Source organism: Deltaproteobacteria bacterium, from assembly GCA_020848905.1.
Taxonomy (GTDB): Bacteria; Myxococcota_A; Polyangia.
Window position 1 is genome coordinate 230,686 of the sequence record JADLHG010000042.1, and the last position, 230,686, is coordinate 461,371.

The 230,686-nt window shown below is 70.9% G+C and carries 184 protein-coding genes and 1 tRNA gene (2 of these 185 running past the window's edge); 64 read left to right on the forward strand and 121 right to left on the reverse strand.

The window, feature by feature from the left end:
* Positions 1-1,348 carry the 5' portion of a serine/threonine protein kinase gene (locus IT371_18090; GenBank protein MCC6749581.1) on the reverse strand. The gene continues 149 nt to the left of window position 1, outside the view, so only the first 1,348 of its 1,497 coding nucleotides appear in the window; it begins with the start codon at positions 1,346-1,348; the stop codon falls past the left edge of the window.
* A gap of 139 nt (positions 1,349-1,487) precedes the next feature.
* A complete protein-coding gene (locus IT371_18095; GenBank protein ID MCC6749582.1) occupies positions 1,488-2,192 on the reverse strand; it encodes a rhomboid family intramembrane serine protease in 705 nt (234 codons plus the stop codon).
* 291 nt (positions 2,193-2,483) lie between these two features.
* On the opposite strand from IT371_18095, the gene IT371_18100 reads away from it, so the two are divergent.
* The 3 genes from IT371_18100 to IT371_18110 are packed head-to-tail and all read left to right on the forward strand — an operon-like array spanning position 2,484 to position 4,739.
* Positions 2,484-3,002 (forward strand): DUF507 family protein, encoded by a 519-nt coding sequence (locus tag IT371_18100; GenBank protein ID MCC6749583.1) that lies wholly within the window; start codon positions 2,484-2,486, stop codon positions 3,000-3,002.
* Between the two features lie 46 nt (positions 3,003-3,048).
* The gene (locus IT371_18105; GenBank protein ID MCC6749584.1) at positions 3,049-4,047 is read left to right on the forward strand and encodes an electron transfer flavoprotein subunit alpha/FixB family protein; all 999 of its coding nucleotides are present in this window, start codon (positions 3,049-3,051) and stop codon (positions 4,045-4,047) included.
* A complete protein-coding gene (locus tag IT371_18110; protein ID MCC6749585.1) occupies positions 4,047-4,739 on the forward strand; it encodes a hypothetical protein in 693 nt (230 codons plus the stop codon). The genes IT371_18105 and IT371_18110 overlap by 1 nt, the downstream gene beginning before the upstream one ends.
* Positions 4,740-4,749: 10 nt before the next feature.
* On the opposite strand, the gene IT371_18115 is transcribed toward IT371_18110, so the two are convergent.
* From IT371_18115 to IT371_18140, 6 genes are all read right to left on the reverse strand, one after another.
* Entirely contained in the window at positions 4,750-6,078 is a 1,329-nt protein-coding gene (locus IT371_18115; protein ID MCC6749586.1) for a hypothetical protein, read from the reverse strand.
* A gap of 3 nt (positions 6,079-6,081) precedes the next feature.
* Entirely contained in the window at positions 6,082-8,664 is a 2,583-nt protein-coding gene (locus tag IT371_18120; GenBank protein MCC6749587.1) for a tetratricopeptide repeat protein, read from the reverse strand.
* 81 nt (positions 8,665-8,745) lie between these two features.
* A complete protein-coding gene (locus IT371_18125; GenBank protein MCC6749588.1) occupies positions 8,746-9,765 on the reverse strand; it encodes a hypothetical protein in 1,020 nt (339 codons plus the stop codon).
* 74 nt (positions 9,766-9,839) lie between these two features.
* A complete protein-coding gene (locus IT371_18130) occupies positions 9,840-10,838 on the reverse strand; it encodes a matrixin family metalloprotease (protein MCC6749589.1) in 999 nt (332 codons plus the stop codon).
* Positions 10,839-10,903: 65 nt separating this feature from the next.
* Positions 10,904-12,334 (reverse strand): hypothetical protein, encoded by a 1,431-nt coding sequence (locus IT371_18135; GenBank protein ID MCC6749590.1) that lies wholly within the window; start codon positions 12,332-12,334, stop codon positions 10,904-10,906.
* 231 nt (positions 12,335-12,565) lie between these two features.
* Positions 12,566-13,924 carry a sigma 54-interacting transcriptional regulator gene (locus tag IT371_18140; GenBank protein ID MCC6749591.1) on the reverse strand — a complete coding sequence of 453 codons (1,359 nt, stop codon included), beginning with the start codon at positions 13,922-13,924 and terminating at the stop codon, positions 12,566-12,568.
* Between the two features lie 118 nt (positions 13,925-14,042).
* Between IT371_18140 and IT371_18145 the strand changes: the two genes are divergently transcribed.
* Positions 14,043-14,729, forward strand: a complete 687-nt coding sequence (locus IT371_18145) for an N-acetylmuramoyl-L-alanine amidase (GenBank protein MCC6749592.1) — start codon at positions 14,043-14,045, stop codon at positions 14,727-14,729.
* Between the two features lie 111 nt (positions 14,730-14,840).
* On the opposite strand, the gene IT371_18150 is transcribed toward IT371_18145, so the two are convergent.
* The 28 genes from IT371_18150 to IT371_18285 form a co-directional block, all read right to left on the reverse strand.
* A complete protein-coding gene (locus tag IT371_18150) occupies positions 14,841-15,011 on the reverse strand; it encodes a hypothetical protein (protein ID MCC6749593.1) in 171 nt (56 codons plus the stop codon).
* Positions 15,012-15,445: 434 nt separating this feature from the next.
* Positions 15,446-16,123, reverse strand: coding sequence for a hypothetical protein (locus tag IT371_18155; protein MCC6749594.1), 678 nt, complete (start codon positions 16,121-16,123; stop codon positions 15,446-15,448).
* A gap of 7 nt (positions 16,124-16,130) precedes the next feature.
* Positions 16,131-17,747, reverse strand: a complete 1,617-nt coding sequence (locus IT371_18160; protein MCC6749595.1) for a PPC domain-containing protein — start codon at positions 17,745-17,747, stop codon at positions 16,131-16,133.
* Positions 17,735-18,577: an acyl-ACP--UDP-N-acetylglucosamine O-acyltransferase gene (lpxA, locus tag IT371_18165; GenBank protein ID MCC6749596.1), complete on the reverse strand. Its 843-nt coding sequence runs from the start codon at positions 18,575-18,577 to the stop codon at positions 17,735-17,737. Before lpxA ends, IT371_18160 begins: the two co-directional genes overlap by 13 nt.
* An 8-nt stretch (positions 18,578-18,585) precedes the next feature.
* Positions 18,586-19,020: a 3-hydroxyacyl-ACP dehydratase FabZ gene (gene fabZ / locus IT371_18170; protein MCC6749597.1), complete on the reverse strand. Its 435-nt coding sequence runs from the start codon at positions 19,018-19,020 to the stop codon at positions 18,586-18,588.
* Entirely contained in the window at positions 19,014-20,087 is a 1,074-nt protein-coding gene (gene lpxD, locus IT371_18175; protein MCC6749598.1) for a UDP-3-O-(3-hydroxymyristoyl)glucosamine N-acyltransferase, read from the reverse strand. The genes fabZ and lpxD overlap by 7 nt, the downstream gene beginning before the upstream one ends.
* 7 nt (positions 20,088-20,094) lie before the next feature.
* Positions 20,095-20,607 (reverse strand): OmpH family outer membrane protein, encoded by a 513-nt coding sequence (locus tag IT371_18180; protein MCC6749599.1) that lies wholly within the window; start codon positions 20,605-20,607, stop codon positions 20,095-20,097.
* Between the two features lie 119 nt (positions 20,608-20,726).
* Positions 20,727-23,045, reverse strand: coding sequence for an outer membrane protein assembly factor BamA (gene bamA, locus IT371_18185; protein MCC6749600.1), 2,319 nt, complete (start codon positions 23,043-23,045; stop codon positions 20,727-20,729).
* 2 nt (positions 23,046-23,047) lie between these two features.
* The gene (locus tag IT371_18190; protein MCC6749601.1) at positions 23,048-23,806 is read right to left on the reverse strand and encodes an ABC transporter ATP-binding protein; all 759 of its coding nucleotides are present in this window, start codon (positions 23,804-23,806) and stop codon (positions 23,048-23,050) included.
* 217 nt (positions 23,807-24,023) lie between these two features.
* On the reverse strand, positions 24,024-25,916 hold the full coding sequence (locus tag IT371_18195) for an ABC transporter permease (GenBank protein MCC6749602.1): 1,893 nt from the start codon (positions 25,914-25,916) through the stop codon (positions 24,024-24,026).
* Positions 25,917-25,918: 2 nt separating this feature from the next.
* Entirely contained in the window at positions 25,919-27,514 is a 1,596-nt protein-coding gene (gene lysS, locus IT371_18200) for a lysine--tRNA ligase (protein ID MCC6749603.1), read from the reverse strand.
* Positions 27,515-27,534: 20 nt separating this feature from the next.
* Positions 27,535-28,651, reverse strand: a protein-coding gene (prfB, locus tag IT371_18205; GenBank protein ID MCC6749604.1) for a peptide chain release factor 2 whose coding sequence is annotated in 2 segments (ribosomal slippage) — positions 27,535-28,578 and positions 28,580-28,651 — 1,116 coding nt in all. Because the reading frame shifts where the segments join, the coding sequence is not laid out codon by codon here.
* 36 nt (positions 28,652-28,687) lie between these two features.
* On the reverse strand, positions 28,688-30,097 hold the full coding sequence (locus IT371_18210) for an amidophosphoribosyltransferase (protein ID MCC6749605.1): 1,410 nt from the start codon (positions 30,095-30,097) through the stop codon (positions 28,688-28,690).
* A gap of 99 nt (positions 30,098-30,196) precedes the next feature.
* Entirely contained in the window at positions 30,197-30,544 is a 348-nt protein-coding gene (locus tag IT371_18215) for a phage holin family protein (GenBank protein ID MCC6749606.1), read from the reverse strand.
* 75 nt (positions 30,545-30,619) lie between these two features.
* Positions 30,620-31,579, reverse strand: a complete 960-nt coding sequence (locus tag IT371_18220) for a phosphoribosylaminoimidazolesuccinocarboxamide synthase (GenBank protein ID MCC6749607.1) — start codon at positions 31,577-31,579, stop codon at positions 30,620-30,622.
* Positions 31,579-32,886 carry an adenylosuccinate lyase gene (locus IT371_18225; GenBank protein MCC6749608.1) on the reverse strand — a complete coding sequence of 436 codons (1,308 nt, stop codon included), beginning with the start codon at positions 32,884-32,886 and terminating at the stop codon, positions 31,579-31,581. Before IT371_18225 ends, IT371_18220 begins: the two co-directional genes overlap by 1 nt.
* Before the next feature lie 2 nt (positions 32,887-32,888).
* Positions 32,889-35,927 carry a protein kinase gene (locus tag IT371_18230; GenBank protein ID MCC6749609.1) on the reverse strand — a complete coding sequence of 1,013 codons (3,039 nt, stop codon included), beginning with the start codon at positions 35,925-35,927 and terminating at the stop codon, positions 32,889-32,891.
* A 46-nt stretch (positions 35,928-35,973) separates the two neighbouring features.
* Positions 35,974-36,420, reverse strand: a complete 447-nt coding sequence (gene dut, locus IT371_18235) for a dUTP diphosphatase (protein MCC6749610.1) — start codon at positions 36,418-36,420, stop codon at positions 35,974-35,976.
* Positions 36,421-36,429: 9 nt separating this feature from the next.
* Positions 36,430-38,532, reverse strand: a complete 2,103-nt coding sequence (gene pnp, locus IT371_18240) for a polyribonucleotide nucleotidyltransferase (protein ID MCC6749611.1) — start codon at positions 38,530-38,532, stop codon at positions 36,430-36,432.
* 278 nt (positions 38,533-38,810) lie between these two features.
* Positions 38,811-39,080 (reverse strand): 30S ribosomal protein S15, encoded by a 270-nt coding sequence (gene rpsO / locus IT371_18245; GenBank protein ID MCC6749612.1) that lies wholly within the window; start codon positions 39,078-39,080, stop codon positions 38,811-38,813.
* Between the two features lie 82 nt (positions 39,081-39,162).
* The gene (gene truB, locus IT371_18250) at positions 39,163-40,032 is read right to left on the reverse strand and encodes a tRNA pseudouridine(55) synthase TruB (GenBank protein ID MCC6749613.1); all 870 of its coding nucleotides are present in this window, start codon (positions 40,030-40,032) and stop codon (positions 39,163-39,165) included.
* A gap of 74 nt (positions 40,033-40,106) precedes the next feature.
* Complete coding sequence (locus tag IT371_18255) at positions 40,107-41,123, reverse strand: bifunctional oligoribonuclease/PAP phosphatase NrnA (GenBank protein MCC6749614.1); 1,017 nt, start codon at positions 41,121-41,123, stop codon at positions 40,107-40,109.
* Entirely contained in the window at positions 41,116-41,490 is a 375-nt protein-coding gene (gene rbfA, locus IT371_18260; protein MCC6749615.1) for a 30S ribosome-binding factor RbfA, read from the reverse strand. The genes IT371_18255 and rbfA overlap by 8 nt, the downstream gene beginning before the upstream one ends.
* A complete protein-coding gene (locus tag IT371_18265; GenBank protein MCC6749616.1) occupies positions 41,487-41,810 on the reverse strand; it encodes a DUF503 domain-containing protein in 324 nt (107 codons plus the stop codon). Before IT371_18265 ends, rbfA begins: the two co-directional genes overlap by 4 nt.
* Positions 41,811-41,819: 9 nt before the next feature.
* Positions 41,820-44,756 (reverse strand): translation initiation factor IF-2, encoded by a 2,937-nt coding sequence (gene infB / locus IT371_18270; protein MCC6749617.1) that lies wholly within the window; start codon positions 44,754-44,756, stop codon positions 41,820-41,822.
* A 169-nt stretch (positions 44,757-44,925) separates the two neighbouring features.
* Complete coding sequence (locus tag IT371_18275) at positions 44,926-45,195, reverse strand: YlxR family protein (GenBank protein ID MCC6749618.1); 270 nt, start codon at positions 45,193-45,195, stop codon at positions 44,926-44,928.
* 39 nt (positions 45,196-45,234) lie between these two features.
* Positions 45,235-46,875 (reverse strand): transcription termination/antitermination protein NusA, encoded by a 1,641-nt coding sequence (gene nusA, locus IT371_18280; GenBank protein ID MCC6749619.1) that lies wholly within the window; start codon positions 46,873-46,875, stop codon positions 45,235-45,237.
* A 25-nt stretch (positions 46,876-46,900) separates the two neighbouring features.
* Positions 46,901-47,389 carry a ribosome maturation factor RimP gene (locus IT371_18285; GenBank protein MCC6749620.1) on the reverse strand — a complete coding sequence of 163 codons (489 nt, stop codon included), beginning with the start codon at positions 47,387-47,389 and terminating at the stop codon, positions 46,901-46,903.
* Between the two features lie 308 nt (positions 47,390-47,697).
* Between IT371_18285 and IT371_18290 the strand changes: the two genes are divergently transcribed.
* Both IT371_18290 and IT371_18295 read left to right on the forward strand, forming a co-directional pair.
* Positions 47,698-49,845 (forward strand): hybrid sensor histidine kinase/response regulator, encoded by a 2,148-nt coding sequence (locus IT371_18290; GenBank protein MCC6749621.1) that lies wholly within the window; start codon positions 47,698-47,700, stop codon positions 49,843-49,845.
* A gap of 48 nt (positions 49,846-49,893) precedes the next feature.
* A complete protein-coding gene (locus IT371_18295) occupies positions 49,894-50,715 on the forward strand; it encodes a carbon-nitrogen hydrolase family protein (protein ID MCC6749622.1) in 822 nt (273 codons plus the stop codon).
* A 42-nt stretch (positions 50,716-50,757) separates the two neighbouring features.
* On the opposite strand, the gene IT371_18300 is transcribed toward IT371_18295, so the two are convergent.
* Positions 50,758-51,282 (reverse strand): DUF721 domain-containing protein, encoded by a 525-nt coding sequence (locus IT371_18300; GenBank protein MCC6749623.1) that lies wholly within the window; start codon positions 51,280-51,282, stop codon positions 50,758-50,760.
* A 272-nt stretch (positions 51,283-51,554) separates the two neighbouring features.
* Here IT371_18300 and IT371_18305 point away from each other — a divergent pair, with 272 nt between their 5' ends.
* The 3 genes from IT371_18305 (at position 51,555) to IT371_18315 (ending at position 57,067) form a co-directional block, all read left to right on the forward strand.
* The gene (locus tag IT371_18305; protein ID MCC6749624.1) at positions 51,555-52,097 is read left to right on the forward strand and encodes a hypothetical protein; all 543 of its coding nucleotides are present in this window, start codon (positions 51,555-51,557) and stop codon (positions 52,095-52,097) included.
* Positions 52,098-52,140: 43 nt separating this feature from the next.
* Positions 52,141-55,860 (forward strand): hypothetical protein, encoded by a 3,720-nt coding sequence (locus IT371_18310; protein ID MCC6749625.1) that lies wholly within the window; start codon positions 52,141-52,143, stop codon positions 55,858-55,860.
* A gap of 217 nt (positions 55,861-56,077) precedes the next feature.
* Positions 56,078-57,067: a hypothetical protein gene (locus tag IT371_18315; protein MCC6749626.1), complete on the forward strand. Its 990-nt coding sequence runs from the start codon at positions 56,078-56,080 to the stop codon at positions 57,065-57,067.
* A gap of 89 nt (positions 57,068-57,156) precedes the next feature.
* On the opposite strand, the gene IT371_18320 is transcribed toward IT371_18315, so the two are convergent.
* The 6 genes from IT371_18320 to IT371_18345 all read right to left on the reverse strand — a co-directional run bounded on the left by IT371_18320 (position 57,157) and on the right by IT371_18345 (position 64,354).
* Complete coding sequence (locus tag IT371_18320) at positions 57,157-59,103, reverse strand: hypothetical protein (protein MCC6749627.1); 1,947 nt, start codon at positions 59,101-59,103, stop codon at positions 57,157-57,159.
* Positions 59,104-59,143: 40 nt separating this feature from the next.
* Positions 59,144-59,680 (reverse strand): hypothetical protein, encoded by a 537-nt coding sequence (locus IT371_18325; protein MCC6749628.1) that lies wholly within the window; start codon positions 59,678-59,680, stop codon positions 59,144-59,146.
* A gap of 87 nt (positions 59,681-59,767) precedes the next feature.
* On the reverse strand, positions 59,768-61,027 hold the full coding sequence (locus IT371_18330) for a bifunctional folylpolyglutamate synthase/dihydrofolate synthase (GenBank protein ID MCC6749629.1): 1,260 nt from the start codon (positions 61,025-61,027) through the stop codon (positions 59,768-59,770).
* Between the two features lies 1 nt (position 61,028).
* Positions 61,029-61,883 (reverse strand): acetyl-CoA carboxylase carboxyltransferase subunit beta, encoded by an 855-nt coding sequence (locus IT371_18335; GenBank protein MCC6749630.1) that lies wholly within the window; start codon positions 61,881-61,883, stop codon positions 61,029-61,031.
* A gap of 56 nt (positions 61,884-61,939) precedes the next feature.
* Entirely contained in the window at positions 61,940-62,671 is a 732-nt protein-coding gene (locus IT371_18340) for a 3'-5' exonuclease (GenBank protein ID MCC6749631.1), read from the reverse strand.
* Positions 62,672-62,692: 21 nt separating this feature from the next.
* Positions 62,693-64,354, reverse strand: a complete 1,662-nt coding sequence (locus IT371_18345; GenBank protein MCC6749632.1) for a serine/threonine protein kinase — start codon at positions 64,352-64,354, stop codon at positions 62,693-62,695.
* A 130-nt stretch (positions 64,355-64,484) separates the two neighbouring features.
* On the opposite strand from IT371_18345, the gene IT371_18350 reads away from it, so the two are divergent.
* Positions 64,485-66,002: a carboxypeptidase regulatory-like domain-containing protein gene (locus IT371_18350; GenBank protein MCC6749633.1), complete on the forward strand. Its 1,518-nt coding sequence runs from the start codon at positions 64,485-64,487 to the stop codon at positions 66,000-66,002.
* Between the two features lie 33 nt (positions 66,003-66,035).
* Here IT371_18350 and IT371_18355 read toward each other — a convergent pair whose 3' ends face one another.
* The 17 genes from IT371_18355 to queA form a co-directional block, all read right to left on the reverse strand.
* A complete protein-coding gene (locus IT371_18355) occupies positions 66,036-66,482 on the reverse strand; it encodes a hypothetical protein (GenBank protein MCC6749634.1) in 447 nt (148 codons plus the stop codon).
* A 59-nt stretch (positions 66,483-66,541) separates the two neighbouring features.
* Entirely contained in the window at positions 66,542-67,753 is a 1,212-nt protein-coding gene (nagA, locus tag IT371_18360) for an N-acetylglucosamine-6-phosphate deacetylase (GenBank protein MCC6749635.1), read from the reverse strand.
* Position 67,754: 1 nt separating this feature from the next.
* Entirely contained in the window at positions 67,755-68,351 is a 597-nt protein-coding gene (locus IT371_18365) for a DUF374 domain-containing protein (GenBank protein MCC6749636.1), read from the reverse strand.
* Positions 68,352-68,357: 6 nt separating this feature from the next.
* Entirely contained in the window at positions 68,358-69,308 is a 951-nt protein-coding gene (locus IT371_18370; protein ID MCC6749637.1) for a hypothetical protein, read from the reverse strand.
* A 3-nt stretch (positions 69,309-69,311) separates the two neighbouring features.
* Complete coding sequence (locus IT371_18375; GenBank protein ID MCC6749638.1) at positions 69,312-70,004, reverse strand: response regulator transcription factor; 693 nt, start codon at positions 70,002-70,004, stop codon at positions 69,312-69,314.
* On the reverse strand, positions 69,982-72,075 hold the full coding sequence (locus IT371_18380; protein MCC6749639.1) for a HAMP domain-containing histidine kinase: 2,094 nt from the start codon (positions 72,073-72,075) through the stop codon (positions 69,982-69,984). Before IT371_18380 ends, IT371_18375 begins: the two co-directional genes overlap by 23 nt.
* Positions 72,076-72,081: 6 nt before the next feature.
* Positions 72,082-73,866, reverse strand: coding sequence for an ABC transporter ATP-binding protein (locus tag IT371_18385; GenBank protein MCC6749640.1), 1,785 nt, complete (start codon positions 73,864-73,866; stop codon positions 72,082-72,084).
* A complete protein-coding gene (locus IT371_18390) occupies positions 73,863-74,579 on the reverse strand; it encodes a polyprenol monophosphomannose synthase (protein ID MCC6749641.1) in 717 nt (238 codons plus the stop codon). Before IT371_18390 ends, IT371_18385 begins: the two co-directional genes overlap by 4 nt.
* Positions 74,580-74,655: 76 nt before the next feature.
* A complete protein-coding gene (locus IT371_18395) occupies positions 74,656-75,162 on the reverse strand; it encodes a PilZ domain-containing protein (protein MCC6749642.1) in 507 nt (168 codons plus the stop codon).
* Positions 75,163-75,311: 149 nt separating this feature from the next.
* Positions 75,312-76,472, reverse strand: a complete 1,161-nt coding sequence (gene lpxB, locus IT371_18400) for a lipid-A-disaccharide synthase (protein ID MCC6749643.1) — start codon at positions 76,470-76,472, stop codon at positions 75,312-75,314.
* A gap of 233 nt (positions 76,473-76,705) precedes the next feature.
* Positions 76,706-76,984, reverse strand: a complete 279-nt coding sequence (locus tag IT371_18405; GenBank protein ID MCC6749644.1) for a hypothetical protein — start codon at positions 76,982-76,984, stop codon at positions 76,706-76,708.
* The gene (recJ, locus tag IT371_18410) at positions 76,981-78,702 is read right to left on the reverse strand and encodes a single-stranded-DNA-specific exonuclease RecJ (protein MCC6749645.1); all 1,722 of its coding nucleotides are present in this window, start codon (positions 78,700-78,702) and stop codon (positions 76,981-76,983) included. The genes IT371_18405 and recJ overlap by 4 nt, the downstream gene beginning before the upstream one ends.
* A gap of 15 nt (positions 78,703-78,717) precedes the next feature.
* Entirely contained in the window at positions 78,718-80,019 is a 1,302-nt protein-coding gene (gene secF, locus IT371_18415; protein ID MCC6749646.1) for a protein translocase subunit SecF, read from the reverse strand.
* Between the two features lie 11 nt (positions 80,020-80,030).
* Positions 80,031-81,815: a protein translocase subunit SecD gene (gene secD / locus IT371_18420; GenBank protein ID MCC6749647.1), complete on the reverse strand. Its 1,785-nt coding sequence runs from the start codon at positions 81,813-81,815 to the stop codon at positions 80,031-80,033.
* A 158-nt stretch (positions 81,816-81,973) separates the two neighbouring features.
* A complete protein-coding gene (gene yajC / locus IT371_18425) occupies positions 81,974-82,240 on the reverse strand; it encodes a preprotein translocase subunit YajC (protein ID MCC6749648.1) in 267 nt (88 codons plus the stop codon).
* Positions 82,241-82,499: 259 nt separating this feature from the next.
* On the reverse strand, positions 82,500-83,627 hold the full coding sequence (gene tgt, locus IT371_18430) for a tRNA guanosine(34) transglycosylase Tgt (GenBank protein MCC6749649.1): 1,128 nt from the start codon (positions 83,625-83,627) through the stop codon (positions 82,500-82,502).
* A gap of 9 nt (positions 83,628-83,636) precedes the next feature.
* Positions 83,637-84,662 carry a tRNA preQ1(34) S-adenosylmethionine ribosyltransferase-isomerase QueA gene (queA, locus tag IT371_18435; GenBank protein MCC6749650.1) on the reverse strand — a complete coding sequence of 342 codons (1,026 nt, stop codon included), beginning with the start codon at positions 84,660-84,662 and terminating at the stop codon, positions 83,637-83,639.
* 134 nt (positions 84,663-84,796) lie between these two features.
* Here queA and IT371_18440 point away from each other — a divergent pair, with 134 nt between their 5' ends.
* Both IT371_18440 and IT371_18445 read left to right on the forward strand, forming a co-directional pair.
* Positions 84,797-86,317 carry an aldehyde dehydrogenase family protein gene (locus tag IT371_18440; protein MCC6749651.1) on the forward strand — a complete coding sequence of 507 codons (1,521 nt, stop codon included), beginning with the start codon at positions 84,797-84,799 and terminating at the stop codon, positions 86,315-86,317.
* Positions 86,317-88,806 (forward strand): HEAT repeat domain-containing protein, encoded by a 2,490-nt coding sequence (locus IT371_18445; GenBank protein MCC6749652.1) that lies wholly within the window; start codon positions 86,317-86,319, stop codon positions 88,804-88,806. The genes IT371_18440 and IT371_18445 overlap by 1 nt, the downstream gene beginning before the upstream one ends.
* A gap of 23 nt (positions 88,807-88,829) precedes the next feature.
* Here IT371_18445 and IT371_18450 read toward each other — a convergent pair whose 3' ends face one another.
* Together IT371_18450 and IT371_18455 are read right to left on the reverse strand one after the other, a co-directional pair.
* Positions 88,830-89,519: a PEGA domain-containing protein gene (locus IT371_18450; protein ID MCC6749653.1), complete on the reverse strand. Its 690-nt coding sequence runs from the start codon at positions 89,517-89,519 to the stop codon at positions 88,830-88,832.
* A gap of 55 nt (positions 89,520-89,574) precedes the next feature.
* Positions 89,575-100,761 carry a tetratricopeptide repeat protein gene (locus IT371_18455; GenBank protein MCC6749654.1) on the reverse strand — a complete coding sequence of 3,729 codons (11,187 nt, stop codon included), beginning with the start codon at positions 100,759-100,761 and terminating at the stop codon, positions 89,575-89,577.
* Between the two features lie 268 nt (positions 100,762-101,029).
* Between IT371_18455 and IT371_18460 the strand changes: the two genes are divergently transcribed.
* Positions 101,030-102,859, forward strand: coding sequence for an ABC transporter ATP-binding protein (locus tag IT371_18460; protein ID MCC6749655.1), 1,830 nt, complete (start codon positions 101,030-101,032; stop codon positions 102,857-102,859).
* Positions 102,860-102,882: 23 nt separating this feature from the next.
* Entirely contained in the window at positions 102,883-104,679 is a 1,797-nt protein-coding gene (locus IT371_18465) for an ABC transporter ATP-binding protein (protein ID MCC6749656.1), read from the forward strand.
* On the opposite strand, the gene rlmB is transcribed toward IT371_18465, so the two are convergent.
* The gene (gene rlmB, locus IT371_18470; protein ID MCC6749657.1) at positions 104,676-105,416 is read right to left on the reverse strand and encodes a 23S rRNA (guanosine(2251)-2'-O)-methyltransferase RlmB; all 741 of its coding nucleotides are present in this window, start codon (positions 105,414-105,416) and stop codon (positions 104,676-104,678) included. The two genes, IT371_18465 and rlmB, sit on opposite strands and share 4 nt — an antisense overlap.
* A gap of 19 nt (positions 105,417-105,435) precedes the next feature.
* Positions 105,436-106,485, reverse strand: coding sequence for a tetratricopeptide repeat protein (locus tag IT371_18475; GenBank protein ID MCC6749658.1), 1,050 nt, complete (start codon positions 106,483-106,485; stop codon positions 105,436-105,438).
* A 44-nt stretch (positions 106,486-106,529) separates the two neighbouring features.
* On the opposite strand from IT371_18475, the gene IT371_18480 reads away from it, so the two are divergent.
* Entirely contained in the window at positions 106,530-108,449 is a 1,920-nt protein-coding gene (locus tag IT371_18480) for an ABC transporter substrate-binding protein (GenBank protein MCC6749659.1), read from the forward strand.
* Positions 108,450-108,477: 28 nt separating this feature from the next.
* On the opposite strand, the gene IT371_18485 is transcribed toward IT371_18480, so the two are convergent.
* The 5 genes from IT371_18485 to IT371_18505 all read right to left on the reverse strand — a co-directional run bounded on the left by IT371_18485 (position 108,478) and on the right by IT371_18505 (position 112,232).
* Positions 108,478-109,209: a hypothetical protein gene (locus IT371_18485; protein ID MCC6749660.1), complete on the reverse strand. Its 732-nt coding sequence runs from the start codon at positions 109,207-109,209 to the stop codon at positions 108,478-108,480.
* Positions 109,210-109,322: 113 nt separating this feature from the next.
* The gene (locus tag IT371_18490) at positions 109,323-110,717 is read right to left on the reverse strand and encodes a hypothetical protein (protein ID MCC6749661.1); all 1,395 of its coding nucleotides are present in this window, start codon (positions 110,715-110,717) and stop codon (positions 109,323-109,325) included.
* A complete protein-coding gene (locus tag IT371_18495) occupies positions 110,714-111,007 on the reverse strand; it encodes a YggU family protein (GenBank protein MCC6749662.1) in 294 nt (97 codons plus the stop codon). Before IT371_18495 ends, IT371_18490 begins: the two co-directional genes overlap by 4 nt.
* Positions 111,004-111,825, reverse strand: a complete 822-nt coding sequence (proC, locus tag IT371_18500) for a pyrroline-5-carboxylate reductase (GenBank protein ID MCC6749663.1) — start codon at positions 111,823-111,825, stop codon at positions 111,004-111,006. The genes IT371_18495 and proC overlap by 4 nt, the downstream gene beginning before the upstream one ends.
* Positions 111,822-112,232, reverse strand: a complete 411-nt coding sequence (locus IT371_18505; GenBank protein MCC6749664.1) for a TIGR02266 family protein — start codon at positions 112,230-112,232, stop codon at positions 111,822-111,824. The genes proC and IT371_18505 overlap by 4 nt, the downstream gene beginning before the upstream one ends.
* Before the next feature lie 92 nt (positions 112,233-112,324).
* Here IT371_18505 and IT371_18510 point away from each other — a divergent pair, with 92 nt between their 5' ends.
* The gene (locus IT371_18510) at positions 112,325-114,718 is read left to right on the forward strand and encodes a hypothetical protein (protein MCC6749665.1); all 2,394 of its coding nucleotides are present in this window, start codon (positions 112,325-112,327) and stop codon (positions 114,716-114,718) included.
* On the opposite strand, the gene IT371_18515 is transcribed toward IT371_18510, so the two are convergent.
* The 4 genes from IT371_18515 to IT371_18530 all read right to left on the reverse strand — a co-directional run bounded on the left by IT371_18515 (position 114,654) and on the right by IT371_18530 (position 120,381).
* Positions 114,654-116,357 carry a cellulase family glycosylhydrolase gene (locus tag IT371_18515; protein MCC6749666.1) on the reverse strand — a complete coding sequence of 568 codons (1,704 nt, stop codon included), beginning with the start codon at positions 116,355-116,357 and terminating at the stop codon, positions 114,654-114,656. The two genes, IT371_18510 and IT371_18515, sit on opposite strands and share 65 nt — an antisense overlap.
* Positions 116,358-116,487: 130 nt before the next feature.
* Entirely contained in the window at positions 116,488-117,372 is an 885-nt protein-coding gene (locus tag IT371_18520; GenBank protein MCC6749667.1) for a hypothetical protein, read from the reverse strand.
* Between the two features lie 45 nt (positions 117,373-117,417).
* Positions 117,418-117,897 (reverse strand): hypothetical protein, encoded by a 480-nt coding sequence (locus tag IT371_18525; GenBank protein MCC6749668.1) that lies wholly within the window; start codon positions 117,895-117,897, stop codon positions 117,418-117,420.
* 111 nt (positions 117,898-118,008) lie between these two features.
* Complete coding sequence (locus IT371_18530; protein ID MCC6749669.1) at positions 118,009-120,381, reverse strand: metallophosphoesterase; 2,373 nt, start codon at positions 120,379-120,381, stop codon at positions 118,009-118,011.
* Between the two features lie 117 nt (positions 120,382-120,498).
* On the opposite strand from IT371_18530, the gene IT371_18535 reads away from it, so the two are divergent.
* From IT371_18535 to IT371_18545, 3 genes are all read left to right on the forward strand, one after another.
* A complete protein-coding gene (locus IT371_18535) occupies positions 120,499-120,846 on the forward strand; it encodes a PilZ domain-containing protein (protein ID MCC6749670.1) in 348 nt (115 codons plus the stop codon).
* Between the two features lie 96 nt (positions 120,847-120,942).
* The gene (locus tag IT371_18540) at positions 120,943-121,632 is read left to right on the forward strand and encodes a sigma-70 family RNA polymerase sigma factor (GenBank protein MCC6749671.1); all 690 of its coding nucleotides are present in this window, start codon (positions 120,943-120,945) and stop codon (positions 121,630-121,632) included.
* 80 nt (positions 121,633-121,712) lie between these two features.
* The gene (locus IT371_18545) at positions 121,713-122,090 is read left to right on the forward strand and encodes a hypothetical protein (protein MCC6749672.1); all 378 of its coding nucleotides are present in this window, start codon (positions 121,713-121,715) and stop codon (positions 122,088-122,090) included.
* Positions 122,091-122,126: 36 nt separating this feature from the next.
* Here the strand turns inward: IT371_18545 and IT371_18550 are convergent, their stop codons facing one another.
* Genes IT371_18550 through IT371_18610 form a run of 13 tightly spaced genes read right to left on the reverse strand, consistent with a single transcriptional unit; the run spans position 122,127 to position 132,525 of the window.
* Positions 122,127-122,840 carry a hypothetical protein gene (locus IT371_18550; protein ID MCC6749673.1) on the reverse strand — a complete coding sequence of 238 codons (714 nt, stop codon included), beginning with the start codon at positions 122,838-122,840 and terminating at the stop codon, positions 122,127-122,129.
* A 10-nt stretch (positions 122,841-122,850) separates the two neighbouring features.
* Complete coding sequence (locus IT371_18555; protein ID MCC6749674.1) at positions 122,851-124,140, reverse strand: pyridoxal phosphate-dependent aminotransferase family protein; 1,290 nt, start codon at positions 124,138-124,140, stop codon at positions 122,851-122,853.
* Positions 124,127-124,390, reverse strand: coding sequence for an acyl carrier protein (locus tag IT371_18560; protein ID MCC6749675.1), 264 nt, complete (start codon positions 124,388-124,390; stop codon positions 124,127-124,129). Before IT371_18560 ends, IT371_18555 begins: the two co-directional genes overlap by 14 nt.
* Before the next feature lie 3 nt (positions 124,391-124,393).
* On the reverse strand, positions 124,394-125,230 hold the full coding sequence (locus IT371_18565; protein MCC6749676.1) for an SDR family oxidoreductase: 837 nt from the start codon (positions 125,228-125,230) through the stop codon (positions 124,394-124,396).
* A complete protein-coding gene (locus IT371_18570; GenBank protein MCC6749677.1) occupies positions 125,227-125,961 on the reverse strand; it encodes an enoyl-CoA hydratase/isomerase family protein in 735 nt (244 codons plus the stop codon). The genes IT371_18565 and IT371_18570 overlap by 4 nt, the downstream gene beginning before the upstream one ends.
* Positions 125,958-126,617: an enoyl-CoA hydratase/isomerase family protein gene (locus tag IT371_18575; GenBank protein ID MCC6749678.1), complete on the reverse strand. Its 660-nt coding sequence runs from the start codon at positions 126,615-126,617 to the stop codon at positions 125,958-125,960. Before IT371_18575 ends, IT371_18570 begins: the two co-directional genes overlap by 4 nt.
* Positions 126,618-126,619: 2 nt before the next feature.
* Entirely contained in the window at positions 126,620-127,867 is a 1,248-nt protein-coding gene (locus IT371_18580; GenBank protein MCC6749679.1) for a hydroxymethylglutaryl-CoA synthase family protein, read from the reverse strand.
* The gene (locus IT371_18585) at positions 127,864-128,598 is read right to left on the reverse strand and encodes an SDR family oxidoreductase (protein MCC6749680.1); all 735 of its coding nucleotides are present in this window, start codon (positions 128,596-128,598) and stop codon (positions 127,864-127,866) included. The genes IT371_18580 and IT371_18585 overlap by 4 nt, the downstream gene beginning before the upstream one ends.
* The gene (locus tag IT371_18590; protein MCC6749681.1) at positions 128,595-129,116 is read right to left on the reverse strand and encodes a hypothetical protein; all 522 of its coding nucleotides are present in this window, start codon (positions 129,114-129,116) and stop codon (positions 128,595-128,597) included. The genes IT371_18585 and IT371_18590 overlap by 4 nt, the downstream gene beginning before the upstream one ends.
* Positions 129,103-130,026, reverse strand: coding sequence for an acyltransferase domain-containing protein (locus IT371_18595; protein MCC6749682.1), 924 nt, complete (start codon positions 130,024-130,026; stop codon positions 129,103-129,105). The genes IT371_18590 and IT371_18595 overlap by 14 nt, the downstream gene beginning before the upstream one ends.
* On the reverse strand, positions 130,023-130,457 hold the full coding sequence (locus tag IT371_18600) for a hypothetical protein (GenBank protein ID MCC6749683.1): 435 nt from the start codon (positions 130,455-130,457) through the stop codon (positions 130,023-130,025). The genes IT371_18595 and IT371_18600 overlap by 4 nt, the downstream gene beginning before the upstream one ends.
* On the reverse strand, positions 130,454-131,245 hold the full coding sequence (locus tag IT371_18605) for an SDR family oxidoreductase (GenBank protein ID MCC6749684.1): 792 nt from the start codon (positions 131,243-131,245) through the stop codon (positions 130,454-130,456). The genes IT371_18600 and IT371_18605 overlap by 4 nt, the downstream gene beginning before the upstream one ends.
* Before the next feature lie 2 nt (positions 131,246-131,247).
* On the reverse strand, positions 131,248-132,525 hold the full coding sequence (locus tag IT371_18610; GenBank protein ID MCC6749685.1) for a beta-ketoacyl-[acyl-carrier-protein] synthase family protein: 1,278 nt from the start codon (positions 132,523-132,525) through the stop codon (positions 131,248-131,250).
* A gap of 194 nt (positions 132,526-132,719) precedes the next feature.
* Between IT371_18610 and IT371_18615 the strand changes: the two genes are divergently transcribed.
* Entirely contained in the window at positions 132,720-133,607 is an 888-nt protein-coding gene (locus tag IT371_18615; GenBank protein ID MCC6749686.1) for a secretion protein, read from the forward strand.
* A 12-nt stretch (positions 133,608-133,619) separates the two neighbouring features.
* On the opposite strand, the gene IT371_18620 is transcribed toward IT371_18615, so the two are convergent.
* The 3 genes from IT371_18620 to IT371_18630 form a co-directional block, all read right to left on the reverse strand.
* Positions 133,620-134,906: an AgmX/PglI C-terminal domain-containing protein gene (locus tag IT371_18620; GenBank protein ID MCC6749687.1), complete on the reverse strand. Its 1,287-nt coding sequence runs from the start codon at positions 134,904-134,906 to the stop codon at positions 133,620-133,622.
* Complete coding sequence (locus IT371_18625) at positions 134,860-135,480, reverse strand: sigma-70 family RNA polymerase sigma factor (protein MCC6749688.1); 621 nt, start codon at positions 135,478-135,480, stop codon at positions 134,860-134,862. Before IT371_18625 ends, IT371_18620 begins: the two co-directional genes overlap by 47 nt.
* 187 nt (positions 135,481-135,667) lie before the next feature.
* Positions 135,668-136,342 carry a PspA/IM30 family protein gene (locus IT371_18630; GenBank protein MCC6749689.1) on the reverse strand — a complete coding sequence of 225 codons (675 nt, stop codon included), beginning with the start codon at positions 136,340-136,342 and terminating at the stop codon, positions 135,668-135,670.
* 148 nt (positions 136,343-136,490) lie between these two features.
* On the opposite strand from IT371_18630, the gene holB reads away from it, so the two are divergent.
* The 5 genes from holB to IT371_18655 all read left to right on the forward strand — a co-directional run bounded on the left by holB (position 136,491) and on the right by IT371_18655 (position 143,274).
* Complete coding sequence (holB, locus tag IT371_18635; GenBank protein ID MCC6749690.1) at positions 136,491-137,483, forward strand: DNA polymerase III subunit delta'; 993 nt, start codon at positions 136,491-136,493, stop codon at positions 137,481-137,483.
* 524 nt (positions 137,484-138,007) lie between these two features.
* Positions 138,008-139,267, forward strand: a complete 1,260-nt coding sequence (locus IT371_18640; protein ID MCC6749691.1) for a hypothetical protein — start codon at positions 138,008-138,010, stop codon at positions 139,265-139,267.
* A gap of 14 nt (positions 139,268-139,281) precedes the next feature.
* A complete protein-coding gene (metG, locus tag IT371_18645) occupies positions 139,282-141,237 on the forward strand; it encodes a methionine--tRNA ligase (GenBank protein ID MCC6749692.1) in 1,956 nt (651 codons plus the stop codon).
* Between the two features lie 38 nt (positions 141,238-141,275).
* Complete coding sequence (locus tag IT371_18650) at positions 141,276-142,205, forward strand: HEAT repeat domain-containing protein (protein ID MCC6749693.1); 930 nt, start codon at positions 141,276-141,278, stop codon at positions 142,203-142,205.
* A 91-nt stretch (positions 142,206-142,296) separates the two neighbouring features.
* Positions 142,297-143,274, forward strand: a complete 978-nt coding sequence (locus IT371_18655; protein MCC6749694.1) for a hypothetical protein — start codon at positions 142,297-142,299, stop codon at positions 143,272-143,274.
* Positions 143,275-143,303: 29 nt separating this feature from the next.
* On the opposite strand, the gene IT371_18660 is transcribed toward IT371_18655, so the two are convergent.
* On the reverse strand, positions 143,304-144,347 hold the full coding sequence (locus IT371_18660; protein MCC6749695.1) for a VWA domain-containing protein: 1,044 nt from the start codon (positions 144,345-144,347) through the stop codon (positions 143,304-143,306).
* Positions 144,348-144,543: 196 nt separating this feature from the next.
* On the opposite strand from IT371_18660, the gene rplC reads away from it, so the two are divergent.
* Both rplC and IT371_18670 read left to right on the forward strand, forming a co-directional pair.
* Positions 144,544-145,236 carry a 50S ribosomal protein L3 gene (gene rplC, locus IT371_18665; protein ID MCC6749696.1) on the forward strand — a complete coding sequence of 231 codons (693 nt, stop codon included), beginning with the start codon at positions 144,544-144,546 and terminating at the stop codon, positions 145,234-145,236.
* An 11-nt stretch (positions 145,237-145,247) separates the two neighbouring features.
* Positions 145,248-145,847 carry an RlmE family RNA methyltransferase gene (locus IT371_18670; GenBank protein ID MCC6749697.1) on the forward strand — a complete coding sequence of 200 codons (600 nt, stop codon included), beginning with the start codon at positions 145,248-145,250 and terminating at the stop codon, positions 145,845-145,847.
* 7 nt (positions 145,848-145,854) lie between these two features.
* Here the strand turns inward: IT371_18670 and IT371_18675 are convergent, their stop codons facing one another.
* Complete coding sequence (locus IT371_18675; GenBank protein MCC6749698.1) at positions 145,855-146,481, reverse strand: threonylcarbamoyl-AMP synthase; 627 nt, start codon at positions 146,479-146,481, stop codon at positions 145,855-145,857.
* A 34-nt stretch (positions 146,482-146,515) separates the two neighbouring features.
* Positions 146,516-149,833 carry a tetratricopeptide repeat protein gene (locus tag IT371_18680; GenBank protein MCC6749699.1) on the reverse strand — a complete coding sequence of 1,106 codons (3,318 nt, stop codon included), beginning with the start codon at positions 149,831-149,833 and terminating at the stop codon, positions 146,516-146,518.
* 217 nt (positions 149,834-150,050) lie between these two features.
* Between IT371_18680 and IT371_18685 the strand changes: the two genes are divergently transcribed.
* Positions 150,051-150,695 (forward strand): hypothetical protein, encoded by a 645-nt coding sequence (locus IT371_18685; protein MCC6749700.1) that lies wholly within the window; start codon positions 150,051-150,053, stop codon positions 150,693-150,695.
* 975 nt (positions 150,696-151,670) lie between these two features.
* Here the strand turns inward: IT371_18685 and IT371_18690 are convergent.
* Together IT371_18690 and IT371_18695 are read right to left on the reverse strand one after the other, a co-directional pair.
* Complete coding sequence (locus IT371_18690; protein ID MCC6749701.1) at positions 151,671-152,213, reverse strand: helix-hairpin-helix domain-containing protein; 543 nt, start codon at positions 152,211-152,213, stop codon at positions 151,671-151,673.
* A gap of 63 nt (positions 152,214-152,276) precedes the next feature.
* A complete protein-coding gene (locus IT371_18695; GenBank protein MCC6749702.1) occupies positions 152,277-152,606 on the reverse strand; it encodes a divalent-cation tolerance protein CutA in 330 nt (109 codons plus the stop codon).
* A 112-nt stretch (positions 152,607-152,718) separates the two neighbouring features.
* Here IT371_18695 and IT371_18700 point away from each other — a divergent pair, with 112 nt between their 5' ends.
* Complete coding sequence (locus tag IT371_18700; protein MCC6749703.1) at positions 152,719-153,957, forward strand: aspartate kinase; 1,239 nt, start codon at positions 152,719-152,721, stop codon at positions 153,955-153,957.
* A gap of 13 nt (positions 153,958-153,970) precedes the next feature.
* Here the strand turns inward: IT371_18700 and IT371_18705 are convergent, their stop codons facing one another.
* From IT371_18705 to IT371_18720, 4 genes are all read right to left on the reverse strand, one after another.
* Complete coding sequence (locus IT371_18705; GenBank protein ID MCC6749704.1) at positions 153,971-157,024, reverse strand: sulfatase-like hydrolase/transferase; 3,054 nt, start codon at positions 157,022-157,024, stop codon at positions 153,971-153,973.
* A 105-nt stretch (positions 157,025-157,129) separates the two neighbouring features.
* Positions 157,130-159,565: an ATP-dependent DNA helicase RecG gene (gene recG, locus IT371_18710; GenBank protein MCC6749705.1), complete on the reverse strand. Its 2,436-nt coding sequence runs from the start codon at positions 159,563-159,565 to the stop codon at positions 157,130-157,132.
* A gap of 84 nt (positions 159,566-159,649) precedes the next feature.
* On the reverse strand, positions 159,650-160,348 hold the full coding sequence (locus IT371_18715; protein ID MCC6749706.1) for an FHA domain-containing protein: 699 nt from the start codon (positions 160,346-160,348) through the stop codon (positions 159,650-159,652).
* A 144-nt stretch (positions 160,349-160,492) separates the two neighbouring features.
* Entirely contained in the window at positions 160,493-161,776 is a 1,284-nt protein-coding gene (locus tag IT371_18720; GenBank protein ID MCC6749707.1) for a HEAT repeat domain-containing protein, read from the reverse strand.
* 176 nt (positions 161,777-161,952) lie between these two features.
* Here IT371_18720 and IT371_18725 point away from each other — a divergent pair, with 176 nt between their 5' ends.
* Positions 161,953-163,407: an outer membrane protein transport protein gene (locus tag IT371_18725; protein ID MCC6749708.1), complete on the forward strand. Its 1,455-nt coding sequence runs from the start codon at positions 161,953-161,955 to the stop codon at positions 163,405-163,407.
* Here the strand turns inward: IT371_18725 and IT371_18730 are convergent.
* Entirely contained in the window at positions 163,375-164,607 is a 1,233-nt protein-coding gene (locus IT371_18730) for an aspartate kinase (protein MCC6749709.1), read from the reverse strand. The genes IT371_18725 and IT371_18730 overlap by 33 nt on opposite strands.
* A gap of 89 nt (positions 164,608-164,696) precedes the next feature.
* On the opposite strand from IT371_18730, the gene IT371_18735 reads away from it, so the two are divergent.
* The 4 genes from IT371_18735 (at position 164,697) to IT371_18750 (ending at position 169,673) form a co-directional block, all read left to right on the forward strand.
* The gene (locus tag IT371_18735; protein ID MCC6749710.1) at positions 164,697-166,910 is read left to right on the forward strand and encodes a hypothetical protein; all 2,214 of its coding nucleotides are present in this window, start codon (positions 164,697-164,699) and stop codon (positions 166,908-166,910) included.
* Between the two features lie 38 nt (positions 166,911-166,948).
* Positions 166,949-167,584 carry a hypothetical protein gene (locus tag IT371_18740; GenBank protein ID MCC6749711.1) on the forward strand — a complete coding sequence of 212 codons (636 nt, stop codon included), beginning with the start codon at positions 166,949-166,951 and terminating at the stop codon, positions 167,582-167,584.
* A gap of 91 nt (positions 167,585-167,675) precedes the next feature.
* Positions 167,676-167,747 (forward strand) — tRNA-Cys (locus IT371_18745).
* A gap of 93 nt (positions 167,748-167,840) precedes the next feature.
* Positions 167,841-169,673 carry an IPT/TIG domain-containing protein gene (locus tag IT371_18750; GenBank protein ID MCC6749712.1) on the forward strand — a complete coding sequence of 611 codons (1,833 nt, stop codon included), beginning with the start codon at positions 167,841-167,843 and terminating at the stop codon, positions 169,671-169,673.
* A gap of 75 nt (positions 169,674-169,748) precedes the next feature.
* On the opposite strand, the gene IT371_18755 is transcribed toward IT371_18750, so the two are convergent.
* Complete coding sequence (locus IT371_18755) at positions 169,749-170,498, reverse strand: hypothetical protein (GenBank protein ID MCC6749713.1); 750 nt, start codon at positions 170,496-170,498, stop codon at positions 169,749-169,751.
* A 358-nt stretch (positions 170,499-170,856) separates the two neighbouring features.
* Between IT371_18755 and IT371_18760 the strand changes: the two genes are divergently transcribed.
* From IT371_18760 to IT371_18825, 14 genes are all read left to right on the forward strand, one after another.
* Positions 170,857-171,585, forward strand: a complete 729-nt coding sequence (locus IT371_18760; GenBank protein MCC6749714.1) for a hypothetical protein — start codon at positions 170,857-170,859, stop codon at positions 171,583-171,585.
* 54 nt (positions 171,586-171,639) lie between these two features.
* The gene (locus IT371_18765; protein MCC6749715.1) at positions 171,640-172,941 is read left to right on the forward strand and encodes a nucleotide sugar dehydrogenase; all 1,302 of its coding nucleotides are present in this window, start codon (positions 171,640-171,642) and stop codon (positions 172,939-172,941) included.
* A gap of 168 nt (positions 172,942-173,109) precedes the next feature.
* Positions 173,110-174,201, forward strand: coding sequence for a flippase-like domain-containing protein (locus IT371_18770; protein MCC6749716.1), 1,092 nt, complete (start codon positions 173,110-173,112; stop codon positions 174,199-174,201).
* On the forward strand, positions 174,198-174,731 hold the full coding sequence (locus tag IT371_18775; GenBank protein MCC6749717.1) for a hypothetical protein: 534 nt from the start codon (positions 174,198-174,200) through the stop codon (positions 174,729-174,731). The genes IT371_18770 and IT371_18775 overlap by 4 nt, the downstream gene beginning before the upstream one ends.
* Before the next feature lie 183 nt (positions 174,732-174,914).
* A complete protein-coding gene (locus IT371_18780) occupies positions 174,915-175,820 on the forward strand; it encodes a hypothetical protein (protein ID MCC6749718.1) in 906 nt (301 codons plus the stop codon).
* 319 nt (positions 175,821-176,139) lie between these two features.
* Positions 176,140-176,616, forward strand: coding sequence for a hypothetical protein (locus IT371_18785; protein MCC6749719.1), 477 nt, complete (start codon positions 176,140-176,142; stop codon positions 176,614-176,616).
* A 67-nt stretch (positions 176,617-176,683) separates the two neighbouring features.
* The gene (gene ltaE / locus IT371_18790; GenBank protein ID MCC6749720.1) at positions 176,684-177,715 is read left to right on the forward strand and encodes a low-specificity L-threonine aldolase; all 1,032 of its coding nucleotides are present in this window, start codon (positions 176,684-176,686) and stop codon (positions 177,713-177,715) included.
* Positions 177,699-178,766 carry a tetratricopeptide repeat protein gene (locus tag IT371_18795; GenBank protein MCC6749721.1) on the forward strand — a complete coding sequence of 356 codons (1,068 nt, stop codon included), beginning with the start codon at positions 177,699-177,701 and terminating at the stop codon, positions 178,764-178,766. The genes ltaE and IT371_18795 overlap by 17 nt, the downstream gene beginning before the upstream one ends.
* A gap of 11 nt (positions 178,767-178,777) precedes the next feature.
* Positions 178,778-179,509, forward strand: a complete 732-nt coding sequence (locus tag IT371_18800) for an ATP-binding cassette domain-containing protein (GenBank protein ID MCC6749722.1) — start codon at positions 178,778-178,780, stop codon at positions 179,507-179,509.
* 8 nt (positions 179,510-179,517) lie between these two features.
* The gene (locus IT371_18805) at positions 179,518-180,279 is read left to right on the forward strand and encodes an ABC transporter permease (GenBank protein ID MCC6749723.1); all 762 of its coding nucleotides are present in this window, start codon (positions 179,518-179,520) and stop codon (positions 180,277-180,279) included.
* Positions 180,280-180,282: 3 nt separating this feature from the next.
* Positions 180,283-181,119, forward strand: coding sequence for an ABC transporter permease (locus IT371_18810; protein MCC6749724.1), 837 nt, complete (start codon positions 180,283-180,285; stop codon positions 181,117-181,119).
* Entirely contained in the window at positions 181,116-181,865 is a 750-nt protein-coding gene (locus tag IT371_18815; protein ID MCC6749725.1) for an ATP-binding cassette domain-containing protein, read from the forward strand. Before IT371_18810 ends, IT371_18815 begins: the two co-directional genes overlap by 4 nt.
* 26 nt (positions 181,866-181,891) lie before the next feature.
* Complete coding sequence (locus IT371_18820) at positions 181,892-182,908, forward strand: MCE family protein (GenBank protein MCC6749726.1); 1,017 nt, start codon at positions 181,892-181,894, stop codon at positions 182,906-182,908.
* Positions 182,909-182,918: 10 nt separating this feature from the next.
* Positions 182,919-183,965: an MCE family protein gene (locus IT371_18825; protein ID MCC6749727.1), complete on the forward strand. Its 1,047-nt coding sequence runs from the start codon at positions 182,919-182,921 to the stop codon at positions 183,963-183,965.
* Between the two features lie 74 nt (positions 183,966-184,039).
* Here IT371_18825 and guaA read toward each other — a convergent pair whose 3' ends face one another.
* From guaA to IT371_18840, 3 genes are read right to left on the reverse strand one after another with little or no spacing between them, the layout of a single operon-like run.
* On the reverse strand, positions 184,040-185,593 hold the full coding sequence (gene guaA, locus IT371_18830) for a glutamine-hydrolyzing GMP synthase (GenBank protein ID MCC6749728.1): 1,554 nt from the start codon (positions 185,591-185,593) through the stop codon (positions 184,040-184,042).
* A gap of 4 nt (positions 185,594-185,597) precedes the next feature.
* On the reverse strand, positions 185,598-187,058 hold the full coding sequence (guaB, locus tag IT371_18835; protein MCC6749729.1) for an IMP dehydrogenase: 1,461 nt from the start codon (positions 187,056-187,058) through the stop codon (positions 185,598-185,600).
* A 55-nt stretch (positions 187,059-187,113) separates the two neighbouring features.
* Positions 187,114-188,781: a hypothetical protein gene (locus IT371_18840; GenBank protein MCC6749730.1), complete on the reverse strand. Its 1,668-nt coding sequence runs from the start codon at positions 188,779-188,781 to the stop codon at positions 187,114-187,116.
* 190 nt (positions 188,782-188,971) lie between these two features.
* On the opposite strand from IT371_18840, the gene IT371_18845 reads away from it, so the two are divergent.
* The 3 genes from IT371_18845 (at position 188,972) to IT371_18855 (ending at position 192,387) form a co-directional block, all read left to right on the forward strand.
* Positions 188,972-189,571: a hypothetical protein gene (locus IT371_18845; GenBank protein MCC6749731.1), complete on the forward strand. Its 600-nt coding sequence runs from the start codon at positions 188,972-188,974 to the stop codon at positions 189,569-189,571.
* Positions 189,572-189,797: 226 nt separating this feature from the next.
* A complete protein-coding gene (locus IT371_18850) occupies positions 189,798-191,174 on the forward strand; it encodes a hypothetical protein (GenBank protein MCC6749732.1) in 1,377 nt (458 codons plus the stop codon).
* A gap of 88 nt (positions 191,175-191,262) precedes the next feature.
* Positions 191,263-192,387 (forward strand): Ig-like domain-containing protein, encoded by a 1,125-nt coding sequence (locus tag IT371_18855; GenBank protein MCC6749733.1) that lies wholly within the window; start codon positions 191,263-191,265, stop codon positions 192,385-192,387.
* A 20-nt stretch (positions 192,388-192,407) separates the two neighbouring features.
* On the opposite strand, the gene IT371_18860 is transcribed toward IT371_18855, so the two are convergent.
* From IT371_18860 to glnD, 4 genes are all read right to left on the reverse strand, one after another.
* Entirely contained in the window at positions 192,408-194,120 is a 1,713-nt protein-coding gene (locus IT371_18860) for a serine/threonine protein kinase (GenBank protein MCC6749734.1), read from the reverse strand.
* 57 nt (positions 194,121-194,177) lie between these two features.
* Complete coding sequence (locus IT371_18865) at positions 194,178-195,455, reverse strand: sigma 54-interacting transcriptional regulator (protein MCC6749735.1); 1,278 nt, start codon at positions 195,453-195,455, stop codon at positions 194,178-194,180.
* A gap of 62 nt (positions 195,456-195,517) precedes the next feature.
* Positions 195,518-196,561 (reverse strand): tetratricopeptide repeat protein, encoded by a 1,044-nt coding sequence (locus IT371_18870; GenBank protein ID MCC6749736.1) that lies wholly within the window; start codon positions 196,559-196,561, stop codon positions 195,518-195,520.
* 218 nt (positions 196,562-196,779) lie between these two features.
* A complete protein-coding gene (gene glnD / locus IT371_18875) occupies positions 196,780-199,500 on the reverse strand; it encodes a [protein-PII] uridylyltransferase (protein MCC6749737.1) in 2,721 nt (906 codons plus the stop codon).
* A gap of 112 nt (positions 199,501-199,612) precedes the next feature.
* Between glnD and IT371_18880 the strand changes: the two genes are divergently transcribed.
* Genes IT371_18880 through IT371_18890 form a run of 3 tightly spaced genes read left to right on the forward strand, consistent with a single transcriptional unit; the run spans position 199,613 to position 203,241 of the window.
* Entirely contained in the window at positions 199,613-200,071 is a 459-nt protein-coding gene (locus tag IT371_18880; protein MCC6749738.1) for a hypothetical protein, read from the forward strand.
* A gap of 54 nt (positions 200,072-200,125) precedes the next feature.
* A complete protein-coding gene (locus IT371_18885; protein ID MCC6749739.1) occupies positions 200,126-202,129 on the forward strand; it encodes an ATP-dependent helicase in 2,004 nt (667 codons plus the stop codon).
* Positions 202,126-203,241 (forward strand): HEAT repeat domain-containing protein, encoded by a 1,116-nt coding sequence (locus tag IT371_18890; GenBank protein MCC6749740.1) that lies wholly within the window; start codon positions 202,126-202,128, stop codon positions 203,239-203,241. The genes IT371_18885 and IT371_18890 overlap by 4 nt, the downstream gene beginning before the upstream one ends.
* A 15-nt stretch (positions 203,242-203,256) precedes the next feature.
* On the opposite strand, the gene IT371_18895 is transcribed toward IT371_18890, so the two are convergent.
* The 6 genes from IT371_18895 to mtnP are packed head-to-tail and all read right to left on the reverse strand — an operon-like array spanning position 203,257 to position 207,406.
* Complete coding sequence (locus tag IT371_18895) at positions 203,257-203,661, reverse strand: YbjN domain-containing protein (GenBank protein MCC6749741.1); 405 nt, start codon at positions 203,659-203,661, stop codon at positions 203,257-203,259.
* Between the two features lie 23 nt (positions 203,662-203,684).
* Positions 203,685-204,752 carry a teichoic acid biosynthesis protein gene (locus IT371_18900; protein MCC6749742.1) on the reverse strand — a complete coding sequence of 356 codons (1,068 nt, stop codon included), beginning with the start codon at positions 204,750-204,752 and terminating at the stop codon, positions 203,685-203,687.
* Positions 204,749-205,210 carry a tRNA (adenosine(37)-N6)-threonylcarbamoyltransferase complex ATPase subunit type 1 TsaE gene (gene tsaE / locus IT371_18905; protein MCC6749743.1) on the reverse strand — a complete coding sequence of 154 codons (462 nt, stop codon included), beginning with the start codon at positions 205,208-205,210 and terminating at the stop codon, positions 204,749-204,751. The genes IT371_18900 and tsaE overlap by 4 nt, the downstream gene beginning before the upstream one ends.
* Before the next feature lie 38 nt (positions 205,211-205,248).
* Positions 205,249-205,629: a hypothetical protein gene (locus IT371_18910; GenBank protein MCC6749744.1), complete on the reverse strand. Its 381-nt coding sequence runs from the start codon at positions 205,627-205,629 to the stop codon at positions 205,249-205,251.
* Complete coding sequence (locus tag IT371_18915; GenBank protein MCC6749745.1) at positions 205,626-206,543, reverse strand: sugar kinase; 918 nt, start codon at positions 206,541-206,543, stop codon at positions 205,626-205,628. Before IT371_18915 ends, IT371_18910 begins: the two co-directional genes overlap by 4 nt.
* 2 nt (positions 206,544-206,545) lie before the next feature.
* Positions 206,546-207,406, reverse strand: a complete 861-nt coding sequence (gene mtnP, locus IT371_18920; GenBank protein ID MCC6749746.1) for an S-methyl-5'-thioadenosine phosphorylase — start codon at positions 207,404-207,406, stop codon at positions 206,546-206,548.
* A 137-nt stretch (positions 207,407-207,543) separates the two neighbouring features.
* Here mtnP and IT371_18925 point away from each other — a divergent pair, with 137 nt between their 5' ends.
* Positions 207,544-209,796, forward strand: a complete 2,253-nt coding sequence (locus tag IT371_18925; GenBank protein ID MCC6749747.1) for a serine/threonine protein kinase — start codon at positions 207,544-207,546, stop codon at positions 209,794-209,796.
* A gap of 88 nt (positions 209,797-209,884) precedes the next feature.
* Here IT371_18925 and IT371_18930 read toward each other — a convergent pair whose 3' ends face one another.
* The 4 genes from IT371_18930 to IT371_18945 form a co-directional block, all read right to left on the reverse strand.
* On the reverse strand, positions 209,885-211,312 hold the full coding sequence (locus IT371_18930) for a carbohydrate-binding family 9-like protein (GenBank protein MCC6749748.1): 1,428 nt from the start codon (positions 211,310-211,312) through the stop codon (positions 209,885-209,887).
* Positions 211,313-211,469: 157 nt separating this feature from the next.
* A complete protein-coding gene (locus tag IT371_18935) occupies positions 211,470-212,792 on the reverse strand; it encodes a cyclic nucleotide-binding domain-containing protein (GenBank protein MCC6749749.1) in 1,323 nt (440 codons plus the stop codon).
* Between the two features lie 37 nt (positions 212,793-212,829).
* Positions 212,830-213,591: a tetratricopeptide repeat-containing protein gene (locus tag IT371_18940; GenBank protein ID MCC6749750.1), complete on the reverse strand. Its 762-nt coding sequence runs from the start codon at positions 213,589-213,591 to the stop codon at positions 212,830-212,832.
* Positions 213,592-213,596: 5 nt separating this feature from the next.
* Positions 213,597-215,267 (reverse strand): serine/threonine protein kinase, encoded by a 1,671-nt coding sequence (locus IT371_18945; protein ID MCC6749751.1) that lies wholly within the window; start codon positions 215,265-215,267, stop codon positions 213,597-213,599.
* 131 nt (positions 215,268-215,398) lie between these two features.
* On the opposite strand from IT371_18945, the gene amrB reads away from it, so the two are divergent.
* Positions 215,399-216,250 carry an AmmeMemoRadiSam system protein B gene (gene amrB, locus IT371_18950; protein MCC6749752.1) on the forward strand — a complete coding sequence of 284 codons (852 nt, stop codon included), beginning with the start codon at positions 215,399-215,401 and terminating at the stop codon, positions 216,248-216,250.
* A gap of 10 nt (positions 216,251-216,260) precedes the next feature.
* On the forward strand, positions 216,261-217,724 hold the full coding sequence (glgA, locus tag IT371_18955; GenBank protein MCC6749753.1) for a glycogen synthase GlgA: 1,464 nt from the start codon (positions 216,261-216,263) through the stop codon (positions 217,722-217,724).
* A gap of 43 nt (positions 217,725-217,767) precedes the next feature.
* On the opposite strand, the gene IT371_18960 is transcribed toward glgA, so the two are convergent.
* Together IT371_18960 and IT371_18965 are read right to left on the reverse strand one after the other, a co-directional pair.
* Entirely contained in the window at positions 217,768-218,631 is an 864-nt protein-coding gene (locus tag IT371_18960; protein MCC6749754.1) for a metallophosphoesterase, read from the reverse strand.
* 7 nt (positions 218,632-218,638) lie between these two features.
* Positions 218,639-220,570, reverse strand: coding sequence for an alanine--glyoxylate aminotransferase family protein (locus IT371_18965; GenBank protein ID MCC6749755.1), 1,932 nt, complete (start codon positions 220,568-220,570; stop codon positions 218,639-218,641).
* Positions 220,571-220,704: 134 nt separating this feature from the next.
* On the opposite strand from IT371_18965, the gene IT371_18970 reads away from it, so the two are divergent.
* From IT371_18970 to IT371_18980, 3 genes are read left to right on the forward strand one after another with little or no spacing between them, the layout of a single operon-like run.
* Complete coding sequence (locus tag IT371_18970; protein ID MCC6749756.1) at positions 220,705-221,745, forward strand: inositol phosphorylceramide synthase; 1,041 nt, start codon at positions 220,705-220,707, stop codon at positions 221,743-221,745.
* A 15-nt stretch (positions 221,746-221,760) separates the two neighbouring features.
* A complete protein-coding gene (aspS, locus tag IT371_18975) occupies positions 221,761-223,545 on the forward strand; it encodes an aspartate--tRNA ligase (GenBank protein ID MCC6749757.1) in 1,785 nt (594 codons plus the stop codon).
* 10 nt (positions 223,546-223,555) lie between these two features.
* Complete coding sequence (locus IT371_18980) at positions 223,556-225,274, forward strand: glycerol-3-phosphate dehydrogenase/oxidase (GenBank protein ID MCC6749758.1); 1,719 nt, start codon at positions 223,556-223,558, stop codon at positions 225,272-225,274.
* 66 nt (positions 225,275-225,340) lie between these two features.
* On the opposite strand, the gene IT371_18985 is transcribed toward IT371_18980, so the two are convergent.
* A complete protein-coding gene (locus tag IT371_18985; protein ID MCC6749759.1) occupies positions 225,341-225,835 on the reverse strand; it encodes a YbjN domain-containing protein in 495 nt (164 codons plus the stop codon).
* A gap of 116 nt (positions 225,836-225,951) precedes the next feature.
* Between IT371_18985 and IT371_18990 the strand changes: the two genes are divergently transcribed.
* Positions 225,952-227,115: an acyl-CoA dehydrogenase family protein gene (locus IT371_18990; GenBank protein MCC6749760.1), complete on the forward strand. Its 1,164-nt coding sequence runs from the start codon at positions 225,952-225,954 to the stop codon at positions 227,113-227,115.
* 33 nt (positions 227,116-227,148) lie between these two features.
* Here the strand turns inward: IT371_18990 and IT371_18995 are convergent, their stop codons facing one another.
* Positions 227,149-227,553, reverse strand: coding sequence for a hypothetical protein (locus IT371_18995; GenBank protein MCC6749761.1), 405 nt, complete (start codon positions 227,551-227,553; stop codon positions 227,149-227,151).
* A 97-nt stretch (positions 227,554-227,650) separates the two neighbouring features.
* On the opposite strand from IT371_18995, the gene IT371_19000 reads away from it, so the two are divergent.
* The 3 genes in view from IT371_19000 to IT371_19010 are tightly spaced (at most 1 nt apart) and all read left to right on the forward strand, a layout consistent with a single transcriptional unit that may run on beyond the window.
* Entirely contained in the window at positions 227,651-229,204 is a 1,554-nt protein-coding gene (locus IT371_19000) for an FAD-binding oxidoreductase (protein MCC6749762.1), read from the forward strand.
* Position 229,205: 1 nt separating this feature from the next.
* Positions 229,206-230,465 carry an FAD-binding oxidoreductase gene (locus IT371_19005; protein ID MCC6749763.1) on the forward strand — a complete coding sequence of 420 codons (1,260 nt, stop codon included), beginning with the start codon at positions 229,206-229,208 and terminating at the stop codon, positions 230,463-230,465.
* Positions 230,458-230,686, forward strand: partial view of a (Fe-S)-binding protein gene (locus tag IT371_19010; protein ID MCC6749764.1) — the 5' portion only. 959 nt of this gene lie beyond the right edge of the window; 229 of the gene's 1,188 nt are visible here — the first part of the coding sequence; it begins with the start codon at positions 230,458-230,460; its stop codon lies beyond the right edge, outside the window. The genes IT371_19005 and IT371_19010 overlap by 8 nt, the downstream gene beginning before the upstream one ends.

Here is a 230,686-nt window from a genome sequence, read left to right on the forward strand (position 1 = left end):
CCTCGAGGCCTCCCCCCTCGCCCGCCCCGAGCTCGGCCTCCTCTCGCTCCAGCTCGTCTCCGGCACCCGCGCCGACGTCCGCGTCCCCCTGCTCATCGGCCGGCACGAGCATCTCCAGGCGCTCGAGAGGGCTCTGCAGGAAGAGCACGGCCCCCCGCGGCTCCAGAAAGTTCTTCGACGCGTCTGCCTTGTAGAACTCGTCCAGCGCGTCGTCAGCCGAGGTGTATCTCTCGGCGGCGTCGTCTTGCGTGAGCCGGTCGAAGAGGTCGTCCACGATCTTCGGCAGCGTCGGGTGCAGCCGTGTGGGCATCGGAGAGCGGCGCCCCGGCAGCTTGCGGGCCAGCATCTCGTAGAAGGTGATCCCGAGGGCGTAGAGATCGGTCTGGATCCCCACCTTCGTCGGGTCGGAGAAGAGCTCCGGCGCCATGTAGGCCACCGACCCCATGCCGATGTAGACGTGCTGGATCACAGCCTGGTCGCGCTCCACCACCCGCGCCATGCCGAAGTCCGTCACCCGCACGTTCCCCGAGCCGTCGAAGAGGATGTTCTCGGGCTTGAGTCCCCGATGGATCACGCGCTTGCCGTGCGCGTGACTGAGCGCGTGCAGGAGCTGCAGGAGCACTTTCACGCAGAGCTCGGGAGGGACCGTCTTGGCGTACTTCAGCACCCGCCGGAGGTTTCCCCCCTGGACGAAGTCGGTGACGACGTAGGGGTACTCGCGCGCGGTATTCCCATCGAGGATCGCGGCGATGTTCGGATGCGAGAGGCGCGCCGCCCGCCGCACCTCATCGTCGAAGCGGCGGACGATCTCCTGACGCTGCGGCTCGGTGAAGAAGCCAAAGAGCTCCCGCACCTCTTTCAACGCCACCTCCCGATCCAGCATCACCTGCCGCGAGAGGTAGACCGTGCCGATCCCGCCGGAGCCGAGGACCCGGAGCTTCTCGTAGCGATCGTCCACGCGATCGGAGGCGGGAGTCGAGGCGCGCCGCCCTCCGGCGGGAAGGCCGGAGGCGGGGGGCTCCTCCCGCGGACGAGGCCGGGCGAGGATCGAGCGGAAGTGGTGCACGACGTCGATCACGAGCTCGGCCATCTTCTCGCCCGTGACCACGCGCTCCCCGTCTGTCGTGATGTTCACGAGGTGCGCCGCGCGGTCGTAGGTCACGTAGCCGAAACGCTCGAGAAAGCCGAGGTAGTCCAGCAGCCGCAGAGAGAGCGACGGCTCGGCGAGCCGCCTGAGCTCCTCGTACGGCACCTGAGGGGAGTACTTGGCGGCGGTCAGGAGGTTGTCGAGGACGAACCGCGCCTCCTGTGCCACGAGCTCCTTCGTGAGCCTGGACTTCCCTTCCATCGTCTCCGCGCGCCGTTGAAATCGAGGAGCTCAGCGTAACCGCCCGTGCCCGGCGTGGCAACTCCCCGACCACTGCCCGCCCCGACCGAGCTCCGGTCAGCGCGACGTGCACGCGCGAAGGGACGACGATCGGACGCCGTCAGTTCCAGGTCCCCGACGGAGGATCGCGGGGCACGCGCGGACGCCGCACGAAGAGCTTGATGAGCAACATCCCGGCCACGAACCCGCCGATGTGCGCGAACCAGGCCACCCCCCCGAGGTTCCCCTGCATGAGCCCCTGCACCACCTGCAGCACGAACCAGAGGCCCAGGATCACCATCGCCGGCACATGGATGACCTGGATGAAGATGAAGATGACGAGCAACGTGTGCACGCGGGCCCGCGGGAACTGCAGCAGGTACCCCCCGAGGACGCCGGCGATGGCCCCGCTCGCGCCGACGGTAGGCACGATGGAGGTGGGGTCGCTCGCGATCTGCACCCCCGAGGCCACGAGTCCGGTCAGGACGTAGAAGAGCAGGAAGCGCCAGCGCCCCATGCTGTCTTCGACGTTGTCACCGAAGAGCCACAGGTACCACATGTTGCCGATGAGATGCATCCAGCCACCGTGGACGAACATCGCGGTGATGATCGTGAGGGGTATCGGCAGCAGCGCCGGAGGCTGGTCGGGAAAGCGCACGATGTCCGTGAGCGTCGTGATCTCGAGGGGGATCGCGCCGGCCGCACGGACGAACAGGGCCGCCCGCGGAGCCGAGAGCAACGACTGATAGACGTGGACGAGCGTGTTCACCGCGATGAGCGCGATGGTCACGACGGGCAGACCGCTGCGAGGGTTGTCGTCTCGAATCGGGAAGAACACGGGCCGCCTCCACCGAGAAGCATAAGGGCCCGGCACGGAATAACCCGCTCATTGTGGCGGCCGATCCATCGCGACCAGCGTCGTTGCTCGTCGGTTGCTTACCGACGGGTAGGCGCCCTCCTCGCGCCTCGCTGGCCGCGCGCCTCGACCACCACAACCCGATCTGCTTATTCCGTGCCGAGCCCTTAGCGCCGCTGTCGTTTCCGTCCGGTACCGCCGTTGACACCGGCGGTAGCCCCCCTCTATACTTCGCGCGGTTTAGCCGAACTACCAGGGCGAATGAAACTCTATAGCGCGAAGATCCCGATCATTGCCAGGGAGATCCTGGAACAACTCACCAAAGCTGGGGACATCGAAGTCAACAGCCGCCCCGAGGCCGAGCTCGACGTCCAGAGCGTGCTGAAGGAATACCTCCGCATCGAGCGGGAGATCATCGAACAGGCGAAGGACGAGGTCGAGAAGAAGAAGCTCGGCTACGGCGAGCTCGCGAAGATCAAGCGGCGGATCGCCGAGCGGCAAGAATTCGGGCTCGGCGAAGAGGGGCTGATCTGGATGTGCAACCAGATCCTCGAGACCTTCATGCAGTCGAGCTTCATCGAGGAGATCTTCGCGACGGACGCCGTGATGCGCAAGAAGATGGCCGACGTGCTGCGCAAGCAGATGGCCGTGGACGAGGAGCTCGACGCCGAGGTGCGGCAGCGCATCAAGAACCTGCAGGAAGGCACGGCCAACTGGGACGTCGAGTACGCCAAGGTGATGGACCAGATCAAGCGCAAGCGCGGGATCGGCGAATCCTGATCCGCGCCGCGCGGCGGCCCTGGCTTTCCGAGGTGACGGTTCGGCGGTGGCAAACATCCTGGCCTACATCGAGCTCTCGGGAGACCAGCCCACTGCCTCCTCCCTGCACCTCCTGCGGGAGGGTCGGCGCCTCGCCAGCCAGCTGGGTGCCACGCTCTACGCCTTCCTCCCCTGCGCGAGCCCGCCGAGCTACGGCGACGACGACATCATCGCCCTCCTCTCCAGGTACGGCGCCGACAAGGTCATTCTGAGCGCTCACGCGCCGCTCGGACTGCCTCCCCTGCACGCGGCGCACGGAGCGACCCTCCTCGAGGCCTGCCAGCGATTTCCCGCGCACCTCGTGCTGCTGCCCGCCGGACGCACCGGGCTCGAGCTGGGGCCACGGCTCGCCGTCGAGCTGAGCGCTCGGCTCGGCATGCACGCCCGCATCAGCCGAGAGCGCGGAGGCGTCTTCTACGTGCAGCAGGCCTACCGGGGCACGCACGCGGTACGCGATCGCCTCGACGACACGGCGCAGCCGGCGGTGCTGACTCTCGCCGCCCCCGACGAGGAGCCCGCCCCGGTGGCGAACGCCTCGGAAGAGGCGGAGGTGCTGGTTCTCCCTGCTCCCGGGACAGCTGTCGCGGCGATCCGTTACGAGGGTCGGGGACCCCTGCCGGGGAATAGCCCCGCCACCGTCCCCATCGTGGTCGGCGGAGGTGCGGGGCTCCTCGACCGCGAGGACTTCTCGCGCCTCGAACAGCTCGCTCGCCTGCTCGGAGGGCTGCCCGTCGCCAGCGCGACGGCCTGCGCGCGAGGCCTCTGCCCAGCCGAGTGGCAGGTGGGCCTCGACGCGACGCCGGTCGACGCGCCGCTCTACCTCGCCTTCGGCGTCTCAGGGTCCGATCGGCACCTGGCGGCCATCGGGGCGCACACCACGACCATCGCGGTAAATCACGACCCCTCGGCCGCCATCTTCCGCGTCGCCCGCTACGGCCTCGTCGCCGACGCGGGGGAAACCCTTCGCGCCCTCCTCGCCGCGATCTCGCCGACGGAGGCCCGCTAGTGCGAACCGTGGTCCTCGTTCACGCCCCGCGGCGCGGCCCCGGCCGGTCGGAGCTCCTCGAGGGCCTTGCCCCCTGCGAGTCGGCCGCCCTGCGAACGGCGCTCGGCCTCGCGCGAGAAGGCACCACCGTCACGGCCATAACCGTGGGCCTGCCCCGGGAAGACGACGTCCTCCGGGCCGCGGTGGCGTTGGGGGCCGACCGCGCCATTCGCGTCTGGGATCCGAACGTCGATCTCGACAACCCGAGTTCGGTAGGCGCGCTGCTCGCTGCAGCCTTGCGGGAGGTCGGCTTCGACCTCGTGCTGGCGGGCGAACGGTCGAGCGGCTGGGGCTCCTCCGCCGTGGGCCCGGCCGTAGCGCACTACCTCGACGTGCCGCACCTGACCGGCGCCCTCGCGATCCACGGCGACGAACAGCTCTTGCTCGTCGAACAGAGGCGCTCGGCCGAGAGCCTCACGCTGGCCGCCCGGCCTCCGGTCGTCATCACCGTTCTCGACGGCCCTAGGCGGCACCGGGGCCCGGTGGGCTTTCCCGCGGCCATCGAGGTGCTCCGCCCCGAGGACGGTAGCCATCGCGACGCGGTGCCCCCCCTGCTGCGAGGCACCCCGACGCCTAGCACCTCGCCGCAGGCGGAGCTGCTCCCCGACTTCTCCGCGCTGCTCGCGCGCCTGCAACAAGTGCGCAACCGGTAAGCGCGGACGCTTAGCGCTCGGTCGCCACGAGCTGACGGGCTAGCGCGAGGAGGGTGGCCGCCTCGTTCAGCTGAGGGTCGTCGAGTACGCGGAGAAGAAGCTCCTCGAGAAGACGCCCGAGGGCCGGTCCCGGCGCGAGCCCCAGCTCTCGCATCAGCACTTCGCCGGTCACTGCCAGGTCCTTCGCCGCAAGCACCGGCCCCTCGCTGAGCAGCGCAAAGGTCCGGCGCTCCAGCTCCGCGAGCGCCTCTAGGCTCGCCTCCGAGCCGGAACGGGCGGCGAGGTCGGCCCGTCGAAGCGCGAAGAGTCGCCCAAGCTCGGAGCCGCCAACCCGGCGCATCCAGTGCCGGAGGGGCGCGTCTCCCGGTCCAGCGACCGCGATACAGTGGTGCCGAACCAGGTAAGCCGTGGTCTCCGCGTCCCGCCGCGACAGCCTGAGCCGGCGCCCGACCTCGAGGCTCGAGCGCGCCCCCACCTCGGCGTAGCCGGGCTCGTCCTCCGTCTCGTGGCGACCCACGTCGTGCAGGAGCGCCCCGAGCCGCAGCAGCGCATCCGGCTCCAGCGCGTCGCACACGGCGAGGCTGTGCTCGAGGAGGCTCCCCGCCCCCTGCGCCCCGGCGGAACGCTGCGCGAGACGCGCGACCTCGGGGAGGACCGCCTCCAGCAACCCCGCGCCCTCCATCAGCCGCAGGCCGACCGACGGCACGCGCGCCGCGAGGAGCTTGAGCAACTCCTCCCGGGTACGCTCCGCCGACACGCGCCGGAAGGTGCCCAGCGCCGAGGGCATGGCCCGCAGCGTCTCTTCCGCGATCCGGAACTCCAGCACGGCCGCGAGTCGCACCGCGCGCATGAGTCGCAGCCCGTCCTCGCCGAAACGCTGCGCCGGGTCACCGACCGCCCGGATCACACGACGGTGCAGGTCCTCCCGCCCACCGAGCGGGTCCTCCAGCACGCCGGCGATCGGGTCGAGCGCGATCGCGTTGATCGTGAAGTCCCGTCGCTGCAGATCCTCCTCGAGGGTGTGCACGAACTCCACCTGCGAGGGCCGCCGCCCGTCGGCGTAATCTCCATCACCGCGGTAGGTCGTCACCTCCACGACCCAGTCGCCCTGGTGCACCGTCACCGTACCGTGCTTGATCCCCGTCGGAACGGTACGGCGGAAGAGGCGCTGGACGTCGGGGGGGCGCGCCGAGGTGGCCACGTCCCAGTCCACGACCGGACGCCCGAGCAACATGTCGCGAACGCTGCCCCCCACGAGGTGCGCCTCGAAGCGCGCCCGTCGCAGCACGCGACAGACCTCCACGACCCCGTCAGGGATGGCCGCGTAGTCGAGCGACACGGGTCAGCTCCTGAGCCCGTCCCTGCCCTGCAGGCGGCCGAAGATCTCGTCCGCGCGCGACCGGTACTGGTCGGCCTCCTTCCAGTTCCCACACCGATCGTGGAAGTCGGCCAGGCCGGCGAAGGTCCGTCCCAGCTCCGCGAGGTGCCCGAGCTCGGTGAAGAGGACCACCGCCCGATCGAAGAGCCCCGCCGCCGCCGACCGCGCATTGGCGTCCGCCCCCCGACCCGCAGCTACCTCGGCCAGCGTGCGCAGAGCGGCGCCCATCTGCGGGCGGAGCCCCTGCTCCTCGGAGAGGGCCAGCGCGCGCGAAGCCTCCTCTTCCGCCCCGACGAGGTCCCCGAGCGCCAGTCGAACCTCGGCCCAGGTGCGGCCGCAGTCCGCCTTGAGCCGCCCGTCTCCGAGCAGCCCGGCGAGCGCCGAGGCCTGGGTCAGGTGCTCTTGCGCCTCGTCGAGCTTGCCGAGCGCCAGCATCGCCTCGCCCAGCAGCAAGAGCAGGTCCGCCTCTCCCGCACGGTCGGCGATCGCCCTGGCCTGCTCGAGGGCCTCGCGCCAGAGCTCGACGGCCCGAGTGTAGTCGCTCTGCGCGCGGTGTGTGGTTCCCAGGTTGGTGAGCGAGTCCACCACGCCCAGGCGGTCCCCTACCGCGCGCCGCACCTCGAGGGCCTCGGTGAGACACGCCATCGCGTCGGCGAACGCTCCCGAGTCCCGGTGCACGCGTCCGATACAGTGCAGCGAGACGGCGATGGCCCGCGGATCGCCGAACTGCCGCTTCAGCGCGAGCGCCTCGCGGTGTTGCTCGAGCGCGGCGCCGTACTCCCCCTTGACCCACGCGAGCTGCCCGAGGTCGTCGAGCACCGCGGCCACCCCGCGCTGATCCCCTGCCAGTCGAAAGAGTCGCAGCGCGAGCTGCAGGTGCTGGGACGCCTCCGCGTATTGCCCGAGCGTGCGGTGGACGCGCCCGATGCGCCGGTGCGCCGCCCCGCCCTTGGCCTTCTGGTCGAGCAGCCAGCTCATGCGCCACATCTGCTGGAAGTGCTCGAGCGCCTCGGGGTGGCGGCCCACGAGCGTGCAGACGTCGCCCAGGTTGTGGAGCGCCTCGATGCGAGCGAGGACCTCGTCCGGATCCAGGAGCGCGAGCCCCCGCTCGTAGAACCGGATCGCCTGCTCTCCCGCGTAGCGAGAGCGCGCCTTGTCGCCCGCGTGCACGTAGCAGTACGCGGCCCGGCGGCGATTCCCGCCCTTCTCGTAGTGGTCGGCCAGATACTCGAGCTGCGCCTCGCTCCGGTCGGGAAGTCGCGTCTCCAGCCACTGCGCGGCAAAGAGGTGGTAGTGGCGCCGCGCCTCCGGGGTCACCATGCGGCCGATCAGCTCGCGCTCCATGTTGTGCTTGAACGCGTACTCCACCTCGCCCGGGATCGACGAATCGGGAAGCTTGAGGAGGTAGTCCCGCTCGACCAGCCCGTCGAGGATCTCGGTGATCGTCTGCTGCAGCACGTCCGCGACCCAGAGGTCCCCGCGGCCCGAGAGCGCGTGCTCCGAACGCGCGAAGCAGAGGAGCGCTCCGAGCCAGAAGACCCCCCCGAGGGTCGTGGCCTTCTCCAGCACGTCGCGTTCCGCCGCCTGCAACACGGCGATGCGCGCGTGGACCGCCTCCTCGACCGACATCGGGAGCTCGACCTCTTCTAGCCGCTCGAGGTCCACCGTCGGCTGCTCCCCCTCGACGCGCAGGATCCCGTCGGCGAGGAGCGTCCGCACCAGCTCCTCGACGAAGGCCGGGTTGCCGCCCGTCAGCTCGATCGCCGCCTGCGAGAGCTCCTCGGGAAGCTGCCCCACCTCCGGGAGTAAGGACCGCAGCAGCTGCACCGTCTCCTCGTCACTCAGCGACGAGAGGTCGAGGCGCGTGTGGTCGCCCTCGAGGCGCAGGAAGTCGGGGTGCCGCACGAAGAGCTCGGGACGGCAGCAGGCCACGAGTACCACCGGCGCCCCCCCGAGCGTCTCGGCCAGGGCGCGCACGTCCCCGAGCGACCCCTCGTCCGCCAGGTGGAGCTCGTCGAACATCACGACGAGAGGCGAGCGGTGCGCGTCCAGCTCGAGGAACCGGCGCAGCATGGTGCGGCCGATGGCCTCGTAGTGCACGGGGGCGTCCTCCATGGCGCGCAAGAAAGGTGTCTCTCGCACCGTGACGCCGAGAGGCCCCCCGAGGAAGTGCAGGAACTCCGCGAGTCGCCGGTCCTCGAGCACCTCCTCGAGCTGCGCGCGCACGGTTTGTTCCACGTCCGTCGCCCCGTGGACGCCGAAGCGCTGCGCCAGCAGGCGGGTCACCAGCGCATGCGGCGCGTCCCCGTCGTGCGACACCACGCTGAGGCAGCGCACCGGGATGGCGCCATCGGCCAGCCGGGTGGCCCATTCGGACAGAAGCCGCGTCTTGCCGACACCCTGCGTGCCCACGAGGACGACCGACTGGGGCGTCTGGTACTGCACCGCGCGCTCCAGCAGCAGGTCGAGCTCGCGGAGCTCTCGTTCCCGCCCGGTCAGGGGGGCGTGGTCGAACGTGCCGGTCCGCAAGGGCGCGACTTGGTGCATGGGCTCGTGGAATCGGTTAGAAGACGAGAACTACGGCAGGGAGAGTAGCGCGCGGGCGAACGGAAGGCTAGCGGGGGAAGGCTAGCGGCGGCGACGGCGACGCGACACGAGGAGCCCCACGAGAGCGAGGCCTACGAGGATGGCGTACGGCGCGTCGGAGGTCTCCACGTACGAGACGCGGCAGCATCCGCCGCTGCCTCCCGTGGTGCCACCGTCCCCGCCCACGCTCCCGTCCACTCCGATCGGGAGGCCGCTGTCCCCCGTGCCGCCACCGCTGTCGCGGACCGTCCCGCCGTCACCCACGGGGGGCACGTTCCCGTCTCCTCCAACCCCGCCGTCTTTCTTGACCGGCACGCCGCTGTCCCCGATGGCCGGACCGTTCGGGTCGCACGCCTTGGGCTGGGCCGGCTGCGTGCAACCGGCCTGCGCCTTGTCGAAATAGATGTACGTGGCCCCGTCCGTCTGCTCCTGCGTCAGGGTGCGCTGCTCCACGCCCACCTGGATGTTCACCTGGCCCGTCTTCTGATCGGCGCCGACGAAGTATCCGACAGCTCCCGGGATCATCTGAATCATGGCCGAGCGAATGTCGATCTGGTTCTTCTTGCCGTCGGGGCTACCGATGACCCACTCGTACGCGCTGGTCGGGCTGGCGTTGAGACCGATCTGGGCCTCCTCGATCTCCCCCGACGCCACGTCCTTCCACTTCATGTTGTACTGGTAGATGCTGCTCCCGCCGGGCCAGGTGCTCGGGCTCTCCGCGTTCGTCCCGAAGTACACCACGATGGCCCCTTTGACCTGCGTGATCAGCGTGGTCTGGACCCCTTCGAGCTTGAACTTGAGGTTCGTGCACTTCAGCTCGTAGGCCTTGAAGGCCGCCATCACCTCGTCGGTGACCTTGGCGCGGTCGGCGGGCATCTTGCCGCCCGTCTTGGGGTAGTAGATCCAGACCTTGATCGGTTGCGCCGTCGGCCAGTGCGTCGCCACGCCCTTCCCCGGGTTCTTCTCGTCCGAGGTCCAGTAGCACATCGCGCCCCAGGCGGCCCGCCCTCCGAGGAGGGTCGCGAGCACCGCCGCCGTCAAGACTCCTAGTCTCTTATGCATTACGTATCTCCTGCCTATGAGTGGATAGAGGGTAGCACTCGGGAATTGCGGCTCGCAATTCCGCGCACGGACCATTACCGGCGTCGCCGCCGCCCCCGCGAAAGGAGCAGCCCCGCAACCCCCAGCAGCAGGCCCGCGCCGAGCGGCCACGCACCCGCGCGGTCACCCACCTCGCAGCCACATCCCCCGCCGCCGTCGCCCGCACCGCCGGTCCCCCCGCCGTCACCGAGGGGGATGACCGTCCCGTCGGTCGCCGCCGGCGGAGCACCGTCGTAGGGCCCTCCGCCGCCCGCCTCGGTCCTGGGTCCGACCCCACCGTCCCGGCCCCCGCCGCCCCCGTCGCGCACGCCGGTCCCGCCACCGTCCGTCTTCGGCGCGACTCCGCCGTCCCCCGGAGGCGGTGGGGTCCCCCCCGGGCAGTTCCCCGCCGGTGCCGGAGGCGCGGCGCACCCCGCATCCTTGTAGAGATAGAGTACGGCGTTGATGTCGTCCTGACTCAGCTTGCGCTTCGAGGTGTCGCCGAACTTGAGCCCCGGGAACATCACGGACCCGGGCGTCGTGGACTCGCCGAAGCCCAGGACCTGTCCGATGAGCGCGGTGACCTCGTTTTGCACGTCCAGTGCCGTGGCGCTTCCGTCCGTGGCCCACTTGTACTGGCTGTTGAAGCCGTTGAGCGCAATCGACCCCCGCACCAGCCCGCCGAAGTTGTCGTGTCCGAGAAACGTGAACGCCGCGTACTTGGGGTCGGTCGGATAGCCCGTCGCGGAGGGGTACCAGAAGACGTAGATGGCGTACTCGTTGTGTTCGAAGGGCGTAGAGCCCTGGGGGAAGGTCCCCGATTTGGAGAACTTCAAGGCCGAGCAGGGCACCGAGCCCCAGGTCTGGAAGGCCGCGTCGATGGCGGCCAGGATCTTGGGGTCGGTCACAGCGTCGGAGATCTTGTAGGGCACGACCTTCTTCCAGGCCGCCTGCTTCGTGTAGCCCTGGAAGCTTCGAATGCAGTACGCGTTCGCCGACGGAAGGCGGGCAACTGCGATGAGCGAGCAGACAACCAGCGCGCCCCATGGCCGCATGCTGATCCTCCCTGGGGTGGAGAAGCGGTCGGCCCCGCAGAGGAGGCCGACCGCTCGTGGGTTACCTAGAAGTAGCAGCTGAAGTCAGCGGGCACGCACTGGTTCGTGGTCCCACCGCCGACCTTGATGGGCAGGCAGCTGAAGCCCGTCGGGCAGCTATTCCCGGAGCAGGCCGACCCGCAGAAGGTCTCCATCGAGTTCGTGATGATGCAGCGTCCACCGTTCTGACACGCTGGCTTGCGCGGGTCGCAGAAGCTGCAGAGCTGACCCCACTTGCCTGCCGCCTCGAGCTCCTTCTGCTTCGTCGTGCAGAACGGCACGGCCGGCGGGTTCTCCGGCACGATGCAGTCCGGCGACTCGCAGCACACCGGGTTGAAGTAGAAGTGGAAGCAGCCGCACAGGTTGTCGGGTCTCCGCTCGCTCGCGAGCTCCTGGCAGTCGAGCACGCTCTTGCCGTTCACGACGCGCGTGGGCCACGAACCATCCGGCTTGCAGGTGATCTGACCCCAACCGCAGTACTGCAGGCCGTCGCACCACATCTTGCGTCCCGGGACGCACTTCTCGCCCGGCTTCGGATAGGGCCCCGGAGGCGTCGGGGGCTGGTCCACCTGCGAGCACTTGGTACCGCCGAACTCCGTGCCCGACTTGCACGACCAGTACCCGCCGCCCGGCGGCACGTCGTTGGTCCCGATCGGTCGGGTGCAGATCCACGAGTCAGGAGAGTTCGCCACCTGCTTGCACGTCCAGCCTCCACCTCCCGGCGGCGGGCTGCCCGCGGGCAGGTCGCCCACACAGACCTTGACCTTCTTGCCCCCCTCGGTTCCCTCGTGGCAGCGCCACGTCCCGCCGCCCGGCGGCAGACCACCGTTGTCGTCCTGCTTGGTGCAGACCTTCTTGCCCTCGGCGTTGGTCTCGCACTTCCACACGCCGCCGCCCGGAGGAGGCGTCGTGCCGGGAGGAGTCGTCGTGGTCGGGGGCGGCTCCTTGCGCTCGCAGGTCAGCTGCGCCGCGCCAGCCACGCAGATCCACTTGCCCGCGCCGTCCGGCTTGTTCGCCGGGTTCGGCGGGTAGTCGTAGGTGCACTCCCAGCCCTTCTCGGAGTCCGGCTTGCAGGTCCAGCCGCCGCCACCCGGGGGCGGATTGCCCGAGGTGTCGCCGCTGCCCTTGCACTTGTAGCTGAACTCGTTCCAGGTGCACTTCCAGTCCCCGCCGCCGCCCGGAGGTACCGGCGTGTGCTGGGTGCACTTGCTCTGGTTGAGGTCGCAGTTCCAGAGGTTCTTGCAGCTGCAGATCACCCCGCGGTCCGGACTGCCCGTGCACTTCAGCTCGGAGGCCGGGCAGCACTTGAGCGGATCCGTGCACGGCGCAAACGGATCCGAGTCCGGATTTGGCGGTGGCTCCGTAAACGGCGGAGCTTCGCCCGCACAGCTTGCCAGCGCGAGAGCGAAGAATGCCGCTCCTGCCAGAGACTTCGTGAGGTGCCAGCCGCGTGACATGGTGGTCTCCTTCAAGGTTCCGTGCCTTCTAAGGGCAAGATAGGTGCCATGCGGCGCCCCCGTCGGGCGCGACTCACGCGCCCACAAGGCACTGCAATGGTGAGACTTTGTGGCGCGTCGGGATCCCTCGACCTGCGACTCGAGCCCCACCATGGGGCTCTGCCACCCCAGGTGCGTGGACAGGTTGCGACGCTCGAGCGGAAAGGCACCCGTGGGAGATCTCCCTCTGACTCAGACGACGATGTTGTGCTTCTTGAGCAGCTTGTGGAGGTACTTGCGGTCCATGTCGGCTTCGCGAGCCGCGCGCGAGATGTTTCCCTCCGACCGCCGCAGGAGCCAGTCCAGGTAGCGCCGCTCGAACGCGTCGCTCCACCGCTCCTTATTGTCGCGGTACGAGGCCTTCGGGTCGAACTCCGGCTCGAGTCCGCGGCCTCCGGCTGGAGCCGGCCGCCCCGCCCCGAGCCCCATCACGCTGATGAACTTCATCGCGTCATCGCCGGCCTGCCGAGACAGGTAGAGGCCCCTCTCGAGCACGTTCCGCAGCTCCCGCACGTTGCCCGGCCAATCGTGGGCCGTGAGGATCGCCATCGCCTCGTCGGGGAGCTCCTCGTCGGCGAACCCCAGCTTCGCCGCGAAGTCCTTCACGAGGAGTGGGACGTCCTCTCGTCGCTCCCGGAGCGCGGGGACGTACACGGGCACCACCGAGAGCCGGAAGTAGAGGTCCTCCCGGAACTTCCCCTTCTCCACCTCCGACCGGAGGTCCTGCTTCGTCGCCGCGACCACCCGGATGTCCACCCGGATCGTCCGATTGCCTCCCACGCGGCGGATCTCCCGCTGCTCGAGCACGCGCAGGAGTTTCGGCTGCAGGTCCAAGCTCAGCTCGCCGAGCTCGTCGAGGAAGATGGTTCCACCGTCGGCGAGCTCGAACGCCCCCTGGCGCGTCGCGGTAGCCCCGGTGTACGCCCCCTTCTCGTGGCCGAAGAGTTCCGACTCGATGAGGTTGCTCGCGACGGCGCCGCAGTCCACCACCACGAAAGGGCCCTCGCGGCGCCGACTCAGCGTGTGGACCGTTCGGGCCACCAGATCCTTGCCGGTCCCCGTCTCCCCCTCGATGAGCACGGTGGCCTCGGTAGGGGCGACGCGCTCCAGCAGCCCGAAGATCTCGCGCATCGCCAGGCTGCGCCCGACCATCGCCCCCAGGCGCTCGTGCTCGCTCGGCAGGATCTCGATGCGCTCTTCGAAGGGCTGGAACTTGACCTGCACCGTCCCGACGGTGACGACCGAGCCCGCGCGAACATACGCTTCGCGCACCTCGGCCCCATCGAGAAACGTGCCGTTCGTGGATTGCAGGTCCCGCAGCAGATAGCCGCGCGCATCGCGCAGGATCTCGCAGTGGACGCGGGAGACGGTGTCTTCGGGGAGCACGAGGTCGTTGCTCTCGTGCTTGCCGATGCGGATTACGTCACCCGCGATGACGTACTCTCGGCCTCGCTCGGCGCCTTTGAGGACGACGAGCTTGCACTGGCGAAGGTGAATCGCGCGGTCTCCGCCATGGGCCTGCCGCGTCTTGGCTGTGTCTCGCTGCTCCAAGCCTGATAAGCTGTTGGAAAGGCTTGAACCACACTAACAACCGGCCCTGACGGCGTCAAGCAACGTGGCCTCACCAAGGTTTGCTCGTGCGGCTCTCTCGTGGCGAAGCGCCCGCGGCCTGCGCGCGGCGGCCGTCGTCGGAGGCGTCCTGGCGGCCAGCGCCGGGGCCCGAGCCGACCCCGAGATCCTCGATCGTCCGATCCGGTTCGACGCGGAGCGCATCGAGCTCAGCAAGGACTACCTCCGGCAGCACTACGGCCTCCAGGTCGAAGACCTGCGCATCGTCCCCAAGGCCGTGGTGATTCACTGGACCGGCACCGCCCGCCTGGAGCCGGTCTGGCGCGGCTTCAACCGCGTGCGACTGCGCGCCGCCCGACGCTACCTGGTGCGGGGCGGACACCTCAACGTCTCGGCGCATTTCCTCGTGGACCGGGACGGAACGATCTACCGCCTGATGCCCGAGACCTGGATGGCGCGGCACTGCATCGGGCTGAACTACGACGCTATCGGCATCGAGAACGTGGGCGGCGTCCCCGGAGCCCCGCTCACCCGCGAGCAGCTCGACGCGAACGCCGCCTTGCTTGCGCAGCTCGTGCGGCGGCACCCCATCCGCTACCTCCTCGGGCACTTCGAGTGGCGTCGTTTCGAGGGCGCCCCGTTCTTCCGGGAGCGGGATCCCACCTACCGCAACGCGAAGGCCGACCCCGGCCCGGAGTTCATGCGCCAGCTCCGGCGGCAGGTCGCGCACCTCGGTCTTCGGGGTCGGTACGCTCCGACGGACGACAGCGCACCCGTGGCGCGCTGATCGGGCCCGACAGGCGTCGATGTGTGCAGGTCGCCGCGCAATGCGTCGCGGCGGCTCGCGGCAACGGCGCACGGCCGCCTCGCGTGCGACGAGCTGACCGGGAGGCCAGCCCTAGACGCAGAAATCCACGATCACCACTCCCCGCTCCTCGGTCTCCTCCTTCGTCGCCTCCGCCTCACTGTCCGGGGGTGGCATCAATGGAATGTCGAGCACAGGGCGCTCCTCGCGCCACTGACGCTCCTCGCGTCGCCTGATTTCTTCGATGATCCACGGATCGAGCATCGGATCACCTCTCAGCCCTTGTTCCAGGGTTTAGCAAACTCCACGCCACACGCCACCCGCCCTCGGCCTCGCTCGCGTAACGCGCGGAACATGCACGCTACGCGGCGATCAGTGCGCTTCTCCACCCGCCCCTCACCCTGCCGAGCTTCGCGCCTCGCACGTCACTTTCTCGAGGCGGGCCCGGCCAATACGCCCCTGTCAGAACCAATCCTCCAGCAGTTCTCGACAGCTCTGCGTCACAGGATCCCACGCAATCTTTTCACAGCGAGTGACAACTTCTGTCACCCGAACAAACGCGGATCCCATATCCCCTACTACGTCCGCCGTCGGGCTGGGTTTAGGTGCGGCGAACGAGCCGTCCTCGGCCGACCCCACGGGGTGGGGCCCCGAGTCCCGGCCCACGCTGGGAAAGGAGCTGAAGGGCCCGGCGCCGGTCAGTCCGGATCCTCGATCTTCCAGAGGCTGTCCTCGCGCACGAAGCGCACCTCGTACTTGTCGCCATAGGGCATGGTGGCGATGTCCCCCGTCTCGCGGATCGGGGCGTTCAGGTTCGCCCGCAACGTCTTCAACATGCGGTCCACCTCCTCCCGCTTCTCTCCCTCCCACTGCTTGCGAAGCTTCTCGACCGTCATGCTCTCGGCCCACTTGGCGGGCACGAAGCGAAGCACGATCTCGTAGCGGCGCCGCTCCATCGCGCGCACGAAGGATCTCAGCGCCTCGGCCGGTGTGCGCTGGCTGTAGAAATCCAGGGGATCCGAGGCCAGCTTCCAGTGACCGTCCTCCACGACCATCAGGAAGGCGTCGCCTTCCCCGTACTCGAAGCGCGCCTCCACCCGGGCCTGCTCGGGCACCTCCTGAAGCTGCCGGACGCTCATGCGCACCTCGTCCGGGTTCTCGCGCAGCATCCGCAAGAACTCCTTCCGATCGTAGCGCTGCCGGAACGAGAGGGACATCAGCTCGTAGGCCGCGTCGTAGTTCCCGGCCGAGAGGGCCTTGGCGTAGGCCACCAGAACCTGTTCCGGCCTCAACGTGGACGTGGCGCGAGAGGGGCAACCTGCGAGGGCCGTAAGCCCCCCGAGGAGGCCGAGCACTGCGATCCGTCGCGTTCTCATCGCGCCTTCACTCCCGCTTCAGAACGTAGACCTGCCGGCCTCGCGGGGCCTCGCCACGGGGCTGTACCCGCACCACCAGAGACGTGCCGCTTGCCACCTGGCTCGACACTCGCGAGACGCCCTGGCCGTCGGGCGGCCCCGCCACCGCCACCGCGACCCCGTTTCCGTCGAGGAGCTCCAGCTTCGCCGGCTGATCTTTGGGCGCGGTCACGTCCACGGTCACGGGGCCGTCTCCGGCCACCACCCGATAGTGGTCCACATCCTTGCGCGGGTGCAAGAAGCCGCGCATCTCCGTCTGTGCGGAGGGCCAGAGGGTCGCCCGCTCCGGCACGTCGTTCGGCTCCTGCTCCCAGCCGTCGGGAGGCAGCAGTCGGGCCACGATCCGATAGGGGGCGGCGCCCTCCGTCTCGGCCCGGCGCACGGCCCGGAGCTCGACGAGCGCCCGCGGCGGCTGGACCAGAATTCCGCTCAGGGCCTCGGGGTCGCCAAGCTTGCCGTCATCCACGGCGACCACGCGCTGCCCGCCGGCGTCGAGGGCGGCGAGGGCCACATCCAGCTGCGGCGCCGGGTAGACCCAGATCCGGAGCAGCGACGGCTGCGTCACCGGGACGGAGAAGAGGTCCCGGTCCGCGGCGTCCGGAAGATTTCCAACCACCGGCTGCCCCGGGACCAGCGCTCCCGCCGAGGCCGGTCGATCGTTGGGCTCGCTCTCGGTCGGCACAGCCGGCACCGTGGTCGCCACGCGCAGCGTGTAGCGCCCCTCGACGCTGTAGCCCTGGCGTGCGCGCACGACCACCAACAGGCGCTCCGTTCCCGCAGGGAGACCCAGATTCGGCAGCGCGACGCCCTCCCCCACCCCGCCGGAGCGTTCTTGCACGACCGTTCCATCCCCGCGGCGCACCGCCAGGTGGAGCCGCACCCCGTCGAGGCCGCTCAGCTCGACACTCAGCCGGGCGGCGGGGCCCACGTCCCGAAGCGGCGTCTCGTACCAGTCCGCGTCGCCTCGCCACCCGAGGTGCCCGATGGCCTCCTCCCCGACGAGCAGCGGGGACGCCTCGGCAGACCGACCGTTCGGCTCGCGCTCCTCTCCCTCTTCCCGCGCGCGAACGGCCCAGCTCAGGCGGTAGCTCGCGCCCTGGCCTGGTCCGCCATCGCCGGGCTGCCCCTGCGCCGCCCCTCCCTTGGCCCGCACGCGCAGGTAGTAGGTGCCGCCCTCCACCGAGAGGTTGGCCAGCCGCTCGCCCTCTCCCTCGGCGGCGTTGTTCACGCTCACGAGCTTCTTCCCCTTGGCCGAGAAGGCCTCGAGCACCAGGTCGGCGCCGGGGAGCCCGCTCAGCGTGGCCGAGAGCACCTGCCCCTGAGAGCCGACCTCCACCCGATACCAGTCCTCGTCCTCGGTCCCGCCCTGGCGCGCGAGGGTTCCGGCCACCGGCTGATCGGCCGCCACGGCCTGCGCCTGCCGCCGCGAGTCGTTCGGCTCGCGCTCCGCGACCGCTGCCGCGCGCCCCACCTCGCTCGGCTCCACGACGACGACGTTGGCGCCGCGATGCGTGGAAGGCGGCGGCCGTCCGCAGGTGCAGCCGCCGAGAACGGCCAGGGCGAGAAAAGGGATCAGCCGTCGCACGACGCGGATCCTCGACCCCCAGCGCTCGGTCGACAGTACCCCCGCCGTCCACCTCTCTCGAGGAACTGCAGCAGCTCGCGCACCTCCACGGTGAGCTCTACCTCGCCTCGAACCCGGTCGATCCCGTGAGCCAGCGTGTCGACTGACCGCAACATCCGAAACGCGCGCTCCAGCTCCCGACGACGTGCCGCATCCGCCCCCCGACGACGAAGCCCGACGGTGTTCACCCCGTACAGACGCGCTCGGTCTCCGCTCACGAGGGCGTGCGGCAGCACGTCTTGGGACACCATCGATCCTGCGCCGACCATCGCGCCGGCCCCGATCCGCACCAGCTGATGCACGGCTGCCAGACCACCTATCACTGCGTGATGCCCCACCACAACGTGCCCTGCCAGTTGTACGCCGTTCGCGAGCTCGAGTTCGTCCTCGAGCTCGCAATCGTGCGCGACGTGCACGTAGGCCATGAGCAGGCTGCGGTCTCCGAGACGGGTCACGCCCCCCGCGCTACCGGCATGAATCGTCACGAACTCGCGGATGGTGTTGCCGTCCCCGACGACGAGCCGACCGCCCTCCGCCCCTCTTCGCACCTGCGCCGGCGCGCCGACGACCGCGTGGGGCCCGATCCGGTTGTCACGGCCGATGACTGTCAGGCCCTCCAGAATCGCGTACGGCCCGACCTGGGTCCCCGGCCCCACGACCACGTCCTTGCCGACGACCGCCCCCGGGCCGATCTCAGTCCCCGGCCCGAGGAGCCGTGCGTCGGGGCTGACGTGCGCGCTCGGATGCACGGCGACCCCGGCCCCCGCCGGCCGCCCCTCTTGGCCGGTCATGGCGCGCCTCAGCCTCGGGGCGACATGGTGGCCATCAGCTCGGCCTCGACGACCAGCTCTCCGTCAACTCGCCCCTCCCCCTTCAGCTTCCACACCCGTCCCCCCTTGCGGAGCGGCACCACCTCCAGGTCCAGCCGGTCCCCGGGACGCACCGGGCGGCGGAACTTCGCCTTGTCGATGGTCATGAAGAAGAGGTTCTGCGTGGCCGGATCGAAACCGCCGCTCTGGTGGGCGAGGATCGCGCCGGCCTGCGCCAGCGCCTCGATCATCAGCACCCCGGGCATCACCGGCATCCCCGGGAAGTGCCCGTTGAAGTGCGGCTCGTTCACCGTGACGTACTTGTGCGCCACGATCTTTTCCTCGGACACCTCGCTCACCTTGTCCACGAGGAGGAAGGGGTAGCGATGCGGCAGGATCTTCAAGATCTGGTTGATGTCTAGCATGCGTCTTCCTCCTCGCCCTGAGGGCCTGCCGCGCACGAAATCGCGCGCTGCTCGAGGAGCTCGACCCGTCGACCGAGCTCCGTCACACGACCGAGAAGTTGAGGGAGCCGCGCGAGGGCCGCGCTCGTGCGGAGCCACGCGACGTGCGGCACCGTCGGATAGCCCGTCACCGTTGTGCCCGGTGGCACGTCCTGCGCGACGCCGCTGTGGGCTCCCACACGCGCCCCTTCGCCCACCCGCACGTGGTCCGCGACCCCGACCTGCCCGGCGAGCACCGCGCCCGCGCCGACCACCGCGCTGCCGGCCACGCCCACCTGCCCGCAGAGGAGCGCGCCGCACCCGATAGAGGCGTTGTGGCCGACCTGTACGAGGTTATCGAGCTTGGCGCCAGCGCCCACTCGCGTGGCACCGAGCGTGCCGCGATCCACGCAGCTGTTCGCGCCCAGCTCGGCCTCGGCCTCGATCACCACCGATCCCAGCTGGGGGACCGCGCGCCACGCACCTTCCTCCCGGTAGAAACCGAAGCCGCTCCCGCCCACAATCGCTCCGGGCCCGACCCGCGCCGCGGGCCCGATTTCGCACCCCTCGCCCACCACGGCGCCGGGCCCCACGCGGGCTCCTGCTCCAACGCGCGCGCGAGCACCCACGTAGCTGAAGGGCTCGACCTGCGCACCGGCCTCGACGTGCGCCCCCGCCCCGACGAAGACGAAGGGGCCGACCCAGGCCCCGGGCTCCACGACCGCTCCCGGCTCGACGGCGGCACGGGGATCCACGCCCGATCGGAGGACCTCGGCCGCAGGAGCGAATATCCGGATGATGAGAGCCAGGGCTCGGCCCGCGTCGGGGCAGACGAGCTGCGGGGTGCGGAGCTCCGGCCAATGGCGCGTCACGAGCAGCGCCGCCACGACGGCCCCCCTCGCCTCCTCCGCGCGCCGCGGATCGGTGAACGGAGCGATCTCCGACGGCCCGGCGGAGGCCAGCTCGGCCACGCCGAGGACGGTCACGCTCCCCTCCCCGACGACCCTTCCCCCCGTCTCTCGCGCCAGGTCGTCGAGGGTGACCGCCATTCCGGACCTACTTCTTCGCCTGGTTGTACGAGCGGATCACGTCGTTCGTGACATCCACGTGGCGCGGCGCCCAGAGCACCGCGGCGTTCGCGAAGATGAAGTCGAACTTGTCCCGCTCGGCGATCTTCTGGATGATCTTGGTCAGCCGATTGGTGATCGCCATGAAGGCGTCCGTCTTCTTCTTCATGAGCTCGCGCTCGGCCTCCATGTACCGCTTCTGCAGACCTTCGAACTTCCTTCGCGAGTCGTCGGCGCGCTTGCGGCGTTCCTCCTCCTTGAGGATCGACCACGCCTTCCGTAGCTTGTTTTCCTCCTCGTAGAACTCCTTCAGCTTGCGGTTCAGCTCGGCCTCCAGCTTGTCCTTGAGGTCCTGAAGCTTCGCCTCCGCCTTGCGGCCCTCCTCCGTCTCGCTCACCGCGCGCTGCATGTTGACCACGCCGATGCGCAGGTCCTTGGCCTCCGCGGTTCCCGCGTGCAAGGCCAGAAGAAGGGTTCCGCCGACAACGAGCGACCTGATCATGATGAGCTCCTCGATAGGCTGAGTTTCCTGAAGGCTCCCGATCCCGCGGGAAGCTCTCCGGCGCCGCCCGGCAGCGCAGGACCGCCTTTTACCGAACCGCCCCCCAAAAATCCACTCTGCTAGAAGAAGTTCCCGATCGTGAACTCGAAGACCAGGGGGTCCTCGCCCGACTGCGGGCGCAGCGGCAACCCCCACTCGAAGCGCAGGGGACCGATGGGCGAGAACCACCGGAAGCCGAAGCCCGCGCTGTGTCGCAGCGCCGTGAACGAGAGGGGCTCGCTGTCGTCGAAGGCCATGCCGGCGTCCGAGAAGATCACCCCGCGGATCCCCACCTTCTCGAAGATCGGGAACTCGATCTCGGCGTTGAAGATCATCTCCTTGTTCCCGCCCTTGTTGAAATAGAAGATGCTGTCGTTCGGGTCGACGGAGCTCAGCACCGGAATGCGCGGCCCCAGCGAGCGCGGACGGAAACCGCGCACGTCCATGATCCCGCCCACGAAGTAGCGCTCGAAGATCGGCACGCCCTTGGGGTCCGAGCTCGTGATGACGCCGATCTGGCCGTTGAACTTGAACACGAAGGGCCCCCAGATGGGGTAGTACCAGCGCGTGAAGCCGCCGTAGCGGTTGAAGACGTTCTGCGATCCGAGCACCGGCGTCGAGAACTCGGCCCAGATGGTGTGGAAGAAACCCTTGGTCGGAAAGAGCCGGTTGTTCCGCGTGTCCCACTGCACCGAGAAGCGCACGCTGGAGGTGAACCCGCTGTTGAAGAGGTTCGCGAGCTGCACCCCCGCCGGCAAGGGCGAGGTGGTCGTGGCGCCGAAGATGTTTCCTCGGCCCGCCGTGGAAACGGCGACGTACTCGCCCGTGTAGGTCAGGTACACGCGAATGTCGTCGGTGATCGGGTAGCCCCAGGTGAGGTTTCCGCCCGTCGCATTCCGGTTGAAGGACTCGAAGTTGCGCAGCGAGTTGTAGACGTCGAAGCCGAAGGTCCACTGCGTGTCGAGGAAGTACGGCTCCCAGAAGCTCACCGAGAAGAGCTGCCGCAGGCCCGAGATCTGGGCCTGCAGGGCCAGCCGCTGCCCCCGGCCGAAGAGGTTGTTCTGCGAGATCTGCGCCTGCGCGATGAAGTTCTCCACCGACGAGAAGCCGGCCCCCACCTGGAACGTGCCCGTCGGCCGCTCCTTGACCTCGATCGTCACCACGATGCGGTCGTCGGTCGTGCCACGCTTGGTGCTCACGTTCACCGATTCGAAGAACCCGAGCGCCGTGACGCGCGCCTTGCTGCGGTTGAGCAAGGTCTGGCTGTAGCGGTCCCCCTCCGACACCTTCAGCTCGCGGCGAATGACCTTGTCCCGCGTCTTGCTGTTCCCCCGGATGTTGATCCGCTCGAAGATCACCACCGGGCCCTTCTGCACGTCGAAGGTGAGGTCCACGATGCGCTTGTCGGCGTCGATGCTGGTGAGCGGCGTGATGTTCACGTACGCGTGGCCCCGATCCTTGTAGCGGTCGGTCAGCGCCATGACGTCCTTGCCGAGCTTCGTCCGGTTGAAGATCTCCCCCCGCCGGACGGTCAGGTCGGCCATCAGCTCCTTGCGCGGCCAGAGCAGGTCGCCGCGGATGTCGAGCTTGCCGAGGCGGTACTGGAGCCCCTCCTCGATGTGGATCGTGATGTACATGAAGCGTTTGTCGGGGCTCAGCGTGACCCGCGGCGTGGCCAGCTTCACGTTGATGTAGCCCCGGTCGTAGTAGAGCGCGGTCATGAGGAGCAGGTCCCGCTCGAACGCGCTCTCCTGGTAGGTGCCGCTCGAGGTAAGGAACGAGAAGTACCCGCCCTCCTGCGTCCCCATCACGGCCTTCAGGTCGTCGTCGGAGGCGGCGCGGTTGCCGATGAAGGTGATGCGCCGGATGACGACCTTCGCGTTCTCCCGGATGTCGTAGAGCACGTCGACCTGCGTCTTGCTCACCTTGCGCAGCCGGTAGGTCACGTCGGCCAGGTAGAACCCCTTCTCCGTGTAGAGGTCGCGGATCTTCTCGGCGTTGCGCTTGATCTGCGAGACGTCGAGGATCCCCTCGCGCTTCAGGTCCAGCACCTCGTTGATCTTGTCCAGCTCCACCTCGTCGTTGCCCGCGACGACGATCTTGCGGACCGACGGCTTCTCCTTCACCACGTAGACGAGCACCAGCCCCCGCGAGGAGATGAGCAGGTTCACCTGCACGTCCTCGAAGTACCCCATGCGCCAGATCGAACGCACGTCGGCCGCCACGCGCGCGGCGCTGTACGGCAGGCCCTCGCGGCTCGACAGGGCCGCCCGCATCGCGGCCTCCTCCACCTTGCGATTTCCCTGGAAGGCGATGCGTCCGACGAGCGGCGCTCGCTCGGCGCGCGCCGGTGTCGCGAGGGCGAGGAGGACCAGCAGAGCGGTGCCGAGGCGGATCACCGCTAGGCTCCGACTGCCACGGGGCTGTCGAGCGGTCTGGGCGCGTCGGCGGCTTCGTAGATCAGGCCGTCCACCATCTGCATCTGGCGCGGCATCCGCGCCGCCAGCTCGGGGTTGTGCGTGACCACGAAGATGGTCGTGCGGTAGCGCTCGTTTAGCGAGAAGAAGAGGTCGTGAATCGCGGCGCCGGTCTTGCTGTCCAGGTTGCCCGTGGGCTCGTCGGCGAGCAGCAGCCGGGGCTGCATCACGAGGGCCCGCGCGAGCGCGACGCGCTGCTGTTCCCCTCCGGAGAGCTCGCCCGGACGATGCGTCACGCGCTCCGTGAGCCCCACGGTACGCAGGAGCTCGGAAGCCCGGTGCTCGGCGACTTCGCGCGGAAGGCGCTGGATGAGGGCGGGCATCATGACGTTCTCGAGCGCCGTGAACTCGGGGAGCAGGTGGTGGAACTGGAAGACGAAGCCGATACTGCGGTTGCGAAACTCGGCCAGCTGCGTAGAGGTCATGCGCCGCAGGTCCCGTCCCGCGAACCAGAGCGCCCCGCCGGTCGGGAGATCGATGGTGCCGAGAATGTGCAGCAGCGTCGACTTCCCGGCCCCCGACTGCCCCATCACGGACACCATCTCGCCGGTGGCCAGGGTGAGGTTGATCCCGCGCAGCACCTCGAGCCGGCGACCGCCGTGGTCGAAGGTCTTCGTCAGGCCCTCCACGCGAATGAGGGGCTCGCCGCTATGGGGGTGGGTTGACGGGTCGAGGTCAGGCACGGGGCGTTCGCTAAGCTGGCCGCGGGATGGCGGCCGTCTCCGACGGAAAATCGCGCTAGACTACTCAGATAGGTCCAGGCTGTCAACGCACCGCGTCCCCTATCCGAACGCGGCATGATCCGATCGGACCCCACGGCGCGGGAAGGAGTTGCCCCGCCGGGATCTACTGCGTCCGGACGAGGCACCTCGCGGGGCGGTCGCGCGGCCCCCGCCTCGCTCAATCGTCGTACCGGAGCCCTTCGACCGGCTTGAGGCTCGAGGCCAGAAAGGCCGGATACAGGGTCCCGAGCAGGCTCAAGGTCACGGCGGCCCCCGCCACCGCTCCGATGTCCCAGGGGTTCATCCGCACGGGGAGACGCGAGATGTAATAGACCTCCGGGTCGAGGGGCAGCCCGACGTAGGCCACGTAGGTGCACATCGTGAGGCCTTCGAGCACGCCCATGGCCATCCCGATGAGGCCGATGTAGACCCCGGCGATCACGAAGACCCGCAGCAGGGCGCGGTGCCCCGCCCCGAGGGCCTTCAGGACCGCAATCTCCCGCCGCTTCTCGAGGACCAGCATGGTCAAAGTAATGATGATCGCGAAGGCCGCCACCACCACGATGAAGGTGAGCACGGCGAACATCACCACCCGCTCGAGCTTGAGGGCCGAGAAGAGGTTGCGGTTGAGCTGCTGCCAGTCCTTGACCTCGTAACCGCTGCCGAGGCGCCGGCGAAGCTCGTCGGCCAGGAGGGCCACGGAGTCCACGTTGGCCACCTTCAGCTCCAGCGCCGTGACCTCGTCCTCCAGCCCCAGAAAGCGCTGCGCGGCCGGAATCGTGATGTACGCCAGCTTGGTATCGTACTCGTACATCCCGGAGTAGAAGATCCCCGCCACCCGGAAGGGACGCGCCTTGGGGATCGGGCCCGCCGGGCTCATCCCGCCGAGGGGCGAGACGAGGTTCACGTCGTCCCCCACGTAGAGCCTCAGGTTCTTCGCCAGCTCCGCGCCCACGATGATCCCCGGATAGACCGGGCGGGGTGGCACCTTGACCGGCGCCGGCTCGCCGTCGTCGGCCTCGTCGGCGTCGTCGTCCTCCTCGGCCGCGCGCGGGGTCTTGCCCGCCGGAGCCGCGCGCTTCGCCCCTGCCGGCCCGGCCTTCGGCGACTGCGCGAGCGGGTCGCCCTTCTTCTTGTCCCCCTCGCCCGTACGGTCCGCGTCCTCGTCCACGTCGCGCAGCGGCGGAAGCCCGGCGCGAAAGGGGGTCGCGGGGATCTTCGCCAGGCGCTCGGGGTGCACCAGGTTGCCGAGATTGCCGGCCCCCCCTTCGGCCCGCAGGTACGCGGGCAGCTCGCTCACGCGCCCCACGGCCTGCGGATCGATGCCCCGCAGCACGACCCCCGAGATGTTGTTCTGGCTGGAGAGCATCACCTCGGCCTCGACGAACGGGGCCGCGGCCGTGACGCCGGGGAGCTGGCCGACCCGCCCGAGCGTCGGACGGTAGTCGACGAACGGCTGGCCATGCCGCGAGACGACCACGTGGGCGCGGGTCCCGAGGATCTTCCGCCGCAGGTCCTGTTCGAACCCCCCCATCACGGAGAGGACGACCACGAGAGCGCAGGTGCCGAGGTAGACCCCGAAGACCGCGACCGAGGTGAAGAGCGAGAACGCGAGCAGCAGCAGACCGAAGAGCACGACCCAGTTCGCCACCAGGAAGACGGCCACGGCCGCCCCCTCGAGGCCGCGCTGAAGCCGGGTCGGCCCGAGCACCAGCTCGCCCACCGGGGGACGCCCGGCCACCTTCGCCGCGAGAAGCAGCGCCACCCCCACCCCGAGGAGGCCGAGACCCACCGCCAGCGTCACCCACCGTCGACCGCCCCGCGCGCGGAGGTACCGCCACGCGAGAAACCACTCGAAGGAGCGGCGCGTCGCCACCACCAGGGCCAGGCCGATCCCGCCCACCGCCACGAGCGCACCTCCGCCGAGCAGCAGGGCCACGCTGACGAAGGGATGCGGAGACCGTGCGGCAAGCAGGCCACGGACGAGCAGAACCGCCGCGCCGAGCAGGAGGAGCACGAGCGGAACGAAGCGCGCGAGGGGTCCTCCGCTCGGTCGCGCCGCGTCGGACAACGCTATCGCCCCTCGGGGCGCATGTGCGGGAAGAGCAGCACGTCGCGAATGCTCGGCTGGTCGCAGAGCAGCATCACCAAGCGGTCGATGCCGATCCCCTCGCCCGCCGTGGGGGGCATACCGTACTCGAGGGCCCGGCAGTAGTCCTCGTCGTACTCCATCGCCTCTTCGTCCCCGCGCTGTCGATCGTCGAGCTGCTTCTGGAACCGCTCGCGCTGGTCGGCCGGGTCGTTCAGCTCGGAGAAGCCGTTCGCGATCTCGCGCCCGTAGATGAAGAGCTCGAACCTGTCCACGAGCTCCGGGTCGGCATCCTTGCGCCGCGACAGCGGCGAGATCGCCGCCGGGTAGTCGACCACGAAGACGGGCCGGTCCTGCGGCAGCCGCGCCTCGCCGAGCTGTTCGAAAAGCACGCCGATGCGCTTGCCGTGGGTGTCGGCGAAGCGGAGCGCCTCGCCGAGCGCGTCCTGCCGGGCCTGAAGCCCACTCTCGCGGCACCACGCGGCGAGAGCCTCCGGGTCCGCGAGCTGCGCCGCGGAGAGCGGTCGCGGCAGCGCCTGGCACGCCTCGAGCACGAGGTCCTTCACCGCCACGCGCCGCCACGGCGTCGAGAAATCGATCGCCTGTCCCTGGTAAACGAGCTCCGTCGTCCCCACGACCTCGCGCGCCACGTGGCTCAGCACCTCTTCGGTCATGGCCATGAGCGTCTCGTAGGTCGCGTAGGCCATGTAGAACTCGAGCATCGTGAACTCGGGGTTGTGCTGGCGCGAGAGCCCCTCGTTGCGGAAGTTCCGGCCGATCTCGTAGACCCGGTCGAACCCGCCCACCACGAGCCGCTTCAGGAAGAGCTCGGGGGCGATGCGCAGGTAGAGCGGCATGTCGAGGGCGTTGTGATGGGTCCGGAACGGCCGCGCCGCGGCCCCCCCCAGCGTCCCGTGCAGGAGCGGCGTTTCCACCTCGAGAAAGTCCCGCTCGTCGAAGTAGCGCCGGATAGCCCGCACGATCTGACTGCGCTTGCGGAAGACCTGCGCCACCTCGGGGTTCGCCACGAGGTCGACGTACCGCTGCCGGTAGCGGGTCTCCTGGTCCTTCAGACCGCTCCACTTCTCCGGCGGCGGGCGCACCGTCTTCGTCAGCAGCACGACCTCCTCGGCCATGAGCGTGAGCTCGCCCGTCTTGGTGAAGAACGCGTAGCCCTTCGCCCCGAGGAAGTCCCACCCCTCGGCCTTCCGGAAACGCTGGTAGGCCTCGTCCCCCACCTTGTCCTTGCGGATGTAGACCTGCAGCCGCCCGGAACGGTCCGCCAGCTTGACGAAGGTGGCCTTGCCGAAGCTGCGCAGCTCCACGACGCGGCCCGCGACCGCGAAGCGCTCCTCGGAGAGGGGGGCGCCGTCCTGCTCCGCGGGAGGCGCGACGCCCGCGAACCGCGCGAGCACCTGCCCCGCCGTGTGCGACGGGGAGAAGTCGTTCCGATAGGGGTTCTCCCCGGCCGCCCGCAGCTCTCCCACCTTCTGCTGCCGCTGCTGAATCAGACGGTTCGTCTCGGCCGCCGACTCGACGACGTCGTCGGCGGTCGCCGCCCCCTGTTGCTGGTCCGTCATGCGTCCCTCGTGAAGGGCGGCTAGGCCGCCGCGCCGCTCCCCCCCTGCCCGAGCAGGAAGGATTGGATGAATTGATCGATGTCCCCGTCGAGCACCGCGTCCACGTTCCCCACCTTGAGCTCGGTCCGGTGGTCCGTGACCAGTCGGTACGGGGCGAGGACGTACGACCGGATCTGGCTGCCCCACTCGATGGCCTTCTTCTGGGCGTTCAGATCGGACATCGCCTCTTCCTTCTTCTTCATCTCGTGCTCGTAAAGCCGAGCGCGCAGCACCCGCATGGCCTGCGACTTGTTCTTGTGCTGCGAGCGCTCGTTCTGACACTGCACGACGATCCCCGTCGGCAAGTGGGTGAGCCGGACCGCCGACTCGGTCTTGTTCACGTGCTGCCCACCGGCCCCTCCCGAACGATAGACGTCGATCCTCAGGTCCTCGTCCTTGATGTCGATCTTCACGTCGTCGTCCACGTCGGGGTAGACCGCCACCGAGGCGAACGAGGTGTGGCGCCGCGCCTGCGCGTCGAACGGCGAGATGCGCACCAGGCGATGCACGCCCACGTCGGCCCGTAGAAAACCGAAGGCGTGGTCGCCCTCGACCGACAGCGTGGCCGACTTGATGCCGGCCTCTTCGCCCGGCTGCACGTCGAGGATCTCCAGCCTGTAGCCCTTGCGCTCGGCCCAGCGGGAGTACATCCGCAGGAGCATCTCGGCCCAGTCCTGGCTCTCCGTACCACCCGCCCCGGCGTTGATGTTCACCAGCGCCGAGCACCGGTCGTTCGGCCCGGAGAGCATGCGGGCGAACTCCATGGCCTCGACGGCGGTCGCAACGCCGTCGGCCATGCGTCCCGCCTCCTCGACGCTCGACTCGTCGCCCGCCTCTCGGGCGAGCTCGAGCAGCGCTTCTGCATCCTCGAGCTGCCCGTGCGCACGATCCCAGTTCCCTACGAGCTCTTTGCTCCGGGACTGCTCCTTCAGGAGCTCCTGGGCTCGCTCGTTATGGTTCCAGAACGTCGGCTCGGTGGCCGAGGCTTCGATTTCGGCTATCCGTCGCCGATGGTGGTCCAGGTCAAAGATGACCTCGAAGCGTGATCAACCGCGCGCGCAGGCCCTTCAGCTTGTCGGTCGTCTCGGCGTGACCCATGGTGTCTCTCCTTCGTATCGAGTGTCTTTGGCGAGGTTAGACCCCCGAGCCGGCCCGTGCCGGCGGAAGCAGCGGCTCGGAGTCGGAGGGGTAGCGTCCGGTGAAGCAGGCGTCGCAGTAGTTGGCGCCGGGGGTCTCGCCGATCGCCGCGAGCATCCCCTCCAGGCTCAGGTAGCCGAGGCTGTCGGCCCCCACGTAGGCCGCGATCTCCGACGGAGTCCGGCTCGACCCGATGAGCTCCTCCCGCGTGGGCGTATCGATGCCGTAGTGGCACGGGTACCCGATGGGGGGCGAGCTGATCCGCAGGTGGACTTCCTTGGCGCCGGCCTGCCGCAGCATCGTGACGATCTTCCTCGAGGTCGTGCCGCGCACGAGCGAATCGTCCACCACGACGAGGCGCTTCCCCTCGATGAGCGCGCGCACCGGCGCGAGCTTCAGGCGCACGCCGAAGTTCCGGATCGCCCGCTGGGGTTCGATGAAGGTGCGACCGACGTAGTGGCTGCGGATGAGCCCCATCTCGAAGGGCAGCCCCGCCTCTTGGGCGAAACCGAGCGCCGCGCTGGTCCCCGAGTCGGGGACCGAGATGACGAGATCCGCGCTGGCCGGTTGCTCTCGCGCGAGCTGTCTGCCGAACCGGTGCCGCGAGAGGTAGACCGAGTGACCGCCGAGCTTCGAGTCGGGTCGCGCGAAGTAGACGTGCTCGAAGACGCAGAAGCGCCGGGCGGGCCCCTCGGCGTAGCGCAGAGACCGGGGCCCCCGCTCGTCCACGACCACGATCTCGCCCGGGTCCACGGGGCGCACGTACTCCGCGCCGATGAGGTCGAAGGCGCAGGTCTCCGAGGCGAAGACCCAGCTCTCGCGCGGCGCGCCCCCGTTTTCCGACGGAGTCACGAGGCGCCCCATGGCCAGGGGCCGGAAGCCGAGCGGATCCCGTGCGGCGACCAGCTCCCGCTCCGTGAGGAAGACGAGCGAGAAGGCCCCCCGAAGCTGCGGAAGCACCGCGGCGATGCGATCGGCCAGCTGCTCCTGCCGATCCCGGGCGAAGAGGTGGACGATCACCTCGCTGTCCGACGTAGCGGTGAAGATCGATCCGGCCTCCTCGAGCGTCTGGCGCAGGAGCCGGGCGTTCGTCAGGTTCCCGTTGTGCGCCACCGCGAGCTGGCCTCGCCCGTGCCGCACGGTCAGCGGTTGCGCGTTGTTCAGGTCCGAGTCGCCCGCGGTCGAATAGCGGACGTGGCCGATGGCGCTGCCGCCGTTCAGTCGCTTGAGGGTCGGGGCATCGAAGACGTCCACGACCAGGCCCATCCCCCGGTGCGCGCGGACCTGGGTGCCGTCCCCCACGGCAATGCCGGCGCTCTCCTGCCCGCGATGCTGCAGCGCGTGCAGCCCGAGGTAGGTGAGGTGGGCCGCCTCAAGGTGTCCATATATTCCAAAAATTCCGCACATTTTCCGCGGTAGGCTCTAGCACGCGGGCGTGTAGGCGTCAAGGCGAGAGGGCCTCGCGAGCAGGGAGATCGACCTCCGGAACCGGAGGCGACGGGAGCCCTAAAGGCCGAACAGCGTGAGCGCCACGTTGGTGGCGGAGATCCCGAGCGCGGCCAGCAAGGCCGTGCCAAAGCCCGAGAGCTCGAAGTCGTCGAGGAGCTTGTCCGTCACTACCAGCAGCACCGCGTTCATCACCAGACCGAAGACCCCGAGGGTCAGGTACTTCAGCACCACCAGTGGGAAGGTGATGAAGATCAGAACCTTGAACAGCACGAAATTCAGCAGGCCGTACACGCCGGCCACCACGAGGGCGGTCCGAAAGCGGCGCAGGCGCATCCCCGGCAGCACGAGCGCCATGAGGTACACGACCGCAGCCACGATGAGGTATCTCAGGAGCATCGAGACCATGCGCCACCTCCGTCCGGTTGGTCATACGGTGACACAGGGAGGACGCTCCCTCAAGCGGGCCTCGTCCCGAGAGCCTCACCCCGCGGAGAAGAGACGGGCCAGCCGTTCGAGCGGCGGCTCGAGGTTCGGCACGAACGCAGTGCCGGTAATCGCCTCGAAGATCTCGACGTAGCGGCGGGCCGCCTCCATGCGCACGGCGTCGGGCAGCACCGGAGTCGGGCCTTCTCCCCGGAACCCCTGCGCCACGAGGTACCGCCGCACGTATTCCTTGTCGAGCGCGCGCGGGTCGGAGCCGCTGCGCAAAGCCTCTTCGTAGCTCGCCGCGTACCAGTAACGAGAGGAGTCGGGCGTGTGCACCTCGTCCACGACCACGAGCGTCCCCTCGGGCGTGCGCCCGAACTCGTACTTCGTGTCTACGAGCAGCAGCCCCCGCTCGGCGGCGCGGCGAGTCCCGAAGTCGAAGAGCCGCAAGGCCAGCGCCGACAGCTCGGCGAACTCCCCCGCCGTGCACAGCCCGCGCGCCACGGCCTCGTCGCCGCTCACGGGCTCGTCGTGGGCCCCCTTCTCGGCCTTCGTCGTCGGCGTGATGAGCGGACGGGGCAGTCTCTCGTGCTTGTGCAGACCCGCGGGCAGAGCGTGCCCGCAGTAGGTGCGGCTCCCGCGTTCGTAGTGCGTCCAGATCGACGTGCTACTCGAACCGGTCAGGTATCCCCGAACGACCATCTCCACGGGAATCACGCGGCACTCGCGGACCACGCTCACCGCCGGGTCGGGGACCGCGAGGAGGTGGTTCGGCACGAGTTCCCGCGACGCGTCGAACCAGTACGCCGCCACGCCGTTCAGCACCTGCCCCTTGAAGGGGATGGTCCCCACGATCACGTCGAAGGCGCTCAGCCGATCGGTCACCACGATAGTGCGGCGGTCTCCGCGGCAATAGCTATCCCGCACCTTCCCGCGATGCAGCGCACCCGCCCCCGGGAAGTCCGTCTCGTCCAGAGTCAGGCCGAGCCCTTGCTGGAGCACCTCGTCCGTGATCACGGCGCGCTCTCCTTCTCGAGGACCCGCTGATAGATCGTTTCGACGTGGCGCAGGTGGTGCCGCAGGTCGAAGCAGGACGCCACCTCCTCGGCCGTGAGCCACGCGCGGACCCCCGGGTCGGCGATCAGGAGATCCAGGAACTCTCCGCGGCCGGCCTGAGCCGCCATCGCCTGGGCCTGCACGAGCTCGTACGCCGCCTGTCGGGCCAGGCCCTTGTTCACCAGCGCCAGGAGCACCGCTTCCGAGAAGATCAGGCCCCCCGTCTGCTGCAGGTTCCTCTCCACGCGTTCCACGTTCACGTCCAGCCCGTCAAAGAGCCCCGTCGCGCGGTGCAGCATGAAATGGACGATCGTCGTCGCGTCCGGCCCGATCGCGCGCTCGACCGAGGAGTGGCTGATGTCTCGCTCGTGCCACAGCGCCACGTTCTCGAGCGCCGCGCCGGCGTAGCTCCGCACGAGCCGCGCCAGGCCGCAGAGGTTCTCCGAGAGGATCGGGTTCTTCTTGTGCGGCATCGCGCTCGAGCCCTTCTGCCCGCCCGAGAACGCCTCGCCCGCCTCGCCCACCTCCGTGCGCTGCCAGTGGCGCACCTGCAGGGCCATGCGCTCGACCGTCGCCGCGAGCAAGGCGAGCGCGCTGAAGAACTCGGCGTGCCGATCGCGCGGCACCACCTGCGTTGCGCACGGCTCGGGTCGCAGACCCAGGGTCGCCAGCGCCGCGCGCTCCACCTGCGGATCCAGGTTGCCGTACACGCCGACCGCCCCCGCCACCTTGCCCACCGCGATCTGTTCCACCGCGTGACGCAGCCGCTCGCGCTGCCGTTCGAGCTCGGCGAAGAATCCGAGGAAGACCAGGCCCAAGGAGGTCGGTTCGGCGTGGATGCCATGCGTCCGCCCGACCACCGGCAAGCTCTTGAAGTCCATCGCCCGCCGCCTGACGACGGTGGTGAGCGCGTCGAGGGCCTCCAGGATCATCTCACCTGCCGTGCGGAGCTGGATGGCGAAGGCCGAGTCCAGCACGTCCGAGGAGGTCATTCCCAGGTGGAGCCAGCGCGCGGGCTCCCCCACCTGCTCCTCGACGTGCGTGAGGAACGCGATCACGTCGTGCCGCACCCGCTCCTCGAGAGCGACGATGCGCGCGGCATCGACTCGCACCCGCTCGCGCACCGACGCCGACGTGCCGCGCGGTACGAGCTCGCGGGCTTCCATGGCCTCGCACACCGCGAGCTCCACCTCGAGCCAGGTCTCGTAGCGCCGCTGGTCGCTCCACAGCGCGCGCAGCTCCGGACGGCTGTACCGATCGAGCATGGCTACTCCCAGTCGGGATCGCCGCAGCAGCGGTATCCCGTATTCGGCCCGCCTTTGCCCTTCGCGGCGCAGCTGGCGGCCTCGTCCCGGCTCGTGAAGTCTCCCCCCATCGCCACCCCCTCCTCGACCCACTCCGAGACGTTACCGCTCAGGTCGTAGACCTGATGGGCCGAGCGGCAAGAAGGTCGCCCGCCCGCGAGGCCCGGCTTGTCCATCCCGGTGCTGCAGCGCCGCTTATCGAAGGTCTCCCCGTACGGGAAGCGTCCACCGCAGGCGCGGGTCCACTCCGCCATGCTGCAGAGCCTCAGGCCTCGGGCGCGACACGCCGCCCGCGAGGCCGCCACCGTGACGCTCCGCAGCGGTGGCGCCCCCCGCCCGGGGGCCTCGAAACGATCGATGCAGTAGCCGTCCGAGGCGCCTCGCGCCACGTAGGCCATCCCGGCGTAGCACCGACCGCGGTCCGCCTTTCCACTGCCTTCGGACGGCGTGCGAGCGGTGCGGGCTGCGGCCCGGGACGGATCGTCGCTCCCTCCGAGCCGATCGTCCCGCTCGCGCCCCTCGGGCTCCGCGGCGCCTACCGAGCCACCGTCTCCGCGCCGGAGCGTGACGCGCGTATGGGATCCGCCAGCGTCGGACGCACGCCCGGGCATTCCACGATCCGGCGCCGTCGCCCCGAGCCCCCGGGCCGAGACGGTAGGCGTCACCGGCGACGCGTCGGCCTGCTGTCGCCGGAGAGCCTGCTGCTTTCGTTCGAGCTCCTCTCGCTTCTCCGCCTCGCGCTGACCGTGCACGTAGACGATCGTCGCCACGGTGCCCGCCCCCAGAGCCACCATCGCGCCGACGAAGGCCGGCAACGCCCACCGTCGAACGGGCGCAGCACGTCGCGGGACCGCAAGCGTCACCTCTCGCGGGGCGAGCGGCACGGGAACGGCATCCCGATGCAGCACCTCCGGCGCGACCGCGGGGCTCGCCCCGAGAGGCGACGGCACCCCGCCCACACCGGGGGACGAACTCGCCGCCCCCATAGCCCCCGCCTCCGCCCCGCGTCCGGCGAGCTCGGCGAGGGGCGCCGGCATCTCGCCGCTGCCCCCTATCCCTTCGATGACCCCGGCCGCGTCCACCAGGGGCCGCCCGTCCTTCGTCCGCCCGAAGGCTTGCAGCGCCTCTCGCGCGCGTGCCTCCCGGTGGGCCCGCCGCCCGCCACCGGCCGCGTCCAGGTGCGGCAGCTCCGGATCCTGGGCCGGCGCGGCGGAGGCGGCGTTCGCCGCGGCCCCTCGTCCCACCTCGCCGCTCACCGCCATCCGCTGCCGCTGCTCCATCGACGGCCCACGCTCGCTCTCGGGCGCCGCAGCGTCCTCGTCGGCGCCGAGGATCATGTCCATGTGGATCTGTTGCGTCCCCTCGGTCGGCGCGGAGGCCGCCTCCGGGAGCTCCTTCTCGGGGATCGTCGGCCCGCTCTCCGCTGCAAGCAGCGGCGAGAGCACCGCAGCCCGGGGCACGGTCAGGTCCCGGTCAGCGGCCCTGCCCGACTCGGGGTCCCCTCGATCGCCGGCTTCCGCCGCGCGGCGCGCGCTGGCCTCTTCGAACTCGAGCTCGTCCAGCTTGAGCTGGTGCGTGGCCTGCGAATGCTCCTTCCTCGGCGCATCGGCGACCTCGACGCCCTCGTCGTCGGATTGCCCCGCAGAGACGCCGCCCAGCCCCTCCTCCGCCTCGTCGACCTCGAGCTCCTCCAGCTTGAGCTGGTGCGTGGCCTGCGAGTGCTCCTTCGCCCGAGGCGCGGCGTGCGGGTCGGAATTCTCCAGCGGCGCTGCGTGCTCCCCCGTCCCTCCGCCGAGCAGCGCCGACCATTCTCCCTCGGCAGCGGCCATCAGCGCCGGGTCGGAGGCGGTCCCGCCGCGCAGAGTCGTCGGCGCCTCGCCGTGGGAGCTGCCCTCCCGCGGCCCGCGAGCCGGCCGAGGCTCGACAGCGGTCGCCTCCGGCCGAGGGACGCGCATCATGTTCTGGACCGCCGTCGGCCCGTCGAGAGGCGCGCGCTGCGTCTTCTTCACCGCCGTCCGCTCCTCGAGCTCCTCGCGGGCGGGCGGAGCCTCTCCGCCCTTCATCGCCTGCACGACCGCCTCTCCCAGCTCGCCCGCGTGCGCATACCGCTCGTGCGGCTGCGCCGCCAGGGCGCGCCGCAGGACCGTCTCGAGGCCCTTCCGCAGCGTCAGGTCCGCCTCGTCCAGCAGGACTGCCTGCCCTCGGAAGAGCTGTCCCGTGAGCAGCTCGAGCAAGATCGCCCCGGCGGAATAGACGTCCGCGCGAGCGTCGGGGCTCTGCCCGTTGCGTACCTCGGGGGCGTGGTAGAGGAACACGTCCCCCGCCGAGCGCTGGGCCGCGAGGTAGGCCTCCTGCGGCAGCGCGAGCGGCAACGCGAAGTCGGTGATCTTCAGAACATCCGGCAGGATGATCACGTTGTCCGGCTTGAGGCCCCCGTGAACCACCAGGCTGCACGTCTCACCGAGCGCCCGGCAGAGCTGCGTTGCGATCGGCTCCACCTCGGCCAGCGAGAACCTCTGGCCCTTCGTCCGGCGCAGCTCCACGATCTTGCGCAGGCTGAGCCCTTCGAGGAACTGCGTGACGAAGAAGCACCGGTCGCCGTCGCGATCCACGTCGAAGTAGCGCACCGCGTTCGGATGGACCATCTCGCGCAGGCGGCCGATGGTGGTCAGGAACGCGGCGCGCGACCCCTCGTCGGGCAGGAACTCCGCATCCACGAGCTTGAGGGCGACGTCGACCTCGAGCTCCTGGTCGAACGCCTTGTAGACCGTTCCGAGCGGCCCCGGCCCGACGACGTCCACGACCTCGTAGCGCTCGCGCACCACGGCGCCCACCCCGTAAACGGTGGCCCGCGCGGCGTGTCGGCCGGTCTTGCGCAGTTTGCGCTGGAGCTCTGTGAACCGCTCGGTGTCGTCGCGGCGCGACGCCGTCAGGTCCTGGCCGCAGTTGGCGCAGGACTCGGCACGTTCGCCGACCGGACTGCCGCATCGAAAGCACAGCATCGCGACGTCTTCCTGCCGACGGCGTGCGGCCGAGCCCACACCTCGGTCACCCGGTGTGCCCGAAGCCTCCCGAGCCGCGCACCGTGTCCGTCAACTCCTCGACCTCCACTACCACCACGCGCGTCACGGGGGCCACCACGAGCTGTGCGATGCGCATCCCGGGCTCGATGCACACCGCGCTCTTCCCGAGATTCACGAGCGCGACCAAGACCTCGCCCCGGTAGTCCTCGTCGATCGTGCCGGGCGCATTGACCACCGTCAGCCCGAACCGCACGGCCAGGCCCGAACGCGGCCGCACCTGCCCCTCGTGCCCCGGCGGAAGCTCGAGCGCCAGCCCCGTCGGAACCACCTCCGTCGCGCCGGGCTGCACCGTCACGGGCCCATCGATCGCCGCCGAGAGGTCCATACCGGCGGCGCCCGCACTCATGTAGCGCGGCATCACCGCCGACGGTCGCAAGCGCCTCACCCGCATGGTGCGTCCCCGCTCGGGCATGACGCGGCCCTAGACCATGCTCCGGACGTCTTCCGGCGCGGCGTTCAGGGCTTCCTTGCGGCTCAGGCGGATCTTGCCCTCGCGATCGATGTTGATCACCTTCACCACGACCTCGTCACCTTCGTGCAGCACATCTTCCACTCGGTTGACGCGCTTGTGGTCGAGCTCGCTGATGTGCACTAGCCCGTCGGTCCCGGGCAGGATCTCCACGAACGCCCCGAACTCGGCGATGCGCCGCACGCGGCCGCGATAGAAGGCGCCGATCTCGGCCTCTGCCGTCAGCCCCTCGATGAGGTCCATCGCCTTGCGCGCGCTGGTCTCGTCGGCCGAGGCGATGTTCACCGTCCCGTCGTCGGAGACGTCGATCTCGGCGCCCGTCTCCTCCTGGATCGCGCGGATCGTCTTGCCTCCGGGGCCGATGATGTCCCGGATGCGATCCGGCTTGATCCGCACGGTGAGGATGCGCGGCGCGTTGCGCGACAGCGACGCCCGCGGGGCGTCCAAGGCCTCGGCCATCTTGTCCAGGATGTGCAGGCGTCCCTCGCGCGCCTGGGCGAGCGCCTCGGCGAGCACCTCTCGGGGCAGACCCTCCAGCTTGATGTCCATCTGGATGGCGCAGATCCCCTCGCGCGTGCCAGTCACCTTGAAGTCCATGTCGCCCAGGTGGTCTTCGTCGCCCAGGATGTCGCTCAGGACCCGGAACTGGTCCCCCTCGTTGATGAGCCCCATCGCGATGCCGGCCACCGGCGCCTTCACCGGCACGCCAGCGTCCATCAGCGCAAGGCTGCCGCCGCAGACCGACGCCATCGACGAGGAGCCGTTGCTCTCCATGATCTCGCTCACCACGCGCAGCACGTACGGGAAGTCCGCGCCGTCCGGGAGCACCTGCATGAGCGAGCGTTCCGCCAGGTTGCCGTGGCCGATCTCGCGCCGCCCGGGAGAGCCGAAGCGCTTCACCTCGCCGGTGGAGAAGGACGGGAAGTTGTAGTGCAGCAGGAAGCGCTTGGAGTGATCGCCCATCACCGACTCGATCCGCTGATCGGAGCGACCGGTGGCCAACGTCGCCGTGGCGAGCGCCTGCGTCTCCCCGCGCGTGAAGAGAGCGGAGCCGTGCGTCCGCGGGAGCAGTCCGACCTCGCAAGAGATGGCGCGGATGTCGCGCAGTCCGCGCCCGTCGAGACGAACCCGGTCGTTGATCGCCATCCGGCGCACGTACCGCCGCTTGGCCTCGTCGAAGGCTTCCTTCACCTCGTCGATCCGCTCGACGTACGCCTCGCCGAGCTGGCCGAGGAGCCACTCGCGCGATTCCTTCACGGCCTTCGACCGAGCCTGCTTCTCGCGCACCGCGATCGCCTGCGCGAGCCGCGACCCGACGAGGTCGGCCACCATCGCCACGAGCCCCTCGTCGGCCACCTCGGCGGTGAAGGGGCGCTTCTCGCGTCCCACGGCCGCCCGCAACCGCTCCTGCAGCTCGAGGATCGGACGCGCCTGCTCCTGCGCGAAGAGGAGCGCCTCGACCAGGTCCCCTTCGGAAACGAACCGGCAGGAGCCCTCCACCATGACGAGCGCCTCGAAGCTGCAGGCCACAACGACGTTGATGTCGCCCGCCTCCTGCTGCGCCTGCGTCGGATTCGCCACGAGCTGGCCGTTCACCCGCCCAACGCGGATGCCGGCGATCGGCCCCGCCCAGGGGATGTCCGAGATGGTCAGCGCCGCCGAGGAGCCGGTGATCGCCAGAACGTCCGCCGGGTTCTCGCGGTCCGAAGAGAGGACCATCGCGATGACCTGCGTCTCACAGCGCCACCCGTCGGGGAAGAGCGGCCGGATGGGCCGGTCGATCAGCCGGCACGAAAGGATCTCGTGCACCGCGGGGCGCCCCTCCCGTCGGAAGTAGCTCCCCGGGATGCGCCCCGCCGCGTACATGCGTTCGGTGTACTCGACGGTCAGCGGCAAGAAGTCCACGGGCTTGGAGCTCTTGTCGGCCACCGTGGTGACCAGCACGACCGTGTCCCCGTAGCGCACGAGCACGGAGCCGTCGGCCTGCTTCGCAATCTTGCCCGTCTCGATGGAGAGCTCCCGCCCGCCGATCTGAACGCTTTCTCGAATGAACATACGTCTCCCTCTCTTGGGGGGCTCAATGGCCCCCGGCGGCGGATCGCCAGCCGACGCAGCTCGCGGCGCCACGTAGACGCCCCGGAGCCGCGGGCCACGCGGGCTTCGCGATCGACCGAGTCAGGAGTGGATCAGGGCAGGATTAGTCCTTGGCCACAGCTCCCGCGCACGGGAGCTCCGGTCAAAAACTAAGGCCTTGCTCTGTCCACTCTCGAGGCCGTCTCTACCGAGACGAACCCCGTGTCTGCCGCGGGACCTCTTCAGGCCCCGCGGCCACGTTACTTGCGGATGCCGAGGTCGCCGATCACCTTGCGGTAGCGATCGGCATCCTTGTCCTTCAGGTAGTCCAGCAGCCGACGCCGCTTCCCCACCAGCTTGAGCAGGCCGCGCCGCGAGTGATGATCCTTCGCGTGGGTCTTGAAGTGCTCGGTCAGGTGGTTGATGCGCTCGGTCAGGAGGGCTACCTGCACCTCCGGCGAACCGGTGTCTTTTTCGTGGGCGCGGTACTTCTCGATCACGCCCTTCTTCAGTTCCGTTGCCAGTCCCATGGCCAACTCCTTGCCGCGCCAGCAGATCTCTCCACTCGGCGGGTGTATTTGGGCGCCATCGTGGGCCAAGAGGCCCCAGTTGTCAATGGCTTCCTGCGTGCGTGCGCGCCTCGGCCGCCTCGCTGGGCGACGGCCGAAAGACCCGCTGCGGCCAGAGCCCCTCTCCTCGGAAGACGCCGAGAGCTACGAGCTCTCCACCGAGTCTGACCCGCACGAGGCCTGGCTGCGGCTCGGCGGCGACCGGTTGGCCGTGCCGCAGCTTATCCGCCGCCTCGGGCGTCACCTCCACGGCCGGCAGGGCCGAGAGCGCCTCGTCCATGCTCACCCAGGGGAGCTCGCCGCGTCGGTGCCGTTCGGCGAGCCCCTCGAGGGGGACCGCGCGCGACAGGTCGAACCCGCCGCTCCGGACGCGCCGCAGCTCCGCCACCGAGGCGCCGCACCCGAGGGCGCGGCCGAGCTCATCCACCAACACGCGCACGTAGGTTCCCTTGCTGCACGCGAGCTCCACCTCGAAGCGCGGCAGCTCGAATCGCCGCAGCTCGAGGCGCAGGACCTGGACCGGCCGTGCGGCGGGCGACACCTCCTCTCCCCGCCGCGCCCGGGCGTGCGCCCGCTCGCCGTCCACGCGCACGGCCGAGAAGGCGGGAGGCGCCTGGAGCAGCGTCCCGACCCACCTGGGGAGCAGCGCGACGAGCTGCTCCTCGGTCACTCCCGTCGGGTCACCGCGCTCGACTACCTCGCCGTCGGTGTCCAGGGTGTTGGTGCGCACGCCGAGCAGGCCGGTGGCCCGGTATTCCTTCTCCTCTCCGAGGAGCAGTCCGGCGATCTTCGTCGCCTCGCCCACACAGACGGGCAGAACTCCCGTAGCGAGCGGGTCCAGCGTCCCCGTGTGTCCAGCCTTCGGTGCGCCGAGCGCCCGACGCACGGCCGCCACGACCTCGAAGGAGGTCATCCCGCGCGGCTTGTCGACCACCAGGACCCCGTCCACAGGGCTCTCCCGCCGCGCGCGCCTCACGATGCGGACCGCTACGCAATCCCGCCGCCGCCGTTGCCCCCGCCGTTGCGCGGTAGCAGCCCGGCGTCGCGGCAGTACTGCCCGACGGCCTCGAAGACCTGCGCGCGCACCTCGCCCATTCCGAGCGGAAGGGTGCACCCGGCGGCGTTCCGATGCCCCCCGCCGCCGAACTGCTGCGCGATCTCCGAGACGTCGACGGTCCCGCGCGACCGCATGCTCACCCGCACCCCGCCCGGGTCCGGACGCAGGAGCACGGCCACCTCCACCCCGTCGATGCCCCGCGCGTAGTTGATGAAGCCGTCCACCATGTCCGAGGTGCACCCCGTCTCGGTGAGCATCTCCGGGCTCACGGTGAGCGAGGCGGCCATCCCGTCCCCCGCCACCTGCAGCGTTCGCAGCACGAGCGCGAGCAGCTCGAGCTCCCCCTTCGGCCGCGTCTCGTAGATGTGCGAGGCGACGCGCCAGGGGTCCACCCCGACCTCGAGGAGCTCGGCGGCCACGCGCATCGCCTCGGGGTCCGTGTTCTGGTACCGGAACGACCCGGTGTCCGAAAGGATGGAGCAGTAGAGCGCCTCGGCCACCGGCACCGTCAGCTCCACCGCCAGGTAGGAGAAGACCCGGTGCAGAAGGACTCCCACCGCCGCGGCGGACGGGTCGCGATAGACCAGATGTCCGAGCGAGCCCTGCGTCTTGTGGTGATCGATCACGAGCACCGTTCCGAGCAGGTGCCAGGGGGGCTCTCCGCCGGGAAACATGCGGCTGTCCGAGCAGTCGAGGACCACCGTCACGTCGCACGGCTCGGCAGGAAGCGCGCTCGTAATGCGTTCCGACCCCTCGAGGAAGCGAAAGCGGCGGGGGATCGGGTCGGGGTTGTATGCCACCACCGTCTGACCGCGTCCCTCGAGCGCCAGCGCCGTGGCGACGATGCAGCCGACGGCGTCCCCGTCGGGGCTCGGGTGCGAGGTGACCAGGACGCGCCGCGCGCGCGCGATGGTGTCGCTCACTCGCCGAAGCATCGCGTCAGTCATGATCCTCCTCCTTCTTCGTCTGCCCGAGCTCCTTCAGGATCGCCTCGATACGGGCTCCCGTGGCCACCGCCTCGTCGAGCTCGAAGCGCAGCTCCGGCGTGTGCCGGAGCGAGACGCGCCGGCCGAGCTCGGCGCGCAGGAAGCCGCTCGCCTGCTTCAGCCCCGCCAGGACCTCTTCCGCTTGCGCCCGCTCGCCGTTCACGCAGACGAACACGCGGGCCACCCGCAGGTCCCCGGAGGTCTGCACCCCCGTCACGGCCACGAGCGCAGCCTTTTGCACGCGGGGGTCCCGCACGCGCGCGGGGACCAGCTCCGCCAGGGCGCTCTGCAGCATCCGGTTCACGCGTGCGATACGTTCGCCTTTCACGCGTCCCACCCTCCGGGCGGAGCGTGCTCCTCGTCGAAGTGGAGGACCTCGCTCTGCCGGTCGAGAATCTGCGCCACGTAGAGCTCCTCGACGAAGGTCACGAGCTCGTCGAGCATCTCCTGGGCGTGAGGGGCGCTATTGCTCACCACCGACATGCCCAGGGAAGCCCGCTGCCAGGTGTCGCTGCCACCCACCTCGGCCACCGCGACGTTGTACTTGGCGCGCAAGCGGTCCACGATGCGCCGCACCCCCTGGCGCTTGGTCTTGAGCGACCCGCTCGCGGGAAAGAAGAGATTCAGGCGGCAGACGCCGACCACCATGACGCCCGGCTAGTGAAGCGTCGCGGTGACTTCCTCGATGTCGTAGGCCTCGACGACGTCCCCCACCCGGATGTCGTTGTAGCCGTCGATCGAGAGACCGCATTCGTAGCCCTGAGCCACCTCGCGCACGTCGTCCTTGAAGCGGCGCAGCGACCCCACCTTCCCTTCGTAGATCTTGATGTTGTCCCGGAAGAGGCGCAGGTGCGCCTGGCGCGTGACCTTGCCTTCGACCACGGCGCAGCCGGCGATGGTGCCCATCTTCGGGATGGTGAACGTCTCGCGCACCTCGACCCGACCGAGAGGCTTCTCCTTCCGCTCCTTGGGGAGCAGCCCCTGCATCATCGACTTCACGTCGTCGAGGAGCTCGTAGATCACGTCGTAGATGCGCACCTGGACGCGCTCGCGCTCGGCGAGCTGGGACGCCTTGCCGGCCGGACGGACGTTGAAGCCGAGGATCACGGCCCCCGCGGCCTTCGCCAGATTGATGTCTGTCTCGTGGATCCCGCCCACCGCCGAGCTGATCACGTTCACCGTGACGCGCTCGGTGTTGAGCTTGGCGAGCGCCTCCTTGATGGCCTCCGCCGAGCCGTGGACGTCGGTCTTCACGAGCAGCTTGAGCTCCGTGACCGCGCCGCTCTGGATCTGCCCCAGGATCTCCTCGTAGGTCTTGCTCGCGCTCGCTCCCGCGAGCTCCTTGCGCCGCGACTCGTTGCGACGATGCTCGGCCAGCGTGCGCGCCGCCTTCTCGTCCGCCACCGCGTTCAGCACGTCTCCGGCGTCGGGCACTCCCCCGAGCCCGAGGATCTCGACCGGGGTGCTCGGTCCGGCGGACTTCACCGGACGACCGCGGTCGTCGAGCAGCGCGCGCACCTTGCCCATGTGCTCGCCGGTCACGACGATGTCGCCGACGTTGAGCGTCCCCTCCTGGATCAGCACGGAGCACATAGCGCCGCGCGCCCGGTCGAGGCGTGCCTCGAGGATGATCCCCTTGGCCAGCTTCGCCGGGTTGGCCTTGAGCTCGAGCACCTCGGACTGCACGAGGATCGAGCTCATCAGCTCGTCGATTCCTTTGCGCGTCTTGGCCGACACGTCCACGAAGATCGTGCTGCCGCCCCAGACCTCGGGGACCAGCCCCCGCTCGGCCACCGCGTTCCGCACCCGCTCGGGATTCGCGTCGGGCTTGTCGCACTTATTGACCGCCACGATGATCGGCACCTTGGCGTCCTTCGCGTGGTCGATGGCCTCCACCGTCTGAGGCATCACGCCGTCGTCCGCCGCCACCACCAGCACCACGATGTCAGTGCACTGGGCGCCGCGGGCGCGCATCTGCGTGAAGGCCTCGTGACCGGGAGTGTCGAGGAAGACGAGGTCCCCGCCCGTCTTGGTAGACACACGGTAGGCGCCGATGTGCTGCGTGATGCCGCCCGCCTCGCCCGCCGCGACGTTCTCGTTCCGAATCGCGTCGAGGAGCGAGGTCTTGCCGTGGTCGACGTGGCCCATGACGGTCACGACCGGCGCGCGGTTCGCGAGATCCTCGGGCTGATCGACCACCTCCTGCAGGACCTGATCCTCGCGGAAGGTCATGTCGGCCACTTCGTAGCCGAACTCGTTCGCCAGGAGGCTCGCCGTGTCGGCGTCGATGGCCTGGTTGATGGTGACGTTCGTCATGCCCATCGCCCAGAGCTTCTTCACCACCTCGGTCGACTTCACGCCCATCTGGTGGGCGAGCTCGCCCACGCCGATCGCGTCCTCGACGCGGATCACCCGCTTGTGCTCGGCGGGCGTCGTGATCTCCGTCTTCTTCGACTTCTTGCTCGACGTGGTCATGACCCGGCGCTTCTGGCGCGGTCCGCCGGGGCCGGGGCCACGCGACGGCCCACCGGGCTTGCCGAAGGCCGCGCCGCGCGCGTACGCCTCCTTGCCCATCATCTCGCGCCGCATGGCGTTGCGCCGCTCGTCGAGGTCCGTGATCACCACCTTGGGACGCGACGGTCGGTTCCCGGCCGCCATCAGGCGCGCTGCCGCCTCGGCTGCCGACACGAGCTCGGGCTCTCCGCCGGTCCCCGCCGCGGCTGCCGCGGCTGCTGCCGCTGCGGCCTGTTGCGCGGCCTTGCGCTCGAGGAGCTTCTGGGCCAGCGGCCCGCCCGGCTCGTAGCCCGGGGCGTAGCGATGCTGGGGGCGCGGAGGCGCTGCCGTCTGACCGGCTGCGACCGCGGCCGGGCTAGGGGGCAAAGCTCCCGTGAGCGGGCGCGGCGTGACTGCTGGCGACGGCGGCTTGGGTGCCGGGGCCGTGCCGAGGAGCGACGCGGGCAGCGGCGGGAACTCGGAACCCGGCGCCGCGGGGGGCGCCTTGGGGGCCGCCTCCACGGGGGCAGCCGGGGGCTCCGGCTTGGCCGCCGCGGTGACCTGCGGCTCGGGTTCCGACGGCTCGACCTCTTCGACCCGCGGCGTCTCGGGCTCCGGCTGGACCTCGCGCTCCACGGGCGGCGCGGCTTCGATCTCATCCTCGCGCTCGAGGTCGCTCTCCACCGGAGGCCGGACCTCGCGCACCTGGGGAGCCGCCTCGACCACCGGGACCTCTGCGCGCTCGACGACCCGCTCGCGGGGGGCCGGAGGGGCGACAGGGCGTGCCTCTGTCTCCGCAGGGGCCTGCGCCTCGGCCGCGGGGACCGCGCCCGTCTTGGAGCGACGCCGGATCACGGTGGCCGTGATCCGCTGCACCTCGCGGCTCTGCTGGCGCTCCTTCTCTATGGCCCGCCGGACCCGCTGGACGTCGTCCACGTCAATCAGGCTCATGTGGTTCTTCACGTCGATCCCGAGACCGCGAACCTTCGCCAGGAGCTCCCGGTTGGGAAGCCCGACTTCCTTAGCGATCTCGTAGACCCGGACCTTCTCGCCCTTGCGCCCGTCCCGATCGCTGTCCGTGATGCTCTGCCGTCCCTGCATCATAAATCCTCACGTGTCCTGCCACGGGGCGTGGTCCAAAGCCGCGCCATCCGCTGCCGGGCGGTCCCGCCGCCCCTGACTGCCTTCGGAGCCTTTCGGCCTTCCAGTCCTCACACCCGCAGTCGCCTCACCGGGCGACGGCTCTGCGTCCACACGAACCCTCCCGTCGCTAACCCACTCCGGAGGCTTTCCGCTCAGCCGCCGCACGAGCAGTCTGCACCTCGCGCTGGAGGTCCGCACCGCTCCGCGCCGGCACACGCCGCCGAAACGCCCGCGCGAAACCTCCCCGTGCTCCGGCCTGCTCCAGGCAGGTCACGCTGGCGCAAGCGTAGGCTCCACGTCCTCGCCGCCGCTGCGCCTCGTCGAACCGAACCCCCCCGCCTCCGTCCACCACGAACCTCAACAGCTCGGCCTTCGATCGCACGACGCGACAGCCCACGCAACTCCGCTGCGGCTCGGTCCGCGCCATGCGTCCCACTCACAGGGCTTCCTGCTCCGTCTCGAGCGGCACCACCGGGAGGTCCTCCGTCGGGTCGATCTGCGGCTCCGGGGCCCGCGGATCCAGCTCGCCGAGATAGATGCGCACCGCCCAGTGCAGCCGTCGCGCCCGGCTCGGGGTGAGCCCCGCCGCCTCGCCCAGCCGCGTCATGTCGTGCTCCTTGGCGATCTGCTGCACCGTCGCGTAGCGCTCCTTCAGCCGCGCGGCGAGCTCGGGCGTCATCCCCATCACCGAGAGCATCCGCTCCTCGTCGCTCTTCTGTCCCTCGAGAGCCAGTCGCTGGCGCTCCTTCTCGGCCCGCTCCTTCTGGAGCTGCATCGTCACCTTGGCCGCCTCGATCACCCGTTCGGCGGCCTCGAGCCCGCCCATCCCCGGGATGGAGACCAGCTCCTGCGCCGGGGTGGCCAGCACCTCCTCGGCGGAGCGCCACCCGAGCTTGAACATGGTGTCGGCGAGATCGGGGCTCACGCCTTCGATCTCGGCCAGCGACCGCTTCGCCCGCTCCTCCATCTCGCGCACCTTGCTCTCGCTGTGGATGTCGATCCTCCAGCCGGTGAGCTGCGACGCGAGCCGAACGTTTTGCCCCTTCTTGCCGATGGCGAGCGAGAGCTTGTCGTCGGGGACGATGAGCTCCATCTTGTGATCCTCGGCGTCGATGAGCACGCGGGAGACCTCGGCCGGCGCGATGGCGTTGCAGACGAAGCGCGCGGGGTCCTCGTCGAACGGCACGATGTCGATCTTCTCCCCGCGGAGCTCCTGCACCACCGCCTGGACGCGCGAGCCCTTCATACCCACGCACGCACCGACGGGGTCCACGTCGTAGTCGCGCGAGGAGACGGCGATCTTCGCGCGCGCTCCCGGCTCGCGCGCGGCCGACTCGATGCGCACGATCCCTTCGTAGATCTCGGGGACCTCGTTCTCGAAGAGCCGGATGAGGAGGCCTTTGTGCGTCCGGGACAGGATCACCTGCGGTCCGCGCGCCGCGCGGTCGATCTCGACCACGTAGGCGACCACGCGATCCCCCACGCGGTACGACTCGCGGGGGACCTGCTCGCGCACGGGCAGGATCGCCTCGGCGCGCCCCAGATCCACGATGATGTTGCCGCGCTCGAAGCGCCGCACGATGCCGTTGATCAGCTCGCCCTTGCGGTCCTTGTACTCGTTGTAGATGTTCTCCCGCTCGGCCTCGCGGACGCGCTGGATGATCACCTGCTTCGCGGTCTGCGCGGCGATCCGGCCGAAGCCCTTGCGCTGGTTCCCGATGGCCAGGAGCTTGCCGTACTGTTTCTCCTGGTCGTCGGCCTTCTCCGCGTCCTCGGGCCGGTAGAACACCTGGAAGAGGAGCTCGTCGCCCACCTCCGCCTCGAGCCCCGCCTCGCGCGCCTCGCCGGCGGCGATCTCGCGGCCCGGAACCTCGACCTCCTCGACCACGTTCACGATCTGGAAGAGGTCCACGGCCCCGGTGTCGTCGTTGTAGTGCGGCTCGAGCTCGAACTGGGGTCCGAACGTTTTCTTGGCGGCGGTGACAATGGCTTGTTTCAGAGTCTCGATCAGAACCTCGCGATCGAGACCCTTGTCCTTGCCCACCTGCTCGATGACCATGTTCAGATTCGGCTGCATCGTCGTCGTTCCTTGGCTTCCTGCCTCACAGCTCCTCATCGAGCGCCGCCCGCCGCAACCCCGACAGCTCGAGCTCGAAGAGTCGACCGTCCACGTCCACTGCCACCACCCCGTCCGCCACCCGCTTCACCGTCCCCGAGAAGGCCTTCCTCCCGTCCACGGGGACGCGCATCTCCAGCTTCACCCGCCGCCCCACGCACCGGCGGAAGTCGCGCTCCTTGCGGACGCGCCGCTTCACGCCCGGAGACGAGAGCTCGAGGCGATACGCGCCCTCGATCACGTCCTCCACGTCGAGCACCGCCCCGAGCTGGCGACTGGCTTGCTCGCAGTCCCCGTGGGTGACCGTCGAGCGCCCGAACCCCGCGCCCTCCTCACCGGGGGGCTGGGGATGATCGATGAACACCCGGAGGATCCATCCCGCGCCGTCCCGCACGTACTCGAGGTCCACGAGCTCATACCCCACCGCCGCCAACCCCGCCTCACAAATCTTGAAAAGCTCGCTGACATCCACCATGGGGTGCGCTCTCCGCCTCCCACAACGCCCTAAGCCCGCCCGGTCAAAAAAAAAGTGGGCCGACCGATGGGGGGCCCACTGGCACTACTTCCCACCTAACTACGGAGAGTGGCTAGCACAATGGGCAAGCCATTGCAACACGGAAAAAGGCCCACGCCACCGAGCGCTACGCGCGAGCAGGCCACGGCATAGCACATCCGGGCGGCGCCAGCGCGCGTCCTGTCGCTACACGCCCGACAGATCCCGCCGATGGGTAGGCTACCAGCGCGGTGCATCGCGGGGAGCCGGGCGGGTAAGGAGGATGGCACGTGGGGCTCCGACTCGGCCAGCGTTCCGACTGGGCTCCTCCCCCCGGGGCAGGCAGTGAGGCGCCCAAGGTCCCCGCCGCCCCGCGCAGCCCGGGGTTTCGCCTCCCGGCAGCCGCAGGGCTGGCCTCGGCGCTTCTCGGAGCCGTCGTGCTCCTCGGCTGGGCCCTGGAGCTCCCCCGGCTGAAGTCAATCTTGCCCGGGGCCGTCACCATGAAGCCCAACACGGCCCTCGGGTTTCTGCTCGCGGGCCTGGCGCTGACGCTCCTGTCGGGCGCGCCGGCCCGCTGGGCGCGCCGGACGGCGCAGGTCCTGGCGTGCCTCCTGCTCGCCCTCGGGCTGCTCACGATCCTCGAGTACGCCGCGGGGCTCGACCTGCGAATCGACCAGGCGCTCTTCCGCGACGAATCGCACCCCGCGCACACCCTGGTCGCCGGCCGGATGTCTCCCGCCACCGCGGTCTCCTTCGCGCTCCTGGGCGCCTCTCTGCTCCTCGCCTCCCAGGCCCGCCTGGCCCTCCTCACCGAGCTTTTCGCCCTATTTCCGGGGCTTCTCGGCCTCGTGGCCTTCCACGGCTACGTCTACGGAGTCCCGAACCTCCACGGGGAGGGGCTCATCACCTACGTCGCGATCCACACGGCCACGGGCCTGCTCTTCCTCGCGGTCGGAACACTCCTCGTGCTCCCGCACGGCCACGTGCGACGCCACTTCTCCGAGCAAAGCCTGGCCGGAACGCTCGCCCGGTGGTCCCTCCCGGCCGCGGTGCTCGTCCCCGCCCTTCTCGGCTGGGCCAAACTCCTCGTCGAGGGGCTGGGCCTGGTCTCGCCACGGACCGGCACGGCCCTCCTGATTTCGACCCAGGTGGCGCTCATGCTCTGGCTGGTCTGGCGCACGGTCCGCCTGGCGGCGCGGCTCGAGGGGCAGCTCCGCGTGGCGGGGCGAATGGCCGCGGTGGGCACCTTCGCGTCGGGGGTGGCGCACGAGATCAATAACCCCCTGACGTACGTGATAGGCAACGTGAGTCTCGCGGCCGAGAGGATGCCCGAGCTCGTAGTCCAGCTCGAGAGCGCCATCGGCACCTGCGACGCCATCCACGACTGCCCGGCGATCCAGAAGTCCCGGCCCGTCTGCCGCGCGGTGGCGGACAGCCTGCGCGAGACCGAGGTCTCACTCCAGGAGGCCCAGCAGGGCGCGGAGCGCGTACGCCAGATCGTGCGGGACCTGCGAACGTTCTCGCGCGCGGAGGACCCCGGGGCCCAGATCCCCGCCGCCGTGACCCCGGCTCTGCAGGCCGCGGTGAATCTCTGCCGGAACGAGCTCCGCCACCACGCGCGGGTCGTCGAGGAGTACGAGCCGTCGCCGCTCGTCCTCGGCAACCCGTCCCGCATGGGACAGATCTTCGTCAACCTGCTCTCGAACGCCGCGCAGGCCATCCCCGAGGGGCACGCCGAGGCCAACGAGGTGCGCGTGCGCTGCGCTACCGACGACGAGGGCTTCGCCGTGGTGGAGATCTCGGACACGGGAGGTGGCATCCATCCGGAGCACCTGCCGCGCATCTTCGACCCCTTCTCCACCACCAAGCCGGTGGGGCAGGGAACCGGCCTTGGCCTCTCGATCTGTCGCAGCCTCGTGGAGGAGCTCCACGGGACCGTCGACGTCCAGAGCTCCCCCGGACACGGAACGCGGTTCCGGGTCCGCCTGCCGCCGGCGTCACCGGCCAAGGCCGGTGAGCTCGGTGGCCCAGCCACGGGGGCGCGGCGGCCAGACCCCGTCGCCCCACCCGCGGTCAGGAAGCGGATCCTGATCGTCGATGACGACGCGATGGTGGCAGGGACCCTGCGCCGCGTCCTCGGCCAGGAATACGAGCTCACGCTCTGCGCCGGGGGAAAGGAAGCCCTGACCTTGCTCGCGTCGGACGCTCGCTTCGACCTCGTGCTCTGCGACCTGATGATGCCGGAGACCTCCGGGGCGCAGGTCTACGACGCCGTTGCGACCCGCCACCCGGAGCTGCTCCGGCGCTTCGCCTTCATCACCGGCGGCGCCTTCAGCGGGGCCGCCCGCCAGGCGCTCGAGCGTGCGCCCGTCCCCTGCTTTGAGAAGCCCTTCCAGGTGGACGCGCTCCGGGAGCGCGTGCGCCAGCTGCTTTCCTGAGGCCTTCGAGGGGCGTCCTGGGGTAGCGTAGGCCGCATGGAGGTCCCCATGCGAAGGTCCCTGACGGCCGCCGTGGTCCAGCTCTGCAGCCGTCAGGAGGTCACCGAGAACCTGCGACGCTGCGAAGCGCTCGTGGCGCAGGCCGCAGCCCGCGGGGCGGAGCTCGTGGTGCTGCCCGAGAACTTCGCCTACATCGGGCAGCTCTCGACCAAGCTGAAGCTCGCCGAGCCCCTCGATGCCGAGCGTCCCGGCCCCATCCTGGGCGCGATGCGAGCCCTCGCGCAGCGCGAGAAGGTGCACCTGCTCCTCGGCGGCACGCCCACCTCTACCGACGATCCGGCGCGCTTCCGCAACACGGCGATCCTGCTCTCGCCCGAGGGGAAGCTCCTCGCCGCGTATCACAAGCTGCACCTCTTCGACGTGAACATCCCCGACGGGGCGGTCTTCCGCGAGTCCGAGCACGTGGCGCCCGGGGAGGAGCTCGCGACCACGGAGGTGCTGGGCGCGACGCTCGGCCTCTCCATCTGTTACGACCTGCGCTTTCCGGAGCTGTACCGAGAGCTGGTCCGGCGCGGCGCCACGGTCGTCTGCGTCCCCGCCGCGTTCACGCTCCACACGGGCAAGGATCACTGGCTCCCGCTGCTCCGGGCGCGCGCGATCGAGAACCAGGTCTACGTGCTCGCGGCCGGTCAGTACGGCCGCCACACCGAGAGCCGCGCCAGCTACGGCAAGAGCTGCATCATCGACCCGTGGGGCGCCGTCGTCGCGCAGGCCTCCGACGCCGAGGGAATCGCGGTGGCGGAGCTGGACCTCGACTACCTGGCCAAGGTGCGGCGCGAGCTCCCCTGCCTCGGACACCGACGCCTCTGAGCCCTTGCCCGGCGAAGACGACCCCGGCTCGCTTCGGCGCGGCTATCCCTCCCCCTTCGGTCGCCCTCGCCGCAGGTCGGCAAGCCGCGCCGCGGCCAGCGCCTGCCGCAGGACCGGATCCGCCACGGGAGCCACCGCCTCGTCCACGGCTCGCGCCTCTTCGGGCGTGGGAGGAGCCGGGGGCTCTCGCACGGCCGCGGGCTGGCGCGGCGGGGCGGGCGGCCGGACCTTCCCCACCACCAGCCGGATCCCCTTGACGAGCGTGCGTCCGAGAGTGGCGTTGATCCGCGTCGCCAGCTCCGTCTTCAGGAACGAGAGCTCGTTCAGCCAGGCGCTGGACGAGACGGTCACCGTGAGCTGGCCGTCTCGCACCGAGCCCGGCTCCGTGCGACTGGCCACGCGCTCCCCCACGAGCTCGGGCCACCGGGCGAGGAGCTCGTGCTGCTCCAGCTCGTGGTCCAGGTGCTGGTCCTTGACCCAGCGGGCGAGGAGCGCCCCCGCCCGCTCGGGCCCACGGCGGGGCCGATAGCGCTCCTTCTCGGAGCGCCGATGGCGCCAGGGGCGCACGGGGCGTGACTCGTCACCGCGTCGCATCGTCTCAGGCAGCTTACCGCCAAGCGCGCACCGTTGCCCATCCTCCCAGCGCCGCAAGGCCCCGGCCTGCGGGCAGCCGTTCCGCCCGCTCGACGGACCAACCTCGGGTGGTCCGCCGGCTTGGCCTTGACTTGCATGGGCCATTGGGGTAAACGCTCTGGGCCTCGGGCCAGCGAGATCCCCTGCGATCCAGCAAACTTGGCCATCCGTTTCGCGGCGGAGTCGAAGCAACCAGGAGGTCGTGCATGCGCCCCGCAGCAGTCGCTCTCGTCGGACTCGGCCTCATTTCGTGGGCCTCGACCGCGCGGGGCGACCAGATCGTCGAGCTCGTGGATCACACGAAGATCGTGGGCTCGCTCCTTCATTACTACGACGGCGTGATGACCGTGCAGCTCCCGAACGGGAGCAAGGTGCGCCTGCCGGACCAGAAGATCTTGAAGCTGCACTTCAAGCTCCCCAAGCCGAGGCCCGAGCTCTCCACCCCGCAGAAGAGCTTCCAGCGGCTGCGGCAGGCGGCCGTCAAGGGGGACCTGACCACCTACGTGGACTCGCACTCCGCCTACTACCAGATGTTCCTCACCCACCAGATCGAGGTCGCCACCCCGCCCAAGTTCGTCAAGCAGCTGCAGCAGGAGTGGGGGAGCGTGCAGCTCGAGGTGGTGGACACCAAGGTCACGGGCGCCTCCGCCGTGATGAAGGTCCGACGGAAGAAGGGGACCGACGCGCAAGAGGGCGAGCTCCGGTTCGTCAAGGAGAACTCCGAGTGGAAGATGATTCTGCCGCTCTAACCCTTGGGGAACGGCCCCCCTACCGTCGAGACTCTCGCCCTTGATGAAACGCCTCCTCGTCGGGTTGCTGTTGGCCGTGGGCGCTGCCCAGGTGGCGCACGCCTCGCCCGGAGGCCTGTTCGGCGCCCCCGAGGGGCCGAAGCGCTGGGCTCCCGTGCGATGGGGAGCTCCGGCGGCACCTGAGCGCGGGCCAGGGGCGGGAGAGCTCGCCCGGCAGAGCCCGCCGACGCGACCGGTCCCGGCGGCGCCGAGGCCGGGGAGCTGTCGTCACGACGACCACTGCGGGAAGGGCCAGTACTGCGACGAGGGGCGCTGCGCGGCCATCGAGCACCCGGTCAACATCCTCTACCTCTACTACCGCTCGGGGAACCGCCGCTTCGAGCAGCTTCTCGGCTTCTACTGGCACCAGAAGGGGGCCGACGGCTTCCGCGTGGTCTTCCCCCTCTACTGGAGCTTTTTCACCCCCGAGCGCACCACGCGCGTCGTCTTCCCCCTCTACTACGAGGTCTCCTGGCCGAAGGAGAACATCGTCACGGTGGTGGTCCCGCCGGTGCAGGTCCGCCGCACCCCCGACGAGAAGAACTTCCGCATCTGGCCCATCTTCTTCTGGACCAACTACGGCGCTCGCGGCGCGGGCCTCACCATCTGGCCACTCTTCCACTACTCGCGGGTGGCCGAGAAGCGCACCGCGATCCTGCCGCCGCTCCTCTCCGGCTACCAGACCGACCCGAGCCGGGACCTCTGGCGCGCGCTCTTTCTCGGCCTGGTCTATTACCGTCGCGAAGGGGCCGGACGCAGCCACGCCGTGCTCCCCTTCTTCTATCGCCGCCGGGACGGGGAGCGGAGCTTCACCTGGAGCGTCCCGTTCAACTTCTACTGGCGCCGCGGAGCCCGCGGCGGCGCGATCTCGTTCCCGCTCTTCTGGCAGGTGCGCAGCCCGGAGCGCAGCCTCACCGTGGCGGGGCCGTTTTTCCACCGGCGGCGGGGGTCGGTTCGCTACGGGGCGCTCTTGCCGCTCGCCTACTACCACGTCGGGCCGACGACGCGCACGACCGTCGCCTTCCCGCTCTTCATCCACCGCAGCCGCGAGGGGGGCCGGCGGTCGCAGGTCATCTCGCCGCTCTTCTGGTCCGAGCGCGACGACGAGGCCCGCGTGCGGCAGTGGGGGCTCCTCGTGCCGCCGTACTTCCACCGCCGAGACAGCGACCGGGAGGTGAACTGGCTCTTCCCGCTCGTGCTGCGCTGGCACACCAAGGCCGATCGCGTCACCACCTGGGTCATCCCGCCGCTCATCCTGCGCGGTGACCCGGAAGGCGCGTCCCAGGTCTTCTTCCCGCTCTTCTGGCGCTTCGCGGAGCGCCAGCGGGGCGCGGTCGCGACGACCAGCGTCTTCTTCCCGCTCTGGTACCGCCGCAAGAACCTCGACGGCAGTCACTTCAACCTGCTCTTTCCGTTCTTCTACAAGCGGCGGCCGGACGGATTCAGCACGGGGCTCTTTCCGCTCCTTTTCGCGGGCGGGGGCGGCGGACGCCGTCACGCGGTGGTCTTTCCGGTCTTCTGGCACGTGAAGAACGCGCGCGCGTCGACCACAGTGCTCGGCCCGGCGTACTATCGCTCGCACGCCGCCGGGGGGTACGCGACAGGACTCCTCCCCCTGCTCTACGCGGGGAGCCGCGAGGGACGGAGCTACCAGGTGCTCTTCCCGCTCTTCTGGCACCTGAAGTCGCGCCCCGAGGGGTACGACACGACGGTCCTCGGCCCCTTCTTCTATGGAAGCAGTCGAAAGGGGCGCGTGGTGGGGCTATTGCCGCTCTTCGCCGCCGGGAGCTGGAAGGGCACGCGCTTCGCGACGGTCCTGCCACCGGTCTTCTACCACGCGAGCAACGCGCGCGACGGCCGCAGCACCACGCTGGCCGGGCTCTACTACGCCTCGCGGGACCGGGAGCGCGCGGGTCAGACGCTCTTTCCGATCTTCTACCGGCGGCAGCGCTTCGCGAAAGAGGGGACGACCACCAGCACCACGCTCCTGCCCCTCTTCCACTACCGCACGGGACCCGCGGGGCAGCTCCTCGTCACGCCCGCCGGCGGCTTCCGACGGAGCGCCGACGGGACCCGCCACGAAGGGCTCGTCGGACCCGTGGCCTGGCACCGCGGGCCCCGCACGCGCGGCTTCGCCATCGTGCCCCTCTTCCTGCACTACCGCCGCCCCGCGGAGCAGGCCACCACCACCATCCTCTTGCCCATCGGCGTAAGGCACGTCTCCCCCGAGCTCAAGGCCTACGTCTGGTTCCCGCTCTTCTGGCGCTTCGTCGAGCCCAAGGAGCGGAGCCTCGTGCTCTTCCCCGTCTACTGGCGCATGCGCCAGGAGCAGGGGGTTCACGCCGACGTGCTCTTTCCGCTCTTCTGGCGCTGGCACAGCCCGCGGCGGCGGCTCGAGGTGGCCGGGCCCTGGTTCCGCCACCGCACGGCGACCACGCACACCTCGGGGCTCTTTCCGCTCGCGCTCTACCGGCGCAACGAGGAGCGGAGCTACCTCGGGGCGGCGCCGCTCTTCTACTACGAACACCGTTTCCGCGAGCAGGAGCGGAGCGTGATCTGGGGGCCGCTCTACTTCAAGACCTACCGCGAAGGGTACGCGACGGGGCTCTTCCCGCTCTTCTTCCACAAGCGCACCCCCGAGCGGCGCTACACGGTGATCACGCCCCTCATCTGGCACTTCGCGTCGCCACAGGCCCAGACCTCGACCACCTTCCTGGGCCCATTCTTCTACCGCCGCAAGGCGAACGCGCGCGCGTTCGGGCTGCTGCCGCTCCTCTACACGGGGACGGACGGGGCGGGCGACCGCACCACGGCGCTCTTTCCGCTCTTCTATCACCGCAAGGAACTGGCCCGCCGCGCGCTCTACACCCCGCTCTTCGGGGTGGACAGGTCCCCCGAGCGCAAGCGCTTCTACGCGGCCATCTACTGGCACGAGCGCGGCGAGAAGCGCGACCTGGACCTCTTCTTCCCGCTGGCCCTGCGCCTGCGCAACCACGACGCGCAGGCCACCAGCGTCTTCGCCTTCCCGCTCTACTTCGGTCGCTGGTCGCCAGCCCGCAGTTTTCACCTGCTGTTCCCCGTGGTCTGGCGCTGGCGCGGCATCGATACGTCGGCGACCGTGGTCTTCCCCTTCATCTGGGACGTGCACGACCGCCACCAGGCCCGCACCACCGTCGTCTTCCCCTTCGTCATGCGCCGGCGCGACCACGAGGAGCGTTCCACCGCCTACCTCACGCCGCCCGGGATCTGGGTCAAGAGCCACCGCGAGGGTACCGACGCGGTGGTCTTCCCCATCTTCTGGCACTTCGGCGGGAAGGAGCGCAGCAGCACGGTGGGCTTCCCGCTCTACTGGGACTTCAAGCGCCCGGGACACCGCACGACCATCGCCGCCCCCTTCTTCTGGCGCTTCGACCGCCCGAGCACGCGGACCTACGTGGTGCTGAACAGCTACTACAAGCGCGACAAGGAAAAGGACACCTACACCTTCCACCTCATCCCCTTCTTCCACGTGGAGCGGAAGCGCCCGGGGGACGTGCACTGGGAGGTGCTGACGGGCCTCTTCGGCTACGAGCGCATCGGCCGTCGCCGTTTCGTGACCGTGTTCTTCTTTTTCAACATCGAGCTCTCGCCGCTGCCGGCTCCCGCCCCAGCGGCCGCACCTCCTCCGCCACCCCGGCGAAGCGTGGCGCGCAGCACCGGGCGCGCGCCCGCCTGGGACCTCTGACCCCCCTCGATGTGCTGAATGATCTGGTCAGTGACCCCTTCGGCCACTTTGGCCGCTGGCATCTCTTGGCTTAGCTAACGCCGCAGGATCTGCCGCAAGAGGTCCAGCAGCGAGCGTGGCACGAAACCGGCAGAAGAGGGCCGCAGGCGTGGCCACAGGCGTGGCACGCGGCGAGGCCGTGGGCCTGGCACCCCCGGTGGAGGAGAGGAGCGCAGCCATGAGGGTCGTTCTGGGAATCGTGAGCTTGGCGATTGCTCTCCCCGCGGCTGCGGCCAAGCGCGAGCCTCCGCTGCGCGCGACCGCGCAGGACCGGGCCGTCATGGCGACGCTCGCAAAGCTCCGCCGTACGAATCCCCTGGTGCGGCTGGCTCTGGAAAAAGGAGCGAACTTGACGCTCCTCGAGAGCGAACGATCCGCCGGCAGCCTCGGGAGTTCCCGCAACGAGCTGCGAATGACCAAGCACCAGGTCTCTCTCTCGCGCGACGTCGACAAGGAGCCGCACGCCGTCTATTACGCCGCGCGGCGCCTCCTACCCTGGGAGGCCGTTCCGGTCACTGCCTGGCTGGGTCGCGAGGTGAACGCGCGGGAGCTGACAGACCAGGCCACACGGCAGGCGCTGGTCTTTCTTGCGGGCCGGCTGGACGCTGGAGAGTGGCTCCGGCTCTATCCTCTGATCGAGAAGGACGTGGCGAAGGTGCACCGTCTCCTGCCCGAGCAGAGCTACAAGGGAACGACCCCTCTCGCGCAACTCGCCTCGCACTTCGTCGGTTCCGGCAGGTCCCTCGACCGCCGGCTGAGAGGGTTATCCTCGTCGCGCAGTGCGAAAGAAACGCTCGGAGCCACGCATGACCTCCGGGTCCAGCATAGTGCCTGGCGCCGCCAAACGATTGGCTGGAGCGACCCGAGGGAGGTGCCACGGAGGCTCGGCATCTCCGCCCTCCTCCTGACCATGGGCGCCGTGCCAGGCCCGATGATGCTCGCCGAGTCCTGGGCCAGGCAGGAATACGTGGGGGTGGGTGTCGCCGCCGCGATGACCGCCGTGTTCGGACTCCTTGCCGGCGCCCCAGGGGTGTACGGGCTGGCGGATACCGTCTGGCGCCATCGGAGCCACCGCGACCTCGCCGCCTTCGAAGCGCTGAAGGGCGCGCGCATCTCGGACAAGGCCTTGCCGCCTGCCGTGGACGCGTTGGTCCAGACTCTGCGGTAACCCCGTTTCGCTCGAGCTCGGAAGAGGGCCGGCCGGTACGAAAGACGATCGACGCCGCTTCGGCCGCCGAGCTTCACCCCCCCGGTCCTTCAGGGTCCGTCGCAGCCGAAACCCGCGGGGCCCGCGTAGCTGACCGTCGCAAACACGTCGGGCCACGAGCTCCCCGGGCGGCTCTCTCCGGAGAGCCCGAGTCGCACGCAGCCGGCGCAGGCGAGCGGAAGGTCGGCGCCGTAGCGCCCGTAGCTCAGCTTCCCCGCGCGCGGATCGAAGGCCAGGAGCGCGTGCAGGCGAACGCCCCCGGCGCGGAGGGCGGCGCGGGCCGTGACCTGTTCGGTGAACGTCGCGGCGAGCGGACGCGCGCGCGACGCGAGGGGAGCGAAGGAGCTCCCGTCGAGGGCGAGGAGGGTCAGGGCATTCTCCCCCTCGAGGTGCAGAAAGCCGCCGCAGAGCTCGGCCTGCGTAGGTCCGACGCAGAGCTCGGCCAGCACGCGCGGCACGAGGCGAGCGCGTGGGTCGGCCAGCACCTCGCCCGAAGCGCGTAGCCAGAAGGGGGCCCGGAGCTCGGCGCGCGCGACCACGAGGAGCTCGGCGCGCGTCCCCACACCCAGCGCCGCCTCCGCACGCAGCGGCCTGCGAATCACCTCTCCGGCGCGGCGAGTTTGCACGAGCGTACGCAGGCCGAGAGCGCCGTAGACCTGCGCCTCCGATGCGCGAAGCGGCGGCCCGACGAGATAATGCAGCGGTCCGAGAGCGGCCGCACCGAGGAGGAAGGGCTCCACCAGGTGGCGCACGCGCCCGGACCTCCGGTCGAAGGTCCGCGCGAGCGGGAGCGCCACCTCGGAGGAGAAGAGGCCCCCCTGATCCACCTGCGAGCCGAGAGTTCCGTCGCTCTCGGGAGCGCCGAAGCCGCCGCTCAGCCGGTAGCGGGCCTGCGCCGCCACGCGCACCGGTCCGAGCGCGCCGCCGAAGAGCAGCGCCGCGTCGAGAGCCGCTTCGGTCATGACCGGGCGGGAGCGGTCCGCCCCGAGCCCCCCGAGAGGCAGCCCCCCATCGCTCGGCGGGGAGCCGACGTGTCGGAGTTCGCCCCCCACCTCGAGGAGGAGAGGCCCGACGAGCGGTAGCGGCTGCGTCCCTAGGCGGAGCACGGCGCTGCCGTGGCGGCGCGACGGACGGCGCCAGGGTGCCTGCAGCTCCTCGAACAGGTCGAAGGTGGCCAGGCCGTAGGTCGCGTCGAGACCCGAGAAGGCCCAGGCGCGGCTCCGCTGGTACGAGGCGAAGACGTCGGCCGGTGCGCGCGCCAGCTCTCCGAGGAGGCGCGGGTCGCTCGTCACGTGTGGGGTCGCGCCCACCGCCCACCGGGCTCCGCGCAGGAGCAGTCGACCGCGAACCCTCCCCCGCCAGAGGTCGTTGTCCTTCAGCCCGAGAAACTCGAGCGTGCCGTTCCCGTGCTCCTCGGTGAAGTAGCGCAGGCGAAGGCGTCCCGTGGCCCCGCGCCCCCGGACCCAGCCACCGGCGAGCAGCGCGTCCGCTCGGCCACGCAGGGCGAGGTAGAGTTCCTCCTCGAGCCGCAGCCCATCGCGGGCGCTGTAGCCCACCTTCGGCAGGCCGAGTCCGCTCGTCCCCGAACGGAGCGGGAGCAGGAGGTAGGGCGCCGCCAGCACCGGCACCCGCCCGAGCCGCAGCACCGGCCAGTGGAGCTGGAGGCGCGCCCCCCCCGAGGCCACCCGCGCCGAGCGGGCCGAGAGGTTCGGCGCCGCCCAAGAGTCCGCCGCGCACCCGCACGGCCAGAGGCGCGGCCACACGAGCTCGAGCCCGCCCTCCGGGCCCAGCTCGAGGCGGTGGGCCTCGAGCCGCAGCCGCCGTCCTTCGAGGCACACCTGCTCGGCGAGAAGCCGCTGCCCTTGCAGGAACATGGCCTCGACGGCTCGCAGTCGACAGGAACCCAGGGTCAGGCTCACCGCCCCTTCCGCGTGGAGCCCGCCGCGGGTGAGCACCAGCCGGCGCGCCGAGAGCTCCTCCGCCCGCGCCGGGCTCACCCCCGCGATCAGTACGGCGAGGAGAACCGCGAGTCTGGGGTCAATCAGCGTCGGGAGAGGGGCCCGCGGAGGGCGGGAAGGCCACGACGAGGAAGGTGTAGTTCCCGGAGGGTCGGAGCTCCACGCGCGGTCGCGCCTTGCGTCTGAGCTGCAGCTCCAGCAGGCAGCGATTCCCCTTGATCGGACGGAGCTGGAAGCGGCGCACCGGGGTCTGGAAGTGTTCGGTGATGACCGGCCGCAGATTGTTTCGGCGTGGCACGCGCACGCCGCGCAGCTCCACGGTCACCCGGTTCCCCCGCTGCTTGAGCGTGTGCGCCACCGACCCGGTGAGCTGCACGAAGACCTCGCTCCCCTCGGGTCCGGTGCGAAACCCCGGCCAGGTCGCGAACTGCAGCCCCGCCGGCGGACTCGGCGACGGCGGAGGTGCGCCGCTGTTGAGCGTGACGCCGCTGTAGCCGCGATCGGCCGCGGGCGGAGCCGCGTCCCCCGCTGGCCCCTCCCCGGGAGGCGCCGCGATGGCCGAAGAGGTAGCAGCGGTCAGAAGGGCAAGGACTCCCCACAGGGCTCGCCGACGCATGAGGTCCTCCGTTTCGAGGAGTCTACTCCAGGCGTGGATCGGGCGCCAAATCGGGGCCTCCGCCCGAGCGGCCGAGGCCGCTGCCGCTCAGCGCGGGTCCGAGGTGGGGAGCGGATCCCGCGTCTCCCCGAGGAGCAGCTCGCGCGCCTCTCCTACCAGGTAGACCGACCCGGTGACGAGAACCGGCCCGGGTTCGGCCCGCGCGAGCGCGAGAGCCTCCGCCAGCGAAGGGGCGGTCTCGCCACGTCCGAGCTCCTCGGCCAGAGCCGCCGCCCTCCGGCGCCTCGGGCTACGCGGCTCGGTGAAGATCACCCGCCGCGCGTGCGGCAGGAGCGCCTCGAGCGTGGGAAGCGCCGCCTTGTCCTCGAGCTGCCCGAAGACCAGACAGAAGTCCCCGCGCCCCTCGAGGGCCACGGAGAGCGCCCGCGCCCCCGCCGGGTTGTGGGCGCAATCCAGGAGGGTCTCGCCGATCCACTCCAGGCGCCCCGGCCAGCGCGCCGCGAGCATCCCGCTCTCGATCGCGCGCTCCGAGATCGGCCAGCCCCCCCGCGAAAGCGCCGCCAGCGCGGCGATGGCGAGCGCCGCGTTCTCTCGCTGGTGCGCGCCGACCAGGGCGAGTCGCAGCGGCGGCAGCGCAAACGGAAGGTGCGCCCCCTCGACGTAAAGCTCCCCGCCGCGCGCGGCGAAGCGCAGGTCCTGCCCCACGCGACTGAGGGGGGCCCGCTCTTCCCGCGCGCGCGCCTCGAAGACCTCCACGACCTCGGGCGCTCCTGGCGCCACCACCACCGGCACCTCGGGCTTGATGATCCCGGCCTTCTCCGCGGCGATGGATGCCAGGTCGGGACCGAGAACCTCCTGGTGGTCGAGCCCGATGGACGAGATCACGCTCACCAGCGGAAGGATCGCGTTCGTCGCATCCAGCCTCCCGCCGAGGCCGGCCTCCACCACCGCCAGCTCCACCCCGGCCTCCGCGAAGTGCGCGAACGCCACGGCGGTCGCGGCCTCGAAGAAGGTGGCCTCCGGCTCCAGGTCGAGCACGCGCTCGACCCACCGAGAGAGAGAGCTGCCGTCGATCTCGATCCCGCCCACGCGGATCCGCTCGGAGAAGCGGCTGAGGTGCGGCGAGGTGTAGAGTCCGGTGCGGACCCCCGCCTCCCGCAGGCAAGCCTCCACCATCGCGGCCGTGGAGCCCTTGCCGTTCGTCCCCGCCACGTGCACCGCCGCGAACCGCCGCTCCGGCCGCCCCAGCGCGGAGAGCAGGCGCTCCATGCGCGTCAGGCCGAGCTGCATGCCGAAGCGCGAGAGCCCCAGAAGACGTCTCAGGGCCCCGGCCAGGTCGTCGCGCATCTCAAACGGGTCGTTCGGGTCCGAGGAATCCTACGAGCTGGGCCAGGCGCTGCCGGAGCTCCGTCCGCGGCACGATGAGATCCACCATGCCGTGCTCGAGCAGGAACTCCGAGCGCTGGAAGCCCTCGGGCAACTTCTGCCGGATGGTCTGCTCGATCACGCGCGGGCCGGCGAAGCCGATGAGCGCCTGCGGCTCGGCCACGATCACGTCGCCGAGCATCGCGAAGCTCGCGGCGACGCCACCCGTCGTCGGGTGGTGCAGCACCGAGATGTACGGCAGCCCCGCGTCCTTCAGCCGGCGAAGCGCCGCGCTGGTCTTGGCCATCTGCATGAGGGAGAGAATCCCCTCCTGCATGCGCGCCCCGCCCGACGCCGAGCAGAGGATCGCCGGGCAGCGCGTCTCGCGCGCCGCCTCGAGCAGTCGCGTGATGCGTTCCCCCACCACCGAGCCCATCGACCCCGCCATGAACTCGAAGACCAGCACGCCGATCCCGACGCGGTGTCCTTCGAGACGCCCGAGCCCCACCAACGCCGCGTCGGCGAAACCCGTCTGCTTGCGCGCCGTCCGAAGCCGTTCACGGTACGGCTTGGAGTCCTTGAAGCCTAAGGGGTCGAGCGGCTCCACGCCCCCGCCGAGCTCCGTGAAGCTCTCCGGGTCGAGCAAGCTCTCGAGTCGCTCCACGGCGGAGATCGGGTGGTGGTAGCCGCAACGCGGACAGACGTTCAGGTTCTCCTTGAGCTCGGTCTCGACGAGGATCTCGCCGCACCCGTCGCACTTGGCCCATACCCCGCTGGGCATCGATTTCTTGTCCTGCAGGGCTGCAGGACCTCGATCGGTGCGCTTCCACCATGCCATGGCCGGACAATACCCCCCGCTTTCGGCAAGTCAAGGCGGACTTCGGCGACGGGGGACTACGCCCGGGCGTCGGCGAGCAGCAGCCGGTCGAGGTCGGTGCTCTCGAGCAGCTCGGGAAGGCGACCATCGTCCACGAGCGCCTGGTGGAGCGCTCGCGCGGCACGCTGATACTCGTCCAGCGCGAGGTGCCCCTGAACGAGCCGCAGGCGCAGGAAGAGGAACGCCGTCTGCGCCACGTCGGCCAGGCAGTAGCGGCGAATGCGGTCGAGCTGGCCCCCTCGGTACAGGCTCTCCACCTGACTGCCGTCCACGTCCAGCTTCCCGGGCAGCCCCACGAGCCGGGCCGCCGCGTGCAGGCTCAGGAACTTGATCGCGCCGTGCTCGGCGAGGAGGTCGCAGAGGTCGATATGGCCTTCGTCGCTATACCGGTATCTATACCCCTTATCACGGTAATACCAGGGTAGCGGCACCCCGTGCCGCAACGCACGCAGCATGATGACCGGCAGGTCGAAGCCTCGCCCGTTGAAGGTCACCAGATGGGGGCGCTGTTTCTCGACGAAGCCGCCGAAGTCGGCGAGCGCTCCGGCCTCGTCGCGCCCCTCGCCGACCACCCCGAGACGCTTGAAGGAATAGTCGTGATCGAGCCAGAGCACGCCGATGACCACCGGCACGTGGGCGTAGGGGGGAGGGATCGGCCGGTCGGTACCGGCCGGCAGCTCGGGAACGGCGTAGACCTCGTAGTCCGGCACCGTCTCGAGATCGAAGATCAGAAAGCTCCGTTGCCGCATGGTGGCCCTTCGCCCGAGAGGTCAGCGTTCCGTGCGTCGCAGCCGCACCGGTTGGAGAAACGTCACCTCGGGCTTGTTGTGCCTCGGGTACTGCACGCGGCTGGCTACGCCGATCACGCAGCGGCCGAGCTCCGTGCCGCCCTGCGCGGGGGGCTCGAGGCGGACGGCGCCCACGCTCCCGTTCGCGCGCACGGTCGACAGGACGTTCAGGCGCACCTCGGCCTCACCCGTGGGACCGTGCGCGTTGAAACAGCGGGTCAGGGCCGGGCCGGAGCGCCGGAAGGCCTGCGCCCCCATCTCCTCGGTGAACGCGCGAACCGGCGGCCGGACAGGCTTGCGCCGACCATCGGCTAGGGCGACTGCCGACGCATCGATCGCGCTCGTCGCCGGCGTGCGACCTCCATCGCCCGCCCCCGCTCCGCCGCGCGGCGTGTTGGGCGACACGATGATCACGGGTGCCTTAGGGCCCGGGTCGGGGCGCCGACGGTACAGCATGGCGTAGGCCAGGTACGCCACCACGGCGCTGATCACCACGAAGCCGACCGAGAGCACCGCGATGAGGGCGCTGCCGCGGCTCGCGCGTCGCCCCCGCCCGACCACCTCGACCTCCCCCGACAGGTGCGAACGGAGCACCAGGGGGCGCGTCTCGCCGGTGGGACGCTGAGCCTTGTTCAGGTCCGGCAGCTTGGGCTTGTTGATCGGGAAGTCGGGGCGGTCGTAGAGCTCCACCACGAAGCTGCGGAGCTGCGCCTCGAGCTCGGCATCCGTGGAGGGAAAGTTCGTCTCGCGCAGCGCGGCCGCGAACTCCCCCGCGCTCTGGAAGCGTTCCTCGGGGTCACGCCGCAAGGAGCGCTCCACCGCGGCCACGAGGGACGACGGCGCCTCGGGATGGAAGCGCGCGATCTGCGGGATCTTCGTCTCGCGCACCTGATTCAGGATATCCAGGTCCGTGCGCCCCCCGAAGAGGTGGCGCCGGCAGAGCGCCTCGAAGAGCAGGATCCCGACGGCAAAGAGGTCGTAGCGGTGGTCGATCCGCCCCCCCTCCACCGCCTCGGGGGCCATGTAGCGGAACTTCCCCTTCAGGCTCTTTGTCACCTCGGCCTCGGCCTCGTTCACCACCTTGGCGATACCGAAGTCGGTGAGCTTCACGCGCCCATCGCGGGAGATGAGCACGTTCTGGGGGCTCACGTCGCGGTGGATGATGTTGTGCCGCGTTCCATCGGGCGCCCGCTGGCCGTGAGCGTACTCCAGCCCTTCGAGGACCTCGACCGCGACGTACGCGCACAGCGACGCGGGGATGACCAGGCGCCGCTGCGCGCAATAGTGCGCGATGGTGGCCAGGTTGTAGCCGTGGACGTACTCCATGGCCATGAAGTAGTCGCGGCCCTCGACCCCCAGGTCGAGCACCTGCACGATGTTCGGGTGGTCGAGGAGCACGAGCAGCTTGGCCTCGCGGACCAGGCCCTCCACGAACTGCGGCTGCTCGAGCAGGTGCGGCAGGATCTTCTTGATGACGACGAACTTGCTGAAGCCGGCGGCGCCGACCGATCGCGCGAGAAAGACCTCTCCCATGCCCCCGGTCGCGAGCTTGCTCAGGATCTCGTAGCGACCGTACTGGGAGGTCGCCCCCGTCGTTTCTGCGCTCGCGCTCGCCGCCACCGTCTGTCCCACGGACGCGCCCATCGTGAGGGAGCGTCGAAAATCTTGAGGATTATCCGCTGGTAAGTTTACAATCGGGGGCACGTGTTAGCAACATCGGGAGCTGGGCCGGGCATCGAGGCGCCCGACCGCAGCGTCGAACGAACGAGGACCCATGCGCGTTCCCGTCCGCACCTTTGGCCTGTTCCTGCTCCTTTGGCCGCTCGCCCTGGGCTCTCGGCCGAGCCGAGCCGAGGTGCCGTCTGGAGGAAACCTGACCGGTCTGCGTGGGCTTCTGCGCACCTCGGCGGCCAGCGGTCAGCCGAAGGGTTTCTTCGGCGTGGGGGCCGAGCTGCAGTATTTCCGCAGCGGGAACTTCCTGGCCCAGGGGCAGACCCACGCGCGATTGGCGAACACCTACAGCGTGAGCTTCGCCCCCTTCAGCTTCCTCGAGGCCGCCTTCCTCGTCCACGTGATTTCGGATAGCAGCTCGCTCGGCTCCACCGACGAGCTGCAGGTAGCCGTCGGAGATCCGGAGCTCGCGATCAAGGGGGGCTACGCGATTGGCGGAGGCTTCGCGCTGGGCGGGCTGTTCGACCTGCGCTTTCCCTCCGGCGCGGGCTTCTTCAAGCCCGCCGGGGCGGCGACCAACCTGCTCGTCGCCGCGCTCGGGAGCTGGACGCTGAGCCCCAGGGTCCCGCTCGGCGTGCACCTCAACGTTGGTTTCCAGCTGGACGGGTCGAAGAACCTCTTCGACAACGCGCAGCAGCTCACGCCGGCGCAGCGCTTCGCCGGGCAGCTCAGCTCCTTTCATCGCGTGGTGACCCGCTTCGGCGTGGAGTACAACAGCCCCTTCCTGGGACCCTTCGTGGAGCTCTCCCTTGAGCCCTTCGTCGGCGGCGGGGCGCCGGGCTTCGGGCAGAGCCCCGGAGTCCTTTCGCTGGGCGCGAAAGTCTGGCCGGCGCGTACGCGGGGACTCGAGTTCCTCGCCGCGGTGGACATCGGACTGACCGGCGTCGGGTCCGGCGCGCCGCCGACCCTCGAACCGGGAAAGTACGCCTTCGTGATCCCGCGCTGGAACCTGCTCTTCCGCCTGAGCTACCGCTTCGATCCGTTCGCCAAGCCCGAGGTGCGGATCGTCAAGCAGCGCGACCCCGACGACGGAGGGACCCGCACCGCGGCGCTCGCCCCGGGGGTGGCGCTCGGGCGGGTGCTGGACGCGCGCACCGGGCAGCCGATCGCCCACGGACGGGTCGAGCTCGAGGGGACGAAGGCCTCGGGACTGGCCGTGGACGCCGCGGACGGGAGCTTCCGCACCTACCCGCTCTCCCCGGGGCCGCACGCGGTCGTGGCCACGGCGGAGGGCTACGAGCGGGCGCGCGCGGAGGTTCAGATCCGATCCGGCGGCGAGGCGCAGGTGGAGCTCAAGCTCTCACCGCGCGACCGGGTCACTCCGGGCACCCTGCGCGGCACGCTCAAGGCCGTGGGGGGCAAGGACCTGCCCGACGCGACGATCCTGATTCCGGAGCTGGATCGCACGATCCCCGTGGACCGGGACGGGAACTTCACCGTCTCGCTCAAGCCCGGGGAGTACCGGCTCGTGGTCTCGGCGAAGGGCTATCGCGCCCAGCGCAAGACGATCCGCGTCTCCGAGGGGAGCACGGTGATCCTCAACGTCGAGCTGTATCGTTAGTCAGGGCCCGGCGGCGAGGCGACGCGGCGGCGGTCAATCCGAGAGTTGCAGGTAGCGCTCCACCTCGAACACCATCTCCTTCGGCGCGGGCGTAGGATCGCTGTGCATCGGCGAGTCCATCTCCCGGTACTTGCCGACCAGCTCCAGCTTGGTCCCCTCGGAGAGCTGCAGCTGCTCGTTGATCACCACCAGCACCGACCCCGACCCGTCGGCGAGACGGAAGACGACCTTGGGGGGCACGAGCCGCATCCCCACCACGGTGGCCACGCTTCCCCGCACGCGGGCCAGCCCCGTCGCTCCGGGCCGCAGGGCCGCGATCTTCAGCTCCTCGGGCGCGTCGGGGGCGCGCTCCGGCGGGGGAGCGGCCACGGGCGTGGCGGCGCGGGGCGGGGACGGCGTGGGCGCGGGCCCCTCGCCCGTGCGCGCGCACGCGGTCGAGAGAAGTGCGACGAGGATTGCTGGGCTCACCGACCTGCGCATCGTTGTCACCTCGAAAGCAGAGCTCTGCGAGCATACGGGCTGCGCCCCGCGCGAAGCAATCACGGCCTGGGCCCCCCCGGGTCCTCGCATCGCACGCCGCCGATCCAGACGGCGAGCGCCTCGCCGCCCTCTCCCCAGTGCACGAGATCGGCCCAGCTCCCGACAGAGGGCGTGGCGGAGGTCTCCGCGCCGACGAGACGCGCGGGCACGCTCACCGCCGCCTCGAGCGCGGCCGCGTCCCCGCCGCCGGTCCACGCGGCGTAGCGGGAGAGCCCCAGGGCCAGCGGCGACGCAGCTCCGGCCAAGGTACCGTCGGCCAGCCGTGCGACGCCCCGACCCACGCTCACCGCGCGCTCCCCGAGGCGGAATCCACCGGGCGGCGCCCGCCAGGCCGCGAGGCAATCGCTCACGAGGCACACGCCCCGCGCCCCCTTCAGGCGGTGGACGAGCGTCACCGTCGCCGGGTGCAGGTGCTCCCCGTCGGCGATCACCTCGCACACCACGCGCTCGTCGAGGAGCGCCGCGCCCGCGAGTCCCGGCTCCCGGTGGTGCAGCGCGGGCATGGCGTTGAAGACGTGCGTGGCCACCGAGCAGCCCGCGCCGATGGCCTGAAGCGCCTCGGCGTAGCTCGCCGTCGAGTGCCCCATCGCGACGGTCACCCCCGCGCTACGCAGCTCGGCTACCAGCTCGAGCGCCCCGGGGAGCTCGGGGGCCAGGGTCACGAGCTTCAGCGTCCCCTCGGCGGCAGCAAGGAACTCGCGCAGCAGCGCGCGATCGGGCAGACGCAGGTGCTCCTCGGGCTGCGCCCCCGCCTTCGCCGGGTTGAGAAACGGCCCCTCGAGATGCGCGCCGAGCACACGCGCCCCCAGCGGCCCGCGCTCCGCCGCAGCGCGGATCGCCGCAAGCGCCCGCAGCGTGACCTCCGGCGCGCTGGTCAACACCGTCGGGCAGAGGCCCGTCGTCCCCGCCGCGGCGTGCGCCACGCAGAGGGTCTGCAAGGACTCCAGGGTGCCGTCGCTCGCGTCGGCCCCGGCGGCGCCGTGCACGTGGAGGTCCACGAGCCCCGCCGTGATCACGCCCCGCGCGCACGACTCGGTGCGGGCCGCCCTCCCCGCCGGCGCGCCCTCCGCCGCTCCGAAGTAACTCACACGTCCCTGCCGCACGAGGACCACGCCTCGCGGCAGGCGCCCCCCCGGGACGACCAAGGTCCCCTCGAGGCGAAGGTCAACGTCGAAGGCGCCCGAAGCGCCCTTCTCTGCTCCGTGGATCACGTCACACCCTCGTCTCGCGCCGCGTGCGCTCCCAGAGCGCGGCGAGCGCGCCCGCCGCCTCGCACTCCGCCGCCGGCGCTCCCCACGCGACGACCACCGTCGCGAACGGGCGCGGGATGCACAGCCGGTCCCAGGATCGCAGCTGCCACGCCCGGCTGGCCCTCGCCGCGACGGGGACCAGGGGCACCCCCGCCGCGCGCGCAAGTCGCGTGGCGGATGAGCCGTCTCGATGCCGGGGCCCGCGCGGCCCATCCAGGGCCAGCGCCACGGCCTGCCCCGCCCGAAGGCGGCGCCGGAGCCCCAGCGCGGACCTCCACGCCCCGCGCGAGGTGCTGCCGCGGACAGCGTCGCACCCGAGATGGCGCGCGAGCAATCCGCCGAGCTCCCCGTCGGGGCTGCGACTGACCAGCACGGCAGCGCGCGTGGGAGGGGAAGCCGCCGCGAGGCAGAGCAGGTCTCCGTGCCAGAAGGCGTAGACCGCGGGTCCCTCGGGCACCTGGCCGACGACGCGCACCCGCCAGGTCAGGCGAAAGAGCCCGAACGCGAGGAGCAGCAGCTCCCCGACCACTCGGCGGGCCAGCGCGCGCAGCCACGACACGGACCGTCACTCCCCTCGATGGGCGGGGCGGCCCCGCTCGGGACGCTTCAGCACCAGCGCCAGCGTCGCCGCTTCTTGCCCCGCGAGCCGCCGCCAGGGCCCCGCTCCCGCGCCGGAGCCCACCTCGGCCGCGCTGCGATAGAGCGCGAAGGCCTTGTGCAGGTAGGTCGCGCTCTCCGCCCTCAGGCGTCGCGTGAGACTGCGCGCCACCGAGGGAAGCATCTCGGGAGGACGCTCGAAGGCCAACGCCTCGGCGAGATGGTGGTACATGGCCGCCATCCGGAAGAGCGCAGCGCCACGGGCGGCGGCGCCCCCCTGCTGCACCACCTCCTGATAGGCCTTCACCGCCGCGGCGAGGGCCCGTCGCTTGCCGCGCAGCACCTGATCGATCGTCTCCAGCGACGGCGCCACCACCACGCGATGAAACGCGGAGAGCAGCTTCTCGGCCCGTCGAAAGGCGGCCACCACCGCGAAGGACTCGTTCTTGAGCGCCACCGCGCCGGGGGCAGGTCCTCGCACGTCGGCCAGCGGCGCCGCGGTGAGGATCCGCGCCCGCCAGTCGTCCGCCTCGGCCGCGAGCCCCGTCGCCGGCCCCGCGAAGAACTTCGCGCGCTCGACGAACGAGAGCGCCTCCCGTCGGTCGCCTCGCACGTCGGCGATCTCGGTCAGCCGCAGCGCGGCGCGGGCCCGCGTGGCGGCGGCCAGGTCGCCACGCCCGAGGAGCGCCCTCAGGCCGCGTTCCACGCCGTCCAGATCCCCGAGCACCCACTGCGCGTGATAGAGCGCGAAGAGCAGCCGCCCGTCCTCGGGCTCCACCTCGACGGGCTCGGGAGGGGCCCGCAACCCCTCGGCCGAAGGAGCTTTCCGCGCCGGCTCGACCGATTCCCTGCGCGCGCAGCCGTGGCCGGCCACCAGGGCTCCCACGACGCAGGCTGCCTGCAGGAACGGGCTACGCACGGCTCAGATCGCCAACTTGTAGCCCACCCCGTGCACCGTCACGAGGTAGCGCGGGTTGTTGGGGTCGTCCTCGATCTCCTTGCGGATCTTCACCACGTGGTTGTCCACGGTGCGCGTGTTGAGCTCCCGGGAGTAGCCCCAGGCCTCCTGGAGCAGCTGTTCGCGACTGAGCACCTCTCCCCGGTGCTGGGCGAAGACCTGCAGGATGAGGTACCCCCGGTCGCTCAGCGACAGCGGGGTCGTCCCCTTCCGCCCCTCGTGCCGCCGGAAGTTCACGACCACCTCGCCAAAGCGGATCTCCTCGATCCCCCCTTCCATCGGCCGTCCGCGTCCGCTGCGGCGGAGCACCACGCCGATCCGCGCGAGCAGCTCCATCAGACTGAAGGGCTTGGTCACGTAGTCGTCGGCGCCGAGCTCGAGCCCACGCACCCGGTCCAGCTCCGCTCCCCGCGCGGTCAGCATGATCACCGGGACGTCCGCCTGGGGCGACCCCTTGAGCTGGCGGCAGACCTCGAAGCCCTCCATGTCGGGGAGCATCAGATCCAGGATCACGAGGTCGGGCGGAGACGAAGCGCAGAGCGCGAGCCCCTCCCCCCCCCGTGCCGCGGCGTTCACCTGGTAGCCCTTGGCGCGCAGCGTCTCGACCAGGCCGACCCGGATGGAGCTGTCGTCCTCAATGACCAGAATCGTGGACAAGCCCCACCTCCTGAGACGCCGGCAGCGCCGGCGATAAAGGAAACCACAGCGTGAAGGTGCTGCCCTGCCCCACGGCGCTCGCAAGCTCCACGCTACCACCGCAGGCCTTCATGTGGCGACGCACGAGCGCCAGACCGAGCCCCGTCCCCTCCACGCCCACCTCCCGGGCCTGGGGCGCGCGATAGAAGTCCTCGAAGATGCGCCGCTGCTCCCCGGCCGGGATCCCGATCCCCTCGTCGCGCACGCGAACCCCCACCGCATCGGCCCGCCGCACCGAACGCACCTCGATGCGCGGCGCCCCGCGCGAGTACTTCGCCGCGTTCGAGAGCAGATTCAGGATCGACTGCACCGCTGCCTCGCGGTCTGCGACGACGAGCGGCAGGCCTTCGTCGAGCTCGACGCCGATCTGGACCGCCTCCCCCTCCGACAGGCGCCTGAAGGTCTCGATGGCCTCGACGGCGATGAGTCCGAGGTCCGCGGGGACCAGGTCGTAGCGCCGCGTCCCGCGCTCGATGCGCGAGAAGTCGAGCACGTTGGCGATGAGGCGTCCGAGTCGCTCCGACTCGCGGATGATCACCCCCTGGTACCGGCGCTGATCCTCCGGGCTCGCGGCGATCCCCTGCTCCAGCATCTCGGCGTACATACGAATCGAGGTCAGCGGGGTCTTGAGCTCGTGCGACACGTTCGAAGCGAAGTCGCTCTTGAGCTGCGCGAGATCGGACTCGCGCCGGACGCCTCGATAGGTCAGGAAGAGCCCCCCCGCGAGGACAAAGATCAGCCCCACGATCATGCCGAGCTGCCGCATCTGACTGCGGCGGTCGATCCCGCCGACGGGGTCCGAGGTGGGGACGAGCGCGTGCACGGCCCAGTGCCCGAGCGGGGGCTCGAGCAAGGCCGAGTGCAGGAGCTGCTCCGACCCCAGGCGAGGCGCCTCGCCCACGCGGTGGAGCACGAGCCGGAGCCCCTGGTCCCGCTGCCCCACCGCGGCCACCTGCTTGGCCACGCGCGCGCCGAGGAAGCCCTCCGATACCGCGTAGCCCAGCACCTGGTCCCCTTGGCGCCGCAGAACCAGGAAGGTCTGCCGGTCGAGGGCCATGCCGCGCACCGCGGGGCTCGCCTGCGCCTGGAGCTCGCTCAAGCCATAGCGGCGAAGCTGCGTCCCGAAGCGGTCGGCCGCGAAGAGAGCCTCGGTCTGCCGCCGGATGTGCCGCACCACCTCGGGGCGCAACGTCCGGTCCCCCCGACGCGACGCCGCGTCGAGGCGGTCGAGCACCCACCCGAGGTAGAAGCGGCGGCTGGCGGTCGAGGTGAAGTACTCCCCGCGCAGGAGCTGGCCGTGGAGGGCCAGCACCCGACGGAGCGGCCCGAGCTCGGCGCGCCCCACGTCGGCGAGCAGGCCGTACGCGGTCCCCTCCCCATCCTGCACCAGCTCGAAGCGGTCCTTGAGCTGGGCGTAGACGCGGTCGGCGAGCGGGCCATCCTGCTGCCGCCGCGCGACGCGCGCCAGGCCGAGGAGCGCTTGCGCCGCAGGTGTCCCCTCGCCGCGGGAGGCCTGCCGGTAGAGCTGTGCGGCCCTCGGCAGCTCCCGGCGGTATTCGGCCGAGAGCGCGCGGCCGACCAGCTCTCCCTGCCGGCGCTGTTCCCGCAGCCGCACCACGTAGTTCCGCACGTCGAGCTCCGAGACGAGGTGCGGCGAGAGCTCCGTACGCCGCTCCCAGCTCCGCCCCCACGCGGGGCGCACGCTCGCGGGGTAGACGAGCTGCCCTCCGCGCAGGAGGAAGACGTGCCGGGCCACGGGGTGCGCACCAACGAAGCGCGCCGCCAGCTCGTCGTCGAGGTCCCGGTGCCGCGAGCGCTCGGCGAGCTCCTCGAGCGCCTTGCGCGCCTCCTCGCCTAGGCGCCCCGCGACGAGGCGCACGATGGCCGCCTGATCCTGCTTGAAGCGCTCCCGCAGGAGCAGCGCCTCCGCGCGATACGCACGCAGGCCGAGCACTGCCAAGGTGGTGGCCGGCGCGATGATCGCGAGCGCGGGCAGAAGGCCGCGCAGGACTTTGCCGCGCCGAGTGCGCATCTCTGCCTATTCTGGACTACCCCGCGCCTCCTCGCCAAGAGCGGCCGCGCCACGCGGCGGCCCTCGACGGCGCAGGCGCCCCTCCTCGATCCAGAGCACCTCGTCCGCCCGCTCGAGGAGCGATGCCCGGTGACTGACGACCAGGACCGCGCGCTCGCGCGCCAGCGCCCGCACCGTCTCGATGAGAGCGCGTTCGTGCTCCTCGTCCAACGCCGACGACGGCTCGTCGAGGAGCAAGACGGAAGGTCGCCGCAGGAGGGCCCGCGCGAGAGCCAGCCGCTGGAGCTCTCCCCCGCTCAGCCCCTGCCCTCCGGCCCCGAGGCGGGTCGCGAGCCCCTCCGGCAGACGCGCGATCCAGTCGCGCAGACCGGCGGCGCCGAGCGCCGCGCGGAGCTCCTCGTCGTCGGCGTGAGGGGCCCCGAAGCGAAGGTTCTCCGCAAGCGTGCCGTCGAGGAGCAGCGGCCGCTGCGGAACGAGCCCCACGCGCGCCCGGAGCGCTGCCAACGACACTTCGCCGAGCGGAAGGTCGTCCCAGGTCAAAGACCCGCCGCCGGGACGCTCGAGCCCGGCGAGCAGGCGGACGAGCGTGCTCTTCCCCGCCCCGGAGGGACCCGCGAGGGCCAGCAGCGCCCCCGCCCGCAGCTCGAGCGAGACGCCCTGCAGGACCGACGGCCCGTCCGCGTAGGCGAAGACGAGCTCCCGCGCCTCGAGAGCGCGGCGGAGCGGGGGCAAGCCCGGCTCGTGCTGCGCATCCCCCCCCTCCTCGGCAGGGAGCCCGAGGAGCTCCGCCAGGCGGTCGAGGCTCGCCCGGCCCGCCGCGAGCTGGTGCCACGCCTGGCCCAGCGACTTGAGCGGGCGATAGAGCAGGAGCACCGCGGTCACGAACGAGACCAGGCTCTCCGGCGCCAACGCGCCTCGGCGCACCTGCGTCCCGGCCCAGAGCAGCGCGGCCGCGAGGCCGAGCGCCGCCGCCACCTCGTTCAGCCACGGGCCCAGCCCGCGCAGGCGCACGCGCTCGAGCGCCGACCGGAGGGCCCCGCGACTCGCGTCCGCGATCGCCCGGCTCACCCGCTCCTCGGCGCCGCAGCTCTTGACCTCCTGAATGGCCGCGAGGCTCCCGTGGGCCCGCGCGGCCAGCGCACCGAGGGCGGACTGCCCCTCCGCGCTCGAACGCTTCACGCGACGGGCGAGAAGCCCCACCCCGAGCCCGACGGCCGGGACGAGAAGCAGCGTCACCGCGGCAAGCCCGGGCGCGACCCGGAGCGCGACGGCGAGCAGCGCCAGCGCGGCCAGCCCCTCTTTGAGCAGCGTGAGCCGCGGCCCGAGCACGGCGCTCTGGACCTTCTGCACGTCGTCCACCAAGCGCACGAGGAGGTCCCCCGACGAGAGCCGCGCGTGCACGCCGAAAGGGAGACGCACGAGATGGTCGAAGAGCCGCGTCCGCAACGCGTGCGCCACCCGCTCCGCCGTGCCGTCTAGCAGGTAGGTCTGCCCGAGCTGCGCCCCCCCTTTGACGAGCGCCAGCCCGACGAGGAACGCCGCCACCAGCGCCAGAGTGCCCGTCGTGGGGAGCGCCTCGCGCAGCGTCGCCGGCACGAGCTGCAGGAAGGGTTCGCGCCCCCGCGCACCGCCGGTGAGAACGAGGGAGAGGAGCGGCCCCGTCAGGTAGGCGTAGAGTCCGCCCGCCACGGCCGTGGCGCCCGCGCAGAGGGCCCCGAGGAGCAGGCGGCCTCGGTGCGGGCGGAGCAGACCCTCGAGAGGTCTCCGCGAACGCACCGACCGCCGGGTCACTTGCCGCGCACCGTGAGGCGCAGGCGCCAGACCATCCACACCGCCTCGGCGAAGATCTTGCGCGACATCTTGGACTGTCCGACGCGACGGTCCACGAACACGATCGGCAGCTCCTCCACGCGGAAGCCCTGCTTCAGCGCGCGGTAGGTCATCTCGATCTGGAAGGCGTACCCTTCGGACCTCACCCCCTCGAGGTCCAGCGTCTCGAGGACGCGGCGACGGAAGCACTTGAAGCCGCCGGTCAGGTCCCGCACCCGCACGCCGAGCACCGTGCGCGCGTAGAGGCTCCCCCCGCGGCTGATCATCTGTCGGACGAGGCCCCAGTTCTCGGTCCCGCCGCCCGCGGCGTAGCGCGACCCGAGCACGAGATCCGCCCCGGCGCGTGCCCGCGCCACGAGCTGCGGCAGGTAGCGCGGGTCGTGCGAGAAGTCGGCGTCCATCTCGACGAGGTACTCGTAGGATCTCTCGAGCCCCCAGCGGAATCCGGCGAGGTAGGCGCGCCCGAGGCCCTGCTTCCCCGGGCGGTGGAGCACGTGCACCCGCCCGTCCGCGCGCGCGAGCTCGTCCGCGAGCTCGCCCGTGCCGTCGGGGGAGTTGTCGTCCACGACGAGCAGATGCGCTTCGGGGAGCTGTTCGAGGATCTGGGCCGTGATCGGCCCCAGGTTGTCTCGTTCGTTGTACGTCGGGACGATGATCAGGATTCCGTCGGACATGGCGGCGCATCATAGAGACGACACCGCTGCCACGGCAAGCACCGTGTAGAGCGCCGATCGGTCGCGCGACCGCGTGCTACCCGGGGACCTGCGCGATCAGGCGACGCACCACCTCGCGCAGCCGGCGAGAGCCGCCTCCGTCGCGGTAGATGAAGCGCAGGCCGTAGCCGGTGGGGGTGCGGCAGGTGACCTTGCTCGCGATGGAGATCGGGTGCGCCCCGCCGGGGGTCTTGAGCTCGACGACGATCTCGTCGCCGATCGTCAGGGGTTCTTCGGTGACGAGCTGCGCGCCGCCGATGCTGATGTCCCCGAGCTCTCCCCCCGCCGAGTCCGGGGCGTTCGCGCGGCGCCATCGTATCTCGAAGTCCACGGGGACCCGAGGGTGTCGCCGCTTCACGGCTGCGGGTCGGTGCCCCGCGGCCACGGCCATGACGAAGTCCCGCTTCTCGGCGTCCGCGCCGTCGAACGCCACGACCGCGCCGGCGCGGATTCCCAAGCGAGGCAGCGCCGCCCGCCAGGAACGGACGACCCCGCGCAGCATCATCTTGTTGGGCAGCTCCGGGAAGTGCAGCTCGATGACCACCGGCTCATCTTCTTGTAGCGGATGCGTTGTAGGGCAGAACACGCCTCCGCCATCCAGCTCTTCCCGGTAGGCCTCAAGAAAACCTTGTTTGTCTCTGAACCGAGCCTTCAATACGCGCATCGTGCCAACTGGATATGTAGTGCAGAAAACTATAACCTGCGCGCCCGACGCGCACAAGGCGAGCCTTCAGTGGGGGCCCGAAACAACTCGCGGGCCAGGTGGGCGACGCGCTGCGCCACCCCGGGTGGACCCAGACAGCGGGCCACGCGCTCCGCCCCCCGACGCGCCCGCTCGGCCGAGGCCGGCTCGAGCAAGCGGCGCATCTCGCGCACCAGCCGCTCGGGAGAGACCTCCTCCTGCAGGAGCTCCGGGCAGAGCTCCTCGTCGAGGAGCAAGTTGGGCAACGCGAGGTAGGGGACCTTCACGAGGCGCCGCGCCACGGCGTGGGTGGTCCTCGAGACGCGGTAGACCACCGCCGTCGGCACGCCGGCCAGGGCGAGCTCGAGGGTCGCGGTCCCCGCCGCGCAGATCGCCGCGTCCGCCGCCCCGAACGCCGCGGCAGACTCGGCGCGAGGCAGCTCCGGCGCGAGCCGCTCGCAGAGTGCGCGGTGCGCTCCTCCGGGCGAGACGACAAAGCTCTGCACGCTCGCACCGAGAGCCGTAGCCGTGGCGCGCAGTGCTGGAAGGTGCCGGAGCACTTCGCCCTCGCGCGAACCAGGGAGCAACGCGAGAGCCGGCCGCGCGTCGAGTCCGAGCGACCGTCGGGCCGCTTCGCGCGGCTCCTGGCGAAAGAGGTCGCGCAAGGGGTGCCCGACGAATACGGCGGGCACTCCCCGGCCCCGGAACCAGGCCTCTTCGAAGGGGAGGATCACCGCCAGCCGGTCCACGAGGCGACGCAGGGGACGAGCGCGGAAGCCGAGCCAGGCCCACCTCTGCGGGGCGACGTAGTAGAGCACGGGCACGCCGAGCAGCTTGAGCGCGCGAGCGAGCCGAAGGTGAGCTCCCGGGTAATCCACGAGTAGGGCGAGCACCGGCCGACGCCGTGCGGCCTCCAGCGCGAGGTCTGCCACGAGCCGCGCGGCCGCGCCGAACCCTCCGAGCGCCTCGGTCAACCCCGCGACCGCCAGCCGCTCGACCCGGTGACGGAGCTCCACTCCGGCCGCCGCGCTCTCGGGCCCCCCGGCCCCGAAGAAGCGCAGCTTCGGCGCCTCGCTTCGCAGCGCCTCCACGACGGGAGCGACCCACCGGTCGCCCGAGAGCTCGCCGGACGACACGAGCACCCACGAGGAAGCATCGGCGGCCAGCGGCATCGAAGACTAGGCGATAGGTCGCGCGGCCGGTACGGCCCACACAGCTCGGAGAACAACGTGAGCGGGGAGCGTCAGCAGGAGAGGAGGCGGTTCCAGATCAACGTGAGCACGCGCATGAGGAGCAGCTACCGAAGCCGTCTGAACCGTCTGAACCGTACCGACCGCGCGACAAGGGATGGCTGACCCTTTACTCCCCCGCCCGTCGAGGTGTCAAGTCAAAGCGGGCCCAGGATTCACTTCGCGCCCGATCCCGATCCCGGCCCTGATCCCGCCCCTGCGCCACCGCTCATCGTCGTCACGAAGTCGGTGACCATCTGGGTGCAGCGCTCCTTGTAGACCACGAGCAGGACGAGCGCGACCAGCATCATGAGCAAGGTGAAGAGCTGCGCCCACGCCACGCGGCTGCCGCGCCGCCGATGCAGGTGCCGGTCGAGGGTGATGGGCGGCAGAGGCTCCCCCTGCTCCTCGTCCTCCACCTCGCGCGGTGGACCGCCGTTGCCGGGTTCGTTCATGCCGCGCCTCCTTCGGGCAGGTTCTCCCCCTCCGCCGCGAGGTCCACGCAGCGGAGCCGGAGCCGGGGCCCCTGATAGGTGTCGATGCCCGGGGCGAAGGCGGCGTCGACCCGTGGCGGCAGGGCGCCGAGTCGGTCACCCAAACCGAAGCCGATCGCGTCGCGCACGACCTCGCCTTGCCTGAGCTGCAGGCGCAGGTGGCCGCCTCCGACCACGCGCGCCGACTGTACCGTCAGGCCTCGCCCGAGGAAGATGGGCTCGGGGTTCCCCTCCCCGTGCGGCGCGAGCCGACCGAGCTCGGCGCACAGCCGCTCGTCCACCGAGGAGAGTCGCACCTCTCCGTCCAGCTCCAGGACCGGCGCCTCGGGCACCTGACCCGCCATCCCCTCGTGGAGCGCGTCCGCGAGCGCCTCGAGAGACTCGCGCCGCAGCGAAAAGCCCGCCGCCTGGGCGTGCCCGCCGAACTTCTCGAGGTGCGCCACGCAGCCGCTCAGCACGGGTACGAGGTCCACGCCGCGCGCGCCACGCACGCTCCCCCGCCCGCGGTCGCCTTGAAACGCCACCGCCGCCGCCGGTCGGCCAAAACGGTCCGCCAGCCGCCCGGCAAGGATCCCCGCGACCCCGGGATGCCAATCGTCCCCGCTCACGAGCAGAAACGCCCTCCCCAGCGCGACCTGCGCCTCGGCCTGGGCCGTGGCCTCGACGAGGAGCCTCGCCTGCAGCGCCCGCCGCTCCTCGTTGAGCTCGTGACACCGACGCGCGCTCGCCTCCGCCTGCTGCCGGTCCTCGTGCCAGAGGCAATCGAACGCGAGCTGGGCGGCTCCCAGGCGACCGGGCGCGTTCAGGCGGGGCGCCAGTCGCCAGGCGACGTCCTCCGCCGTCGGCGCTCGCCCGACGATCTCCGCCAGCCGCAGGAGCTCGCGCAGCCCCGGACGCGTCGTTCTCCCGAGCAGCTCGAGGCCCCGCGCGACGAGGATCCGGTTCACGCCCGTCAGCGGAGCCACGTCCGCGACGGTTCCGAGCGCCACGAGGTCCAGCTGGTCTCGCGGGTCCGGAACGTCCCCGCGCGACGCCCCGACGAGCCGTCGCAGCGCTGCCGCCACGTAGAAGGCCAGGCCGGCCGAGCAAAGTCCCTTGTACGCGAACGCGCACCCCGGCCGCTGCGGGTTCACGAGCGCAAACCCGGGCCAGCTCCCCTCCGTCACGCGATGGTGATCCACCGCGATGACGTCCATGCCGAGCTCGGTCGCGCGGGCGACGGCCGCGTGGTCGCTGGTCCCGCAGTCTGTGAGCACGAGCAGCTCGCACCCCCCACGGCCAAGCTCCTCGGCATGCTCCACCTGGAAGCCGTACCCCTCGTCCCGTCGGGCGACGCGCACCAGGGGCGCCGCACCGCACCGCCGGAGGTAGTCTCCGAGCACCGCGGCCGAGGTCACCCCGTCCACGTCGTAGTCGCCGAAGATGCCGATGCGCTCGCCCCGCGTGAGCGCTGCGGCCAGCCGTTCGACGGCCCGGTCCAGGTCCGCCATCCCCGCGGGAGAATCCAGGTCCGAGAGGCGCGGCTCGAGGTACCTTCGACAGGCGTCGGCCTCGTCGAGCCCCCGCCCGACCAGCACCTGGGCCAGAATCGTGGGTAGCCCCAGCGCGCGCTCGAGCTCTCCTACCGCCTGTGCGTCGGCGTGGCGGAGCTGCCAGAGAGCCCGAGGAGGCCGAGGCACGCCAGCGCCGGTGATCTAACGGGCGGTGGCCGGCTTCTTGACGAAGCGCTCGTGGATGACGATGAGCAGCGGGCTGGCGATGAAGATAGTGGAGTACGTTCCGGCGACGAGACCGACCGACAGGCAGAAGGCGAAGGGCTTGAGCGCTCCGGTGCCGAAGACCCAGATCGCGATACTCGTCAGAAACACGGTGAGGGAGGTCAGGATCGTGCGGCTTATCGTCTCGTTCAGAGAGGTATTGACGAGCACACCGAACTTCCGATCGCGATGCCGGCCCATGTTCTCGCGAATGCGGTCGAAGATGACGATGGTGTCGTTGATCGAGTAGCCGGCGATGGTCAGCAGCGCGGCCAGAACGGGCATCGAGAACTCGGTCCAGGTGATGGCCACGGCCCCCGTGGCGATGATCACGTCGTGCATGAGCGCCACGACGGCACCCGGGGCGTAGCGAAAGTCGAAGCGGAAGGCGATGTAGACCAGGATGAGGAGCAACGAGTAGATAATGGCCTTGATGCCGTCGTCGCGGAGCTGCTTGCCCATCTTGGCGCCCACCGACTCGACCTGGGGAATGTCCTTGATCACCCCTGCCCCGAGCTTCGACTCGAAGCCCTTTCGCACCGCGTCGCCAAGCCCGCCCAGGGTCACCTCGTAGCTATGGTCCTCGGGTCGCCCGAAACGCTGCACCTGCGCCACGCTGATGTTCACCCCCTTGAACGCCGCGCGGATGGCGTCGGTTGTCGCCGTCTCCAGGGTGGCGTCGGGCTTCTTCGGCGTCACCGCGGCAGCCGGGGCGCTCGCCGGCTGCGTCGCTGCCGCCTGGCTCGCCGGCGCCGACGCGGGAGGCGTCTGCGGGGCTTCCGGGGTCTTACCCGCCGCAGGCTCTTCCTTGAAGGCGAGGTAGATGCGGTCCCCCTCGGTGCCGTAGTCGAAACGTCGCAGCTTGTTCCCGAAGGCCTTCTTCACCGCCTCGCGCGCGCGCTCCTGGTCGGCCGCCGTGAACGCGACCACCTGAGCGAGCCGCAGCATGAAGAGGTTCGGGCGGGCGGCGTCCTCCATCTTGACCACCTCGCCCCCCGGAAACCCTCCCGCCTCGAGCGCGTGACGCACCTCCCCCGCCTGCACGGCCTTCGCGAACTCGATCTGGATCTGGGTTCCGCCCTTGAAGTCGGTGCCGTAGTTCAGCGCGTCGCCACGAATGATCCAGTTAGCTACCAGCGCACCGAGGCTGACCAGGATCGCGACCACGGACACCCCGCCGAAGAACTTGGCTCGTCCGACGAAGTCGACGTTGAGATTCGATTTAATCCACTGGGCCATCGTGCGTCCCTCTATCCAATGCTCAGCGTCTTGGGCTTGAACTTCCCGACGACGAAATCGAACATCATCCGGGTCACCCAGACGCCGGTGAAGATCGACGTCACGATGCCGATGAGCAGCGTGAGGGCAAAACCTCGGATGGGTCCCGAGCCGTACTGCAGGAGCACGAAGCCGGCAATCGCCGTGGTGAGCTGCCCGTCGAAGATGGCCCAGAAGGCTCTCGTGTAGCCCGCCTCTACCGCTGCCCGCGGACTCTTGCCGATGGCCATCTCCTCTCGTATGCGCTCGTAGATGATCACGTTCGCGTCCACTGACATGCCTATGGTGAGCACGAAGCCGGCGATGCCGGGCAGCGTCAGCGTGGCGTTGAACGCCGCCATGATGGCCAGCATGTAGAGGACGTTCAGCACGAGGGCCAGGTCGCAGATGAAGCCGGCGCCCCGGTAGTAGTACAGCATGAAGAGCGCGACGATGCCGCCGCCGACGAGGAAGATCATCTTCCCTTTGTCCACGGCGTCCTTGCCCAGCGTCGGACCCACCTGCTGTTCGAAGGTCTTCCGCAAGGGAGCCGGCAGCGCGCCGCTCCGCAGCACGCCGGCCAGGTCCTTCGCCTCCTCCATCAGTTCGTGCGGCGGCTTGAACCCGCCGAGGGTGATGCGCGCCCGACCGCCGCTGATCTTGGATTGCAGCACCGGGGCGGAGTTCACGTTGTTGTCGAGGATGATGGCCATGCGCCGCCCGATGTTGTCGCCGGAGACGCGCTCGAAGAGCGACGCGCCGTTGCGATCGAAGGTCAGGCCGACCTCGGGACGACCGGTCTGCTGGTCCCACTGGACCTCGGCATCCGTGAGGTACTCGCCGGTGAGCTCGGTGCGGCGCTTCAGGTAGTGCGTGACCCAGGTCTTCTCGGGCAGCTTGTTCCCCTTGTCGTCCTGCGCCTGCTCGGAACCGAGGAGGATCTCGTGATCCTTGGGCACGGGAAGCCCGAGTTTCGGCAGGCTCTCGAGGAACTGCTCGAGCGCCTTCTTGTCCTTCGACTCGAGAAAGGCGTAGCTGACCGACCCGTGCTGCTTGCCGTCGTAGCTCTCCTGCCGCAGCTTGATGGCGCTCCCCTTCGGTAGCTTGCCGGCGGCCTGCTCGATGAAGTTCCCCTCGTCGTCGAGGATCTTGAACTCGAGCTGGGCGGTGCGGCCGATGACGTCCTTCACCCGCTCGAAGTGCTTCTCCGTGAGGCCCGGCAGCTCCACCACGATGTCGCGCCCCTTGCGCAGGATCGTCGGCTCGGCCACGCCGAACTCGTCCACGCGTCCGCGGATGGTCTCGATCGCCTGCCGGATGGCGTATTCCTGCACCTCCTTCAGGTAATCCTCGTCGAGGCGCAGCCGCACCGTCGCCTTGGCGTTGCTCCGCTCCACCTCGTCGAGGTTCGTGCGGTAGTCGTCCATGAACTTCTTGTCGAGCGCGGCGAGGTCCTTCGCCTGCTTGAACGTGAGGACGATGTCGCCGCGACCTTCCCGCGTGGCGGTGGCCTCGACCTTCTTGTCCTTGCGCAGCCGCTCCTCGAGGTCGGTGGCCAGCCGGTCCGCCTTGTCGGAGACCGCCTTGTCCACCTGAACCTCGTAGACGAGATGGATCCCGCCCTGGAGGTCCAAGCCGAGCTGCAGCTTGCCCTTGATGTGCTTGCTAAGCCACGGCGGCAGCTTCTCCTCGCCCAAGAATGTGGGCACGAGGTAGGCCACCGACAGGACCGTCAGCAGCAGGATGCCGATCGTCTTCCACCACCAGCTTCGTTCCATTGTGCTTACCGTGACGTCGTCGAGAATGAGCCGGCGTCGCGTTCACGGCGCCTTGGCCTTCCTCGGTGTTCGATGGCCCTAGCGCGCCATCCGATCGGTTCGACGACTGCTCCGCCACGCGCCGGAGGGACATCGCGTCCTCGGCCCGGTGCCGTTTCTCACGCCTCGGGCGGCGGCGCGTCGGGTGTCTCGCCGTCCGTCTGCTTGCCCAGTATGTGCGTCCGCATCACCCGCAGCCGAATCTTCTCCGCCACCTCGAGCGTGACGATCCGGTCCGTGATGCCGGTGATCTTGCCGATCATCCCACCGTTGGTGACGATCATGTCCCCCCGCTTCAGGTTCGCGAGCATCTCGCGGTGCTCCTTCGCCCGCTTCTGCTGCGGCCGGATGAGCAGGAAGTAGAAGACCACGAACATGATGATCATCAGCGCGAATTGCTGAATGCCCCCGCCCCCGCAGCCGGGGACCGGGCTCCCGCCGCCGGGCCCTTTGGCCTGGGCGAGCAGGGTGATCCAAGGAAGCTCAGACACAACGACCTCCAGAGTCTTGGCAGTCGTCCTCGGCCCCCCTTGGGGGATATCTTCGGACGATCATGGTGAAAACGGTGGCCCCGCCCTTCCCAGGCCGCGGGACGCGATTGTCTAACAAATCGCCAGGGGCCGGTCAACCGGAGTTATCTTCGGGCTATGCGGCCGACCCGTCGGCCTCCTCCTGCCCTCGCCGCGCAAAGAAGTCCCTGGAAAACGCCGCGAAACGCCCTTGCCGGATAGCGTCTCGCGCCTCCGCGACGAGCCGGAGAACCTGATACAGGTTATGCGCCGTGGCGAGCCTACTATAAAGGATCTCTTTGGCCACGAAGAGGTGCCGGAGATAGGCCCGGCTGAAGGTCCGGCAGGTTCCGCAGGCGCACGTCTCGTCGGGCGGCCGCGGGTCGTCGCGGAACCGGGCGTTGGAGATGACGATGCGCCCCTCGCGCGTGAAGAGCTGCCCGTTGCGCGCGTTCCGCGTGGGCATGACGCAATCGAACATGTCGACGCCCGCCCCGATGGCCATCACGAGATCCTCCGGGCGCCCCACCCCCATCAGGTAGCGCGGGCGGTCCACCGGCATGGCCGGCACGATCTCCGAGAGCACCCGATGCATCTCCTCGGGACGCTCGCCAACCGAAAGCCCGCCGAGCGCGATCCCTTCGAAGGGGAGCGCCCCGATCTCCTCCAGGTGGCGGCGTCGCAGGTCCAGGTGCAGGCCGCCCTGCACGATCCCGAAGCGCACCTGGTGCGCGGGGCGAGGCTGCCCGACGCACCGTTTGGCCCAGCGCGTGGTCCGCTCGAGCGCCTCCTCCACCGCGGCGCGAGGGGCCTGGCTCGGAGGGCACTGGTCGAAGGCCATGGCGATGTCGGGGCCGAGCGCCGCCTGCACCTCCATCATCGACTCGGGCGAGAGCGCGTGGGACGAGCCGTCCAGATGAGACCGGAAGGTCACGCCCTGGTCGTCGATGCGCGCCAGGTCCCTCAGGCTAAAGACCTGAAACCCCCCCGAGTCGGTGAGGATGAGACCGGGCCAGCCCGTGAAGGCGTGGAGGCCCCCGAGCTTGGCCACGAGCGGGGCCCCCGGCCGGAGATAGAGGTGATAGCTGTTGCAGAGGATCACCTGCGCGCCGAGCGCCTCGAGCTCGACGGGGTGCATGGCCTTGACCGTCCCCTGCGTCCCCACGGGCATGAAGACGGGGGTCTCGAAGGCGCCGCGCGGAAGCACCACCCGGGTGGCGCGCGCGTGACCGTCCTGGGCCAGCAAACTGAGCGACAGACGCACGGAGGCTCCTCAGCGAATCAGCATGGCATCGCCATAGCTGTAGAAACGGTAACCCCGCGCCACGGCCTCGGCGTACGCCGCGAGCACCGGCTCGCGCCCCGCGAAGGCGCAGACGAGCATGAGCAGCGTGGATCGCGGCAGATGGAAGTTGGTCAGGAGCGCGTCCACCACGCGGAAGGCGTGACCCGGGGCGATGAAGAGGCCCGTGCGCCCGCTCCCCGCGGCGCCGCCCGTGGCCTCGAGCACCCGGACGGCGGTGGTCCCGACGGCCACCACCGGGCGGCCTTCGGCTCGCGCCCGGTGCACCGCCTCGGCCGTCCCGCCCGTGAGCTCGTAGCGCTCCGGCTCAAGGCGGTGCTCGCTCACCGACGCGGCTCGCACGGGCGCAAAGGTGCCGGGGCCCACGTGCAGCGTCACCGATACGCGGCGAACGCCGGCCTCCTCCAGTTGGTCGAGGAGCGCCGGGGTGAAGTGCAGACCCGCCGTTGGGGCCGCGACCGACCCCTCGGCGCGCGCGTAGACCGTCTGGTAGCGCTCGCCGTCGATGCTCTCCGCGGGCCGCCGGATGTAGGGAGGCAAGGGCACGCTCCCGTACCCTCCGACGGGGAGCTGCGGGTCGAATTCGATCTCGGCGCGCCCCTGGTCGGGTTCCGTCGCCAGCCGCACCTCGAGCGTCGGCGCGTCGGGGGCGCGCGGCGGCACTCCCACGACCTCCTGCGAGCGCAGCGGCTTCGAGCTGCGCAGCATGCAGCGCCACCGACCGGGGCCAAGCTCCTCGACCAGCAGGAACTCGACGCGGCCCCCGCTTGCGCGCCGCCCCACGAGCCGAGCGGGAAAGACGCGCGAGTCGTTCACGACGAGGAGGCTCGGCTTCGGCAGGAGCTCCGGCAGCTCGCGGACCCCGTGGTGGCTCGCCGCGCCCGTGCGACGATCGAGCACCAGAAGGCGCGCGTCGTCCCGCCTAGCCGCGGGGGTCTGGGCAATCGCCCCCTCGGGGAGCGCGAAGTCGAAGTCCTCGGTGCGTAGACCGTTCATGGGCCGAAGGGGTCTAGCTCGACCGGTGCGCCAGCGCAAGGGACGCATCGCGTGGAGCCTCCCCATCGCCGCGGGCCCAGGTGACCGGTCTGCCCCGCTGTGCTAGCGTCGCGGCAGACGCGCGGAGATTGCCCATGCAGGACGTCCTCAAGGAACTCGGCATCGCAGAACGCAGCTCGGGCGCCTGTTTCGGCCCGTGGATCGATCACCCCTCCGGCGCGGAGCTCGTGTCGGTCTCCCCGGTGGACGACCGGCCGCTCGGCCGCGTGCAGCAGGCCGGGCGCGCAGACTACGAGCGGATCGTCGAGGCCGCGGAGGAGGGTTTCCGGCGGTGGCGTGCCTGGCCCGCCCCGAAGCGGGGCGAGGTGGTGCGACAGATCGGCGAGGAGCTCCGGCGCGCCAAGGCCCCCCTCGGCCGACTCGTGAGCCTGGAGATGGGGAAGATCCTCGCCGAGGGAGAGGGCGAGGTGCAGGAGATGATCGACATCTGCGACTTCGCGGTGGGCCTCTCGCGCCAGCTCTACGGCCTCTCGATGCACAGCGAGCGGCCGCTCCACCGCATGTACGAGCAGTGGCACCCGCTCGGCCCGATCGGTGTGATCAGCGCCTTCAACTTCCCCGTCGCGGTCTGGGCCTGGAACGCAGCCATCGCCGCGGTCTGCGGCGACTCGGTGATCTGGAAGCCCTCGCCCAAGACGCCGCTCACCGCCGTCGCCGTGCAGCAGATCGTGAACCGCGTGCTGGACCGTCACGGCCTCCAGGGGGTCTTCTGCCTGGCCATCGGGGACCTGGCGGAGGTCGGCGAACCCATGCTGGCCGACGGACGGATCCCGCTCGTCAGCGCCACCGGAAGCACCGCCATGGGGCGGCGCGTTGCGCAAGTAGTGGGAGCGCGCCTCGGGCGGACAATCCTCGAACTCGGCGGCAACAACGCCGTCCTCGTGACCGCGAGCGCCGACCTGGACCTCGCCGTGCGGGCCGTCCTCTTCGGGGCGGTGGGCACGGCGGGCCAGCGCTGCACGACCACGCGGAGGCTCCTCGTCGAGCGCTCCGTGGCGCAGGAGCTGACCTCGCGCCTCCTCTCGGCCTACGCGCAGGTTCGGGTGGGCAACCCGCTCGCGCCCGAGACGATGATGGGACCGCTCATCGACCGCGACGCGGTCGACCGGATGCTCGGGGCCGTGGACCAGATCAAGAGCCAGGGGGGAGAGGTCCTCTGCGGCGGCGGCGCGGCCACGGGGATGCCCGGCCGCTGCTACGTGCAGCCCACCCTCGTCCGCGCGCGTCCGGAGCTGCCGATCGTGCAGCACGAGACCTTCGCCCCGATCCTGTACCTCATCGAGGCGGACACGGTGGAGGAGCTCATCGCGATCCAGAACGACGTGCCGCAGGGTCTCTCGTCGGCCATGTTCACGCGCGACCTCCTCTCGGCGGAGCGCTTCCTCTCCTGCGAAGGCAGCGACTGCGGCATCGCGAACGTGAACATCGGCACGAGCGGGGCCGAGATCGGCGGCGCGTTCGGCGGCGAGAAGGAGACCGGCGGAGGGCGGGAAGCGGGCTCCGACTCGTGGAAGGCCTACATGCGTCGGCAGACCACGACGATCAACTACGGGCGGGACCTTCCGCTGGCTCAGGGCATCCGCTTCGGCGAGTGATGCGCCGGCGATTCCTCGCGCTGGTCGGGCTGCTCTACCTCGCGGCCCCTTCCGCCTCCGCGGCTCCCCCGTTCCCACTCCACTCGGCCGGCGTGAGCGTCGCCGCCGACGGCACGGTGCGGCACGCGGGCGCCGCGCTCGGCCGCCTCGCCCTGCCCAGGTGCCCCTGCCGGCTGCGCGTCGTAAGGCCCACGGTACAGGGACATCCGCTGCTCCACGTCGTGGTCGAGGGGCAGGGCCCGTCCCGTGCGGAGCTGCTCTACCTCCTCGACGCCTCGCCCGAACGACTCTTCGGCGACACCACCGGCCCCGTCGGCGTCGACCGCGAATGGTCTCGACACCTGCGCGTCGATGCCCGCGGCGTGCTCCTCTACCAGAGCCGCGAGGGCGTCACGCGCTGCGACGGTGTGCCCGTGCAGCTTTTCCCCCGGCTCTACGACTTCGCCACTCGCCGGTTCCGACCGGTGACGATTCGGCCGCGCCTCGAGGGGCTCCCCGAGCTCCGCGCCGTCCCCGAGCGGCCGCCCGAGGCGCACGGTGAGCCCGTGAACACCTTCCGCTTCGTCGCGGCCTCCACGCAGCTCGGCGACGGACGGTCCGCCGAGCAGCTCGTGGCACCGGTCGAGCTCTCCGACGGACGCGCCGAGACCGCGTGGAGCGAGGACCTGGGCGATCGCGGGCGCGGGCAGTTCCTCACCGCGCGCCGCCCCTCCTCCCCGTACGCCCTGCGGGCGCTGCGACTGCTGCCCGGCGACGCCCGGGACCTCCGGGCCTTCGCCGCGGCCAATCGACTCCAGCGGGTCCTCCTGCTCCTCTCCCCGACCGAGCGCTACCGGATCGTCTTTCCGAAGGACCCGCTCGCTGCCGGAGGCACGCGCCCGCACTTCGTCGTGCTGCCCAGGCCCACCGCCGCGACCTGCGCCACCCTGCTCGTCGAAGAGACCTACCCGGGCCGCCTCGCACGCGCGCCCGGCGCGGGGCGTACGGCCATCTCCGAGGTGAGCTTCTTTACCGAGCTCGAGCAGAAGGGGGGCCTCGCTCAGGTGGCCCGCGACCTCGCCGGGTCGAGCGCAGCGCACCGTGACGAGGCACTGCGCGTGCTGGCGACGCTCGGCGATCGCGGAGTCCCCCTCCTCGGCGCCGCCCTCGAGACGGCCCGCGGCGAGGAGCTCCGCCGGCTGGCCAGCGTGCTAGGGCATCTCGGCCGTCCGGCCGCCGCGGAACCGCTCGTCCGCGCTCTGCCGCGCCTCCCCTCCGCTGCGCGTCGTGAGGTGCTCGAGCAGCTGGCGGCTCTCGGGACCGCCGCCGTCGGACCGCTCACCGCGCTCGTCGAGGACGAGGCGCAGCCGGCTCACCTGCGCGCCGAGGCCGCCCAGCCTCTCGGACGCCTTGGCGGCGACGCGACCCGGCAGCTCCTGCTCCGCCTCGCGGGCCGCGGGCCCGCCGTGCTGCGCGCCGCGGTCACCGAGGGCCTCGCCGCCAACCGGTCGGGAGAGCTCGCCCTGGCTCTGCTGGCCGCAGCCCTCGCTGCCCCCGACGGGCCGCGCCGGGCCGACCTCGTCCTGGCCGCCACGCGCGCCTCGCCCCCCGACGCCGACGGTGCAGTGGCGACGCGAGCTCTCGCGACGCTGTGGGCGCGGAGCGCCTCCTTCGAGGTGCGCTACCGAATCCTTCACGCGCTCGGCCGCTGCGACCCCCTCGCGCCAGAGAGCCTGCTCCGCTCTGCGGCCCGAGATCGGGACCCAGTGCTGCGCTGGACCGCCGTCGAGCAGCTCGCGCGTCGCAGGAGCGCCCCCGTGGAGCCGCTCCTGCGGGCGGCTCTCTCCGACCCGGACCCCCGAGTGCGCGCCGCCGCCGCCAGCGGCCTCGGCACCCGAGCCCCCGCGCGCGAGGCGGGCCCGGCCCTCGCCGCGCTCCTCGACCGGGAACGCTGGAGCTTCGTACTGCGCGCGGTGGCGGAGGCCCTGGGCACGCAGTGCGGCTCGGCGGGCGCGGCCGCCCTTCGCCGCAGGATGGAGCGGGGCCCCCCAGGGCTGGACGAGCTGGCCCTCTCGAGCTGGGCGCGCTGCGGAGCCTCGAGCGTCCACGACGAGCTCCTCGCTCTGGCCCGACGTCGCGACCTCCGACCGCCGGTCCGCGCGCGAGCTCTGGCGCTCTTGCCGAACGCGGCGGCGGTCGCCCGCAGGGACGCCCTCCTTCGCCTCTTCAGAGAGCTCCGCGCGGAGGCCCCGCACTCCGACGCTGCGGAGCAGGTGGCCGGATCGGCGGCAGCGGCCCTGGGACGAGCCGGCGGCAGCGACGCAGCCCACGCGCTGACCGACACCCTGGCCCTCGACCCCCACGACGCGTTGCGCACGGCAGCGGCGCACGCCCTCGGGCTCCTGTGTGACGCGTCGAGCCTGGACACGCTCCGACGGGCCGCCCGCAATGACTCCGCGGGGCCCGTCCGCGCCGCCGCACGGACGGCGTTACGACGCTGCCCTCGGTGAGGTTGCGCGGGACTGCCGCGACGCTATTCCGCGCGCCAGCGGTGCTCGGGCCCGAAGCGATCCACGCGGTCCCCGCGCGAGAGCGTCACGCCGAGGATGATCGCCGTCGCTGCGGTGGCCGCCCCCGCGGCGCCGGCCCAGACGTACCACCGCTCGTACCATTTCGGCGGCGGTGGAGGCGCGGGCTGGTAGGGGGTGGTGCCGACGGGAAGCGGTTTCAGCCGCACCGTCATGCGCAGCACCTCGCCGGCGATGGCCTGCCGCTCGCCGACGAAGTCGTAGTAGCCGGCCTTGGAGACGCGGAGCGCGCGCTTACCCATCGTAACCTCGGTCTGCAGCGGCGTGGTCCCGACGAACTTGCCGTCCACGAAGACCTTCGCCTCGGACACCTGGGCCTGGATCTCGAGGATCCCCGCCACCGGCAGCAGGTCCAGGTCCAGCGTGGTCACCTTTCCCCGCGTCACGGTGAAGACGTCCAGGTACTGCGTGTACCCCGGCTTGACCAGCTTCAGCGTGTGCTTGCCCGGCTTCAGACGCACCACCTCGGGGAGCGGGACGCGACCGACGAGCTGTCCGTCCACGATCACCTCGGCGCCGGTGGTAGTGCTCTGGAGCTGGAGTCCCGTGGGCCCGCGCGCGGGAGCCGCACCGCCCGTCGAGGAGGACGCGAGCGCGACCAGAGCCGCAGCGGTTGCGAGGAAGCTCCGCACCATGATCTTCGAGTATACGCCGACTCCTGCGACGGCGCCCAGCGCGGCGCCGCCGCACCTATCTCCCCTTGAGCTCCGCGATGGCGGCCTGCAGGTCCGCGCGGCCGGGTTCGGCCTCCAGACCCCGCTCGTACATGCCCAGCGCCTTGCTCGTCTCGCCCAGCGCCGCGTGCACGCGCCCCAGGCGATAGAAGACCTCCGACCGCGACACCCCGGCCCCCTCGTCCGAGTTCTGCAGCAACATCGTACGGTAGATCCGCCGCGCGGCCTCCCATTCCTCGTGCGCCATGTAGAGCGTCCCGAGGGCCACCAGCGTCGGGGCAAACGTGCTGTCCACCCGGTTGGCCTGCTCGTACGCCGTGCGCGCCCCGGCCAGGTCACCGCCCCGCTCGGCTATCACCCCCAGGAAGTGATGGTAGCGGGCCACCGAGCGGTTGCGCCGACTGCCCGCCTTGTCGATCAGGGCCTGCAGCAGCGGAGCCGCCTCGTCCAGGCGGTTCGCGGCGATGTGGGCCTCCGCGAGCGCCGCCAGGATCTCCGCGTCGTCCGGTCGGAGCTCTCGCGCGCGCGACAGAGCCTTCGCCGCGGCATCCGGCCGACCGAGCCTCTCGGCGTACAGCCGCCCGAGCTCGCGGAAGAGCTCGAGCTGGCCCGCGGCGCCCTCCTTCTCCGCGCGCCGTTCGAGCAGGCTCGCGACGCGCGCCCAGTCTCCGCGCTGCCGCGCGAGCGCCTCGAGATCCCGGGCCGCATCGGCGTTCTCGGGGTCAAGCTCCAGGGCGCGCTCGTAGTGCGCCTGCACCCTCTCGGCCGGCTCACCCAGCTCCTTCCGCACGCGCCCCAACCGGTGCTCCAGCTCTGCCGCCTCGCGCGCCTGCGGTCCGAGCGCCCGCGCCTGCTCGAGGATCTCCAGGCAGCGCGGCCACTGCTGTCCGGCCTCGTAGATCCTCGCGAGCTCCGATAGCGCCCCCACGTGCTGGGGGTTCTGCCGCAGAAGACTCTCCAGGATCCCCGCCGCAGCCTCCGGATCCTCGAGCTGCTGGGTGTAAAGGCGCGCCGCGGCCAGCAGGCACTGCGTGGCAGCCTCCTCGTTGTCCATCAGGCTGAGCTGCTCGGCCCGGCGCCGCAGCAGCTCCACCGCGTCGCGCCACTTCTCCGCCCGACGCAGCACCTCCTCCAGGCGATCCCAGGCCACGCCGCTCGTGGGATCCGCGCGCAGCACGTGTTGGAGTTGCTCCGCTGCCCCCTCCAGGTTCCCCTGCCGTTCGGCCAGGTCGGCGAGCTCCACCCGCAGGGCCTGCGCCGCCTCCCCCTGCCGTTGCTCGAGCTGCCGCAGCAGGATCTCCTCCACCGAGCTCCAGTCCTCGCGCTCAGAGTAGATCCGCCGCAGCGCCGCCAGGGCGACCGGCTCGTCGGGATCCAGATCCAACACGTCGCGATAGAAGTCCACCGCGCGGTCCGCGTCCCCGAAATGGGTCAGCGCCGCCTCGGCCGCTCGGTGACGCAGCTCCACCTGCCGCGCGGGCTGGTCCGCGTAGCGGATTTGCCGCTCCAGCGCCTCGAGGAAGAGCTCCCACTGCTTGCTCTGTTCGTAGAGCCGCGCCAGCGCCTCTTGCGCGTCGGCATCGCCCTCATCCAGGTCCAGGATCGCCCGCCACGCCACGATCGCCCCGGCGGGATCGTCGAGCGCCGCCTCCCTGAGCCGCGCGACCTCGGCGAGGAGCCCGCGCTTCGGCGCCACGTCGTACTCCGCCTCGCTCCGCTGCCAGAGCACCTCGGCCAGGCGAGCCGTCTCGCCCGTAGCGCGATAGATACGTTCGAGCGCTCCGAGCGCCGTCGGGTGCGCGGGCGACACCTCCAGCACGTCTCGAAACATCTCGGCCGCTCCGGCAAGATCACTGACTTTGTCCAGACAGAGCGAGGCCATTCTCAATCCGAGCTCGCGCGCGGCCTCTGCCTCCAGTCCCTGGGCCAGCAGCTGGCGCCCAAGCTCCACGAGCCCCGCGAACTGACCGAGCTGCACGGCCAGGGCCTCGAGCTCGTCGAGCAGGTGAAGGTTTCCCGGGTCGCAGGCCAGCGCGCGACCGAGCGCCTCCATGGCCCGCGCCGGCTGCCCGAGCTCCTGCTCGCAGATCCAGCCGATGCGCTCGAGGAGCCCCACCCGATCCTCCGACGCCGCGAGCGTGGTGAGGCGCACCTCGAGGAGCTCGACCAGCTTCTCGAAGCGCCGGGCCTGCTCGAAAATCGGCTCCAGCACGTCCAGCACGGCCACGCGATGCGCGTCGTGGCTCAGGAGCCGCTCCATGACCTCCGCGGCCTGACTGTGGGCAGGATCCCGCCCCAGCGCGTCGCGGAGCGCCGCGAAGGCCCCGGGCACTTCGTGGAGCTGTTCCAGTCGCAGGCGCCCGAGCCGCGCCAGTAGCTCGGCCTGTTCGGTGGCACCTCCGACCTGCGGCGCCAGCCGCTCGAGCACCTCGGCCAGAGGAGCCCACCGCTCCCGGCGCGTGAGCAGCGCGTCCAGGGCCCGCAACGGCACGAGCTCGTCGCCGCCGCACTCGAGAGCCGCGCGGTAGTGACGCTCCGCAGCGTCCAGGTCTCCAAGCCGCTCCTCCGCCAGCGCGGCCGCCTCGAGGTGCAGCGTACGCCCGAGCACGCTGTCGAAGACGCCCGTCAGGCGCTCCTCGTAGGCCGCTGCCCGCTCGTCGTGACACCCCAGGCTTCCCGCAAGCCGAGCCACCTCGGCGCGTACCCGGTCATCGCCCGGCTCCTCGGCGAAGGCCCTCAGATAGGCGCCGAACGCCCCCCGCGGATCCTCCAGCTGCAGCTCTCGCAGCTCCGCCAGCCGGCGCAGGAGCGAGAGCCGCGCCCCGACCTCCTCGGTCCCGCGGAGGCGCGCCTCGAGGACTGCGGCCAGCCGCTCCATCTCCCCGGTTCGCACGTAGAGCGTCTCCAGCACGTCGGCCACGCGCCCCCGGTGCCCCTCGTCCTGCAGGAGCTGCTCGAGCGCGTCCCGCGCCGCCTCGTGGTGCGGATCCGCCGCCACCACGGTCGCAAAGCGATCGATCGCTGCCCCGGGATCCCCGAGCTCGTGCCAGAGGACCGCGCCGGCGCGGAAGGTGAGCCCCGACGCCTCCGCCGACGGGCCGGCGAGACCCGTCTTCAGGTCCAGGATCTCCAGAAGCTCCACCCACTGCCGCTCCTGGGTGTAGAGGCGGTCCAGCGCCTCCAGCGCGCCGCGATCCGCCGGGTCGCGCTGGACGAGCGTGGCGTAGGAGGAGATGGCCTCCGCAGGCTGCGCGAGGCGCGTCTCGTAGGTCTCTGCCATCCGGAGGAGCAGTCCTCGCTCCTCCTCGGGCCGTCCCCCGAGCTCGAGCTTCCGCCTGCAGATCTCCACGAGCCGCGCCCAGTTCCCCGTCACCGTGTGGAGCCGGTCGAGCGCCTCCAGCGCCGGCCAGTCCTCTTCGATCGCCAGCGCCTTCTGCCAGGCCTCGATCGCCCGCTCGGGGCTGCTCAGCTTCTGCTCGAACACCTCCGCCTGACGCGCGAACACCGCCCGCTGCGCCGCACCGTCGACGGTGACGTCGGCCTTCCGGGCCAGGATCTCCACCAGCTCGTCGTAGCGCTCCAGCTCGTCGAGGAGTCGGACGAGCTCGTCGAGCGCCCGCGTATCCTCTTCGCGCACCGCGAGCACCCGCCGCCACGCCTCCACCGCCTGTACCTTGTCCCCGAGGTACGCTTCGCGCAGCTCCGCCGAGCGCGCGTGGATCTGCGCCCGCAGCTCCGCGTCGTGATCGCCCGCCGCTCCCCGATCGAGCAGCGCGACCAGCTCGCCCCAGTTCCCGAGCCGAGCCGCCAGCCGCTCGAGCCCCGCCAGGAGCCCTTCGTCGCCGAACTGCTCCTCGAAGGCCCGCGCCAGCGCCCGGAAGGCCAGCTCCACGAAGCCCCCCCGCTCCTCGTGCAGGCGCGCGATCTCCTTCAGCAGCTCGACCCGCCGATCCCGGTCGTCGATGAACTCGAGCTGGGCGTCGTAGATCACCACCAGCTTGGCCCACTCGTCCTGCGCGCGGTACACCGGCTCGAGGATCTGAGCGATGCGAAAACGCTGGTCGCGATCCAGGACCAGCCGCTCCAGGGCCGCGATGGCAGGCAGGTGGTCGCGGTTCCGCGCCAGGACCTCTTCGTAGAAGTCGATGGCCGTCGGCAGGTCCCGTAGCTTCTGCTCGTGGATCGTCCCCAGCCGGTACTTCCTCTCGACGAGGATCACCGGATCGCGCTCGAACTCGAGCTGCCGCTGCAAGAGCGCGCAGAGGTCCTCGAAGCGCCCCGTCTGGGTGTACAGGCGGTCCAGCGCGGCGAGCGGCTCCGGATCCTGCTCGTCCTGCTCGAGCACCGAGCGGTAGGCCTCGATCGCCTCGGGCAGGTTCTCGAGCGCCTCCTCCCAGACGCGCGCCACCTTCAAGATCAGCTCGCGCCGCAGCCCTGGATCCAGGGCGTCGTCGGCAGCCTCGCGGTAGAGCTCGAGGAGCTCGTGCCAGCGATCGAAGCGGGTGAGCAGCCGCTCGAGCTGCCCGAAGGCCTCCACGTCCGTGCGGTCGTGCCGCCACATCCGCTGATAGAAATCGCGCGCCGGCTCCCACTCCTGCAGGCGCTCCTCAAAGATCATCCCCACCAGCAAGGTAATGGTGCGGCTATGGTCGGTGGGATGCTCGACCTGCTCGAGATACCGCCCGAAGACCTCCGCGAGCTCACGCCAGCGGTCCAGGATCCCGGCCAGGCGAATGAGCTGGTCGCGTAGCGAATGGTCCTCCGGACGATCGAGAAAGACCTTGCCGTACCAGACGAAGGCGCCATCCAGGTCCTCGAGCTGCTCCTCGTAGAGCTGCGCCACGCGGGTCGCGAGCGCGAGGCGTGCTTCGGCATCCTCCGCCGCCGCGAGCCGGATCTCGTAGATCCGGATCAGGCTCGGCCACTGCTGCCGCGCGGCGTAGAGGGGCTCCAGGACGCGCGCCGCCTCGGCACGCAGCTCGGCGTCCTCGAGGTAGGCCTCCACCGCCGCCACGGCCGGGCCCCGGTCGGGGTCGAGGCGCAAGACGTCGCGGTAGGCCCGCAGGGCCTGCGCCGGGTCTGCGAGCTCCTCGGCGCGCAGCTTCGCGAGCCGCAACGTGAGCGCCACCTGCCGTTCCGGGTCGGTGGCACGAGGGATCCGGCGTTCGAGCAGGGCGGCCAGGTCTTGCCAGCGCCCTTCTCCGGCGTAGAGCGGATCCAGGGCCTCGAGCGCCCCCGAGTGGTTGGGCTCGAGCTCCAGCACCCGCTCGTACTCCGCGATAGCCGCCGAGGGGCGCGAGAGCGCGTCACGACAGAGGACGGCCGCCCGGAGCAGCAGCTCGATCCGCGCCTCCGAGCCGGCCTCGAGCTCCAGCTTTCGCTGCAGGACCTCGTAGAGCGCCTCCCACTGCCCCTGCGCCTGATAGAGCTCCTCGAGGGAGGTGAGCGCCCCCGCGTGCCCCGGCTCGGACTCGAGTACCTGCAAGAAGTGCTGCCTCGCGCGCGCCGAATCCCCCAGGCGGTCTCGCGCCAGCGCGGCCACCTCGAGGCGCAGCTCCCGCTGGAGCTCCGCGTCGAGCACCTCGGGGAGGATCCCCTCCACCACCTCCACGAGCTCCGACCAGCGCTCGAGTTGCGAGCCTAGTCGCCTGACCTCACGCACCGCGGCGGGGAGCTCTCCCTCCGACACGCTCGCGCGCAGGGCCCGCTGATACGCCTCGAAGGCGCGCGGCAGATCCTCGAGCTGCTCCTCGTAGATGGCGGCGACGCTGCGGAGCATGCGCACACGCTCGCCGTGCTCGGCGCGCTGGGCCTGAAGCTCGCGGATCCGGATCAGATCCGCGACGCGCTGGCGCCTGGCGTAGAGGTCGGCCAGGATCTCGGCCACCGTGGCACCGCACGCAGGCTCCTCGAGCAGCTCCTCGAGAGCCAGCCTTGCGGGCTCGTTGTCCGGGGCGAGCTCGAGGATCTTGCGGTAGCGGTCGATGGCCGCACCCGGGTTCGCGAGCTCCCGGTGCTGCAGCGCCGCCGCCTGCAGGTGCAGCGCGAGCCGCTCCTCCTCCGGCACCAGCGGAATCAGTCGCTCGATCATCTCGAGCAGGTCGAGCCACCCTTGCGCGACGCGGTAGAGGCGAGCCAGGGCCGACAGGCTCGGCACGTCCGTCGGAAACGCGTCCAGGATGGTCAGGTAGGCCGCGGTCGCTTCATCACGGTCGCCGAGCTGGTGCTCCCAGAGTTCGGCGATCCGCACCCACAGCCCGCGTCGGGCCTCGGGGGAGGCTCGCTCCACCCGCCGGCGCAGAATCTCGATCAGATCCCGGTAGCGGTGCGCGGCCGTATAGAGCCGCTCGAGCGCGTCCAGCGCCCGCTCGTTCGCGGGATCCTCGTCGAGGAGCTGCCGATACGTCTCGATGGCCCGATCCGGGTCCCGCTGCATCTCCTCCTGGACCTGGGCCATCCGCTGGAGGAGCTCGCAGCGCGTGGCCGCGTCCTCCGCCCAGCGGAGCTGCATGCCGAGCACCTCCACGAGTCGCACCCACTGGGCGCTTCGCTCGTAGAGCCGCACGAGCGCCGCCGCAGCCGGCTGCGCGGTGGGCAGGTGGTCGGGATCCAGGGCCAGGAGCCGCTCGAAGGTGGCGCGCGCGCGGTCGGGCTGTCCGAGCCGCTCCTCCTCCAGATAGCCGAGACTGGCGAGCAGCTCGCCGCGCAGGGTCAGGTCCTCGACGGGGACGAGCTCCACGCTCTTGCGCCAGGTCTCGGCGGCCTCTTCGAAGCGCCCGAGCTGCGTTGCCAGCCGGTCCACGCCCTGCCGGAACTCCGGCCGGGTCGGCTCCAGCAGCACGGCCTGCTGCAGCGTGGCGAACGCCGCCTCGTGGTTGCCGAGCTGGTCCTCTTGCAGAGCCGCGGCGCGTGCGAGCAGCTCGAGCACCTCGTGCCGGTCGGCAGAAAGCCCTCGCCGGAGCAGCAGGACCGCCACCAGCTTCTCCCATTCCTTGCGATGCTCGAAGGCCCGCTCCAGCGCGCGCGCCACGCGCTCCTCGAGGCCAGGCTCGCCGAGCAAGCCCTCTAACAGGGCGAGCGTGCCGTCGTGCTCCGGGTCCCGGGCCAGCACCGCCTCCAGCAGTTCCACCGCGCCGGCCGCGTTCCCGAGCTTGGTCACGCGCACCTCCGCGCGACGGAAGCGCAGCTCGTCGATTACCTGCGGATCGCTGGCCAGCTCTGTTTCCCGCCCCAGGAGCTCGTCCAGCTCGGACCATCGTCCCGCCTCGCGATACAGCCGCTGGAGGGCGCGCAGCGCCGGCGCGTGGTCGGGGCTCAGTCGCAGCAGCGCCTCGTAGGTGCCGATCGCCGCGTCCGTGTCACCCAGGGCATCTTCGTTGAGCGCGCAGAGCTGGATCAGGATCTCTCGCCGCGCCGCAAGCGCCTCGGCGACCTCCAGCCGCTGATGGAGCAGGTCACGTACCTCGCCCCACCGGGCGCCGTCCCGCAGGATCCGCTCGAGCTGCGTCGAGGCCGCGGCGTCAATCGGGTGCAGGACGAGGATGCGCCGTAGCTCGGGCTCCGCCCGCTCCGGCTTGCCGAGCTTGTCGTCGAAGACCTGGGCGAGCTCCCAGCGCAGCGGCAACTCCAGCGCCGACCGCTGCGCGTCCAGCGTCGCGAGGACCTCCGCGAGGGCCAGCGCGTGCGCTTCGTGGCGTCCCAGGCGGTCCGCCAGCGCGGCGAGCTCCCGTCGGTTCTCGGTGTCCGCGGGATCCAGCACGAGGATCTCGAGGCCCATCTCGAAGGCCCCCTCGGGCTGATCCAGCCGCCGCGTGTAGAGCGATTGCAGACGCTTCAGCAGATTCAAGCGCTCTGCCGGATCCCGCTCCCCCTCGAGGAGGGTCTGGACCACGCGCACGAGCTTCGGCCACTCCTCGGTACGGTCGTAGAACGGGCGCAGAAGCCGCGCGACGATCACCTGGTGGTCGCCGGGCGCCCCGAGCTGCGCCTCGAGCGCCACAACCGTCCCCCTGTGCACGGGGTCGAGCGCCAGCGCCTCGGCGTAGGCCTGGATCGCCTTGGCCCGGTCCCCGAGGCTGTTGGCCAGGATCTCCCCCATGCGGTAGTGGAGATCCACCTTGGCGTCCTTGCCGGTCGCGTGTTCGAGCTCCCGCCCGAGTACCTCGACGAGCTCGGGCCAGCTCCCCCGGACCTGGTGCAGCCGCTCGAGCGCCTTGAGGGCCCGCAGGTTCGCGGGATCCACCGCCGCGATGGCCTGGTAGGTCCGGATCGCCGCCAGCGGGTCGCCGAGTCGCTCCTCCTGCAGGTAGGCCACCTTGAAAAGGAGGTCCACGCGCGTCCGCACCGCCGTCTCCGCGGCGGCCTGTCGCTCGCAAACCTCCACGAGCTCCACCCACCGCTGCGTCGAGCTATAGATCTGCTCGAGCGCAGCCAGGCAGCCACGATCCTCGGGGCTGGCGGCGAGAAGTCGCCGATAGAACTGCTCGGCCAGCTCGGGGCGCCGCAGGCGGTTTCCGGCCAGCTCCGCGAGCTGGCGCAGCCACACCCGTTGCTGGGGCGCCTCTCGCGCTCCGTCCAGCTGCCGCTGGTAGACGTCCAGGAGCTCTTCCCAGGCGTCCGAATCCACCGCGAGCCGCTCGAGCTCGGCCTTCGCCGCCGCGTCGTCGGGGGTCAGCGCGAAGGCCCGCGCCGCCGCGTGAAAGGCGAGCTGTTTGGATCCCAGCTGTCGCTCACAGAGCTGACGGATCTCGCCCAGCAACCGCAGCTGCTCCGACTCCTCGGCCGCGTGCTGCAAGAGCGTCTCGTAGGTGGAGAGCAGGCGCCCCCACTTGGCGCCCGCCTGATAGAGCGGCACGAGGATCTCGCAGACCTCCACGTGCTCGGGATCCACCGCCAGGACGCGCTCGTAGGCCTTGATCGCCCGCTCGGCGCTCTTGAGCTGCACCTGGCAGAGCTGCCCCACCCGTCGATAGAGCCGCACCTTCAGCTCGGCGTCCTCGGATCGGTCGGCGGCAACCGTGAGAGCCTCCGCGAGCTCCCCGTACTGTCCCCTCTCCCCGAGGAATTCCTCCAGCTCCTCCCAGCGCCGCTCGCGCACGAGGAGCTCCCGCAGCGACGCGAGCGCCGGCCCGTGGCTCGGCCGCAGCGCGAGCAGCGCCTTCCAGGTCGCCATCGCGTTTCCCGGCGCCTCCAGGTGATGCGCGTAGAGGTCCCCGAGTCGCTCGAGGAGGAGCACGGCCTGCCCTTCGTTCGCGCCCGCCGACTCGAGCTGCCGATGGAGCACCTCGGCGTACGCCGGCCAGCGCTCTTCCCGACGGTAGAGCTCGCCGAGCGCGCGGAGGGCCTCCTCGTCGCTCGCGTCGTCCGCGAGCACCTCGTTCCAGACCTGGATCGCCTCTCCCACGTCGCCGATCCGCTCGGCCGCGAGGTGGGCCATCTCCCGCTGCAGCGCCCGGCGCCCCGTCGGATCGCGATGGGCCGCCTCGGCGCGCAAGAGATCGAGGAGCTGCCGCCAGCTGCGACGCTTCTCGTAGATCTGCCGGAGCTGCCCCGAGGCCCGCTCCTCCGTCGGGTCGAGGCTCAGGATCTCCTGCAGCGGAACCGTCGCTTGCCCCTGGTTGCCGAGCCGTTCGACCCAGATCGCGGCGATCCGGTGCAGAAGCTCGATGCGCCGGGCCACGTCCCACTCGAGCTCCTTGCGTCGCTGCAGGAGCGCGATGAGGTCGTTCCAGCGCCCCATCGTCTCGTACTTCTCGGCCAGTGCCGCGAGCGCCTCCGCGTGATCGGGCTTCAGCGCCAGGATCGCGTGATAGGTGTTGATCACCATCACGTCCAGCTTCAGGTGGTCGCGATAGATCTCGACCACCTCGAAGAGCAGCCGGATCTTCTCCTCGGTCTGTCCCTCCCCGAGGGCGTCGATCTCGTCCTTCAGCAGCTCGCGCAGCGCGTTCCACTTCGGCGGAGAGGTCCGACGATAGAGCCGTCGGAGCGCCTTCGACGCGTCGGAGCTCCGCGGGTCGGCCCGCTGAAGTCCCTTCCAGAGGTCGATCGCCTTCTCGAGGTTGCCCCCCTCTTGCTCCGCCACCTCGGCCATCTGCCGCACGATCTCCGTCCGCCGCGCGACGTCGGTGACCGCCCGCTGCGCCGCATCCAGGAGCGCGAGCACCTTCGCGGGCTCTCCCTTGTGTCGATACCACTCGCGGTAGAACTCGAGCATCACGGGCTGCGCCGGATCCAGCTTGCGCACCCTGCGGAAGTACTCCTCGGCCTTGTCGAGCTCCCCCAGCTTTCGTCCGTAGATCTGGCCGATCTGCAGCAGGGTCCCCGCTTCGGTCTCGCCCCGAGGCTGAGCGCGCAGGGCGTCCTCGTAGACCCTCACGAGCTGAGGCCAGGCCTCCTGCGCCGTCAAGACACCCACGAGGTGCCGCAGCGCGCGCGGGTTGGCGGGGTCGAGCGCCAGCGCCCGCCGGAAGTAGTCCGCCGCGCTGTCCGCCTGCCGCAGCTCGCTGCCCCACAGCTCGCCCGCCGCCAGAAAGGCCGAGACGCGCTCCTCCCGACTCACCGCGACGGAAGCCCGCTGCTCCAGGAGCTCAGCGACCTCCTTGAACCGCCCCGCCTGCCGCAGCCAGCGCTCCAGATGGGCGCTCGCCTTCCGGCTGCGCGGGTCGACCTCCAGGGCTCGCCGCAGGTACTCCTCCACGCGAGGCGAATCAGGGAGCCGGCACCACAGGACCTCCGCCGCCGCCACGAAGAGCGAGGTAGCCAGCTGGCGGTCCGTGGCGTCCTGCGCCTCCTCGACGTACTTGGCCGCGATCTTCTCCCAGTTCTCCCGGACGAGCCGGATGTGGGCCAGGTCCTCCTGCGCCTTCGCGTCCTCCGGCTGGAGCGCGAGGACCTGCTCGAAGGTGCGAATGGCGCCCTCCTCGTCGAGCAGCTCGTCCTTGAGGACGCGCCCCTTCTGCCGCAGGAGCTCCACGCGGCGGCCGGGGTCGCTGCAGATACGGAGCTCCAGCTCCACCAGGCCGAGCACGACCGCCCACTCGCCGAGGGCGCGATGGTGCTCGCGGCTCGCGTCGAGCTGGGCCGGAACCTCCGTCGAGCTCACCGCAGGCTGCTCGAGTAGCGACGCGAGTGAGCCCAGCACTTCGCGGTCCTGAGGATGGTCCCGCAACGTCTCGAGCATCCGCTGGATATCGGCGTTCATCGTGCTATCTCACCTCGGCGAGAGCCCTGGTGCGTGAGCGACGTACGCACCTCTGAGACGCCCCTGCCGCGCTAGGAGGAAAGGTTTCGTGCTTCAACGACGGTCCGCCGGAGTCGAGCCTCGGGGGCCCCTCGGGTTTCGTTCGGATGCGCTCCAGCGCGGGGATGGTAGCAGCACAACCCACATCCCTTCAACCCCCGCGACGCGCGCCGCCGTCGCGTTAACCCATTGACACGGCAAAGAGATCCGACCAGCCTTGGCCCGCTCGATGTCCCGCCCGACCGCGTCGCACGAGCCTGTGGACAGGCTCCCCTCCCCGCTCCGCTTCCTGGCCCGCTATCGGGGCTGGATCGCCGTCGGTGTGCTCTGCCTGGTGGTGACGAACCTCCTCGCGCAATCCATCCCCTGGATCGTCAAGCGCACGATCGAAGCCCTCGGACAGGACGCCTCCGCCGGACGCATCGGCCGCCTGGCGCTGCTCATCGTGGCGTGTGCCACGGGGCAGGCGCTGATCCGGGTCCTCTCCCGGGTCTTCATCTTCAACGCCGGCCGCGAGGCCGAGTACGAGATCCGGTCCTCGCTCTTCGCACGCCTCGTTCGCCTCGACGCCGCCTTCTACCGGCGCTACCCGACGGGCGAGCTGATGTCGCGCCTCACGAACGACCTCTCCGCCGTGCGCGCCATGTTCGGACCGGGGATCCTGCACGCCGCGAACACGGTCTTCGCCTACGCCGTGGCCCTGCCTCTCATGCTGCGGATCGACGCGCGGCTCACCCTGCTCGCGCTGCTCCCCTACCCCTTTCTGATGCTCGGGGCCCGCACCTTCGCCCGCGGCATCTACGCCCGCAGCAGCCGACTCCAGGCAGCGATGGGGCGCATGACCTCCGACGTGCAGGAAGACCTCGCCGGCATCCGCGAGCTGAAGAGCTACCAGCTCGAGCGGCTGCGCGCCGACCGCTTCGCCGAGGGGTCCCGGGAGTACCGCGACCAGGCCGTGGGACTGGCCGCCTGGCGCAGCGCCATGCTCCCCGTCGTCGGCGTCGGCGCCAGTCTCAGCCTGGTGCTGGTCCTCTGGATGGGTGGCCGCCGGGTGATGCAGGGGAGCCTGACGCTGGGAGACCTCGTGGCGCTGAACCTCTACGTCGCGAGCCTCGCCTGGCCGACCCTGGCCATCGGCTGGATGGTCTCCATCTGGCAGCGCGGCGCCGCGTCGTGGCAGCGGCTGGCCGAGCTCTTCGGCGCGCGAAGCGCCCTTTCGGACGGTACGAACGACGCCCCGACAGATGGCGCTACCGACCCCGCCCTCGCAACCCCTCGCGCCATCGAACTGCGCGGGCTCTCCGTCACCCTCGGCGAACGGCCCGTGCTGCAAGATCTCCGCTTCGAGGTCCCCGCGGGCACGCTCTGCGCCGTCGTGGGCCGCGTCGGTTCGGGGAAGAGCACCCTCGCCGAGGCGCTGGCGCGCCTGCTGCCGGTGCCGACCGGAACGCTCTTCGTCGGGGGCCAGGACGTGAACGCGCTCCCCGTGGCCGCGCTGCGCCGGTCGATCGCCTACGCCCCGCAGGATCCGTTCCTCTTTTCGCTATCGATCGCCGAGAACATCGCGCACGGCCTCGGAGGCGCCGTCGACGCCTCCACCCCCGAGGCGCGCGACCGCATCCTCCTCGCCGCCCACGCGGCTGGCCTCGAAAACGACCTCGGCGCCTTCCCCGAGGGGATCGACACGGTCGTCGGCGAACGTGGGGTCACGCTCTCGGGTGGTCAACGCCAGCGCGTGGCCCTCGCCCGCGCGCTCGTCGCGCGCCGCCCGATCCTGATCCTCGACGACTCGCTCTCCGCCGTGGACGCGGAGACCGAACGCCAGATCCTCGTCGGGCTACGTGACCTCCTCGCCGGCACGACGACCTTTCTCGTCTCGCATCGGCTCTCTGCGCTCCAGCACGCGGACCAGGTCGTGGTCCTGCAAGAGGGTCGCGTCGTCGAGCGTGGCACCCCTGCGGAGCTCCTCGCTCGCGGCGGCCACTACGCCCAGCTCTACGAACGCCAGCGCCTGGCGCACGAGGTGGGCCTGGACGAGCCGGCAGGAGGCGGCGCGTGAGCCAGCGTCCCGGCTCGGAGAGCATCGCTCGCGGCGAGGCGGCGGCTCGAAGCCCGGCCGGCTTCGATGGGCGCCTGGTGCGTCGCATCTGGCGTTACCTCAAGCCGCATCGCAAGCACCTCCTGCTCGCGCTCCTGCTGCTCCCCGTCTCCTCGGCCCTGCAGCTCCTCCCCCCCTACCTGCTGAAGCTCGCCATCGACCGGGCCATCGTCCCTCGGCACTTCGAGGTGCTGCCCGGCCTGGCGATCGGCCTGGTGCTCGTCTACGTGCTCGACCACCTCGTCGGCTTCGCCCACGCGGTGGTCCTGCAGCTCGCGGGGCAACGCGCCATGCACGACCTGCGCGTCGTAGTGCACGGCCACCTCGTGCGCCTGAGGTGCGCCTATTTCGACCGCACCCCCGCCGGACGCCTCATCACCCGCGTCACCAACGACGTGGAGAGCATCGCCGAGGCCTTCAACGCGGGTCTCGTCTCGCTGGTGGGCGACCTCGTGACCCTCGCGGCGATCGTGGCGGTGATGCTCTGGCTCGACGCCCGCCTCGCGGCGTTGACCTTCATGGTGCTGCCGGTCCTCCTGGCCGTGGTGCTGCTCTTCCAGCGGGCCCTGCGGCGCGCCTATCGCCTCATTCGCCAACGCCTGGCTCACATCAACGCCACGCTGCAGGAGCACATCTCGGGGATGAAGGTGATCCAGATCTTCGGCCGCGAAAGGGAGGCCGAGCTCGCCTTCGACGAGGCCAACCGGTCCTTCCGCGACGTCTACCGCGGGGCGATTCGCTACGACGCCGCGCTCTACGCGCTCGTCGAACTCCTCGGCACGCTCACCGTGGCCTCCCTCCTCTGGTTCGGCGGACTCGGACGCTCCGGCGGGATGGTCTCCTTTGGCCTGCTCGTGGCCTTCATCGACTACGCCCAGCGCTTCTTCGTCCCCATTCGCGACCTCTCGGCCAAATACGCCGTGATGCAGCAGGCGATGGCGGCCGCGGAGCGGGTCTTCGAGCTGCTCGACACCGACGAGCCGGACCTTCACGCGACCCCCGAGAGTGGGACGCCCCCGCGACCGGATCCGACCGCTCCCGCAGTGGAGCTCGACCGCGTGAGCTTCGCTTACGACCCGGGCAGGCCCGTCCTGCAGGAGCTCACCTTTCGCCTGGCCCGGGGGGAGACGGTCGCGCTCGTCGGCCCCACCGGCGCCGGAAAGAGCTCCCTCGCGCGGCTGCTGACGCGGCTCTATCCGCACGACCTGGGCCAGATCCGCCTCTCCGGGGTCGACCTCCGCGCGTTTCCGCTCGAAGAGCTCCGACGGCGGGTGGTGGTGCTGAGCCAGGAGGTCTTCGTCTTCGCCGGCACCGTGCGCTCCAACATCGTCCTCGACGACCCCGGCGTGACCGAGGCCCGCGTGGTGCAGGCCGCGGAGCGCGTGGGACTCCTCGCGCGCCTACCTCTCGACCGGGAGGTGCTCGAGCGCGGCGCCAACCTGAGCGCCGGCGAGCGTCAGCTGGTGGTCTTCGCTCGCGCGCTGGCCCGAGACCCCGAGCTGCTGATCCTGGACGAGGCCACCGCGAGCGTGGACCCCGAATCGGAGCGGCTGATCGAGGCGGGGATCGCCGAGCTGATGCGGAACCGCAGCTCCATCGTCATCGCGCATCGCCTCTCCACCATCGAGCGCGTGGACCGCGTGCTGGTCCTCAAGGAGGGGCGCCTCGTCGAGGAGGGGACGCACGCCGAGCTCCTCGCGCGCGGCGGTCTCTACGCCAACCTGCACCGACTGCAGTACGTCGAGACGATCGCGTCCCCGGACGCCACGACCACTTCCTAGCTCTCCGTCGCGCGCGCCGCCTGCCGGCGCTGCCGCGCCGCCTCGTAGAAGAGGGCCGTGGTCGCCGAGGCCACGTTGAGCGCGGCGATGCGCCCCAGGGCGGGGATGGTGAGCTTGAGGTCGCACGCCCGCTGCACGAGCGGCCGAACGCCCTTGTGTTCGTTCCCGAGGACGATGGCCAGAGGGCCGGTCAGGTCCGTCGCCGCCGGCTCCGTCCCCCCTTGCTCCACCGCGGCGGCCACCCAGATCCCCGCCTCCTTGAGTTCCTCGACGGCCCGCACGAGGTTCGTCACGCGCGCGCAGGGGAGGTGCTCGGTCGCCCCCGAGGAAACGCGCACCACGGTGGCGGTGATCGCGGCACAGCGGTCGCGGGTCAGGACCACGCCCGTCGCACCGAGCACCAGCGCAGACCGGAACATGGCGCCCAGGTTCTGCGGGTCGGTCACTCCGTCGACCACCAGCAAAAGAGGGGTCCCTTCGCGTCGCTCCAGCAGCCCGTAGAGGTCCAGGTACGGGAAATCCCCGGTCACGGCCGCCACACCCTGGTGGGTGTTGCCGCCCGCGAGGGCGTCCAGCGTCTCGCGCGTCGTGCGCTGGACCTTGATCCCGCGGGCCTGCGCCGCCGCCACGAGCGGGCCGACCTTGCTGTCGGGGGCCAGCAGGAGCTCCTGCACGGGCCGCTCGGTCCGACGGAGCAGCTCCTGTACCGGATGGATACCGAAGACGAGGCGCGACATCAGAACACCGACCGGTCCCTCAGGCTCTCGCGTCGAGCAAGCGGCGTAGCTCGACCTCGTCCAGGGCGAAGAAGTAGCCCGCCTCTTGCACGAGCAATCGGTGAATCTCGGCCGGCACGTCACCGCCCGCCCGCGCGAAGCGGGCCACGTTCCGGCGATAGATGAAGGTGCAGTTCAACCGCGCGCGCCGCCGGGCCGCGGTCCTGCGCCGTCGCGCTCCGCCCGCCGGAGGCTCGTCGGCCGGAATTCCGGTCAAGAGCACTGCTGCGCGCGGGTCGAAGCCCTCTGCCACCAGCTCCACGGCGGGGTAGTCGAGGACGCGCCAGGGCGCCCCGCGCAGAAGGCTCCCGAGCGGCTCGGGCATCTCGGCCACCACCTGGCGCATCACCTCGTCGAGCTGGCCGGCGGGCAGGTCGCCTGCGCCCCCGGGCTGGGTCTGGTCGAGCGTGTGCACCGTGAGGAAGTGCTCGAGCGCGTCCTTCGGCCGATCCTCGAGCTCCAGCGCGACTCCGAGGAAGTAGTGCCCGTCGCTACGCGTCGCCTCGTGCCGCGCCGCTTCTTCGAGCAACTCGATGGCCCGAGAGCGGAGCTCCACCTCGAGGAGGACGCGCCCCGCGCGCAGGTAGTAGGCCGGGTCCGGGAAGGGGGGCGGCGGGAGCCCGCCCGCCGCGCGCCGAGCCTCGTCGAGCGCGCCCGCCCCCAACCAGGCTTCGGCCCGCAGGAGCTGCACGTCCAGCGCCTCGATGTCGTCCGCCGCCAGGTCGGCCGCCTGATCGCACAGCTTCAGCGCGACGTCGAAATCCTCGAGGGGGTGGATCGCCAGCTCGATCGCGTAGAGCACGGCGTCGAGATACTCCGGGTCCATGTCCATGGCGCGGCGAAAGAGCTCCATGGCCTCTTCCGCGTCCCCCTCGGCGGCCACGATCGCCCCGAGCAAGGTGTGTCCCTCGGGGCTCTCACCGTCGATCCGCAAGATGTGGTCGGCCGAGAGCCGTGCCGCGCCGAGCTCGCCGCGGTTGAGCAGATCCCACCCGCGATCGAGGTGCGCAGTGACTGCATCCATCTCCATGGAGCGCTCTTCCGCCATAGCGCGCGGCAGTATAGCATGCCGTCGTGATGTCGAGTCGCCGCCTGCGCCCGCCGCTCGTATCGCTGTGCACGCGGCTCCGAGAGCGCCACGGCGCGACGCGCTGGGCTCTCCTCGTGGCGCTCTGGCTCGCCCCCCTGACTCCGGCCGCAGCACCCCCAGCTCCGACACCCCCGTCCGGCGCCCCGGGGGATCCGGCGGTGGCCGCGCGCTTCCAGGAGGCGCGCCGGCACTTCGATTCCGGGGCGCTGGAGCGCGCGGAGACGCTCCTGCGCGCCCTCGTCCACGGGGCGCCCGCCGACCCGCTCGTCCCCATCGCCCAGGTCTATCGCGCGCGCATCGCGCTCGCCCGCGGCCGCGCTCACGCGGCCCGCGACCTGCTCGCCCCCTACGCGCAGGCCAAAGACGAGACCCCGGCCGCGTCGCAGGCCCGCTTCTTCCTCGGACTGGCCCAGGCTCGTGCGGGTGCCCACGAGGAGGCCCGACGCTGGCTCCGTCCCCTGGCTGCCCACGGTGACGCAGACCAGCAGGCGGCAGCTCTCGCGGCCCTCGCCCTCTCTTCGATCAAGCTGAAGGACCACGCGGAGGCGATCGGCCACCTGGCCCGACTTCACGCCATCAGCTCTCGCCAGAGCGAGCGGACCTGGGCCCGCGAGCTCCTCGAGCGGGAGATCGACGACCACCTCGGCGAGGCCGACGTGGAACGTCTCCAGCGCGGGGCCAAGGCCGAGAGCCTCCTCTTCGCTCTGGCCACCCGGCGCCTCGCTGAGCTTCGCCTGGCCCGCGGGCAAACCGCGGCGGCCGACCGCTGGTTGAAGCGCGGCGCCTCCGCGCGCGACGCCCACGGCGTGCACCTGCGGCAGAGCACCACCGAGTTCGCCGGGGAGCGGAGTCTCGGGCTGCTCCTGCCCCTCTCGGGCGCGGCTCGAAGCGGGGCCCGGCTCGTGCTCGCCGCCGCGACGACCGCCGCGGGAACCTTCGACACGGCCCCTGGCTCCGCTCCGCCGCTCCCCCTGGCGGTACGGAACAGCCTCGCCGCCGGCACCCCGGGAGCCACCGCTCTCATCGACCAGGAGCGCGTGCTGGCGATCGTGGCCGCCTCCGGCAGCGACACCGCCCGCGCCACGAAGCTCGCCGCTCAGCACGGCGTGCCGTTCCTCTCGCTCGACGAGACGGGCGCCTCGCCGCTCGTCCTGCGCATGGTCCCTTCCGAGGGGCAGCGGGTCCGCCGCCTGATCCAGCTCGCCGCCGCTCGACACCCCGGGTTGAAGCTGGCCGTCCTCGCCCCCCAGACCCCTCGCGGGCAGCGCCTCGCGCTGCAGGCCCGCACCGAGGTGACGGAGCTCGGCGGCGCCGCAACGCTCGAGCTGGCGCTTCCGCCCGGTAGCGCGAACCTCGCAGCGTCGGCCGCGCGAATCGCCGCCAGCCCGGCCCAGGCCCTCTTCGTTCCGGACGAGGTGGGCAGCGTGGTCCGTATCGTCGCCGCGCTGGCGCAGCGCGGGATCGCCGTGGGTGACACCGCGCGCGCCGGTCCACGTCGCACGCTGATCCTCATCGCGACTGCCGACGGCATCGAAGGGCGGGCGCTCGGGCCCGCCGCGCTGCGGCTCGAAGGAGCCGTAGTGGCACCAGGCTACTGTCCCGACGACCAGGCCCTCGGCCGCGGCACGCTCCTCCGGCACTACGCCCTGCAGCACGGGCGGTATCCGACTCTCGTGGAAGCGCTGGCCTTCGACGCGGTGGGAGTGGTCCGAACCCACCTCGAGCGGGGCGTGCGAGGCCGCGCCGCGCTTCGGGCCGCCCTCGCCCGCTCCGCCGCGCCAGGCCTCACGGGACGCGTGAGGTTCGACAGCACCGGGGAGCGCGCGGACCCGCCGCAGCTCTGCCGCGTGACCGCCGGGCGCCTCGCCGACCTCCCCTCTGCGCCGCCGGCGCCCTCGCCGTAACGCTGCGGGCGCGGCGACCGGAAGAGACTCAGGGCTGCGCCATCGTCAGCACGCCTTGCTTCGCCGCGCGCACGGGCTCGACGAGTTGCAGGTAGTTCGTCGCGAGTTCGGAATCGTCGGGCCTGGCGAAATCCTGGCCGCTCACGATCCCCGACGAGTCCACGTCCAGAAAGTCGATATCCGCGATCGTCGTGCCCGGAGCCAGCACGAGTTGCCCGCTCACCAGCGTCGCCCCGCGCACGAGCAGCCCGACGGAGGTCCAGCTCCCGTCGAATTCGACAGGGTCTTCGTCCCCACAGGCGTTGATGTCCCAGACGATCGTCACGGCGCTCTTGCCCCCCACCCAGGCCTTGGTGTCCGCCGGCGCGCTGCCCAGCGTCACCGTCCCCTGGACGAAGGTCACCGTGGCCGAATCCACGATCGAAATGTCGCCCCCCTTCTTCTTGCCGTCGTTGTCGATGCACGGGACCTTGGTATTGCGGAAGGCCTGACCGAGCGCCTGCGCGTAGATCGGCTTCAGGACGCTACTGTCCGGCCTCGGCCCTCCCGCATCGCGCCGCAGGTCCGCGGCACCGAGGTCCCCCGCTCCCTTGCCGTCCCGCCGGGCGTCCCCCCCCGTCGAGCCTCCGTCTCCCCCCTGCGCCAGGTCGGCCGGCACGGAGTCCCCGTAGGGGCCCCCGTCCCCCCGGGGAAGACCCTGAACCGTGTCCGAGACGGCACCGCCGTCCAGCCCGCGCCCTAGACCGCCCCTGTCGAACACGCATCCGCCTCCGCAGATCCCGAGGAGCAAGGCGAAGGCGCTGGGGAGAGACCGCCGCATCCGTGTACAGCTGATCGTAGCGCACAGCGGCCGCCGAGCGCCAGCCCGGCAGCTTACGGGGACAGGAACGTCTGGTAGAGCTCGAGCAAGCTCGTCGCGTCGCCGGTGCCGCCGAGGCCACCCGAGACCAGGGCCGTGCCGTTTCCGATGCGCGTCACGCCATGCCCGTGCCTGGGCACCTGCATCGGCACGGTGCGAAGCGTGGCGAGCCCGCGCGATGAGAGGACCTGGGCCTCGGTGGCGACCCCCGTTTCGTCGCGTCCGCCGATCACCACGACGTGGTCGCCGAACCGGACGAGCTCGTGCCCGTAGCGGCCCTTCGCCAGCGCCTTCGGGTAGTGGTCCGTCTTGCGCGTGAGCGGGTCCACCACCCATCCGTCCGATAGCGGCCGCCCGTCGCGGTCTCGCCCGCCCAGTAGCAGCAGTCGTCCGTCGGCCAGCGCGCACGCTCCGCTCCCCTCGGCAACCGCTCCGCCGGGCAGGACCAGCGTCTCGGAGCTCCCCGCACTCAGGTAGTAGACCTCCGCCGCAGGGGCACCGTCAGGCTGGCCCCCCGCCACGAGCAGCGCGTCCTTGGAGAGCGCCACGGCCGGCCTCCTCCGCGCCGCGCGCAGCGCGACCGGCAGGAGCGAGAGGCGTGGGTTCGCCCCCCCCACCGTGCCGGGCTCGAGCCTGAGGATCGTGGCCAGCGGACCGCTCGGCCCCTCGCCCCCGACCGCCAGGTAGCGGCCGTCCTCGAGCAGGACCGCCGCCGCCCCTTTGCGCCGCTGCGTGGCCTCCAGCCCGTCAGGGAAGCTCGACCAGCTGGTCCCGTCGTAGCGCAGCACCCGCTGCGCAAGGCCCCGGTCGGCCTCCCCCAGCCAAACCAGCGCACAACGGTTGCCGCACCCCGCCCCGAGCGCCGCGCCTCGCGGCTCCGGCAGCGCGGGGAGCGGAACCACGACGTGGTGAAAGAAGTCGTAGAGGGTCGCCCCCGCGAGCGGACGCCCATCCCGATCGGCTCCGCCCGCGACGAGCACCCCCTCGAGCGGCAGGATCGCGACCGACATCGTCTGACCCGCGACCGGGAGCCGCGGCTTGAGCGCCGAGAGCTCGCCCGCGCGACTGACGAGCAGCGAGAGCGCCCCCCCATCCGGGCCGAGGACGAGCGGCGGAGTCTCCCCTCGGGCGACCAGCGTTCGCGCGCTGAGACCCTCGAGCACGATCGATCCCACCGCGCCCTTCACCGAGGTTTCGAGCTCCACGGAAAGCCGTCGCGGATCCGCGACGGGGAAGAGCTCCTCGGCGGCGGGCTCGGTCACCCGCAGCTTCACCTGATCCACGTTCGCGAGCGGGTCCGGCCCCTCGGGGAAGGCGAGCGACAGGTCGAGGACCCCCGGGTCGCCGCAGGCGGCCACCGCGAGCGCACCGACGAGCAGCCACCTCGACGTGGTTCTGCGCGCGCTCATGGCACCTTGAGGAGCGCGTCGCGTCCCACGCCGAGGACGCGCACCGTCTTGCGCTTGCTGCTCTCGCCGCCGACGATCTCGACCTGTCGGCGCGACACGCCGAGCGCGCGAGCCAGGAGCGCGACCACCGCAGCGTTCGCCTCTCCTTCGACGGGGGGCGCCGTCACCGCGACCTTGAGCCTGTCCCCCACCACCGGTCCCACGCGCTCGCGCGACGCCCGGGGAACCACGAGGACGTTGAAGGTGATCCCGTCGGGCCCCTCGCGAATGTCGAGCCCCGCACCGCTCATGTGCCGCGGCTGCCGAGCTCCTTCGAGCGCCGCGTGGCCACCTCGACCGCGTTGATCAAGGTCGTGCGGAGCCCCCCCGCCTCCAGCGTGTGCACGGCGGCGATCGCCGTCCCTCCCGGCGAGCAGACCATGTCCTTGAGGCGCCCGGGATGCTCCTGCGTCTCCATCACGAGCTTCGCCGCCCCAAAGACCGTCTGGCAGGCGAGGGCGTGCGCGTCCCAGCGGCTCAATCCGACCTTCACCCCCGCGTCGGAGAGCGCCTCGATCACCATGAAGATGTACGCGGGACCGCTGCCGCTCAGCCCCGTCACCGCGTCCTGCAGCTCCTCGTCCAGCACCACGACGAGGCCGGTGGGCTCGAAGATGCGGCGCGCCACACCCAGGTCCTCCTCCGTCGCGTGGCGCCCTCCCGACACGCCCGTCGCCCCGGCGCCCACCAGGCTGGCCACGTTGGGCATGGCCCGGATGACGCGCACCCCCGGCTGCAGGCGGCTCTCGATGCTGGCGATGCTCCGGCCCGCGGCGATCGACACGACGAGCGCGCTCGGCGGGACGGCCGCTCCGATCTCCTCGAGAACGCCGTCCATGATCTGCGGCTTCACCGCCAGGACGATCACGTCCGCGCCCCGGACGGCCTCGACGTTGGAACCCAGCACGGCCAGACCGTAGGCCTTCGCCAGGTGCTCGCGCTGCGCCGCCCTCGGTTCGCTCGCGCGCACCTGCCCCGGCTCCACCGCCTTCGCCTGGAGCAGCCCCCGAATCAGCGCCTCGCCCATGTTCCCCGCGCCCACGAACGCAATCGTCCCGCGCATCGTCATGGGCGCCCCATCAGCTTGGCAAACGCGCGCTCGCCCAGCTGCTCCTTCATCAGCGTCTCGACGGTCTCCTCTACCTGGTGTCGCTCGCCGTCGGAGGCGTAGACGAACTGGATCCCCATCCCGGCGTCGGGACGCGACGGGTCCCGCCCCGCGTCCGCCGGGACGACGATCCACCGCACGCGCCCCTTCAGCAGGAGCGGCTCCTCCAGTCGCGGCACGGTGAGCTTGAAGATGAACTCCGTCCCCACGTCCAGGGGTCGAGGTGTCTTGATGAAGGTTCCCCCCTTCGAGATGTTTCGCGTGTAGTCGTAGAAAAACGTGTTCAACTTCTGGTATTCGACGCGAAGCTCGATGGGTGAGCGCGGATAGTCTCTCTGATCGTCGTCGTTATCGCTGTTGTCGCTCATGGTGCCATGAGTCCTCGTGAGTGCCCGAAGGCCGCGGAAAAACGTAGCCCACGCGGCAGAGCCCTGTCAAACCGGGGGGCCCGCGTGCTCCCATGCTGACCCTGCTGCGCCTCCGCCGATGCTGGGTCTGGGCCGCGCTCCTCGCCGCGACCGCGGTCGCCCTCTGCCAGACTCCCCTCTTCAACCTCCTCGGCTACGAGTTCTCCCTCGTGATGGCGCTCCTGGTCAGCTTCGCCGCCGCGCACCTCGGCTCCGCGACCGTGTCGGTCTCGCGCACCTCCGACGCGGGGCTCCTCCTCGCCACCCACGAGCGCGGCTTCGTGCTCGCCCTGCTCGCGGGGCGCGCCGTGCTCCTCGGGTGGGCGCTCCTCGTGCTCCCCTTCGCCGCCATCGCGCTGAACGCCCTCCGCGTGCAGAACTGCGCCTTTCTCAAGGGAGTGGCCTTCTTCGCGCTGCTCCCGCTGGCCAGCGCCGCGGTCGCGGCCTGCGTCGGGGTGCTGGCCGGGATCGTGCTCCCGCGCCCTCGGCTCGCCACGGCGCTCGCGCTGGGCACGCTCCTCTGTTCGTTCGCCTGGGGCCTCTATCGCTTCTACGTCGACCCCGCCGTCTTCGCCTACGACCCCTTCGTCGGGTACTTCCCGGGGGCGCTCTACGACGAAGACCTCGCCGTCCGCGCCCCGCTCCTCTGGCACCGGCTCTACGACGTGTCGTGGGTGCTCGCCGCGCTCGCCCTCGCCTGCCAGGCCTTCGACCCCGCGACCCTCTCCCTTCGACGTGAGGCCTTGCGGCTTCACCGGCCCGCCGCGCTCGTGGGCGCCCCGGCGCTGGCCCTGGCCGTGATCCTGTTTCTCCTTCGCGCCCCTCTCGGCTTCGCCGTCGATGCGAGCCACGTGCAGTCCACGCTGGGCGGCAGCCGACGGACTCCCCACTTCGAGCTCTACTTCCCGGCACACCTGCCGAAGCTCGCTGTGGACCGTCTCGCCGAGGACCACGAGCTGCGCTACGCCCAGCTCACCACGGTCCTCGGGCCTCCTCGCACCGCCCGCCCGATCCGCTCCTACCTCTTCGAGAGCGCGGAGCAGAAGCGGCGCCTGATGGGGGCGGCGCAGACCTTCATCGCCAAGCCCTGGCTGCGCGAGGTCTATCTGCAGCTCGAGGACTTCCCGCACCGCGTGCTCAAGCACGAGCTCGTGCACGTCCTCGCCGCGGACCACGGCGACCGCCTCTTCGGGGTCAGCGTGGCCTGGCGACGCGCGCCCGGGCTGCCCCTCCCCTACCCGAGCTTCAACATGGGCCTCATCGAGGGGCTGGCCGTGGCGCTCGACTGGCCGCCGGCCGACGATGCGACCGGGCACCAGCGGGCCGCGGCGCTCGTCGCGTCGGGGCTCGCGCCCCCGCTGGAGCAGCTCTTCGGGCTCGGCTTCTGGACCCACGCAGGCCCCCGGAGCTACACCCTCGCGGGCTCCTTCTGCCGCTACCTCCTGACCCAGCACGGCGTCGCCCCCTTCCTCGCCCTCTATCGCTCGGGGGGCGACTTCGAGCGGAGCTACGGGCGCCCCGTCGGCGCGCTCGGGGCCGATTGGCGGCAGTGGCTCTCCCGCCTCCCGCGTTCCCCCGACGAGCTCCAGCTGGCGAAGGAGACCTTCCGCCGGCCGAGCATCCTCCGCCGGGTCTGCGCCCACGAGGTGGCGAACCTTCGCGCTCAGGCGCAGCGCGAACACGACCGCCAGGAGGTCTCGCGGGCCCTGGCCCTCTACTCCCGCATCTGCGCATTTGATCCGAGCGATCCAGAACCCTTGCTCGCCCAGATGGAGCTCCTCGCCGGAGCCGGCCGCCTCCGCGAGGCCCTCGCCCTCCGCGAACGAACGCTCGCCCACCCCTCCCTCACGCCGCCGCTCCGGCGTCGCACCTGGGAGCTGGTCGGGGATCTCCGCTGGCGCGCCGACGACCTCGCCGAAGCCGGCGCTGCCTACGCCTCGGCCGCCGCCTTCCCCGGCTTCTCGGCCAGCCGCCGCCTCCTGGCGCTGAAGCGCTGGGCCCTCTTCCGCCCGGCCGAGTTTCGCCGCCTGCTGCGCGACTACCTCCTCGGGCGCGCGGGAGAGGCCAGAAACCCCGCGGCGGACGTCCACCGAGCCCACCGCCTGGCCGCAGCGCAGCCGGACCTCGGCCTCGGGCCGTACCTCGTCGGGAAGCAGCTCGCCGGGCACCGCGTTTGCGGCGAGGCCATCGCGCCCCTCGAGCGCGCGCTGGCCCTCCCGCTTCCGTCGCACGAGGTCGCGCTGGAAGCCCGCCGCGCCCTCGGGATCTGTCAGTACCTGGAGGGTCGCCTGCCCGACGCCGCGCGCACCTTCACGACGCTCCGCGCCTCCCCGGGGACGCCCGACGGCCTACGCCTCGAGGCTGCCGACTGGCTCGCGCGCATCACCTGGCGCCTTTCCCCGGCGCAGCCTCTGCGCCCGATCCCTTCGCTCGCCGAGGAGCGCTGACCGTCTCCCCCCGCCCGGCCTCGAGGGTGATCGGGCCCGGCGCCTCGACGGGCTCGCGGTTCAGCGGCGACTCGGCGCCGTAGATCGCTACCCCGTTGGCCTCGGGACCCGCGGGGACCTCGAAGCGCAAGCGGTGCACTCCCCCGCGCAATCGCCGCAAGAGCGCCGCGTCGGAGACGGACACCTCGTACCACCGCCCCTCTCCGTCGTCCGGGGCCACACGGAGGTCCCCGACCGGACGACCGTCCAGGTGCACGCGCACCCGCGAGTAGCCGTGCGGCGGCCCCCAGCGCCCCGGATACTCCGAGGAGAGCCGCGCCCTGATCCGGAACTCGCGCGGCACGAAGCCGGGCCCCACGAACCGGTATTCGATCCAGCCGGTCTGCCGCCCGTAGGCGTGCACCAGCACACCGCCGTCCCACGACCCCGCCTCCTCGAACCAGGCCACCGCGAAGCGCTCGGCGGGAATGGCGAGCCCCAGACGCCTTGCACCTCGGACTACAGGGCGCCAGCCCGCGGCGGGGGCGCCCGCCCGTCGCAACATGGCGTGCGTGGGCGCGAGCGGCCTGTCGCCCTGGGCCGCTCCGAGCCGCGGGTTCCGCCCCACGACCTCCCCGGCCTGGACGCGCCGAGCCCACTCCCGCAGGGTGCGCCGCAGGGGCCCGTGCCGACGGTCGTCGATCAGCACCGGGTAGGTCCGCTTCCAGTTCAGCGTGGGCTGGTAGATCCAGACCAGCGCGCCGTTTCCGCCATTGTAGAATATGCGTTCTAGAAATCGATGGTGCCACGCCGCGCGCCGGGCGGCCGTCGCCCCGCCGTCGAACCCGAACTCCCCGAAGACGATCGGCTTTCCAATGACGTGGTGGGCGAGCTGCACGCGATCGTCCACGTAGCGCACCAGGTTCTTCGCACCGCGACTCCGCAGGTGCTCCTCGGGGTAGCTGTGCTGGTCGCAGAAGGCCACCTCGGGCAGGCGGTTGATCGCGATCCACTCGCGGCGGTCCTGCTGGAGGTTGTACCCGATGAGGCCCGGCACGACGAGATGGTTGGCATCGATGGCGCGCACGAAGCGGGACATCTCCACGATCCAGGCCCGCCGCGCCCCCGCCGCCTCCGGGGTGCCGTTCATCTCGTTTTGCAGCTCCCAGGCCAGGATCGTCGGGTCGTCCCGGTACGGCACCCCCGTCACGCTGTTCCGGCGCCCCACCACGCGCCGCAGGTGTTCTTTGAACCAGGCGCGGCACCGGGCGTCCTCGAAGAACCTGTCGCTGTAGCCGTACGCCTCGACGTCCTGGTGGCCCGCCCAGCGCAGATACATGGGGATGCCCCCGTAGTCGCTCCAGCGATTGGAGAGGGTCACGACCAGCCGCAGCCCCTTCTTCCCCGCCTCCGCCACCACGCGATCGAGCTGCACGAAGGCCTCCTCCCGCCACCCTGTAGGTCCCGTGCGAAAGAGGTAGTCCCGCGCCTTCCAGTCCGGATCCTCGGGGAGCCCCTCGCCGAGGGCCCAGACCCGGCCCACGGTCAGCCCGTCGGCCGCCGCGGCGGAGATCGTGGCAGCGTAACGCTGCCGCGCCTCCACCTGGTGCATCACGTTCAGGTTCGCTCCCACGAAATAGAACGGACGCTCTCCAATCATGAAGCGGGTCCCCTCCACCCGCACAAAGGGCGCCGCCTGGGCCCACCCGGCGAAAAGGAACGCGAACACTAAAACCGCCCCGCCGCCACCCCTCGTTCGGGGCCTAGAAGGTTCTTTTCGGCTCATGCCCTCACGGTCGTCCGAAACGCAGGCGAGGGCCCGCGCGAAGCTCGAGCGTCTCGGCCGTGAAGAGCTCGCCGTCGAGGAGATACGGTTGCGGCTCGAGGAACTCGAGCGAGACCCGCTCGGCCACGTGATCGTGGTGCCCCACGCCCCGGAGCGGCCGGCCGAGGAAGGTCCTCGGGAACTCCCGCGCGAGCGTCCGCGCGGGGAGCGCGCTGGCCACCAGATGAAACGCATTCGGCCTCTCCCGCGCGCGATAGGTAAGTTTGATCCCGAGGCCCACGTCCTCCACGCTGGCCGCCACGAGCAAGGTGAAGTGTGGCTCGAGTAGCCGCGTCCCGTCCACCTCCACGACGGCCGGCACCGGGTCGAAGAGCTCGCGCGCCGCACGCGTACCGAAGAGGGCCGCGAGCGAGACCCGGAGGCCGAGCCGCGCTGCCCGCGCCGGCCCCCCCGGTCCTGCACGATCGTAGAGCGCCATGAAGCGCGCCGGCATCGCCGCCCCGAAGATGAACCCGCAACGCGTTCCCACGCGGAGGGTTCCCGACGAGAAGAGTTCCTCCCTGCCTCCCGCCCGCAGCACGGAGACCAGCCGCCGGAGCAGCTCGCACGGGTCCCCGCGCACGCCGAGATTGCGCGCCAGCGTGTTCACCGTCCCCGCCGGCAGCACCACCACCCGAGGGAGTCGCTCCGGGGGACCGAGCTCCGCGAGCTCGCTCGCCAGCTGCATCAGCGTCCCGTCTCCCCCGCAGACGGCGAGCACCTGCCCCCCGTCGGCCACGAAGCGCCGTACGGTCGCGGCCGCGTGCTTTCCGTCGTGGTAGGGGACCACGTCGCCCGGGGTCCCCAGGATCTCCGAGAGCTCGCGCACGAGACCCGGGGAGCGCCTCACGCCTCCGGCACGCTCGTTGACGAGGACGAGGACGCGCACCCGGGGCTAGAGCCCCCCCGTGAAGCGCCAGCTCACCCCTTCCTTCGTCAGCCGGAAGCGATTGTGATCGGTCATGCGCTGCCAGCGCGCGCTCTGTTCCGGCTGCTCGTAAACGAAGGTGGCGTCGATCCACGCGTCCACCTGTGCCTCGCTCCCCTTGATGGCCACCGCCTGGTACTCGATGCGGTAGCGCACCCGAGTCGTGCGCTTGAAGCGCGACGCGAGCAGCTTCCGCAGCCCATCGAAGTCCAGGTCGTCCCCATTCTCGGGCGTCCCGCCCGCGTCGGCGTAGGTCGGGTGGACCAGGGCCAGGACCGCCGCCGCGTCGAGCCGCTCCATGGCCTGGCGATAGCGCTCGACCACGGTCAGCACCTCGCGATTCGTCGGCGTGTCGGGCACCTCGGTGTTGGGGATCAGTTTCTGCTTGTCGCAGCCGCCGAGGGCCACGAGAGCCACGAACCAGCCGAGCACCACCGCTCTCTTCATCGCTCTTCCTCTCACGTTCTTCATCTCTGCCGGCCGTCGCTCCGACGCCCCCAAGGGTCCTTCGCCTCCTCCACGGCCGCGCCGGGATTCTGGGGCGAGCGGCCCGCAGGCTCAAGAGGGACCTGGGCCGCGCCCTTCCCGCGCGCGCTTCCCGGTGCGCGACCCGCGCCGCGCTCGCGCAAGCCCGATCGCTGCCAGAACCGCGACCCCGGCTCGAAGGCCCGGGTCCGCACCACCTGCCGGGCCCGCGCAGCCGCCGCACCCGGCGGCCGAGGGAGGGAGCACCTCCACCTTGCGCACGACGCTCCCGCGACTGCCCGCCTCGTCGGCGACCACGAGCCCCACCTGCCACGAGCCGGGCCCCGCGAAGCGGTGGACCCACCGCGGGCCGCGCCCCACCACGCGTCCCCCGAGCGTCCACTGGTGGTCCACGATGCGATCCCCGTCGGGATCGCCGCCGCCCGCGTGAAAGACCACGCTCTGCCCGACCCGTACCATCGATGCGGTGGCGCTACGATCCGCCGGGACCCCTTCCACCGCGAAGCGCATCCACGGATCCGGAGGACGATTCCCCGCGGCGGGCTCGGCGCGGACCCGCATCCGGCGGTACGCCTCGAGGCGGGGAGGAAACTCCGCGGCGCGCACCTCGAGCCCCACCGCGTACGTCGTGGTCGTCGGCTCCCAGGCGATCTCGTCCACGGTCACCGGAGCTCCTCGCGCTTCCCCGTTCTTTGCATCTCCGGCCGCGCGCACGACGCGGAAGCGATACCCCTCGGCGCGCCGCGGCAGAGTGAAGCGCAGGCTCAGGCGCGCCGGTCGCGGCAGGCCGTAGACCACCTCGCGCTCCTCGGTGGCGGTCGTCGTCGTGGTCCACAGATTCCCGACGGGCACCGAGCTCAGACCGAGCTCGGGTGCGTAGTCCACGCCCCGAAGGGTGTCTCCGTCGACCTCGAGCACGCGGTAACCCCAGTACCCTCCGGGCTGGACGCTGCTCGCGGCGGTCGTCGTGCGAATGAATTCCACCGGCCGCGCCACCGCGTGAGGCCCCAGGCGGCTCCCCGCGGGGTAGCTCCGCCGGCTGTCCCGATGCACGTGCCCCGATAGGTAGTATCCGCCGTACCGCGCGAGGATCCCGAGCAGCGCCACGCCGCTATTCTGTTCCGCGCTCTCCTTGCGGGGTGCCGCGCGGGGATCGCTGTTCCAGCTCTCAGCGTCGTAGTTCCATTCGTCGAACCCCTCGAGCGAGAGCGGGTCCGTCGGGAACGGAAGGTTCGCATGGTAGGCCGTCCCTTCGGCGTTCCCGCGGGGGTCGTGGTGCCCGAAGACCACGAGCCGACGCCCTTCTCGCTCCGCCTGCTCGGCCTGCTCGCGCACGAACCGGAGCTGCGCCTCGCTGAGGTAGCCACCGTAGTTGTCCACGGCGGGCGCGCCGAGATGCAGGTCGAAGGCGTCTACGTACAGGGCGAAGGCGTGGCGCCGCTCGGGGCTGCCGTCGTAGGTGTTGAGCCCGACGAACCTCAGTCGCCCGTGCGCGAAGGCGTAGGCCGGGGGACCCAGCTGGCGGGCCCAGTCCACGAGGCCGTCCCGCTCCAGCTCGGCGAAGAGGTGGGGCTTCACGTCGCCGTAAAGGCAGGTGACGAAGTTCCAGGCCTTCTGCCAGCTCAGCTCCCCCTCGAGCCGACTCCGACAGGAGACCGCCCCGCCGAGGAGCCGCACCGCGCCGCCCTTCAATCGCACGGCGTAGATCGCGTAGCCGTCGTGATTGCCCGGGACGGCGAAGACCGGAAGTCGCGCCTCGCGGAGCAGCGCGACCATCTCGTCGTACTCGCGGCCGTAGTCCAGCCCGAAGAGGAGGTCCCCGGTGTAGAGCACGAACTCCGGGTCGAGGAGCGCGACCTCCCGAAACCCCTGCCGCGCAATGGCTTCGTTCTCCCGCGCGGCGTCGGGCCGCGGGTAGGCCTCGGCGTTGATCTGGCGCCCGCTCACGCGGTAGCTCGGGTCCCAGAGCTGATGGTCGCTCATCACGACGATGCGGTAGCGCTCGCGCGGAGCCGCGCCTGTCACGCGCACCGCGTTGGGCTGCCGGTCCCGAAACCCTGGTCCCATGACCTCCAGGTCATACACATCGCGTGCCAGCTCCCAGGGCACGCGCAGGGTGACCTGGACCAGCCCCCGCCGGAGCCCGATCGCTCGAACCTCCGCCGCGCATCCCACGCCCCGCGCGGAGACGATGCGAGCCCGGAGCTCGGCCGGCCGGGGCACCGGGACCCCTGCGCCGGCGCGGAGGAGCACCTTCACCTCGCCCCCCGCCAGGGCGAGAACGGGGCAGCTCACCGTCGGAGAGACGATCTGATGGATGCGCCGGGTGGTCTGGCGCGTCTGGCGGGAGCTCGGCTCCGAGTACCCCGGATCCCAGGGCTCCGCCGCGCGGGCGACGGGGCCCGAGAGGACCCCCAGCGCGAGGAGCAGCAGGCGCGAAGCCATCGCGCGCACTCTAACCTGAATGGCATGGGGGTCGAGCTGAAAGGCCCAGCGGGTGCCGCCAAAGTTGACGCGACAGTCTGACAGCGTATGATAGCCGATAATTATCGGAGGCTTGCGATGACCGACGCGGAAAGGCCCACGAGCAGTCCGTCGGACAAGCGCCGTTTCCCGCGGTTCGACGTCACCGCGTACGTGGACTACACGGGCAGCGAGGTGCTGCTCTACCACCGCATCGAGAACATCAGCCTCGGGGGCATCTGCATCCAGACCGCGAGCATCGAGGACGTCGGCACCGTCGTGGACCTGGTGATCAACTTCCCGGACCTCGGCACCACCGTCGCCGTGCGGGGCGAGGTGGTCTGGGCCAATCGCGAGCCTCCCTCGGACATGGGGATCCGGTACGTGGACATGGACGACGAGCGTCGAGAAGTGCTACGTCGGTACATCACGGCGGTTCGCCGGTAGCGCGCGCGACGCCCTGCCAAATCGGCACGGCGGACCACCGCGCACGTGACGAACTGTCCAGGGGGCATTCCCGCACGACCACCGCGGCGAGGGGCGATGCAGACCGAGGTCGAGCGCAACAAGCTGATCCAGGATCACCTGGGTTTCGTGAGAGGTCTGGCGGCCAAGGTCCGCAAGGAGACCTCGCCGGACCTGGATTTCGAGGAGCTGGTGGCGTACGGCACGCGAGGCCTCGTGGAGGCGGCGCAGCGCTTCGACCCGAGCCGCGGCGTGGCCTTCACGACCTTCGCCTACTACCGCATTCGCGGGGCGATCTACGACGGCCTTCGCGAGACGGGGTGGCTCTCGCGAAGCGAGTACGCGCGCTTCCAGGCCAGCACGAACGAGCTGCTCGAGAACCGCGTCGAGCGCAAGGAAGGCGTGGCGGCCGAGGGTCAGGACGCGGAGGGGGCTGTGCGGGCGGTGGCCCAGACCCTCGACGAGGTCGCCGCCATCTTCGTCGTCTCGCTCGACGCGTCGGAGCGCACGCGAGACCTCCCCGACCCCGACGCCGTGGACCCCACCCACGCGCTCGAGGGCGGGCAGACCAGCCGCGCCGTGCGGAACGCCGTGGCGAGTCTGCCGGCGAAGGAACGCCAGCTCATCGAGCTCTATTACTTCGACGACCTCACGCTGGAGGCGGCCGGCCAGAAGCTGGGGCTGAGCAAGTCCTGGGCCTGTCGGCTGCACGCGCGGGCCGTGAAGCTCCTGACCGAGGCGCTGGGCCCCGCGTTTTCGACCCCATAGAGCCTCGGCCCCGCTCCGGTCGGCGGCGCGCAACCTTTCTCGCGGGCCCCCGATACTCCCTGGCCTTCGAGGGAGCTCCCATGATCCAGCGCATCGGCCACCTTCTCCAGCAGCGCACGACCGGCGATCACACCTCCACGCCAACGGTTCGCGGCACCTTCGCCCAGCACCTCCGACCCTCGCAGCCCTCAGCGCCGGCAGCGCCCGCGGCGGAACCCGGAGCCGCGGCGTCGCCCGTGGCGCGGCTGGTCCACTCCACGGTGGCCGACCTGGAGCAGCAGCGACGCGAGGTCGACCAGGCCATCTCGCGCGCCCGGTCGGGGGCCAGCTTCAGCCCCGCCGAGCTCCTCGCGCTGCAAGCCCAGGTGCACGACTACAGCCTCAAGATGGAGATCTTCAGTCGCGCCGTGGACCGCGCCACCTCCGCCCTCAAAACCACGCTCAACACGCAGCTCTAACGCCCATCGCCGCCGGACGGGGTCTCCCGCGGCGGGTCAGGAGGCCCTTGCACTGACCTCGACGGGGAGCCACGCGAGCTGTCGGAGCGTCTCCCCAGGTAGGCCGACGGTCTGCATCCAGGCCGGGGGTGACGGCGGGAGGCGCGCCCCCTTGAAGAAGGGATGGGGGTGCAGGGTCACCGCCTGCCCGCGATCTTGGTGGCGGCACATCCGGCCCTCGACAATCTCCGGATAGCCCCACACCCCCCCCTCACTCTCGCTGAAGACGTGGGCCGTCAGCGTGGTCGGCACGCAGATGGGCGCTGCGCGGAGACTACGCATGGTGGCGATCGGTCCCCCGGCGTCCGAAGCCACGACCTGACCGAGCGCCTCGTCGACCTCGACCCGTACCACGCTCGGGTGCGCCGGCATCCGATGGACCTGCGACAGGAACTCGCTGGCGCGCGGATGCGTGCAGCCGATCTGCACCACGTGGACCGCGAACTTGGGCGGCGTCCAGGCAAGCACCGGGGCGACGTGTACGCCGAAGACGAGCTCGCCGTAGGCGGGTAGCGCCCCGAACGTCCCATGGAGGCCGTCTGGTGCGAAGCGAAAGAAGATGAGCGAGGCCAGCGCCACGTTGGGGCGGACCTCCACCGGGCAGAGGCGCTTGGGCACGAGGGCCAGCGCCGTGTCCACGTCGAGCTCGAAGACCGTAGACATCCCGTAGTCGAGCGTGAGCTCGATGGCGTCGGCCGGATCGTGGAGCACGCGGTCCTCCTCAGGCGGTGGTCGCGGGGCGCGCGAAACCGAAATGGTGCGCGGCGCGAATGATCACCTCCGCCGCACGAGAGAGCTGCTCTGCCGTGTGATCTGCCGTGACGAAGAGGCGGAGGCGCGCCTCCGAGACCGGCACGGCGGGGAACTCCATCACGCTGCCGTCGATCCCCTCGCGCTGCAGCCAGTCGCAGAGCTTGAGGGTGAGGCGTTCCTCGCCGTAGATCACGGGGACGATCCAGCTCTCCGTTCTGCCGACGAGGACCTGCGGCGAAAGGAGTCGCCGCAGCAGCGCCGCATTCTCGACCACCCGGCGCCGCCGCTCCGCCCCCTCGGGCCCGGCGCCGATGCGCAGCGCCGCGGTCACTCCCGCGGTCACGGCAGGATCGATGGCGCAGGAAAACATCCGGCACCTCGCGTACCAGTTGATGTACCGAGCGACCTCGCGCTTCGCGATCACCGCGCCCCCGACCCCCCCGAGCGCCTTGCTGAAGGTGACCACCAGATAGTCGACCTGGTCCAGCACCCCGTGCTCCTCACAGACGCCGCGGCCGCCGGGCCCAGCAACGAGGAACGAGTGCGCCTCGTCGACGAGCACCTGCGCGCCGAAGCGTTTCGCCACGGGGACGATCGCGCCCAGGTTCCCGAGGTCGCCGTCCGCGGAGAAGACGCCCTCCGTGCAGACGAGCACGCGGCCCGAGTCCGGCCCGAGGCCCTCTAGCACGGCCTCCAGGTCGGCGGCGTCGTTATGGTTGAAGTAGTGCACGGAGGCCCGAGAGAGCTGCGCGCCCTCGAGGATCGACATGTGCGCCGAGCGGTCCACCACCACGTGGTGTCGGCGCTTGACCACCGCGGCCAGGGTGCCTGTGTTCACGCCGTACCCCGAGGAGAAGAGGCTCACCCCGCGGCCTGGAAGGCCGAGGAAGTCCAGCAACGACGCCTCGAGGTCCTTATGGACCTGAAGGGTTCCGGCGATGACGGGAGAGCTCGCCGCGCCGAGACCGTAACGCGCGAGCGCGGCCTGTGCGGCCTCGATGACCACCGGGTGGTAGCCGAGGCCTAGGTAGTTGTACGAGGCGAGGTTGACCAGCCGGAGCGCGAGCCCACTCGTCCTCACGACCTCCACTTCCGGACGCTGCGCGCCCTGACGCAGCGCTTCGAAGGCGTAGCGCCCGTCGGCCTCGACGGCATCCATCCACTCACTGAAGCGCGTGGCCTCGGACTGTTCCCCCTCGATGCTCGAGAGGAACATGTCGTAGGTGTACTCGTAGATATCCGTCTCACCGGGGGGCATTGGCACCGCCAGCGCCCGTCTTGTGCAAGAGAGCCACGAGCTGCCCGATGTTCTTCAGCCCTTGGAGCTCAGCGCGCGGCACCCGGACGCGAAGCTCGCGCATCGAGCAACTCACGACCTCCACGATGTCGAGGCTCGAGGCGCCGAGGTCGCGCATCGATGCGTCGTGGACGACCGACTCCTTGGGGATGGTCGGTACGATCGTCGTGAGATGCTTGCACACAACCTCGAAGACCTCCTGCTCGCTCATCGGTCAGCTCTCCTGCTTTTTGGGTTCACTGGGCACCGCGCCGTCTCGGGGTTGCTCGCGCTCGGCCACACCGTTCAGGTTGTCGAAGAAGGTAAATCCCTTGTCCGCCGTGATGACCTGTCCGCCCATGGCGTCGAGCAGCCCGCTCCCGAGCGCGAGCACGACGTTCGCGAGCTCTTCGGGCGTGGTGTAGCAGTCCGCGAACCCCATGCGCTCGATGAAGTCGTTGAATTCGACGCCGAAGGTCGCGTCGAACGACTGGGTGCGGACCATGCGGCTGCGGACCACGTTGACCCGGGTGCCGTGCTCCCGCAGCCGGTACTGCAGGTACCGACACATGGTCTCGAGCACGGCCTTGGAGCAGGCCACAAAATCGTAGTTGCTGAAGTAGTGGTCCGGCCCGTCACTCGAGAGGCCGATCACGTAGGCCGGCCAGCGCCCCCAGCGACGGTGGATCTCCTCTGTATAGGCCCACATCGGCCACGCGGTGTACTCGAGGCTGCGGAAGAGGTCCCGCTTCTTCCAGTCCGCGAGGGACTCCACGCGCTTCGCGAAGGCGACGTTGGCGACGAGCACATCGACGCGGTCGTGGCGTGTGGCGATCTGCTGCATGAGGGCCACGGTGTCCTCGTCGTTCGAGGCGTCGGCCTGGCAGATGAGCGGCTCGCGCGCACCGGTGGCGGCAAACTCACCTCGCACCTGGTCCTCGTCAGCCGAGCCCCACCTGTGCGTCAAGACGACGTGGGCGCCGCAGCGCCCGTAGGCCAGCCCGGTCGCGAGCCCAATGCCAAGCGTCCCTCCGGTCACGAGGACAACGCGGGACGAGAGATCGAGGGTCATCCCATCCTCCCTGCCAGCGGGGGTAGCGTGATGCCGTGCATGAACGACTCGAGGGTCAGCGCCTCTTGCAGCGCGCGGCGTCGGGGAAGCGTGAGCGTACGCTTGAGCAACACGATGGCCTCGCGGGGCTGGGCCGCGATGCGCAACGCCAAGTCGAGCGCCTTCGCCGGGACCTCGGTCCTCGGCACGACGGCATTGACGCCTCCGCGGAGCTCGCTCCCCCGACGGAACTCTCCGGTGTAGAGCAGTTCGTGGGCGATGGCTGGGCCGAGCACGTGCTCCGCAAGACGCGTCGTGCCCATACCCGGCGTGAAGCCGAGCGACATGAAGTTGAGCCCGTAGCGGCTCTCCTCCGCAAGGACCAGGAGATCGCACGCCAGCGCCAGGGCGAAGCCCCCTCCGATGGCGGCGCCCTCGCACGCCGCGATCACGGGGACCGGCAGGTCGAGGAGCACGCGCGTCAGTCCGAGCTCGGTCGGCGCGATCTCACCGCGGACGAGCGCGCCAAGGAGCGCTGGAGATGCTCCCGAGCAAAAGACCTCGGGCAGACCGGAGAGGACGATGACCTTCCCGAGGGAGGCCGCCTCGAGGGCCGCGAGAAGGGCGGAGACGAAAGGAGGCGAGAGCGCGTTCGGCCCGTCCGGATCGATCATCTCGACCCAGGCAATGCCCTCCGGCTCGCTGCGGAGGCGAACTCGACCAGGGTCCTGGGCAGCAGACGCGAGGCTCATGTCAGCACCCACGGGGTCTCGCCCGCCTCGAAGCGCGCGCGTCGCTCCTCTGCCGCGGGTGAGGCGCGTAGCGCCGCCGTGAGCCGACAGCCCGCGAGGATCTCGGCCTCCATCGTCGCCGGGAGGCTCTTCAGGTGGCTTCGAGCCGACGCGTCGGTGCGCGAGAGCGTCCGTCGGAGCGCGGTCGGGTCGCAGGAGCTGGCGACCACGTCCACCAGGCCGAGGCGGGCGGCCTCGCTCGCGCCGATCGACTCGCCGGTCAGCGCCAGCCGGCGGAGCGGTTGCGGGAGCACGCGTTCTCGCAGGAAAGGCCAAACGATGGCGGGCGTGAGGCCAAAGACCAGCTCAGGCAGACCGAACCGGGCGTCGGGATGGGCGAGAACGAGGTCGCAGGCGGCGGCCAGACCGACCCCTCCTCCGAGGGTCTCGCCCTCGACGAAGGCCACCGTCGGCGACGGGCGTCCCCGCAAGTCGAGGAGCATCCGGGCGAGTGGCTCGAGGTCCGCGGCGGCGCTCGGGCCCGGGTCTAGGCCTCGGCAGAAGACGGACCCCTCTCCCCGAAGCAGCAGGGCCTCGTCCGAGGCGATCGCCTCGCGCAGCGTCACGGTCGACCCGACGCTCAGCGTTGCGGGAACCTGGACCTCGACGAGCCGCATCCTCAGCTCCACTCGTACTGGCGGACCCAGTCCGTCGCGCCCGCGAACACGAGCTGCTTGCGTCCCCGCACCCGCTCCTCGTACAGCCCGCCGAGGATGTCGGTGCGCACGCGGTAGTCGGCGCAATCGATCCAGGCCGTGCGCTCGTGCTCCGCCGCGTCGTATTCGGCGACGGAGAGAGGTTGGCGGGACGCGAGGAGGTCTTCGAGGCCCGCCGCCCGCGCTTCGTCGACCACGCCCTCCCCGAGCACGCCGCTGTAGAACTCGGCGCAGGAGCCCGAGCCGTAGGAGTAGATCCCGACCCGGTCGCCGGGACGCGCGCGCCCCGACGCGGCGAGGCCGAGGAGCGAGATGAACACGCTTCCGGCGTAGGTCGAGCCGATCCGCCGACCGAACTGGAGCGTCGGCTCGACGCGCGTGGCGAAGTCCGCGGAGGCCGCGGCCGGATCGGGCTCGCCCACGGCCCGGAGCAGCGCGCGATGGGCGCGCAGGGTGATCCCCCCGAAGGGGGCGTGGTAGACGAGGTGGGGCATCCACCGGTCGAGCGCCGCACGGCTATCGAGAGTCACACCACGCCGCCGTTCGACGGCGGCACGATACCGTTCGAAGGCCTGGTCGAGGCCTTCCAGGTAAGAGAGTAGACTCGTCTCGCTGTGACCGGTCTCTACGCGGGAGGTGGGTCGGAAGATGTCCGAAAGCTCCTGGCTATGCACGCCGGAGAGCCCGGGCTCGAGCGCCAGGAAGCGGGGGCGGCGCGACACGAGCATCGCCGTGGCGCCTCCTCCCATGATGAACTCAGGCACTTCCCCGTGGTGATTGCGGCTTTGATCGGTGGTGACGACCAGGGCCGCGGCGTCCTCCTCGGGCCACTGCGAGAGCCAGCCCGCCGCTAGCTCGAGGGCGCTCGTCCCGGCGTAGCAGGCCACCTTCAGCTCCGCCAGGCGAACCTCGTCCGGCAGCCGGAGGTACCGGTGCAGCCAGGTGGCGATCGCCTTCTCGTAGTCGAGCCCGCTCTCGCTGGCGACGAGGAGGAGCCGCACGCGGGCGCGGTCGTCGGGCCCGAGGACGCGCAGCCCGGCCTCGACCCCCATGGTCACGACATCCTCCCAGGGGGGAGAGACGGTGCGAGCGGTGAGCATCATCTGCCCGCACAGCTCCTCCACGCGGCCACCGCGGGCCTCGACGAGCGCGCGGATGTCGAGCGAGAGCCGACCGGGGTAGCAGCGGAGCTTTTCGATGCCGATGCTCATGGGACCCAGTCCAATCCGCCGGAGACAGGCAGCGTGGCTCCATTGACGTAGCCGGCCTCGGGACTACAGAGGAACAGGATCGTGGCGGTGAGCTCTCGCAGGCTCCCCATGCGCCGGAGGGGACAGTATTGAAGCGCGTACGCGGCTAGCTGCTTGGACAGCTCCTCACGCGTCATGTCGGTGTCGAAGGTCCCGGGGACGACGACGTTGGTCGTGACGCCCTTCGGACCGTACTCCTTGGCGAGAGCTCCTCCCAGGCCGTGCAAACCGGCCTTGCTCGCCGCATAGGCGGCCTGGCCGCTCGCGCCCTGCCACGTGACGGACGAGACGAGGACGATCCTGCCGAAGCGCTGCGCCACCAGCGCGGGAAGGAAGGCCCGGCAGACGAAGTAGCTCCCGGTGAGGTTGGTGTCGATGACCGCCTTCCAGTCCTCGTCGGTGAGTCCGTAGGCGAGCCCATTCAGACTCACGCCGGCGTTGCAGACCACGGCGCGAACCTCCCCGAAATCCGCGAGGACCTGATCGACCACCGTATCCACGCACGCCGAGTCGCGCACGTCGAGTGCGTACGCGGCCACTTTGCGCCCCCCCTGTCGGGCCTCGTCGGCGACGCGCTCCGCCTCCTCGCGGTGCTTGAGGTAGGTGAACGCCACGTCCCAACCGGCACGGGCCGCGTCCCTCACGAGCGCCGCGCCGATGCCGCGCGACCCTCCGGTCACGAACAGGGTCATGTCTCTCCTCGCAAGGCCTCGAGCATGACCGCGCAGAGAATCTCGTTGCTCCGCAGCACCTGGCCTGCGATGCGCACCGTCCACCCGTCGTCCTCGAGCAGCTCGGCGAGGAGGGTGAGGGTATCGCCGGGGCGCGCCGCGCCCACGAACTCGGCACCGTGAACGCGGATCAGCCGCACGCTCGCCGGTCGCTCGGGAAGCGTGCCCCGCGCGAGGGGCTCACCCAAGCAGAGCCCGAGCTGTCCGGCCGCCTCGAGCAAGAGCGCTCCCGGATAGATCGGCTCCTCCGGGAAGTGTCCGGCGAAGATGGGGTCCGCCGGATCGAGCCAGCGGTCGCCGCGAGCCCGCCCGCCCGCCTCGTCGGCGCCCAGGAGGTGGTCGACGAGAAGGAGCGGCGGCCGGTGGGGGAGCAATCGCACAAGCGCATCGCGACCCCAGTCGAGTCGCCGCGGCAGCTCGCCGAAGAGCGGCTCCCGACGGAGGCGGCGGAGCAGCGCTGAAGGCTCAGGCAAGAGCACGGCGTATGCCCTCCATGGCGGCTCGGAAGCCAGCTTCCGGGGCCTCCGGGCCCGCGGGGTCAACGGCGAAGACGGGCAACTCGGGCTTCCATCGGCGCAAGAGCGCGGCCAGCGAGGCCCTCGGGCCAACCTCGAGGAACACCGCTCCGGGATAGCGCGCGAGGACCGCTTCGATCAGCGCCCGCCAGCGAACTGGCTCGAAGACGTGGCGCGCGAGGAGCTCGACGAAGGTGCCCGGACCCGCCTCGTGCACAGCCCCACCCACCACGTTCGACCAATAGGTCGCGATGGGTCTCCAGGGCGTTGCCACGAGGTGGGGGCGCAGCGTCTCGGCCGCGGGAGCGAAGGCGGGCGTGTGCATGGGGATGCGGGACTCGATGAGGTCGCCGTAGACGTAGTGTTCTTCCTCGGCCCGTGCGAGCACTCGCGTGACGGCTTCGCCTTCACCCCCGATGACGACCTGAGTGGGGGAATTGTCGCAGGCGAGCCACGCAGCTTCCCCTTCGAGCAGTCCGTCGAGCACGTCGGCGCCGAGCGGATGGAGCGCGGCCATGACTCCGGGGGGACCGGCGTCGTAGACCGCCCCACGCGCGTCGACCAGGTCGCGGGCGGCGTCCTCCTCGAGCGCGCCGGCTTGCACGAGGTGCGAGTACTCGCCGAGACTGTGGCCCGCGGACGCGGTCGGGACGACCCCATGCCGCGCCACGACGGCGGCCCAGGCGCGCGAAGCGCCGAACACGGCGAGCTGCACGGCGCGATTATCGCCGAGAGCCTCCTCCTGCACGCCACGACCGCAAAGCTCGGTTCGAGCCGCCGCGGCCACGTCCGGCGCGACCGCCGCCAGCCGGGAGAACATCTCCGGGTCCCGCGAGCTCTGGCCCGGAAAGAGAAAGACGAGCGGTCGCGTCACGGGTGTTCCACCTGCTTGGGCCCGTGCACGACAAGGACCTGCCCGCGAACGGCGTCCATGAGGCCCGACGCCAGCGCGACCACCGTGTCGAAGGCAGCCGTCAGCGCTGTTGCGTCGACCGGGCGCACCAGGTTAACCGCTGGCCCGCCGTGAAAGAGAGCTCCGGTCACGTATCGCACCGCCGTATCGACAAGTGCACTCCGCACGCGGGACAGATCGTCGTCCGCCCCAAGATCGAGGATCGCCAGGCGCGCCGGCATCGCTTCCGCAGCGCGCCAGCCGGCGAGAAGCTCGAGCACCTGCCACGCCTGCCTGGAGGCTTCATCCTGTCCACTCGGAGACTCGGCCAGCACGAGTACCGCTGTGCCGCGGGCGCCAATCGCGTCGAGGCGCTCCCGCAAGGCCGCGGGCGCGGCACCGTAGAGGTTCATGCCCCTCCCTCCATCATCAGGGGGATGACGTGGAGCGCGTGGTCGAGCAGTGGCGCGCCGCGGTCGACCGTCAGGACCCGCCCGTCGAGCCCGTCGAGGAGGCCGCTCGCCAGGGCGACGGCGGCCTCGCCGGCCTGCTCCGGCGTCACGCCGTAGCGCGCGAGGCGCCCGACGAGCCGGCCCGCCTCGTCGGGGAACATTTGCTCGAGACTCTGCGTGAGGAGGTGCCGGGTCCGCAGCACGAAGGCGCGCTGGCCCGAGCGGGAGAGCGTGGCGACGAGCGCCTCGAGCGCGGCCTTGGCCAGGGCTACCGGCACGTAGCCTGGGTAGCACCTGTCGGGGCCGTCGGACGAGGTGGCGATGACACGCGTGGGGGCGCGCCCGAGGTAGTACGTGATCGCGCGGGTGATGGCGACCACGGGCCACGCGCTCCAGTCGAGCGTGCGCCGCAGGTCCCGCTCTCGCAGCGTCAGTGGGTCGGGACAAGGGAGGGCCACGCACACGTTGCTCACGAAGACGTCGATGTGCGTGCGCCGCTCGCGCAGGAAGGAAAGGAGTCTCTCCGTGTCCGCGCTGTCGCCCGCATCCGCTTCGACGATCAGCGGGGCCACCCCTCCCACCTCTGCGAACTGGCGCGCGAGTTCTCCCTCGTCCGCGCTGTTCCACCGGTGCGTGAGCACCACGCGCGCGCCCCGCGCGCCGAAGGCGAGACCGATGGCTAGCCCCAGGCCGCGCGTGCCACCCGTCACCAGCACGGTCTGCCCATGGAAGTCGAAGGGGTTGGTCATCACTAGACCGGGCCCGGTTTCAGCAGGGAACAGCAGTTTATCCCGCCGAAGCCGAAACTGTTCTTGAGCACGTGGCGCGGCCGCAGATCGGCCCCAGCGTTCGCGCACACGTCCAGGTCGATCTGGGGATCGAGGACCTCAACGTTGATCGACGGGTGCAGCCGCCCGCCGCGCATCTGGAGGATCGCCGCGACGGTCTCGACCGCCGGTGCCGACCAGCAGGTGTGACCGAGCATCGACTTGGGCGCGTTAATCTTGAGGTTCTGCGCGTGGGCCCCGAAGACCTCGTGCAGTGCGCGGAGCTCCGAGACATCGCCGAGCTGGGTCGACGTGGCGTGCGCGCACACGAAGTCCACCTCTTCCTTCGGAACCCCGGTCTCCGCGAGAAGCTGCCCGATCGTCCGGCTCTGACCTTCCGTGCTGGGCGCCGGGAGATGCGAGCCGTCGGAGGTAGCCACGCACCCGAGCACTTCGGCGTAGATGCGGGCGTCGCGCCGCCGCGCGTGCTCGAGCTCCTCGAGCACGAGGGCCGCAGCCCCGTGGGAAGGGACGAAGCCCTCGCGGTGGAGGTCGAAGGGCCGGCTCGCGCGTTCCGGCGCGTCGTTGAAGGACTGGAACGAGATGGCGCCGAGCAGCGCCATGGCATGCAGGCCGATCGGCGAGAAGTCCAGGCACGCGCCCGCGAGCAACACGACGTCCAGCCCGTGGTGGCGGATCTCGTCGAGCCCGGCGCGCAGTCCGAGGTTCGCCGAGGCGCACGCCCCGCCCATGGTATAGGTGGGGCCGCGAAGCCCGAGCGCCTCGCCGATACTGGCCGCGTGGTCGGTGTCCAGGTCGAGCACCCCGATCTGGGCGTCCATCCAGTCCGGCTCCTCCATGAACACGTGGTGCTGCCGGATGAGATAGTGCTCGTTCAGGTTGTGCCCGCCCACGATGACCCCGGCCCGGCTCGGGTCGAAGCCAAACCCGAGCGCGGCGTCGAGCCACCCGTCGAGGCCGACGATCAGGCTCAACCGGGTAGACATGGGAGCCGTGCGAAAGAGCTTGCTCAGCCGTGCGTGGTGCTCCTCGGGGATGCGCTCGAGCAGCGCCTGGAGGCGCGCGGCCGCGTCATAGCCAGACAAGTCGCCTCCGACCTTCGAGTAGACGCGGGGGTCGTCGAAGAACTTCCATCGGGTGATTGCCGAACGGCCGGCGAGCAAGCTCTGATAGAAGGCGCCCAGCTCGTCGCCGAGCGGCGTGACGACCCCCATCCCCGTGACCACGACGCGGCGACGCATATTCCCCAGGAGCGTGTTTCTGAGAAGGAAAGCAGCGCAACGCTATACAACGATCCGGCTGAGGGCAAGCGGAATGGCCTCGTGCCGCGATGCCACCGTCGGCCGCTCCACAGTTCCGGCCTCGCCCATCGCACGTTGACCCCCCGCGCCGCCCTGAGTAAGGTCGGTACCTCGTCATCCTCTGGGGGCCTCCGATGCGACCTTTCCGATCCGGCATCCTGCTGCTCGCGCTCGCAGCCAGCTCCGGCTGCACCGTCGAGCTGCTCCACGACATCGACGAGTCCGAGGCCAACGAGATCCTCGACGCGCTCCAGCGGGACGGAATCGGTGCGAAGAAGCACCGGGTGACCCAGGGCAACAAGCCGACCTACATGCTCGAGGTGCGCCGCGCCGACGCGCCGCAAGCCTGGCGCATCCTCCGGCAGCAGAGTCTCCCGCAGCCGAAGCGCAGCGGCCTCGGGGAGGTCTTCGGGAAGGTGGGGCTCGTGCCCACGGCAACCCAGGAGCGCGCGATGCTGCGGCACGCTCTGTCGGGAGAGCTCTCCCGGACCCTGCAGAGCGTGGAGGGAGTGCGAGAGGCGCGCGTGCACGTGGTCCTGCCCGAACGCGACCCGCTCGCGCCCCTCGACGCGGCGGCGCCCCGGCCGCGGGCGTCGGTGCTGCTCAAGGTGGCAGGCACCGCGCCCCTCACCGAACCGCAGGTCCGTCAGCTCGTGGCCGGCGCGGTGGACGGCCTCGATGCGGCATCGGTGAGCGTGGTCATCGTGCGCGGGCAGCCGGCCCCGAGCCGAGCCGCGGAGGTCGCGGCCCTGGCCTCCGTGGGGCCGTTCGTGGTGGACGCCTCGAGTCGCGCCACCCTCCTCGTGACGCTGGTGGGAATGGTCCTCGCGCTCTTGACGCTGGGCCTCGGCCTGCTCTTTGCGCTCAGGCGACAGCGGAGTCTGCGATTGGCCCTCGTGGACGCGCAGGCGGCGCCGACCGGCCTCGCCGCGGTGGACCTGGACTCGAGCCTGGCCTTGCTCAACCGCTCGCTGCAGGTCTCGCGCCCCGGGGGCTCGCGTACGGGCAACCGGCTCTCCTGATAGCGGGCCGCCCTACTGCAGCAGGAAGGGGTAGGTGATGGTCATGTCCTTCCCCTTGAACTTGGGGAAGCGCGCTCCCTTCACCGCGTTTGCCACGCAGGTGCCCGTGTCGGTGCCGAGGAACTTCCCCTTGATCATGACCTCCTGCACCGTGCCGTCGCCCTTGATCGACAGCTTCACGGTGGCCGTGCCCTCGATCTGGTACTTGTCGTAACAGGCCTGGACGTTCCCTCGGACCTTCTGCATGCCCCCGCGGATCTGATTCATCGCGAGCTGCTCGGGAAGATCCGCGTCTCCTGCCGCGCCCGCCGCGGGGGCCGCCGCCTTCTTCGGCTTCGCGCCGGCCGCCTTGCCACCGATCGCGCTGTCGATGAGAGAATCCAAAGCATCCCCCTTGCCGGCCTTCTTGGGCGCTTCGCCCTCGCCTCCCTCGTCGTCTGCCTTGGCCTTCTTCTCCTTCGGACGCGCCTCGGAGGCCGGCTCTCCCTCGTCCCCACCCTTGCCTTCGGCGGCCCCGCCGCGCGCGGCCACCTTGACGGCCTTGCCCCGGCGCTTGGCCGACGCCTCCTCACGGCGGCTCCCCTCGGCCGCCGCTGCGCCCTCGGGCTTCGCTTCTCCCTCGGTCCCGCCAGCCTTCTGCTCCTCGGAAGCCGGCGCCCCCGCGCCACCCGAAGGCTGCGTCTCCGCCGCCGGCGCGGTGGCCACGGCCGCCGGGGCGGACCCGGGCGCGGCCCCCGCCGTCGGCTCCCCGGACGGAGCCCCTGAGGGAGCCGGCGTCGCCGGAGGCGGCTGCATGCGCTGGTACGCCAGGACGCCGCCCGTCACGATGGCGGCCGCCATCACGAAGGCCACGGGCCAGCGGTACGAGGTCTTCTGCTGCGCCGGCGGCGCGAGCGGCGTCACGTGCCCCACCACGGGCGAGGCCTGCTCCACGGCGGGCTGGGGCCGCGTCTCGGGCCTCCGCTCCGGCAGATTCAGCATCTGCAGCGCGGGCGACGCCTTGAACACGAGCTCTTCGTCGGAGCTCTTGCCGTTGCTTCCCGGGCCAGTCCAGTTCCCCCCCTCACCGCCCCCCTCCGCCCGCTGCTCCACGCGCGGCCAGAAATCGTCGAAGTACCCGTGGGTCGGCTCCGGCACCATCTGACTTCTCAACAGCATGTCCAGCACTCCCTGTTCGTCGAGTTCCTGACGACACGCGCCGCAGCCCTCCAGGTGACGTGCCACCTGATCGTGCTCTGCGGCCGGAAGCTGCCTATCGACGAAGGTCGACAGCCTCTCGCGTGTCCCCTGACAATCCATCGGTGTCCCGAGAAATGAGTCGCTTCAACACGGGGCCGAGCTGACGCCTGAGCGCCGAGCGCGCCTCGTGAACCCGCCAGGCCACCGTACCCTCCGAACACTCGAGCACGGCAGCGGCCTCCCGATACGCCATTCCCTCCATGAGCACCAGCACCACCGTCGCCTTGAGCGTGTCCGAGAGGCTCTCGAACGCCACGGCCAGCTCGGCCATCGCCCGTCGCAGCTCCGCCGCGCGCTGCGGATCGGCGTCCGCCTCCTGGGCCAGCGGCGCCGGGAGCAGCCCGAGGCGCCCCGCCTCGCGATGGCGGCGCGCGTGCCGGAGCTGGTTCAACGCCACGTTCAGGGCAATCCGATAGAGCCAGGTGAAGAAGTCCGCCTGTCCCTGGAACTGCCCCAAGCGCGAATACGCTCTCACGAAGGTCTCCTGCGCCACGTCGTCCGCGTCGTCGTGGTTGCCGAGCATCCGATGCGCCAGGCCGTACACCCGACGGTGATACCGCCGAACGAGCAGCCCGAAGGCGGCGCGGTCGCCCTTCCGCGCGCGCTCGACCAGCGCCTGGCTGTCATCGCCCATGGACCATGGATCCAGAACTCTCGGCCCTTCTCGCGGCCCGGAGCGCTACCGCACCCGAGAGGGGCCCCGGCGCCGGCAGAGTTCTAGTACAGCCGACGCCTTCCCGGGTAGGACAATCGCGCCCCCCGATTCCTTGGGTGAAGAGGCGAAACTTCGGGCCGGCCCGCCTCGGCGGGGCCCCCCGGAATCACTCCCCGGAGTTGAGTTTGCGCTTCAGCGCCTGGAGTTCGTCTTCCACCTCCGGCCGGCTGGCACCGGCCGGCGCGCGCTCGGCCAGGCGGGCAAACTTGGCCTCGGTGGCCGCGTCCTTCCCGCTGAGCGACCCCTCCAGGTCCGCAAGGTCCTCCATGGCGGAGATCTTGGCCTCCAGGCGATCCATCTCCTGGAAGGCTGCGGTGCCCTTGAGCGCCCCTCCCCCCTCCTTCGCGGCCCGCGCCTGGACCTTCAGCGTCTCCTTTCGGAGCTGAACGTCCTTGAGCTTCGCCTCGAGGGCCTTCAGGGCCTGCTGGAGCTCCTCGGCCTGCGCCTCCTGCGTTGCGCGCGCCTGGCGGAGCGTCTCGAGCTCCCGTGCGAGCTCGAGCCGGTGGGCCAGCGCGTCCCGCGCCAGCCCGTCGTCCCCGGCCTGTACGGCCTGCTCCGCGCGACGATCCCACCTCACCACCTCGGCTTCGAGCTCCCCGCAGCGCATCCCCAGCCGCTTGCCCTCGGCGGTTACGGTGATGACCTCGGCCCGGGCCTGCTTCAGCCCTTCCTCCATCTGGGTGACGAGGAGCTCGATCTCCTTGGCCGGATCGATCATCTTGTCCAGGAGCTCGTTGACGTTGGACTTCACTACCCGCTGAATCCGCCCCAGGATGCCCATGGGTCGCCTCCTGCCGCTGGCCTCACGTGTGGAGGCGCCGGCCCTGGATGCTGTCTCAAGGGGGCGCGGCTGTCAAAGGCAGGTCGGGCGGCCGCGGCCTCCCTTTGACATGCAAGCTCCCCCTTGGTAGCACTCGATGGACACGCACATGCCCAAGCTCTCCGAGATCGTAGGCCAGCGACGCGCCGTGGAGCAGCTCCGCCGCGGCATGACCTCGGGCAAGCTGGCCCACGCCTTCCTGTTCACGGGGCCGTCGGGCGTGGGCAAGGCCACCACCGCGCGCGCACTGGCACAGGCGCTGAACTGCGAACTCGCTCCGGCCGAGGGGTGCGATTCGTGCGAGGCCTGCCGCAAGCTCGTGGCCGGCCTCCACCCCGACCTGATCTGGATCGCGCCCGACGGGCAGTACATCAAGATCGAGCAGGTCCGGGCCATCGAGCCCTTGCTGGCCTATCCACCGCACGAGGGCAAGGTGCGCCTCATCGTGCTCGACGGGGCAGACCAGCTGAACGCCAACGCGGCGAACGCGCTCCTCAAGGCGGTCGAGGAGCCGAAGCCGCGCACGGTCTTCGTGCTCGTCGCCTCGGCCGGACACCGGGTCGTCCCAACCCTCGTCTCCCGCTGCCAGCGGGTTCGCTTCGCGCCCCTCGCTCTGGAGGAGGTGGCCCAGGTGCTGGGCCAGGCCAGCGAGCGTCCCGAGGGCGAACGGCGGACGGTCGCCGCGCTGGCCGAGGGGAGCCCCGGCCGGGCGCTCCGCCTGCTCGGCAGCGACCAGCTCGCCGCCGCGCAACGGGCCGTGGACGCTCTCCTCGGGGCGGCCAGCGGGTCCGCCGTCGAGAGCCTCTTCGAGTCGGCGGCGGAGGCCGGCAAGGAACGCCCCGTGGCCCTCGAGGCCCTCGACCTGCTGCGCGTCTGGCTGCGAGACGTGGTGCTGGTGGCCGAGGGGCTTCATGAGGGCCGGCTGGTCCACGCGGACCGGCGGGAGGAGCTCGAGCGCATGGCGGAAGGGCGCTCTCGCGACGCCCTCCTCGGAGCGCTCCGCGCCGTCCAGGCGGCGCAGGCCGCGCTCGTCGCGAACGTGAACCCCACCATGACCCTCGAAACGATGGTCCTGCGACTGCGCCAGGGAGTCTGGGTATGACCGACGATACAGGTGCACGAGGACCGGGCCGTCCGCCGGACGGGGGAGGCGAGCGACGCAGGCCGCGGCGACGACGTCGAGGGCGCCCGAGCGGGGCCGCCCCACGCCTCCCCGGCGAAGAGGGCCGCCCGACCGGCACGGAAGCGCCGTCGGGGGCCGGGCCGGAGGGCGGACCGCCCCGGGCCGACGGTCGCGGACCCTCTCGAGGACGCCGTGGCCGCCGAGGCCGTGGGGAAGCGCGAACGGAGGGGGGCGCACGCCCCGTCTCGAGTGGAGCTGCCGAGCCTGGCGCCGAGGGCGCGGCACCGAGCGGGCCACGCGCCGACGACGCTGGCGGCACCCCCGACGCCGCGGGACGCCGCCGCCGTCGCCGCCGCCGAGGACGGGGCGCGGGTACCGGGGCCCCGACCAGCCCCCCGACCGAAGCCGGGACCGAGCCGGCGCTCCCTGCCGAGGCACGCCCCCCTCGCGAGGCGCGAGAGGCGCGAGAGCCACGCCGCCGGGAGGAGCGGGACGAGCGCGGCGTGCGCAGCGGATCGCGCGAGCCCCGCGAAGCTGGCGTTCCCCGCGAACCAGGAATTTCCGGCAGAGCCCCCCTGACCCGCGACCAGGGGCCACGCCGAGGCCCCCCGCCCGGCTCACGGGAGCGTCGCCCCGGCGGGCCAGCGAGGGAAACCCCACCTCGTCCCGCGGCGCGCACCGCCACGGGGCTCGATTTCCCGGACGAAGCCGGGTGGTCCCTCGAGGAGGAACGCCCCGCGGCCCCCTCCCCAGCGACGGCCGGAGGGCTCGGTGCGCACCCCGAGGATCTCCCCGACGACGCCGCGCCGATTCTCAGCGGGAGCTCGGTCTTCGACCTGGCGGGCGAGCCGGCCGACCCGGACGACGCGACGCTGCCCGCCGAGAGCGAGCTGACCGACGAACCCGCCACGGCGCCGCTGCGCAGCGTGGTGGGCGTCCGCATCAGCGACGGGATCCAGGGCGAGGGGGGCAAGCTCGTCGAGTTCGACGCGGCAGAGGAGCCGCTCCGGCAGGGAGACCGCGTCGTCGTGGAGACGGAGCGGGGCCTCACCATCGGCACCGTCGTCATCCCGACGACGCGCCGACTGACCAAGGGGCCGCTCCGGCGCTTCGTACGTCGGGTGGACCCCCAGGACACCCGCGCGCAGAAACGCAACGAAGCACGCGAACGCGAGGCGTACGAGTTCTGCCGGCAGCGCGTCACCGAGCGCCGGCTGCCGATGAAGCTCATCCGCGCGGAGTACCAGCACGCGGGCAACCGGGCCACCTTCTACTTCGCCTCGGAGAGCCGCATCGACTTTCGAGAGCTGGTCAAGGACCTGGCCCGTCGGCTCCACGTGCGCGTCGAGATGCGCCAGGTCGGCGTGCGCGACGAGGCGCGCATGACGGGCGGCATCGGCTCGTGCGGTCGCGAGCTCTGCTGCGCCAGCTGGCTGCAGCGCTTCGAGCCGGTCAGCATCCGCATGGCGAAGGACCAGAACCTGGTGCTCAACCCGAGCAAGGTCTCGGGGCAGTGCGGTCGACTGAAATGCTGTCTGGCCTACGAGCAGCAGGTCTACCAGGAGGCACGCAAGCAGCTGCCGAAGGTGGGCAAGCGCGTGAACACCCCCGCGGGAGAGGGGATCGTCGTGGAGCTCGACGTGCCGCGCCGGCTCGTGCGGGTGCGGTGCGCGGCCGGGACCTACGAGGTCTTTCCCGCGCAGCAGGTGAGCCTCGCCGCGCCCCCCGCCCCCGACGACTCCTCCTCCCCTCCCCGGGACTGACCGAGGCCCAGCGCATGGACACGTTCTACGTCACCACGCCGATCTACTACGTCAACGACGTACCGCACATCGGGCACGCCTACACGACCATCGTGGCCGACGTGCTCGCGCGCTACCACCGCGCCCGGGGTCGGCGCGTCTTCTTCCTCACCGGCACCGACGAGCACGGCCAGAAGATCGAGCGCGCGGCCGAGGCGGCCGGACTCTCGCCGGCGGCGTTCGTCGAGCAGGTGATGGCCCGCTTCCGGCGCGCGTGGCAGGTGCTCAACATCTCGAACGACGACTTCCTGCGCACGACGGAGCCTCGACACCGCAAGGTCGTCGAGCAGCTCTGGCAGCGCATGGCCGACAAAGGGGACATCTACCGCGGCGAGTACGACGGCCTCTATTGCGTGGGCTGCGAGGAGTACTACACCGAATCGCAGGCTGAAGGCGCGCGCTGCCCGACGCACCGCACCCCGCTCGAGCGGCTGAAGCAGTCGAGCTACTTCTTCCGCATGTCGCGCTACCAGGACGCGCTCCTCGACCACTTCGAGAAGCACCCGACCTTCGTCCAGCCCGACATCCGCAGGAACGAGATCCTGAGCTTCGTCCGCGGGGGGCTGCGCGACCTCAGCATCTCGCGCACCAGCTTCCGCTGGGGGATCCCCGTCCCCGGCGACCCCGAGCACGTGATCTACGTCTGGATCGACGCCCTCACCAACTACCTCTCCGGCCTCGGCGGCTTCGACGGGGCGGAGCGCTACCGCGACTTCTGGCCGGCCGACCTGCACCTGATGGGGAAGGACATCCTCCGCTTCCACGCCGTCTACTGGCCCTGCATGCTCCTTTCGGCCGGAGTGCCGCTGCCGAAGCAGGTCTTCGCCCACGGCTGGTGGACCATCAACGGGCAGAAGATGTCCAAGAGCCTGCGCAACGTGGTGGACCCCGAGATGCTGTGCGAGGACGTGGGGCGAGACGCCCTGCGCTACTTCCTCGTGCGAGAGACGCCCCTCGGCAACGACGGGGACTTCTCGCACGCGGCGCTCCTCCAGCGCATCAACGCCGAGCTGGCCAACGACCTCGGCAACCTGCTCAACCGCTCGGTGGCCATGGTGCACAGGTACTGGGAGGGCAAGGTTCCGCCGCTGGCGCAGGACCTCCGGGCCGAGGCCGTGGACCGGGAGCTCGTGGAGCTCGCCGCGCGGGTGGGCGAGGAGGCCGCGCGCGCGTACGAGGGGAACGCCCCCAGCCGCGCCCTCGACGCGATCTGGGAGCTGGTGCGCGCGGCGAACAAGTACGTCGACGTCACGGCGCCGTACAGCCTGATCAAGGACCCGGCGAAGAAGGGGCGCGTGGGCGAGGTGCTGGCGAACTTCCTCGAGAGCCTGCGCTGGACGGCGCTCCTCGTGGCGCCGGTGATGCCCGACAAGGCCCAGGAGCTCCTCGCCCAGCTCGGCCTCGACGCCGCGTCGAGCGCCGCGTGGCCCGAGCGCTGGGGAGGGCTCGCCGCCGGGCAGCCCCTCCCTCCGCCAATCCCCCTCTTTCCACGGATCGACGACGATCGAAAGGCGGCGCTGCTCGGCCGCTGGCAGCAGGCGGCAACCCCCGCCCAGGAGACCACGAAGGTGACTGACCCCAAGCCCGATACGAGCGCCGAAGGACCGGCGCTCCTCACCTACGACGAGTTTTCCCGCCTGGACCTGCGGGTCGGGAAGGTCCTCGAGGCGCAACGCGTCCAGGGCGCGGATCGCTTGCTCCAGCTCCGCGTGGATCTCGGGTCGGAGGTGCGCCAGATCGTGGCCGGCATCGCCGAGACGTACGCGCCGGAGGCGCTCGTGGGCCGGCAGGTGATCGTGGTGGCGAACCTGAAGCCCGCCAAGATCCGCGGCGTGGAGAGCCGGGGGATGATCCTCGCGGCCGGCGAGAAGCAGGTCCTGGCCCTGAGTGCCCTCGACGTCGAGGTCCCGCCGGGCACGAAGGTTCGCTGAGAGCGAAGGAGTGCCCGCCCAGCGCGGGTCGGAGGCCGATGCCCTCGAACGAGCCACGGATCACGGTCGAAGCCGCCCTGCGGGACCTCACGAGCCCGAAGGCCACTACCCGCGCCGACGCGGCCTGGGACCTCGACGGAGCCGCCCTCACCGACGCGAGCCTGGTGCTGGCCCTGCGGGGCGCGCTCGGGGATCCCTCACCTGAGGTGCGCCGCGCCGCCGCCTTCGCGCTGGCCGGTGCGGCCGATGCGCCCACCTGCGAGGCCCTCTCGCTCGCCGCCACCGCCGACCCGGACGGCGAGGTACGACAGGCCGCAGTGGTGGCGCTGGGGCGCCTCGGCTCCGAGGGTGGCGTGGCCGCCGTCCGGCGCGCCCTCGCCGACCCGGACCCCGACGTCCGCTTTCAGGCCACAGCCGTCGTGGTCGCGCTGGACCCGGCGAACGCGGCCCCGGCTCTCGCGCCGCTCCTCGAGGACGCTGACGCCGAAGTTCGTGGGAGCGCTGTCGCCGCCCTCGGGGACCTGCGCGCTCGCGAGCACTCGGACCTGCTGCGAGCACGCCTTCGCGACGTGGACGAGGGGGTGCAGTTCGAAGCCGCCGTCGCGCTGGCACGGCTCGACGATGCGTCGGGCGTCGAGGTGCTGCTCGCGCACCTCCGGCGACGGGACACCCGCCTTCTCGCGGCGGAGCACCTCTTCTTGGTCGCCGGACCGGAGCACCTCGCCCCCCTCCTCCAGCACGCCCGCGCTGCCCGCTTCGACCCACTTCTGCGCGTGTGGCTCGCGGGCGCGGCCGCCCGGCTCGGAGACGCCGCGAGTCAGCAGGAGCTCCTGGCGGCTCTCGACCGCAGGAACCCGCTCGTCCACGGCGTCGCCGTTCGGGTCGTAGAGGCCATCGACGCCCCCTGGGCCCGCCAGAGGGCAGCCTCGCTGGGCGGCCCCGAGCGCGCCCTTCGCAGCGGGGAGTAGGAGCGCCGCACACCTCACGCGCGGGGGAACCTGGACACCCACTCACCGGGTCGATACAGTTGTCCGAACACGTCGAGGACAGGAGGACCACGTGCCCAGGCGCTCGCGAGTGGTGCTTTGCGCTTTCTTGGTGTGCGGCTGCTCGGACGAGCGAGGCCTCCTGCCCGACGCCGGCGGGGTCGGGGACGCCTCGATCTACACCGACGGCGCGCTGACCGACGGCGGGAGCGGTGGCGACGGGTCCACCACGACCGGCGACGGCGCTAGCGTCGGCGATGGGCGGAAACCGGGGGACGGCGCGGCGCCGAAGGGCGACCTCTTCCGCATCCCCGACGGCTGGAATCCCGGGAACCAGCCCTCGTGTAACGGCACGGTCTACAAGTGCTCGAACGGCAAGGACGACGACGGGGACGGCAAGATCGACGCCCAGGACCCCGAGTGCATCGGCCCCTGCGACGACGACGAAGGCTCCTTCGGCACCGGCATACCCGGCGACAACGTGGACGCCTGCAAGCAGGACTGCTTCTTCGACGGCAACTCGGGCAGCGGCGGCGACAAGTGCGAGTGGAACCTGAAGTGCGACGCGAAGAACCCGGGGGCCAAGCTGCCCAAGCCCTGCCTCTACGACCCGAACTACAAGAACTGCCCGGGGCCTCAGACGGACGAGTGCCGCCGCGTCTGCCAGCCCCTGACGCCGAACGGCTGCGACTGCTTCGGTTGCTGCGAGGTCTACTCCGCTGGCAAGAAGTGGGTCATCTTCCTCGGCTCCGGGGCCGGCTGCAGCGCCGCCACGCCGCAGAACTGCGCCACCTGCACGCCGGTCGCGTCGTGCATGAATCCCTGCGGGGAGTGCCAGCTCTGCCTCGGCAAGACGATCGCCGACCTGCCGGCGAAGTGCTTTCCGAAGCCGGCCGACGCGGGGGTGCCTCGCGACGGCGGCGCCGGGACGCGGGACGGAGGGGGCACCATCATCTGGCCCTTCTGCCTCTCGGGAACGCCCTGCTTCAACAACAGCTACTGCCCCACGGGGCAGTACTGCATCACCGGCTGCTGCAAGAAGTTCGGCTAGGCTGAGCGTCCGTCGCGAAAGCCCGCCGACTACTCCGATCGCTTCGCCTTCTCCTCGGCCTTCTCCTTGCGCCGCGCCTCAATCAGGATGCGCGTGGGCGAGAAGTTCGGCTTCTGGTTCGGGTCGCAGTTCGGCCCGAAACCCTCGGCCTTGAACTCGCGCGACAGGTCCCCGCTCCCCTCCTTGGTCGTGGCCTCCACGCGCAGGCGATGCGTCCCCGCGCGCGACGGGCTGCAGTACGAGAGGAGGTAGTATTTCCGGCCGGCGGATTCGATCTTCGTCGCCATCTCCTCGAAGGCCTTGTTCATGTCTTCCTGGCGCTCCGCCTTCACGTACCCCGCCCGACCGATCTTGGAGAGGTGATCCTCGGAGAGCTCCGCTCCGAGACCGATGGCGTAGAGGTTCACCTGGGCTTGATCGACCTTCTCTTCGACCTTCTCCCAGGCCACCCGATGCGCGCGGTCCGTACCGTCGGTGAAGACCACCATCGTGGCAAACCGGAGCGGCATGTTGGACTTGGAGACCTGCTTCTCCAGCACCGAGACCCCCTCCACGATCGCGCCGTTCAGGTTAGTGGACGGGTCCTTGGCCTTGCGCCCGGTGAGCCAGCTCATGGCGCTGCTCACCGCGAGTCCCTGGCGCGTGAACCCGACGAGCGGGGTGAGCTTCGGCGAACCGTCGAAGCCGTACACGGCGATCTGCACCACCTGGCTCTTGCTCACCCGCTCGACGAACGCGCTCACCGCGCTGGTCAACGCGGGCAACGACCCGGACTCGGTGATGCTCCCCGACAGGTCCACGAGCAAGAGCACATAGTGCGAAACCGCCACCTCGGGGTTGAGGATCGTCTGTTTGCTCTCGAAGGGCGAAACGAGCTGGTCGTCCTCGTAGATCTTGAAGGCGTCGGCGGCGAGGGCCGGAACGCCCTGGCCACGCGAATCCTCCACGGCGAAATAGAGCACCACGTTGCTCGGCTTCTGGACGCTCGCGTGCTGGAGCTTGAGCTGGAGCCCTCCGCAGCCGCTCGCCCCGGCGAGGAGCCCGACGACAAGTCCCGAGGTGAAAATTCGCATATGGCTTCTCCGCACCGTGGCGTGGCAGTCTACTCGACGGAGGAAGCGGGCGGAATGCCCGCAACCGGCCGGCGGCTCCTTGGGGGACCCGGCCCTGCCCCGTGCGAGGCAGTTGACAGCCGCGTGCAAAACCCCTATAGATACGGACCTCAGTGTGCTGTAGACAAGGGATCTTGAGGAGTTAGCGACAATGGCCATCCGGATGGGCCTTCTGGGCAAGAAGATCGGCATGACCCAGCAGTACGACGCGAAGGGCAACTGGGCTGCCCTCTCCGTGATCGAGCTGGGTCCCTGTGTGGTGCTGGACGTGAAGACCGTCGAGCGCGACGGCTACGCGGCGATTCAGCTCGGCTTTGGCGACAAGTCGCCGCAGCGGACCAGCAAGCCCGCCGCGGGAGTCTTCGCCAAGGCGAAGACCGCCCCCAAGCGCATGGTGCGGGAGATTCGCCTGCAGCCCGACGAGATCGGCCAGTTCCACCAGGGTCAGGTGGTGCGTCTCAACGAGGTCTTCGCCCCCGGAGACGTCGTGGACGTGCGCGGCGTCTCGAGGGGGAAGGGCTTCCAGGGCGTCATGAAGCGCCACAACTTCTCCGGCTTTCGCGCGACGCACGGAACGCACGAATACTTCCGGCACGGCGGGTCGGTGGGCTGCCGTCTCACGCCGGGCCGCGTCTTCAAGGGCAAGCGCATGCCGGGCCACATGGGCGCGCGCAAGGTGTCGATCCAGAACCTCCGAGTGGCCGAGGTGCTCCCGGACAAGAACCTGCTCCTCCTGCGAGGTGCGGTGCCCGGCGCGCCCGACGGCTACGTCACCGTGCGCCACGCCGCGAAGCGACCTGGGGCGATCTTCCAGCTGAAGCGCGAGGCGCCGGCCGCGGCCGAGGCCTAAATCCCGCGCCGGTGTCCCGCCTCCGCGACCGCCGCACCCGTCACGACGCCTTCTACCGCCAAGCCAAGCGCGACCAGTACGCCGCTCGCTCGGTCTACAAGCTGCAGGAGCTCGACCAGCGCTTCCGGCTGCTCGGTCCCGGGCTGCGCGTGCTGGACCTGGGGTGCAGACCCGGCTCCTGGCTCCAGTACGCGGCGGAGCGGGTCGGTGAGGCTGGGCGCGTCGTGGGGATCGATCGCACGGCCGTGGAGGTGCCGCTCCCCGCGCACGTGCGCGTCGAGATCGGGGACGTCCTGGAGGTCACACCCGAGACGCTGCTCGGCGAGCTCCCCTGCTTCGACGTCGTGCTCTCCGATATGGCCCCGGACACGACGGGGATCGCCATGACCGACCAGGCCCGCAGCGTCGCACTCTACCTGCGGGCGCTCGAGCTGGCCGCGGCGGTCGGATGCAGCGGCTCGTCCTTCGTGGGGAAGATCTTCATGGGCGAGGGCTTCGAGGGGGCGGTGGCCGAGACGAAGCGGCTCTACGCCCGAACCAAGGTCGTCCGACCCGACGCCACCCGCAGGATCTCGAGCGAGCACTACCTCGTCGCGCAGACGAAGAAGTGACGGACATCTAAAGGAGAAGGTCCACCGGTCCCTTCCCCTCGCGCAGGATCGAGATCTCGTCGCCCATAAGACTGAGAACCGTCGACGGCTCGTGCGTCAACAGCCCGCCGTCCAGAACCAGATCGATCTGCCCCGCGAAGGCCTCCCGCACGAGATCCGCGTCCACGAGACTCTCGCCGCTTTCGGGATCCGTCGCGCTCGTATTCACCAGGGGGCGCGAGAGGGCCTGCACCAGCTCGTGACACGGGGCGCTCGCGGGGACTCGGACGCCCACCTCGCGGCGCTTCTCGAGCAACACCTTCGGCACGAGCCGGCTGGCCGGCAAGATGACCGTGTAGGGTCCGGGCAGGAGCCGGCGCAGCCACCGGTACGCGAAATCCGTGACGTACGCGTACTCCGCCACCTGAGACAGGTCGCGGCAGATGAAGCTCAGGTGATGGTCGTGCTCCAGCCCGCGGATGCGGTAGATGCGGTCGATGGCCTTGCGGTTGAAGAGGTCGCAGCCGATGCCGTAGACCGTGTCGGTCGGATACGCGATGACGCCCCCCTCCTCGAGGACGTCCGCCGCCTGCCTGATCTTCCTCGGGTTGGGCCGTTGCTCCTCGAGCACCAGCATCGGCGGCTTAGTTGCCATGCGGGCCCACGCTAGCGGAGCAGCACGATCGAAGTCAACGAAGGCGCCGCAGCTCGCGGCGCGCGACCAGGGCTCGCTCGCCGTCGGGCTCGAGCTGCAGCACCCGGGCGAAGGCCCGCCGGGCGCGCACGCGGTCCTCGCGGCGGAGGGCCAGGCCGAGCGCCAGGTGGGCCGCCGTATCCTGGGGATCGAGCTCTACGGCGCGCTCGAGCGCCTTCACCGCCGCGGCCTGACGTCCCAGCGCCAGATACGCCCGACCGAGCGCCTCGTGAGCGGCGACGTGCGACGGATCGAGGCGCGTGGCAGCCTCGAACTCAGCCACCGCGTCGGGCCGCGGCTTGCCCCCTCCACCCTGGAGCAGCTCGCCCAGGGCCAGGTGCGCCTCGGCCGCCAGCCCAGGAGCCAGCCGCGCATTCGCGCGCGCCCAGGACAGGATGGCCTCGGTCGTCGCGCGCGCTTCGGCGTGCTTGAGGCGGACTCGCACCCGCGCCAGCTGCAGTCTGGGCCACGGGGAGTGCGGAGCCCGCTCCACGAGTGCAGCCCAGGTCCCCTCCGCCGCCTCGACCTGTCCCGCGAGGAGCTGTGCGCGGGCCAGCCCGACCAGCGCCTCGGGGGACCTTCCCGCGCCCCCGAAGGCGCCGACCGCCTCCCGCCCCCGCTGCTGCGCGAGCCTCAGATGCCCGAGCACGGTCGCCGCCGCGGCGGGCGTCCCCTGCCGACGTGCCTCCTCGAGCAGCGCGCTGGCTTTCGGCACCGACCGCAGCTCTCCGTAGGCCCACGCGAGCGCGCGCAGGCTCTCCTCCCCGACGCGCCCTCCCGCTCGCGCCGCCTCGACGAGCCGCGCGCCCTCCGCGAAGCGACCGAGAGCGATGCGCAGGAGCCCTTGCCGCTCGATCGCCGGCAGGTACCCCGGACAGCGATCGAGCGCCGTCTCGAGCCCCGCGAGGGCCTCCCCGTAGCGCCCGCGCGCAGCGAGTGCCTCGGCCCGCAGCGTGAGCGCCCGACTGCTCAGCCCGGCCACCGAGGAGAGGGGCGCGAGCAGCCCGTCCGCCGCGGCCGCGTCGCCTCGCCGAAGCAGCACGATCGCCCGCTCCAGGCGAGCGAGCGGCGTCGGCGGATCGCGTCCCGCTGCCACCCCCGGGCCAGAGCCTTCCGACGCGCCCGCCAGGAGCGTCGCGACCCGTCGCAGCTCCTTCACGCGCGGTGCCTCGCCGCCGACCTCCTGGGCTCGCAAGAGCTGCGGATCCAGCCCCGCGGCCCACTCCAGCTCCACCCGCAGCAACCGCTCGGCCGGTCCGTCCAGGCGCCGCAGGGAGGCGAGCCGCCGATGCGCCGCGCGCGCTCCTTCGAGTTCGCAGGCGAGCGCCAGCACGCGTGCCCCGTGGAAGAGGAGGTCGGCCCTCGGTGGCGCGTCACCCAGAACCCGCCGCGCCTCCCGCGCCCCGGCCCGCAGAGCCCCGGACCGAAGCTGCAGCTCGCTCGTCAGCAGCCGTTGCCACCCCTGCGCCAGCGGCGCCTGCGCCTCGGCCTCGAGCAAGCGTCGCGCCTCCGCGGCACCCGCCGGTCCTTCGAGGAGTGCCGCAGCCAGGCCGAGCCGAGCCGCGTCGAGCAGAGGGCTGTGCCGCAAAGCCAGACGGTACGCCTCCTCCGCCTCGCGGGTACGCCCTTCCTCGCGCGAGAGGTGGGCCAGGAGCAGGTGGGCGGGCACCAGCTCCGAGTCCTGCGCCAGCAGCCCCTTCAACGCCTCTCGCGCCTCCCCGCCGCGGCCCTCGAGCCACGCCGCCCAGGCCAGCAACCAACCCCGCAGAAGGCGGTTCGCCGGCTGCTGGGGGACCTCTTTCAGGGCCTCGCGCGCCTCCGTCGGCGCGTGCGTCGCCAGGGCGTCCACGGCTCGTGCGGCCTTCGCCGTCCAGCCCTCGGCCGAAGCGGGCCAGGTTCCGTGCGGAATCCCGTGCAGGAGCCAAAGGAGCGCCTCCACCAGCCGCAGCTCCTCGCTGAGCCCCGCCGCAGCTCCCCGACGCGTGGCGGCCGCCGAGAGCGCCGCACGCGCCGTGCGCAGCGCGTCCACCGACACGACCCGTCGCGCGCGCTGGGAGAGCTCGAGGGCCTTGCGGCTCGCATGCCGCGCCTGGTAGAGGGACAGCCCCAGCCACACCGCGGGCGGGACGAGGAGCAGCGCGCCGAGGGCGACCCACCTCCCGAAGCCTCGACGCCTGCGCCTACTCGCCTTGCGCCGCACCGGGCGCCTCTGGCGTTCGTCGGTCGCCTCCTCGTCGGGCTCGGAGACCGTCGGGGCTGTGGGCTCCTCGGTCGAGAACTCAGGTTCCGGGCTCGCGCGGTCGACCGGCAGGGCCTCCTCGAGCAGGGCGTCGGGCTCGGCCGAACCCTGGGGCCAGGTCGGCGGTTCCTCCTCCGGCTCCGGCTCGTGCGGCAGGCCGAGCGACGGCGAAGGATCCTCGATCGCCTCGGCCGGAACGTCCTCCGTGACCTCGGCAGCACCCTCCTCCGCCCCCCCCTCGGAGGGCAAGGGAGGCATCCCCTCGGCCAGCGGGTCGCTCAGGGGCAGCAGGTCCAGATCGAGCGGCGGCCGGTGAACGATCGGGTCGCGCACGTCGGACTCCACGTCGAGCCCCGCGTGTCCGCTCTGCGCGTCGAGCTGCCTCTCCCAGAGTGCGCCCAGCGTGGACCAGTCGGGCATCGGCGTCGGCTGCACGTCGCCGTCTTGCCGATGCCCCTCGACCTCCACGATCGGCGTCTTGTCCGCATCGAAGCCGCTCGTCGTCCGCAGCTCGTCCTCGGGAGGTCCGGGCCCGAGCTCCTCGAGCGCGTGCTCCCGGCTGGGGTCCCCGATGCTCCCCGCCGCCGTGCGGGTGCCGATACCACGCACCTCGCCGGGGCGGCCGCGCGCGACCTGCGTCGCCTCCCCGTCGCGCTCCTCTCGCGCCCGCAGGAGCAGCGCCTCCACCTTCGCATCCGCCACTCCGAGCCGCACCGCCTGCTCGAGAGCCGACACGGACTCCTCGTGCTGCTCCAGCCGCAGCAGCACCTCTCCCAGGAGGCGATAGATCTCGGACTGCGTGGGGTCCAGCTTCAGAGCCGCGCGAAGCACCTCGCCGGCCTGGTCCAGGCGTCCCTGTCCAAAGAGGGCTCGCCCCAGCGCCACGTGGCCTTCCACCGAGGTGGAATGCCGGCGCACGCCGCGACGGCAGACGCGCACCGCGTCGTCGTACCTTCCCACTCGGGTGTAGGCGTTGCCCAGCCGATGGAACTCGGGGCTTCCGGGGTCCTGCCGGAGCAGCCCTTCGAGCCTCAGGATCTCGCCGTGCAGCTTGTTGCCACCCACCGTCGACACGGAGCCTTGGGCCTCGGAAAGGAGAGCTTCAGTCTACGCGAGCCCCCGCGGCGCGTCCACGCCGGGACCGGCCACACTGACGCGCTGGCGCCACGCACGCTTCACACCTGTCGCGAAGCAGCCACACGGGTCGCGCCCCGCTGCCGCCTCGGGACACCGTGCGACTCCAGTTTCCGCCCGCCGCAGCGCTGGTACGCCCATTGCTCTGCCCGGTCGCATGTTCGACCGACTCGCCCTCCTCCGTGCCGCAGCGCCCTTGGTCGCGCTGCTCGGCCTCACGGCGCGTCCGGCCCTGGCGCAGGAGATCCCCTGCGGTCGCGGCCCGTGCATGCGCCCCGCGGAGGCCGGAACCCATTTCCTCGCCGAGGTGAACGGGGGCGCGTCGCTGCGGCACGACGGCGGAGTGGCCTTCTCCGGGCTTCTCGGCGCCGGCGGCCGGCTCGGTCCGCTGCGTCTATACGTCGTGGGCGAGGTGGGCTACCGGAGCGACGCCTCCACCGACGCGGGCTCCACGGGGCGCGGCTATCACGACGTACGCAGCTTCCGCGACCTCGCTCTCGGCCTGCGGGTCTACCTCGCGGTCGTGGGCCCCATGCGCCTCCTCACGGACGTCCAGGTGGGAGGCACGCACGTCTCGGCCGCTCTCGACCGCCCGGGGCTCCCCATCCGGCACGCCGCCGGCTGGCTCCCCTTCTTTCAGCTCGGGGCGGGCCTGCAGGTGCGACTACTGCACCACCTCTCGGTGGGGCTCCGTGGCACGGTGGTCGCGACCTCGGACGACCTCGGCGGTCTTCGCGCGATGGTGGCGCAGACGGGCGTGCATCGCGTGGCACTCACCGCGGGGCTCACGTGCCACTTCTGAAACGGGCCACGCTTCGCCTCGCGACGGCCGCGCTCGCGCTCGCCGCCGGCCTGGGCGCATGCGACGACCGCGGACGTCAAGGGCACTACCAGCTTCAGCTCCACGACCGTCCCGTCGAGTGCACCCCCGAACTCGGCGTGTGTCGCGCTGACGAGCGGGCCGCCCCCGGAGAGGCTCTCCGGGGCGTCCTCTACGCGAGCAGCGCCGCGAGTCGCTACCGTGACCAAGGTCTCTACCTCTACGCCGAGCTCTCGCGAGCCACCGGCCGCACGGCCATCCTGGAGCTCGACCTCCCCACGGGACCCACGGGAGGCCAGCTCCGCCCTCAGCTCCTCTACGTGGAGTACGACGACCAGCGCGAGGTCTTTCGCTCGACCGAGGTCCGCGGACAGATCCAGCTTCCTCCGCCGGACGACTGCGAATGCACCGACGGCCGGTTCGAGCTCGTCTTCACTGCACCGGGGGTCGACGGGAAGCTCGGCACGCCCGACGATGCCGTGCGCCGCCTCAGCCAGGGGCAGCTCAGCTCCACCGGCCACTACTGCCGCGGCGGACAGATCCTCCCCGTCGGCGAGGGGCTGCAACTCCTCCAGCTCCGCTGCCCTTCCGGCGCGCCTCCCCGCGTCGGGGATCCTCCCGCCGCCAGACGGTCCGGCACGCGGAGCGACGGCTCGACCCGCGTGGAGGTCGGGTGCGCTCTCGAACCCGAAGAGAGCGCCCCCTCGGGAGGCTGCGATGGCGGGGAACCGCCGCACGAGGCGGAGGGCGGCTGCGCGAGCGACGGCGGTGAGGCGCAGGGCTGCGACAGCGGCGGTGGAGAGGCGCAGGGCTGCGAGGGGGACGGCGGGGACGCGTGCGTGAAGGAGGCCCGGGCCGCCGTCCCGCACCGGAGCTCGCCGGGCCCGCGTCGCGCCCGACGTGGCGCGCTTCACCTGCCGCGCGAGGTCGGCTTGCCGACGATCCTGCTCGCGCTCCTCATCGCCCAGCGCGTCGAACGTCGCAGGTCTCGCCCACGCAAACGAAGGGAGCCAGACGCTGGAGCGTCGCCGCCCCGATCCCCTTCACCTCACGAAGCTCGGTCACCTGGCGAAAGCGCCCCTGCCACTGACGGCGTCGGACGATACGCGCCGCCAGCGCCGGTCCAATGCGAGGCAGCGCCTCGAGCTCGCTCGCGGCCGCCGCATTGAGGTCCAGGCGAAGACCGAGGAGCAGGCGCGTCCGCCCCGGGAGCATGGAACGCGTGCGCCGGCAGCCGTCGTCGAGGCGCCAGAGCTCCCCCGCCGTGCTCGGCCGTTCCCCCACGAAGCGCGAGGCGCACGTACCGAGGGCGGCGAGCAGGCCTGGAGGAGAGCCGTTCCCGTCGGCACAGACCAGGACGCGGCTACCGCGCTGCTCTACAGCGAAGGGGCACGCACACGGACGAGCCGCAACCCCTGCCCGATCCCACGCGACCCAGACGGGGGTGACCGCCGCCGCTCCGAGCACTGTCGCCACGATGATTCGGTGAAAGACGTTCACCGCGCGGATATCGTCTGGTTCCGCGGGCGAGTTGCCGCGCGCCGCGGCCCTAAGGCCGGCCGCCTAACCCTCGGTCGAGGCCCGGAGCCAGGCGAGGTACGGCCCGTGCCCGGCGACGACGGGCAGAGCGATGACCTCCGGGACCTCGTAGGGGTGCAATTCGACGACCCGCTGGCGCAAGGCCTCGAAGAGCGGCGCGCGCGTCTTCACGATCAGCAGCGCCTCCTCGTCGTCGCAGAGCTCCCCCTGCCAGCGATAGATCGAGCGCACCGAGGGGACGATGTTCGCGCAGGCCGCAACCCCGGCCTCGACGAGCGCCTTCGCCAGCCCCGCGGCCTTGTCCGCCGGACACGTCACGTACACCACCACCGCGTCGCTGTCGTCGTGGCTCATTCCCGGACGCTACGCAGCGCGCGCGAGGCCTGTCAAGCCACGCGCCCACCCCGGGACCAGCTCACAGGGGCACCGTCTTTACCGCCTGTGCCTTCGGCTGTAGGGTGTCGCCATGCTGATCGTCCAGAAGTACGGCGGCACCTCGATGGGCTCGGTGGAGCGAATCCACAACGTCGCCCGACGAGTCCTGCGCACGCAGGCCGCGGGGCACCGCGTGGTGGTCATCGTCTCGGCGATGGCCGGCGAAACCGATCGCCTCCTCCGGCTCTCCCACGAGGTCAGCCCCCGCGCCGAGCACCGCGAGCTGGACGTCTTGCTCGCGACGGGGGAGCAGGCGTCGGCTTCCCTCCTCGCCATGGCCGTGCGGGCGCAGGGCGGCAAGGGGACCTCGTTTCTCGGGCACCAGATCCGGGTCCTCACCGACTCCGCCTTCTCGCGCGCGCGGATCCAGCAGATCGACGCCACGCCCCTTTCCGACGCGCTGGAGCGGGGCGAGCTCCCGATCGTCGCGGGGTTCCAGGGTGTGGACGCCGGAGGAAACATCACCACCCTCGGGCGCGGCGGCTCGGACACCTCGGCGGTGGCGGTCGCTGCGGCGATCGGCGCCGACCTCTGCGAGATCTACACCGACGTCGAGGGGGTGTTCACCGCCGACCCGAACATCTGTCCCGACGCGCGCAAGATCCCGCGCATCAGCTACGAGGAGATGCTCGAGCTCGCCTCCCTCGGCGCGAAGGTCCTGCAGATCCGATCCGTCGAGGTCGCGAGCAACCACGGAGTGGCCCTGGCGGTACGCTCCAGCTTCAGCGAGGAGGAGGGAACGATGGTCGTCGCCGAAGACGCCGCCATGGAGAAGGTCGTCGTCACCGGAGTCAGCCTCGACAAGAACCAGGCGCGTCTGACGATCCGGGGCTTGCCCTGGCGCGCGGGCGTCCAGGCCGACGTCTTCCGACCCCTCGGAGAGGCTGGCATCGTCGTCGATATGATCGTGCAGGCCCCGCCGGTGGACGGGCGAACGAACGTCTCCTTCACGGTACCTCGCACGGATCTGCCGGCGGCGCTCGAACGCGTCCAGCGCGTCGCCGACGAGAACGGCGGCAGCGAGGTTCTCTCCGACGACAAGATCGCCAAGATCTCGATCGTCGGCGTCGGGATGCGGAGTCACTCGGGTGTCGCGCAGCGGATGTTCGAGCTGCTCGCCGGCGAGGGGATCGACATCCTGATGATCAGCACCAGCGAGATCAAGGTCTCGTGCGTCATCCCCATGCGCTACGGCGAGCTGGCCATGCGCTCCCTCCACGAGGGCTTCGCTCTCGGCACCGGCACCGGCACCGGCCCCTCCGAGCGCTGATCCGGGACGGGGGTCAACGGCTGGCCGTGGCGCGCCCCTGGGACGGCCGGACCGCCGCGAAGACGAGCTCGGGGGCCTGCACGCCCGTGGTTCTCAGCTCGAGCGCCCCACGGTGTCCCGCAAGGCTCACCACCAGCGAGGGGACCGGCGGCAGCTCGACCCGCGGCTCGGCGCCCACCGACGGGAAGTCGAGCTCACCGACGACCGTCTCCCCGCAGGTCACGGTCACGCGCCCCGGCTTGCCCGAGAGCAGGACCAGCAGCTCCTGCGGCGACCCGCAGGCCGCGCGAAGGGGGACGCGACAACCGTCCGCAGCGCAACGCGCGGGTCCCGCCGCCACGGCCGCGAGACCGGGAATCGGGAGCGCGTGCAGTCGCCCCAGCGCCTCGACGGCGTAGGCCACGACCGCAGGCTCCAGCTCGGTCCGGACGAGGTGCTGGAGCGGCTGCACCGCACGAGCGTCCCCGATCCGGCCGAGGGCCAGCGCGGCGTGCTGTCTCCAGCTGATGAACCGGTCGCTCTGCAGGCCGTGGACGAGCTCGGGCACCGCCGCGTGCGCCCGGCAGAGACCGAGCGCGTGAATCGCGTGGCGGCGCGTGCGCAGGGTCTTCAGCTGCTGCCGCAGCGCCGGCGTCGCGCGGTCGTCTCTCAGCTGGCCGAGAATCTCGATCAGTTCGATGCGCTCGTAGATGTCCTCGCTGCGGACCAGGAGATCGATCAGCCGCGGCACCAGGCGCCTGTCCCCGGCGAGCGCCTGCGCCAGCAGGGCGTCTCGACGCAGCGCCGGCGGCAGATCGGCACGCTCGAGGAGTCGAGGCACCTGCCTCAGACTTTCGGGGTGCCCGAGGAGCGCGGCTCCTATGGTGGCCTGGATCGCCACCCCCGGGTCCGGATCCCTGGCCGCGTCCACGAGGACCGCGCGAGCGGACTGCGCCCTCAGACGCGTGAGCAGGCGGACCGCCTCGCGCCGCACCTCGCGCCCGCTTCGCACGAGTTTGATCAGCGAAGGGATCGCGCTCGGGTCTCCCTGCCGGCCCCGCTCGAGCACCCCCTCGGCCTCGGCGGCTCGGTCTTCCCGCGCGCCGCTCCGCCGATCCCGCTCCCCCAGAGCCCGCAGCTCGCCGTGGAGCCGGGCGAGCAGCTCGGGACGTCGTGCAGCGAGGTTCACCCGCTCCCCAGGGTCTGCACGCAGGTCGTAGAGCTCGCTGAAGCCCTCCACCGCGTTGTGGATCAGCTTGTGCTGCCCGCGGACCACGGCCTTGCGCTGCTCGAACTGGGAGAAGACCGCCGGGAGGCGCATCGCGTCCTCCCCCGCGACCCAGGGGCCGAGGTCGTTCCCCTGCATCTCCGCCGGCACCGGGATGTCCGCCGCCGCGAGCATCGTGACAGCCAGGTCGATCGACTGCGCGGCCCCCGGCACGCGAAGGGGTGCCACGCCGGGCACCCGCACGATGACCGGGACGCGCACCTGTTCGTCGTAGAGCGAGCTGCCGTGGTAGTACTCGCGGTGCTCCCCGAAGGCCTCGCCGTGATCCCCGGTCAAGGCCACGACCGTCGTCGGGTGTTCGGCCTGCACCCGCTTCAGCAGCCGCCCGATCGCGCGGTCCGTATACGCGATCTCCCCGTCGTAGCGGTCCATGGCCCTCGGTCCGAAGTCGAACCCAGGCTGCGGATCGTACGGCTCGTGCGGCTCGAAGAAGTGCACCCACACGAAGAACTTCTGTCCGCGGCTCTCCTTGAGGAAGGCGAGCACCTGGTCCACGCGTCGTTCGGCGTCGATGAACTCGAACTTCACGTACTCGAAGTCGAACATGGACGACTGGAAGGCGCTGAAGCGATCCTTGTCGATGTAGAAGACCGCCGGGGGGAAGAAGCCGCCGGTCTTGTAGCCGTAGCGCCGCACCACGGAAGGCAGGGTCCGCTGGCCGGTCAGCCCGGACGCGGCGATGTGCGTGCCCGTGAGGAGCGAGGTCAGCGAGAACGAGGTATGGGGCACGGGCGCGTAGCCGCGCTCGAACACGGTGGCGGAACGGGCCCACGCATCCAGCTCGGGCGTGGTGCGGCGTCGGTACCCATAGACCCCCATGTGGTCGGCCCGCAGCGCGTCCACCGAGATGAGCAGCAGATTGTGATCCGGACGTCGCGGGCCCGGGCGCAGTCCCACTCGGGCCGGCGCCTCCTCTCTTTCGACCGGCCTTGGCGGAGAGTCGGCCCCCCCGCGTACGAGCCCCGCGCGTGCCGCCAGGCGAACGATCTTGGCCTGCACGGCAGTGTGTTCGTGGATCAGGAAGCGCAGCTGCTCCCAGCGCGCGACGGTCTTCAGGCCCCAGGCCCCGCCCGCGATCGTGGCCACCACCAGCAAGAGCGCCGCCCCGGGGTCCATCACCCGACCCATCCAGCGCGCGTTCGGCCGGGCCACGGCGAAGGCCACCGCCACGGCGAGCTGACAGAGCACTACGGCGGTGACGGCCAGGCTGACGTGGAAGAACGGGTAGAGGCCCGGCAGGACCAGCTGATCCGCCACGTACAGGCCGAGCGCCAGCAAGAGGAGGAGGGGGGCGATGAGATAGGCAGGGCGCGAACCCCACCGACGCACGCGAAAACGGTCGCGCACCCAGATGCCGAGGCGCATGGCGCCATAGCAGGCGACTATTCCCACGAGCCCGAGGCCCGCGGCGAGCAGGTGGCGCCCGGGCAGCTCGCGGGCCCGGCGGCCGGCGAAGGTCAGCGCAGCCACGAGCGCGATGGGGGGGGCGAGCAAGAGCGTGTAGAGGCAGGCCATCCAGTGCGGCTCGGCGACGCGCCGCTTCGCCAGGCTCCCCGTGAGGCGGGAGACCGCCAGCACGACGGCCCCCTCGATGGCGCCGAGGAACACGGCGAGCGCCGCCGGGATGAGGAGCAGGAGCACGCCGAAGAGCAGGCCCTGACCGATGGAATCGAAGGTCGGGCGCCGCACGAGCAGCACGTAGACCAGCTCCATGAGCCAGAGCGGCAGGACACCGGCGACGGCGAGGGTCACCCCGCCGATCATGGCGCGCCGGACGGTTCGTTTGCGTCGGTCGAGCATGCAGGTCGTCTCGTCTGCAGGGAGCCTAGCGCAACCCGGGCGCGCCGTCGCCACCTCCCCGCGCTCGGCGGCGCAGAGAATGGAGCGGGGCCCTGCGAAACACCTTCAGCCCGCCTCGCCCCCGGGAAGAGGGCGGCGGTCCCACCGGCGTCGCACCAGCTCCCGCACGGCCTGATGCTCGGGCAGGCTCAGCTCGGGGTCCAGCGCGAGGAGCCGCGCCGCCGCGCGCTGGGCCTCGGCGAGCAACCGCAGATGCCGCGTGAGGTCCGCGAAGCGAAGGCGGGGAAGACCCGCCTGCCGCGTCCCAAAGAGCTCGCCGGGGCCGCGTCGTTCCAGGTCCGCCTCTGCGATAGCGAAGCCGTCCTCGGTGCGCGTCAGCACGCGAAGCCGGTCCGCCGCCGTGCTTCGTCGCGCGATGCCCGCCAGGAGCAGGCACCGGGAAGCCCCCCCTCCTCGCCCCACGCGCCCGCGCAACTGGTGAAGCTGCGCGAGGCCGAAACGCTCGGCGTGCTCGACGACCATCACGCTCGCGCGGGCGATGTCCACGCCCACCTCTATCACCGTCGTCGCCACGAGGAGGTCCAGCTCGCCCGCGGCGAAGGCCCCGAGGACGCGGTCCCGTTCGAAGGCGTGCAGCCGACCGTGGACCAGCCCTACGCGGGCCTCGGGAAAGAGCTCCGCCAGCCGTGTCGCCGCCGAGGTCGCGTCGGTGACCTCCAGCTCCTCCGACGCCTCCACCAGCGAACAGACGACGTAGATCTGCCGGCCGGCCGCCAGGTCCGCCGCCAGGAGCGTAGCCGCCTCGCTCCCCCGCTCGATGCGCGGGTTCCACAGGAGGCGCGTCTCGATCGGCTGCCGCCCGGGCGGCTTCTCGTCGAGCACCGAGACGTCGAGCTCGCCGTAGAGGGTCAGCGCCAAGCTGCGCGGGATGGGCGTCGCGGTCATCACCAGCAAGTGGGGCAGGAGCCCCTCGTCCCCGCGCTCCCGCAAGGCGAAGCGCTGCAGGACGCCGAAGCGGTGCTGCTCGTCCACCACCGTCAGCGCCAGATTCGGCAGGCTCACCCCCGGAGAGAGCAGCGCGTGGGTGCCGATGAGCAGGGCCACCTGTCCGGCGTCAGCGAGCGCCAGGAGCGAACGCTTCACCCCTTGGGGCGTAGAGGCCGTCAGCAGCGCCGCTCGGTGCCCCAGCGCCTCGCACAGGGGGGCGAGGCGCTCGTAGTGCTGGCGCGCCAGCACCTCGGTGGGCGCCATGATGGCCGCCTGCAAGCCGCTCTCCATCGCCGCCAAGGCCGCGGCGAAGGCCACGATGGTCTTCCCGCTCCCCACGTCCCCTTGAAGCAGGCGGTGCATGGGGCGCGACTGCCCGAGCTCCCGCCACACCTCCTCCAGCACGCGCTCTTGCGCTCCGGTCAGCGCGAAGGGAAGGCATCCTCGCAGCTTCTCCAGCGCCGGCGGCGGCAGCGTGCAGACCGGCGCGCGCCGCGTGTCCCACTCGGTGCGCCGCCTCCCCAGCACCAGGTGAAGCGAGAGCAGTTCGTCGAAAGCCAGCCGAAGCTGCGCCGGGTGCTCGCCGCGCGCCAGCAACCCGAGCGCCTCCGAGTCCACCGGTTCGCCCACCGCGTGCAGCACCCGGAGTGCGTCGGCGAGCGGCGGCAGGCCCTGCTCTGTGGCCACGCTCGGCGGGATGCCATCCATCGCCTCGCTCGCGAAGCGCGCCACCGCCGCCTGGCAGAGCCGCTCGAGCCTTCGCGGCGCGACCCCCGCGACCTGCGGGTAGCGCGGACGCACGCCCCCCGCGAGGTCCTCCGCATCGGCCGGCTCGACGTCCGGGTGGGTCATCTGCAGTCGGTCGCGATAGCGGCGCGCGACCCCGCTAAGGCGCACCCAGCGCCCCGGGACGAAGGACGCCGCCAGCCCCGGGTAGCTGCGGAACCAGACGCCGTGAAGCAGCGCCTCCCCGCCCGCCTCTGCCGCGACGGAGAGCTCCACTCGCCGTTTCCCCCAGCTCCGCTTCTCGCGCACGTCGCGCAGCACCCCCCGGGTCGTCACCCGCCGCCCCTCGGGCACCTCGGCGAGCGGCACGACGGTGCGCTCGTCGCGGTATTCGAGCGGCATGAAGTAGAGCAGGTCTTCGACGGTGACGAGGTCCCGCTCGGCGCACCGCTCCGCGAGCGCTGGGCCGATGCCACGGAGCGAGGTCAGCGGCGAGTCCAGGCTGACGGTCCCGGTCGCCGGTGCACGCGCGGGAGTAGCCCGAGGCTGAACGGAGGTTCTGCGCCCCCTCAGGTCGGCGCAGAGTCGCAGCCCGCGCGCCACGAGCTGCGCTTTTAGCGCCGTGGTGGCCGCGTCGAAACCTTCCAACTCGCGCGCGTAGTCGGCAAGCGCCGCCGCATCGGCCTCGGGGACGGCTCGCGCCAGGCGCACGGCAGCCTCGGTGAGCGCGGTCCCGAGGGACGCGAACTCGCCCACGCGCTTGAAGCCGTCTTGCGCGGCGAGTGACAGCGGGTCGTGCAGCGCACGATACGCCTCTCGGGCGTCCATGTGCCCACCTTATGCCGAGCGCGGAGGAGGAGACAAGCGGGCCGCGCGGCGCAACGCCGGGCAGTTAGCGTCCGCGGCGGACGCTTAGCCGCGGTAGGTGAACCGCAGCTCGTAGTCGCAGAGGTGGAAGACGTCCCCCTCGTCGATGCGCTTGTTGTCGATGCGCATCCCCTTGTAGTCGATCCCGTTCGTGCTACCCAGGTCCTTGATGTAGTAGGTCCCGTTTCGACGGATGATCGCGGCGTGCTTGCGGGAGATGTTTCCGTCCTTGATCGCCAGGTCGCTGGTCTTCGATCCCCGGCCGATGATGAACTGGTCCTTGTCGATGGCGATCTTCTGATTGTTGAAGATGAGAAAGAGGGTGGGTCCACCCGCCGCCTCGACGCCGGGTCGCGCCCCAGGCGGCGGTCTCCTGCCGGGCGGCTCGGGAGGCCTGTGCGCCTGGTGCTGCACCGTCCGACGCGCGCTGTAGCCCGGCTGGCCGGCCGCTCCGGCCGACGCCGCGCCCGCCGTGGGCGCTGGACCGCTCGGCGGCGGGGGAGGTCGACGAGGAACCCCTCCGGGAGGAGAGATACTCTGGCTGGGCGGACGTGCGGGAGCGCCGGGGCCAGGCGCGGGCGCGCCCGCTTGCGCGCCGTAGTTCTTGCTCCGCGCGTAGTAGCGCATCGCCTCGTTGATCAGGTAGTCGATGGAGCAGTCGAAGTCATTGGCCATCTGCTCGAAGGTGTCCCACAGGACATCCCGGCAGTAGAAATGGCGCATGGTCTTCTTGTTCTGGTCCATCCTCGAGACCTCGATCCTGCCGGAGAGCGGCCAGCCGTACTGCGCATCGTCCGACGAGGCCGCGGCCGCCACTCGCGCGCCGCGTTCATCCGCCGGACGGGGCTCCCGCTTGCCGCGCGGCAAGGAGCCCTCAATCCACCTCCCCTAGTTGCGTTTGCGCAGTCGCTCGGCTGCTGCTCGGGCTTCCGTTCCGAGCGTGGCACCTGGGCCCCACCCCAACAGCGGAGTGGCATCTGCACGCAGCGCCTCTAGGCGAGGCACGTCCTCCTTCGCTCCCATCTCGCCGAGCAAGCGCACCGCAACCACCCGCGCCACCCAGCTCTTCGCCTTCAACGCTTCCCGCAAGACCGGCAACACGCCACTGCCCACCTCGCGGATGTCTTTCTCCAGGTAATCAGCCACGTCCTGCCGCTTGTAAGCATAGCCCGAAGGCAGAGCGTCTAGCAACTTCGCTACTCCTCTGGCCTTGCAGCACGCCACGAGCGCCTCTGCGGTGCGGTAGCGAACGGTCTCGTTCTGCGAGACGAGGAAGCCCGCCAGAACCTCCATCGCGGGCGCTCCACCCACGCGTTCGATGGCCGCGAACGCAGCCTCGCGCACGCCTCCAGGCTCCTTCACGTCGGCCGCCAACCGGGCGAAGAACGGCAATGACGAGGCCTCGCCACCGGCCCCGAGCGCTTGCACCGCGAGCGCTCGCTCGTCGGCGTCTCCCCGCCGAGCGAGCGACAACAGGAACTCCCGCCCGACGACGCTGCGCAACTTGCCGAGCGCCTCCAGCCAGCCTCGCCGACGAGAGGGCTCCGCGCGAGCCAACGCCACCAGGGCCTCCGCGCCGGACTCGCGCTCCGACGCCCCCCCGACCTTGGCGAGCAACTCCGCCAGCTCGGGCAGGTATTCGGCGCTGCCCGTGAGGCGCTTCGCCAGCTCGGCGCCAGCGGGCCCACCGATGGCGAGGAGCACCTTGTCGCCGCTCGCCTCGCCCGTGCGTCGACGTCCCCAATCGGCGAGCAGCCAGAGCACGAGCTCGCCATCCACCCGGGCCCGCTCGCCGGCCGGGAGTTCCGTTCGCAGCTGGGCGATCACGTCCTTGGCGCGGATCTGCAGGTCCGTCGTGCCACCGGGCCCCGCGCCTTTCATCATGGTCAGGAGACGACTGAGAGCGGCGACCGCGATCGGCGCGCGCTCCGCAGAAGGGATCGCGCCGAGGTCGCTCGCCAGCTCGGCCTGCATCCCGAGGTCCGCCAGCGCCAGCACCGCCTCGACCCGCACCTCCACCGGGCTCGCGCGATCCCTGAGAGCCTCGCGGATCTTCGAGGGCCCCTTCTCCGTCTCCTTCCACGCCCGAACCTTCTCCGGCGTGGCACGACAGCCCACGCCGAGCAAGGCCAGGAGCAGCGCCGCGCCTCGGAGAAAAGGGGAAGATTTCATAGTTTACGCTGAGTTCGTCTGTATGATAGGGAGGCCTCTGGAGCAAGTCAAGCGTAGCCCCGCCCTGCATGCGCTGCCACCGCCTCATACCGCTCTGGCTCCCTGCGCTCCTCGCTGCCGGGGCGTCCGACCTCCACGCGACGCCGTTTGTCACCTCCCGACCGGGGGGATTGACCTTGACCGGGCCGGCGGTCGTGCACCCCGCGTCGCAGTACCTGAACCCGGCCGTCCTCGGCCTGCTCCCCGGCCACCATGTCTACCTGGACGGGACGCTCGAGCTGTCTCACGGCGCGATCGCCCGCCGACCCATCGACGCAGCCACCGGAGAACCCACGAGCGGGGGCGCCGGGCGACCCTCTCCCGAGGAGCAGCTCCTCGCGCCCTATCCGACCTTCTTCTTCGGCGCGGCCTCCGACCTCGGACTCGACTCGGTAGTAGTAGGGCTCGCCGTGCACAATCCGATGGGCGCGCACGTCTCGTTCCTGCGCGGCGCGAACGCGGGGCGCTTCGACCCGGCCAGCCAGGGGCCCCTGCGTTACCACGCGACCGATCTCACCGCCTTCCACGTCTTCGTCACCCCGGCGGCCGCGATCAAGCTGCTCGACCAGCTGTCGCTCGGCATCTCCTTCAGCTACGTCTTCGGACTGATGGACCTGGGTTTCGTGCGCGACGCTGCGCTCGACGGAGGGCAGCATCGCCAGGCCTCCGAATACACGGCCCTCGACGACTGCGGCGGAGGTCGCGCCTGCGGCTACGAGGCGGACGCCGCCGCCGAAGGGGTCAGGGTGCGCGGCACCTCGAACGCCGTCGCCTTCAGCGTGGGACTCGCCGCCCGTCCCCACCGCCGCCTGACGCTGGGCGCCGCGTACCACAGCCCCGTGATCGGCCTGAGCGGACAGGGGCTCAGCGCCCGAGGGAGCGCGTGGATCCGACGAGCCACCTCCACGTACGACAACGCGCGGAGCGGCGGCCTCGCAGCTCCTCGCGCCTGCACCGACGGGTCGAGCCCGCCCTGCCGCGAGCTCGAGGGGCGGGGGACGGTGAACTACGCGCTGCCCGACATGGTGACCCTCGGAGGCACCCTCCAGGCCACCCGCAGCCTGCTCCTCGCGCTCCAGCTCCGCTGGATCAACTACAGCCGCCACGACCAGCTCGACGTGCGGCTCACGGGGGCGGAGCTGCGCCACGAGCCCGAGGTTCCGGAGCGCGTGGTCCACTACCGCGGGTTTCGCGGCGTGTTCGCGGCGGAGGTCGGCGCCTCGTATCGCGCCACGGCGAGACTCGAGCTCCAGGGGGGGGTGCTCGTCGAGAGCGCCGCCGTCCCGTCGGAGCTCGTCACCCCTCTCGCCATCGACGCGTTCAAGGTCGACCTCCTGCTGGCAGCCCGCCTGCGCCTCTGGGCCGGGCTCAGCGTGCAGCTCGGCTACAACCTCGTGGCGATGCCCCCGATCGACGTCGACCGCTCGGCATTCAGGCCCGCCATCATGGTGGAGTGCGTCGACCGCGGGCTGGACATGGACCTCGAGGTCTGCCAGGCCGCCAGCCGCGGGCAAGGTCTCCCGTCCGCCGCGGGCCGCTATCAGCTCCTGCAGCACCGGCTAGGGCTGGGTCTCGCCTACGACGTCGACTGAGGGCGCATGCTCCTGCTCGACGAAGCGCGCGTGAAGCGCCTGCTGAGCGCGGGCCAGGTGCCCGGGCCGGAGCACGAGCGTGAGGCGCAGCGGCGCGGTATCCACGCTGTGCACGGGGAGCTCGAGCTCCCGCGCCAGCTCGAGCAGCGCCGCGAGGTGCCCCGGGTCATCTCCGAGCCCCTCGCCGACCACGGACGCGGCCTCGAGGCCCGATTCGAGCTCGATCGGCCCCGTCTTCTCGAGGGCGGCCACGAGCCCCGGGGAGTCCACGCACTGCGAGCCGTGTAGGAAGAGCACTGGGCGCCCCTCGTGCAGGTGCGCCCACAGCGGAGCGAGCTGAAAGCTGCGGAGCACCTCACCGAGCTGCGAGAGCTGCTCGGCCCCGCCGGCGCCCCGGACGCACAGGAGCTGGCTCAGCCCAGCCACCCCCACCGCGCCCCCGCCACGCTCCGGCGAGGTCGCCGCAACGCGCGTCTGCCGCTCGGACCCGCTCGAGGCGCGCGCGAAGATCACGATCCCCTGCTTCCGCGCGAACTCCACGGCCTGGGCGTTCAGCACCTTCGCCCCGTGGAGCGCCAGCTCCTGCATCTCGGCGTAAGAGATCGTGGATAGGTGCCGCGGCGACGGGACGACCCGCGGGTCGGCGGTATACACCCCATCCACGTCCGAGCAGATCTCGCAGTATTCGGCGCCGAGCGCGGCCGCCATGGCCACGGCGGTAGTGTCCGACCCACCGCGTCCGAGAGTCGTGATGTCCCGCTTGTAGCTCACCCCCTGGAAGCCGGCGATGATCACTACCCTGCCCCGATCGAGCTCATCCTGGACCCGGTAGGGACGCACCTCGAGGATCCGGGCGTCGGTGTGGCGGTGGCTGGTGATGATCCCGCACTGCGATCCGGTGAAGGAGACCGCGTCGCACCCCTGGTCCGAGATGGCGATGGCGAGCAATGCGGCGGAGATACGCTCGCCGGCGGAGAGCAGCATGTCCAGCTCGCGGCGCGGCGGCGAGGCCGACACCGAGCGCGCGAGCTCGAGCAGCTGGTCCGTGGTCCGCCCCATCGCCGAGACGACGACCACCACGCGATACCCTCGTCGCACGGTCTCCGCCACGCGCACAGCGACCTTGCGCAGGCGCTCGGGGTCCGCGACCGACGAGCCGCCGTACTTTTGCACCACGATCGGCGCGAGCTCTTGCGACATGGCGTCCTCCGAGCAAGCGATACCACCGCGTCGCGCCCGAGGGCAAATGTGCTGGACGCCCCGACGGGTGGTAGCTACACTCCAACGCCATGAAGGGTTTTCTGCCCCTCGCCGGGGTCCTGCTGGCAGCCGCGAGCTGCGGCCACCCTTCCCTGGGCCTGAAGCTCCCCAAGGCAGGCCCGCCGCGCGCACGCGTCTCCATTCCACCCGCGGTCAGCGACGAGACGTACCCCCACTTCCGCCAGCTCTACGAGTCTCTCCCCTCCACGGCAGCCGAGCGATCTCCTTTTCGGCGGGTGCTCCTGGCACACCTGGAACAGCAGGCTGTCCTCCTCGCGCGGGAAGACCAGCCGGGTGAGGTGGCCAAGACCTTCAGTGAAGCCCTGACCCTGTTCGACGCCGCGGAGATCCATCGCGGCGTCCCGCACGACGGCGGGCTCGACCGAATGGCGCAGCACGTGGTTCGCCTCTTTTCCCCCCAGGGAGACGAGGCCCAGGTCATCCCCGCGCTCTGCGTGCGCATCAGCCTGCGGCCGCGCGACAAGCGTCTGAAGGAGGAGCTCGAGGAGATCGTGCAGTGGGTGGAGCAGACGGTGCAGCTAACCTATGGACGGGGTTTCCGCGGCGCTCGCATGGTGCGCGTGATGGAGGACACCGCCAAGGTCTGGCCCTCGGCCTTCGTCCTCGAGACGCTCCGCCGTCTGTACCTCCTACGGTCGGATGCGCTCTCACGGGCGGCGCCGATGGATCGCGTCTTCTCGCGGGCCATGGACCACCCCCTCGCCGCCCTCCTCTACACCGGCTACAGCATGGCCCGGGCGTACCTGCGCGTGGACCGTGCGTACGAAGCGCTGCAGCGCGTGCGCGAGATCGGCGGCGAGGTGCCCCACGACGGGCAGCTTCGGCGGCTGCTCGAGCGGGCGGTCTCCCCGCTGGCCTCGGTCGATGACCAGCTCCGGCTCGCCACCTACTTCGAGGAACGGGACCGAGACGTCGCCCTGCGCGTCTGCCGGGCGGCCGCCGAGCGCTACGTCGACGACCCACGCCTGCACGGCTGCACCGGACGGCTCGCGGCGGCCGAGGACAAGGTCCCCCTCGCGGTACGCAGCTTCGAGACCGCCCTCGCCCTTCGTCCTCGGGACCGCTCGACCGCGGAGGCTCTCGCGCAGCTCTATCAGCGACAGCTCTTCTCGGCGATCGAGGGCGAGCGGCTGGGGGAGGCCACGCGCGAGGTCGAACGCATCGAAGCCTTCTACCGCGCGACGGAGAAGCGCCTCGGCGGAGCTCCGCTCAAGCCGTCGCTCGGTCGGGCCTACTACGCCATCGGCCACGGGCACTACAACGCCGGACAGATCCCGGCCGCGGAGGCCGCCTTCAGAAAGTCTCTCCGTGCCGAGCCCTCTCCGGAGGCGCACGTGCAGCTCGCCACCATCCGGGTGAAGGCGGGCGACGGTCCGGGCGCCGGTCGGGCCCTCGACGAGGCGGCGCGCATTCCCATGGCGACTCCCCAGGAGCGGCTGTACTGGCAGGCGCGGTTGGAAGGTCTGCGAGGCGCCGCGGCCGAGGTCGCCGACGACAAGGCGGCGAGCCTGGCGGCCCACCGCCGATCGGTGGAGGCCTGGGATCAATGGCTGCAGCTCGGTCTGCGTCCCGAGGCCCGCGCGGAGGCGCTCGTGGCGCGGGCGCGGAGCCTCATGGCGACGGGGCAGAGAGCCCTGGCGCTCGATAGTCTCGACGAGGCCGTGGACGCGGAGCCCAGCCGCAAGGAGACCTACGCGGACGTGGTCGCGATCCTCGCCACGCACGGTCACCTGCCGGAGGCGCTGGACGCGTACTATCGTGCCCTCGGACGAAAAGAGGTGACCGAGTACCTCAAGACCTACTGCACGTTCTGGGTGATCGGCCTCGCGCGCCGAGCGGGTCGCGAACCGGATCCGCTGGCGCTGCAATTCCTGCGGGGACTGCGCACGAAGGCCTGGTACGGGCGGCTGGCCAAGCTGGTCCTCGGCTCCGCACGCTTCGTAGACCTCGAGAAGCACGCCCGGACGGTCGGCGAGCGCGCCGAGCTCTACTTCTACCGTGCCGACCAGTTGCTCGGCGACGGGAAGCAGGCCGAGGCGGAGGCTCTGTGGCGCAAGGTGCTCGCCACGAGCATGATGGCCTTCTTCGAGTACGACATGGCGGCGCACAACCTGCGTCACGGCCCCACGAAGGTCAAAGTGCGGCCCCTCGACCGCCAGATGGCGCGCCGCCCGCCCGCCACCCCGCCGGCCGCGCCGGCCCCCGCCGACGAGGAACCGTGACGTCCTTCTTGCGGCCGTGGCCCACACGTACAGGCTTCATGCTGGCTCTCCTGGTCGCGACGCTCTGCCCGGCGCGGCCGTCGCGTGCCCACCCTCCGCAGGGGCTCAGCCCCCAACAGCTCGCCCAGCTCGCGCGCTGGGAGGTCCTCGCCTCCTCGGAGCAGGTGTCGGGTGCCGGGGTCATGCAGGGCAAGGCGCTAGGTCTCTTCCAGGAGGTACCGGAAGCGCTGGTCCACACCATCCTCGACATCGGGCGGTACAAGTTCTACCTGCCTCGCATGAAGAGCTCGCGCGTGGTGAAGGTGCAGGGCCCGCACACCTTCGCGGTGCTCGAAACCGATTTCCCCTGGCCCGTGCGCGACGCCTGGGTCTACATCAAGATGACGTACACTCGCACCGGCGCGAGGAGCTATCGGCTGCGCTGGTGGATGGAGAACGGGACGCTCAAGCAGTACACCGGAGAGGCGGAGATCGTTCCCTTCGATGCGCAGGCCACGCGAACGCTTCTGACCTACAAGCTGCTCGCGCAGCCGAAGACCGCGGCCCCGGACGGCGTCATCTCGAAAGGCGTGCGCAGGGTCGCCGAGGTGTTCGTGCAGCGCCTCCGTCTGCGCATCCAGGCCTTGCGGAAGTACAACAAGCTCCCCGCGGGCTTGCTCAGCCTCTACCGATGACCGGCGCATCGGTCGCTTCGCGGGGCCTCTTCGCGGGGCCGCTTTGCTTGACAGCCCACAGCCACGCCGCTAGATTACCGAAGTTTTTCGCGGCGGCATAGCCAAGTGGTAAGGCAGAGGTCTGCAAAACCTCCATTCACCAGTTCGAATCTGGTTGCCGCCTCTACCTCGTCCCCCCGCCTGAGCCGCACCGCACTCCTCCGTGGCCGGGCTGCACGATAACGCCCGTGGTCGACACTCCTCAGGAGGACCCCGTATGCAGCGCGCAGCGTTGATCATCGCCGCCTGGATCCTTCCCCTGACCGCCTCGTTCGCGCAGAGCGAAGGCGGCGCCGGCGCGAAGCGCAAGGGTCCGGAGAGCCCCGAGGCGAAGTGGCAGGTACGCAAAGCCCCGACGGTGGAGCGCATCGAGCCACGCTCGGCCGGCCCTGGCGCCGTGGTGGAGCTCGTCGGGCAGAACTTCGACGAGGCCACCACCGTCCGCTTCAACGGCCGCCCGCTTCGCCCGATCTTCCGCTCCGCAACCCGGATCAGGGTCCGCCTCCCGACCACCGCCGTCAGCGACCGGTTCGTCGTCGCGAAGCCGGGGTTCGACGAGCTCACCACGGAGCCCGCCTTCGAGGTGGTGCGGGCTCCCGCGATCGCGCGCTTCACGCCGCAGCGCGGGGACCCGGGGATCTCCGTCACGATCGAGGGGAAGAATTTCCTGTCGAGCGACCACGTGGTCCTCGGGACCGTCGAGCTCAAGGTGCGGTCGGCACAACCCGAGCGGCTCGTCGTCGTGTTGCCGCGCGAGGTGCAGTCCGCCCGCTTCGGCGTGAAGCGCGGAGACAAGATCGCGGCCTGGTCGACGGAGACCTTCCAGGTCAGCCTGCCCCCCCCGGTCATCACGAAGGTGGAGCCCGTACGCGGGGGCCCCGGCACCGTCGTCACCGTGACGGGCCGCCACTTCGACAGCGCGGACCGGCTCGAGCTCGCGGGCAAGCCGCTCCTCGTGAAACGACGCACGGCGAGCTCGATGGAGGCGGTGATCGGCCAGCACGCCTCGGGCGCGATCGTCCTGCGCGGAGCCGACGGCCGGCACGCCGAAGCCACGGCCCGCTTCACGGTCGCACGTCCGCCGGTGGTAACCGGCTTCTCTCCCGAGTCCGGGCCGCCCGGAACGCGCGTGACGATCTCGGGCGCTGGGTTTCTGGCGGGGGACGAGGCGCTGATCGGCGACGCGCTTCTCACCGTCCGCAAGGTCACCGACGAACAGCTCGTGGCGGAGGTGCCGGAGGGGGTCTCCTCCGGCCGCCTGGCCGTGCGCCGCGGTGAAAAGATCGTCGCAGCCCGGGGGCGCTTCGTGGTGGCGCATCCTCCCGCGGTGAAGGCCTATAGTCCGACCGGCGGCCCGCCCGGCACGACCGTCACTCTGGAGGGCACCGATCTGACGGCTGACGCGCAGGTACTGCTCGCGGGCCAGAAGCTCAAGGTGCTCCGGCGGCGCATCCCGACCGCCATCGTGGCCAAGCTCCCCGAGGACGCGCGCACGGGCACGCTCGTGGTCGTGAGCCGCTCCGGGACCTGGTCGAGCACGACCACCTTCGAGGTGGCCCAGTTCCCCACTCTCTCGGCGGTGGTGCCGCTGAAGGGAACGGCGGGCTCGCGGATCGCGCTCTCCGGTCAGAACTTCCACAAGGGAATGGGGGTGCGGCTCGGCGAAGCGGAGGCACGCGTGCTGTCCGTGAGCGCGACGAAGGCCGTCGTGGAGTTGCCGGCCGAAGCGAGCACTGGCCGGCTGGCGCTGGTGAGCCGAGGCCGCACGATCGCGAGCGCCGTCACCTTCACGGTCGAAGAGCGCCCGGCGGAGCTGGCGTTCACCTTCGCTCCCGCCGTCGCGAAGCGCGGGGCCGAGGTCACGCTCACGCTGACGCCCCCGCGCTACGAAGTAGCGGTCTTCTTCGACGACCGTCCGCTCCCCCGGCGCGTGCTCCAAGGGGGAAAGACCGTGATCATCACGGTGCCGAGCGACGCGCGAACCGGGCAGCTCGAGGTGGAGTACAACGGCCGGCGCTACAAGGCAGACCGACCGCTCAAGGTGCGATGAGAGGGAAGTAGAAATGCCGCGGGAAGAGGGGGAAAGCGACCGCCGGCCGGGGCGGGGCCGCCTGGCCGGCAGGATCTAGAGTTTTAGCCCACCGAGCGGATCCTTGGTGTCCCCCACCTTGATCCGCTTCGCGGCCTTCTCGGCCGCGGCCTTCGCGCGCGCCTTGCGGTCGGCCAGGTTCGCCTGCCGGTCGTTCTGCGCCTTCAGCTGCTTGCGGATCAGCTCCTTCTGGGCGTCGGTCTTGGCGCTGGAGAGCTTCTCGGAGAGCTCCTGCTTCTCCTTGTTCAGCGAGTCCTGCTCGGCCTGGAAGCGCCGCGCTTGGTCGGCCACCTCGCGCTTGAACTTGTCGGCCTCGGCCTTCTGCGCCACGAGAGCCTTCTCCTGCTCCTCGGCGTGCTTGCTCTTCTGATACCCGAAGTACCCGAGGCCCGCCACGACGAGCACCAGCACGCCGATGGCCATCCCGATGGGGACCCATGGAACTTTCTTGGCCAGCGCCTTGGCCTCGGCTTCCATCTTGATGCGGTGCTGCTCGAGGTGCATCTCCGCCTCGACCCGCGCCCGCCGCTCCGCTTCGGCCACACGGACGCGCCCTTCCCGCTCCTGCCGCTCCCGCTCCTCCTGCTCGCGCCGAACGCGATCCTCCTCAGAACGAACGCGATGCTCCGCTTCGTCGCGAGCGCGGCGCTCGGCGTCGATCCGGGCCTGCACTTCCGCCTCCTGGCGATTGCGCTCCGCGTCGCGCTCCTTGGTCACCCGGTCTTCCTCGATTCGCCGCAGCTCCTTCAACGACACGAGGACGGAATTGGGATTTCTCTCGGCCATCGGGGCCTATCCTTCCTTTCGCGGGGTCTACCGATCACCGCTCCGTCACCGGAGCGGCCGAGCGTTCTACCGGGGGCCAAAACCCGGCCAGAACCTCATAATCAGGTGCTTATAGCACCGAGCCCTACAGGTCGCAACCACCCACAGATTAGCAGATCTTCGATCCGATGTGCGCACCGTCACCGGGCCTAGTACGGGAAACCTGGGCGAAGTTTCCCCGCGATCCACGGATCTCGCGCCCCCCTGAACGCCTCGAGGCAGGAGAGCCACCAACCACCGTGATGCTGCCGCCCTTCCCCATTCTCCCGGCCCCTAGGCTCTGGACGGGACCGTCCCCCCGGGCTATAGGGACGGAGCCATGGACGGGAGAATCGACCTTCACTGCCACGTCCTGCCGGGCCTCGACGACGGTCCCGCGGAGCTCGAGGCGGCCGTCGCCCTCGCGCGCGGCCTCGAGACCCTGGGGTTCGACGTGATCCATCCGACGCCCCACCAGAAGGCCCGGGCCTGGGCCCCCACGCGCGAGGAGCGAGAGGGAGCCGCCGACCTCTTGCGTCAAGAGCTGGCAGCCTCGGAGGCGAAGATCCGCATCGCCCCGCCGGGCGGGGAGAACATGTGGGACGAGCTCTTTCTCTCCCGCTGGGAGGACTTCTCCTTTCCCTGCTACGAAGGGGACAAGGCTCTGCTCGTGGAAATCTCGCCCGTCGGTAGCCCCCCTCAGCTCCTCTCGCGCCTCTTCGACCTGCAGATCAAGGGACGATTGCCGGTGCTGGCCCATGTGGAACGGTATCTCGACTTGATGAAGGATGACGAGCGCGTGGAGCAGCTCGGGTCCAAGGCCGCCCTGCTCGTGAACCTGACCACCCTCGGCGGCCAGGGGGGCTGGCGCCTCCGCTCCCGGGCGCGAAAACTCACCCAGCGGGGCCTCATCCACGCTGCGGCGACGGACGCGCACAGCACCGACGACCTGGCCGCTGCCGCCGCGGGCATCGACTGGATCCGTCATCACTTGGGCGAGGAGGGGGTAGCCCGCCTTCTTGTCGAAGGCCCCAAAGCCATCCTAGCCGGCGAGCTGCCGCAGTGGTAGGGTGCGGGCCTTTCATCCGCCGGGCGGACCGGCAACGCAACACGGAGTGAGCGCATGGAGACTCTGGCGAGGAAGTTCAAGGACAAGACAGCGCGCATCGTCGTGGTGGGCGCGGGGTACGTGGGGCTGCCGCTGGCCGTGGAAGCGGCGCGCGCGGGCCTGGAGACGATCGCGTTCGACGTGGACGAGCAGAAGGTCCGCGCTGTCAATGCCGGCACCTCCTATGTCGGAGACGTTCCGGACACCGACCTCAAGCCCCTCGTCGAGTCCGGCAAGCTGCGCGCCGCGGCCGACCCCGTCGTCATGGCCGGCGCGGACGCCGTGATCATCTGCGTGCCGACCCCGCTCAACAAGACCAAGGATCCCGACGTCTCCATGATCATGTCGGCGGCCGGGGCGCTTCTGCCGCACCTGCACCGGGACCAGCTCGTGGTCCTCGAGTCCACCACCTACCCCGGCTTCACCCGCGAGGTGCTCAAGCCGGCCCTCGAGCGGACCGGCCTCAAGGTGGGACGCGACGTCTTCCTCGCCTTCTCCCCCGAGCGCGTGGATCCGGGCAACCCCCGCTTCCAGACCCGCAACACCCCGAAGGTGATCGGCGGAATGACCGATGCGTGCCAGAAGCTGACGGTCGCGCTCTACAGCCATTTCATCGAGAAGATCGTCCCCGTCACCTCCTGCGACTCGGCCGAGATGGTGAAGATCCTCGAGAACACCTTCCGCGCGGTGAATATCGGCCTCGTCAACGAGGTCGCCCTGATGTGCAAGAAGCTCGGGATCAACACCTGGGAGGTCATCGACGCCGCCTCGACGAAGCCCTTCGGCTTCATGCCCTTCTATCCAGGGCCGGGCCTCGGGGGGCACTGCATCCCGGTGGATCCTCACTACCTCTCGTGGAAGCTGCGCACGCTGAAGTACAACGCGCGCTTCATCGAGCTAGCCGGCGTGATCAACTCGGGCATGCCGGAGGTGGTCACCCAGCTCGTGGCGGACGCGATGAACGACCGGATGAAGACGGTCAACGGCTCCAAGATCCTCGTGCTGGGCGTGGCCTACAAGCCGGACATCGAGGACGTGCGCGAGTCGCCGTCGCTGGACGTCATCGAGCTCCTCGCCGCGAGGGGCGGGCAGGTCAGCTACCACGACCCCTACGTGCCCAAGCTCGTCGAGGGGCACCTCACCATGGAGAGCGTCCCCTTCGACGCGCTCGGCAGCTACGACTGCGTGGTGATCGTGACCCACCACAAGTGCATCGACTACCTGAAGCTCTGCAAGGAAGCGCAGCTCGTGGTGGATACCCGCAACGCGACCAAGGGCCTGCGCTCCGACTTCGCCGAGAAGATCGTCACCCTCTAGTTCTAGAGCACCGAACAGGTTGACCTCGGTCGTGAAATCGCCGATCTGCGTCGCATCGCTGCGTTGCTTCTCGGTCACATATTCCCGATATGCTCCCTCGTCGCGCCTTGCGCTGCTCGCATCTCGACGATTTCACTCGGTCGGCCAAACTGATCGGTGCTCTAGGCAGTGAAAAAGCTCCTCGTCCGCCTCCTCCTCTCGCTGCTCATCGGCGGCGGGATGCTCTACCTGGCCACGCGCACGATTTCTTTCGATGGCACCTGGGCCGCGCTGACCGAGGCGCGGTGGTGGCTCCTCGTGCCGTACCTCGGCGCGATGGTCCTGCAGCACCTCTTTCGGGCCTGGCGCTGGGGACACCTCCTGGCGCACTTCGAAGTGGTGCCCTTCACCCGGCTCCTCCCCCTCGCCACCGTAGGCTTCTTCGCGATCCTCGCCCTCCCCTTGCGCATGGGGGAGCTGGTGCGCCCCTTCCTCGTGGCGCACCCTCCGAAGCTCAAGATGAGCCACGCGCTCGGCACCCTGGCGGTCGAGCGCGTGGTGGACGGCCTCATCCTGGCGCTGCTGGCCTTCGGGGCCGTGGCGGAGGCGCGCACCCGCGTGCCCGTGCCCTCCTGGCTCGTCGCCACGGGGTGGATCGCCCTCGGGCTCTTTCTGGCCGCGCTCGTCGTGCTGGTCATGACGATCTGGCAGCGAGAACGGGCTGTGACCCTCTGCCGGCGCCTCTTCGGGCTCGTCTCCGAGCGACTGGCGGAGAAGGCCGCCGGCGTGGCGCAGGGGATCGTGGAGGGCTTTCGCGTGCTACCCGACCTGCGCCGCGTGCTCCCCTTCCTCCTCGGGACCGCGCTCTACTGGATCTTCAACGCGGTGGCGATCTGGGTGCTCGGGCTCGCCTTCCGGATGGACCTCTCGTTCGCCGCCTCGATCGGCATCATGGGGCTGGTCGGTGTGGGGATCATGATCCCCGCCGGCCCCGGCTTCGTCGGCAACTTCGAGCTGTTCGCCGACGGGGCACTGCAGCTCTACCTGCCTGCGGCGCAGCGCAAGGCGGTCGGCGGAGCCTTCATCCTCGTGAACCACGCGCTGAACGCCAGCTGGTACGCGGTGGCCGGCCTGGCGGGGATGCTGGCCTCGCACGTCTCGATGGCCCGCGTGGTGGAGGTCTCCGTCGAGAAGCAGGACGACGCGGCGGCGCCTCCTCCCGCCGAGAAAATGGACAGCGACACCCGCCCGGCGGATCCTGGGGCGGGAGTCGCTCCATGAATCGCATCCAGCACCTCGTCACAACCACCGCCTTCCTCGCCGCCCTGGCCTCCTCGGGCAGCGCGGCGGCGAAGGCCACTCGCTCGCTGGACTGGTCTTTCTCGGCCATCTGGTCCAGCACCATCCGCCTTCTCCGGGTGGATCGGGGCTACAAGGTCACCGACAAGGACAAGGAGAACGGATTCATCCTCTTCGTCTTCCCGGGAGCCGGCGCCGTGAAGGAGTGCGCGGCGAACCTGGAGATCATCCCGGTCACCGATGAGCACGGCTACCGGCGCATCCGGCTGCAGCTCGCGATCGCGCACCAGCCGTCGTACATCGAGGTGCAGCTCCTCGACGACCTCGAGCGGAAGCTCCAGGAGGAGCACGGTAGGCCGCCGCCGCCCAAGCGGAAGGAGCCCGAACAGAAGCCCAAGCCTCCGGCGCCGAAGCCGGCTCCCTCCCCCTCGGACGAGGTCTCCGTCACGCGCCTCGAGCACCGCGCGCGGCTGCGCCATGACGCGTCTCGCCAGACCCGGCCGCCCGCGTAGCCTCCCACGGTCGTCCCACTGCCCGCCTGCTCGCGCGGCAATCCCCCGGTAGTCCATCACAGGGTTCGGGAATCACGTAGCGAAACCTCCCGAGGCAACGTCCACATCGCAGCGCGTGGCCCCCGCCCGTCGCGGCACGATGCCTGCAACGTGGCCGGCGCAGTCCACCCCAGAGAGGTCTCGATGAGCTCCCGACCCCCTTTCGTTCGTGGTGCGGGCGGCGTGTACGGATGGGCGACCTATCTCCTCGGCGCGGTGCTGTGCACGGGTCTGCTCGCAGGCTGCGGTCTGGCCGAGTCGGGCGACGACCTCCGCGCGACCCCGGCCGATCCGGCCAGCGGTCGAGCGATGGCCCAGGCGCAGGACCGCTGCGGGGGCCAGGCCGACGGGGCCATCCAGCAGCTCCTGGCGCAGGTCGCCGCGGAGTACGGAAAGCTCACGGCCGAGCAGAAGAAGCAGCTCTGCTCCGACGCCTTCAGCCTCGGCGGCTGGGAGGTGAACGAGTGGTTCGCGGCCGAGGTCTACAAGAGTACGCAGGCGACGAGCCCCGAGGGACTCTGCGGAGACGGAGCCGCGGCCGGGACGCTCACCATCTCCGGGCAATGCCACTTCGCGGGAGAGGTGAACTACATCCTATGGGGCTACATCAACGGCCTCTGTGGAAGCTGGCTCTGGACGACCAAGGCGGCCGTCTCGGCGTATCGCGCGACGCACCTCGACCCAGCGGGGACGGATCCCCGCACGCAAGACCTGGACGGGCGTAAGGCCTGGACCGAGGTGGGCTGGAGGATGGCGAAGGGCCTGGAATGGGAGCTGCCAGCGCCTTCGAAGGGCTACGCGTACCCCACGTGCAGCGCGTCCCTCTCCAACACCATTCAGTGGGTGCTCGGGCAATCGGGCGAGGGGCACGTCTTCCTCAATACCTACTTCGAGGCGGCGCCCGCGGGGCAACCCCTGAAGACCGACTGCGCCACGCTGCGCGCCGTCTGCACCGGTACCTGCTTCGGCGCCGGGTGCTGCAAGGCGAAGGACCCCGACTGCCGGGGCTCCTTCTTCACCTGCGGCCCACCGCCGCGCTGCGCCCCGTAAGGGCCATCGCCTCCTGGCGCCTCGCCGCACGAGGCCGACCGCAGCTCTAGCCAGCTCGTTGGCGCAAATTCGGCGGCGCAGAAACTGCGCGACCCGGCAGACCGCCACGCCAATCGCCCGTCCAACCATCGATGGTCTCAGCCGGATCCGGCGGGCTGCGCCTCGTCGCGGCCACGGTCGACGCATGGTCCGGAAGGTGCACAGCGGGCCTATCACGCCGGCACCCGTCGGGCGTCGAGGCCCCACACGGTGTGGCCCACACGCGCGACACGGACGAATCGACGCCGCGACGCCAGCGCACCAAGAGGAGAGGACGACCATGCGATCCCTGACCCCCTACCGGCTAACCGCAGCTCTCGCGTTCACTCTGGCGCTCGGCATGCCCCTCGCCTCCTCGGCGGCCGAGGGCCAGGCGCGCGCCTCCGTCGCCGAGCGCGCTCGCGCCTGGCTCATCGGGCGGGCCTGGACCCAGAAGCGGCTCGACAACGCGGTGCAGATCGCCGTCTACGACCGCACGAAGACGGTTCCGCATCCGCACCTGCACACGCTCTTCACCCCGGACAAGAAGAGCTACTCCGGAGCTGGCGGGCTCTCGGCCGAGGGTCTCGTCAGCTGGAGTTCGCTGCCCGTAGCCCCAAAGGCCTTCATGCCCCCGAAGGGTGCCAGCCTGCAGTGGATGACCTATCACGTGACCAAAGAGCGCATCGGCTTTGGCGATCTCGTGCGCGCCGCGCTCGGACTCGGCCTCGCCAACGTCTCCGTCACGGCGGTCAGCCGGCCGCTCATCACGATGTAGCCCCTGGCTGCGGCGTCGTCCGCGCCGCGCTTCGCGGCCCGCGGACCCTCTGTTATGCTCCGCGCCCATGATCCCCGTCGAACTCCGCAGCGACACCATGACCCGGCCCACGGCCGCGATGCGCCGAGCCATCTCCGAGGCCGAGGTGGGCGACGACGTGTGGGGCGAGGATCCCACCGTGAAGCGGCTCCAGACGAAGGTGGCCGAGCTCCTCGGCAAGGAGGCCGCGCTCTTCGTCCCGTCGGGCACGATGGCGAACCAGATCGCCCTCCTCTGCCACACGCAGCGCGGAGACGAGGTGCTGCTCGGCTGGGGGAGCCACTGCACGAGCTACGAGGCCGGAGCGGCGGGCGCCTTCGCGGGGATCCAGACCCAGGAACTCGGGCGCGCCGGGCTCCTCACCGCAGAGGAGCTCGCAGCGGCTCTGCGCCCACCCAACGGACACCAGGCCCACCAGCGCCTGGTGTGGCTCGAGAACTCGCACAACCGCGGGGGCGGTCGTGTCTATGCGCCGGCGGCGGTGCGCGCGATCGCGGGGGTGGCGCGCGCCGCGGGGCTGGCGCTCCACCTCGACGGCGCGCGGCTCCTGAACGCGGCCACCGCGTGCGACTGCTCGCCGGCGGAGCTCGTCGCGGCCGTGGACTCCACCTCGATCTGCCTCAGCAAGGGGCTCGGGGCCCCCGCGGGGTCGGTCCTCGCGGGGACGCGCGCCTTCATCGAGCGTGCGCGACGGGCACGCACCATGTTCGGCGGCGGACTGCGCCAGGCGGGGATCCTGGCCGCCGCCGGGCTGCACGCGCTGGATCATCACGTGCGTCGGCTCGTCGAGGACCACGACAACGCGCGCCTGCTGGCCAGCGGGCTGGCGGGGCTCCCAGGCCTGCGCCTCGACCCGACCGCGGTCGAAACGAACATCGTGATCTTCGACCTCGAGCCCCCGGCCCCCGACGCCGAGACGCTGGTCGCACGCGCGCGTGCCGCGGGGGTCCTCGTCGCCGCCGTCGGTCCCCGACGGGTGCGCGCCGTCACGCACCTCGACGTGAACCGCGCACAATGCGAGCACGCGATCTCCGTGCTGGACCATGCGCTCCGCCCCTGAGCTCCTCCTCGCCCTCGTGCCTCTCGCGCTCGGCGCGGCCTGCGGCGCGAAGCCCGTGCTGCCGCTCGATTACCGGCGAGCGCTGCAGCTCGAACGTCGTGGAGAGCATCGAGGGGCCATCGAGGCCTACGCCGCGGCCAGCCGCTCGTGCGGGCCCGACGCCGCGCTCTGCGACGTGGCGCGGCTGCGGGGCGCGCAGCTCCTGACCAAGGTCGGCCAGCACCAGGCCGCGCTCCGCGCCTTTCAGCGCCTCGGCCAGAGCACGCTCGACCCCGAGACGGGAGCCCGCGCGCTCCTCGAGGCCGGGCGGCTACTCGAGGGCCCGCTGCGCGAGCCGCACGGGGCCCTCGGCCTCTACCAGCAGGTCATCGTCCGCTACCCGGAGGAGGCCCCTGCCGTGGAGGCGGTCCGCGCGCTCGTCAGGCTCTACCGCGGAAGCGATCGCGCGGCCTCGCTCGTCCGCCTCCTCCACCACCTCTATCGCGCCGTCGAGGCATCGCGCCTCGCGGGGAACCTGCTCCTCGCCGCGGCGGAGCTCTACGAGGCCCGCGGCGAGCTGCGTCAGGCCGTGGCCATTCTCGACCAGCTCGCGGAGCGGCACCCGAAGAGCCCCGTGCGGGACGACGGCATCTACCGGGCCGGCACCCTCCTCGAGCGACTGAAGGATTGGGAGGGGGCCCTCCGCCGCTACCGGAAGCTGCTGGCGGGCCAGAGCTACGCCTTCCTGGGCGGTTCCTTCGGCTCGATCCACATGGACGACGCCCAGCTGCGGGTCGGCGTGATCCAGCTCCAGGCGCTAGGTCGCCCGCGAGCGGCGCTCGAGAGCTTCGCCGCCGTCCGCGACGACTATCCCCGTTCGCTGCTGCGGGACGACGCTCAGTGGTGGATCGCGCAGGTCCACCTCCAGAGCGGCCATCGCGAGGCCTCCTGCGCCGCGCTCGCGCGCTTGCTCCGGGACTTTCCCGACGGCAACCACGCGCGCCGGGCCCGGTTGCAGGAGGCGGCCCTGCGCTGCACCCCCGTCGGCACCCCGCCGCGGAAGTCGTGGTAGCATCGCCCGCCGTGATTCGCCTCGAGGATGTACACAAGGCCTTCGACGAGCCGCTGCTCAGCGGGATCGACCTGGCGATCGCTCGCGGGACCATCTGGGGCCTCGTGGGTCCCGCGGCCTCCGGCAAGAGCGTGCTCCTGAAGCTCATCTGCGGCCTCGTACGCCCCGACCACGGGCGGATCCTCGTCGGCGAGGACGACCTGACGACCCTCGAGGAGCACGAGCTGATGCGACCTCGACGACGCATCGGGATGCTCTTCCAGAACAACGCGCTCTTCGACTTCATGAACGTGCAGGACAACGTCGCCTTCCCCCTCGTCCGCGCCGGGGTGGCGCCCGAGGAGGCGCTCGCCCGCGCCGCCGCCCGGTTGAAGGCCGTGGGGCTCGCGGGGAGCGAGCTCAAGCTGCCGTCTCAGCTCTCGGGGGGGATGAAGAAGCGCGTCGCCGTCGCGCGCGCCAGCGTCTCGGACCCCGAGATCGTGATCTACGACGAGCCGACGGCCGGACTCGACCCGGTGACCACGAGCAAGATCTACGAGCTGCTCGCGGCGGACCACGCCCGCTCGGGAGCCACGGTGGTCGTCGTCTCGTCCGACGTGGACGCCCTGCGCTCTTTCGCCGGCGAGATGGCCCTGCTCTACCAGGGGAGGCTGCGCTACAACGGCCCCTCCGCCTCCATCGAGGAGAGCCCCGACCCCGTCGTGCGCCAGTTCGTGCGCGGTGACCTGGAGGGACCGCTATGAGCGCGCTCATCCAGCGCCTCGGCAGCACCGTGCTCGGCACCACCCGCCAGGTGGGCGGCGTGGGCGTCCTGCTCCTCCAGGTCCTTCGCGCCCTCCTCCCGTATCCCTCGATGGACGGCCGCGAGCTCTGGCGCAACCTCTACAAGATGGGGGTGCGTTCGGTACCGATCATCATCCTCACCGCCTTCTTCACCGGCGCGATCCTTGTCATCCAGAGCGGCATCTTCGTGCGGCGCTTCGGCGCCACCGGCCTCCTCGGCTGGGGGACGGGCTACTCCACCTTCCGCGAGATCGGCCCCATCCTGATCGCCCTCATGTTCAGCGGACGCGTCGGAGCCAACAACACGGCCGAGCTCGGCACGATGACGGTCACCGAGCAGATCGACGGCCTACGGGCCCTGGCCATCGACCCCGTGCGCTACCTGATCGTGCCGCGCGTGACCTCGATGATGATCATGCTCTTCCTCCTGACCGTGATCGGGGACCTCGTCGCCATCTCGGGCGGGGCCCTCTTCGGCAAGCTGGTCGTGGGGGTGGATTTCTCCATTTTCTGGCAGAGCCTGCTCGCCAACCTGACGGAGTGGGACCTCCTCCACGGCCTCATCAAGTCCGCTGCCTTCGGACTGGTGATCTCCCTGACCAGCTGCTACTTCGGCATCAGCGTGCGGGGAGGTGCCGTCGGAGTGGGGCGCGCGGTGAACGCCGCGGTGGTCGCGGCCGCCGTGGGGATCCTCGTGGTGGACTGCCTCCTCACCCTCTCGCTCGAGTGACCGATGAGCGCCCCCCTCCCCTCCCCCGACGCGCGCAGCCCCCTCCTCCGTCAGCCGGCGGTGAAGCTCGGCTCGGTCGTGGTCGAGACCTGGCGGGCGGGTCGCGCTCTCCTCGGGGTCTTCGTCTCGACGCTCCGTCAGACGCGGGCCGGTCGCCGCGAGCCGGGCGAGGTCGGCCGCCAGATGTTCGAGGTGGGCAACCGGTCGCTCTTCTTCCTGGCCGTGACCCTCGGCTTCATCGCCATGGTCTCCATCTTTCAGGTCTGCCTGCAGCTGAACCGCGTCACGGGTGACCTCTCCAAAGTCGGGCTCGAGTTCATCAAGCTCATCATCCACGAATCCGCCCCGACGTTGACGGCCATGATGCTCGCCACCCGCGTCGGCGCCGGCATCGCCGCCGAGGTCGGCTCGATGGTGGTGACCGAGCAGGTGGACGCGCTCCGCATGTGCGGCGTGGACCCGGTGGGCTACCTCGTCGTGCCGCGCTTTTTGGCCTGCCTTCTGATGGTGCCGGCGGTCTCCGTCTTCTCGGCCGTGATCGGCATCTCGAGCGGCTGTGCCATGGCCTACTTCACCTTCGGCGTGAACCCGCGACTCTTTCTCGACTTCACCGCGGTGACCCACGGCGACGTCATCACCGGAGTGACCAAGTCGATCGCCTTCGGCGCGGCGATCCCGGTGGTCTCCGGCTACTGCGGCCTCACCACGCACGGCGGCTCGGAGGGGGTCGGCTCGGCTACGACGCGGGCGGTGATCAACTCCTCCATCGCGGTCCTGGTGCTCGACTTCCTCCTCGGGACGCTCAGCTTCATCGTCTTCCCGCCGCAGGTGGGCCAATGATCGAGTTCCGTCAGGTCCACAAGGCCTTCGGCGCGCAACAGGTCCTGCGCGGACTCACGCTCGAGGTGCGAAAGGGCGAGATCCTCTTCATCATCGGCACCTCCGGCGTCGGGAAGTCCGTCACCATCAAGCACCTGGTGGGGCTCCTGCAACCCGACCGGGGCGAGATCCTCCTCGACGGCGTGCCGGTCCACGGACTCCCCGAGCGGGCCTACTATCCCCTGCGCAAGCGCTGCGGGATGGTCTTCCAGCACTCCACGCTCTTCGATTCGCTCTCGGTGCTCGACAACGTGGCCCTGCCCCTCCGCAAGCATCGCCGCCTGAGCGAGCGTGCCGCGCGCGAGGAGGCCCTGCGCCGGCTCGAGATCGTCCAGATGGAGCGTTTCGCCGCGCGCTATCCGTCGGAGCTCGGCGACGGTCTTCGCAAGCGGGTGGCCATCGCGCGCACCCTGACCCTGGACCCGGAGTACGTCCTCTTCGATGAGCCGACCACCGGCCTCGACCCCGTCTCCGCGCGTCGCGTGGACCAGCTCATTCTTCGACTGAAGGAGCTCGGCGTCACCTCGGTGGTGGTGAGCCACGATCTGAAGAGCATCTTCGGCGTGGCGGACCGCATCGCCTTCATCTATCAGGGGGTCGTCCACCTCCTCGGCACGCCGGCGGAGTTCCGCGAGACGCGCGACCCCGTGGTGCGCCAGTTCATCGAGGGTCGCTCCGACGGACCCATGGAAACGCCCGGCTTCTGAGACGCTCTGCGCACACGGGAGACGCTATGCGCGATCGGGGTATCGAGTTCAAGGTGGGCCTGCTGGTGCTGGGGGCGCTCGGCGTCCTCGCCGCGCTCATCGTCACCCTCGGGAACTTCTCCCTCGCCAAGGGCTTCACGGTGTCGGTGGACTTCGAGTTCACCGGCAACCTGCACGCCGGCGCCCCGGTCAAGGTGGCCGGCATCCGGCTCGGGAAGGTACAGAAGATCGAGTTCCTCGGCGGCCGCCCCGACCCGAAGACCGGTCGGCGGGTCTTCGTGCGCACCAGCCTCTGGCTCGACGACCAGGCCAAGGGGACCGTCTATTCCGACGCCGAGTTCTTCATCAACACCCAAGGGGTCCTCGGCGAGCAGTACGTGGAGATCGTCCCCGGCACCCCCGCGGCGCGCCCGATCGAGGACGGCCAGGTGCTCTCCGGCGTCACGCCCCCCCGCACCGACCTCATCGTGGCCCGGCTCTACGAGTTCCTCGAGGGGGCCACCCGGCTCCTCACACGCGAGCGGGACACGATCAGCGACCTGCTCCGCTCCTCGGCCAAGGCGATCCGCACCGTGGATACGCTCCTCACAGCCAATCAGGACGAGATCAAGCGGCTCCTCGGCAGCCTGGACAAGTTCGCCCTCGAGACGACCGAGCTCGTGAAGTCCGTCCGCGCCGGCGTCGGGGACCCCCGGCGCCTGAGCGCGATCGTCGGGAACCTCGACAAGACCACCGCCTCCGTGAGCAAGAACATCGACGCGCTCCTCGGCAAGACGAGCCGCACCCTGGACGGCCTGCTCAACGTGACGGACGCCATCGGCCCCCCCGAGAAGAAGAACGTGAAGCGGGCCCTCGACCAGCTCGTGAAGCTGGCCGACCGCGTCTACCTCATCGCCGGGGACGCGAGGACCATGGTCGAGCGGCTCGCGCGCGGCAAGGGGAGCGCGGGGGCCATCCTCGTCAAGGACGAGCTCTACGACGACCTCAAGGAGATGGTGCGCGACCTGAAGCGAAACCCCTGGAAGTTTCTCTGGCGCGAGTAGCGGGGCCCCGATGCTGGTCTCCGAGCGGCTGCAGCAGGCGGTGGGCGTGGCCCTCGTGCTCCTCCTCGGAGGGGCGCTCGGGCTGCTCGTCCGCGCGAGCCGCCACCCGCTCACCACCGGCTACCGCCTGCACGTGGACTTTGCCCGGGTGGAGAACCTGAAGGAGGGCGTCGACGTGCGGCTCTCGGGACGACGCCTGGGGCGGGTGCTGGCGGTGCGGCGTTCCATCCCGGGCGAGACGCCCCCTCCTCTCGGCCCGGTGCGCGTCACGGTCTGGATCGAGCGCGCGCAGGGCCAGCTCTTCTGGCGCAACGCCCAGGTCTACCTGAACTCCGTCGGGGGGGTGATCGGCGAGCGCTACCTCGAGGTCGGTCCGCCCGCCGGAGCGCCCGAGGCTCCGGCTGCGCCCGAGTCCGCGCTCCGCGGCATCGACCCGCCGGTGCTGGACCGGCTGCTGAACGAGAGCTTCCGCACCATGAACCTCGCCCTCCGGATCTTGAAGGAGGAGGCTCCGAGCCTGCGCACCATCGGCAGCGGGATGGCGCACATTCGGAAGCTCCTCGCGGAGACCGGGGTGAACGAGGCCCCGGGGCGGCTAAAGGCACGCGTCGTGACCCTTCTCGACGAGCTTCGGGGCCTCGAGAACGCGTTCAACCAGGCCACCGAGGGAGGTCGCGCGGTCACCCGCCTGCGCGGCCGCGTGGAGCGCCTGGTCGACGGGCACGGGCCGCAGGTGCGGACGCTCGTACGCCGCGCCGAGCGCCTCTCCACGGCGGTGGGCGAGCTCGAGCAGCTCGTCGACCCGCGCAAGAAGGCCCTGGTCGCCGCGTTCGAGCGGCTGGACCGGGCGGCTACGCTCGCGAAGGCCATGACCCGTCAGATCGCGGCCCTGATGGCCCGCGTGGAGCGCGGCGAAGGGAGTCTCGCGCGCCTCGCCAAGGACCCCGAGCTCGTGGACGACTTCAAGGAGTCGCAGCGCACGATCCGCGAGACCCCCTGGAAGGTCCTCGGCAAGCCCCCGCGCGAGCGCGCCCCCCGCGGCGCACCGAAGAGGTAGGTCTCAAGGGGGAAACGCCTCGTTGCGCGATCAATCAAACATGGGCGCATCGTGGCCGAGGTGCCTATGTTTGGCTATTCCCACTCGATCGTGGCAGGTGGCTTCGACGAGATGTCGTAGACCACGCGGTTGATCCCCGGGACCTCGTTGATCACGCGGCTGCTGATGGTGGCGAGGAGCTCGTACGGGAGCTTCACCCAGTCCGCCGTCATGCCGTCCGTGGAATGCACGGCGCGCAGCGCGAGGACCGACTGATAGGTGCGGCCGTCCCCCATCACGCCCACCGTCTGGACCGGCAGGAGCACGCCGAACGACTGCCAGATGCTGTCGTAGAGCCCGGCGGCGCGGATCTCCTCGTCGATGATCGCGTCGGCCTTCTGTAGCAGCGCCACGCGCTCGGCTGTCACCTCGCCGAGAATGCGCACCGCCATCCCCGGTCCGGGGAAGGGCTGCCTCCAGAGCACGTGGTGCGGGAGCCCGAGCTCCTCCCCCACCTGCCGCACCTCGTCCTTGAAGAGCTCGCGCAGCGGTTCGACGAGCCGCATGCGCATGCGCTCGGGCAAGCCCCCCACGTTGTGGTGCGTCTTGATGGTGGCCGAGGGGCCGCGGTGCGAGCTGCTCTCGATCACGTCCGGGTAGAGCGTCCCCTGGAGCAGATAGTCCGCCGGCGGTACCAGACGCTGCGCCTGCTCCTCGAAGACCGCCACGAACTCCGCCCCGATGAGCTTGCGCTTGCGCTCGGGGTCGGTGACCCCCGCGAGGCGCTCCAGAAAGCGCCGGCGCGCATCGACCACCACGAGGGGCATACGCAGCTGCTCGGCGAAGACCTGCTCGACCTGCGCCGCCTCGCCGGCCCGCAGGACGCCGTTGTCCACGAAGATGCAGCTCAGCCGCTCGCCGATCGCCCGGTGCGCGAGGACAGCCGCCACCGAGGAGTCCACCCCGCCCGAGAGGCCGCAGACGACGCGCGCCGTGGGTCCCACCTGTTCGCGGATCCGGGTCACCTCCGTCTCGACGAACGAGGCCATCGTCCAGTCGCCCGCGCAGCCGCAGAGGGCGTGGACGAAGTTGCCGAGCATCAGCTCGCCGCGAGGAGTGTGCGCCACCTCGGGGTGGAACTGCACGCCGAGGAGCCGGCGCGTGGGGTGCCAGATCGCGCAGTGCGCGGTGTTCTCGCTGCTCCCGACCGCGACAAAGCCCTCGGGGAGGCTCTCGATGCGGTCGCCGTGGCTCATCCAGACCGCGAGCTCGCCCTCCTCGTCGAGCCCGCGCCAGAGCGGGCAGTCGCGGTCGAGGACCCGCACCTTCGCGCGCCCGTACTCCCTGCGCTCCCCCGGCGCCACCCGCCCGCCGAGCAGCTCGGTCATGAGCTGCAGGCCGTAGCAGATGCCGAGCACGGGGACCCCGAGCTCGAACACCTCCTTCGAGATGCGCGGGGCGTCGGTCTCGTAGACGCTCGCCGGCCCCCCGGAGAGGATCACGCCCGCCGGCTGCATGGCCCGAAGCTCCGCCAGGGAGATGGTGCAGGGGCGGATCTCGCTGTAGACGCGGAGCTCGCGCACGCGGCGGGCGATGAGCTGCGTGTACTGCGAGCCGAAATCCAGGACGACGATCGATCTGCGCGCCACGACGCTACTCCACGCGGTAGTTGGGGGCTTCTTTCATGATGATCACGTCGTGTACGTGGCTCTCGCGCTGCCCCGCGGCGGTGACCTGGACGAAGCGCGCCCGCGTCCGCAGCTCGGCGAGCGTCGCCGCGCCGACGTAGCCCATCGCCGCGCGCACGCCGCCGATGAGCTGGTAGACGCTGTCCGCGAGCGGCCCACGATACGGGACGCGCCCCTCGATCCCCTCGGGGACGAGCTTCCGGTCGTCGGTCACGTTCATCTGGAAGTAGCGGTCGCGGCTGCCGTCCTGCATCGCGCCGAGGCTCCCCATGCCGCGGTACATCTTGTAGCTGCGACCCTGGTAGAGGATCTTCTCCCCTGGGGCCTCGTCGGTGCCGGCGAAGAGACTGCCCACCATCACCACGTGCGCCCCGGCGGCGAGCGCCTTCGCCACGTCCCCCGAGTACTTGATGCCACCGTCGGCGATCACCGTCGCCCCGTGCCGCTCCGCCACGGGCGCGCAGGCCCAGATGGCCGTCATCTGCGGCACGCCCACCCCCGTCACGACGCGGGTGGTGCAGATCGAGCCGGGCCCGATGCCGACCTTGATCGCGTCGGCTCCCGCCTTCGCCAGCGCCTCCGCTCCCTCCGCGGTCGCCACGTTGCCGGCCACGATCGGGAGGTCGGGGTAGCTCGCCCGCACGGCGGCGACAGTGTCGATGACCCGCTGGCTGTGGCCGTGCGCCGTATCCACGCAGATCACGTCGCACCCCGCCTCGACGAGGCGCGCCACGCGCTCCTCGCGGTCGGCTCCCACGCCCACCGCGGCCCCCACGCGCAGGCGCCCGCGGTCGTCCTTCGCCGCGAAGGGGTGCCGCTGAGCCTTCTCGATGTCCTTGATCGTGATGAGCCCCTTGAGCATCCCCTTGCCGTCCACCACGAGCAGCTTCTCGATGCGATTCGTGTGCAGGAGCTCCTTCGCCCGCTCCAGGTCCACCCCTTCGGGCGCCGTGACGAGCTCCTCGGTCATCAGGTCCGCTACCCGCTGGTCCAGGTTCTTCTCGAAGCGCACGTCCCGGTTGGTGAGGATCCCGACGAGCCGCCCTTCCTTGACCACCGGCAGCCCCGAGAAGCTGTGGGTCTGCATCAGGTGGATGGCGTCACCGAGGCGCTGGTCGGGGTGCACGGTGAGCGGGTCCACGACCATCCCCGTCTCGGCGCGCTTCACCTGGAGCACCTCCTTCGCCTGGTCGGCGGGGGAGAGGTTCCGATGCACGATCCCGAGTCCTCCCTCTCGCGCGAGGCAGATGGCCGTCGCCGACTCGGTCACGGTGTCCATGGCCGACGATACGAGCGGGATCTGGAGGGCGATCCCGCGCGCGAGGCGGGTGGTCACCGCCACCTCGGAGGGGAGGACGGTGCTGTGCCCCGGGACGAGCAGGACGTCGTCGAAGGTCAAGGCCACGGGCATGGTGCGGTCGTTCATCGGACACCTCCGCCCGGGCGGTCCACCCGGGGCTCGCTCGTCGGTCGCGGCCGACCTAGGAATCCTTCACCGCGCTCTTGCGCGTGCGGACCAGCGTCCCCTCGGCCTGTTCCACCGCCCGATGCAGCGCGTCCACGAGGGTCGGGTCCGTCCCGCTCGTCCGCAAGAGCTGCGACACCGTCTCCAGGTCGGGGGCATCGTCCTCGGCGGACTCGGTCTGCAGCTCGAGGTAGTCGGCCACCACGCGAATGAGCTGCACCCCGACGTGCTCCTCGGGAGGGTCCCAGATGCCGAGCGCCTTCGCGCCGAGGGTGCGCAGGCTCGGGCTCAGCCCGCCGGGCATGGTCGGCTTCGCCGAGAAGGCCACCATCACGTCGGCCGCCGGGCTCGCCCCCAGCTCTCTCCGGAGCGCCACGTCCAGGCCGAGGAGGTGCGCGGCGAGCGCCGTCCGAGCCACCGAGAGCTCGTCGAGCCCGATCTCGCGGGCCATCAAGCGGCTCAGGTGCGCGTACTCCCGCGAGGTGGCCCCGCCCGGGTCGATGCGCTCCTCGAGCATCGAGACCAGCACTCCCACCGAGGCCAGGAGCTCGCCCAGCAGCCCCTCGAGGTCGGCTGGATCGGTGGCTCCGGGAAGCTGCAATGGGGCAGGCGTCGGCACCGCGGCCAGGGCTTCGTGCTCGTCCGTCAGCACTTCGGTCTCGGCGAGCGTCCGCAGCGTGGGCAAGGGAGGCGTCAGGTCCGCCAGGCGCGCGAGGTCGGCCGCCCCGCCGCGCTTGGCCGAGAAAGCTGGCTGGAGCGTCGTGATCGGATCGGGCGGAGCCGCTTCGGGCTCGCTCAGCTCCTCGGAGAGCTCGATCTGCTCGAGGTCGAGCTCCTGGGTCCGATCCTGCCCCGTCGGCGTCGAGAAGGGGGTCGTCCACTCGAGCCCCGGAGCCTCCGCTCCCGGCCGCAGCAGCGAGCGCCCGCGGATCTCCGGCGGAGCGGCCCGACGCTCGAAGGTCGGGAGCGGCCTCTGCGCCGAGGCCGGTACGGAACGCCCTCGCGGCGCGGCCAGGCGCTGCACGGTGGTCTTGGGCAGATCCTGCGAGTCGTCGTCAGAGACGGTGTCCGGCGAGGGCTCGGGGAGCGCCGCGATCTCCTTGGCCAGCGATGGATCCAGCTCCACCTTTCCCGGGATCAGGGACACCTGGGTGTCTCCGATCTGGAGCAGGTCGCTGTCCTCGTCGCGATCCATGCGCGGCACGGGAGCGAGCTCCCCCGCCACCTGCTCGGTCGCGCCGTACGCCCGCGCGATGGCGTCCAGGATCACCGACCGCCGCGCCAGGTAGGTACGCACCTCCACCACGCGGCTGGCCGCGCGCAGGCGCTTCAGCCCCTCCTGATCGGACGGGTCGAACATGACCACGGAGAGGGTCCCCTTCGCCAGGTCCAGGTCCAGCGGCAGGAGAACCAGCTCGCGGGCGAGGGCCCTAGGCACCCGACGTCGGAGATCCGGCGAGAGCGTAAGGTGCAGCAGCCGCTCCTCGGGGATGGCCGGCACTCCGAGTCGGCGCGAGAGGAGAAAGAACAGGTCGTCCTCGGTAACCAGCCCCCGCCGCAAGAGCCACTCCGCGAGCGATCCCCCGCCCTGCTTCTGGTGCTGCTGCAGGGCGTGCTCGAGGTCGAGGGGCGGGATGGCCTCCTCTTTCCTCAGGATGTCGATGAGCTGGGTGTTGACGGGCATGCCACCTCGGGCGAGCGCGCGCAGTATAGTGGGGTTGTTTCGGGTTGCCTACCCTATGGTGGCGTGGCCCCCGGAGGCCCCCGCGACCTGCGCCGGTCGAGAAGGACGTCGTGTCCACAGGCATGTGCTTTGCACGTCGCTACGCGAAGGGCAACCACCTTCGCGCGCCCCACGCTGGAGTTCGGTGCACGTGAGACTTCCTCTGCTGCTCTGCCTATTACCCGCCGCCGCCGGGGCTGCGCCGGCGCCCCGCCTCCCTGTGGTGGCCTTCCTCCCGCTCGAGAGCGTGAACCTCTCCGCAGCGGAACGCCGCCACGTGGAGCTGCTCCTCCGCCGCAGCGTCACGGTCGGGAAGGGCTATCGCCCGCTGGCGGAGAACCTCCTCGAGCAGGAGCTGCGGGCGCGCCCCGCGAGCTGCCTCCGGGACCTCCCCTGCACGATCGAGCTCGGGCGGGCCGTCGGGGCGAGCCTCGTGGCGGCCTGGCGCGTCGGGCGCCTGGGGAACACCACGGTGGTCCGGTTGACGACGGTAGATGTGGCCCGCGGGGCGCGGCAAGGCACCTGGCAAGAAGTCCTGCGCGCTCCCGGTGACGAGAGCCTCTCCGGCGCGCTGCGGAGACTGGCGTTCGCGGGCCTTCCGGCCCCCCCTCCCGGCCGCCCGTGGTACCGCCAATGGTGGGTCTGGACCGCTGCGTCGGTGGCCGTGGCCGGGATCGTGACCTCCACCGTGCTGCTGGCGCGACGCGGGTCCGAGCGACCCGACGTCATCATCGTGCCGCCCCGCCCCTGAGCCGCGCCGCTCCCGAGCGAGCCGCGACCCCTCCCCACCCGAGCTGTCACACCACGTTGACAGGCGGGGCCTCCCGACCTGTCAAACGCATGCGACGCTCGGCGCGACGGCGCGCGCCATGGACTCCTCAACCTCGCGCGAGAGCACGCACTTCAAGGTGCGCCGGGCCTGGTCCGGAGCCTGCATTGCTTCCGCTCGGCTGCAACGCGACGAAAGGACAATCACCATGCGGCAACGCCTCCGAACTCTCGCAGGACCCGGGCTCCTCGTGCTGTGGGCCCTCGGTACCCCAGGCTGCACCGAGTCGAACCAGACCCCCATCTCGGCCATCGATCTGAAGACGGGAGAGCGGCGCGAGTTCGGCTCCTCGGCGGACGTGCCCGCCGGCTGGCAGCCGTGCAGCGACCCGACCTGCGGGACGGTGCCGCCGGGAGTCCCCTGCCAGAACCTGGGTCCGAAGGTCTGTAGCCTCAACCCCAACTGTCGCGTCAAGACGCTGAGCTGCGTCGAGAGCGGCTGTGCCGAGCCCGGCACCGGTACAGGCACCGGAAGCGGCGGGAGCAGCGGCAGCGCGGGCAGCGGCTCGGGCAGCGTGCCCCCCGCGAGCGGCAGCGGGAGCAGCACCCCCGGCGCGACGCCAAGCGGCAGCGGGAGCAGCACCCCGGGCGGCCTGCCCACGAACCCGACGGAACCGCCCAACCCCGGACCGGCCCCGGCCCCTGGCGGCGGGTGCGGCCCCTCCGCACCTCCCGTATGCGAGCTGGCCTGCGTACCGAAGTTCCCCCTCGAGTGCGAGGAACTGACCGGCGAGAAGGCCTGCAGCGGGCGCAAGGACTGCGAGTGGGGAGCTTTCTACTGCCCGATGTGCATGCCCCAGGAGGGCACCGGCTGCGAGTGCAAGCCCTCTTGCCGCCAGAAGGCGCCGCCCACCTGCGACGCTCTCGACGAGACCACCTGCGGCAAGCGCCCTGACTGCGAGTGGCTCCCGGGGGTCTGCCCGATGTGCGAGCCGCAGAATCCGAACGACCCGGCCGCCACGGCGTGCACCTGCCGCTCCTTCTGCCAGGCCAAGCCGCTGCAGTGCACCGTGGCGCTCTCGCCCCCGCCGCCGGACTTCTGCCCGAACGGCAAGATCGTGCCGAAGCACGACGCGCGCGGCTGCGTGGTGGGCTTCTCCTGCGAGAAGTACTGCCCGGCGCTCGCCCCGCTCCCCCCCGACTTCTGCGTGGGCGGGAAGATCCAGACCAAGTACGACCCCCGCGGCTGCGCGATCGGCTTCGAGTGCATCAAGCCCACCGACCCGGGGACCTGCGCCGACCTGAGCAAGGCCTACGCCCTCGCCCTGGACCAGGCTCGGAGCTGCGCCCCCTCCGCGGCCGCGAAGCAGTGCTCGCTGCAGGTCCCCGACCGGCTGGCCTGCGCGTGCGTGACCTACGTGAACGGCGGACAGACCGCGGCGGTGCAGAAGCTGAACGACCTGCGCAAGAGGTGGGATGCGGCCGGGTGCAACAAGAACCTGGCGTGCCCGGCCGTGGCCTGCTTCGCCCCGCAGGCGGCGAGCTGCGACGCGGCCTCGGGTAAGTGCAAGGACGCAACCAAGTAGGCAGTGCCCCCTCGTGCGACGCCGCGCGAAGCGACCCGTACGAGGCGTGCTACGCTGTGGTCAGGGCCCGGCGCGAAAGGAGTCGGTCGTGACCCGTCGAAGCTCTCCTTCCCCCGCGCGCGCCCTTGCCCTTCTCGCCCTGCTCGGGGGCGGCTGCGGCTCCCCTGTGGCCCTGGACGTCGTCCTCGTCCCCGACCCGAACACCACGAACCCCGAAACCCTGGTGGGACTGCTCCGGACCGTACGCCTGGTGGTCGACTCGGCCGAGGGCCTCTACCCGGCCACCACGCAGTGGAGCGAGGGAGACGTGCGCGTCAGCGACGTGGACGGCGACGGAGCGGGGGAACTCGAGGCGCAGGTGCCCCTCGAGAGCCTGGGGCGCTTGCCGTTCGTGCGTCTCGAGCGGGGCGGACTGCCGCCTCAGCCCCTCGACCTGCGCGTGGAGGGGCTCGCGGGCACCTCGGGCGAGAGCCTGGCCGCGGGCGGCGTGCAAGGCGCCGCGTTTCTGGACGGGAGCACGCGCCGCATCGAGGTGCCGTTCAACCTGAAGCCCCTCTTCAGGCCGCCCCAGGTGACGCAGGTGATCCCCCCCGACGGCGCGAAGCAGCTCGCCGCGCGGCTCACCGGGAGCGTCTTCGTGATCTTCTCCAAGCGCATGCGGGCCCCCATCCTGAGCAGCCGGGGGGTCGTGCGCGTGCTGAAGGTCGTCGGCGGCCGCGAGGAGGAGGTCCCCCCCGAATCCATCGTGGTCCAGTTCCTCGGCCCCGGCCCCGAGGCGCCCACGACCCTCGAATACCGGTTCGCCGAGCCACTCGCGCTCGCCTCCACCTACCGCATTCGCGTCACCACGGACGCGCTCGACGACGCCGCGGGTCGGCCTCTCGATCAGGTGCCGATCGCCCCCGGAAACCAACCCTTCGTCAGCCAATTCACCACCGCCGATCAAGAGCCGATGGCGAGCTGCCCAGGGTGTGAGCCGCGCTTCTGTCACAACGGAGGCGAGGCCTGCCCTCCCGGCCTCACCTGCGACGCCTCTCGCAAGACCTGTCGCCCGGAGCCGGGCCCCTGCGTCCCCGAATGCGCCGCGGGCCTCGCCTGCGATCCGGCACAGGGCGTCTGCCTGAGCGACTGCCGCCTCCACGGCACCTTCGGCGGCTGCCCCACCAAGGCTCCCCTCTGCGGAACGGACGGCCTCTGCCGCGCGCCGCGCTAAGGCGGCCGGCCGTCTAACGCTCACCGCCGGCCGAGCCGCCTCAGGATCGCCGTGAGCTGCGCGTTCGCCCCCGCGTAATCCCCGTCCATGAAGGTCTGGAGCGCGGTGGCCGCCTGATCCTCGAGCGCCCGCCGGTCCGGACGCGTCGCCGGGAGCGCGCGCAGAAGGCGGTCCACCCGGTTGAGCTTCTCCTGCACCAGGGGCCGGTCCACCCGCACGCTGGCCAGGCGCCGTTCGAGGCTCGTCAAGCTCTCGCGCGCGGCGACGAGCCTCCCCTCGCGCAGGTGGCCTTCCGCCGCCACCCACTGACCGCGCAGCTCTGCGGGGAGATCCTCGAGGAGGAGCCCTTGGCTGCCCAGCGCCGTTCGCAACGTGCGCAGCCGCTCCGCCACCCGCGTGCTCTCCACGGGCGACGTGGCCACGCTCGCCCCGCCATCTCCCTGCAAGCTTCCGCGAACCCCCGGGCGCCCGCCGTCGCCGCGCCCCGCGCCGCCCCCCCGTCGCCGCCGCACCACCCCTCGCGCCGAGGCATCCGGCGCGACGGACGCCGAGCGCGTGCGGTCTCTCGACCCACCGTCGAGCGCCGCGGGCCGCGACGCGCGTCCTCCGTCCCCCGGCGCTCCCCCGACCACCCCCGCGGCACCGCCGGCCGGCCTCTCCCGGGAAGTAGAACGCACCCACCAATACGCTCCCACCCCCAGCGCGGCGAGGAGCAGCGCCCCGGCCCCGAGCAGCCTTCTGCGCGCCGTCTCCCGTGACTGATTGTCCGCCTCCGGAGAAAGGGCCGACGCACCACGGTCGCGCACCACGGTTCCGTCGCGCCCCGCCGCGATCGGCCGCACCGACGCCCCCACGCCCTTAGGCGCCGCGGTGGCCGCAGCGCGCACGCAGCTCGCCAGCGACTCCACGTCCGTCCGCAGCGCGAGCTCCTCCCGCACCCGCGCGAGAGCGGCCGAGAAGGACGCGGCGCTGCCGTACCGCTGCTCGGGAAAGGGCTGCAGCGCGGGCTGCAGCAACGCGTCGAAGCGCGGTGACAGCTCCGGACGCAGGCTAGACGGAGCCCGCCAGCGGGGATGCTCCGCCGCGCGCAGCAGGTCCACCTCCCGCTCCCCGGCGATGTAGGGCGCCCCGGTCAGGAGCTCGAAGAGCACGAGCCCGGCCCCGTACACGTCGGTGCGCGCGTCCACCTCGTCCCCGGCGAGCTGCTCGGGAGCCAGGTACTGCACGGTTCCCTTGATCACTCCCGTACGCGTGCGCCCTTGCCGGAGCCGCGAGCGCGCGATGCCGAAGTCGCTCAGCTTTACCTCGCCCCGCCGCGAGAGGAGCACGTTCCGCGGGTTCAGATCGCGATGTACTACCCCGAGGGAGCGCCCGTCGGCGCCCTTCAACCCGTGGAGGTGCCCCAGCGCCGCGAGCAATCCCTCGGCCACGAGGAGCGCGAGCCCGGGCTCGAGCGGGGCCCCCTGCCCCCTCAGCAACTCCGCCAGGGAGACCCCGTCCACGAGCTCCATCTCTAAATAGTGCGTTCCCTCTATTTCCCCGGACGCGTGGACTCGCACGATGTGCGGATGCGCGAGAGCCGCGGCCAGCCGCCCTTCGTCGGCGAACATCTGCACGAACTCCGCGTCCGCGGCGAGCTCGGGGAGCAGCACCTTCAGGACGACCGAGGTGGGGTCACCCTCTCGCTGCGCCTCGAAGACCTCGGCCATGCCGCCGATGGCGATCCGGCGCACGAGACGATACGGCCCAATCCGGTCCGAAGAGAGCATCGGGGGCAGAGACCCAGCGCGCTACGTCAGCCCGTAGCGGTCGAGGAGCCGGTGGCACGACTGCCGGGAGAGCCCCGAGACGCGGGCCAGCTCCGAGATGTTTCCACCGCAGCGCGAGAGGAGCGCCGCGAGGTACTCCCGTTCGAAGCGTTCCGTCCAGACCCGCTTCCCCTCGTGAAACGGCACGTCGAGCGGGACGACGACCTCCCCGGCTGGCGGGCAGGGGCGGCCCTCTCCGTCCAGGTAGTACTGCGGAGTCATCCCCGGCAGCAGCGCGAGTCGCTCCACCACGTTGCGCAGCTCCCTCACGTTTCCGGGCCAGGCGTGGGCCGAGAGCAGCTCCATCATCGACGAAGGGATCGGCTGCGCCGGGTCGTGCCCGAGCTGTGCGAGGAAGTGCGCCACGAGCCGCGGGATCTCCTCGCGCCGCTCCCGCAGGGCGGGCAAACGGACGCGAATCACCGATAGGCGAAAGAAGAGGTCCTGGCGAAATCGGCCGGCCTCCACCTCCTGCGACAGGTTGCGGTTGGTAGCCGCCACGAACCGCGCGTCGATGGCGCGCACCTGGGACTCCCCCACCCGCCGCACGGTGCGGCTCTCGAGCACGCGCAGGAGCTTCGGCTGGAGCTCGAGGGGCAGCTCGCCGAGCTCGTCCAGGAAGACCGTCCCCCCCTCGGCCTCTTCGAAGGGACCGGCCTTGGCGTGCGCCGCGCCGGTGAAGGCGCCCTTCGCGTGTCCGAAGAGCTCGCTCTCGATCAGCGCGGGCGGGATCGCGCCGCAGTCCAGGGCGATGAAGGGGCCCGTCTTGCGGGGCGAGAGCTCGTGGAGGGCGCGCGCGGCCAGCTCCTTGCCGGTTCCGGACTCCCCCTCGAGGAGCACCGTCGCCTCCGTAGGCGCGACGCGTTCTAGAATGGCGAATACCTGACGCATCGCCTCGCCGTGGCCGAGCAGTCCGCCGAGCCGGGTCCGTTTACTGAGGGGAAGTTCTAATTCCTCCGCCAGGGTCAGAAAGCGCAGGGTCGTGCCGCCGAGCTCGAGCTGCGCCCCCGAAGGAAGGTAGAGCGCCTCCGCGCGGTAGCCGTCCACGAAGGTCCCGTTGGTGCTGCCCAGATCCTTCAGCAGAAACCCCTCGCGCCGCGGCTCGACCGAGAGGTGGCGCGCGGAGACCGCCGGGTCCGTGAGGACGAGGTCGCAGGTCGGGTCGGTGCCAACTACGACGGGGCGCCCCTCGAGCGCGAGCTCCTTGCCGCGATCCGGCCCCTGCTCCACCGAGAGCCGGCTCGCGCGCACCACGAGCACGCTCCCCGCCCCCGGACGCTCGATGAGCCGCGTCCCGGCCTCCGCACGACCTCCGGCGCTCGTCACGGACGCGCCCCTCCTCCGCCGCCCGGTCGCGCCTTGCACTCCGCGGCGAGCTTCTCGAGCGTGTCGGCTGGAAGCTTGGGCTCGGTCGCCACGAAGGCGGCGAAGGCCTTCCGGGCCGCCGCGCAATTGCCGTCGGCGGCGTGCAGGCGACCGATGAGCAGGTGCGTCTTGTGAAACGAGGGGTCTATCCTGAGGGCCGCCCGGTACTCGCCCAGGGCGAGCGCGCTCTTGCCCCACTTGCGGTAGACCTGACCGAGGAGAGCGCGGAGCTCGGCCGACCGAGGCGAGAGCTTGCAGGCCTGCTTGAGGTGCGCGACCGCCTCGCCGTGGGCCCCCTTCTTCGTCAGGACCTGCGCGAGCCGGCGCCAGGCGGGGCTGTAGCTCGGGTCGAGCCGCGTCGCGGTCTTGAGCTCCCCGAGCGCCTCGTCCAGCTTGCCGCGCTCGAGCAGCAGGCCGCCGTAGTTGGCGCGGGCCATCGCGTCCTTCGGGGCGAGCTGTACGGCCAGCTTCAGCTGGCGTAGCGCTCCCTCGACGTCGTCCAATCGCTGGAGCGCCGCCCCCAGGTTGATGCGGACGTCCACGTCCTTGGGCTTGAGGCGCGCCGCGCGCACGTAGGCCTTCGCCGCGTCGCCGTAGCGCTTGGTGGCGTAGAGGACCAGTCCCAGGTTGAACCAGGCCTCCCCGTAGCTCGGCTTGTGCTGCACCGCCAGCTTCAGGTGCGCGAGCGCCGGCTCCTCCTCCCCCTCCTCGTGTAGCAGCGCCCCGAGGTTGTTGTGCGCCTCGGCCAGGCGCGCGTCCAGCTTGAGGCTCGCGCGGTAGTCGGCCTTCGCCTCCGCCGCCTTCTTCAGGCGCCCATGGCAGACGCCACGCTGATAGTACGCCCGTGCATCCTTGGGGTTCTCGCGGATCGCGTCGCTGAAGGCCGCCGCCGCCCCTGCGAGGTCGCCGCGCGCGAGGAGGTCCGCGCCGCGCTGCAGGTGTCCTCCTCCTGCCGCCGCCGCCGGGGCCCCCGCCAGGAGTGCGCAGAAGCCGAGCACCACGGCCAACGCCCTCGCGCGCTTAGGCGGCCGGCCACAATTAGCTGTGCAGGGATCGTGGTCGAGGCGCCCGGATGGCGAGGCGCGACGAGGGCGCATACCCGTCGGTACGCAACCGAGGAGCAACGAAGCCAGCCGGGATGCATCGGCCGCGAGGATGCACCGGTAATTGTGGCCGGCCGCCTTAGGTTGCGATCCGCCCTGGTTCCTCATCCTGTCGCTCATCCGTCCCCCCGAGAGACGCTCTCGCGCACCGCCCGGGCGATCTCGGTCAGCCGCTCGGGGAGCGTCACTTTCTGACCCGTCGCGCGCTCCTGTAAATAGAAAACGTCGGTCACGCGCCCCGCCTCCGTCTCGACTTTCGAGAAGAGAATCTCCAGCTCCAGGTCGGCCAGCGTCCGCGTCACGGCGTAGAGGAGTCCCACCCGGTCCGCCGTCTGGAGCTCGAGGATGGTACACCGCTCGGAGGCCTCGTTGTGGACGTGCACCTCCGTCGCCACCTTGGGGAGCGCCCGCGCCGGCAGGGCGGAGGGGCGAGTCGCGCGCGCCACCAGCTCGGATACCGCGTGCTCCCCTCGTAGCGCCCCTTCCAGCAGCGCGGCGAAGTCGCTCCACGCCCGGTAGTCCGCCGACGGAGGGCCGTGCACCCAGAAGACATCGAGGGCGCGAGCCCGCCCGTGGTGCGGCCCTCCTCCCGGCCGGTCGGGCGGAAGCGTGTAGATCTGGGCCGCCAGCACCGAGATGCGCCGTGCGAGCATCACGCCGGTCATCGTCGCCAAGAGCCCCGGCCCGTCGTCGCAGCAGATCGTGAGCTCCGTCGTGCTCGCGTCGTAGGGGCGCGTCCCGATCCGCACCACTCCTTCGGGCTCCTGGTCCAGCTCGAGGGCTACGCCGAGGAAGTGCTGCAGCGCCTCCGGGGTGTGCGCGGCCAGGAGCGCCCTCGGGGCCCGCTCCACGACCTGCTCGCCCGCGTCCCCCCAGTGGCGGCGAAGCAGCGCGCGCACGCTCTCCCGGCGGGTCCCGACCTCCTCCTCCCGTCGCGCGGCCGCCCCGTCGCCGTCCCGTAGCTCGTGGTACGTCTTCCGGTAGAGCTCGTCGAGCAGCGACGCCTTCCAGCTGGTGAGGTTTCCCGGGGCCGTCATCGCCGTGTCAGCCACCGTGAGCAGGTAGAGGGCGCGGAGTCGTTCGACGTTGCCGACGAGCGCGGCGAAGTCGGCGATCACTCGATCGTCCCCGAGGTCCCTGCGCTGGGAGATGCGCGCCATGCTCAGGTGCTGCGCCACGAGGAAGACCGCCAGGTCCTGTTCCTCCCGCTCCAGCCCGAGCCGTGCCGCAACCCCTGCGACGAGCCGCGCCCCCTTTCCGCTGTGGTCGCTGCCGTACGGCTTGCCGACGTCGTGCAGCAGCGCCGCCAGGAGCAGGCTCCGCGAGGGCGGATCCTGGGTGGCTAGCGCGGCCGCGGTCGGCGAGAGATCCGGCTGCTCCCCGCGCGCGAAGGCGTGGAGGAGCTCGACGACGTAGAGCGAATGCTGGTCCACCGTGTAGACGTGGTGCACGTCGTGCTGCACCCTGCCCGTACACGGAGCGAGCTCCGGGATCACCGCGCAGAGGAGTCCCGCGTCGTGGAGCGACTGCAGCACCGAACGCCCGGCGCGAACCGTCGCGTGCTGGAGGAGCTCGAGCCACCAGCGAGCTCCCTCCTCGGAGGCGGCGAGCTCGTGCCCCGGCTCCGACGCCGCCGCTTCGGCCAGCACGTCCCGCGTGGCCCGCGCGAGCTCGAGCCCCTCCGCCGCCGCGAGTGCGAAGCCCCGCAGCATCTCCGCGGGGCGCTCCCAGAACACCTCCGGGGCGAGGCAAACCAGCTGCTGCCCCTGAACCTCCCACACGGGGTCGATCGACCGCACCTCGGCGGGCTGCACGTCGTTCCCCCCCGCCGGATTCACGCAGCACCGCTCGAGGATCCCGTCGGTCTCGATCACCACGGTTCGCGCGTGTCGGTAGTACGCGTGCATCAGCCGCTCTACCGCGGGAGCCGACGCGGCCGACCTCCGAACGCCCCGCACCTCCTGCTCGGGGAAGAGCCGCGGAGCCAGCACCTCCTGCAGGTCGAAGAGGAGACGGTCCTGGGCCCGCCCCGCAGCGAGGTGCGTCGCGAGCCGCAGGTTCTGCAGGAAGGCCCGGGCCTCGGCGAGCGCGCGGCACTGGCGCGCAGTGGCCGCCCCGACCCGGGGAAGTTCGTCGAGCTCGCCGAGCCCGTGGCGCGCGGTTGCCGCCCAGAGGGCCGTGTTCAGGTCTCGCAGCCCCCCCTTCCCGCTCTTCACGTTCGGCTCGAGGAGGTAGACCGACTCACCGAAGCGCGCGTGGCGGCGCGCCCGCTCCTCGGCCAGGGCCGCCACGAACTGGTTCACGTGTTCGGGGCCGAAGAACTCGCGGTAGGCACCAGCCGTCAGGGCGTGGTACGGGCCCTCGTCGCCGAGGAGGCGTCGGGCGTCGAGCAGAGCCGTCCGCATCGTCAGGTCCGAGGCCGCCAGGTCGAGCGCCTCGTCGACGCTACGTACCGCGTGGCCCACCGTCAGCTTCGCGTCCCAGAGCGGGTACACGACGCGCTCGAGCAGCCGGTCCGCCATCTGCTCGGTCCCCGGCTGCCGGAGGATGAGCAGGTCCAGGTCGGAGAAGGGGTAGAGCTCGCGGCGACCGTAGCCGCCGAGCGCCACGAGGCAAACGTGCGCCTCGCCCAGTTCCTCCTCTCCGATGAGCGCGCCGAGGAGGGCGTCGTAGGCCGCAGCGAGCGCGCCGAAGAGCTCCGCCGGCGACTCCCCCCGCTCCAAGCCCATACGCATGGCCGCCCGCGCCTCCGCGACGTAGGACCTGCACGCCGTCTTGCGGGCCGCCCCGTCCAGGCGGCCGAGCTCTTCGATCGATGGGGCGTGCGAGGCGGTCACCCTCCTTATGATAGCTCACCCGAGGGGCCGACGGACCCCACCGCGGGGAGGCGGCTCCGCTCTTGACACGACCCTCCGAACGCCGTTGACTCACCCCGACCGGAGGTATTCCATGGCCGAGCTGAAGCTCCTCCCGCTTGACGAAGCCCTCAGTTCCCCGCAGCTCGAGAAGCTACAGGTCAAACTGGCGGAACTCGGAGTGAACGAGCTCCCCCCGTGTGACGACAGCCTGGATCTCGACGAGCCCCTGGGCGAGACGGCGCTGGCGGATTTCATGGACCGCCTCGAGTTCCACGACGTGGCCTGCCACATCTATCTCCCCCTCGAATTCGACGGCCGCGTGAGCGTCGGGGGCCAGACCATCGGCAGCGCGCACGCCCTGGCCGGGGCGCTCGAAGACCTCCGCGAGGAGCTGAACCTCGGCGAGGAGGACGGGGACGAGGAGGAGGAGGACGACGACGCGGACGAGCTCGAACGCGTCGACCAGCATCTGATCTACGCCTGGCGGGCCTTCGCCAAGGCCGTCAACGAGTGTCTCGACCGCCAGATCCCGCTCCACGTGATCGCGTAGCGCGGTGGGCCAGTCCTCGAGAGGGAGTTTTCGCGCATCGTGACCCGGTACGTGTTGCGCACGGAGCGCCCTGCGGGCCGCGGCTCCGACTTCCTCTCCGAGCTCAACGAACAGCAACGCGCCGCGGTCCTGCACGGTGAAGGCCCGCTGCTGGTCATCGCGGGGGCCGGCAGCGGCAAGACCCGCACGCTGACCTACCGCGCCGCGCGGCTCATCGCCGACGGGCTCGCCCCCTCGCGGCTGCTCCTCTGCACCTTCACGAACCGCGCCGGCAAGGAGATGGTGCACCGGCTCGAGGGGCTGCTCGGCCTCGACCTTCGCCCGCTCTGGGCGGGCACCTTCCACCACGTGGCGAACCTGGCCCTGCGCCGCCACGGCAGCGCGCTCGCCCTCCCCGAAAACTACGCCATCCTCGACCGCGAGGACGCCCGCGACCTGATGACGGTCTGCCTGGGGGAGACCGGCGCGGCGCTGCGCGAGAAGCGCTTCCCGGCCCCGGCGGTGCTCCTCCAGCTCGCCTCCGCCGTGGCCAACAGCCGCCTGCGGCCCGCGGAGGCCGTGCGCCTCCACGCCCCGCGCTTCTACGACCTGACCGACGAGCTCACCGCGATCCTCGACCGCTTCGCCCGCCGCAAAGAGCGGCTCGGCCTCCTCGACTATGACGACCTGCTCCTCGGTTTCCATCGACTCCTGTCGGACCCTGCGGGCCCGGCCGCCGAGCTCGTCGAGCGCTTCGAGCACGTGCTCGTCGACGAGTTCCAGGACACGAACCTCCTCCAGGGCGAGATCGTGGACCTCTGCGCCAGAGGACACGGCAACCTCACCGTGGTGGGCGACGACGCGCAGAGCATCTACGGCTTTCGCGGGGCGCATTTTCAGAACATCCTGGACTTCCCCGCACGCTACCCCGGCGCCCAGATCTTCAAGCTCGAGCTCAACTACCGCTCGAGCCCCGAGATCCTCTCGCTCGCGAACGCCTCCATCGCCTGCAACGTCCGCCAGTATCCCAAGGTGCTCCGGCCGACGCGCGCAGCGGGATCGCGGCCCGTGCTGCTCCCGCTCTTCGACGTCTACCAGCAGGCGGCCTTCGTCGCGCAGCGCGTCCTCGAGCTCTCGCAAGAGGAGCAGGTTCCCCTGCCCCAGATCGCCGTGCTCTACCGCGCGCACGCCCATAGCCTCGAGCTCCAGGTGGAGCTGACCCGGCGCAAGATCCCCTACACCGTGCGCTCGGGGCTTCGCTTCTTCGAACAGGCCCACATCAAGGACGTGCTGGCCTACCTGCGCCTCGCCCACAACGGTGCGGACGCGCTCGCCTGGCAACGCGTGCTCAAGCTCTGGGCGGGGGTTGGCCAGCGAAGCTCGGGGCAGATCCTCTCGGCGGTAGCGAGCGAAGGCGCGGTCGCTCACGGCGCTCCGGTGGCTCACGGCGCCGCGGGGCGCCTGTCGGACGTGGCCCTTCGGGAGCGGCTCCCCGGCGCGGCCCGCCCCGCCGTCGCCCGCCTCGCCCAGCTCCTCCACGAGGTGGACGGCTGCGCGGGCCCCGCCGCGATGATCCAGCGCGTCGTCGAGGGGCACTATCGCGACTACGCCGGCTCGGCCTTCCCGAACGCCCAGACGCGCCTCGAGGACCTCGAGCAGCTCGCCGACTACGCGCGCCGCTTCGAGAGCCTCGAGCAGCTCCTCAGCGAGCTCGCGCTCCTCGCCGGCCTCACCGCCGAGGGGGTGGGTCCCGGCGAAGCCCCCGAGGAGAAGCTCACCCTGAGCACCGTGCATCAGGCGAAAGGCCTCGAGTGGCGGGTCGTCTTCTTGCTCTGGCTGTCGGAGGGCCGTTTCCCGCAGGCCTTGTCGGTCCGCACCGAGGCCGAGACCGAGGAGGAGCGCCGCCTCTTTTACGTGGCTGTCACGCGGGCCATGGAACAGCTCTACCTCTGCCAGGTCCGTTTCGAGGAGAGCGGCGACGGTCCCCGACGCCTGCTCCGCCTCTCGCGCTTCCTGAGCGAGCTGGCCGGCAACCACACCCCGTACGAACGCTGGGAGATCGAGGAGGCACCCGAGTGATCCGTCTGACGCGTTTCAGCGCCGTAGCGGCGGCGCTCTGGCTCACGCTCGCGGTGGCGGGCTCTGGCCACGGAGCAGAGCCCACCGGTCCCCTCGCCACGCTCACCGGCCACAAGGACCCGCTGCGACGGGAGGCCGCTGCGCTCGCCCTTGGAGTCCGCGGCGACCGCGCCGCGCTCCCGGCGCTCCTGCAGCAGCTCGCGAAGGACCCCAACCCCTGGGTTCGCGCGCGCTGCGCCGAAGCGCTCGGGCTCATCGGCGACGGGGACGCGATCCGTCCACTGCGGGCGGCGCTGGCCCAAGAAAAGGTCGAGCGCGTGCGGAGGATCCTGGCCGAGGCCCTCGTACGCCTCGGTCAGCGGACCGGGCTCGAGGAGCTGATGTGGCAGCTCAAGGCCGGCACGAACCACGCCCGCGCCGAGGCGATGGCCTTCCTCGTCCGCCTCTTCGGCGAGCCGCTCGGCCAGGACGAAGCGGCCTGGTGGACGCACCTGGCCGAGAGCGGCTATCGCTTCCTCTCGCAGCGTCCGCGCGGCAGCCCCGCGGTGGGCCAGCTCCGCGGCGCGCTGGGGGAGAGCGGCAAGACGCGCCACGGTCCGTGGCTCGCCGGCGCGAAGGTGGCGGCGTGGAAGGTCGTCCCCGCCGTGGTGCTGAACCTGGGCCCCCTCGTCGGCCCCGTGGGCCTCAAGGAGCTCCAGGCCCTCGAGCAACGAACCGGGCCCATCCCCGACGGCGCGCTGCTCCTGCTTCGCACCGCCCACCGACAGACGACGGCGGCCCCGGGAAAGACGCCCTCGGCGCGCGCCCCCGCGCCTCCGGACGCCCGCCTCGCCGGGACGTCGCGCGGCCCGGGGCTCACCGAGGAGGGGGCGAGGTACCTCCTGAAGCGCGCCCCGCGTCTTCTCGGCGTGGCGATCGACGCCCCGACGCTGGATCTTCCGACGACCTCCGGACGCCCCGCGAGGACGCTCCTCCTCGCCGCCGGTCGCCTGGTCCTCGAGTCCCTCGACGACATGGACCGTCTGCCCCCCGTCGGCGCGCGGCTCATCCTGGTGGCCCCCTCCGGCGCGTCGCCCCCCGCGCCGGCCCTCGTCCTGGCGCTCTATCCGTAGCGCGCCCGCGAGCCCTCAGTCCCCGAACTCCGCCCGCAGCTTCTCGTCCCACTCGTCGGCCACGCTCCCCATCGTGTCCAGGAGGTCCACGAACTCCTCGAAGTCCAGCCCCTCAAGGCCGCGCAGCGCGCGCAGGTAGACCACGTTCTTTTCCCGGTCGATGGCGAAGGCCGCGTCGCTCGTGCCGAGAAAGTTGAGCTCGAGGAGCTTCCGGTAGAGCTCCTCCGGACGCCGCCTCGGGACGCGCATGATCGGGCTCAGGAACATCAGCACGCGATGGTCCTCGAGCACGTTGATCCCGACGGTCGCGCTCCCGCGCTGGACCGACGAGTGGCCCTCGGCATTCAAGGGCTCGAGCTCCACCCCGACGAGCTCGCCGAAGCGCCTGAGGTAGCCGTCGATCGTCTCGCGATAGCTCATCGTCCCGCGGGCTCCGTTTCGCCCTACTCCTCGTGGCGCGGAGGGCTCGCCACCTCACCGAGGAGCCGGTCCAGCGCGCCGAGGATCAGCGTGTTCCCATCCTGCGCGTAGCTCGCGAGCGCCTGCCGGTACTCCTCGAGGCGCTCGCAGAAGGCCTCCACCGCGGGGGCCGAGAGCTCCTCCGCGTAGGCTCCGTAGTGCAGCTTCTCGAGGTAGAGCGCGTTCAGAATCTGCTCGAACTGTTTCCGGAGCGGCACGGCCAGGAGCGGCTTGCCGAGGTAGATGGCCTCCCCCATGAGCGAGAAGCCGCCGGTGGCGAGGACCCCGCGACACGAGGCGAGGTCCTCGATGAAGCCATCCTCGGAGAAGGGGCGCAGGTGCACGTTCCCGAGCCGCTCCTCCCGGCCGAAGCCGTAGACCCGACACGGCACCCCGGTGGCCTTCAGGATCTCGAGGAGGGCCGTGTTGCTCGTCGAGGTCTGATAGACGAGCAGGTGCTCGCCCAGCGAACGCTCGGCCTGCAAGATGCGGCGCCGCAGGATCGGCGGATAGAGGCTCGTGCGCTCCTTGCGCACGGGGGGGAAGAAGAAGCTCGTGATCAGGTAGTGGTAGCACCCCGGAAGCTTGCTCTTCACGATCCCCTTGGCGATCTGGAAGTCCTGCTCGTGCTCCGGACCGATGCGGATGTCCAGCTCGCAGCGATTCAGGACCTGCATGTTGTCGATCGAGATCACCGGCACGCCGTGGTGCTTGCCGAACATGTACGCGAAGCTCTCGAAGTCGCTCACCACGGCCTCGGGCTGGAAGCGCTCGCTGAGCTGCCGGAAGGCGTCGAAGTTGGTAGAGACCAGCGTCGGCAACCGCTTGAGGAAGTCCCAGAAGGTGGCGCTACGGTCGACCTGGTTGTTCTCGTAGGTCATCCGCAGCCCTTCGATCTCGATCACGTCGGGGAAGTGCTGCTTGAGGTAGGCGTGGGCGCGCCCCGAGACGACAATCTGCAGCTCGTGGCGCTGCACGAGGTGATTCAGGATCACGCGACTGCGCGTGGCGTGTCCCATCCCTTCGCCCACCACCCCATAGAGGATCTTCACGGGAGCTCTCCTTTCCAGCGCACGGCGAGCGCCGCGTGCGCCTCGTCCGTGGCCCGCACCAGGACGCGTCGCGACGCGTCCCCCGTCACCAGGAAGGTCAGTTCCAGTCGCCCCGGCGGCTGCTCCTCCGGGAAGCGATCGAACCACTCCACGAGGCAGGCCCCGGGCCCGCCGTAGCTGTCGACGACGCCCACCTCGACCAGGTCCGTCGCGCTGCCCAGTCGATAGAGGTCGATGTGCACGAGGGGGACGCGCCCGGGATACTCGTTGATCAGCGTGAAGGTCGGGCTGGCCACGTAGATCTCGGGGGGGACGGCGGCCCCCTCCGCGACGCCTCGGACGAAGCAGGTCTTGCCCGCCCCCAGGTCCCCGATGAGCCCAACGACGAGGCCCGGCTCGAGCACGCGTCCGAGCGCCGCACCGAGCGCCACGGTGGCATCCTCGGAGGTGGCCGTCAGCTCGAAGAACACGGGGCTGGAAGGCGGCAGCGCCGCGGCTAGCCGCAGCTGTCCACGTCGTTGCGGCAGCAGCGCAGCTCGGGAATGGCGTAGCAGCGGCGCACCACCTCGTGGTGACGAAAGCCGCAGGCCTCGCGCTGCACGATGAGCTGCCGGTACGCTCCCGCCGCTGCCTCCCGCAGGTGGTTGTAGGCCGCGACACCGAGGTCCATTTCGTCGAGGAGCTCCTCGCGCGTCAACTCGGACAGCCCGGGGAGAAAGAGCGTCTGGTCCAGCCGGTCCAGATCCTTCTCGAGCGTCCCCATCTCGTCGAGGATCCGCTCGAGCCGCTGCCCCGTTCGGTCGAGGGCCCCCATGCGCTCCTCGAGCAGCACCACCGGGTCCAGCGTCGTCACGTCGTTGTGGGTCAGCATCGTCATAGCCTCACTTCCTCGAACCGCACCAACCGCGCGAAGGCCTGGCACCGCTCGAGAAGCGCCGACTCCTCGAGGGTACGAAACCGGTCCACACTGAAGTCCTCCACCGCGAAGGACGCCGTCGCGCTGCCAAACACCATCGCCCGCCTCAGGTTCGCCGGGCCCAGATCCCCGGTGCGAGCCAAATAAGACATGAAGCCGCCCGCAAAGCAATCCCCCGCGCCAGTGGGGTCCACCACGTTCTCCAGCGGAAAGGCCGGGACCCAGAAGATCCCCTCGTCACCGTAGAGCATGGCCCCGGCGTCGCCCCGCTTGACGATGACGCGCTTCACGCCGAGGAGGCGGATGGCAGCCACCGCCTTGACCAGGTTCGCCTGTCCCGAGAGCAGCCGCGCCTCCTCGTCGTTCAGGATGAGGAGGTCGACCGACCGCAGCACCTCCTTCACCGCGTCGAGGTGCCGGTCGCGCAGCCAGAAGTTCATCGTGTCGCAGGCGACGAGGCGTGGCCGCTCTACCTGACGGAGCACGTCGAGCTGCAGCGCGGGGTCGATGTTCGCGAGGAACACGAAGTTCGAGTCCCGGTAGCTCGCCGGCAGCGTGGGGCGAAAGTGCTCGAACACGTTCAGCTGCGTGTCGAGCGTCTCGCGGTCCACCATGTTCGGCAGGTACCGCCCCGCCCACCGGAAGGTGCGACCGGCGACGCGCTGCAGGCCCTGCAGGTCCACCCCGCGCCGCGCCAGGAACTCTATGTGTTCGACGGGGAAGTCCTCGCCCACCACGGCCACGAGCCGCACGGGCACGAGCAGGGACGCGACGGTGGCGAAGAAAGAAGCCGACCCCCCGAGCACCTCGTCCCGCCCCTCGACGGGGGTTTCGACGGAATCGAGGGCCACACTGCCTACGACGAGAAGGCTCATCGCTATTCCTCCTCGCCGAGGATCAGAGCCAGCTTGCGTCGGGTCTGCGCGTTGAGCGAGCCACGATCGGTGATCACCGCGTGCCGGGGAGCGTCGGCGCAAGCGCAAGACCGTTCGGCGGGCACGGCCAGCGCCGCGCGTGCGATGACCTGCCGCGCGGTGTCGACGTTGTGCCGCAGGGTCTCGAGCACGCTGCTCACGGAGACGTCCTCCTCGTCCTGGTGCCAGCAATCGTAGTCGGTGGCCATGGCGATGGTCGTGTAGCAAAGCCCCGCTTCGCGCGCGAGCTTCGCCTCGGTCACGTTCGTCATGCCGATCACGTCCACCCCCCAGCTGCGGTAGATGCGCGACTCCGCTCGCGTCGAGAACTGCGGCCCCTCGATGCAGATGTACGTCCCGCCCCGGTGGAAGCGCGCGCCGACCGATTCGGCGGCCTTCACGACCACCTCGGCGAGGTTCGGACAGATCGGGTCGGCGAAGGGGACGTGGCCCACCACTCCGTCGCCGAAGAAGGTGGCCTGCCGCCCTTTCGTCCGGTCGTAGAACTGGTCCACGATGACCATGTCCCCGGGGCGAATCTCCTCGCGCATGCTTCCCACGGCGCTGACGGAGATGACCCAGCGCGCCCCCAGCTGCAGGAACCCGTGGATGTTGGCGCGGTAGTTCAGCTCGCTCGGCGAGAAGCGATGCCCTCGGCCGTGGCGCGGCAGGAAGACGAGGGTCCGGCCCTCGAGCTCCCCCATCAGGTACTCGTCGGAGGGATCGCCGAAGGGCGTCTCCACCTTCACGTGACGCACCTCGGTGAGCCCCGCGAGCTGGTACAGCCCACTTCCTCCAATGACGCCGATAATTTGGCGGCCCATGCGCTCCATTCCTGCTGTTGGCGGGGCATGCCTACCACGCGGCATAGGACCGGTCAATCGAGGCCCGCTGCAGATGCGCGCCGGCCCGCACGTGGTGCGCTCTCGGCACGAAGGGTGCTCCGCGCTAAGCTGCAGAGGTGCCCGACCCAGACGTCACGGCGCTGATTGCCGACGGACGGCTCGCCGAAGCAGCCGCCCAGCTCGAGGCCGCCGGAGACTGCGCGGGGGCCGCCTCGCTCCACGAACGCCTATGGGACCACGCGGCCGCGGCTCGGTGCGCGGAGGCCGCCGGAGATCTGCCGCGAGCCCTCCTCAATCGCCTGCGCGGCGAGGACGCGCTGGCCCTCGAGGCGCTCGTGGCGCGGCTGGAACAGGGCCCGCACGAGCTCGCCGCCCGAGGCGCTCGTATCGCCGGCGAGCGCGGAGCGTGGGCCATCGCCGGCCGCTTGCACCGTGCGGCCGAGGAGTCGCCTCTCGCCGCCGAATGCTTCGAGCGTGCCGGAGAGCTTCTACGCGCCGCCGAGCTCCGCGACGCGCGTGGAGAGGGAAGGGAGGCCCTCCGCCTCTATCGCCGTGCGCTGGCGCGGGACGTCGCACCGGCCGACCTCGGCGACGATGAGCTCTCGACCGCCCGACTCGCCACGGCCCGCCTGTGTCTCACGCAGGGGCAAGCGGCCGACGCGATCCCGCTCCTGCAGACGCTCCTCGCGGCAGGTGGGCCCCTAGCCCTGCCGGCCGGTCTCTGGCTCGTCGCCGCGCTCTCGCGTCTCGGCTACACGCACGCGGCGGACGGCGTACTCGAGCGTCTCCGCGCGAGCGGAGCCGAGGTCCCCGCGCGCAGCCGCGACTGCGCCGACCTGCCGGAGCTCGCCATCCAGACCGAGGCGGACGCGCGCACGCTCGCCGGGCGCTATCGACTGGGGCAGCTCCTCGGGGCGGGGGGGATGGGACGGGTCTACCGGGCGGAGGACCTGCTGCTCGGCCGACCGGTCGCAGTGAAACTCTTCACGGCGCCGGCGGGGGCGCGGGGACGCGAGGCCTTCCTTCGCTTCGTACGCGAGGCGCGGATCGCCGGGACGCTCGACCACCCGCACGTCGTCCCGGTCCTCGACTTCCAGGAGGCGACGGGCTTCATGGTCCTGGAGCTGATGTCCGGCGGCACCCTCGCGGACCGGCTGCGTCCGCGCCTCTCGCCGGGCACGTGCCGATCGATCCTGCTCCAGGTCCTCGCGGGGCTGGAGGCCGCCCACCAGCGCGGCATCGTCCACCGCGACCTCAAGCCGTCGAACGTCTTCTTCACGGAGGCCGGAGCGGCCAAGCTCGGCGACTTCGGCGTGGCGCACCTGCAGGACGCGGGGCAGACGCAGACCGGAAGCTTCGTGGGCACGCTCGCCTTCATGGCCCCCGAGCAACTGGCCGGTGGCGCCGTGACCTTTGCGACCGACCTCTACGCGCTCGGCGTCATGCTCTACCAGGCGCTCACCGGCGAACTGCCGTTCACGGGGCCCGCGCTTCTCTCGACCACGCTCCGACCGCCCCCCGTGGCCCCCTCGGCGCGCGTGGAAGGCCTGCCGCAGATCTGCGACCGCGTCGTGCTGACCTGCCTCGCGGCGGACCCCGCCGCCCGCTTCGCCTCGCTGGAGGAGCTACGAAGGGCCATCGAGGCCTTCCCGACCGACCCGCCGGCTCGCCCGACCCCCGCGACCCCGACGGAGGGTGCTCCGCCCCTACCCCAGCGCCCGGCTCGCGCCACCGACGCGCGCTTCCACGTCGAGCAGACGCGCGCCTCGAACCCCGCGCTCCAGCTTCTCGAGGCGCGCGACACCCAGCTCGGCCGGGCCGTGGTGCTGGTCAGGCTTGCCCCCGGGCCCGCGCGAGAGCGGCTGCTCGCCCTTCTCTCCGCGGCCGCGCAGGCTACCGAGGAGCTCCAGCGGGTGCTCGGCCTCGACTCCCCCCGCGGCCAGGCCGTCCTCGAGCCGTGGGTCGGCCGCCCGTGGCCTCCGCTCGCGAGCTCCCACGCGCGGCTCGACGCAGCGCTGGCGGTCAGTCGCGCGCTCGCCAGCTTGCACCGCGCCGGACTGGGGCACGGCGCGCTCAGCCGCGCCACCCTCGCTCTCGGAGGGCGGGACCCGCGCGTGGCGCTCGTCCCGAGCCTCGAACGCTGGGCCGCCGTGTGCACGAGCGAGCATCCGGAGGTAGAGCCCACGCCGCAGGCCGATCTCGCCGCCGTGGCGACACTGCTCGAGCTGGACCTTCCGGCCGGTCTTTCCGACGGGGCGGCGCTCGCCGCGTGGGCCGCCTCCGAGCAGGAGCGCCTCGCGGCCGACGAGCAGGCGGCGTGGCTCGCGCGCGCTCTCAGCGACGCACCGCCGAGCGTGCGGCGCCACTGATCCGAGCCGCAGGAGCGCCGGGGCTAGCCTGAGCTTCTCTCGACGAGTGAAGGGCCTGCCGCGCCGAACGGCCCGCGGCGATCGGGAGCTACTTGGCGGGCTTGTCGCGGGGAATTCGCTTCGTCGCCGACAGGGGGGCGCGGATGCTGCGGTTCAGGATCCCGCGCTCACCCGGGGTCTCCGCCATCCGCACGACCTTTCCCGCGGGACGCCCCTCGGCAGCAGGCGTCGCCCCCTCCGGCTTCGCCTCCGGCTTCACCTCCGCCTTGGCCGCCTCGGGAGCCTTGCCCTCGGCGTCCCCGAACACGAGGTCACCGAACCGATCCAGCTTGTGGAAGTCGGGCACGAGCGGCGGCGACCAGCCGGCCGCGATCTGTCCCCCCTTCTCCGGCTTGTCCATCCGGAAGAAATTGATCTTCCAGCTGTCGCCAGCCTTCGGCGGGACCTTCAGCTCGTACTTGCCGCGCCCCTTCGCGTCCTCCCAGGGAATGGCCACCTCCACCGTCCAGCCCTTGTCCTTGTCCCCTCGCTTCGTCGCCGTGCCGTCCACCGCGACCTTGGCCTTGAGCTTGCCGTCCCAGTCGTTCTGGTTCTTGCGGTACTCCGGCAGGTAGCTGTCGAAGATCGTGCCGTGCGGGTTCACCTGGAGCTCGATGTAGTCCTTCCCGTCGTTGTTCGCGTCGAGGAAGATCTCCACCGCCTCCTGGGTCCAGAGATGATCGTCCCGCTTCTTGAAGTCGCTCCAGACGTCCTCGTCTTTGCAGTCGAAGGCCACGTAGAGGTACTTGTCGTCGTAGGCCACCTTGGCTTCGGTCGCAATCGGCACCGCCCCGCCGGTCATCGTGTCCACGAAGAGCCCGGACGAGACGGCCTTCTTCCAGACCTCGTCGTCCAGCTTACCGTCGAGCTTCACCGGCTTGGTGGCCTTGGCCGCGACCAGTCGCTTCACAGGGGCCGGCGCCGGCGCCTTGCCGCCCTTCACCGGTAGCGTCACGGCGAGGATGCGTCCCTCCTTGTCTTGCGCGCCCTTCACCACTTTCATCCGGTCCTTGCCCTTCCAGAGCCCGGTGTAGACCTCCACCTGGCTCGCCCCCCAGTCGTTCGGCAGCGTGACCGTGTGCGCGTCGCGGATGATCTCTCCCGGCTTCCATTGCGCGACGGCGTAGCGGTTGCCGATCGCCTTGTGGTCCGCGTTGATGAACTTCTTCTTGCTCGGGTCGTTGATGTGCACGAAGAGCTTCCAGTCCGGCGCGGCCTTCTCCACCTTCCAGTAGTGGGTGAGCGTGAAGGGCTGCCCCGGCGTGACCTCGTCCTTGTCGACGTCCACCCCGAGGTAGGTGATCTTCCCGTCGAGCTCCGCGTTCACCTTGTGTTTGATCGCGGGCGGCGCGGCCAGGATGTTCTGCTTGATGACCTTCAAGTCCTCCTCGGTCGGCCCCCGCTCCGACTCCTGCTCCACGCAGCCGGCGGCGAAGACCGCCAGCACCCCGAAGGCAACCCAACGCAGACGCGACATCGTGCGACCTCCTCTGCTCCGTCCCGGTTCCGGCGACAGATGATGACGATAAGCCCGCTTCAGGCCCCCCCGTACGGCAGGGCCAACGTGACACGCGACGACTTAGCCTAGCGCTGCGGAAAATTCAAGGCGCCCCTCGGCGGGGTCCCGGGGCGCGTCAGATGAGGAGTCCGTCCTCGACCGGGACGGAGGGCCCGGCGGCAGCAGCCGTCGTGGCCTGCTCGCGCTCCATGGCCAGACGGTAGGCGTGCGCCAGCACCTCGGGGAACTCCGCCACGCAGGCGTTGAAGCTCTCGCGCGGCAGGCAGAGCACGACCGTCTTCCGGCAGGCGGTGACCGTCGCCGTGGCCGGGCGTCGCTGCAGCAGCGAGATCTCGCCGAAGACCTGGCCGGTTCCGAGGTGCGCGAGAGCCAGCGCCTCCCCCCCCTCGACCTTCGAGACCTCCACCTCGCCGCTCAACACGACGTAGAGGCCCTCCCCCTCCTCCCCCTCGGCGAGGACCTGTTCCCCCGGGGCGAAGACCAGCGAAACGAAGTGCGAGACGAGGTCCTCGCGCCGCTCGGGATCCAGCATCGCGAAGAGGGGCGAGGTGGCGAGGAGATTCCGCACCATGCGCTCCCGCGTGTGACTGGCGAGCACGTGCGCCACGCCGGGGCTGCGTTCGGCGAGCGTCACGACCCCCTGCCGGTCGAGCTCGAAGAGCAGCGTCGGGGAGTGGCAGACCACACGGGCCGCGCGCGGAGAGTCGGACAGGAGCGCCATCTCGCCGAAGAAGGCCCCCGAGCGGAGGAAGGCCAGGTGCACACCGTCGCGCGTCACCTCCACTACCCCCCGAACCAGCACGAAGAACGACGTGCCATCGGCCCCCTGCTCGATCACCACCTCGCCGGGTGGAAGCGCGCGCAGCGCCATCAACGGGAAGACCTCCGCCAGATCCTTGGGCGACAGCTCGCTGAAGAGCGCGAAGTGCGTTGCGCCCCCCGCGTGCCCCTTCGACGAACTCGCCTCGAAGGCCCGCAGCGCCCGCGCGCACGCGTCGCTCGCCGACTCGCGCAGGACGCGGGGGTCGCGCGAGACGGCCTCGCCGACGGCGATGGTGCGCGGCGGGCCGGCGGGAGGTGGAGGCGGCGGGCGTCCCGCATCCTTGCGCGTCGTGCCCCCGAAGTCCTTCGCCAGGGCGGCCACCGCGCGCCCGCCCGCGGCCTCGTCGAGCGACTGGAGCTCCTTGACCGCGGCCAGCGCGAGCAGGAGCTGCCCGGCCCCCGACAGCGCCGCCACGATGCGCGCCAGCGCCTGCGCCGCCTCGTCGCGCTCGCCGAGCCGGCCAAGCCCGAGCGCCGTCCGATACCAGACGTAGAAGTCCGACGGATCCGCCTCGAGCAACGCCACGTAGTACCCGAGCGCCTCGGGAAGCTCACCCCGGGCGAAGGCGAGGTCAGCCGCCTCGAGAAGCTCGCTATCGGTGGCCGTCGTGGTCATCGGTCGGAGCCTACGGCCGCGATCGAAGGACGGTCAATCAGAATGACAGGATGAGGCCGGCCGGACGACGCTGCGGCGGGGAGGCCGTTCCACCCGTCGCCGCCGTGGCGATGATGAAGGAGGTGATCGCCACGCCCGCGCCGATCCCCACCCAGAACCACCACTGCCGGTAGGCCGGCGCATCTACCCGACGGCGACGCGCGGGCGCGACCGGGAAATAGGCCTCGCGCCTTTCCCGCTGCAGCGTCGCCTCGTGCGGAAAATCACGGGAGGCGAGTCGCCTCGGCCCCACGGCCCGCGGGAGCCCCGGGGGAGGCAGCGCCGCCGGCCCGGCGCGAAGCGGCTCGCGCGCGGCAGCGACCGCGGGCTGGCTCGCCGGCTGCGTGGCCGGTTGAGACGCCGCGCCTCGGTTCTCGAGGTCTGCGTAGGGGTCCGCGGAGCGGCTCCGCAGCGCCTTGAGCCGCGTCTCGACCTCGGCCCGCTTCGCCGCCTCGGGCGCACTGCCGAGATATCGCTCGTAGTAGCGGATCGCCTCCGCGTTCTCGCCCAGCCGGTCGTGACAGCGCGCCAGGTTGTAGTCCAGGATCGGCGAGGGCGCGAGCGCTCCCGCCTTGCGAAAGGCCGCCTTGGCCCGCGCGTAGCGGCCGGCGTCGTAGTGGGCCTTCCCGTCGAGAAAGAGCCGTCGCGCCTCCTCCCGTGCGGCCGTGGCCAGCGCCGGCGGAAGAGCCCAGGCCACCTCGCCTCCGAGGAGCACGAGACACAGGACCGCGGTGGTTCGTATCGGGGATCGCATAGGCATCTCGGCTACTCCGTCGCTTCATCGTGTTCGTGAACGCGCCTCGGCCGGCTCGACCGCGTCTCCGGCTCGGGCCCGTGATCCGATCCATCGTCGCTCGCCGCCGGACGGGGCCGCACCGGTCGGCGACCTCCTCGCACGCGCTTCGCCCCCCCGCCAGCTCCGAGCTTCTCCCCGGCCCGCGTACTCGGACGCGCGGGCGAGAGGGCCACGGTGAGCTTACGGTCCTCGCCCGCCACGACCCGCACCTCCCGGTCGGCGTAGCCACCGCGTCGCAGGACGAGCGTAACACGCGATCCGCGCTCGATCTCGACCACCTCGGGCGTCTGCCCCACGGTGCGCCCGTCGCGCACGATCACCGCGCCCGACGGCTCCGACGCGACGAGCACGCGCACCCGTACCCCAACGGCCGGCGCGGGGCCATTCGCCGCCTTCGGCGTCGCCCCCTCTGCGGCGTCGTCGCTCGCGACAAACGCCGCGGAGCGAGCCGGCGCCGCGACCGAGGCGGGCCCGCGCCCGCGAGCGAACCAGATCCCTAGCCCGACGGCGAGCGCGAGCGTCGCGCCGCCGGCGACCACTGCCGCCCCTCGTCGCCCTCTCGCGACGGGCGGCCGCGGCAAGAGCTCTCCCGCCGTCGGCGTGCTGGCCGGCTGCACGCCCGCGCTCGTCGGCGAGAGCGGCGGCCGGATGCGGGAGACCCGCAGGTAGCTGTGAGCGGGTGCGGCGCCGAAGAGCTCCGCCCGCACCGCCGTCAGCGCAGCGACCATCGACTTCATGTCCTCGTAGCGCTCGCCGGGGTCCTTCGCGAGGGCTTTGAGCACGAGCGCCTCGAGAGGGGCCGCCACGCCTCCCGGACAGCGGAGCGACGGCCGCTCGGGAGCCGCGGTCACGTGCTGCGTGAGGATCACCATGAACGAGTCGCCCACGAACGGCACGCTCCCGGTGAGCATCTCGTAGAGCATCACCCCCAGGCTGTAGATGTCCGCCCGATGGTCCACCGGCCGGCCGAGCGCCTGTTCCGGCGCCATGTAGTTCGGCGTGCCGAAAATGACCCCCGTTCGCGTCAGCGCCCCCTCCTCTCGCCCTTCCGCCGCGCTCACCTTGGCGACCCCGAAGTCCAGGATCTTCACCTGAGCGCTCCCCTCGAGCAGAAAGACGTTCGCCGCCTTCATGTCGCGATGCACGATCCCTTTGGCATGCGCAGCGGCGAGACCGTGGGCGACCTGGATGGCGATGTCCACCGCGGCGAGCGCGTCGAGGGGCCCGCGAGCGACGAGCTCACTCAGCGGCTGCCCCTCGAGGTACTCCATCGTCAGGTACACCTGCCCATCGGGGAGGCGTCCGAAGTCGTCCATGGCCACGATGTTCGGATGTCCGATGGTCGAGGCCGCGCGCGCCTCCCGCTGGAAGCGCATCACCGCCTCGGGCGAGGCCGTGATCTCGGGGCGCAGGAGCTTGAGCGCGACCCGCTTGTCGATTACCAGATGGCGCGCCTCGTAGACGGTCCCCATCCCCCCCTCCCCGAGGCGTCCGACGATGCGAAAGCGATCCGCGACCACGCGCCCGACGAGCGCATCCTCCCCCCCTGCCGCGTCCCCTCCGGCCACGAGGCGCGTCCCGTCCGTCGGACAGAACTGTCCGTGGGGGTAGACGCCTTCGCAGGTCGGACAGGTACCCATCGCACCTTCGCTCGCATGGCGGGAGCGCCGGCCCGAAGCCGCGCTTCCCGTCCCCACAGGGAATGTAGCAGGTGGCAGCTGGCGCCGTCGCGTTGACAGCCGAGGCGGAGTGGGCCGATAGTAGGCCTCTCATGGGCACTCGAGAGGCCGACCTCGCGGGAACGTGGTACCCGGACACCGCGGAGGCCTGCGACCGGATGATCTCCGAGCTCCGGGGCGACGAGCCCCTCCCGACCGTCGAACCGGGTCTTCGCGGCGGCATCGTCCCGCACGCGGGCTGGGTCTTCTCGGGACGGGTCGCCCTCCGGGTCCTCGAGACGCTCGCGCTCTCCGCACCGGAGACGGAGACGGTGCTCCTCTTCGCCGGACACCTCGCCCCGACGTCGCCGGTGAGCGTGATGGTCGAAGGGGAGGTGTGGACCCCGTACGGCCCCATCGCGACCGACGAGGAGCTCGCGCACGCGCTACTTCAGCGCTGCCACGCCCGCGCCGAGACCGGCGAGACGCACACGCAGGACAACTCGGCCGAGGTGCAGTTCCCCCTCCTCAAGCGGCTCTGGCCCGCAGCCCGCATCGTGGTCGTCGGGGCCCCTCCGCGTGTGGACAGCCTCGAGCTGGCCCAGGTGGCCGCGGAGCTCGCCCTCGACCGCGGGCGACGCATCCTGGCCGTCGGCTCCACCGACCTCACGCACTACGGTCCCAACTACGGCTTCACGCCACGCGGGCGTGGCGCCGCGGCGCTCTCCTGGGTCCGCGACGAAAACGATCCCCGCTTCCTCGCCCAAGCGGAGCGACTCGACCCACAAGCGATGATCGTGGAGGCCCTCTCGCGCCGCAACGCCTGCTGCCCGGGCGCCGCCGCGGCGGCCGTCCACTGCGCGCACCGCCTGGGCTCCACGCGGGCGACCCTTCTCGCCTACGCCACCAGCGCGGACGTGCGCCCCGACGACAGCTTCGTGGGGTACGGGGGCGTGGTGTTCTGAACGCGTGACGATGGCTGAGCCCCTTCGCGTCTTGCTCGTCGCCTCGGAAGCGACCCCCTTCGCCAAGACCGGCGGGCTGGGAGACATGGTCGGGGCTCTCGCGCCGGCCCTGCGGCAGCGCGGCCTGGACGTCCGCCTCCTCCTGCCGCGCTACGGCTGGATCCGCCGCGACGGGCTCTCGCAGCACCCGCGCCCGCTGTCGGTCCCCGCCGGGGGGAGCGAACGCTGGTCGGCTCTCCTGCAGGGCCAGCTCGCCGGCGTCCCGGTCTACTTCCTCGAGCACAACGTGGCCTTCGATCGGTCGGGGGTCTACGGCCCCCCCGGGGGCGCGTACGAGGACAACTGCTTCCGCTTCGCGCTGCTCAGCCGGGGCGCGCTGCAGCTCTGCGCGCACCTCAACTGGTGGCCGCAGGTCTTCCACGCGCACGACTGGCCCACAGCGCTCGTGCCGGTCTTCCTCAACACCGTCGGACGCGGCACGCCAACCGGGGCCGCGGCGAGCGTGCTGACGATCCACAACCTGGCCCACCAGGGCTGGTTCGATCGCAGTCGCTTCGCCGAAACGGGGCTAGAGGTCGGCTTCCACCAGCACCTTGGCCTGGAAGGCAACGACGGCATCAACCTGCTGAAGGGGGGCATCTACCACAGCACGGTGATCAGCACCGTCTCGCCGACCTACGCCCAGGAGATCCAGACACCGAGCTACGGCGAGGGGCTCGACGCCCTGCTGCGCAGCCGGCAGAGCGATCTCTTCGGCGTCCTCAACGGTATCGATGAGGAGGTCTGGAACCCCGCTACGGACCCGCACCTCCCCCACCGCTACGGCGCCGAGGACCTGGCCGGCAAGCGCGCGTGCAAGGCGGCCCTGCAGCAGGAGGCGGGGCTGCCGCAGCGCCCCGAAGTGCCGCTCCTCGGACTGGTGAGCCGCCTCGCCGCGCAGAAAGGGATCGATCTGCTCCTCGCGGGGATCGATCGCCTGCTGGAGCTGGACCTGCAGCTCGTGGTGCTCGGAACGGGAGACCCCTCGGCGGAGCAGCTCCTCGCCCAGCTCTCGGCGCGCCGCCGCGGTCGCGTGCACGCCTGGATCGGCTTCGACGAGCGGCTGGCGCACCTCATCGAAGCCGGTAGCGACTTCTTCCTCATGCCCTCGCGCTGGGAGCCGTGCGGTCTGAACCAGATGTACAGCCACCGCTACGGCACGGTCCCCATCGTGCGCGCCACCGGCGGACTGGAGGACACGGTCCAGAACTTCGACCCCGCCACGGGTGAGGGCACGGGCTTCAAGTTCCGCGACGCGACCCCCGAGGCGCTGCTCGGGGCGATCCAGGCCGCACTACGCGTCTACCGCGAGGACCGGCTGGGTATGGCCACGCTCGTCCGCCGCGTGATGGCCGAGCGCCACGGGTGGGATCGGGCGGCCGCCGCCTACGAGTACCTCTACCGACTGGCCCTCGTGCGCAAGCACCGGGGGTAGGCCGAGATCACGACAGCTCGCGCCCGTCGCGCCGCTGCGTCTCCTAGATGAAGCGCCGGGCCGCGGAGTCGTACCGCCGCGTCACGACCCGCCGCAGGGTCCGCCCCTCGATCTCGTAGAGGTTGTAGGCTGCCCGACGTTCGGGCGCGTGCGGCGGCAGCCACGTCGCGGAGGTCACCCCGATGACCGGAATCGGCGCGCCGAGCCCCTCGAGCTCGTCGTGGCAGGCGCGGTGGAGGTGGCCGTGCACCACCAACTCGGCCCCCGTCCGGCGTAGGAGGCCGAGGAACTCCTCCGAGTCGGTGAGCCGCTTGAAGTGATGCTTGGCCGCGACCCGCGGCGGGTGATGCAGCGCGACCAACCGGAACTTGTCGCGCACCTCCGGGTGCAGGAGCAACGTCTCCGCCTGCTTGAGCTGTGCCTCGCCGAGACTCCCCACCGCCAGGAACGGCGCCGACGGACGCGCGGTGCTGAGCGCCACGAGCGCCACGTCGCCGCGCATCCGCACGAAGGGAAACCCCTCGCTCCCGACCAGGTCGCCTTTCACGAAAGGCGCAAGGATGCGCGAGAAGTCGTCGCGCAAGCTCGCGAGGTAGGTGTAGCAGTCGTGGTTCCCGGGCACGACGGTCACCTCGGAGGCCGGCAGCGAGAGTTCGCGGAGGAGCTCGCGCGCCGTCTCGAACTCCGATGCGAAGGAGAGGTTCGTGAGGTCCCCGCTCACCACCACGTGGTCCGGCCCGACGTCGTTGAGGTCTTTCACCAAGAGGTGCGCCACCTCCATCGAGTGCTCGCGCGCGCGCCGCAGCAGCAGGTTCGCCCCGCCGAGCGCTCGCTTCCCCAGGAAGGCGAGCGGGCTCACACCACGAAAGGAACGCAGGTGGAGGTCAGAGCAGTGGGCTACGAGCACGACCCCCTCAGGCGGTCTGGAGCGCGTAGAGCCGCGCCGGCTTGCCAGCGCCGGCCTTGTGCAGGACGCGCTCGAGGGCCTCGAGGAAGCCGCGCACCATCTCCTCGCTGAGCTCGCCCATGTTCGCGACCTGGAAGTAGCGTTCTTCCAGGTGCGCCTTGCACTGGTAGACGATGTACCCTTCGGCCTTCAGCGCGGCGTAGAGCTCGGCGAAGGTCATCCCCTCAGGCACCCGGACCGTGCAGACGGTGTGGGACTCGTGCCCCGTGTCCGTGAGCGGCTCGAGGCCCAGCCGCCGCAGGGCGAGGCGCATCTTGCGGTTGAGTGCGCGGTAGTGCCTCACGCGCCCCGACGCCCCATCGCGCAGGAGCTCGTCGAGCGCCGCGCTAAGGGCGAAGATATTCGACACCGCCGGCGTGAACGGTATCTGCCCCGCGCGATACCGCCGCAGGTCCAGGTAGTACGAACGCGCGGGCAGTTCTTCCACGCGCTTCCAGACTCGCTCGTGCACGCACACGAACGAACACCCGCTGACCGCGTGGAGGCACTTGTTCGGGCTCGAGATGAGGACGTCGATCTTGTCGCGCCGGACGTCCAGATCTTCGCCGCCGAGGCTCGACACCGCGTCGACGAAGAAGACTCGGTCCCGTTGACGGCAGAGGCGGCCGACCTCCGCCACCGGGTTGAGCAGGCCCACTGAGGTCTCGTGGTGGCACATGATCACCCCCGTGATCCCGGCGTCCTCGTCGAGAGCGCGCGCGACGGCAGCGGGATCCACCTCCGCCCCCCACGCCCCCTTCAGGTGCCGCACGGCGAGGTCGTGCACCGCCGCGATCTCGGCGAAGCGCTCCCCGAAGGCCCCGTTGCTCACGATGAGCAGCTTTCCTTCGCGGGGGACGAAGCTCAGCAGCGCAGCCTCCATCGCCGCCGTTCCGGACCCTCCGAGGATCATGACCTCGTGCTCCGACCCGCCGCGGCAGACGCGCCGGAGCTTGCGTTGCACGCGCCGGAGCGCGAGGGCGAAGTCGGCGTCGCGGTGGCAGACGTCCTGGTGCACGAGGGCGCTCTTGACCCTCGGCGAGGTGAGCACCGGCCCGGGGTTCAGCAGCACGAAGTGGCGGGCCCTCTTCTCGGACAGCAGGCCCTCGATGTACCCGAGGGTACGCTCCGCCGAGGTCGCACCGACCGTCCCCACCTGGCGCGGCGCCCCGTCGCCCGCGAGCTCCTCTCCGTAGGCCCGCACGAGCCACTCGGCGTGGCTCAGGGTCTCCGGCGAGTCCACGACCTGCCACTGCGCTCCGGAAGAGGCCTCGCCCCGGAGCCGTCCCGCGGCGGCAGCCTGACGGAGCGTGGCCACGAAGCTCTCCGCCTGGCCGCGCGCGATCCGCTCCACCAGGCGCTCGGTCACGATCGCCACCTCGGCCATCAGCGCGTCGTACTGCGTCAGGTCGGGACCGATCCGCACCACCCGGTCCCCCTCCGCGCACACCTTCAGCGCCCGGGAGGGGTCGAAGACCCGGCCGACCGCTCCATCGAGGAGCAGCACGGCGTCGTCCCTCCCGTCGTCCAGATCGAGCAGGGGGGAGAGCAGCTCCGGCCCATGCAGGAGCGTGAGGGGCAGGAGCAGCGCCGGCCCCAGAGCGAACGCCCCCGACTCGAGGAGCTGTCGCGCCTGCCGACGCGGCTCCGCGGCGTCCTCCAGCCAGCGCACCGTGAGCGCCGAATCGCTGCTCGGCGCGAGGCTCTCCTCCGCCCTCCGCGGATCGCCCCCCGGCCCTCCACCTATGATGAAGACCGATTGCACCCCCTGCTGCTCGAGCGACAGCAGACACCGTCGCGCGAGGGGGATCCCCGCAACCGGGGTCCAGGGGTCGAACGCCTGGTAGCGGCACTCGGCACGGTCGGGCCCAACAGCCCAGAGAATGGCATGGCGGATCATGGCGCCCTTTCCGTCGAGCAGCGCGAAGCTCAGAGGTCGGCTAGTAAATGTCCGACGGGGGAGCCTGTCAACCCCATCGCGCATTTCCGTTGACAGGGCCGCGCTCCTCGGGTCCAAGCTGCCCGCGCGGATCGATGTCTGACCTCGCGCTCAAAGCCACTCCCTCCGCCACGCCGGGCCGGCCGCGCCTCTGGCGCCGCCTCGCCGCCCGCGTGCAGCCTCAATACCTGCTCCTCTTGCTCTTCGGCGGCTTGCTCGCGCTCCTGCACGCCTTCGCCCCGCAGCGACTCTCCTTCAACATCATGTCCGTGCGCTACGCGCTGTGGATGATGCTCTCCTTCGCGGCCGCGGCCCTCGTCGTCGAGCTCTTCCACGCCACGCGCGGCCGTCCCCGCACCGTGCGCGAGGCGCTCGCCCGCTCTGCGGCCATGCTGCGAGACTGGTTCCCCTTCGTGCTCTGCCTCTGGGTCTACGAGAACCTCCACGACCTGACGCACTGGCTGCGTCCGGACACCGTGGACGAGGCGCTGGCCCGTGCCGACGGCTGGCTCTTCGGGGCGCAGCCCACGTTATGGCTCGAGCAGTGGGCCCACCCCCTCCTGACCGACTGGATGGCCCTCGCTTACCTCACCTACTTCGTCTTTCCGCCGCTCCTCGCCGGCTGGCTCTACTTCGCCGGACACACCGGCGCCTTTCGAGAGCTGCAGCTCGGCCTGCTCGTCGCCTTCTATGGAGGCTTCATCGGCTACATCCTGGTTCCCGCCGTGGGGCCGCAGCTCATCCTCGCGGGGCAGTACCGGGGGCCACTCACCGGTCGGTACGTCTACTGGGGCGCCAAGGTGCTCGTCACCACCTTGCAGACCTTTCCAAGGGATTGCTTTCCCAGCCTGCACACGGCCATCTCCACAGTGACCCTGCTCTTCCTGCTCCGCCACCGCCGCAGCGTGCCACTGCGTCCCGTCGTCCTGCCCGCGGTCACGCTCCTCACGGTCAGCCTCTGGGTCTCGACGGTCTACCTCCGTTATCACTGGTTCGTAGACGTCCTGGCGGGCTTCGCGCTGGCGCTCCTCGCCACGCTCTCCGGGATCGCCTTCGAGCGAAGGTGGCCGAGGCCCGCGCCGGCCCGATGCGTTGACGCACCCCGACATGCCGGTATAATGCCGCCTCACTGCTAGCGGAGCCGGAACACGTTGACAAAGACGTTTCTCGAGTCGGGACGGACCCATACCTGTGGGGAGCTGCGCGGCAGCCACGTTGGCCAGACCGTAGTCCTCATGGGGTGGGTGGCCAATCGACGCGACCACGGCGGCGCGATCTTCGTGGACCTGCGCGACCGCTACGGCCTGACCCAGGTCGTCTTCCGCTCGGACGTGGAAGCCGACGTGCACGCGCTGGCAGAGGACCTGCGTAGCGAGTACTGCATCGCCGTCTCCGGCGTCGTCGCGAGCCGCGGCGAGAACACCAATCCCAAGCTCCCTACCGGCGAAATCGAAGTGTCGGCCCGCGCGCTCGAGCTCTTCTCCCGCTCCGAAACGCCGCCCTTCGAGATCGCCGACGAGACCGACACCCGCGAGGCCGTGCGCCTGCGGTACCGCTACCTCGACCTGCGTCGCCCCGCGCTCCAGCGGAACTTCGCGCTCCGGTCGCGGGTCTGCTCGGCCACCCGCAACTACCTAGACGAGCGCGGCTTCCTCGAGCTCGAGACCCCGGTGCTCATCAAGCACACCCCCGGCGGCGCGCGGAACTTTCTTGTGCCGAGCCGACTGAATCGCCACCACTTCTACGCCCTCGCCGAATCTCCCCAGCTCTTCAAGCAGCTCTTCATGGTGGCGGGAATGGACCGCTACTACCAGATCGTCCGCTGCTTCCGCGACGAGGACCTGCGAGGCGACCGGCAGCCCGAGTTCACGCAGATCGACGTGGAGCTCTCGTTCGCGCACGAAGAGCTGATCTACGACATCGTCGAGGGGCTGCTCTGCCGCCTCTTTTCCGCGGCCCTGGGTCTCGAGCTGCCGCGCCCCTTCCCGCGCCTCACCTACCGCGAGGCGATGGACCGCTACGGCTCCGACAAACCCGACCTGCGCTTCGACCTCCCCCTCGGCGAGGTCAGCGAGCTGGCCCGTGGCTCGGGGTTCCGGGTCTTCGAGCAGGCGCTCGAGAAGGGGGGCATCGTGAAGGCCCTGCGCCTGCCGGGTGCCGCCGAGAAGCTGTCGCGCAAGGACCTCGACGAGCTGCCCGAGCTGGTGAAGCCCGTGGGGGCCAAGGGGGTGGCGTACGCACGGATCCTCGAGGGGGGCGCCTGGCAGGCCCCCTTCGCCAAGGCCGTGGCCCCCGAACGGCAGCAGGCCTTCAACGAACGACTCGGCCTGACGACGGGGGACGTGGTCCTCTTCCTGGCCGACTCGGCGTCGATCGTGAACAACGCGCTCTCCCTGCTGCGCCTCAACATGGCCGCACGCTTCGGACTGGTCCCCAAGGGGGCCTGGCGCCCACTCTGGGTGACCGAGTTCCCGCTCTTCGAACGCAACGAGGAGACGGGCGCCTGGGTGGCCTGCCACCACCCCTTCACCGCACCACACCCCGACGACGTGGAGCTCGTGAACACCGACGGCCGCGGCCAGGCGCGGGCCCGCGCGTACGACCTCGTGCTGAACGGCGTCGAGGTGGCGGGCGGGTCGATCCGGATCCACCAGGAGGCCGTCCAGTCGCGCGTCTTCTCGGCCCTCGGGCTGTCCAAGGAGGAGGCCGAGAACAAGTTCTCCTTCCTCCTGGAGGCCTTCCGCTACGGACCGCCGCCGCACGGAGGGATCGCGGTGGGGCTCGACCGCCTGGTCATGGTGCTCTGCGGCGCCGAGTCCCTGCGCGACGTGATCGCCTACCCCAAGACGCAGAAGGGGACCTGCGGCCTCACGGGCGCGCCGGCCCCCGTCGACGACGCGCAGCTCGCCGAGCTCCACGTCCAGCTGAAGCCGTGACCCGAGCCCGATGACCCTCCCCACCGACGCTCCTCGTGATCCCCTCGCGCAGCGACGGGCTACCCTCGCGCGCCTTCGCGACGAGCCCTTCGATCTGGTGGTGGTGGGCGGCGGCATCACCGGCGCGGCGGTGGCCCGCGACGCGTTGGTCCGCGGCTACCGCGTGGCCCTCGTCGAGCGCACCGACTACGGCTTCGGCACCTCGAGCCGCTCGAGCCGCCTGGTCCACGGAGGCCTGCGCTACCTCGAACACGGTCAGGTGGCCCTCGTCTTCGAGAGCCTCGACGAGCGCGCCCGCCTGGCCCGGCTGGCCCGGCACCTGGTACGCCCCCTCCCCTTTCTCTTCCCGGTCTACCGGGGCGACGAACGCCGCCTGCTCACGGTGCGCATGGGGTTCTGGGCCTACGACGCACTCGCGCTCTTCCGGAACTACCGATTCCACCGCACCCTGCCGGCCTCGCGCGTGGTGGAGTCGATGCCCGGCCTCTGCGTGGAGGACCTCAAAGGTGGAGTTCTCTACTACGATTACCAAACGGACGACGCCCGGCTCGTTCTAGAAAATGCGCTCGCCGCGCACGCCCTCGGCGGAGCGGTCCTCTCGCAGGCCGAGGCCAAGAGCTTCGACTTCGCCCACGGCAGGGTCCGCTCCGTGGAGGTGCAGGACCGTCTCTCGGGCGAGGTCTTCGCCATCCGGACGACCGCCGTGGTCTGCGCGGCCGGCCCGTGGACGGACGAGCTCTTGGGGCGCGCGGGGGAAAGCCGCCGCTGGCTCCGCCCCACGAAAGGGGTGCACATCGTCGTGCCGCGAGCGCGGCTCCCCGTCGACGAGGCGCTCGTGATGCGCCACCCGGAGGACCGGCGGCTGCACTTCGTGCTCCCGTACCACGAACACACGGTCGTCGGGACGACCGACACGGATTTCCACGGCGACCCGGCGCACGTCGCCGCCACCGCCGCCGACGTGAGGTACCTCTTCACCTCGGTGGCGCGCTACTTCCCGGCAGTCACGCTTCGTCCGGAGGAGGTCGTCTCCTCGTGGGCCGGGGTGCGCCCGCTGCTCGACCAGGACCCTGGGGCCGACCCGAGCGCCCTCAGCCGCGAGCACCGCATCCAGGTCCGCCCTGACGGGCTCGTGGTCATCGCCGGGGGCAAGCTCACGACCTTCCGCCGCATGGCAGCCGAGTGCGTGGACGCCGCGTCCCGAGCCATCGCGGCCGGGGGCGGCCCCACCCACCGCCGGGGAGCGGGCACGCGCGAGCTCTTCCTCCCCGGTGGGGTCGGCTTGACCAACGACGAGGAGCTCGCCGCCCTTCAGGCCCGGCTCGCCGAGAGCGCGGGGGATCCGCAGGTCGGAGCCCACCTGGGTCTCCTCTACGGCGCCCGCGGCCCGGAGGTCCTGGCCCTGGCGGCCACGCACCCGCGCCTCCGTCGCCGCGTCGCAGAGGGTCTCCCCTACCTCTGGGCCGAGATCGCCTTCGCCGGGCGCGAGGAGTTCGCGTGCACGCTCTCCGACGTGCTCGTGCGTCGCACGCAGCTCTTCTACCGGGATCCGCAGCAGGGTCTGGGCGTGGCCGAGGAGGCGGCGGAGCTCCTCGCCCCCATCCTCGGCTGGGACCCGTCCGAGGAGGCACGGCAGGTGGCCGCGTACCGCGCGCTCGTGGCGGAGAACCGGGCCTGGCGGGGTGAGTTCGCACCGCCGGTGCAGGGGAGCGCCGCCCTCAGCGCCTGACCGAGCCCCAGCCGCGGACGCTGGGAATGCACCGGGCGGACCCGGCGCGGCGCCGCCGTCAGCGCCTCAGTTCGCCTGCCACTTGCTGCCCCCGTCCGAGCCCCCTTCGGGCTCGGCGCCGTCGGGCTCCTCTTCTACTTCCGCGGGCTCGTAGGCCGGGTTGTGCGCCAGGTTCAGGATGTCCAGGTAGTGCCCGTCGGCGTAGAAACTGAGCGCGTTCATCCCGTCGGCGAATTCGCTGTAGTCCAGGTTCTCCGTCGGCAGCTCGACCGTGAGCACCACGTCCCCGTCCAGGTCGATCCCGAACTTCGCCAGGTTGATGGCGTGGTTCAAGCGGAGCAGGTGCTGGTGGAGGCGCGCACCGCACTGCTCGTCCTGAGCGGCGTTCACGTAGGGGCTGATCGCCATGTAGACCCAGTGCTCGGTCAGGTGCACGACGATGTTGAAGTTGTTGCTGTCCCCCCGAAACCCCGTGCGCCAGGTGGCGCTCTCCTCGTCGTAGTCGTACTGCCAGCCGTACTCCTTGAAGAACTCGTGGATCGTCTCCGCGGTCGCGGGCATCGCTCCTCCGATCGTCGTCGGAAGCTCCGACGGTGCACTCCCAACGATGCCACGGGGCCCCCCTCGGGGTCCACTGGCCCATTGCCATCGCCGTTCGGCCGCTCCAATATCGCGCCATGCCGTCCTTCGACCTGTTCAATCCGACCGACACGCACCGCGCCGTGCGCGAGGCCGTGCATCATTTCGGCGAGACGCTCCTCGAACCGCAGGCCGCGGAACACGACGAGACCGAGACCTTCAACGAGGGCCTCTTCCGGCGCCTCGGCCGCGAGCTCAATCTGTTCGGGCTCACGGTTCCGGAGGAGGCCGGCGGCGTCGGCCTCGACCCCGTGGCCACCGTCATCGCCTGCGAGGAGCTGAGCCGCTACGACCCGGGCTTCGCCCTCTCCTATCTGGCGCACGAAGTGCTGTTCGTGAACAACTTCTACCACAACGCGAACCCCGCCCAGCGCGCGCGCTTCCTCCCCGACGTGCTCAGCGGAGCCCGGATCGCGGGGATGGCCATGACGGAGCCCGGGGCCGGTACCGACGTCCTCGGCATGCGCACCACCGCGCGGCGGCGGGGAGACCGTTACTTCCTCACCGGCACGAAGCAGTTCGCCACGAACGGCCCGGTGGGCGACCTCTTCCTCGTCTACGCGAAGATGGACGACCCCGGCCGCCGCGAGGTCTCCTCCTTCGTGGTCGAGCGCACCGCTCCTGGCTTCTCCGTCGGCAAGAAGGAGAAGAAGATGGGGATGCGGGCCTCGCCCACCTCGCAGCTCGTCCTCGAAGAGTGCGAGATCCCCGTCGAGAACCGGCTCGGCGCCGAGAACGGGGCGCTCGTGCACATGATGCGGAACCTCGAGATCGAACGCGTGACCCTCGCCGCGCAATCGGTCGGCATCGCCCTGCGCAGCCTCGAGGTGATGTGCCGCTACGCGGTCAGCGAGCGCAAGGCGTTCGGCAAAGCGCTGATCCAGTTCGGGCAGATCCAGCAGCGCGTGGCGGAGGCCTACGCCAGGACCCACGCCGCGCGGGCCCTCGTCTATCAGGTAGCTCACGCCATCGACCCGGACCGCCGGGAGAGCCTGGGCGCCGACGCGGCGAAGCTCGTGGCCACCCCGGTCGCCGAAGAGGTGGCCCGCAGCGCGATCCAGGTGCTCGGCGGCTACGGCTACACGAGGGACTACCCGGTGGAGCGCCTCCTCCGAGACGCGATCCTGCTCTCCATCGGCGGCGGCACCATCGAGGCGATGCAGAAGAACATCGCCGCCGAGCTCATCCGACAGTACCGGTAGATCGTCGACGAACCGTCTTTGGAACGGCCGCCCCTACCGCCGAGTGGCCACGTGCTGCCACTTCTCCCCCACCCAGGCCCCCAGGTACGAGGCGCCGAAACAGAAAGGCGCTCCGACCAGCAGGCCCACGATGTTGATCATCCCCATGCGGAACTGGAGCCCGCAGATCAGGATCAGCGAGATCAGCGACGCGACCGCCGGCTCCCGCGTCGTGTGTCCCGTGGACATGCGCCCGACGACCAGGCCCCCCAGGAAGTAGATGCCGAGGGCCGTGCCGGTGGCGAGAGCGAAGGCCACGAGGATCCGGTCCGCTTCGAGCAGTCGCACGAGTTCCGGCCCGAGAGCGCGATAGGCGCCGACGTGGCCCCCTACGACCAGCAGGATGGCCACGATCACCCAGCGCCAGCGGAATTTTTCAGGACGCCACCTGGGACCCATCGCTCCTCCGACGCGATCACCTTACCGCCACTGCCGAGTCGTCGCCAACCCGCAGCCTCGCGTTGACAGCCACGGAGCGCGGGGCGAGACTGCGCCCGTGCCGCTCTCGACTCAGGTTCGCTCGGCCGTCGCCTCGGCCCTGGCCAGGCTCCTTCCGCCGCACCGCCGATCCGAAGGGGATACCGACCGGATCGTGTACTCGCGAGACCTCTGGCCGCGCTCGCTCCTCGCGCTGCGCGACGGTCAGGCCTCGATCGCGCCGCCGGACTTCGTCGTCTGGCCCGAGAGCACGGACGAGATCGTGGCGCTGGTGCGCCTCGCCGAGGAGCTCCGCGTCCCGCTCATCCCGTGGGGCGGAGGCTCGGGCGTCTGTGGAGGGACTTTGGCGCTTTCGGGCGGCATAGTGGTCGACGTCAAGCGCATGCAACGCGTGCTCTCCGTCTCGCGCGAGGACCACCTGGTCACGGCGCAGGCCGGGATCAACGGGCAGCACCTCGAGGATGCGCTCAACCTGCAGGGGCTGACGCTCGGGCACTTCCCGTCGTCGATCTACTGCTCCACCCTGGGCGGGTGGTTGGCCACGCGCTCGGCCGGACAGATGTCCACGCGCTACGGCAAGATCGAGGACATGCTGGAGAGCTTGGAGGTCGTCGCAGGCGGCGGCGCGAGGATCAGGTGCGGCGTCGGCGACACCCCGGATCTGGCGCCGCTCTTCGTGGGGAGCGAGGGAACTCTCGGCGTGATCACCGAGGCCACCATGCGGGTGCGCCCCTTGCCCTCGCACCGCGTTTTTCGCGCGTACGAGTTCCCGCGCGTGGCCGCCGGGTGCGAGGGGATCCGGCGCATCCTCCAGCGCGGCCTGCGTCCGGCCGTCGTGCGCCTGTACGACCAGATGGACAGCCTCCTCGCGCGCCCCTCGGGTGACCCGGACGACGCCCCATCGGCCGCGGGCGCGCTCGCCAGCCTCATCCCCGAACGTGTGAAGGACGCCACCGCGGAGCTGCCGCGCCTGCTGCTCGGGCAGGCCCTCGCCCACGCGGGCATCTTGAGCAAGCTCGCCGAGGCCCTCGTGCCGAAGCTGGGACGCGGGTGTCTGCTCATCGTGGGCCTCGAAGGGGAGCCCGGACTCGCCGAGGCGGAGGCCAGCCTCTGCCACGCCGAGCTCCTCGCGGCCGGTGGCAAGGACCTCGGCGATGGGCCCGGCCTGCGCTGGTACGCGCACCGCTACAGCGTGTCGTACAAGATGAGCCCGCTCTTCGCCGCCGGCGGCTTCGTGGACACGCTGGAGGTCGCCACCACCTGGGACAAGCTCCTGCACCTTTACGGCCAGGTGCGCGAGGCGCTGTCGCCGCTGGCCATCGTCCTCGCCCACTTCTCGCACGCCTACCCCGAAGGCTGTTCGATCTACTTCACCTTCGCCGCGGCGGCCGAGGGCCGAGCCCGGTCGGAGGCCCTCTACGACGAGCTCTGGCGACGCGGGCTGGCCGCCGTGACGCGTTCGGGCGGGACGATCAGCCACCACCACGGCGTCGGGGTGAGCAAGGCTTCCTTCATGGAGCAGGAACACGGCACCTCCTTCGCCCTCTACCGGCAGCTCAAGGCGCTGTACGATCCCTGCGGTGTCTTCAACCCGGGAAAGATGGGGTTGTGACATGAGCGCGCTCGTCCCCTCCATCGTCACGACCCTCGGAGAGATCCTGGGGCCGGCGCACGTCAGCACCGTCGAGGCGGACCGGCGACGCTGCGGCGCCCTGGCCCCATCGATCGTCTGCTGGCCTACCTCCGCTCCCGAGGTAGCCCAGGTGCTGAAGCTGGCGGCGACGCGGAGCCTGACCGTGGCCGTCGTCGGGGCCGGCACGCGCAGCGCGAGCTTCACGGCTCCCGAGGACGGTCGCCTGCGCGTCGCGCTCTGCACGCAGCGGATGTCGAACATCCTGAAGCTGGACGAGAGCTCTCTGACCGTGCACTGCCAGGCCGGCCTCCTCGCCTCCCACCTCGAGGAGTCGCTCGCCCGCCACGGGCTCTCGCTCGGGCCCCTGGCCGCCCCGCTCGGGCCATCCACGGTGGGCGGCGCGCTCGCCGGCCCGCATACGGAGAACCTCGGCTCCGCGACGCACGCGCTCGGCGAGGCGTGTCTCGGCTTGTCCGTGGCCCGCCCGGACGGCTCCGTGATCCACACGCGCGTGGCTCCTCGTCGAGCGACGGGCCCCGACCTGCAGCGTTTGTACCTCGGTAGCTGGGGCGCGCTCGGCGTCATCACCACCGCGGTGCTTCGCGCCCACCGCCTCCCCGAGAGCAGCGCCACGGTGGCTCACCTCTATCCGAGCGTCGCCGCCGCAGCCCGGGCGTCGCGCGAGTTGCTTGCCCTCGGGGTTCGCCCGCGGCGGGTGCGCATCGTGAACCAGACCCGGGCCGCCGAGGAACTCGACCCTCGTCACTATGCGATGCCGGCCGCGGCGCTCACGCTCCTCGAGGGCCCCGCGCTGCTGCTGCGCGCCGAGCTCGAAGCCCTCGAGACCTCGAGCCACGCGCACGGCGGAACGGAGCTGCCGAAGGACCTGTCGCAGCGCTGGCACGCGCACCTCGCGACGCGGGTCGACCCGGGCTCCGGCGCGAGCTACCGCGTGCGACACAGTCAGCTCCCCGCGGCCCTCGCGCTGCTCGAAGGCTCTGCGCCGCGCCCCTTCGCCCTCGACGGCCTCGAGCTCCATGCGCTGACGCTCTGGCTGCCCGGCGACGACCCTGCCCCCGACGGAACGGCGGTCGACCGCGACCTGTGCTCCCTGGGCTCGGTTCGGCTCCGCCCCGCCCTGCCCGAAGCCGTGCGCCCCTTCCGCGCGCTGCAGGACCCCGACGGCGCGCTCGCGCAGCTCGTGCCGATGGCCGCGCACCGAGGAGCACGCCATGCCTGATCCGCGGCGACCGTCCCCCGAGGCGCAGCTGGCTCCCTTCGTGCGGGAGCTCGAGTACTGCACCTACTGCCCCAAGCTCTGTCGTCACGCCTGTCCGGTCGCCACCAGCCTCGGCAGCGAGACGCTGGTCCCTCAGGCCAAGATGGAGCTGCTGAACCTCATGCGCCGCAACGCGATCCCATGGACCACCGACCACGCGCTGCCGCTCTACGGCTGCACGG

What these genes read in the sequence shown, in the direction of transcription:
- IT371_18700 (MCC6749703.1), top strand. Translation starts at nt 152,719, where the DNA reads ATGCTGATCGTCCAGAAGTACGGCGGCACCTCGATGGGCTCGGTGGAG.
- IT371_18735 (MCC6749710.1), top strand. Translation starts at nt 164,697, where the DNA reads ATGAAGGGTTTTCTGCCCCTCGCCGGGGTCCTGCTGGCAGCCGCGAGC.
- truB (MCC6749613.1), bottom strand. Translation starts at nt 40,032, where the DNA reads ATGACCTCCTTCGAGGTCGTGGCGGCCGTGCGTCGGGCGCTCGGCGCA.
- IT371_19005 (MCC6749763.1), top strand. Translation starts at nt 229,206, where the DNA reads ATGAGCGCGCTCGTCCCCTCCATCGTCACGACCCTCGGAGAGATCCTG.
- glgA (MCC6749753.1), top strand. Translation starts at nt 216,261, where the DNA reads ATGGCTGAGCCCCTTCGCGTCTTGCTCGTCGCCTCGGAAGCGACCCCC.
- amrB (MCC6749752.1), top strand. Translation starts at nt 215,399, where the DNA reads ATGGGCACTCGAGAGGCCGACCTCGCGGGAACGTGGTACCCGGACACC.
- IT371_18620 (MCC6749687.1), bottom strand. Translation starts at nt 134,906, where the DNA reads ATGGATTGTCAGGGGACACGCGAGAGGCTGTCGACCTTCGTCGATAGG.
- secF (MCC6749646.1), bottom strand. Translation starts at nt 80,019, where the DNA reads ATGGCCCAGTGGATTAAATCGAATCTCAACGTCGACTTCGTCGGACGA.
- IT371_18530 (MCC6749669.1), bottom strand. Translation starts at nt 120,381, where the DNA reads ATGGCTTCGCGCCTGCTGCTCCTCGCGCTGGGGGTCCTCTCGGGCCCC.
- IT371_18555 (MCC6749674.1), bottom strand. Translation starts at nt 124,140, where the DNA reads ATGCCCCCCGGTGAGACGGATATCTACGAGTACACCTACGACATGTTC.
- dut (MCC6749610.1), bottom strand. Translation starts at nt 36,420, where the DNA reads ATGCCCGAGCGGGGACGCACCATGCGGGTGAGGCGCTTGCGACCGTCG.
- IT371_18515 (MCC6749666.1), bottom strand. Translation starts at nt 116,357, where the DNA reads ATGATTGGAGAGCGTCCGTTCTATTTCGTGGGAGCGAACCTGAACGTG.
- IT371_18445 (MCC6749652.1), top strand. Translation starts at nt 86,317, where the DNA reads ATGCGCCGGCGATTCCTCGCGCTGGTCGGGCTGCTCTACCTCGCGGCC.
- IT371_18475 (MCC6749658.1), bottom strand. Translation starts at nt 106,485, where the DNA reads ATGGAGATGGATGCAGTCACTGCGCACCTCGATCGCGGGTGGGATCTG.
- IT371_18255 (MCC6749614.1), bottom strand. Translation starts at nt 41,123, where the DNA reads ATGACTGACGCGATGCTTCGGCGAGTGAGCGACACCATCGCGCGCGCG.
- metG (MCC6749692.1), top strand. Translation starts at nt 139,282, where the DNA reads ATGGACACGTTCTACGTCACCACGCCGATCTACTACGTCAACGACGTA.
- IT371_18840 (MCC6749730.1), bottom strand. Translation starts at nt 188,781, where the DNA reads ATGCCCGTCAACACCCAGCTCATCGACATCCTGAGGAAAGAGGAGGCC.
- IT371_18810 (MCC6749724.1), top strand. Translation starts at nt 180,283, where the DNA reads ATGAGCGCCCCCCTCCCCTCCCCCGACGCGCGCAGCCCCCTCCTCCGT.
- IT371_18625 (MCC6749688.1), bottom strand. Translation starts at nt 135,480, where the DNA reads ATGGGCGATGACAGCCAGGCGCTGGTCGAGCGCGCGCGGAAGGGCGAC.
- IT371_18970 (MCC6749756.1), top strand. Translation starts at nt 220,705, where the DNA reads ATGTCTGACCTCGCGCTCAAAGCCACTCCCTCCGCCACGCCGGGCCGG.
- IT371_18325 (MCC6749628.1), bottom strand. Translation starts at nt 59,680, where the DNA reads ATGCGTCGGCGAGCCCTGTGGGGAGTCCTTGCCCTTCTGACCGCTGCT.
- rpsO (MCC6749612.1), bottom strand. Translation starts at nt 39,080, where the DNA reads ATGGGACTGGCAACGGAACTGAAGAAGGGCGTGATCGAGAAGTACCGC.
- IT371_18615 (MCC6749686.1), top strand. Translation starts at nt 132,720, where the DNA reads ATGCGACCTTTCCGATCCGGCATCCTGCTGCTCGCGCTCGCAGCCAGC.
- IT371_18305 (MCC6749624.1), top strand. Translation starts at nt 51,555, where the DNA reads ATGCGCCCCGCAGCAGTCGCTCTCGTCGGACTCGGCCTCATTTCGTGG.
- IT371_18580 (MCC6749679.1), bottom strand. Translation starts at nt 127,867, where the DNA reads ATGAGCATCGGCATCGAAAAGCTCCGCTGCTACCCCGGTCGGCTCTCG.
- IT371_18350 (MCC6749633.1), top strand. Translation starts at nt 64,485, where the DNA reads ATGCGCGTTCCCGTCCGCACCTTTGGCCTGTTCCTGCTCCTTTGGCCG.
- IT371_18610 (MCC6749685.1), bottom strand. Translation starts at nt 132,525, where the DNA reads ATGCGTCGCCGCGTCGTGGTCACGGGGATGGGGGTCGTCACGCCGCTC.
- IT371_18815 (MCC6749725.1), top strand. Translation starts at nt 181,116, where the DNA reads ATGATCGAGTTCCGTCAGGTCCACAAGGCCTTCGGCGCGCAACAGGTC.
- ltaE (MCC6749720.1), top strand. Translation starts at nt 176,684, where the DNA reads ATGATCCCCGTCGAACTCCGCAGCGACACCATGACCCGGCCCACGGCC.
- IT371_18965 (MCC6749755.1), bottom strand. Translation starts at nt 220,570, where the DNA reads ATGATCCGCCATGCCATTCTCTGGGCTGTTGGGCCCGACCGTGCCGAG.
- IT371_18600 (MCC6749683.1), bottom strand. Translation starts at nt 130,457, where the DNA reads ATGAACCTCTACGGTGCCGCGCCCGCGGCCTTGCGGGAGCGCCTCGAC.
- IT371_18390 (MCC6749641.1), bottom strand. Translation starts at nt 74,579, where the DNA reads ATGTCCGACGGAATCCTGATCATCGTCCCGACGTACAACGAACGAGAC.
- IT371_18660 (MCC6749695.1), bottom strand. Translation starts at nt 144,347, where the DNA reads ATGCGAATTTTCACCTCGGGACTTGTCGTCGGGCTCCTCGCCGGGGCG.
- IT371_18935 (MCC6749749.1), bottom strand. Translation starts at nt 212,792, where the DNA reads ATGACCACGACGGCCACCGATAGCGAGCTTCTCGAGGCGGCTGACCTC.
- IT371_18780 (MCC6749718.1), top strand. Translation starts at nt 174,915, where the DNA reads ATGAGCTCCCGACCCCCTTTCGTTCGTGGTGCGGGCGGCGTGTACGGA.
- IT371_18330 (MCC6749629.1), bottom strand. Translation starts at nt 61,027, where the DNA reads ATGCGCGACGACCTGGCCGGGGCCCTGAGACGTCTTCTGGGGCTCTCG.
- IT371_18910 (MCC6749744.1), bottom strand. Translation starts at nt 205,629, where the DNA reads ATGACGATGCTGACCCACAACGACGTGACGACGCTGGACCCGGTGGTG.
- nusA (MCC6749619.1), bottom strand. Translation starts at nt 46,875, where the DNA reads ATGCAGCCGAATCTGAACATGGTCATCGAGCAGGTGGGCAAGGACAAG.
- IT371_18575 (MCC6749678.1), bottom strand. Translation starts at nt 126,617, where the DNA reads ATGCGGCTCGTCGAGGTCCAGGTTCCCGCAACGCTGAGCGTCGGGTCG.
- IT371_18380 (MCC6749639.1), bottom strand. Translation starts at nt 72,075, where the DNA reads ATGCGCACTCGGCGCGGCAAAGTCCTGCGCGGCCTTCTGCCCGCGCTC.
- mtnP (MCC6749746.1), bottom strand. Translation starts at nt 207,406, where the DNA reads ATGGGCCGCCAAATTATCGGCGTCATTGGAGGAAGTGGGCTGTACCAG.
- IT371_18990 (MCC6749760.1), top strand. Translation starts at nt 225,952, where the DNA reads ATGCCGTCCTTCGACCTGTTCAATCCGACCGACACGCACCGCGCCGTG.
- IT371_18440 (MCC6749651.1), top strand. Translation starts at nt 84,797, where the DNA reads ATGCAGGACGTCCTCAAGGAACTCGGCATCGCAGAACGCAGCTCGGGC.
- IT371_18930 (MCC6749748.1), bottom strand. Translation starts at nt 211,312, where the DNA reads ATGTCGCGTCTGCGTTGGGTTGCCTTCGGGGTGCTGGCGGTCTTCGCC.
- IT371_18130 (MCC6749589.1), bottom strand. Translation starts at nt 10,838, where the DNA reads ATGCGGCCATGGGGCGCGCTGGTTGTCTGCTCGCTCATCGCAGTTGCC.
- IT371_18685 (MCC6749700.1), top strand. Translation starts at nt 150,051, where the DNA reads ATGTTCGACCGACTCGCCCTCCTCCGTGCCGCAGCGCCCTTGGTCGCG.
- IT371_18545 (MCC6749672.1), top strand. Translation starts at nt 121,713, where the DNA reads ATGATCCAGCGCATCGGCCACCTTCTCCAGCAGCGCACGACCGGCGAT.
- IT371_18980 (MCC6749758.1), top strand. Translation starts at nt 223,556, where the DNA reads ATGACCCTCCCCACCGACGCTCCTCGTGATCCCCTCGCGCAGCGACGG.
- IT371_18100 (MCC6749583.1), top strand. Translation starts at nt 2,484, where the DNA reads ATGAAACTCTATAGCGCGAAGATCCCGATCATTGCCAGGGAGATCCTG.
- IT371_18505 (MCC6749664.1), bottom strand. Translation starts at nt 112,232, where the DNA reads ATGAGCGACAACAGCGATAACGACGACGATCAGAGAGACTATCCGCGC.
- recG (MCC6749705.1), bottom strand. Translation starts at nt 159,565, where the DNA reads ATGGACGCCCGAGAGGCGTATCGTGCGCTGCACGACCCGCTGTCACTC.
- IT371_18715 (MCC6749706.1), bottom strand. Translation starts at nt 160,348, where the DNA reads ATGGACCAGAACAAGAAGACCATGCGCCATTTCTACTGCCGGGATGTC.
- IT371_18310 (MCC6749625.1), top strand. Translation starts at nt 52,141, where the DNA reads ATGAAACGCCTCCTCGTCGGGTTGCTGTTGGCCGTGGGCGCTGCCCAG.
- IT371_18995 (MCC6749761.1), bottom strand. Translation starts at nt 227,553, where the DNA reads ATGGGTCCCAGGTGGCGTCCTGAAAAATTCCGCTGGCGCTGGGTGATC.
- rlmB (MCC6749657.1), bottom strand. Translation starts at nt 105,416, where the DNA reads ATGTCGCGCCTCGTCTTCGGTATCCATCCGGTACAGGAGCTGCTCCGT.
- IT371_18895 (MCC6749741.1), bottom strand. Translation starts at nt 203,661, where the DNA reads ATGAGCTATCGCGAGACGATCGACGGCTACCTCAGGCGCTTCGGCGAG.
- IT371_18945 (MCC6749751.1), bottom strand. Translation starts at nt 215,267, where the DNA reads ATGGGTACCTGTCCGACCTGCGAAGGCGTCTACCCCCACGGACAGTTC.
- IT371_18755 (MCC6749713.1), bottom strand. Translation starts at nt 170,498, where the DNA reads ATGGCCGAGAGAAATCCCAATTCCGTCCTCGTGTCGTTGAAGGAGCTG.
- IT371_18940 (MCC6749750.1), bottom strand. Translation starts at nt 213,591, where the DNA reads ATGCCTATGCGATCCCCGATACGAACCACCGCGGTCCTGTGTCTCGTG.
- IT371_18740 (MCC6749711.1), top strand. Translation starts at nt 166,949, where the DNA reads ATGCTGGCTCTCCTGGTCGCGACGCTCTGCCCGGCGCGGCCGTCGCGT.
- IT371_18850 (MCC6749732.1), top strand. Translation starts at nt 189,798, where the DNA reads ATGCGGCAACGCCTCCGAACTCTCGCAGGACCCGGGCTCCTCGTGCTG.
- IT371_18510 (MCC6749665.1), top strand. Translation starts at nt 112,325, where the DNA reads ATGCTGACCCTGCTGCGCCTCCGCCGATGCTGGGTCTGGGCCGCGCTC.
- queA (MCC6749650.1), bottom strand. Translation starts at nt 84,662, where the DNA reads ATGAACGGTCTACGCACCGAGGACTTCGACTTCGCGCTCCCCGAGGGG.
- IT371_18450 (MCC6749653.1), bottom strand. Translation starts at nt 89,519, where the DNA reads ATGGTGCGGAGCTTCCTCGCAACCGCTGCGGCTCTGGTCGCGCTCGCG.
- lpxA (MCC6749596.1), bottom strand. Translation starts at nt 18,577, where the DNA reads ATGACCGGCCAAGAGGGGCGGCCGGCGGGGGCCGGGGTCGCCGTGCAT.
- infB (MCC6749617.1), bottom strand. Translation starts at nt 44,756, where the DNA reads ATGCAGGGACGGCAGAGCATCACGGACAGCGATCGGGACGGGCGCAAG.
- IT371_18795 (MCC6749721.1), top strand. Translation starts at nt 177,699, where the DNA reads ATGCGCTCCGCCCCTGAGCTCCTCCTCGCCCTCGTGCCTCTCGCGCTC.
- secD (MCC6749647.1), bottom strand. Translation starts at nt 81,815, where the DNA reads ATGGAACGAAGCTGGTGGTGGAAGACGATCGGCATCCTGCTGCTGACG.
- IT371_18540 (MCC6749671.1), top strand. Translation starts at nt 120,943, where the DNA reads ATGCAGACCGAGGTCGAGCGCAACAAGCTGATCCAGGATCACCTGGGT.
- IT371_18120 (MCC6749587.1), bottom strand. Translation starts at nt 8,664, where the DNA reads ATGCACCAAGTCGCGCCCTTGCGGACCGGCACGTTCGACCACGCCCCC.
- IT371_18150 (MCC6749593.1), bottom strand. Translation starts at nt 15,011, where the DNA reads ATGCTCGATCCGTGGATCATCGAAGAAATCAGGCGACGCGAGGAGCGT.
- IT371_18525 (MCC6749668.1), bottom strand. Translation starts at nt 117,897, where the DNA reads ATGAAGAGAGCGGTGGTGCTCGGCTGGTTCGTGGCTCTCGTGGCCCTC.
- fabZ (MCC6749597.1), bottom strand. Translation starts at nt 19,020, where the DNA reads ATGCTAGACATCAACCAGATCTTGAAGATCCTGCCGCATCGCTACCCC.
- guaB (MCC6749729.1), bottom strand. Translation starts at nt 187,058, where the DNA reads ATGAACGACCGCACCATGCCCGTGGCCTTGACCTTCGACGACGTCCTG.
- IT371_18490 (MCC6749661.1), bottom strand. Translation starts at nt 110,717, where the DNA reads ATGAGCGCGCGCAGAACCACGTCGAGGTGGCTGCTCGTCGGTGCGCTC.
- IT371_18215 (MCC6749606.1), bottom strand. Translation starts at nt 30,544, where the DNA reads ATGGTCTCGATGCTCCTGAGATACCTCATCGTGGCTGCGGTCGTGTAC.
- lysS (MCC6749603.1), bottom strand. Translation starts at nt 27,514, where the DNA reads ATGACGGACCAGCAACAGGGGGCGGCGACCGCCGACGACGTCGTCGAG.
- IT371_18630 (MCC6749689.1), bottom strand. Translation starts at nt 136,342, where the DNA reads ATGGGCATCCTGGGGCGGATTCAGCGGGTAGTGAAGTCCAACGTCAAC.
- IT371_18915 (MCC6749745.1), bottom strand. Translation starts at nt 206,543, where the DNA reads ATGAGCCTTCTCGTCGTAGGCAGTGTGGCCCTCGATTCCGTCGAAACC.
- IT371_18460 (MCC6749655.1), top strand. Translation starts at nt 101,030, where the DNA reads ATGTCCCGCCCGACCGCGTCGCACGAGCCTGTGGACAGGCTCCCCTCC.
- IT371_18225 (MCC6749608.1), bottom strand. Translation starts at nt 32,886, where the DNA reads ATGCTCGATCGGTACAGCCGTCCGGAGCTGCGCGCGCTGTGGAGCGAC.
- IT371_18695 (MCC6749702.1), bottom strand. Translation starts at nt 152,606, where the DNA reads ATGAGCCACGACGACAGCGACGCGGTGGTGGTGTACGTGACGTGTCCG.
- IT371_18155 (MCC6749594.1), bottom strand. Translation starts at nt 16,123, where the DNA reads ATGAGAACGCGACGGATCGCAGTGCTCGGCCTCCTCGGGGGGCTTACG.
- IT371_18535 (MCC6749670.1), top strand. Translation starts at nt 120,499, where the DNA reads ATGACCGACGCGGAAAGGCCCACGAGCAGTCCGTCGGACAAGCGCCGT.
- holB (MCC6749690.1), top strand. Translation starts at nt 136,491, where the DNA reads ATGCCCAAGCTCTCCGAGATCGTAGGCCAGCGACGCGCCGTGGAGCAG.
- IT371_18825 (MCC6749727.1), top strand. Translation starts at nt 182,919, where the DNA reads ATGCTGGTCTCCGAGCGGCTGCAGCAGGCGGTGGGCGTGGCCCTCGTG.
- pnp (MCC6749611.1), bottom strand. Translation starts at nt 38,532, where the DNA reads ATGTTCATTCGAGAAAGCGTTCAGATCGGCGGGCGGGAGCTCTCCATC.
- IT371_18230 (MCC6749609.1), bottom strand. Translation starts at nt 35,927, where the DNA reads ATGCTGTGCTTTCGATGCGGCAGTCCGGTCGGCGAACGTGCCGAGTCC.
- IT371_18785 (MCC6749719.1), top strand. Translation starts at nt 176,140, where the DNA reads ATGCGATCCCTGACCCCCTACCGGCTAACCGCAGCTCTCGCGTTCACT.
- IT371_18570 (MCC6749677.1), bottom strand. Translation starts at nt 125,961, where the DNA reads ATGAGCCTCGCGTCTGCTGCCCAGGACCCTGGTCGAGTTCGCCTCCGC.
- IT371_18135 (MCC6749590.1), bottom strand. Translation starts at nt 12,334, where the DNA reads ATGTCACGCGGCTGGCACCTCACGAAGTCTCTGGCAGGAGCGGCATTC.
- IT371_18765 (MCC6749715.1), top strand. Translation starts at nt 171,640, where the DNA reads ATGGAGACTCTGGCGAGGAAGTTCAAGGACAAGACAGCGCGCATCGTC.
- IT371_18650 (MCC6749693.1), top strand. Translation starts at nt 141,276, where the DNA reads ATGCCCTCGAACGAGCCACGGATCACGGTCGAAGCCGCCCTGCGGGAC.
- IT371_18750 (MCC6749712.1), top strand. Translation starts at nt 167,841, where the DNA reads ATGCAGCGCGCAGCGTTGATCATCGCCGCCTGGATCCTTCCCCTGACC.
- IT371_18295 (MCC6749622.1), top strand. Translation starts at nt 49,894, where the DNA reads ATGCGAAGGTCCCTGACGGCCGCCGTGGTCCAGCTCTGCAGCCGTCAG.
- lpxD (MCC6749598.1), bottom strand. Translation starts at nt 20,087, where the DNA reads ATGGCGGTCACCCTCGACGACCTGGCGCGAGAGACGGGGGGAAGGGTC.
- IT371_18355 (MCC6749634.1), bottom strand. Translation starts at nt 66,482, where the DNA reads ATGCGCAGGTCGGTGAGCCCAGCAATCCTCGTCGCACTTCTCTCGACC.
- IT371_18730 (MCC6749709.1), bottom strand. Translation starts at nt 164,607, where the DNA reads ATGTCGCAAGAGCTCGCGCCGATCGTGGTGCAAAAGTACGGCGGCTCG.
- IT371_18675 (MCC6749698.1), bottom strand. Translation starts at nt 146,481, where the DNA reads ATGGCAACTAAGCCGCCGATGCTGGTGCTCGAGGAGCAACGGCCCAAC.
- IT371_18125 (MCC6749588.1), bottom strand. Translation starts at nt 9,765, where the DNA reads ATGCATAAGAGACTAGGAGTCTTGACGGCGGCGGTGCTCGCGACCCTC.
- IT371_18265 (MCC6749616.1), bottom strand. Translation starts at nt 41,810, where the DNA reads ATGGTGGTCGGCGTCTGCCGCCTGAATCTCTTCTTTCCCGCGAGCGGG.
- proC (MCC6749663.1), bottom strand. Translation starts at nt 111,825, where the DNA reads ATGACGATGCGCGGGACGATTGCGTTCGTGGGCGCGGGGAACATGGGC.
- IT371_18495 (MCC6749662.1), bottom strand. Translation starts at nt 111,007, where the DNA reads ATGAGCGGTGCGGGGCTCGACATTCGCGAGGGGCCCGACGGGATCACC.
- IT371_18455 (MCC6749654.1), bottom strand. Translation starts at nt 100,761, where the DNA reads ATGAACGCCGATATCCAGCGGATGCTCGAGACGTTGCGGGACCATCCT.
- IT371_18775 (MCC6749717.1), top strand. Translation starts at nt 174,198, where the DNA reads ATGAATCGCATCCAGCACCTCGTCACAACCACCGCCTTCCTCGCCGCC.
- IT371_18285 (MCC6749620.1), bottom strand. Translation starts at nt 47,389, where the DNA reads ATGGTGGATGTCAGCGAGCTTTTCAAGATTTGTGAGGCGGGGTTGGCG.
- lpxB (MCC6749643.1), bottom strand. Translation starts at nt 76,472, where the DNA reads ATGCCGCTGGCCGCCGATGCTTCCTCGTGGGTGCTCGTGTCGTCCGGC.
- IT371_18340 (MCC6749631.1), bottom strand. Translation starts at nt 62,671, where the DNA reads ATGCGGCAACGGAGCTTTCTGATCTTCGATCTCGAGACGGTGCCGGAC.
- IT371_18565 (MCC6749676.1), bottom strand. Translation starts at nt 125,230, where the DNA reads ATGACCCTCGATCTCTCGTCCCGCGTTGTCCTCGTGACCGGAGGGACG.
- IT371_18585 (MCC6749680.1), bottom strand. Translation starts at nt 128,598, where the DNA reads ATGACCCTGTTCGTGACCGGAGGGTCGCGCGGCATCGGCGCGGCGCTC.
- IT371_18405 (MCC6749644.1), bottom strand. Translation starts at nt 76,984, where the DNA reads ATGAACGAACCCGGCAACGGCGGTCCACCGCGCGAGGTGGAGGACGAG.
- IT371_18880 (MCC6749738.1), top strand. Translation starts at nt 199,613, where the DNA reads ATGGCCGAGCTGAAGCTCCTCCCGCTTGACGAAGCCCTCAGTTCCCCG.
- IT371_18820 (MCC6749726.1), top strand. Translation starts at nt 181,892, where the DNA reads ATGCGCGATCGGGGTATCGAGTTCAAGGTGGGCCTGCTGGTGCTGGGG.
- IT371_18560 (MCC6749675.1), bottom strand. Translation starts at nt 124,390, where the DNA reads ATGAGCGAGCAGGAGGTCTTCGAGGTTGTGTGCAAGCATCTCACGACG.
- yajC (MCC6749648.1), bottom strand. Translation starts at nt 82,240, where the DNA reads ATGATCATCATGTTCGTGGTCTTCTACTTCCTGCTCATCCGGCCGCAG.
- IT371_18345 (MCC6749632.1), bottom strand. Translation starts at nt 64,354, where the DNA reads ATGGGCGCGTCCGTGGGACAGACGGTGGCGGCGAGCGCGAGCGCAGAA.
- IT371_18720 (MCC6749707.1), bottom strand. Translation starts at nt 161,776, where the DNA reads ATGAAATCTTCCCCTTTTCTCCGAGGCGCGGCGCTGCTCCTGGCCTTG.
- IT371_18985 (MCC6749759.1), bottom strand. Translation starts at nt 225,835, where the DNA reads ATGCCCGCGACCGCGGAGACGATCCACGAGTTCTTCAAGGAGTACGGC.
- IT371_18315 (MCC6749626.1), top strand. Translation starts at nt 56,078, where the DNA reads ATGAGGGTCGTTCTGGGAATCGTGAGCTTGGCGATTGCTCTCCCCGCG.
- IT371_18605 (MCC6749684.1), bottom strand. Translation starts at nt 131,245, where the DNA reads ATGACCAACCCCTTCGACTTCCATGGGCAGACCGTGCTGGTGACGGGT.
- IT371_18180 (MCC6749599.1), bottom strand. Translation starts at nt 20,607, where the DNA reads ATGATCAGGTCGCTCGTTGTCGGCGGAACCCTTCTTCTGGCCTTGCAC.
- IT371_18760 (MCC6749714.1), top strand. Translation starts at nt 170,857, where the DNA reads ATGGACGGGAGAATCGACCTTCACTGCCACGTCCTGCCGGGCCTCGAC.
- IT371_18210 (MCC6749605.1), bottom strand. Translation starts at nt 30,097, where the DNA reads ATGTGCGGAATTTTTGGAATATATGGACACCTTGAGGCGGCCCACCTC.
- IT371_18335 (MCC6749630.1), bottom strand. Translation starts at nt 61,883, where the DNA reads ATGGCATGGTGGAAGCGCACCGATCGAGGTCCTGCAGCCCTGCAGGAC.
- IT371_18705 (MCC6749704.1), bottom strand. Translation starts at nt 157,024, where the DNA reads ATGCTCGACCGACGCAAACGAACCGTCCGGCGCGCCATGATCGGCGGG.